This window comes from Grimontia sp. THUN1695 (assembly GCF_059704325.2).
In genome coordinates this window covers 1,038,086-1,268,771 of sequence record NZ_AP046577.1, presented here as the reverse complement: position 1 = coordinate 1,268,771, position 230,686 = coordinate 1,038,086, and the positions used below count along the sequence as shown (strand labels likewise).

The following is a 230,686-nucleotide window of genomic DNA, read 5'->3' as shown; positions in this document are numbered from 1 at the left end:
TCTCTGATTGCTGCATGTAAAGCAGCAGGTACTAAACTTTCTGAACAGCGTATTACCTTCCTGGGTGCAGGTTCAGCCGGTTGCGGTATCGCAGAAGCGATTATTGCGCAGATGGTGTCTGAAGGCATTTCTGATAAACAGGCACGTGAGCGTGTCTTCATGGTTGACCGCTGGGGCTTGCTGCTTGATTCCATGCCAAACCTACTGGATTTCCAACAAAAACTGGTCCAGAAGTCATCTGCCATCAAGAAATGGGAACTTCAAGACCATAACGTCTCCTTGTTGGACGTCGTGAAAAATGCGAAACCAACCGTATTGATCGGTGTTTCCGGTGCACCGGGCCTGTTCAGCGAAGAAGTGATTAAAGCAATGCATGCAAACTGCAAGCGTCCAATCGTCTTCCCGCTGTCAAACCCAACCAGCCGTGTAGAAGCGACGCCATCAGATATCCTGCGTTGGACAAACGGTGAAGCGCTGGTCGCAACCGGTAGTCCATTTGATCCGGTTGTACTGGATGAAGGCCGAACCTTCCCTATCGCCCAGTGTAACAACAGCTATATCTTCCCGGGTATTGGCTTGGGTGTACTTGCAGTAGAAGCCAAGCGCGTGACCGATGAAATGCTGATGGAATCCAGCCGTGCACTGGCAGAGTGTTCACCACTGGCGAAATATGGTCGCGGCCCACTGCTGCCAGCGCTTGAAGAGATTCACAATGTATCGCGTCACATTGCACTGGCTGTTGCCAAGAAAGCGATTGAACAAGGTGTTGCTCTTGAACTGGCAGAAGATGCCCTGCAAGAACGTATTGATGCGACATTCTGGCAACCGAAGTATCGCCAATACAAGCGTACATCCTTCTAATTTGATTCCCTGAAACACCCTTTGTCACACCCAAACAGCCTGAAAATACAGGCCGTTTGGGTGTATTGTATATTGCGGAGGTTGTTTTTGTTATTTCCCCTGTTATGGTTTAGCCTGCTGTTTCTCCCCTTGGTATTAGTTTCCACCTATAGTGATGTCATTGCGTAAAGCATTTTTTGTTATCATGGCTTTTGTTGTTGCTTCCTTCATTGTGGTTGCAGCCATGGATGTCTGGGTCAGTTTCCAAGCCAAAGACCGCATTTTCACCCGTGTCGATGACACGCCCGCCCGGCATATTGGCCTGGTTCTTGGCACCAGCAAATATATTGGTAAAACGCTCAATCCCTACTACACCCACAGAATTGATGCTGCCCAGGATCTTTATCTAAACAAGAAAGTCGATGTGCTGCTATTAAGTGGGGATAATGCCCACCGCTCCTACAACGAGCCATGGACAATGAAGCGTGACATGCTTAAAGCTGGTATTCCTGATGAAAGGATTTTTCTTGATTATGCAGGGTTCAGAACCCTAGATTCCATCATCCGCGCCAAAAAGGTGTTTGATGCGGATGAGTTTACTCTGGTCACCCAGGCTTTCCATTGCGAACGCGCACTGTTCATTGCAGATTTTTACGACATTGATGCGATATGTCTTGCCGTTCCCAGCCCCGGAGGAATGGCCGGTGTCAAGATCCGTGCCCGGGAGGCACTCGCCCGTGTCAAAGCCGTGTTAGACATTTATGTGCTTAAAGAACAACCCAAGTTCCTCGGCCCCAAAGAGAGCATTCCCACAGAAACACTCTCAGGCCAATAGACTGCCCCACTCACTTTTCCTGTGACAGGTGAATGGATGGGTGGAATCCTACCCATTCCCAAAACATTGCCTCTCAGTTTTAAACATCCGTACAACATCTTGTAAAACATGTGGCATTGGCCTCTCCTTCACACTTTTCCTTTCGGCGATAATGCGCAACACAGAGCGAAGTTCGCTCAATAACGAGAACGAGACAAAATCGTTCCAACCTGGAAATAAAAATTGCCCTATAAAATAATAAAGAAGGAAGCTTAAATGACGGCATTAACCCTTGCTTTCAAAGATTGGCTGTTAAATAGAAACAGCATTATTCTCCTGGCAGACGTTGCTCTCTTTTTCATTCTGATGAATGTCTTACCGTTTGACGAAAACGTGGTTATTGGCCTCAGTATGCTGGTGTTTATCGCTGTGCTGTGGCTGACCGAAGCATTGCACGTTAGCGTCACAGCCATTATGGTACCTTTGATGGCAGTGGGTTTAGGTGTATTCAAAACCCCTGAAGCGATGGCCAACTTCGCCAACCCCATCATTTTCCTGTTTTTGGGAGGCTTTGCACTCGCTGCTGCATTACATGTCCAAAAACTGGACCAAGCCATTGCAGATAAAGTGCTGGTATTGGCGAAGGGACGCATGAGCGTCGCCGTGCTCATGTTGTTCGGTGTGACCGCCGCGCTTTCAATGTGGATTTCAAACACAGCAACCACCGCAATGATGTTGCCATTGGTTTTAGGTGTATTAAGTAAAGTAAATGCCAAATCTGAGCACGGTACGTTTGTGTTCGTTCTATTGGGTATCGCTTATTGCGCAAGCATCGGTGGTATCGCCACAATTGTTGGTAGCCCACCAAACGCCATCGCAGCCGCAGAAGTTAATCTGAACTTCGTTGAATGGATGAAGCTTGGCCTGCCAATTACCCTGACCCTGTTGCCAATCACTATCGGCCTGCTTTACCTACTGACCAAACCTAACCTGAACCATACGTTTGAGCTTAACCATCAACCTATCGAGTGGACCCACGGCCGTCGTCTGACTCTGGCGATTTTCCTGTTCACAGCCACATGCTGGATCTTCAGTAAACCCATCAACCAAATGCTGGGGGGATTAAGTAAATTTGATTCTCTGGTCGCCCTGACGGCGATCGTATTACTTGGCATCACCCGTGTTGTGAAGTGGAAAGATATTGAAAAAACCACTGACTGGGGTGTATTGCTGTTGTTTGGTGGTGGTTTGACACTCAGCAATGTACTGAAAGCAACCGGCACCAGTGTTTTTCTGGCAGAATCATTGAGCGGCTTTTTATCCAGTGCTGGCGCTTTCTTTACCCTAATCGCCATTGTCACATTCGTTGTCTTCCTGACCGAATTTGCAAGTAACACTGCAAGTGCTGCGCTACTGGTACCCGTATTTGCAACTGTTGCTGAAGCATTAGGCATTTCACCGGTAGTTCTGTCTGCACTGATTGCTGTTGCTGCATCCTGTGCCTTTATGTTGCCTGTCGCAACACCGCCTAACGCTATCGTTTTCGGCTCAGGTCATATCAAACAATCTGAAATGATGCGGGCAGGTAGCTACCTGAACGTGATTTCGGTTATCGTCCTGTCGATTTTTGCCTGGTTATTCTGGTAACAAAGCCAACACATCAGCCTCTCCGATCGATGATAAAGTGGCCTGCGGGCCACTTTTTTGTTGTATGTCACTCCCCAACCTGCACGGTTTGTTTGAATACCTATACAGGGGTAAACTGCTGTGACGATTAAAAATAAAAGAGAAAATCATGCCATTTGCAGAAATTACCGGCTGGGGAAAATGTTTACCTCAGGCCGAATTGACCAACAATGACCTCACCACTTTCATCGACACCTCTGACGAGTGGATTTCAACCCGTACGGGAATTCGCAGTCGCCGTATTAGTCATGTCAATACATCAGACATGGCAACCGTAGCAGGGAAACACGCATTAGCCGCAGCGGGCATTGAAGGCAACGATCTTGATTTGATTATTGTTGCGACCTGTTCACCAGATACCCTTATCCCAAACATCGCCTCTAAGGTTCAGTTAGACCTCGGTGCCAAGAAAGCAGCGGCATTCGACCTTAATGCTGCCTGTACCGGCTTTCTTTACGCGTTGGAAACCGCAACCCGCATGATTCAGGCAGGCAATTACCTGCATGCTCTGGTGATTGGCGCTGAGCGTTTGACCTGGTATCTCGACTGGAGTAAACGTGATACGGCGGTGCTGTTTGGAGACGGTGCCGGCGCGGTTATCCTCAGCAGAACCGAACAAGAAGTCGGCTTACTGGACGCGCAACTGGGCTGTGATGCTGAGGGACGTGATGTGCTCGCCATTCCGGCGTTTGGTACAGCGATGTCACGATTTGAGCAGGACAATGGTTACTTTGACTTTAACTTTGTTGGCCGCGAAATCTTTAAACGCGCAGTAAAAGGCATGGGATCTGCAGCAGGCACCGTACTTTCACGTGCCGAGATGACGGCAGAAGACATCAACCTCGTGATTCCCCATCAAGCGAACAAACGTATTATTGAAGCACTGTGTGAGCATGCCAAAATTCCGCTGGATAAAGCATTTATCAATATTCATAAATACGGCAACACCTCGGCAGCAACAATCCCAATAGCACTTTGTGAAGCCGTGGAGGAAGGCAGGGTTGCACCAAACAGCACATTGTTAATGGCCGCTTTCGGCGCTGGTTTAACCTGGGGAGCGGGTCTGTTGCGCTGGGGAAAACGGGTAACGCCAATCAGTACCTCTGATGCTTCCCTCCCTGAACCGAAAACCCATGCCCTTGGTTTATTGGAAGATGCTATCGCGCTTTGTCAATCCCACGCAGAGAGATAATCCATGCCCCAGACGAAAGAAGCAGCCAATCCGCTGCTTCTTTTTTGCATCATTTCAATGAACCTATCGATGAATGTTCAGGAATGCCGCACCACGGACACCACCTGAATCACCGTGTTTAGCTTTAATAATTTTAGGCACGTTCGCTACTGACAGTAGATATTTCGGCACACGTTTTGGCATTTCATCGTAAATATAGTCAAAGTTAGATAGCCCGCCGCCTAAAACAACAACATCCGGATCAATACCGGTGAACAAGCCAGCAAAAACCATAGCCAGCATTTCTATGTATTTATCGACGAACTCGGACGCCTTGGACTCACCCGCACTAAAGGCATGGATAATGTCGATGGCTTTTTTCTCTTCACCATAGAAGTGAGTGTAAAGCATCTCAAAACCACGGCCAGAGAGATAATTATCAATGCACCCTTTCTTATCACAGCCACAATCAAAAATCGGCGCATTCTCTCCCAGGTATAGCCATGCATCGATTGGCATACGCATATGGCCCAATTCACCGGCTACGTTGTTTTTTCCTGACAACACTTTGCCATCAACAATCAGACCGCCACCAAACCCCGTCCCCAGAATAAGGCCAAGCACCACTTTCTCACCTTGCAATTCTTCGTCCCATGCCTCGGAGAGCGCAAAGCAGTTCGCATCATTATTCAGCGCAACAGTTCGGCCAATCTTTGCCTGCAAATCCTCTCGTAATTTACGGCCTTTCGCAGCTGGTACATTCACCGTTAATACCGTTCCATCTTCAGCTTTTTCGATACCTGGAATACCGATGCCGACCGTACCTTCACAACCAAACTGTTGGTCATACTTCATCACTAGCGCAGCGAGGGTATCAATCAACTGTTCATAATCGTCACCTGGTGTAGGCACACGTTCAGTTGCTATGCGTGTCAGCTTGTTATCAAAAGCACCAAACTCAATTTTTGTACCACCTACATCGAAGCCGTAATACATTCTTTACTCCATAACCTGTCTTTAATTCGCTAAATAGATGACATTATCCCTGTTTCAGCAAATTTCGGATGTGATTAGTACCCAAATAACTTTTCCACGCCTTACTGCTCCCAACCATTTCTGCAATGCTTATCACAACTTCGATGCATTCATTAAAGTTCTATAATGCTCAAGGGCACCAGGCACAGGTAATTGACGCTGTTTTTTTCCGGTAAGGTAGTGCTCACGGAAAACATCAAACCATGCATCCAGACATTTGCTGGCAAATTGCTCACCATTCAGGGCCAATACTTTCGCCGCAACTTCCGCCGTTGCAAGCTGACTTTCTCCTGCTGCTTCCCGGACGTGATAACGTGAACGTTCATTGGTTTTTATGCTAAGTACGGGGATTGAATCCATCCAAGGGCTTTTACGGAAAATTTTCTTTGCCTCTTGCCAGGTACCGTCTATCAAAATAAACAACGGCCTTTTCCCTTCTGTCACTTCTGGGAAAAACCTGACCCTTTCAGGTATCGCATACTGTTCTGGAAAAACAATAAAAGGTTGCCATTGAGGGTTATTCACTAACGCCAGCATTTCTTTATTGGGCTCTGTCCGGGACCAGATATATGCGTAGGTATCTTCAACGCAATCGGCAATCAAACGTCCTGTATTGCTGGGTTTTAATACTTCATCGTCATACATCACTAATAGGAAAGCTGCATTTGTAGACAATGTCTTCTTTTCATTACAAATACAAAGACGTTTGACAACCATACAACGCGCACAACGATCAACTTTCGCCCCACGGGCCAGAAACGGACGTGTAGAACGTGCTAAGCGTTCATCATAGAGATGGTGAACAGAATGAGACTTCATGCAATGCGCCTTAATGTGAACTGAAAACGATCAAGCGCATTGTAATCTTGGGGTTACCTGGCGCAACTGTTTGTTGGGGTATCAGGCAACCTAGGTATCTTCAGACATCACGGCATCAAACAGGTTTTTAACCAGTCCAATAAACTCTTCCAGAATACCAATTTGCGCATATGTTGGCTTTTGGCGCCAAACGGAGCTCAGGATCTCTCCAAGATCCGCGACAATTTTGTCCGCTTCACGCATGACCTCAAAACGCAGAGTCTGTGGCATTTGTTTATTTTGATCACAAATTGCCATTATCTCACTGGAAACCAATTCATGTACCAGATCATCAATGGTTTCGGATCCCACTTTTTCCCCAGGCTCTGAAAACTGCTCAAGATTATCAATAAAGTACTCAATCAACGCCGCATATCCATCTGAGTCAACGACCATTTGCACCTCCAGTGCTTTACCCCACAATTGCAATATTATTGCGATAAAATCTCAATTATTGCGAATAATGACGAATAATGTCACTTATTTGATCATTGCGTCTCTTAATTGAGACATGAAAGGCTACAGTATAATTTCTCTTGTTTATGGTAGCCCAATTCGAGGCTTACCTGTTTATTTTCATTGTTGCCCGTTGATTTTTAACCATCTGTTTCAAAAAGATTTGCAGCGCTTCCAGAAGAAGCGTGAAGCGGTCGTGCACAACCAGGGCTTATCATGTGCACATGATTTATATAAAGGAAGATTGATGTCAGACGAACGGAACCAAAGCACTCACCAGTTCCCGTTTTCTAAAAGTATCGTGGGTAACGTTGGGTTGATCATGGCAATGATGACACTGTGCGCCATGATCCTGGCAGTATCCACTTACGTGATGCACGATACCGCTAACACAGATACCCAAAATACCAGTCGCCTTGAAATTCCCAGCGCCCTACTTTCTGTTTCAATGCTCCGTTATGCCGGGGAAATGAACCGCAGTATGCTTAGCTATGCGCTGGGAGAAAGCACATCGCTGGAAAGCTATTACAGAAACAAAAAACAGTTTGAAATCTCCTTGAACGAACTTAAAAAGATTCATGGGGAAAACGCCCTTCATCTCAAAAACATCACAGGCATCTATCAGGACTTTTCAGGCAAAATAGAAAGCAATGTGATTAGCAGATATGACCCTGGTAGCGAAGAGTGGGCATTAAATGAGAAACGCATTATTTCATCCTCTATGTTGGGCGAACTATATGCTGCCATCGCTTGGCTCGACGCCAGCGACAATGAATCAGGAAGGCTATCATCACAAGACTTCCAGCATTACGTCTGGCTGATAAAGGATGAAGTTGATGACATCACGTCTGCATTGTTTTTTTACCTTAGCGGCGAATTGATGCAGCGTAAGCGTTTCGAGGCCAACAAAACGTTTTTTAGGCAACACATCGACTACTTGCGTAAAAATACTGATAATCCAACCCTCATTCGCCAACTCGATACAATTGAACACCTTGGCACTGTCATGTTTGAACGCATCAAACAGGTGTTTAACCAATATGACCCACGAAGAAAGCTGGATGCCATTACATCGCTTAAATCGATAAACATTAATGAATATAAAGCCCTTGATACCGCGTTGACTGAATTTTCCCGTGAGACCAGCTTTAGCGCGGCGAATTCCATGACAAATCTACGCCACGTTCTGAAAAACAACCAAATTTCGTTCTTTTCTTTGTTTGCGATGATGGCCTTGGTCAGTGTTATCGTTACCGTTTATATCAAAAAAAGAGTTACCCAGCCTATTGCCCGTCTTGCAGACGCCATGAGAAATCTTGCAGACGGCAACCCAGAAATCCCTATTTTGTATAAAGATCGTACTGATGAAGTCGGCCAAATTTCTCATGCGCTGAGCTCATTTCGAGACCATATCATTTCCCGTAACCAAGCGAGAGAGCAATTGCTTTACCAAAAAGAACTGGCCGAGTCAGCATCGAAAGCCAAGGCCCAGTTTCTGGCAGCGATGAGCCATGAAATCCGCACGCCAATGAACGGTGTGATCGGCATGATTGATATTCTTTTGCGCTCCAAACTCGATATGTCTCAAATGAGCATCGCCAACACGGTTAGAGAATCTGCGTTGTCTTTACTGTCTATTATTAATGACATACTCGATTTTTCCCGTATTGAGGCTGGTAAAATGCGCATCGATAACGTCACACACTCTCTTCGACAGATTGCAGAGCAAGTGATGGATAACCTGGCAACGGAAGCGGTGGAGAAAAATGTCTCGTTGACACTGTTTGTGTCACCTGATGTCCCCAGCTCACTTTGCGGTGATCCAACACGAATTAAACAAATCCTCTTCAATATTATCGGTAACGGCATTAAGTTTTCAGGCGGCCAGTCGCATCGCGGTGAGGTGCAAGTATGGATCACTGCCGACATCACAAAAGACGGTAACGCGAAAATTTCGATCGAGATCCGGGATAATGGTATTGGCATTAGCCAAGACAAACTGGAATCAATTTTCAGACCATTTATGCAAGCTGAATACTCAACGACCCGACGTTATGGAGGCTCCGGTCTCGGCCTTGCCATCAGTCGTAATATTGCGTCACTGATGGGTGGAACCATTACAGCAAACAGTGAAGAAGGTATAGGTTCAACCTTTACGGTCAATCTTCACTTACGGGTGCCTGAAGAAAATAGTGCCCCGGACGCATGTAATATCGATCTACTACGCCAATCTGCCAACACCTTGAGCCACATCATTTGTTTGAATACCCTGGAAAATGGAGCATTAAAAGTCAGTATCAACAACTATCTGCAAGCGATGAATATCGCCTCAGAAAGCGTTGCGATTGATACGCTCCATCGATTTGCATTTGAACGGGACGATATCAAATATGTGATCCTTTGCCGTAGCTACCACCAAGCCAAGCAGCTGATGCCCGCCGTTCTCCCCCGCTCCGCAGATATCCGCTTCCTTGAATTAGACATGAGCTTGCCTGTACGCCGTTACGGCGGCATTGATGTTTTCGCGGTTTTCTCTTCGCCACTCAAGCTATCAAGCCTGTTAAGCGGCCTCAGGATATGTGTAGGACTTGAAAGCCCCGACTATCCAGCGCTGGATACCCGCGCGAAAGACGCATTCATCGAGCGTGTTGATGAAAACCAAGGGGTCATTCTGGTGGCAGAAGACAATATCACCAATCAAGCGGTAATTGAAAAGCAGCTCACCTATCTTGGCTACAACGTCGTCATGACCGCCGACGGGTTAGATGCTCTCAGAGCGTATCGCAAACAACCTTTCACTCTGGTAATTACTGACTGCCACATGCCCAATATGGATGGCTATGAACTGACCCGGGCAATACGGGAAGTGCAAAAGGAGCGCTCTGAGTTCGTGCCAATTGTGGCATTAACTGCCAATGCCCTTGTTGGCGAGGCGGAGCGGTGTATAGAGATCGGCATGAACGACTTTATCGCCAAACCCGTTGAGATTGATGTTATCCAGAAAATGCTGTCCAAATGGTGCTCGCAAAGCAAGCCTTATTGCGAACCCAGATTTGAGCAAAACCCACCCTCCCAAGAACCCTCTCCCAGAGACAATAAGGCAATTCTGAATACAGAACAAAACCTCCTCCCGTCTGTTGAACTGGACCCTGATGTGTTGAAGAAGCTGTTTTGGGATGACACAGAAACCTATGCTGAAATACTGGGCGAGTTTATCAAACATTGTGAACCCGAATTGAAAAGTCTGGCCGCCATCAAAGCCCCTTTTGAATTCAACGACGTTAAAACGCTATCCCATAAACTTAAGACCTCCTCACGGAGCATAGGCGCACGTGAACTCTCCGATCTTTGCATGCAGATAGAACAATGTGCCGCCAACAAGAATGAAAACACTCTGGCTCTTATCGATGAGTTAGGCCCTTTACTTCAGGCAACACTTGCCGCCGTGCATCGTAAGCATACTGATTTATTACAATCACTTGGCACGGGTACCATTGACGAGTAAACCATAACGAGAATTCAGCAGAGTGCGGTTTTTAGTGCCACACTTGTAAAGATTAATTCAACATCAGCACGAGTGTACCCATCATGAGAAAAACAAAAATCGTCACTTCTGAAGATATTCTTTTGAAACTATGCCAGTCAGTTACTGCCGTTCTTACCAAAGCGACGGATTCGCAGGTCCACCACTCAGCAATGGTGCAAAAGATCTCGAAAACCAGCCTGAAGCCAGATATTGGGTGTTTCGTATTATTTGATGGTGGTTTCTCTGGCCTTGTCGTCATTAACTTTGAAGCGAAAGCAGCAATGGAAGTCTACCAAAAGTACATGTCGCATATGGGGATCCCCAAGGAAGAGCTGGCAACCTTGCACACATCCGATGAAGTGTCAGATGTATTGGGTGAATTGATGAACCAAATCGTCGGAGATTTCACCGGTAAAGTGAAGCGTTCGTTACAAACCAATATCACTCAGAACCAACCCAAAATGATGGCTATCAATAAGAACATCAACGTCACTGTAGACAGCAACATCGAACGCCCACAGGCGCGGCGTGTCAGCTTCAGTACCGAAGACAACCATATCTTCTACCTTGAACTTTCCATGGAGCGGACTGAATTTATCCAACTGGAAGAATTCGAAGAAGGCGATGACCTAAACCCTGATGACATTCTGGAAGCCGCAGTAGCCAAAAACCTGGAAGAGCCCAAAGATGGCAGAAAAAGCAAGCTCCAAAAAGCAACAGAAGCGGACACCCTGATGGACGACTTGGGGATTTAACTTACCATGGCGGCTGGTAACCAACCGCCTCGATTCAACCAATCCCCCGATTCTCTTGGAGTACGTCATGGGTGCTATCGATTCTTGGATGGAAAAAATTCAACAATGGTATGCTGACACCGCGCACCGTTCTATTGATTCACTTGCAATGGTCGTCTCGCAAACCCCTGCAATGATTTTCTACCCGCCGATTGACCTGATGCGTAGTGATGCGATTGCCTATTTTGTTGATGGCTGTTTCAAGTTACAACGTCACTATCAGTTTGAAGGAAAAACAGAAGACGCTTTCAGCTACCTGCAATTTTGTTACGCCAAACTCCAGGCATTGGCATCCCGACCAGATATCGAACCGGATATCCGGTGCTGGAGTCTAAAGAAACTGGATGGATTGATTGTGGCAATGATGGAATTCTGCCAGCAACAAAATGATGTTATCTGGCAAAGAGAAAGCGAACAATTAGTCGAATTACACATCGCCTTTATGCAAGGACAAAGCGACCTGAACCTGTATCAACATCACGTATCGCGTCTTTAGTAGAGCCCTATGCAAACAAGCCAGCGCGAAGGCTGGCTTGCTGAACACTGTTTAATGTATTACGCCTGCTGGGAAACGGCTTGCACACCCTCAGACTGTTTCAATGCTGCATACACAAAACCCGTCACCAACGTACCTGCAGTAATCGCCCCCAAATACAACAACACAGGCGTAATCGCATTCGGGATAAAGAGTACAAAGATACCGCCGTGTGGTGCCATCAGTTTCGCTCCGATCAGCATGGACAGCGCACCGGTCAACGCACCGCCTGCCATACATGATGGAATAACTCGCATCGGGTCGCGTGCCGCGAATGGAATCGCACCTTCGGAAATAAAACACAGACCAAGAACAAAAGAGGCTTTACCTGCTTCGCGCTCCTGTGGATTGAATTTGCTACGTGCCAACAATGTCGCCAGCCCCATCCCCATTGCAGGCACCATACCTGCAGCCATAACCGCAGCCATTGGCGTATAAGTTTGTGACGCCAACAGACCGACACCAAATGTATACGCGGCTTTGTTTACCGGTCCGCCCAGGTCAAAACACATCATGGCTCCCAGCACCACACCTAACAACACTGCGTTAGTTGAACCCATGCTATTCAGGAACGCCGTCAGGCTACTCATGATGCCAGCGACAGGACCACCCACAATAAAGATCATGACCAAACCAGTCACCAGGCTTGCAAGCAATGGGATAATAAGGATGGGTTTAAGTGCAGCCATAGAATCTGGCAGCTCGACCTTATCCGCGATTAGCTTTGCACTGTACCCAGCCAGGAAACCGGCAACAATCCCCCCCAGAAAGCCTGCTCCCGTTGAACTGGCCAACATACCGCCAATAAGACCCGGCGCCAAGCCCGGACGATCTGCAATCGAAAAAGCAATAAAACCGGCAAGAACAGGCACCATCAAGGCAAAAGCACTCCCACCACCAATTTCCATCAGTGCAGCAGCCAGCGTGCCCTCTTCTTTGAAAGCTTCAATACCGAAAACAAAAGACAAAGCGATACAAAGGCCACCGGCAACCACCAAGGGGAGCATGTGTGATACACCGGTCATCAAGTGTTTGTATGCACCTGTACGCTCTTTCTTCGCGGTAGCTGCATTGTCAGATTTGGCACCACCATGCTTGTAGATGTCTGCCTGATCGAACGCTTTGGCCAGCTCTTCTTTGGTTTTCTTCAGCGCAGCGCCTGTGCTGGTACGGTAAACACGTTTGCCATCAAAGCGGGACATATCCACTTCAATATCCGCTCCGATAAACACCAGATCCGCTGCCGCAATTTCCTCGTCTGTCAGTTGATTTTTCGCACCGACAGAGCCGCGGGTTTCAATTTTCACCCACATGCCTTGCGCTTTTGCTTCTTCTTCAATCGCTTCAGCAGCCATAAATGTATGGGCCACACCGGTTGGGCAAGCCGTGATTCCAACAATACGTTTGGGCTCGCCAACCGTTTGCCGATCCGTTGCACCGCTTTTCTCTTGATGGGTATAAACTGAGGCATTCATTGCAGCGTGTTCCAGCAACTGTTTTGCATCGCTGTAACACGCTGACAGTTCAGCCTGATAAACCTTTTTACCGGAGAAACGGGCCATGTCTGAAACAGGGCCTACCGCAATAATCAGTTCCGCCGCCTCAATGGCAGATTGCGTCAATTTCTCTGTTGCCTTAACGGTGGTCTGGCACTCAACCGTCACTGTCCATTGAAGTGCTGCAGATGCTTTTTCAAGCAGGCCTGCGGCGATAATAGTGTTCGCGATACCACTTGGGCACGATGTCACGATGATAGCTTTCATCTCTCTACCCCTGTTCCTTTATTTTTCGTTAATTTGTGTCACGTTAATTTCAGCTTGGAGCGATTCCACGTGGGCGATATTCTCAACACCAACATTCACTTGGGTCACCGCAAGCGCAGAAAGCGCTGTCGAGAACGTTAGGGCACGCTCTCGATCCCAGTTGTTCAACTCGGACCAGCACATGCCAGCAACAAGGGTATCCCCGGCACCTACTGTACTGACAACCTGCATTTGGGGCGGTTGGCTGGCGTACCATTTGCCTTCTCTCAGCCAGAGCACACCATCAGCACCGCGGGAAATTACCACGTTTTCAATACCGGTTGCTGCCAGTTTTTCCCCTGCTTTACGAAGGGCTTGCTCAGTATTTAGTAGTTCACCAGCCCAGAGTGATAGCTCTTCATCATTGGGTTTAACCAACCAAGGCGATGCTTTCAGCCCTTCAGCCAATGCAGCATTACTGCTGTCAAAAGCCACTTTTTTTCCTTTCTCTTTTAGGCGCTGAATCCATGAAGCCAGCGTTTGCGGGGAAATACCTTTGGGCAGGCTGCCAGCAATCACAAACACATCGTTCGTTTCTGCCAGGGCCATCAGTGTGTCTTCCATTGCAGCGATATTTTCCGGACTCACCGTAACACCTGGGAAATTGAGATCTGTCACACGACCACTTCCTTCCACCAACTTCACGTTGATTCGCGACGCGCCGGGTACACGGATAAACCTATCCGTTATCCTTTTCGACTCAAACAGATGCTCAAACAGTTCCTGATTTTCCTCACCAAGAAATCCAGTAACCGTCACTTTCGCTCCCAGTTCCGCCAGAACTTTTGCAACGTTTATCCCCTTTCCACCCGGGTTGAGATTCGATGATTGAATAAGGTTTACCGACCCTGCCTGCAGCTCATCCATTGTGCCTGTCATATCTAACGCCGGGTTCAATGTAACAGTGACAACACCTTTGTTCGTCATGGTTCAGCCCTCACCCAAACCCGCATCAATAGCCTCACCGATGGCATCGAGAGCATCTTGTGCATCCACACCATCTGCCGTGAACTCAAGTTCATGGCCTTGCTTTACTCCAAGGGCAATCACCTTCATCAAGCTCTTGGCATTGACGGGCTTTCCGCCAGCACTGATGTTTGACACCCAAATTTGAGCGTCAAACTTCTTCGCGGTATTGACTAACATTGCGCCGGGGCGGGCATGTAGACCATGTGCGTTTTTGATTTTGAATACTTTGGTCAAACCAGCCTGACGTACACTCGTCAGTGTGCTAATCACCGCTTCTTCTGAGTCGCTGAACAACTCATTTACCTTGCCGTCGAAAACCAGCCCGCTGACAGTCTTGAGGATGTCAGCATATTCACCACTGGCGGCCGCCACCGTCAGCAAGCCCCTCACGGGTTGGCCCTCACTCTCAAATGGGGAGTCTGACGAAATAAACGCGATAGCAGTCTGGTTGACAGCAGCCGAAGAGGCATTCACCCATAGTCCCTGCCCCAGATGCACGGGTGTTTTTGAGACAATATCAGCAACAAATGGCGGCTCCACCGCACCGGCATTTTTCAGTTTTCCTGCGCAGACTGCAGCTAATGAGATCAAATCTGTTGCCGGGAAATGCAAGGTGATGACACTGGCATCAAACAACAGGCCCTTTTGGTTTTTTCCTGTTAATACGCCAAGTACATCTTCCGCAGACGTTGCCGATTTCAAGGCGTCCTCTACCCCGTCAGCCGAGAGCACATGTGTCAATTGTTTTAAGATCCCAAGGTGCTCATCAGACTTCGCCGCAATACCAATCGCTAAATACACAATATTGCCATCTCCCCAGTTTACACCTGCCGGGAAATGGTGGATCTGCACCCCGGTTTTTCTTACCAAATCCCGGGTATCTGTTGTGCCATGGGGAATAGCAATGCCGTTACCTAAGTAGGTCGAGTTTTGTTGCTCTCGTTCCAGCATCCCAGAAGCATAACCATCAGATACCAAGCCTTTCTGCACCAAATCGTTAGCTATATGTTGAATAGCTTCTTGCTTGTCTGTGGCTTGCTTACCAAGATGAACGTCGTGTTGCGTGAGTTCCAACATAGTGATTACCTCGAAATTCAATGGGCTTAACCCACTCATCCCCGCTTTTCGTCTCGTTGACTGCGGACAATTCAAACTTACTGACTTTTGACTTTAGCGCATTAAAGATCGCACACACTCCAACACCTCATTCTCGCCAGGTATCAAGCTGCTTAGCTGAAGTCAGCAACGATGAAAACTGAATCGTTTCAGCATCAAATCAAAAAAACAGATTTAACGCACAATTTTAGCAATAGCTGAAACCTTTCAGCTATTAATGCTGAATCCATTCAGCTTATAATGCAAAAAATCGAGAAAATCCTTTGCGCTTTTTATGATCACGCGCACAAATAAGGGTGAAGGCAAAAATGAAACTGGATGAAATAGCCCGTCTTGCTGGCGTATCACGGACCACTGCCAGCTATGTGATTAACGGTAAGTCCGCCAAATACCGGATCAGCGAACGCACACAACAGAAGGTGATGGCGATCGTCGAGAAATATAACTACCGCCCTGACCATGCAGCCAGCGCATTGCGCGCAGGGACAAGCCGTTCGTTTGGCTTGGTGATCCCGGATCTTGAAAACACCAGTTATGCAAAAATCGCTAAATTGTTAGAGCGTGATGCCCGTCAGGTAGGTTATCAACTTATCATCAGTTGCTCTGACGATAACCCAGAAACTGAAAAACAGGTTGTACACACCTTGGTCGGCCGAAAAACAGATGCGCTGATTGTTGCCTCTGCCCTGCCTGCTGATAATGATTTCTACCCCGTCATTCAACAATCGGGAACGCCGGTGATCGCCATTGACCGGGCGTTAAATGATGAACACTTTGCCAGTGTGATCAGTGAAGATTTGGATGGGGCATTCACCCTAACAAAAAAATTGACGGATACTGGCGCAAGCTCGTTGGGTCTGATTGGTGCAATGCCGGAGTTAGGCATTTCACGTGAGCGCGAACAAGGTTTCTTATCTGCTGCCCGCAAAGCCCATGTAAGTAGCCAAATCGCTTATGGTAACCATTTCAGTCAGGCGGAAGGTAAGCGCCTAATGCTGGCTTGGTATGAAGCAGGCACCGTTCCAGAAGCTATTATTACTACCTCCTATTCCCTGTTTGAAGGCGTATTGGATGCTGTCCTCGAGCAACCAGAAATCGGTGCGCACGTGAAGTTTGCAACCTTTGGTGACAACCGGATGTTGGATTTTATTCCACTGAAAGTTCAATCCCTTCCCCAACAGTTCGAATTACTCTGTGAAAATGCATTGGAGCTGACCCTGAATGCGATTGCCGGACGCAAACAAACCGGCGTTGAAGTGGTACCCAGAAAGCCGAAGTGGCGTTAACCTTTTTGGTAGACAAAGAAGGCTATCTGCGGTGAGAGAAAACACGAGGCGGTCAAAAAAAGAGCTTGAGGTTGTCTTTAATCGATCCGGGGCGGAAGATACCTCAATACCCCGTCGCTTCCATAAAGCCTACCCCTTCACCAGAGCCAGTAATCATGATGGGACCTTCCCAATACGGAAAAGTAAATGGCAACCAGTTTTGCTGGTGCAAGGGCTCAGTGGTCAGATCAATACCATACTTTGGTACGCTGAGTGTCCATTTGACAGGCAGGTGTCTCCCCGTTGGCATTTTTGCAAAATCAACCGGCATCATATTGATGTCTTGATGTGTCAGTGTTTCAGACCAACCAGATTCATCACTGATAACGCCAAACCGGTATGGCGTTTTCTCCCCACGCACCTGCACCAACATCAGAGAACGTCCCTCATTCAGTTGGATTGAGAACCAATCCCACCCTATCTGGTCTTCGCTTAATGCCTGAGTACTCCACTCACGATCAACCCAACCTTTGCCAGCCACCTCAATCGTGTTTCCATTGATCGTTATCGTGCCATTGAGTGCAATGGCTGGCACACTAAAATAGTAAGAAGCCACCGGTTTATCAGCGTGCTTTTGGCTGTATCCGTTATCCCCCTGCAACAACTCTGGCTGGGTCGAGTGCATTTGCAAATTAAATGAAAACCCCTTATCCGCAGCCTGTAAAGTGCCGGGAAAAGGTTGCTCACCACTCCCTGTCCATTGCCAGTTATCCAACCAGGCATTGAAAGGATTAAGCGCGACACCGGCCTGGCCGATCCCCCCGCGGGCAAAACGCTCTGCGGCATACACGCCATTTTTACTGGTCAGTACTGCATGCGCCATATAAATATGGTTATCACTCCATCCTTCCCCTTTTTCTCCGTGCAGGGCTGAACGGAACAGTGTCCACTGGATGCCATATTGGTTGCCATCGCTGTCTTGCACATTGCCAGTGATGTACCACCATTCCTGTCGGAAATCATTGTGAGCACCGTAGTCCCGGGGAAATGTCAGGGGAAAACCTGGCGTGACAGATGAAAACATCTCTGGGTTGGCCGCCACCAATGCAGAAACCGCCGAGCGGTCCGGGTTTTTTTTTTCCATCAATACCGAACCAAACAGCGCCAATAAGCAGAGTAGAACGGCAATACCCCACCCTATAACAGTGAATACGAGCGGTTGGGGTTTTCTTTCATCACGCATCATTGAGCATCCCTGAACGACAGCACTGCCGACCGTTTTATTAATCGCCATACTGGCCAGCAACCAGCCAACAACAGCGTCAACAGCGACCCACTAAGGGTGATGAAATAACTTGTCGGGAAATAGGACACTGACATGGTCCAGCCAAATGAATATTTGAGCACAATATTGATCAGGACTTCAGCAATAATCAGCCCCAGCGGTAATGCAAACAACGCAGAGAAAAGACCGATCAGCATAAGCTGACCACCCCCTAAGAAAGCCAGCTCGCGACCTGAAATACCCATGTAACGCAGCAAGGTATATTGCCGTTGGCGGGACAGCTCTGTTGCCAATGTAGAAAAGAACAAGCCGCAGATTGCAATAATCAGGGTCAATGTACACAAGGTATCTGTGACTAAAAAAGTACGGTCAAAAATACGCATTGCAGTCGCAAGAATCTCCCTTTGGTTGCTGACCTGCGAATCCTGGAGGTTAAACTGGTGCCGCATAGTGTCCACCAATTCATCCTCATCACCTCCGTCTTCAAACAAGGCTGCCACGCCCACTCGACCCGCCTCCTGAATCCAGGGGAGCAGTGACGAGCGGTTTGATACGATGACCTGGCTGTAGGGGTTTCCATAGTCAAAATAAATGCCTGCGACCCGCCACTTTCCGCCGAAAGGGGCAGGCAAACTGACTAAATCACCGGGTTGGGCGTCAAACTTAAGAGCAAGCGATTCGCTCAGCATCAGTGATTTGCCTTGATGCAGGTGATTCCAATAATCCGGAGCAGCGACTTTTATTGCCAATGCTTCACGCTCTTCTGCACTGGTGCCGATAGTGTGAATTTCAACCACTCCCTGGGCTGTATCAATTTCGTGTCGCCACTGAACCAGACTCCGCTTTACAGCATCCTGCTCAGTAAGCCAGCTAGACAGCTTTTCCGCCACCGCTTTGTCAGGACGCACATAAATATCCGCGGCCAAACGTTGTTGAAGCCAGTTTTCCGTTGCTACCCGAAAACTGCCAACCATGGTCTCCATACCGATGTTGGTGGCAATGGCCATCATAAATGCCATGGCCGCGATACCACGGTAGCTCAGCGAAGCCGATGCATCAGAAAGAAACCAGCGCATCCGCGCCACGTTGATGTTGTCTGACAACATCAAAAAAATTTTCCACATCATAAACGGCAACAACAAACCACCACTGATAAGGATAATCGCAATCAGGGCGAACCCCTGTGCCTGACTTTGCGGTGCACTATAAACACCCAGTGCAATCAGGATAAGAAGAGAGGCAATCACAGCTTGCCAAGTGAATTCACGGCCAGAGAAACGCACCAGTGACATCCGTTTTGACAGCCGCGCCGGCGGCGTAGTGAGAAGCCGATATAAAGGCCAACCCGATGCCATAGCAAAGCCACAAACGCCCAACAGAAAGCTGTACAGGCCCCATTTCCATTGCCAGTGCAGTGTCAAATCAACGTTCGCGCCATAAAGATCGCTCAAGGTGGTTGCTACCGTTGGCATCAGTTTCTGGGCCAACGCCAAACCGGCAATATTGCCGCCAATTAACCCCAGAATCAGCCAGATCAACATTTCCACACTGACCACTAGCGCCAAGGATTTGCGACCAACACCCAACTCACGCATTAAGCCTACCAGCGGCTGACGTTGCGTCATCGACAGGGAAATAGCCTGATAGAAAATAAACAGCCCGACCAAAAATGCCAGCAACCCCATCGCAAAAAGGTTGAGGTGGAATGCACGCGTCAGTGGCCCAAGTTGCGCCGCCTCAGTGCGAGTGAGGGTGATCGTGGAAGGCAACCTATGCTGCAGTGCGTCCCGTTCGGCGTTGTCCATGGCACCACAATAAACAAGCTTAAAACCATCATGGTCAGTAAGACGCCGAATAACAGAAATATCGCCGAGCAACCGGGTCCCCGAGCCAATTTTCCCTCCTTCAACCAGTTTGATGGGCCCGATCTCACGGCCCCCTTTCAGGGCAATTTTCTGACCATCCACCCAACCGAAATGACTGGCCAGCTCAGTACTGACCCATTGGGTCGTATACCCTTCAAGCAAAGATTGCTCGGCAACAACAGCATCTGGGTTTGAGGCATTAAACGCGAACATCGCCACGGTATCCATACCCATCAGTTGGATATCGCGTCCGTCGGCAGTCGAAGTCCGATAAATATCAACAGGTACGCACTGGTTAAAACCCGCGCGGCGCAATGAAATGTAAAGGGATTCGTCAATCCGTTTTCCCCGTTCGCGGTGATGCAACACATAAGGAAACGGATTGGTAAAGAAACTGGCTCCTTTTTGATAGCTGTCCTGGGCATGTTGGTTGATTGACATTACGCCCACCAACAACGCGACACCCAGCGTCAGCCCTAACCAAACCAGCAAGATCTGAAACGGATGTCGGCGATAGTGACCAAACAGTGCCTTAGCGACGGGTACGTACATTCAGAACGCCCCCTTGCAGCGTGACACGGTGCCCCAGGTATTCCGCCACTTTTTCACTGTGAGTGACAACCAGCAGCGCGCAGTCAAGTGAACGGGTCAGCGTAGTAAGAAGACGCATTACCGCATCAGCATTACGTTCATCCAAGCTACCCGTCGGTTCGTCAGCAAGGAGAATTTTCGGTTCCATATACAATGCCCGAGCAATCGCCGCACGTTGCTGTTGACCACCTGACACCTCTTCTGGGTAACGTCCAAGCAACGGCATCAGATCCAATGCAGAGAGAATTTGGCGCCACAATCCGTCATCGTCTCGTAACCCTTTTAGCTGACGGCAAAAACGGATGTTATCGGCAATGGTCAGCGTGGGAAGCAAGTTAAACTGTTGGAATACCATACCAATGTAATGCCGGCGGAAGCGAGTACGCTCCCGCTCTGTTAATGCATGAATGGGGGTGCCAGTGACGATGATCTCACCGGAGTCTGGGTTGTCGAGTCCACCAATTAAGTTAAGGATGGTGCTTTTACCTGATCCGCTTTCCCCCATCAAAGCAACCTGATCGTGCTTGGCCAAAGACAGATCAACCCCTTGCAAAACTGGATGGAAATCCCCGCCATCCAAATACCCCTTGCAAAGTCCAATCAGCTCTAACATCTTTTCCCCTTGAGACGTCAAACCCGCCTCAAAAAATACAGCGAACACGCATGATAAATGCTGCAATTTACCGCAATCTAACCCATCAAGAAAGATGTTTGAACCCACCGTCTATTTGGACCGTTTTTAGATAATGACCCATTCACCATTCGTCGATTCAATGACTATTCCGATGAAAAGTCACCCTACATCAACATGTTTCTAACTACCGATAAACCGTTGTGCCACATTTAAGCCCGTTGCAGGTTCCTCTGCTTTTTGATTCTATATGTAAAATATACCGACAAAACTGCTTTCAAAATTCATAGCAACCTGCCATAAAATAGCACGCAGGCAGCGATGAAGTCCCCTACGTCCAGGAAACACTTTTCAATGGAAATGACATGATAAAAACCAATAAAAAGATATTGGTAATCGGCGCTACCGGTTATGTCGGTAGCCGGTTGGTCCCCGCCCTGCTTAGCCAGGGCTATCAGGTAACAGCAACAAGCCGGTCATTGGATGTATTAAAACATCATCCGTGGCACGCCCATCCCAATGTGTCTTTGGTGCAAATCGATCTCATCGACGAAGGTGATCTTTCTACCATTTTAGAGGGGGTTTCCCATGTATTCTACCTTGTTCACGGCATGGCCTCCGGCACAGACTTCTATCAATATGAATTGAATATGGCTCGTCATGTTGCAAGAGAAATCAGTACCAGCAGCGTTGAAAGATTGATTTATCTTGGCGCAACCCAACCCCAGCAGGTCTCCTCTCCCCACCTTGCCGCACGCAAGGCGACCGGAAATATACTAAGAGACTGTGGGAAGCAAGTCATTGAACTTCGTGCGGGCATTATTATCGGGAGCGGATCGGCGGCGTTTGAGGTGATGCGTGACATTGTCTCGCACCTGCCTGTGATCACTACCCCTATCTGGGTACGCTCCAAATCCAGTCCTGTGGCGCTCGAAACCATGATTGGTTACCTGACCAAACTCATCGATATAGACCTAAAAGGGTCGCCAGTTTTTGATGTCAGCGGCCCGGAAGTGATCAGCTATGAAGATCAGATGCGCCGCTTTGCCCGGATTATCAACAAACGTATTTTCATCATTAAGATGCCGCTGTTGACCCCCAGAATTTCTTCTCTGTGGTTGACGTTGATTACCACCGTTCCCAAACCGATTGCCAGCGCTTTGATAGATGGTCTGAGTTACGATCTTTTACCCACAGGAAACGACATTGCCAGTGTGATTCCCGAACCCCAGATCAGCTTCGAGCAGGCTGTTGAAGCCGCCCTTGCCAATGAAAGTGACGTGGTAAAAAGCGACATATGGGGGTTTGATGCTGATGCGATTGCCCGCTGGCACAAAAATTATGGCTACTATCCTAAGCATGCTGGTTTCTGTGTTGAAACCGACGCCAGTGCTGACGTCTTATGGGAAAACATCCAGAAAGTAGGCGGCGAAAATGGCTACTTCTTCGGCAATGCGCTTTGGCAGCTCCGCGCCTGGATGGATGCCGCAATTGGGGGAGACGCACTGGAAAAACGCAGGCCGCAATCCAATACCTTAAAAACCGGTGATTACATTGATAGCTGGAAGGTAATTCAATGCGTGCCGAAAAAGCACCTTTCTTTGCTGTTTGGTATGAAAGCCCCGGGACTCGGCAGACTGGAATTCACCGTTAATGATCTAGGCGAAACCCGGCTGCTCGATATCCGGGCGTGGTGGCACCCTGCCGGCTTTAGCGGATTACTTTACTGGTTTGCCATGATGCCTGCCCACCTTTTTATTTTTAAAGGCATGGCATACGCGCTGGCAAAAAAAAGTGGCGCGAAGAAAATCTCCCCGCGCCACTATTCTTAATTTTTTACACCTGATGACTTCTACATCTTAGGGTTTCAGGCTGTCTGGCAACACCACCAGGCGCTCTGCCTGATTACGCGGCCAAATCTGGTATTCGCCATGATATTTCACAATCGATTTGTAGTCCGTCACTTTAGTCACCAGAAAGCCATGCTCACGCATTGTCTCTACGAACCAGGATTCTGGGCCACGCACATACAGACTCAGCGGTTTTACCAATTCGTCATCTTCATTAAAACTTTTGGCCAGCGCAGTACTGCATACGGCAAATGAATGCTGTCCTTCGGAGATCACCCGCACTTTACGGTTAATTTCGTACTCGGTGTGAATCATCCAGTCCGCTTTTTCGAGCGCATTAATCAGATTGTCAAACTGCGCCCGGGTCAACGCAGGATGTTCATCCCCTGCTGGGAAGTAATGATGATAAACCTTGGCAATATGTGCCATTTGCCCTTTGATATTGGCATTTTTGCCCATACTGCGCCCCTGCTGCACCCAGTGGGTCATTTCCTTGGAAACTGAGTTTTTAAAGCGCTGTTTCTTTATCGCCTGCGCTACCCATCGGCACAGAAATGACTCTTCACTGACCGGGTTGTTTTGTAACTTACCACTTGCCTTTGCTGCCTCAAGCTCAGCAAGCGCTGAATCCACCACGGATTTAATGTCTTCGATGTAGCTCATTTTCTTATTTTTTCGCAAAGCCCCAGTAAAACAGGGCGGACAGTATTGCACACGCTGCCATGGCACCTGTCATCGGCCAGGCAGAGTCCACATGAATGGCGGCAACTATACCAGCAACAACCGTACCTGTGCCAAACCTTAGTGTACCTGCCAGCGAAGACGCCGTGCCTGCCAGTTCCGGATAGGCGCTGAGCACGCATGCCATAGAGTTACTGCCCACGATGGAAATGGTGCCGACAAAAAAGACTACCGGGATCACGGTTCCCCACAAACCCAGTTCCAGCACTTGACCTACGATTAATGCAATACCGGCCAAAAGCTGAATAGTCAGGCCAATTTTCAGCATATTTTCACTGCCAATACGGCGTACAAACTTACCGTTAAAAGAGGTCATTACAATCAGGCAGACCACATTCAGGGCAAACAGATAACCGAAATTTTCCGTGCTTACGCCGTAATGATCGATATACACAAAGGCACCGGCGGTCAAGAATGAAAACATGCCGGCAAAAGAAAAACCGGACGCAAAGATATACCCCACGGATTGCCTTGAACGAAGGATCTTCATGTAGTTTCGCAGTGTCGACCCAATGCGAAGCGGTGGCCGGCCCGTCAATGGCAGTGTTTCCGGGATTAATGCCATCACCAACACGATCACCAGTGCGGCAAAACCTGCTAATAGCCAGAATATTGAGCGCCAGCCAAACCATATGGCCAGATAACCCCCGATCATCGGGGCAGCCAGTGGTGCAACTGTCATCACCAGTGTAATGAATGACATCGTGCGGGCAAATTCTTCGCGGTCGAACATATCACGCACCAGTGCCTGAATGACGACTGCGGCTGCTGCACCACAAAACCCTTGAGCCGCACGGACATAAGTCAAGGTGGTAATGTCAGCAGCCATCGCACTGACTATCGCCCCCACCATGAACAAACTGACCCCACCAATTAATACCGGACGACGGCCATAGCTGTCTGAAATAGGGCCATGGATAAGTTGTCCGATGGCGAAACCTGCTGTATAGGCTGCCAGCGTTTGTTGTACCAGACCGGGATTCACCGCAAGATCACGCGCAATGTCCGGCATGGCAGGAAGATACATATCAATAGCCAGTGGCGTAAGTGCCGCGATCGCACCAAGCACTAAGATCAATAAGAAGGTCAGCTGTTGTTGCTGAGGTTGGTTTACTGCGTTTGTTGTCATGTATGCCTTGAAAAAGAGGAGAAGGTGAAAATGTTGTCGTCACCGAAGGGTTCGGCCACTGCGCGACACCTGGGTGACTGAGCGCCACAATGATATAAGTCACATAATAACACTTTGATTCATTCCAGTGAGGAAATAATCCCTTTCTAACTGGATGTAATGTCAAACAACCAAAACATAAAAACGCCACAAATGCTCCTTTGCAGCGTCTCAGGGTAGCGGCAGTTATTGCTTCGGTAAAAACAGAGCAATCTCTTCATCCGTCAGTTCGCGATATTCGCCCGGTTCCAGCGCCTCGTCCAACACCAACCCACCCACAGATTCACGATGCAGGCCGACCACCTTATTGCCCACCGCGGCAAACATACGTTTCACCTGGTGGTATTTTCCTTCATGAATTGTCAGCAACACTTCTTTCTCACTGACCCTTTGCATTTGCGCTGGCAAGGTTTCAGTGCGTTCACCGCGAAGTTTGATGCCTTCAGCAAAACACTGTTCCGTTTCAGGTGACACGGGATCATCCAGCCAAACACGGTAAACCTTGTCGCATTTGTGTTTAGGCGATGTTACCCGGTGTGACCACTGCCCATCATCCGTCAACAGCAACAGGCCTGTTGTGTCGCAATCCAAACGCCCTGCAATATGCAGCTTCTCCGCGCCAATTTCATCAAGCAAAATAAACACCGTTGGGTTGTAAGGATCGTCATGGGAGCAGACATAACCTGCCGGCTTGTTCATCATGTAATAGCTTGGACCAGCCAGCCGCAGTGACATCCCATCAAATTCAACGTCGGCCTCTTCGGCAATTTTTATCGCTCCATTTTTAATGGTGGTGCCATCCACAGTAACGCGTTCTTCTTTTAATATTTTTGCTGCCTGTTTACGAGTAACACCTACTGTTTCACACAAGAATTTATCTAGCCTGATCATTGCTTTTCACCGCCAATTTCTTAGGGCGCGGATTATATACTCAAATGACGCTGATAGGCAGTTTTCACCGCTGAGAGATTTGTGTAAACAAGAAAGTCGGCTACCCCAAAATGCAGTGCTGACATTGCACTCTTTCATTCACTGTCTATAACTAAGAGATGCCGAACTTAACAATTCCGAGACAGTCTAACCCCGTGACTTCCAATTTTTGAGTATACTCCTATTTTGACTAACTTATTGATTAAGGAAGCATTTATGAAAATCTCGCTGCAGTCACCTTCCGTAGCATCAATGCCTCGTCTCCTTGAACTTTCCAAGTCTATGCATGACCATGAAGCACTGACGTTTGATATCGAACACGTGACTTCCGCATTCAGTTTCCTCATCGCAAACCCTAAACAGGGTGATGTATTTCTCATCAGTATTGACCAAGATGATGAACAAGAAATTATTGGTTTTGTCGTACTGTGTTACAGCTTCAGCATTGAGTTGGGCGGGCAAATTGCGGTCATTGACCAAATCTTCCTGCAACAAGACTGGCGCCGCCAGGGTGTCGGCTCTCACATACTGCCCAAGATAGAAGCTCATGCGACAGAAAAAGCATGTCAGGCAGTGATTCTTGAAGTGAACATTGGCAACAGCGGCGCCCGCGAGTTTTATGAGCAGTTTGATTACATGCCGCGCCGCCAACACTGCATTATGTCCAAGCGGTTAATCCGCTAATCTTTATTGCTCCCACCGGATTCGATACACTGGGCAGCCTTACATTGGCTGCCTTTTTGATTTCATGTATACCCTCCGCCCCTATCAGGCTGACGCTGTCAAAGCTGTTGTTCATTATTTCCGCCACCATTCCACACCTGCGGTTGCTGTACTGCCGACCGGTGCTGGTAAAAGTCTGGTGATTGCAGAGCTGGCAAAGCTCGCCCGTGGCCGTGTTTTAGTGCTGGCCCATGTCAAAGAGCTGGTCGAGCAGAACCATGAAAAGTATGAGGGTTACGGACTGAAAGGTGGCATTTTCTCTGCCGGACTTGGCAGAAAAGAAAGCAAAGACAAAGTGGTATTTGCTTCTGTCCAGTCTGTGGTAAGAAACCTTGATGCGTTTAAAGACCAGTTTTCGCTGCTGGTTATCGACGAATGCCATCGCGTACCGGACAACGAAGACAGCAGTTACCGCAAAGTTATTGCACACCTGCAAAGTGTGAATCCGGGAATCAAAGTGCTTGGCCTTACTGCCACCCCTTACCGCCTCGGTATGGGATGGATATACCAATATCACACCGCAGGTCGGGTACGCAGTGAAACCCCAAGGTTCTTTCGTGACTGTATTTTTGAACTCCCTATTCGCTTTCTGCTGGATGAAGGTTTTCTGACTGAGGCCAGGATTTTAGACGCCCCGGTACTGAGCTACGATTTTTCGTCGCTGAAAACCTCTTCGACCGGGTTTTATAAAGAAGCGGATCTGGACAGGGTGATTGAAAATGCGCCGCGTGCCACCCCGCAGATCATTCAACAGGTGCTTGAATACGCAAAAGCGCGACACGGCGTGATGATCTTCGCCGCAACGGTAAAACACGCCCAAGAGATAATGACACTCTTGCCAGGCGGAGAATCTGCACTGGTCATTGGCGATACCGCGCAAGATGAGCGCGATAGCATTATCCAGCGCTTCAAAAACCGCCAAATTAAATATCTAGTCAATGTATCGGTACTCACCACAGGCTTTGACGCCCCCCATGTCGATTTTATTGCGATCCTTCGCCCGACAGAATCTGTCAGCCTGTACCAACAAATTGCCGGACGCGGCCTTCGCCTTTCACCCGGCAAAAAGGATTGCTTAATCCTCGATTACGCCGGTAACGTCTACGATCTGTATCAGCCGGAAATTGGCGATCCCAAACCTGACAGCGACAGTGAAATTGTCACCGTGCCCTGCCCGGCTTGCGGATTCAACAATAACTTCTGGGGCAAGTTGGATAACAACGGCTTTCTGATTGAGCATTATGGCCGTCGCTGTCAGGGATTTTTTGAAGATGACGCTGGCGAGCGCGAAATCTGTGGCTACCGTTTCCGCGCCAAATTTTGCAGTGAATGCGGAGCAGACAATGACATTGCGGCACGCCGTTGCCACCAATGTGACCATGCCCTGGTGGATCCAGATAAAAAGCTGCGTGATGCCCTGAAACTCAAAGACGCAATGATCATGGCCTGCGTCGACATGCGCCTAACGGCAGGGAAAAACAAGTTCGACAAGCCACAGCTTAAAGTGACCTATATCGGGCAAGATGGCGCTGAAATCCACGAAGTCTGGCCTCTTTCCACTAAGCGACAAAAAGAAGAGTTTCTCGCCAGGTTCATACATCCCCATCTGGTAGACAGGCATCGCCCATTTACTGACACGGCGCCCTCTAAAGTGGTGCGTGCGGAACATAGGTTGAGGTTCCCGGATTTTGTTGTTGCCCGCAAAAATGGCAGGTTCTGGGCAATCAGGGACAAGATTTTTGATTTGGACCAGTTTGCCTCCCAGCAAGAGATCCGCACTATGCTGTCAAACGTGGCCTGAGCAGTGTTTTGTATAAGCAAATGTGGCTCGTACAATTTGCCATCAATTGCACACTAAATCGCTGGGATAGCTTGTTATTACCCGGCCTCAATGTTAGTATCCGCGCTCGATTTACTTGGTACTCAGTTTGGTCGCAAATCTGAGTGCTTATTTTCAACTCTCTATTTAAGAGTATTTATTATGAAATTCGAAGCAGTAGTACGTACTGAGCAGGGTAAAGGTGCGAGCCGCCGCCTGCGTCACGCTGACAAGTTCCCAGCAGTAGTTTACGGTGGCGAAGCAGCACCAGTTGCAATCGCACTGGACCACTCTAAAGTGATCACTCAAATGGACAAGCCTGAGTTCTACGAAGCGATTACTCTGGTAATCGACGGCGCAGAAGTGAAAGTTAAGCCTCAGGACATCCAGCGCCACCCATTCAAGCCAAAAGTCATGCACATGGACTTCATCCGCATCTAATTGCGTTTGAGCTTGAAACAAAGAAGCGCCTTCCGGGGCGCTTTTTTGCATGAGTTGCTTTACTTTCAAGTCCCCTACGCTTGGAGGGATACTTGCAGTGACGGCGTGATCATACACCGATGTCAGGTTTCATTCAGACAAAACGGTACGGTGTTTAATCAGGATTATTGCTTGCTGGCATCCACCCGCACAAACCGTGCAAACTTAGGGATACCATTGTGGGTAAAGCCGTTGTGACGATAGGTGATCTTCACTCCCAGCGCAGGTGGATTTTCCCGTTGTCTATCGGAAAAACCTGTACCAATTTTAAACTCTTTTCCATCAGGCATTTTTACCACCAAAGACCCCATCCGGCCTTGATGTTTACCTTTTCCGCCAACGTAGCCAACCACTTCCGCTTCAGCATCATCAGCCACTTTCATTTTGAGCACATTGTCTGAACGCCCGGCAGTATAGACGCCGGAAAGTTTGCGAAGCATCAGGCCCTCACCACCGATACTATCAACAGCATTGAGCATTTCCTTTAATGCCACTTCACCTTCAACGGGATAATGTTCTACATACCCTAAATGTGGAATGTCTATGTTCAAAATCAGGCTTTTGAAATCACTGTAGCGCTTTTCAAAGCGATCAACGCTTGCTGGCATGTCGAACACCATAAACCGCACTTGTTTCCAGGCCTCATCATCCGGCTTGCTATCCATCACCACGGCCATTGTAGCTTCAAACTGATTTCGCCCAATCCAGAGCTCACCCTCCAAGGGGATATCAGGGAACGCATCGACAAACCATGTTGGTGCGAAAATCTGCTTACCTTGTCGCGTAAACAGAGATTGACCATCCCAGTAAGCGCGAATCCCATCGAGCTTCTCGCTGTAAAAATAGTCCTGCCAGTTATTGATGGTTTCCCGTTCATAATTTAGTGCCAGTTGAGGTACATAATGTAAGCTCGTTATTGCACTGGCCGAATCAGAAATAGCAAACCCCATTACGATAGCCAGCAAACATGGTGTCGACTTCATATATTTATCCCTTTTTATTCTGTTAACAGAGCCCATATTGCGTTAGCCCTATGAAGAATCCACTCTTATTGCATATTATTAGACAACCACAAAATTCAGGTTGCTGGCATTACACTGACAGGCAAAAAAACGACGCATAGATCTAAATGCGTCGTCTCTATCCGTTCAAAGCATCAATTACGCAAACGCGTAAATGTATGTACCATCCTTAATAGTGTTGATGACTTTATTTGACAAATAAGTTGGCAGCGCCGGACACCCCCAACTGCGCCCTAATTGTCCGGTTTTGGCAATCACACTGGGATGGGCATACGTGGCACCGTGAATAACAATTGCACGGCGACGTGCATTGTCGTTAATTCCTTTTGAAAGCCCATCTAGGCGAAGCGAGTAACCATGCTTACCATAGTAGGTTTCTGCTGCCCGGAAAATACCAATCGACGTCTGGTGTGAATTCACAACATTGGAAAAATTTCTCGCATAAAGAGTCCCACTGTTCTTACCATGAGAAACGTAAGAAGCAAACAGGACTTTTCGCTTCGCTGCGTCAATAACCCAAAAACGTTTTTGAGATGACGGTTTACCGTAATCGATCACAGTAAAAACATCCTTACTGCCACGATGGGTCAGGAAATGGTTATATGCTTTCTGAAATTTTCCAAATGAAACTTCCGTCGATAGATTTAACTTACGATACATAGATTGAGCATCTGGCATCGCAACTGCGAATACATTTTCAGAAAACAACATTAACTTAAATATCAAAGTTGCTTTCAATAATTTTAACAACATCGTTTACCCGTAAATGACCTGTCATAAACAAATACGTGCCGTACAGTACAACGCGGAAATCATATTTCTCCCCGGTAACCTCAAATTAAAGGTGGCGTAATATGTGCCATACCAAAGCCCATACCAAAAAATTTTGGTATAAATATTTTATTTTTCATAAGGTAAGAATACCGAAAGGCTTGAATTTCACGATTTATCTGCTGACACGCAAACATTCACTTCAGTGGCAGAAACATAAGTTTGCCATTTATTGCCGCTGATTTCGGCGAATGTTGCCATAACGGTAAAAAATGAAAAAGCCAGCATAAACACTGGCTTTCTTTTTTTAAGGAAATGTGTTCCTTAATTGAAACACAGATGTAAGAGTTTATTAGATCGCATCGATAGCGTTCTTTATCCGCTTATCTGAAATGGGATAAGGCGTCCCCAATTGCTGGGCAAAATAGCTCACCCTAAGCTCCTCTATCATCCAACGGATTTCCTTCACCGCCTCAGGAACACGTTGCCCTTTCGGGATTTTGTTCAGCAGTTCTTTGTAATCATTGGTGACAGATTCAATTTTCAGCATATGCAAGCGATCTTTATTCGGATCGATAGGCAGTTTTTCCAAACGACGTTCAATCGCATTCATGTATCGCTGGATATCCGGTAAACGTTTCCAGCCACATTCCGTTGCAAACCCCTTGAAGATTAAGCCTTCAATCTGCGCTTTGATATCTGACAACGCAAAGGCCATGGTAAAGTCAATTTTACCTTTCAACTTTTTATTAATGTTAAAGGCTGTCGTCAGGATCTGCTCTACCTGCTTGGCAATCTCCACCACGGTATCGCCAAGCTCGGCACGCACATGCTCTTTCAGCGCCTCGAACTCTTCAGGCTGCCATTTCAGGCCGCCCTGCGCTTCTATCAATTTATCAACGCCACAGGCAATACAGTCATCAATCAAATCCAGCACACGTCCATAGGGATTGAAGTAAAGGCCAAGCTTCGACTTGTTTGGCAGGTTTTCGTGCAGGTACTTAATCGGTGACGGCACATTCAGAAGGATCAGGCGACGCTGACCTTGCTGCATCACCTGGTGCTGCTCTTCTTCGGTTTCATAAAGCTTGATACCCACCGAATCTTTGTTGTCCACAATTGCCGGAAAGGCTTTGACTTCAAATCCACCACGCTTCTGTTGATACATTTTCGGAAGCGCACCAAAGCTCCAAGTCGTTAGTCCCTGTTGTTCAATATCGTCATCAGCCACCTGAGACAGCGTCTCCTGCACTTTCTCTTTCAGGCCGTCTTTCAGCTCATACAAATCGTAACTTTCACTTAACTTACGATTTTTGTGGTCAACGGCACGGAAAGTGATTTTCAGGTGTTCCGGTAATTGCTCCAGTTGCCAGTTTTCACGCAGCACAGTCACACCGGTCATGCGCTTCAATTCTTTCTCCAACGCATCCAGCAGCGGCATTTCCATTGGCTTCACACGCTGAAGGAAAGCTGTGGCATAGTTTGGTGCTGGCACAAAGTTACGTCGTAACGTCTTTGGCAATGACTTAATCAAAGAAACGATGAGCTCATGGCGCAAACCCGGAATCTGCCAGTCGAAGCCATCCGGTTGTATCTGGTTAAGTACCGGAAGCGGAATATGCACTGTCACACCATCATGGTCTTCACCCGGCTCAAACTGATAACTGAGTTTCAGCTTCAGGTTGCCCTGATGCCAGAAGTTCGGATAGTCCAACTCAGTGACATGGCTGGCATCGCCTGCGAGCAGCATAGCTTTTTCGAAGTTTAGCTTTTCCGGTTCATCACGGCTGACTGTCTTCCACCAGCTGTCGAAGTGACGGCCAGATACCACGGTATGATCGATACGCTGATCGTAGAACTCGTAGAGTGTATCGTCATCAACCAGGATATCGCGGCGACGGGATTTCTTCTCCAGCTCTTCCACTTCGGCCAGCATCTTACGGTTTTGATGAAAGAACTTGTGTTTGGTCTCCCAGTCCCCTTCTACCAGCGCAGAGCGAATAAAGAGTTCGCGGCTGACCACGGGATCAATGCTGCCGTAATTCACTTTGCGTTTCGGCACGATAGGAATGCCATAAAGCATCACTTTTTCGAAGGCAAAAACAGCTGCCTGCTTCTTCTCCCAATGCGGTTCAGAATAGCTGCGCTTGATAAGGTGCTTCGCGAGCGGCTCCACCCATTCAGGCTGGATTTTGGCGGCCACACGTCCCCAAAGTTTGGAGGTTTCCACCAGCTCAGCCACCATTACCCACTTCGGCTGCTTCTTGAAAATGCCAGATGCCGGGAAAATGTTGAAGCGGGCATTACGCGCACCTTGGTATTCGTTCTTTTCCTGATCTTTCTGGCCAATATGGGACAGTAACCCCGCCAGCAATGACACATGGATAGATTGGTAATCCGCCGGTTCCTGATTGATCTTGAAGCCAAGCTCATGGACCACCTGGCGGATCTGGTAATGCACATCCTGCCATTCACGGATACGCAGATAGTTCAGGTAATCTTTCTTACACTGTTTGCGGAACTGGTTGCCGGACAGTGCCTTTTGTTGCTCCTTGATGTATTCCCACAGGTTTACATAGGCCAGGAAGTCAGATTCCTTATCGTTAAAGCGGCGATGTTTCTCATCTGCTGCCTGCTGTTTCTCACTCGGACGCTCACGGGGATCCTGAATCGACAGCGCTGAAGCAATCACCATCACTTCATTGAGCGCACCCAGACGCCCCGCTTCCAGCACCATACGGGCAAGTCGTGGGTCGATGGGCAGGCGTGCGAGTGAACGGCCAATATCCGTCAGGCGTTTTTGATCATCACCTTTCTTGCTTTCTTTCAGCGCCCCCAGCTCTTCAAGCAAGCGAACACCATCAGAAATATTGCGGCTGTCTGGCGGCTGGACAAACGGAAACGCAGCAATATCACCCAGTCCAATCGCCGTCATTTGCAGGATAACGGACGCCAGGTTGGTACGCAGGATTTCAGGATCGGTAAATTCCGGACGGGAAAGGAAATCCTCTTCCGAATACAAGCGGATGCAGATACCGTCTGACACCCGTCCACAGCGCCCTTTACGCTGGTTGGCACTTGCCTGTGAAATCGGTTCAATCGGCAGGCGTTGCACCTTGGTGCGATAGCTGTAACGGGAAATCCGTGCCGTGCCGGGATCGATCACATATTTAATACCCGGCACGGTCAGCGAGGTTTCCGCCACGTTGGTTGCCAACACGATACGGCGACCAGAATGGGGCTGGAAGACACGGTTTTGCTCAGACGATGACAAACGCGCATACAGCGGCAGGATCTCAGTGTCACGCAGGTTACGCTTGTCCAGGGCATCGGCGGTGTCGCGGATTTCACGTTCACCGTTCATAAAGATCAGGATGTCGCCCGGCCCTTCTTCATGCAGTTCATCGACGGCATCAAAAATCGCCTGAAGCTGATCGCGATCCGTGTCTTCGCTGTCTTCTACTAAGGGGCGGTAACGCACCTCTACCGGATAGGTACGACCAGACACCTCAATGATTGGCGCACCACCGAAATGGTTCGAGAAACGCTCCGGATCGATAGTCGCCGAGGTAATAATCAGCTTTAAATCCGGGCGCTTCGGCAACAATTGCTTTAAGTAACCCAGAATAAAATCGATATTCAGGCTACGCTCGTGCGCTTCATCGATAATGATGCAGTCATACTGGTTGAGATAACGGTCATGCTGAATTTCAGCCAGCAAAATACCGTCGGTCATCAGTTTGACCCGGGATTCCTCTGACACCTGATCGTTGAACCGCACTTTGTAACCAACGGTTTTCCCAAGTTCAGTTTCAAGCTCTTCCGCAATGCGGGTGGCAACAGAACGCGCAGCCAGACGGCGCGGTTGGGTATGACCAATTACCCCAGACACACCAAGACCCAGTTCCATACAAATTTTAGGTAACTGGGTGGTTTTACCTGAGCCCGTTTCACCCGCAACAATCACTACCTGATTATTGGCAATGGCTTGCGCAATCTCGTCTTTTTTCTGGCTGACAGGTAACTGTTCTGGAAAGGTAATGGAAGGTTGGGCATTCAGGCGCTGCAAGCGTACCTGCATAGATTTGGCAATATCCAGCGCGATGTCATCAAAGACAGCCTGACGGGCCTCATTTTTCTTGATCCGTTGTGCACCCTTAATGCGTTTGCTGAGGCGGAACCTGTCTTTCAGCATGCAGTCATCAAGCGCGGCGAAAAGCGTTTTAGCGTTGTTTTGATGGATTGAAGCGGTCAAATCGTTATCCAAAGAAATGCTGTTTGAAGAAAATCCACTCACAGTACGAGCGTAAACGTAAAGCAGGCTCAGTACCGTCTAAAAAATTGCGAAGATTCTACCACAAACCGCCATGACCTCGATCTTCATTCACTTCTCCTTTTTAAACTGTTGACACCGAATAACGAACAACATCCTTAACAGGAATTGGCATGACCCTAGTGTCTATGCTGTGATACACTCCGCGGCCTTGCAAACAAACACACTGGGTCACCATGAGCATTAAACAAGAATTACAACAGCTGAAAAGCCGTCTGGACAAAAGCCAACGTAAACTGGATGGCGCGAAAACGCGTGGTGATAGTGAATTGGTCACCAGGCTCACGAACGACATTGAAGATTTAAACAAAAAAATCAGCCAGCTGAGCCACAAACAGAGCTTTGCGTTGAACAAAGAACGCAACGCATTGTTGAATATGCCTTTCTCACGTGAGATCACTAAATTGGAACAATCTGATATGGGCAAACTGAAAAAATCTGTACGTGGGCTTGTGGTTGTTCACCCACTGACTAAGCTGGGTAAAGCGTTGAAGCTGGATGTCGTCACCGGTTTTGCACCAACAGCATTCTAAAATCGCTAGGGTCAGTTGACCTTGTAAATCTGGTGTACATCATGTTCCATTGTCACATACTCTCAGGCTAAGCACACTAACAGGGGGCAAACCGGTGTTTTCAAAACTGTCTTCGATTTTAAGAGATGTATTTGCCGAGGAAGGTGGGAATGTATCCCCAAATGAGATGCACTACCAGCGTGCAATGGCGGGGCTTCTTTGTGAAGTAGCGGGCGCCGATCATCAGTTGGATCCCCGGGAAGAATCAGCAAAAGTCAACCTGCTCTGTGCCTTGTTAGACATCGATGAAACAGAAGCAACCACACTACTGGCAAACGCTAGGATCGACAGCAAAAATGCCGTATCGCTTTATGATTACACAGACAAATTACGCCAGTTGGAGCAAGCGCAGCGGTATGCCCTGGTAAAAGCCATGTGGGAAGTCGCCTATGCTGATGGCATACTTGACCCGCAGGAAGACGCTGTTATCCGTAAAACTGCAGAGCTTTTGTATCTCGACCATGCGTTGTTTATTAAAGCCAAATTGGACGTAACCGGGCATTGATCATCCCGGATACCCCCTCTTTCTTCACAGGTCTGGTTACTGGCCGAGAATGAGGGTTTGATCTCCCACATCCACCCGCCGGAGCTTTGCACCAAACGTATGTTCCAAAGTGTCGACTGTCATCACCTCGCGAGGACTGCCTTGTGCAACGATATGGCCGTTTTTGAGCAGCACAACCCTGTCCGCGTCAGACAAAGTACGGTTAATATCGTGATTGGACATCACTACCGAAATCCCTTGGTCCGCAATCTGCCTGACGATATTGTACATCACGCCTTGTTGGGCAATATCCAACGCTGTAGCTGGCTCATCCAAAATCAACAGCTTTCCTTCTGGGTTGATTTCAGGCCATATTTGCAGGCAAACGCCAGCCAGACGCACACGCTGCCATTCGCCCCCTGAGAGTTGCTCGGTATTCCGACCCAACTTGTCAGCAATACCCAAAGCTCTACATATTTCATTGACTGCCTTCTCCGCGGCTTCTGGCATAAGGTGACGAATGGCTGACAAACTAAGACTGAGATATTGATACACACCAATGGCAAATGCCGGCTTTTGTTGTTGGCACAGGTATGCCCGCTGACGGGCAAGGGAGAGCGCATCCATCCTCGCGAGTTCAATACCATCCAACATCACTTTTCCCTGCCCTTCAGTCAATCCTGACAGCAATTCGAGAAGTGTACTTTTCCCGCTGCCGTTGGCACCCAGCAGGTGAACAATTTCCCCTCTGCCTGCACGAAAATTCAGGGGAAGAAGACGCGTTCCTAACGCTATATTTTTAGCATCAATCATACACGCCTCAATAACATCCAAATAAACAAAGGAGCGCCGATTGTCGTCGTTACTGCTCCTACGGGTAACTCTGCTTCAGCGATCGCCATTCGGCCAATTGTGTCTGCTGCCAGCATCAATGAAGCGCCGGAAATCGCCGATAGCGGCAAAAGAAATCGGTTTTCAGTACCAAACCATAATCTCAGGAAGTGTGGCACCACCAAACCGACGAAACCAATCACACCGGCCATGGCGACCGACGCACCGACCAATAAGCTCACCATTAAGATTAACTGCCAACGCAATGCATTAATGTTCAATCCTAACTGTCTAGCCTGCACGTCTCCGAGCATCATGAGATCCAGCTTTTTACCCTGGAAACAAAGCCAAATCACAGCAGGAACCATTAAGATCGCTAAGGTTAGCTGAGACCAATGCACACCAGAAAGACTGCCCATCAACCAATACATAAGCTGGCGAAGATTTAGATCTGAACTGAAATAGAATGCCCAGGTGACAATCGCACCTGAAAGAATACCGAGAGCAACACCAATCAACAGCAATCTCGCCGTCGACATTGCCCTGCGTCTTGCCAACATCACCAGTATTGTCGTAAACGCCAATGCGCCAAGCATCGCCGAGGCCATCAAACCGTAAGGTGTGGCGAATAACGGAAACAGGAACATAACAATCACCAGAGCAAGGCTCGAACCACCGGAAATGCCCAGCACGCCAGGTTCAGCCAAAGGGTTTCCCAACAAGACTTGTAAAACACCACCGGACACCGCCAGTGATGCGCCGATCAGCACGGCTGCGATTACCCGGGGAACCCGCAGTTCAATCAACAGTTGTTGTTCTAGCGCCGAGCCAAACGAAAAGGGAGATATCCAGATCTCTCCAGCGGAAAGTGAGACAAAAACACCCACAAAGAGAAGGCAGAGTGAAACAATAAATGCGGCATGCCAGCGTCTCTCATGACGCTTGGCAAGTTGAAATAACTGCATGGTTTTCGGGTTCAATTAACGATTGCCGCCAACCATACATAGAACCACTCAAAATGAAAAGTGTTAACTGATAGCGAAAATGCCAGGTACGCGCTCAACATTCACATAAAGTGGCTGGGCGTAATCTGGTTCAAAAGGCTGTACCAGCAAAGCAGCACGCTGCCCTATTGCCACATTGGCATTCGGAAACACCACGGCCTCTCCACCCGGTAAGGCATGATGTAGCACGCCATTTTCTTCAGCTAGCAACTCGCCTTCCTGAAAGAAGGTAAAGTTAGCAGTATCGTCACTGAACGCCAGTTGGAAAGACGCATCCGTTTTGGTAATCGTGCGGGTCACTTTGTAGGATGAAAAATCCTTGCTCTGTGATTCTTGTGGCAAATAACGCCCTTCAAGCATTGCGATCAACGCTTCACGCAGCGGCACAAATTCTGTCATATTGTTTTGGTAAAGCGGCGCTACCCGACCCATTTCAAATGTGGCAGCCATCGCACCATAGTTTTCCGCACTGAACCAGCTAAACGTCGAAGAAGGCGCCTGGCTCAACAGCACTGCATCCATATGTGCTGCTTTCAGGAAAGTAATCAATGGGCGCACGTCTGTTTCCTTAGTAGAGGCAGGCACAACGCCAAACATATAATGCTGTGATGCTCTGATCGCGCAGTGAAGATCGAAATGCCAACGCTCGTCATCGGCGCTATCAAAAAAATGTTTCACCTTCTCTTGAAGCCGGTTAGCAAGCGTACATTCTTCATTTCGGATAGGGTTCAAACTGGTGAAAAGCCGATTTAAATTTTCTTTTATAAAGCGCGTGTGGGCATGTATTGCTTTTGGGTGGGCTATGATAAAAAGCACGCGGTTTTTAGGTGTAATTTGTTGTTCCAAAATACTGCCAACCAAATCATCCACCAATTCAACTGGCGCGGTCTCATCGCCATGGATGCCGGATGAAATAATAATCGCTTTTTCTGACACCGGTGGCGTAACTTCAACCACACCAATCTCACTATGCTTAACATTTATACCATTTGGCAAGGTAATACAGGATGGCTGGAAATTTTCAGGTGGAAATAACGTATGCTTAAGAAAACCCCTGAATAATTGACTATCCATTTTTGACTATCCTTATGAATTGTTTGGTATCCATGTCTTAGCCATCAATATACAAACTAAACACTTTGATAACAAACGCAATTCATGATAGCTGGCTTATGCGATGTCGGGGCAATAAAAAACCGTGGTCATAACATAAGCCACGGTTCTTTGGAAAACTCTCGCACGGCGACTATTTGTCTACTTTGGCTTTCTCGACTCTCGCCTTCAGTTTTTGGCCTGGGCGGAAAGTCACAACTCGGCGAGCTGTAATTGGAATATCTTCGCCCGTTTTTGGATTACGGCCCGGACGTTCATTCTTGTCGCGAAGATCAAAATTTCCGAAGCCAGACAACTTGACTTGTTCGCCACTTTCTAACGCTTTTCGAATTTCTTCAAAAAACGCTTCGACAGTTTCCTTGGCGTCCCGCTTGCTCATCCCGACATTTTCAAACAGGTTCTCAGCCAAATCGGCCTTGGTGAGCGCCATAGGTCATTCCCTCAAGAAATGTTGAACACAAATGTGATACGTCGTATCTACACCACGAATTTCACTGCAAAAGAAATATTTACTTGCTCCTTCGTCGGGCAGCCTATTCTCTAGCAGTAACTTACGAACAGTGTAAGCCAACTGGCTGATTTGCGCCAACTTTTTTCCATATCATTATTTAGAACAGTGCTCTGTTTGTGAGCTTTTCATTCTTAAGTTATGCATAAAAAATGAGACAGTTAATTGAGTAAAGTTTCATTAAGCAATGTTTTTATTCAGTTTTTAAACAGTTGCGGAATGCGATTTGTTAAGGTTTTGATAAAGCACCAATTTATCAAAATGAAACGTGTTAGAACTTTTAGACATAAAAAAGCAGCCAATCGGCCGCTTTTTTATTTATATTTTTATCATTAATCGCGAAGATGTGCGTCAAATTTCTCACTAAGTAAAGCAATAACCGAAGCAACTGCCTCAGAAATATCTCCTTCTTCCAGCGTTCGTTCGGTAGATTGCAGACTCAGTGCTATCGCCAGACTCTTCTTACCTTCTTCTACGCCTTTGCCCTTATAAAGGTCAAACAGCTTAGCGCCGGTAACAAGGGCGTTGTCTGTCTCCAGACACGCGCGAACAACCGCTTCAGACTCCACATCATTATTTACGATTACCGCGATGTCACGGCGGTTTGCCGGGAATTTGGAGATAACAACCGCTTCCGGGATCACACGTTTGTTGATAGCAGACCACTCGATTTCAAATACGATGGTACGGCCATTCAAGCCAAACTTGCGCTCTAATTCTGGGTGAACAGTACCGATGTAACCGACGGTTTCGCCGTCCACTTCAATTGCTGCAGACTGACCTGGGTGCAGTGCGGGGTGCTTCGCGGCTTTGAAGCTGTAGTTCAGATCATCAGCCGTCAGTTCCAGAATTGCTTCCAAATCGCCTTTTAAATCGAAGAAATCAACGGTATTGCTCGCAATGTCCCAATGCTCTTCAGAGCGTGGGCCCGCAATCACACCTGCCAGCATCATCTCCTGGAGCATGCCGTTTTCGGCACCTTCACAAGGAATGAAACGCAGACCCGCTTCGAACAGGCGAACGCGTGGTTGCTGACGCTTCTGGTTGTAAGCAACCGTGTTCAAAAGGCCAGTCCACAGGCTAAGGCGCATTGCTGACATGTCTGCCGAGATAGGATTTGGCAGGATCAGCGGCTCTACGTCCGGCACAATCAGTTTCTGTTGGTTTGGCTCGACGAAGCTGTAGGTAATCGCTTCGTGGTAACCACGGTCAACCAGCAGGTCACGCACGCGTTTCAGAGGCAGGTTAGCTTCTACGTGATCATTCATCTTCAGTGATGCAACAGGCGCCTGGTTTGGAATGTTGTCGTAGCCATAAATACGGCCAACTTCTTCCACCAAATCCTGCTCAATCGCCATATCAAAACGCCAGGATGGTGCCTTCGCAGACCAGCCGTCTTCCGTTGTTTCAACATCACAGCCCAGACGGGTCAGGATTTCAACGACATCTTCTGATGGAATATGGTGCCCCAGCAGGTTGTCCAGCTTGTTGCGGCGCAACGCAATAGTATTTGCTTTTGGCAGGTGTTCTTCAGATTCCTGACCGACGATCTCCCCTGCTTCACCACCACAGATGTCGATAAGCAGTTGAGTTGCACGCTCCATAGCATGATATTGCAGCGTTGAATCCACACCACGCTCAAAGCGGTGTGAGGAATCCGTGTGCAAGCCATAGTTACGTGCTCGCCCACGGATGGCATCCGGTGCAAAGAATGCCGCTTCAAGCAGAACGTCAGTGGTGGTTTCGGCGTTTACACCAGAATCCTGACCACCAAAGATACCCGCAATCGCCAGTGCTTTGTTGTGGTCGGCAATCACCAAGGTGTTTTCGTTCAATTCTGCTTCGTTGCCATCCAGCAGCACCAGTTTCTCGCCGGGCTTCGCCATACGCGCAACAATACCACCTTCAACCTTTGCCAGATCGAAGGCGTGCATAGGCTGACCCTGCTCCAGCATCACGTAGTTGGTGATGTCTACAATAGGATCGATAGAACGGATACCACTACGACGCAGTTTTTCCTGCATCCAAAGCGGCGTTGCTGCTTTCACGTTAACACCTTTAACCACACGGCCCAGGTAGCGAGGACACGCAGCCGGTGCTTCAACCGCAACAGACACTTTATCATCAATCGATGGTGTCACTTTCTCAAACGCAGGCTGAGACACTTCAATTCGGTTCAGCACACCAACCTCACGCGCCAACCCTTTGATGCTCAGACAGTCTGCACGGTTTGCCGTCAGGTCAACATCAATGGTGACGTCATTCAGTTTGAGGTATTCACGGAAATCGGTACCGATAGGTGCGTCTGCCGGCAGTTCCATAATGCCGTTTGATTCCACATCGATGCCCAGCTCTGAGAAAGAACACAGCATACCGTGAGAAGGCTGGCCGCGAAGCTTCGCTTTCTTGATTTTGAAATCGCCAGGAAGTACAGCGCCGACAGTAGCAACCGCAACTTTCAGGCCAAGGCGGCAGTTTGGCGCACCACATACGATGTCCAGCAGTTCTTCACCACCAACGTTGACCTTGGTCACACGCAGTTTGTCTGCATCAGGGTGCTGGGCACATTCAACCACTTCACCAACGACAACGCCGGTAAACTCACCGGCAACGGCTGCGATGTCATCAACTTCCAGACCAGCCATGGTGATTTGGTGTGCCAGTTCTTCGCTGTTTACTGCAGGGTTCACCCACTCGCGAAGCCAGGATTCACTGAATTTCATTTATCAATTACCCCAATGCTTACTTGAATTGTTTCAGGAAACGCAGATCGTTCTCAAAGAACGCACGCAGGTCGTTTACGCCGTAGCGCAGCATGGTCAGGCGTTCAACCCCCATACCAAACGCGAAACCTGAGTATTTCTCTGGGTCGATGCCAACCGCACGTAGAACGTTCGGGTGAACCATACCGCAGCCCAAGACTTCCAGCCATTTTCCATTTTTGCCTTTTACGTCAACTTCCGCTGAAGGCTCAGTAAACGGGAAGTACGAAGGACGGAAACGCACTTCCAGATCTTCTTCGAAGAAGTTACACAGGAAGTCATGCAGAATGCCTTTCAGTTGCGCGAAATTCACGTTTTCGTCAACCAGCATGCCCTCTACCTGATGGAACATTGGGGTGTGAGTTTGGTCGTAATCGTTACGGTAAACGCGGCCAGGTGCAATAAAGCGCAGCGGCGGTTGCTTCGCTTCCATGGTACGGATTTGAACACCAGAGGTATGCGTACGCAGCATCAGATCAGGGTTGAAGAAGAACGTATCATGATCGGTACGTGCAGGGTGATCTTCCGCAATGTTCAATGCATCAAAGTTGTGGAACGCATCTTCGATTTCTGGGCCAGTTTCAACTGTAAAGCCCAGCTCACCAAAGAAGCTTTCAATTCGCTCGATAGTGCGCGTCACTGGGTGAATACCACCGTTTTCAATACGGCGGCCAGGCAAAGTTACATCAATCGTTTCAGCAGCCAGCTTGGCTTCAAGTTCTGCCTTTTCCAATGCCGCTTTACGTTCAGTCAGCGCTTGCTGAACCGCTTGCTTGGCTTTGTTAATGCTCGCACCTGCTTCACGGCGTTCTTCTGGTGGCAGTTTACCCAACTGTTGAAGCTGGAGCGTCAGCTCACCTTTTTTACCCAGGTACTTAACACGTACTTCATCCAGAGCCGCAACCGAATCAACTGCGTCGATGGCAGCCATTGCGTTGGATAGAATCTCTTCTAGTTGTTGCATCGTTTCCTCATCTGCCTGCACAGGCAGTGTCCTACGGGGGAGTAAAAGATATACCAATTCTCGGAACAAAATCCGCATATCGTCAGTCACGAACGTATTGCGAAAAGTGCTCTGGGAATTGGTATGAGACGTAACGACACATAGTAATAAATCGGTTAAACAAAGCCAATCCGAAATGCATGATAAGTACTAGCCATGACTATTTCATCGCCACATTTTTTCGACACATTCTGCGTTAATGATGAAGATGGAGAATTGTTGAAACCCTGACGTAAATTTTTGATGGCTCAAAGCGGAAAATGAAACAAGAAAAAGGGGAGCCGAAGCTCCCCTTTCCCAAAACGTCTATTCTGTAAAAATTACAGAGCAGCTTTCGCTTTCTCTACCAAAGCAGAGAATGCAACTTTGTCGAATACAGCGATATCAGCCAAGATCTTACGATCGATTTCGATAGACGCTTTCTTCAGACCGTTGATGAAACGGCTGTAAGACATACCGTTTTGACGAGCCGCAGCGTTGATACGTGCAATCCACAGTTGACGGAATTGACGTTTCTTCTGACGACGGTCACGGTAAGCGTATTGACCAGCTTTAGTAACTGCTTGGAAAGCTACGCGGTAAACACGTGAACGTGCACCGTAATAACCTTTAGCTTGTTTCAGAACTTTCTTGTGACGTGCACGAGCCTGTACACCACGTTTTACGCGAGCCATTATGTCTCTCCTAAACTAATTCGTTAAAAATACTAAGAAAAATTATGCGTATGGAAGCATACGAACAACTGCACCGATTTCGCACTTAGGCAGAATCGCGTTTGGACGCAGTTGACGTTTGTTCTTAGTAGTACGCTTAGTCAGGATGTGACGTTTAGTAGCATGCTTGAACTTGAAACCGCCGCCAGTTTTCTTGAAACGCTTAGCAGCACCTTTATTTGCTTTCATCTTAGGCATGATGAATAACTCCGCATTGTATGCATTAATAACTGTGTAATTTGGCGAACAAAGAAGCCATACCCCGCTCTAAAAGAACGGGCGCATAGCCTCAATGTTACTTGTATGCCGAAATTACTTCTTCTTAGGGGCAAGAACCATGATCATTTGACGACCTTCAATCCTTGAAGGGAAGCTTTCTACTGAAGCAATTTCAGCAGTGTCTTCCTTCAGACGATTCAGAACGTCAACACCGATATCCTGGTGCGCCATTTCGCGACCACGGAAACGGATTGTAACCTTGACCTTGTTACCCTCTTCAATAAAGCGAACCAGGTTGCGTAGTTTTACCTGATAGTCGCCAACATCGGTACCAGGACGGAATTTAATTTCCTTGATCTGGACAACTTTTTGCTTTTTCTTCTGCTCTTTCGCAGCCTTACTCTTTTCATAGATGAACTTACCATAGTCCATCACACGACAAACTGGAGGCTCGGCATTAGGGCTGATTTCTACCAGATCAACGCCCGCTTCTTCTGCGGTTCTCAGAGCTTCTTCAAATGAAACAACACCAAGTTGTTCACCGTCGATACCAGTAAGACGTACTTCACGCAAACCGCGAATTTCTTCGTTTAGACGGTGAGCATTTTGTTGTTTAGCCGGGGCTTTTCTTGCGCCTTTAATACCTTATTCCTCCAAAATATTAAGAGTTCGGGTACGAATTTCGTCCTCAAGCAGAGAAATAAATTCGTCAATTTTGTATTTACCCAAGTCTTTACCTTTGCGTGTACGTACCGCGATTTCACCAGCTTCCATCTCTTGGTCGCCGCAAACCAGCATGTAAGGTACGCGCTTCAAAGTATGTTCGCGGATTTTAAAGCCAATCTTCTCGTTTCTCAAGTCCGCAGAAGCTCTAAATCCTGCTTTTTGCAGTTTTTTCGCGACTTCTTGAACATATTCAGCTTGATTATCAGTAATGTTCATGACAACCGCTTGCTGAGGCGCCAACCAACTTGGGAAGTGACCTGCGTATTCTTCAATCAAGATACCGATAAAGCGTTCCAATGATCCCAGAATCGCACGGTGAATCATCACAGGAATATGGCGCTCGTTGTCTTCACCTACGTAGGTCGCACCCAAACGTTCAGGCAACGCAAAATCGAGCTGCACAGTACCACACTGCCATGCGCGATCCAAACAATCATGCAGGGTAAATTCAATCTTAGGACCGTAGAATGCCCCCTCGCCTTCCAGAATCTCGAACTGAATGTTCATGGATTCTAACGCCTCAGCCAGTGCTTTTTCTGCGCGATCCCACATCGCATCTGAACCCACTCGCATCTCTGGGCGGGTAGAAAGTTTTACAACAATATCTTCAAAACCAAAGGTTTTGTATGTGTCGTAAACCATTTTAATGCAAGATGTGACTTCCTGTTGTACCTGTTCTGGGGTACAGAAGATGTGTGCATCATCCTGAGTAAAGCCACGGACACGCATCAAACCGTGCAGTGCACCCGATGGCTCATTACGGTGGCAACTGCCAAACTCCGCCATACGCAATGGCAGGTCACGGTAAGATTTCAGGCCTTGGTTAAAAATCTGCACGTGACCAGGACAGTTCATTGGCTTGAGGGCGTATTCACGGTTTTCGGATTGCGTTGTGAACATGTAATCGGCGTATTTGTCCCAGTGACCTGAACGCTCCCATAGAACACGGTCCATGATCAGCGGGCCTTTCACTTCCTGATAATCGTATTCAGCCAGTTTTGAACGCACAAAAGCTTCAAGTTCACGGAAAACCACCCAACCGTTGTGGTGCCAGAACACCATACCCGGCGCTTCTTGCTGCATGTGGTAAAGGTCAAGCTGTTTACCCAGTTTACGGTGATCGCGCTTCGCGGCTTCCTCCAGACGCTGCAAGTGTGCTTTCAACTCTTTTTTATCGCTGAACGCGGTACCGTAGATACGTTGCAGCATCTTGTTGTCGCTGTTACCGCGCCAGTATGCACCGGCAACGTTCAGGATTTTGAAGTTTTGGCAAAAACCCATGTGTGGTACGTGCGGACCACGGCACATGTCAATGTATTCTTCATGATGATAGAGGCCTGGACGATCGTCGCGGGATACGTTTTCGTCCAAGATTTCCATCTTGTAGGTTTCACCACGTGACTCAAAGGTGTCACGCGCTTCCTGCCAGCTCACGTTCTTCTTGATAACCTGGTATTTGGTCTTGGCCAATTCTTTCATGCGTTTTTCAATCGCATCCAGGTCTTCTTGAGTCAGAGAACGATCAAGGTCAACGTCGTAATAGAAGCCGTTGTCGATGGTCGGGCCGATCGCCATTTTCACATCAGGGAACAGTTGCTTAATAGCATGCCCAAGCAGGTGCGCACAGGAGTGACGGATGATCTCAAGACCGTCTTCATCCTTTGCAGTAATGATTTCAAGGTTGGCATCTTCGGTGATCAGATCGCAGGCATCAACACGTTTACCGTTAACACGGCCAGCAATACATGCTTTCGCCAAACCAGAACCGATGTCTGCTGCAACATCGTAAGTAGAAACGGGGTTATCGAATGAACGTTGACTACCGTCAGGAAGAGTAATTACAGGCATTATTTCGTCCTATTTTACAGTGGTGCTACACACGAAGTAGCACTTGCTTAAAATTTTTCTCATTAACAACAATGTAATATGTTGTGAATAATGAGTCTTTGGGAAAAGTCTTCAGGTACAAATTTTGGTACAAATCAAAATATATGTACGGGAAGAGATGAAGAATTGTAACTATGTAGTGGAATAACGCAACCTGTAAAAGGGATAAGCAATCGCATCATATGACAGAGTTGAACGGAATAAACTGTCACACATCATGCAATGTGATACTGCAATGCTGTTGTTTCAGGCCCCAACGAACCCTTCGTTGAGGCCTGCTTTTCTATTTGATGTTCATACAGTTTGCGTAAAAAGTGGTGGTTGCAGGCCAGTCAGAGAAGACGGCAACAACACCCACGTCCTGGGCCAACACATCCAGTAACTTAAGCATATCACCATCGTTGTTGATAACGTCTTTTATGCTCTGATAATACCAGCCGCCACCGTTACCAAGGTGTCCCGAGCGTTCCAGTGACCAGGTAATAATGTCCAGACCTGCTTCTTTCGCCATTTTCGCATAGTCAGAAGGCACAATTTCACCTTTGTCATCAAGAGTAACGAGTGCAAACAAAGGAGGCGCGATGTATTCAACGCCCGATGCCTTGAGCGCCTTCATTTCTTCAAGAGAAGGTTTCCAGTTCTCTTCTCCCATACGTTCATCAAGATACACGGCTTGACGGCCAAATTTCGGCTCCGACGCTATCCAATATTTGACATCTTCCAGATTAAAAGACTGTGGAAACACTTGGTCAGGCGAAATACCGGCTTCTTTATACTCATCAATCATTTTTTGCGCGTAATCTTGTTGCGTGAATCCTTGATAAGGCATCTCAACAACAGGCGATTTTAGCTCTGGTGTCATCTTCACACCCAGTGCTTTAAATAAGGCGATGCTTTCAGCATGCGTCATTAATGTACCGCGACTGGCATAAAGATCAGTTCGCCAACCTGGTGTACCGTTCATGTATTCTTCTGGCGTGATCGCCATAGGGTTTGCGCCATCCATTTTGCCTTTCAGGCGTTTAAATTCTTCCAGTGTGAAATCCGTGGTGCGGCATTCAACCCTGGCCTCCTCTCCTGTTTCAGGGTTTGCTGGCGTGAAGGGGACGGTGCATTTTGCCGCAAGATCAGGATGGGCAAGAACATCTGTCGTTGTGTGAAGGTCATTTTGGGAATGGCGGCACACCAAGGCTTTATCTTTGGTGAAAGCAACATCGCATTCTAAAACACCGGCCCCCATTTTCGCGGCGGCAATATAGGATTCTTTAGTGTGCTCTGGAAACATCATCGGTGCGCCGCGGTGGCCAATAGAAAACTCACTTTTACGTGGTTTGTCATCCAGACATTTTTCCAGTTTTTCTTTCAACTCGCCTTCATCCATGTCTGCAACCAGAAACAAAGGACGCGGGCCCAACGTGTAATCACTGGCTGCCAGTGCACTGCCTGCGACAAGTGCAGAGAAAACCAAGCCAAACTTGACGATATTTTTCATCTATAGCTTCCTTATTAAAAGACGTCACCCCCAAACACACAAATAACAAGATGTTAGGGCACACACTTGCGTTATGTCACGGTGCGGCATTCTGAATGCTCTAGATGAATGATTTAATACAGAAATTTTACCGTTTCATGTCAATTTAACGATTTGCCAGAGCCCATTATTACCTTATGCCATATCGTTCACCCTGTCTTCTTACCTTGATTTTCATAAGGACTTCAATAATCATGAATTGTATATACGAATGAAAAACTGAGAATCTATGCCTAAATCTCCCCGTTTCCAACAAATCAAAGATTTCCTGATCCAGAAAATTGAGTCACGGGAATGGCCTGTAGGCTCCAAAGTTCCTACCGAAGCTGAATTGTGCAAACAGTTTTCGGTAAGCCGGATGACAGTGAACAAAGCCATGCGTGATTTGGTGAATAGCGGCTGGCTGGAACGGACACCAAGGCTTGGCACATTTGTTTGCCAGCCTAAAGCAGAAAGCCCTTTGGTGGATATTCGTAACATTGCCGAAGAAATCAGCGCCCGGGGGCAGAAACACCATAGTAAAATCATTACACTACAGCGTATCAGCGCGGCGGAAGACGTTGCAATGCGCCTTGGTTTGAAACTTGGCAGCGATGTGTATAAAAGTGAAATCGTTCACTTCGCTGATGATGTGCCCATTCAGGTAGAACTCAGGTGGGTTAACCCAACTTTTGCACCAGATTATTTAAATCAAGATTTTAACCAGATCACCCCAAACCATTACCTGATGAAAACCTGCCCTTTGGGGACCATTGAACACACTGTTGAGGCCATTCTTCCTCCTGCCCACATCGCATTGCAGCTTCAAATAGACGCCAACCAGCCTTGCCTGTTGCTTCACCGCCGGACATGGAGTGAAAACCAACTGGTGAGCGCAGCACTGCTCTACCATCCCGGAAACCGGTACAAACTGAGCGCCAGAACCGATCTTTAATCCTCGCTGGTTTCAACACATTTTTTTAAACTGGCCACACAGGTTTACGCTTATCATCACAAATTCATAACAATATGGGTTGAAACCGCCCTTTTATTTGTCTATACATTTATATATACAAATAAGGAGCAGGCGAAATGAAGACGATCTTCACCGATTGCCGCATAGTCACTATGGACAGCGACATCAGCAAACCTGAAGGCTACTCAGTCAGGGAAAAACAAATGATTGCGACCGAAAACGGCGTGATCACTGCCATCGGCAAAGATATCTCTGTCGACGGCTATGAATGTGTTTCTCTCGGCAACCGCCTCGTCACGCCCGGCCTTATCGACGCCCATACCCACCTCATTTATGCCGGTGACCGTTCAGGTGAATTTGAGCAACGTTTGCAAGGTGTGCCTTACGAACACATTGCCAAAAACGGCGGCGGCATTCTCTCCACAGTGAAAGCCACCCGTGTTGCTTCCCTTGAAGAGCTGGTTTCTCTGGCCCTTCCTCGCGCCAACGCTTTAATACGTGACGGCGTCACAACTATCGAAGTAAAAAGTGGATATGGGCTGACTGTCAGGCAAGAACTAAAAATGCTCAAAGCGGCGAAAATGCTGGCGCAAGAGCTCGATGTCAACATCTCAACCACCTTGCTTGGCGCACACGCCCTGCCACCAGAATTCCAGCATGACAGCGACGGCTATATTTCGCTGGTGTGTGAAGAAATGATCCCCGCAGCGGCTGAAGCTAAACTCGCTGACGCGATTGACGTATTCTGTGAAGGCATTGGTTTTTCGCCCGCTCAAATGATGAGGGTATTTGACGCAGCCAGAAAACATGGGCTCAACATCAAAGGGCACACCGAGCAACTCTCCAATCTGGGTGGAAGCGCGCTGGCTGCCGGGATGGGAGCGCTCTCCGTCGACCATATTGAGTATCTTTGCGAAGATGGCGTAAAAGCTCTTGCTTCAAACGACACCGTCGCCACCCTGCTTCCCGGCGCATTCTACTTCTTGCGTGAAACCCACAAGCCGCCGGTTGAATCACTCCGCAAACACAATGTGCCTATGGCTATTGCCACCGATTTCAATCCCGGCACATCACCGTTTGCCAGCCTCACGTTAATGATGAACATGGCATCAACCCTGTTTGGCCTGACACCAAAGGAAACCCTGTATGGCGTAACCCGACACGCAGCAAAAGCACTTGGCTTAGAAAACAAAGGACAAATTGCTGTGGGATTTGATGCAGATTTGGCGGTGTGGGATTTGGACTCTCCCGCCCAGCTCAGTTATCAGATAGGGCTGGCACCGCTTCATGCCCGCTACCTGAAAGGGGTTAAAGCCAATGACAGTTAATATGGATGTCTGGCAAGGCCGGACAGATACAGAAGATGGCGACCTCGGTTTGCGTTTTCACCAAAAGGTAAAAAGTGCCGACAATGCGTGTGAACCGGGCGTGATGTTGATGGGCTTTGCCTGCGATGAAGGGGTATCACGGAATAAAGGCCGCGTGGGTGCTTATACTGCACCGGTTGAAATCCGCAAAATGCTGGCAAACCTGCCATGGCATCATCAATCGCTTGCCGTGTTCGACAATGGCGATGTGCATTGTGACGATCACGATCTGGCCAAAGCGCAAAAGCAACTGGCCGATAACATCCGCGATGCACTGCGGCAAAAACATTTCCCGATGATTCTGGGTGGCGGACACGAAGTGGCATGGGGCAGTTTCCAGGGACTTGCCCATCATTATCTGCAAAAAGGCGGGGAACAGCACCCTAGCATCGGCATCATTAACTTTGACGCACATTTCGATCTGCGCCCGACATCGGGCAACGCGCAGAGCGGCAGCTCTGGCACCCCTTTCTCCCAAATTGCGGAGTTTTGCCAAAACCGGCAATGGCCTTTCCATTACGCCTGTCTGGGGGTCAGCCGCGCCAGCAACACACAAGCCCTGTTTGCAAAAGCGCATGCCTTAGATGTGCTGACAATAGAAGACGTTGACTTCCATATTGCTAACCTGAAAACCATCGAAACACACATTGACACATTCATCGCCAAGGTCGATGTCGTGTACCTCACTATTGATCTCGACGTATTCCCGGCAGCGACAGCACCCGGTGTCAGCGCACCGGCAACACACGGTGTGGATTATGCGCTGGTCGAAAGCCTTATCCGCAGAATTGGCGAAGCCAGAGATGATTCAGGTTCGCCAAAACTCAAAATTGCCGATATCGCCGAGCTAAATCCGCGGTACGACATCGATAACCATACTGCCCGTCTCGCTGCCCGTCTCGTATGGACGATTTCCCGCAGCCTTACGGGTCCAATAGTTAGAAACTCACAAGGAATGACGCAATGAAGGATCCACGTCTGGATCTGTCGCGGACGGTTAACGCCCCGACAGGCACTGAACTGACTACAAAGTCCTGGCTGACCGAAGCCCCGCTTCGCATGCTGATGAATAACCTGCACCCGGACGTGGCTGAACATCCCCATGCACTGGTGGTATATGGCGGCATTGGTCGCGCTGCACGTAACTGGCAATGTTATGACAAAATTATCGATGTATTGCGCCGTCTGGAAGACGATCAGACGCTGCTGGTTCAATCCGGCAAACCGGTGGGCGTTTTTCCTACCCACAAAGACGCGCCGCGCGTGTTGATTGCAAACTCCAATCTGGTGCCGCACTGGGCAAATTGGGAACACTTCAATGAGCTCGATAAACAGGGCCTGATGATGTACGGACAGATGACCGCAGGCAGCTGGATTTACATCGGCTCACAGGGCATTGTTCAAGGCACTTACGAAACCTTTGTTGCTGTAGCGAAAAAGCATTTCGGCGGCAATGCCAAAGGCCGCTGGGTACTTACCGGGGGCCTTGGCGGTATGGGCGGCGCGCAACCATTAGCGGCAACGATGGCGGGATTTTCCATGATTGCAGTCGAATGCGATGAAAGCCGTATCGACTATCGCCTGCGCACCGGGTATGTCGACAAAAAAGCGACGGATCTCGACGAGGCCCTTTCTCTGCTTCAACAATCCGTCGACAACAACCAACCACTGTCGATTGGTTTATTAGGTAACGCAGCAGATGTGTTTGCTGAGCTGGTAAACCGCGGCATCACGCCCGACGTAGTGACCGACCAAACTTCTGCCCACGATCCATTAAACGGCTACCTTCCTCAGGGCTGGACGATGGAGGAAGCGGCAGAAAAACGCAAAACTGACGAAGCCACTGTCATTGAAGCGGCAAAACTTTCCATGGCTGAACAGGTTAAGGCCATGCTGGCATTACAGTCTCGCGGCGCAGCAACGCTCGACTACGGGAACAACATTCGCCAGATGGCTCTGGAAAAAGGCGTCGAGAACGCATTTGATTTCCCGGGCTTTGTCCCGGCGTACATCCGTCCCCTGTTTTGTCAGGGCATCGGCCCCTTCCGTTGGGCTGCGCTTTCCGGCGATCCGGAAGACATCTATAAAACCGACCAGAAAGTGAAAGAACTGATCCCGGACAACCCTCACCTGCACAACTGGTTGGACATGGCTCGTGAACACATCCAGTTTCAGGGACTTCCGGCGCGCATCTGCTGGGTTGGGTTAAAAGATCGTGCCCGTCTTGGCCTTGCCTTCAATGAAATGGTCAAAAACGGCGAGCTGAAAGCCCCCATTGTGATTGGCCGCGATCATTTGGATTCCGGCTCCGTTGCCAGCCCGAACCGGGAGACCGAAGGCATGATGGACGGGTCAGATGCGGTATCTGACTGGCCATTGCTCAACGCCCTACTGAACACAGCGTCCGGCGCGACCTGGGTGTCTCTGCACCATGGTGGCGGCGTGGGAATGGGATTCTCGCAACACTCTGGCGTTGTTATTGTGTGTGATGGCACGGAAGATGCCGCCAAACGGATCGGCCGAGTGCTTCATAACGATCCGGCAACCGGGGTGATGCGCCATGCAGATGCCGGTTATGGCATCGCTATCAATTGCGCCAAAGAGCAACAACTGGATTTGCCACTGCTCGATCTTCCCAACGTTCCGGTCAAGCAGTAAGGAGCAACAATGAACAAACTCGTGATGACACCCGGTGCGTTGACGCTCAAACAACTCCGCATGGTAAGCCGTGAATCCGTACAGGTGAGTTTTACTGACGGGGTTGCAGAAACCATGCAGGAAAGCGTGGATACCGTTGCCAGTGTGCTTGAAGAAGGCCGCGTCGTTTATGGCATTAATACCGGCTTCGGTTTGCTCGCGAACACCCGTATTGAACTGGACGATCTGGAAACCTTGCAACGCTCTATTGTTCTTTCCCACGCCGCAGGGATTGGCGACTTTATGGATGACAACACAGTACGCCTGATGATGGTACTGAAGATTGCAAGCCTCGCCCGCGGGTATTCAGGTATCCGTTTCTCTGTAGTCGATGCCTTGGCAACACTGATTAATGCCGAAGTCTTTCCCTGTATTCCCAAGAAAGGATCGGTGGGTGCGTCCGGTGATCTTGCTCCCCTCGCCCACATGAGCACTGTCCTGCTTGGCGAAGGTCAGGCAAGACATAAAGGCGAAATCATTTCCGGCGCAATGGCCCTGAAAATTGCCGGCCTTGACCCTGTCACCCTTGGCCCGAAAGAAGGTCTGGCCTTGCTGAACGGAACACAGGCATCTACCGCATTTGCACTCGAAGGCCTGTTTGCGGCTGAAGACTTGTTTGCATCTGCCACGGCATGTGGTGCACTTTCCGTGGAAGCCGCGCTTGGCAGCCGCCGTCCTTTTGACCCTCGTATTCACCACGTTCGCGGACACCGTGCGCAAATGGATGCCGCAGAGGCTTATCGCCATTTACTCGAAAGCCGCAGCGAAATTGGGGACAGTCACCAAGGCTGTGAAAAAGTGCAAGATCCTTATTCCCTGCGCTGCCAGCCACAGGTGATGGGAGCATGTTTGCAGCAAATTCGCCACGCAGCCGATGTGCTGGAAATTGAAGCCAACTCGGTGTCAGATAATCCTTTGGTGTTCTGTGAGGATGGCGACATCATCTCCGGCGGCAATTTTCATGCTGAGCCCGTGGCGATGGCAGCCGACAACCTTGCTCTGGCAATCGCAGAAATAGGGAGCCTTTCCGAACGGCGCATGGCACTGCTTATCGACAGCAGCCTTAGCAAACTGCCTCCCTTCCTTGTTGACAACGGCGGTGTGAACAGCGGCTTTATGATTGCGCAGGTAACGTCTGCTGCGCTGGCTAGCGAAAACAAAACACTGGCACATCCCGCTTCCGTAGATAGCCTGCCCACATCGGCAAACCAAGAAGATCATGTTTCTATGGCCACCTTTGCCGGGCGACGTCTTTCTGATATGGCCGAGAATACCCGTGGGATACTCGCCGTGGAATTACTTGCTGCCTGCCAGGGGCTGGATTTTCGCACACCACTTAAAACTACATTGCAGCTCGAGAAAATTAAGGCTGAACTTCGAAGCCATGTCGCTTTTTATGACAAGGACAGATACTTTGCCCCTGACATTGAAAAAGCCAATACGCACCTAAAACAAGCAAGCCACAACAAATACATGCCCGCCCACTTGTTACCCAGCTTGTAGCACGTCAAAACCAATCGCGAAGCTCCGTTTTGACGGGGCTTTGTTTTATTTCAAATAAAATCCCTTTTTCCAGCAGATATTGTGGGTTTACACACATATCACTGTGACAAGATTGCGCTACTATTTTGTTATCACACCAATTTTCATTGCAATGAAGAGGTGCAATATGTGGCATTCGCTCTCAGTTCAGCTTTCGCTTACTCTGGGCCAACGGTTTGAGGTTGAAGAAAAGACACCGATCGACGGTGGTGATATAAACGAGTGTTACTCCATTGCATGCGGAAACATGCGCTTCTTCGTAAAGATAAATGCCAGGGATAACCTCCCCGTTTTCGAAGCTGAAGCAGAGAGCTTGCGCCACCTTGCCAACAGCGGAGAAGTCTCTATCCCGCAGGTTGTCTACATTGGCATTATCAAAGAGAAATCGGTACTGGTGCTCGACTTCATTCCCATGAAACCACTGGATGACGAAAATGCTTACCTGCTTGGCAAAGAGTTGGCCAACCTTCACAAATGGGGAGAACAGCTCGAGTATGGCTTCGATATTGATAACTTCATTGGTACTACTGAGCAACGAAACAGTTGGCACCGCAAATGGGGAAACTTTTTTGCCGATCACCGCATTGGCTTTCAACTAAAACTGGCTGAAGAACGCGGCATGTCGTTTGGCGATGTCGAACGCATTGTTAATGAGGTGAAAGAGCGCCTGACTGGTCACCAACCTAAAGCCAGTTTACTCCATGGTGATTTATGGAAAGGTAATGCTTCATCCACCATGAGTGGTCCTGTCATCTACGATCCTGCCTGTTATTGGGGAGATCGCGAAGTGGATATAGCCATGACGCATCTGTTTGGTGGATTCCCCGAAAGCTTCTACAAAGGCTACGAGGAAGTGTGGCCACTCGATCCGGGATTTGAAGCGCGGAAAGACATTTACAACCTTTACCACATGCTCAACCATTGTTTGCTGTTCGGCGGCCCCTACTTGACTGAAACTGAGGCATTAATCAACAAACTGGGATTGAATTGATTTAGTATGTTCCTTCTAAAAATATAGAGTGAGGCGTTTCGGCGCCTTTTGACTTTCTTAGGAACCCATCTTCATGATCCAAGCAGCTATTTTTGATATGGACGGCCTGCTGGTCGATTCTGAACCGTTCTGGCAAGACGCCCAGCTTGCCGTTTTTCAAGAACTTGGTGTACAAATAAGCAGGCAAGACACCATTGATACCACAGGTATCCGCATCGACCAGATCGTTAAACACTATTACGAGACCCAAGGCTGGGAAAGCCTTTCCTGCGAAGCGGTCTGTAATATGATCCTTGATAAAGTCATCGAACTGGTATCGATTCACAAACCCATGATGCCTGGCGTTATACACGCGCTGACATTGTGCAAAGAAGCCAATCTACGCATTGCTCTCGCTTCTTCGTCTCCATTGAAACTGATCAACGCAACACTGACAGCACTGGAACTGGATGACTGGTTCGAACAACGGTACTCTGCAGAACACCTGAAATACGGCAAGCCCCATCCGGAGGTTTATCTTAATGCAGCCGAAGGTCTTGGCATCGACCCTCAATATTGCGTGGCGTTTGAAGACTCGTTCACCGGATTGCTGGCGGCGAAATCAGCCCAGATGCGCACAATTGTGGTGCCAGAACATCAGGTTGCAGACAAACCACAGTGGGTCATTAGTGACGTGAAACTTCGCTCACTCAACGAATTAACCCAAGAAATATTAGGGCTTTAATTCGTGAAGACAGGGCAGATTTGTCGCGTTTGTCCTGTTTTTTCAACTCACCTTTGAATCGCCCTCGCAAAACGTATTTTTACCGTACACTTTTTAACACTTGGTTACGTATCTCTATCGGCGTGCTGGATATAAAACCAATGAAATCTATTGCATTTAAATAATTCAATTCAAATTCCGGTACGTGGTCATAGTTTCGTCTTATTTTACTGAGCAAACATTCTTGAGTTTTTAGAATGAATACATGTGAACGATTCAGGAAATGACTACCTTTCCTTCGTCACGTTGTAGGCTCGCAGTTCAGAGAGGGAGTTGAACATGCAAAACTTTACCGAAAGAGGGATCGATTGTCCGCATTGCGGACACAGGATTCGTATTACTTTGGATACCAGTGGTGGCGATCAGGATTTTTACGATGATTGCCCAGCGTGTTGTAACGCTATTCATCTTAATCTACAAATCGATTCCCAACATAAAACCATTCACTTATTCGTAGATGCTGACGACGAACAAATCTTCTAACACAATACCGTCGACACACAAAAGCCAGCAACGATGATGCTGGCTTTTTCTTTGTTATATGCGCAAAACGTAGCGCATTGCTCTGCAAGAAGCACTGGCGTATAAAATAAGGAGCATGGTATACAAACCACCTGACGCTACCGGAGACTGGACATAAATTATCTAAAAATACTGCTGTTAAACCACAGTATCGATTGTCGATTTGCTTGGCAAACGTATAATGTCCTGTCCTTTTTCTGCTCTTTTTCTTTTCTCTGGAGTTGTAGGTGCAAAATTATCACCTTGAAGCCAAATCCATCATCAAATTAGGGATCCCCGTCTTTATTGCGCAGCTCGCGCAAACATCGATGGGTTTTGTTGATACTGTTATGGCCGGTGGTGTCAGCGCGACTGACATGGCGGCGGTCGCTGTCGCAACCAGCGTTTGGTTGCCTTCGATCCTGTTTGGTATTGGTATTCTGCTGGCGATGGTACCGATCATCGCACAGCTCAATGGCTCTGGCCGTCAGGCAAAAATACCTTTTCAGGTACAACAGGGCGTCTATATGGCCCTTATACTCTCCGTACCCATTGGGCTCATCCTCTACAACGCCGGACATATCGTTAACTACATGGATGTTGAAGCCGCGCTGGCAGAAAAAACCATTGGTTATCTGTATGCGGTGATCCTGGCGGTTCCTGCGTTCCTGTTGTTTCAGGTGTTGCGAAACCTGGCAGAAGGAATGTCACTGACTATCCCTGCCATGGTGATTGGCTTTATCGGCCTGGCTGCCAACGTGCCGCTAAACTGGATTTTCGTTTACGGCAAGTTTGGAGCCCCTGAGCTAGGGGCTGTAGGCTGTGGCGTCGCAACAACCATTGTTTACTGGCTGATGTTGGTGTCGATGTTTATCTACATCAAACTTAGCAAACGGCTGCAGCGCATTGATGCATTTGCCCAGTTTGCGAAACCTGACTTTCCGGGCTTGTGGCGCATTTTCAAGATGGGCCTGCCTGTTGCTGCGGCCCTTTTCTTCGAAGTCACCATGTTCGCTGTTGTCGCCCTGCTGATCGCGCCGTTGGGCTCGACTGTCGTCGCCGCGCACCAGATTGCGATTAACTTTTCTTCGATGATCTTCATGTTGCCGATGAGCCTTGGCACTGCGGTAAGTATCCGTGTCAGCCACCAGCTCGGTGAAAAATCCACCGAAGGTGCAGCAAGGGCAGTGAAACTCGGCATCCTGATTGGTCTTGGCACCGCAGTGATCACGGCTGCTCTCACGGTAATTTTTCGCGAACCGATCATTCACCTTTACAACAGCAATCCGGAAGTGGTTGCCATTGCAGCCAACCTGATGCTGCTGGCTGCGGTGTATCAATGTACCGATGCTATCCAAGTGGTCGCTGCCGGTGCCTTGCGTGGGTATAAGGACATGCGCGCAATTTTCGAGCGCACTTTTATCGCTTACTGGGTATTGGGCGTACCGACCGGTTACATCCTTGGTCTGACAGACTGGATTGTGGCACCAATGGGCGCCTATGGTTTCTGGGTGGGCATCATCATTGGTCTTACCTCTGCCGCTATCATGCTCGGCATGCGCCTTCACTGGATTCGCAAACAATCTGACGAGTTTCAGTTGGCGATGGCAGAAAAATAACGCCCACGCTATTAGAAAACATAAACCCCTCACACATCCCGGCCCAGTGCCGGGATTTTCATGCCCAGTCAGCCCAATCCGATCCCATATCTTTTATACTCCGTACCAGTGATTAAACAACAACCCAACGGTAATCTGATGGTTTTAAAGCAATGCCTGCGTATTTTGCTCGTGTTCTTTTTATCTGGATGTTTTGAGCCAGACAAAGCCCGCACGCAGTTTGAAAACTATCAAACCCGCCTTGCCAACGTGGTGAATACAGAGCCCGTTCCCCTCGAAAACAGTATCTACATCGCGCTTCCCAGAAAGCGGGACCTTCAACAACCACTGAAAGATGTGCGCATGGGCCTACTGGATGCATACGAACTCAGGGAGTGTGGCCTTTTTCAGTTGGTTGCAGACAGGAATTCCATCCTAGGTAAAGTCCAGGATGCTTTTCGCCAACTAAGCTACGAATTCCAGCTATTGGCAACGCTGGAACGCTGCTTGTTGCAGGTTGACAGTGATTCGCTGAAAGTTCAGCTTGAAACAGTACAGAAGCAAAAGCAGGCGCAACTGCCGATTGTGTACCTGAACACCCTGACCAGTAGCGATGCATGGCGACAGCAGCTTACGCCTCCTTCTACTAACCTTATCGCGCCAGACCAGCCGTTTCCCCACAGCGAAGCGCTCCTTGCCATCAATACTTATGCAGGCTTGTTAGAACAAAGGGCTGGCATCGTACACACCCAGGAGCCCATCGAGAAACAGCGCTACCTCGGTGCGGTATTTTTTTCCATGGATGAAAGCACCCGTTGGCTGAACACCATCACTAAACAACTACACCGGGACGATCCACGGGTAAGTTGTGGTCCCAACCGCGACCCTACTCGCTTTAACTACCTCAGGAACGTGTTCGACAAATTCTTTGTCGGTGAGGTGCAGCCGTATTTGTCTAACATCAACGGCCTTTATCTCGACGCCCAGCCTGCCCTTCAGAAATTACACCGCCAATTACCGGAAAACCGTGCATTTTCAGACTTTAACGCAGCCTATTTTGGCGGAGAACATTACCGCCTTTTCCAACAGTCAGTGAAAGATCACGTGAGTTATTGGCAAAAACTGTTCAAACGCTGCAATGTTCAGGTGGGTGCATAACGCCTAAAATCCGGCCAGTGCAACCACAAATAGCAAATGGGCACCCAAATTTCTGGCGTAAGAAAGCGCAAATTGTGCAGCAAAGCATCAAACGCGCGTCTGGACGCAAAAAAGTCCTGTTTTGCGCTTGCGCAGCCCAGCCCTACTCGCTAATATTCATCCCGCTTTCAGGGGAAGCAGCGCTGAATATCACTAAGATATGCGTCTGTAGCTCAGTTGGTTAGAGTACTACCTTGACATGGTAGGGGTCGGCAGTTCGAGTCTGCCCAGACGCACCATGCTTCAATCTGAAAAGAAAACACTTTGCGTCCGTAGCTCAGTTGGTTAGAGTATCGCCTTGACATGGCGGGGGTCGGCAGTTCGAGTCTGCCCGGACGCACCATTCTATACCTGACTAGAATGGGATCAGAATTTGGGTCTATAGCTCAGTTGGTTAGAGTACTACCTTGACATGGTAGGGGTCGGCAGTTCGAGTCTGCCTAGACCCACCAAATTCCAATAAATGCACTACCCTTTCAGGGCATCCTAAGCATTTATTCGGGCGATTAGCTCAGTTGGGAGAGCACCTCCCTTACAAGGAGGGGGTCACTGGTTCGAGCCCGGTATCGCCCACCACTTCAAAAGCCTGCTTTCGAGCAGGCTTTTTTGCATCTTGCTCCTTACCCCATTATCCTGATTCGCAAATTCCCTGCCTCCTTCCCAACCCACAATATACCGATCAAAAAAGTCCTGCTCTTTCAGGCAGGACTTTTACTTACGTGGAGTATGTCAGGGCATTACTCTTCGATTTCTGCCCAAATCTGCGCGCATTTCACGGCACGTTTCCAGCCTTTGTATCGCTGGGCACGTTTTTCTTCATTGCCATCCGGGGTGAATGAACGGTCGAGAACTGCTTTGTTTTGCAGCTCGTCAATGCCATTCCAGAAGCCAACCGCAAGACCAGCCAAATACGCAGCGCCGAGTGCTGTTACTTCGGTGACCTGCGGACGGTGCACTTCTGTGTTCAGCAAATCCGCCTGAAACTGCATCAGGAAGTTGTTGTGTACCGCGCCGCCGTCTACACGCAGTGCGCTCAACTCAATGCCGGAATCTGCCTGCATGGCATCCAGTACATCACGGGTTTGGTACGCGATACTTTCCAACGTCGCGCGGACAATATGGTTAGCATTTGCGCCGCGAGTCAGGCCAACAATGGTGCCACGTGCGTATGCGTCCCAGTAAGGTGCACCTAAGCCGGTAAAGGCTGGCACCACATAAACGCCGTTTGATGTATCCACTTTCGTTGCAAAGTATTCAGAGTCTTTTGCGTCAGCAATCAGCTTCATTTCATCACGCAGCCACTGAATTGACGCGCCACCCATAAATACCGAACCTTCCAGTGCGTAAGCCGGTTCGCCTTTCGGGCCACAAGCCAGAGTTGTCAACAAGCCGTTGCGGGAGGTGACTTTTTCCTTGCCGGTGTTCATCAACAGGAAACAGCCTGTGCCATACGTGTTTTTCGCTTGCCCTGCTTCTACACACATCTGTCCAAACAATGCAGCTTGTTGGTCACCGGCAATACCTGCGATAGGAATACGTGTGCCGCCTTTACCACCGATGTTGGTCTGGCCGTAAACTTCAGACGAGCATTTCACTTCTGGCATCATGCTCGCCGGAATGCCCAGCTCATCAAGGATCTTGCTGTCCCAGGTCATCTCATTGATGTTAAACAGCATGGTGCGTGATGCGTTGGTGTAATCGGTGACGTGAACGCGGCCCTGAGTCATCTTCCAAACCAGCCAGGTATCTACTGTACCGAACAGTAATTTACCGGCCTGCGCATCTTCACGGGCGCCTTCTACATTATCAAGAATCCATTTTACTTTGGTGCCTGAGAAATACGGGTCGAGCAACAGCCCGGTATTTTCACGTATGTATTCTTCCAGACCACGCGCTTTCAGTTCTTCGCAGATTTCCGCTGTGCGGCGGCATTGCCATACAATGGCGTTGTAAACTGGCTTTCCGGTTTCTTTGTTCCAGACGATGGTGGTTTCGCGCTGGTTAGTAATACCGATGCCGGCAACTTCATCGCTGCGAATGCCCGCTTTACTCAACGCCTCGACCAAGGTAGAGCTTTGTGTCGCGTAAATCTCCATTGGGTTGTGCTCTACCCAGCCTGCCTGCGGATAAATCTGAGTAAATTCACGCTGTGAACTGCTTACGATATTGGCATTATGATCCAGCACAACTGCGCGGGAGCTTGTAGTTCCCTGGTCCAGAGCGACGATATATTTTTGATTTGTCATTGTTCTATACCTTTTGTTTTTATTCATTATTTAGATTTGGGCAGCTTCAGTTGAGTCATCACATTGGTTGGGAATGGTGCAACCGGTGCCCACTGTCGGCAGGAAAAGACCAATGGCTTTTGGATAAATCCACGCACCGAAACATGCACCCGCAATGGGGCCAAGAATAGGCACGATAAAGTAAGGAATATCCTTAGCACCAGTCAACGCATAATCCCAGCCAGCAATAAACGCGAAGAATTTAGGGCCAAAGTCACGCGCTGGGTTCATAGCAAAGCCAGTCAAAGGCCCTAAAGAACCACCGATAACCGCAATCAAAATACCAATCAACAGCGGGTTCATCGCACCACGGCGGGCACCATTGTTTTCATCCCCTAACGCCAGGATGCCAAACATCAGCACAGCAGTAATGGCAAACTCCACCATGGTCGCACCAAAGAATGAGAGCGATGGATGGGAATATGTAGAGAAAATACCCGCCGTCGCCAATGCTTCAACGCTGTCGCGCGTAAAACCATGTGCCACTTCATAGTCTGTAAACAGTGGACTGTAGAGGAAATACACCAGCGCCGCCGCAGAAAAAGCCCCCAAACATTGAGACAAGATATAAGGCGCGACTTTGGATTTATTAAAACCATGGAATACAGCAAGGGCGATAGTCACTGCCGGATTAAGGTGAGCCCCAGAAACACCCGCTGTGCAGTAAATAGCAAGGGCAACGCCTAAGCCCCAGACAATACTTATTTCCCATTGTGTGAATTCTGCATTGGTAAGTACCAACGCAGCAACGCATCCAACGCCGAAAAAGATGAGTAACCCCGTACCGATAAACTCTGCAATGCACTGGCCCAGCAGCGTGTGTTGCCGGTTGTTAGTCATGATGACCTCCTCGTTTTTATGTGGTTAAAAAGTGCATTCACCTTTGCGGCCTGCAAACGTTCACCAAAGCCGCAAAGGTCACTTTCCCTCTCACCAGTGAGGCTCAATATACGCATAACTCGACAAACCACTACTCAACAAAATTACAAATGAGCGAACGAGCACAAATTTCGTTTTTGAAACGCGAATTTTTGTTATCCATGTCAACTATTAAATAGACTTCTATTAGGTTAAATGACTAATTATAAGTTTAAACAAAACATTAATGCCCAAATAATTTACATTTACCAAACAAAGAGCTCACAATACTGTTCGACTAAAAGATAGTTTAAAAGAACTAAAAAGGCAGAAATCTTTAATGCATTATCGCTCGTTCGCTCATTTGTGTGAGTGAATTCATATCAAAACGAAAATGACAATGCCAAAATAAATCCATCAGTTATATGAGGATTTGGGCATGGCACATTTTGAGACGGATGTCGTTATCATTGGTGGGGGTGCGACGGGCACGTCTATCTTGCGCGACTGTGCGCTTCGAGGAATCAATGCGATATTGCTGGAACAGGATGATCTGGCATCCGGCACCACGGGGCGAAACCATGGTTTGCTTCATTCAGGTGCCCGTTACGCTGTCACTGACAGCCACTCCGCCAAAGAATGCATTCAAGAAAACCGGATTTTGAAACGCATTGCCAGACACTGTGTGGAAGAAACCGACGGCCTTTATCTGACACTGCCGGAAGATGACATCAACTTTCAGCCGACATTTATTGATGCGTGCCATAAAGCCGGGATCGATGCCCAGCGCCTGACACGCGAGGAAGCGCTGCGAATTGAGCCCAATGCCAACCCTTCCTTATTAGGCGCTGTACGTGTACCGGACGGTACGCTCGATCCGTTCCGCTTGTGTTCTTCCAATATCCTTGATGCTAAAGAGTTAGGGGGGAAAGTATTTACCCACACTAAAGTGACAGGTTTGATCCGAGAACAGGATCAGATCATTGGCGTGCATTGCTACAATTCCCGCCAGCGTCAGCCTTTTGATATTTATGCCCATCAGGTGGTAAACGCGGCCGGTATCTGGGGCCAGGGCATTGCGGAATATGCCGATTTACGGATCAAAATGTTCCCGGCCAAAGGTTCGTTGCTGATCCTGGATTACCGCATTAACAATGTGGTGCTTAACCGCTGCCGTCCCCCTTCTGACGCCGACATTCTGGTGCCCGGAGACACGATTTCGTTGATTGGCACCACGTCCAAACATATCGATTACAGCGAAATAAACGATTTACATGTCACCAGCGATGAAGTCGATATCCTGCTCGAAGAAGGCACCAAGCTGGCACCGATTATGGCGAATAGCCGGATCCTGCGGGCCTATGCGGGAGTGCGCCCACTGGTTGCTGTCAATGATGATGGCAGTGGTAGAGATATCAGTCGTGGCATCGTGCTATTGGATCACCAAGAACGTGATGGTCTGGACGGGTTTATCACCATTACCGGCGGCAAGCTGATGACCTGCCGCCTGATGGCGGAATGGACAACTGATCTGGTCGCGAAGAAACTTGGAAATACTACTCCGTGCACCACGCATACTCGGTTGTTGCCGGGGGCAGCCACACCACCGAAATCTGCAAAGAAAACCGCAAGTTTAGCCAAACCGGTTTACGAAAGTGCGGTGTATCGTCATGGCGAACGCGCAGCGGCTTTTCTTGGTAACAGTAAAGACAGCGACACCATTATCTGTGAATGTGAAATGGTGACCGCCGGTGAAATTCATTACGCCATCCAGACATTGGATGTTCACAACCTGATTGACTTGCGCCGCCGCACCCGCCTGGGAATGGGCCCATGCCAGGGGGAGCTGTGTGCATACCGCGCAGCCAGTCTGTTCCAACAATACTCAGATGCCAATGCGGCGCACCTGCTGGTCGAATTCCTTGAAGAGCGTTGGAAAGGGGCAAAGCCCATTTTATGGGGTGATGCATTGCGTGAATCTGAATACAGCTATTGGATTTATGAAGCACTGATGGGCAGTAATGAGCTACCGGAAAAACGACAGCAACACACTGAAAAAAGAGCGGAGGATGCCAATGCTAACGTTTGACACCATTGTGATTGGAGGTGGTTTAGCGGGTTACTGTGCCGCCATTAAAAGCGCCCAACAAGGCCGGAAAACAGCCCTGATCAGCCAAGGTGAAGGAAGCCTGCACTTTGCTTCAGGTTCGATTGATGTGTTGGCAAAAGATCCGCAAACACACGCGCCTGTCAGATATCCATTGAATGCCATTTCCCAACTGCCGGCTGGCCATGCTCACCCTTACCGAAAAGTGGGCGTTGAGCACACGCAGGCATCACTGGCTTGGTTCAATGCCTTAATGCAGGCACAGGGCATTTATTTCCACCAGTTGGATGATTTGCAAAATCACTGGCGTATCACCCCCTTTGGCACACTCAAAGCGACCTGGTTATCACAGGTATTCAGCCTGTTGCTGGATGATCAACAACCGCATGGATTTGAGCGCGTAATCGTTGCCGGTATCGAAGGCTTCCGTGATTTTCAGGCCAATGTCGCCGCAGAAAATATTGCACAGCTACCACAATTTGTCGGTGTTCCTGTTAAGCCAGTTTCCATCGTTTTGCCCGAGTCCAATGACGATAGAATGCGTGCCAAACGCGCCATTGACTATGCAAGGGCGCTGCGTGAACCATCGCTTTACAACGCGCTGCGCGACCAACTTACCCGTTACGCGACTCCCCGGGATCTGGTGATACTGCCTTGTGTATTCGGTAATGGTGACGGGCAAGAATATATGGCCCGCCTGCAAAAAGAAACTCACCTGAATTTTCATGAAGTCCCGACGATGCCGCCTTCCCTGCTTGGGATTCGTATCTCCGATGCCTTGCACCGAGCGTTTGCCCAGGCGGGGGGCACCGTCCTCAAAGGCGACTGCGTAACAAGCGCCAGCATGAAAACGCATAACAAAGTTTGGCATGTTGAAGGTATCCACACACAAAAAATGGGAGACGTGCCTTTAAGAGCCGCCGAATTTGTGCTCGCCAGCGGCAGCTTTTTCAGCCACGGCTTGGTTTCCACACAAGAGCGTATATTTGAGCCTGTGTTTGGATTGGACGTTATCGCCCCTTCTCATCGGGATGACAGATACAGCGCAGGCTTTTTGGATGCCCATCCTTACATCAGCAGTGGCGTGGTGACAGACGACAGGCTCCACCCTTCTATTCAAGGCATAACCGTATCGAACTTACGTTGTGTGGGGAGTGTGTTGGGTGGGTTTGACCCGGTGAAAGAAGGCTGTGGCGGCGGCGTTTCAATTGCAACCGGCTATGCCGCTGCAATATGGCAAAAAGAAAATATGGATACAAAGCAAGAGGCAACAGCATGAACACAGCGCAACATTCCCAACGAGAAACCCGGTTTGAACAGTGCCTGAAATGCACGGTTTGCACTGTCTACTGCCCTGTTGCCAAAGCCAATCCACTCTACCCTGGCCCTAAACAGTGCGGGCCAGACGGTGAACGGCTTCGCCTGAAAGATGCAACCTATTACGATGATGCCCTGAAAATGTGCACCAACTGCAAGCGCTGCGAAACGGCTTGTCCTTCCGGTGTCAATATCGGCGACATTATTGCCTTAGCGCGCAAAAACCATGAAAAAGCCCCCGTCAATCCTAAACGGCTGCGTGACTATGTATTGAGCCATACGGATTTATTTGGATCGCTGTCTGCCCCGCTGGCACCTGTGGTGAACACCTTAACAGCGATAAAACCGGTCAAAAAGTTAATGCACCATACGGTAGGTATTGATGAACACAAATCGCTGCCGACATACAGCCGTACCACCTTCCGAAAATGGTTCGATTCACAAAAAGAGACACAAAACCAGTTCGCAGAACAGGTTTGCTTCTTCCATGGTTGTTACGTGAACTACAACAATCCCCAACAGGGCAAGGATTTGGTCAAGGTGCTCAACGCGATGGGGATTGGCGTGCAATTGCTGGATAAAGAGCGGTGCTGTGGTGTCCCATTAATCGCCAACGGCTTTTTCAAAAAAGCAAAGAAAAATGCCGAAATCAATATGGATGAGATACGCCAACTGCCTCAGTCCATGCCGGTGCTTTCTACTTCGTCGACTTGCGCGCTTACGCTCAAGCAAGAGTATCCCCATGTGCTTGACGTCGACAACAGTGCTGTCGCCGACCAGATCTATTATGTCACCCGTTTCTTACTCAAACGCATCATGGAAGGCAAAACGCTCAAGCTGAAATCGACACCGTTGCGTGTGCTCTACCACACCCCTTGCCACCTGGAGCGAAGCGGGAACGTCATTTTCACGTTAGAGCTGCTCAAGCTGATCCCGGATTTAGAATTGGTGGTGTTGGATAGTCAGTGTTGCGGCAGTGCCGGCACGTACGGATTTAAAACCGAGAACTACGACACCTCAATCAAAATCGGGCAGGCCCTGTTTGACCAAATCCGGACGCAACAGGCTGATTTTATTGTCACTGACTGCGAAACCTGCAAATGGCAACTGGATGAAAACACCCAACTTGAAGCCATCCACCCCATCACCCTTTTGGCAAAGGCTTTAGCAGATTAAGCGGCAAGTAGAGCCCAAAAAGCAGGCAAGAGCAGAGCATACGTAATCAAGTATCAGCCAAAATCGGCTTGGGGCATGTTCATGCTCTTGCCCTATAAACCGGCGTGACTAGCCAGAAAAAAACAGGCAATACAATGCCATCGCAAGACTTCCTTGAAAGGAACTTCTCCGTAACTCACCAAATAATGCGGAATAAGTATTGAGAAGACGCGAACGCGTTACCTGTTGACTGAGCGCTGCCACTGCAGGATATTGGCTCGCCAAATAAGGATAGCGGGCAGACAGTGCCCCCGCTTGTTTTACACTGTTGCCTGCATTTTGCCTGAAGCGATAAATTCGCTTAAACAGCCCAAGAGGATTCTTGTCCCCAGTCCCTATGGCGTTGGTTTCATGTTGCCGGTAAAGCATCAATGCTTGATCGACAAAGGTCAGTTTACCTTCTGTTTTTGCAACCAGAGCAAACCACCAGTCATGCATACACGCCTCGTTGGGGATGGGTAATGCTTTTTGCAACAATGCCCGGTTTGCCATCATGGTACAGCCCGAGACGACATTCTGCTTAACCAGATTATTCATATCGGCGTGCCAGTTTTTGGGGATTTTTTTAGCTGTAAAGTACGAGTCACAAATAGTATTCAGTGAAGCATCTACAATCTTCAAATCAGAAAAAACCAGATGTGGCAAAGTGGTGTCATGATTTATCATGCTATCAAATGTGACGGATATTTTATTTTCCAGCCATACATCATCTTGGTCACAGAACATAATAAAATTCGCCTGGCTAATATATGCCCCGCGAGCAAAGTTTTTTATTGCCCCCAATGAAGAATTTTCATTGACATAAATACGGATTTTACTGTCATTGATGGCTAACCGTTTTACGATAGATACGGTATTATCACTGGAACCGTCATCCACCACGATAACACTGTTTACAAGAAACTGATAACCGTAATTACGTTGTACCGATTTTATTTGTTCTTCAATATACTTTTCACCATTATATGTTGCTAACACAATATCAATACAATGATGATAGATAGCAGTAAATAACATGATTATCGTTCTAAAAGCCTTTATTTTAAGACTGTTAATGATGAACGTTTAGGTTGACATGACTCTCCTCGAAAGAAAACATATTTCACTACACCAGAGACATGCCAAAAGAAGTATTTTGATAAAAATTTCCTACTGTCTCGACTGCGCGTATGAACAACCCGGCTGTTCAATATCACTTTCACTTTTATTCCACGCAATGATGCTCTACGGCAGAAGTCAACATCTTCACAATACATATAGTAGGTTTCATCAAGGCCATTCATTTTGAGAAAATTATTTACAGATACAGCAAGGAATGCACCACTGGTCCAAAACACGCCGTCTTCAGGCAAGCTATTCTCTTCTCGAAAAATAATGGTTTTGTTTTTATTTAACAGGTAAGAGGAGAGAAAATCGTAAAATGTTGGATATCGTCTTACATTATGATCTTGACGGGTAAAACTTTCATCCAAAAATAAATTAACCGTAACAACATTGTTGAAAAAGAGTTCTCTTTTATTGGAAAAAACCTTAAATGCCTGCCTTGACAAAATAATATCAGGATTGACTAACAAGAAAATATCATTCTTTTTTCTTTTAATTTTATCCATGTAATAGAGAAAATTCAGATTATTATTCTCTGCAAACCCTCTCTCTTTATTATTAGCAATATAATGGACACCAAGATCGTCACAGTAATTTTTAAGTAAGGAAGAAGGGACATTATCACGACAAATCACAACCACATTATTCAACGATGACAACATTCTAAGTGTGCCAAAGTTGATAATCATTTCTTCATGTTCATGAGATACTACTGAAACAACAAATCGCATATATCATCCTAAATCGCCTTTTTATTATAAATAATTGGGTGAAACCGTCGCTCAGTAGTTATTTCTTTTTAATCCGCTCCTTGCTGCATTAATGTGCTGCAACGCAATTAACTGCCTTGGATTCAGTTGCAATGCTTGGGTCAGTAATCGCTCCGCGTATTGATACTCGCCATTTTGTAATGCGAACTCCCCCATGCTGGCTAAAAGGTGGGGAGGATGAACATCAGCCCCGACCCTTGTTCGCTGCTTAAATGTAGCAAGGCTTTTATTACAAATCGGTGCGCAGTTTATTGCTGTTCTCTCTTCTTCGTCCTCATTTTTCCACCATTTATCATCCCTATTCCTTAATGGCACAGATAAAGCCGCCCAAAATGCAGGGTTGTCGAGGTAGAAATAACGGTGCTTATCCACAATTTTGCAGATTTTCCCAAACAGCACACTGTCGTTTTCCTCAAGCCAATGAGCGACAGACAACAACTCCTGCGGGCTTGCATCCTGATTTTTGTATGCCTTTAGTGGTCTGTCTTTTAGTACTTCCAGCAAAGGCGCCAAACTTTCCATTTGTCGATTTTTAATAAACGTCTCAAGGTGTTTTATATGGGCGATGTTAGCCGATGTTTGCGCCTTTTCAGGAATCACTGAAATACATACATCTGATGCTGGGCGTTTTTGTAACTGACGGTGTAGCGCCAGCTCCAAATGCTGGATCGGAAAATAGTTAAGCAGGCGTTTAAACTCACGGGTAGCGTAGTCATAGCTTGGGTTCACCACCCTGGCACAGTCTATGGTTTCATCCTCAAGCAACGCAAATTCTGGCGCAATCAAGAACAGCAGGTCAGAGACAATCGAACCACCATAAAACAGTCCTCTGCCATAAGAGCGCAATTGGAGGTTGATGCCCTTGCAATCATCCATCACCCGCGCAAAAGCATCTATCGCCGGAAATGAAGCAAGGGAGGCATGGAATGGTAAGTAATGGCTGTGAAGCTTCACCCTTTGATTGTAATCCGATTCATGGAGATCTAACGGATCACGAATAAATCCTACGTAACATGCTTTTGGTAATTGCGTAAAGAGCGGCCTCAGCATTGTAAAAAAGTATTCTGACGATAATAAAAGGGTATGAGCTTCACTCTGTTCAAATTCATTCAGTAAGCGCGTTAATTTCTTTTCATTTAACGTGCGGGAGCCGTTCTGATTATGGTTTGCAATGGTATCAATATTGCCTGAACTGATACCGTTCGTATCGACGGTGTGTTCCGGATAGAAAATGCCGTGTTGAAATAAGATCTTATGATGACTGTTAAGCCAGACCTGCAACGCAGAGCTGCCGGTTTTTCCTGGCCCAACATGAATGACCACATTTTTATTCATACTGCCCCTAACGGTAAGAAAAATCTTCGCGATCCAAGGTCAGCCATTGGCTGTAGTTCGGATCATTGAGTAAAGACTCCCCCCACTTTTGTTTCATGTAGGCGATTTCGCGTTGAAAGCGGGCTATTTTCTCTGGGCTGTTTTCTGCTCCCCGGCTAACACTTTCGTGGTGTACCAGCGTCGCATAAGGTGTCCAGAGGTTACGATACCCGGCGTCACGCACTCTCAGGCAAAAATCCACGTCATTAAATGCAATGGCTAAATCTTTCTCATTCAGTCCTCCCATCTGTTCAAACACGCTTTTACGCACTGCCAGGCAAGCTCCCGTCACAGCACTCAAATTCTGAACAATCTGTAGGCGTTTAAAATAACCAGGATGATCGCCAGGGAAATATTTATGTGAATGACCAGCCACACCACCAAGACCAGTAATGACACCTGCATGCTGTAACCTGCCATCAGGGTAATAAAGCTTTGCCCCCACACAACCAATATCTGGTCGGATAGTATGAGAGACCATTTCCCTTAACCAATCAGGGTTGATGGCTTCCACATCATTATTTAGCAAGAGCAACACATCGCCTTTCGCGTGTTTTGCCGCCATGTTGTTAATGGCAGAATAATTAAACGGCGCATCAAACGTGAGCAGTCGCACCTTGCCTGCCAGTTCCAATTGTTTAAACAGCACCTTTGACTCACTGCAATCACTTTGGTTATCCACCAATAACACTTCAAAATGGGGATAGTCATTTTTCTCATAAAGAGAGGTCACACACCTTTCCACTAACGCTTTGCCATTCCGGGTGGGTATGATGATTGAAACCAAGGGCGCCTTTGCAGGAATGGGCCAACGGGCACGATATGTATTTGGCAGTTTGCCAAGTTCGACTGTCACACCTTTAGGGCCGAGATGATCTTGCAACGCCCTTAAGCCCGCATCCTGCGCATACCCTTTTTCAGATTCTGCAAATGCCGTCGAACCCGGCACAGCCCGCCAGTGATAAAGCACATAGGGAATATGTACTACTTCTTCGGGTTTACAGTGTTCAAGACAACGAAGCAGTAAATCATAGTCCTGACTGCCTTCATAGCCTTCACGGAAACCGCCGACGTTTTCCACTAACTCGCGTTGATACACCCCTAAGTGAGACATGTAGTTATGTGAATACAGCAGATCAGGGTTAAAAGCTGGTTTAAAGTGAGGAGTATGGTGATTACCTTTCGCATCTATTTTGTCTTCATCGCTGTAGAGCACACGGGCATTTGGATTCTGCTCAAGATAATAGGCCACACATTTTAATGCCTCAGGGTGAAGCGTATCATCCTGATCAAGCAGTAATACGTAATCACCTTTTGCAAACTCTAACCCGGTATTTGATGCTTTTGATATGTGCCCATTTTTTTGTTGGGTAACAATATTAATCTTGGGGTTATCATTGAACGCTATCAGAAAATCACTCAACGCTTGGCAATTTGAAGCATCATCAACGATGATAAGTTGCCAGTGTTCATAAGTTTGATCCATGACTGAATCAAGCATTGATTTAAAAACAACCAGATCGGGTTTGTATGTTGGGATGATTATTGAAAATAGAGTTGTATAGGTGCTTACCTTAAGATTATTATCAATTCTCTCACATTGAGAATTCAAGTATATTTTTTCTTTGAGATATGGATATAATGGAGACGATAAAAGAAATCCCTTATAAAAAGCTTTAATTACATTTATTTTCTTTAGTCTATCTTTTAATGTCATATACCCATTCAACTTGAAGATGCAGGATTGAGCACTTGAAAATTATCATTTATACGAGACGCTAAAGAGCCTGCGATTTGTGGAAGGATCACAGTGAAAAATCGGCCAATAGCCGCTTCAAAATCCCGTTTACTTTTGAAGTAGACATTGTTCCTTACCTGCTCGTTCATCACTTTCCAAAGCCGTTCTATCGGATTGAGGTTGGGACGATATTCAGCACAAAGGCGGCGTCTTTTACTAAGTCGCTTCGGTGATACCCTGCACCATCCAGAATGAGGTGGAGCTTATGCGTCAGTGGGTAGCTTTCTCTCAGCTTGCACAAAAACCTAACGATGTTTTCGCTGTTGATGCTCTCGTAATTATCGATAACAGTGCGGCCAATCTCAGAGAGATTTAATGCCCCCACAATGTTGAGGCGACTGCGGCTTCCCGTGGTTTCAATCGCTTTGTCCTGCCCAGTACGTATCCAGCCATGAGAGAGTTTGGTGGCCTGAGTGGGATGAACCGCATCCATGAACAGGATAGTTTCCTCTTTGCCGTAGCTGGACTTAAGTGCCTTGTAGGCTTCGACAAATTCTTGCTGTTTAGCCTCATCAAACCTGTGAGGGACACCTTTAGGCTTTTTATAGCTAAAACCGTGGTGATGCAGCCACTTGTTCATGCCAGCGACGGTATAGCAGACGCCGAATTGCGCCAGAACATAGGCAACAATCTGGTGAGTATGGTGATAGGTCACCTCTGTTAAGTGCTCGATGAGCGCCATCGTCTGTGAAGCCGATAAGCCACTGCTGGACCCACCATTTTCAGGTTTGAGTTTCTCGGACTGCGCGTAATCGTGAAGGTGACGGAGAACGGTGGTTTCGTGAATACGCAAGGCTTGAGAAATCATGGCAGTACTCCAACCTTCAGAAGCAAGCAGTACCGCTTTAATACGGTCACGCACTCGACCATCACGCGTTTTATCGTGCTGGTTTTCGAGTTCATGTTTTTGCTTGTAGGTCAGAGTCACTTTCATGGGGCGTAGCATGATCCTCATACCGATGAAAATCAAGCATCTTCAATGATCACGGGTATATGGTTTTTCCTCAAAATTTATTTATTATTGTTATATAAATTACTTGGTATTTTATCTAGGACCTAGGAATAGATATCTCACCAATACTTATGACATTGACTTACGAATATAAAATGACACACTAAATTTATAACAAACAACACTTTAAAACAAAAATACAAATGCTATTTTTCAGATAAAAACATTCATGGAAATTCATTATTTGAATAACAATCTTTCTAAGTTATATTTAATATCGTTGATAACAGGGCCATTAGGCCTTAATTTTGAAGCTATAGAAATCAGTTTCCATGCCAAATATGGTCTCTCTTTTTCTAAAACAGTAGCTGCATCACGACAAACATCTACAAGACTTTCATTTTTACATACATTCATTTTTAATATATCATCTGGAATATTTTTTAATTGCATAATTGGATTTCTATCAAAGAAAAAAAAGGGAGATTCAGAGTAACCAAAAGCATTAAAATCACATTGATAAATGTCAATGATTTTATTAACTATTTCATTATCTTTTAATAATATATGCTTTTGCATCTCGGCATTAGTTTTATGTGGTGTTTTATTTAGTAAAATAATACCAAAGGTTAACAAAAAACTTTCTACAGAATCCATATCCTCTATATACCCAATAAAAGAAGGTGTAATGCCATGAAAATTATAGATCTGAGGTCTAAAGTGTTTATCTGCATTTTTAATTGGATGGTGATATAATATATCTATAAATTCACTAAATGAGATGTCATATTTACAAACAATACCAATTGATTCACAGAATCTCTCCCATACAACTAAATCATTTTTACTCTTAACCTTATCTAAATATGCAGAAATAATTCTAGTAAATGGATTTCTAACAACTGTAAAAATAGGTGCAGATGTATCATAATATGGTGGGAAATTATTTATGTTATGTACATTCTCAACTTTACCACCCAATAAAGAATTCTGAATAGTTGTACAAGCAACTTTAGGATTTAGAAGATATGCTATACCATTATTTTCCTTATATTTTATAAAATCATTTAACATTTAAATTCTCAAATAATATTAATAGCGGATTATTTACTAAAAAAATCATTAAAATAAATAATGTTTTCACTAATAGAAGAAGAATACTCACCAACACCAGAAGCTAAAACATCCACTCCAACTGCTTGGCACTCTATATATTTTACATTTGACTTCGAATGATTAAATATATTATCAGCCAACGGAACCAACATTAAATGATGTTTGGCAATAAAATCTAGCATAGAGTTATACGGGAGCAATGGGTAGCAACTAACATTTGGCAATGCTAAAATCCTTCCAGACACTGGCGTAGATCCCAACAATGACAAAAGTATTTTAGGGTTATCTACTAATAGATGATATAAATCATTCTCAATAATTGAAAAATCTTCCTTGTGTGAAAAAGTTCCAGACGAATAAATCAATTTTAATCGCTCTCCTTTATTCAAAACCTTATCTTTATATTTTCTAATGCTAACTTTATTATGTACAACCTCGCAAAATAAACCATAAGTATTTTCTATATATTCCTTTAATGCCTGTGTAGATACTATACAGCGATCTGTTTGTAACATAAATGATTCATAAGACTTAGCTATAAGCATTGCTTCCTGCTTATCCCATTCCCCTCCCCTTACTGAGCCAATTAAACTGACATGTTCTGGAAATACCAAGTCGTCAATTTCAAAAATACATTCAATTTTATATTTTCTCGCCAAATCAAAAAAATCATTCACGTTACCTTGTGCTGAAAAGCAACGTTGAAAAATAACTTTATCTACTTTATTTAAATAGACTTTGAATTTAAAAATATCAGTTTTGGCATGTAAAACAACTGCATTATGACCGTCACTCTGTAACTTTTCTGCATAGTTTAATGCTCTATAACGCGTAGAGCCATTATTTAAACCAGCACTTGTAACAATCAATGTTATATTATCATTTTTATTTGTTACATATTCAATAGGTTCAAAGTATTCATCCATAGGTTTAGGAATATAATCAATAAAATCATCTTTTTTTAGTAGATCTTGATAGGTTATAAATTCGTGATGACCTCCAACACGAATTTCAAAATTAGTTAGCTCTGAAATTGCTAACTTGTCATCTGTTTCTACCAACGATTTAAAAAGATAGTATACATAATCTTGTGATGTTTGCTCTGGAAGCACCCTCCCTACCTCATTAGATAAATATTCGAAATAAAACTCAGCCCCCATATGTATTTTTTGTGCAACTTGAAACTCTTTTGTAAAAGGAACTGTTAACGTTTTAAAATCAACTCTGGCTTTACCATCGGAAATATCAATGTAAGATGCAGAAGCCTCTGGTGATGAAAAAAGAAGCTCAAAAAGAGTTACATTATCGTCAATAAATCTAGCATATTTCACCGGCTCTCCAAAATTATAAATCAATGACGATTGATTTATAGATTTATTAGTTTTCTCTCTTGAACCGAAATAGCTACCTATTATTTTAGTTTTTGATTTATATTTTTTTAAGAATGATACAAGTCGGGATTGAATATTTAAAAACCATCCAACATCTACGATAATTACTTGACTTTCATTTAAAATACCATATTGTTCAAGATATAAAATCAATCCTTCACGGTACTTTTTATTTTGTTCAAAAATTTGATTGGACAGCTCCTCAAATAGCATTGAAAATTTTGGAAGATCATCCTCTTTAGGTATAAATTCTAATGACCCAAAATATCTACATACATTTTCAATAATTTTATCATTTGATTTGTCAAGGCCAGCTTTTTCTATAAAATATGAGATGGGTTTTTCTGCAAGATGTAATCCTTCACTCAAAAAATACAAATCACTTGAACTCAGTGGATTTGACATTGTAGCTGGTATAACAGTAGCACGAGACAAATTCAAATATAAGGTTTCATAATGTCCTTCTTTTATCTCATTTGAGTATATCATATCGAATGCTTTTTTTATTATACGACCATCCCTAGCCATAAATATGATTTTCTTCACTTTTTCTTTATCTGCCAATCTTTTAGTATGTATCGCCATTTGAGCTGCTAGCGGGCCTGTTACCTCCATACCTAGTTTAATGAAAAAATCATTACTCAACTCCGAATTTTTCAAAACCCACTTTCTAGTTGCTTGCTTTGAAAAGCAATTCCAAATTCTTCCTACCTGAGACAAATTACATTCTTTTTCATCTGGGATGATGATATTATTCGCCGATGATTCATATATAGGATTAAAACGTATGGCCGTAATGCCTAGCCTACGAGCCCATTTAATATCTCCACACCAGCTATCACCTATGTGAACAATCTCTTCAGGGCTCACATCAAAATTTCTAGCTGATAAAATAACCTCTTCAAATAATCGACCTGTATCTTTTTTATTCCCTCGTTCAGATGAAAGAAAAAGTTCATCCCACTTATAATAACCATTATCATTCAATATATAAGCTATGGTTTCCTTATCCAGATACATATCGCTAGTAATATATATAATTTTCCCTAAGGATAATGCATATTGATACAATTCATAACCGACATATTGTACCTCACAAGCATTAATCTCTGTATCTTTCTCTATTCTTGAATTACTATAAATAGACATTGATTCATATATTTCATCAATATTAACATCATCACGCTTACCATTGTATGATTTTAATACATTTCCAGCAGCTTTCACTCTCTCTTTAAAAAAAGAAAACATTTCAGTTTCATTAACTGTATGGTTATATTCTATTACATCAAATATAGTTTCAGGTTTTGATACTTTTCTAGTTACTAATGTATCAAAAATATCAAAAGAAACTATTTTCGCCTTCTCAATTATTGCCTTATAAACTTCAATTTCTGAAGAACCAGAAACTAGAGATAATTTAGGGAACAGTTCTAAAATTTTTGGCGCTAAAAATGATACATAATGCCTATCTATTACTTTCTGTTTTGCTTTTTTACCTAAAGTTTTGAGTCTATTTTCAGATGAGATTAACTTCATTACAGCATCACTCATAGCATCTAAATTCAAGTACTCTACAACCTGGCCTGCATCTTCTTCAACAAAACTAAACATATCACCAGCACGTTCATCAAAGCAAACTATTGGCAGTTGATGTTCTGCTGCCTCTATACATACTAATGGATATGGATCTTCTCTGGATGGGAGTAAGAAAAGATCAGCATAATGAAAGTAATCTCTTGGATTTGATTTTACTCCTAGATATTTAACAATATCTGAAACACCACATTCATTTATGATCATATTTGCATTTAAGTCCTTACCAGCATCAGAGCCAATCCAATGCATTTCTACATTTTTACATCCTTTTGCTTTTATTTTTTTAGCAACATCACAAAAAATATCAAAACCTTTTCTTTTTTCTACGGCACCACATCCGAAGATGACTTTTTTATTATTAGACTTTCTAATTTTCATTTTCCTTTGGTACGGTGCAATAAATGGTTTGATGTGATGAATATCAACACCATTTATTTTATTTTCAATTGCTTTGGTGCTGCCTGACGATACGGATATATATTTCCTACAAATTCCACTCAATATCTTTACTTCATCATCAAACATATTAAACACATTTTCCATCTCATGAACATGTGTAATAAACTCCGCATGTAAGAAACTCAAGGAGTTGGCATAACGAGCTGCCACAATAGTATTAACATATATTAGTTGAACATTATTCCCACAAAAATCTCGAATATCTTTTTCTGTATGAGGTTTATCGAAAAAAAATGTAGGTGCTATATTTTTGAATTTATTATTCCATGGACCAGAAGACCCAACTATAATCGAAAAGTTGATATTTGTATTCTCTTTAATCCAATCCATTAGAGTCAGTAAAACTGCAGGAGCTCCACTGCCTGACGCTTCATGAGAAACAAATATTATTGTTGGAAAATTAGTTTCACTTGAAGTTCTTTCAATATATTTAACATTACATTTTCTTTTCTCAAGGTGACCATATTCTATCCAGTGTTCCAGAGGATTCATGCCAGAATTTCTAACATCGTCGTATTTATTCAAATAATAATTTGTATTAAATTTTAAGCTAGGGTTACGACCTTCTAACCATCCGTATTGAATAAAATGAGATAATGGCTCATGTCCTGACTCATATACATCAGGATATTCACTGAGGTAATAGTCTATATCAAAATATGGGGATGGTTGACGCCTTTCTTTCCAACCATATGATAGATAGTGCTCTAAAGCATCTATACCTGAATCTTGAACATCTTTATTGTTTGACAAATAAAATTTTTCGTCAAATATTTTAAATTTATAGTAATCATTAATTACACTTTTCGACATCTTATCATGTTTGTTTTTTTTAAAAAAATCTTTTATGATTATTCTTTTAATAAACCAATTTATTATATTTTTGTGTGGATGTTTTTTTTCGATAATGTCCATTATTATACCTTTCCCAACCAACATTCATTACCTAAATACCACTCCACCGTCTTTCTAATACCCGTTTCAAACGACTCTACCGGCTTATATCCTAATTCATTGTTTGTTTTGGTCGCATCAATTGCATAACGGCGATCATGGCCTGCACGATCTGCGACGAAACTAATGAGCGTTTCACATTTTCCTTTAGAAGCAGCGATGGCATGTGGGTATTTCCTCTGAAGGTCACTGCCTGAAAGGTTTAAAGAACTAGGTTCAAGGAGGGAATGTTCACCAGTGAAGTATTCATTCATTAACTGACAAATAACGTGGACGATATCGATATTGGTCCATTCTATATTGCCGCCAATATTGTAATTTTCACCGCCACGGCCTTTTTTAAGCACCAATTCAATCCCGCGCGCATGATCTTCGACATACAGCCAGTCACGAATTTGCTGACCATCGCCGTATATAGGTAGCGGTTTGTTATACAAAATATTCGTGATAATCAGCGGGATCAATTTTTCCGGGAAGTGGTACGGCCCGTAGTTGTTTGAACAGTTTGATGTCGTCACATCCATACCGTAGGTGTGATGATAAGCACGCACTAGATGATCGGCAGCGGCTTTGCTCGCTGAATAGGGGGAGTTTGGTGCATAAGGCGTCGTTTCCGTAAAAGCAGGATCATTGGGTTTCAATGTGCCATACACTTCATCTGTTGAGACATGATGAAAACGGTGTGGAATAACCGCTTCTCCACGTGCTGTTGGCTCATCAATCCATACTTTTTTGGCCGCCTTCAACAAACTGTAGGTGCCAATAATATTGGTTTCGATAAACGCATCCGGTGCAGAAATAGAGCGGTCTACGTGTGACTCACCGGCAAAATGCACAATGGTATCTAGCTTATACTCTTTTAATAGGGTCTCTACCAGATTAGTGTCGCAGATATTTCCATGAACGAATATCATGTTTTCATTGTTTGCAACTATGTCCAGATTGGCTTTATTACCTGCATAGGTCAATGCATCCAGTACAACGACTTTGTCATTTACATGATGTTTTAACCAGTAATGTACAAAGTTTGCACCGATAAAGCCTGCACCGCCGGTGACTAATAGGTTTTGTATTTTCATAAATTAAAATATCAAATCAGAAATTGAAAATGTGTTTTTAAGATGAAAGACAAAACAGATGTTAATATCCATATTCTTTTCAAGCTTAACGTTTATTAACTTGTATTCTTTCTTTGCAGTTATCAGGGTTTATTTTGTTCCCGTTATTGTTCGGCGTTCTTCCACTTTATGGGTCAGTTCCTCCATCATGGCAGAGAGTTGTTTTCGCCAGTGGATTGTCTCTATCTCACTGGCTTTTTCTGCAGTAACTTTGTCAATCACACTAAAGCAAGGGCGTGCTGCGGGTGTTGGGTAACTGTTTGATGATATCGGGCGAACTGGAATGGCTGACTTAAGCAGCCCTTTTTCTATCCCAAACTCTTGAATGGCAAGGGCAAAATCATACCAAGAGGCCACGCCCGCGTCGGTCCAGTGCAGGACCTTTGTGCCAGAACAACCGGCACGCAACATCATTTCGCGTAGAGATTCTGGTTCTTTCTCTTGTGACAGGTGCTTTTCGACCAGTGACCATATCATCGTCGCCAAGCTCTTCGCCCAGGTAGGTGTGCCGATTTGATCATAAACAATGTTCAATTGCTCTTTTTCTGCCATCAATCGGAGCATGGTTTTTACGAAGTTATTGCCATGAACTGAATAAACCCAGGCAGTGCGAATAATGGTGGCCTGAGCTCCTAAGAGCTCAGCCACTTTTTTCTCTCCCGCAAGCTTTGATGCACCATAAACGTTGATGGGATTGGGATGATCGTCTGTTTGGTACGGTGTTGAGCTTGTTCCGTCGAACACAAAATCGGTTGAAACGTGGATTAAAATTGCATTGTGTTCCTTGCAAGCAAGGGCGAGATTTTCACAGCCCTTGTCGTTAACAGCATATGCGGTTTCTGGGTCAGTTTCCGCTTTGTCGACTGCGGTATACGCAGCAGCATTAATGATAACGTCCGGTTGTTCCGCTTTTACAAGGTTGAATACTGCTTTTGTGTCGCGAATATCCAGTTGTTTTCTGCTCAGAAAAGTGGCGGATCTATTCTCCGGCAATGTGGCTTTTAGCTCCCACGCCAATTGCCCGCCACTTCCTGTGATCAGAACGCTGCCCATGTTATGCCCCATTATTAGGTAAATGCCGGTGCATCAAAAAAAGAGAATCCTGCTTCATCTTTTGCTGAAAGTGAGGGCAACCCTGCATCTGCTATGGGCCAATCGATACCCAATGCCACATCATTCCATTTAATGGAAACCTCAACATCCGGGTTGTAATAGTCTGTACACTTGTAAACGAATTCAGCCTCTTCGCTGGTCACATAAAAGCCGTGTGCAAACCCTTCTGGCACCCACAATTGACGTTTGTTTTCTGCCGACAGATACGCACCTACCCATTGCCCAAAATAGGGTGAACGTTTACGCATATCGATTGCCACATCAAATACTTCTCCACTCACCACACGCACCAATTTCCCTTGGGTGTTTTCTGTTTGGTAATGCAGGCCACGTAAGATCCCCTTTTTTGATTTACTGTGGTTTTCCTGAACGAACACGCGCTCCCCGCAATGGTCATTAAATAAGGCAGCTCTATACGTTTCCATAAAAAAGCCCCGTTCATCGCCAAACACGGTAGGTTCAATGAGTTTTACATCAGGGATGTTGGTTTCAATAAACTTCATGGTCGCCTCATGGATTGGAGAAAACACGATGTTCTAATAGATTGAGCAAGTACTGGCCATAGCCAGATTTTTGCAGTGGCTGCGCCACATCACGAAGTCCCGCTTCATCAATAAACCCCATCCGGAAGGCGATTTCTTCAGGACAACACACCTTTAATCCCTGACGCATTTCGATGGTTTCAATAAATTTCGCCGCTTGCATCAAATTATCGTGTGTACCGGTATCTAACCACGCCGTGCCACGGCCCATGATTTCAACAGCCAGAGTTTTTGCTTCAAGAAATGCATTGATCACATCCGTGATTTCCAATTCTCCACGGGCTGAAGGTTTCACCTTTTTCGCAATCTCGACCACATCGTTATCAAAAAAGTACAAGCCAGGGATGGCATAGTGAGATTTTGGATGTTCGGGCTTCTCTTCAATGGAAATAGCACGGTAATTGTCATCAAATTCCACCACGCCGTATGCGCGGGGGTTGGCAACATGGTAGCCAAAAACCGTAGCACCGCTTTGTTGGTGAGTCGTTCTTCTCAGTAACGCCGGCAGCTCATGCCCGTAAAACAGGTTATCCCCCAATACCAACGCAACATTGTCATCACCAATAAAGGCTTCACCGAGTGTAAATGCTTGTGCCAGGCCGTCTGGTGACGGTTGCTCAACGTAGGAAAAGTTCACCCCCCAACTGGCGCCATCACCCAATAACCGTTCAAAACGTGGCAGGTCTTCAGGCGTTGCAATAATCAAAATCTCGCGGATATCTGCGGCCATCAGTGTGGCGATGGGATAATAAATCATCGGTTTGTCATAAACCGGCATCAGTTGTTTACTCACGACCTGAGTCAACGGGTAAAGGCGTGTTCCCGAACCGCCAGCCAGCACAATACCTTTTCTGCTTCTTTTTTCGCTGTTTGGAAAAGTGAACATAGGCAATCTCTTCGTTATTTCAGCTCATGAATGGTCGCCACCACCAATCGCCCGATGCCAAATAGCATTAAGAGCAAAAGCGAAAACAAGGTGATGTTGTAAATGACATTAGGAAACGCGTTGTCTTCCGGCAGTGTGGGAGATTCAACAACAACCAGGTATTTCAATTTTCTGTATACTTCTATACGTGCTTTTTCTAACGATATTTGAGAAGAGGTGAACGCTTGAAGCGCTAACTCTAGCCCTATTTTCAATTCGGCATATTTGGCAAGGATTTCGCCAACTGAAAGGTCATCGGCGGTGATATTGTCAGTGCTATCAATACTTGGAAGCGTATTTCCACCGCGATTCGACAACCTTGAACGCTCTTTTGCAAGCTGTGTTTCTATCGCTTCAATTTCATTTTTTAACGTAACAACATGCGGTGCCTGATCACTCATTACGGATACCAGTGCATTCAGGGCCGATTGTTTCTCTGCTAACTGTGCTTCCAGTGTGTAAGCGATTTGTTGGATGGCGAGCCCTTCCGCTTCAGGATCAAGCAGCTTATGTTGGTCCTGAAATATCAACAGTTGCTGTTTTGCCGCTAACAATTTTTCTTCGACACGGATATGTTCACCCCGGATAAACTTGAGCTGTGATTCTGCCAGATCATGACCAATTTTATTGATGTACCACTCTGCCCTTTGTGTAATGGTCTGGGTGAGGCGCTGTGCATACTCAGGGGAAAAAGCCTGTGCAACAACAGAAATCACGGACGATTTTTCATCAATCTCGGCAGCAACCCTTTTTCTATACAACTCATACAGATCTTCCTGAGAGTAATCGCTCTCTAAACGGGAAATCATGTCTATATCATTATTTGTAAAATGAGATGCCACATCGAGTTCTGTGACTAAATAGTCCAGCATATCTTTGGAATAGATATAGGCTTTTACCAACTCAGCATCTGAACCGCCTGATACTGACATACCAAAACCGGATAACAGCGCCATTGAGGCATCCATTGTTGCAAATCCGTCAGGTTGTTGAACAATCAATTGAGCGCGACTTTCATAACGTTCTGATGCAATCACTGTCTGATAAAAGGCAAAAATAAAAGAAGGAAGTAACACAAACCAAAATAAGCTTGTTCTTAGTTGTTTTTTTCCTTTTTCTTTCGCTTTATTTTTTATTTCTGTCAGTTTTGATATTTGCGTAACACTATCCGTATTCGCATACCCCTTATCCAGTGCCGGATGATTACTTTCAATCACCCGTAACGGTTGTTGGTTTGCCTGTTCATCCTGCAATTTATTGATGCGTTGCCAAATTCTTTTGGATAATTCGGGATCGCTTTCTTTGAGAGATTCAGCTTTTTTAGTTAAATACGAGATACTTTTCCACTCTTCCTGACTCACGTGTTTTGAAAGCTGAGCAAACCGTCTTTCTATTTGTTCTTTGTCTAACTTTGTTGGGCTATCGCTCATTTTATAATGCCTGATATGCTTTGATTCCGTCCTCTAATAACGGATAGTATTTAAGCGAGCCATCACGGATAACCACAGCGCTGTCACAAAACTCTCGTAACTCCCCCATATTATGGCTCACCATAATCACACTGGCTTTTTGGCTTCGTTCTAACAGCGCTTGTCTCGCTTTTTTTCGAAATCCAGCATCCCCAACGGAGGTCACTTCATCAATCAAATACACATCGAAATGAATAGCAATTGAGCAGGCAAATGCCAACCTTGGGCGCATACCACTCGAATAGGTTTTAACAGGGAGGTCAAACTTAATATCAAGTTCAGAAAATTCAGCCACTTTTCGTTCATAATCATCCAGATCGAGCACGCCGTTAATCCTTCCTATAAATCGGGTATTTTCCCGCCCAGTCATTTCTGGGTGAACACCAGTGGCAAGCGCTACCGGCCATGAAATATTACATTCCGTGCAAATCCTGCCTTTGTTGGGATATTCACTTTTTGCCAATAATCGAAAGAGCGTTGATTTGCCCGCACCATTTTTTCCGAGAATGGCAACATTACTGTGCGTGGGTATATCAAAATTGATACTGTTGAAAATATATTGATCCCCAAGCTCTGAAGGGTAAAATTTGGTGAGATTCTCAAGCCTTATCATCGACTGATAACTTTTTTCCAGCAAATGGTGTAAACCGCCATTGCAATAAATAACAGGGTGATGGTGACAGAAAAGAGATATTGCATACTCACACCTCCGTACGCATAAGAAGAATAAGCCGCTCCTCTTGCCAGCTCAATAGCCTGCAGTATTGGGTTCCAACTTAAATAAGGCCAGACTTCTTTTGAAAAATCCTGCAGCGAAAAGAAAACGCCAGAAATAAAAAATAAGGGTCGCGTTAGCATCATACGAATACGCGTTATTTCCTTTACAAATTCCTCGCATATGGAAAAAAGCAATCCAACACTAAACGCAACTACTGACAACAGAAAAAAAATGACTATCAATTCAAGTGGATGATCGATGTTGATCTCTATCTGCATGAGATACATCAATAAAAACACCACCACCACCACCACCACTTTCACGATGACTTCGAATAATGCAGCTGCTAAATAAGCACTGATAGGCTGAACTTGCCGAAAAGCAAACAGTGCTTTACTTTTTTTTAAGCTGGCAGCTGTCTTCTCCATCAAAGAGAGAAACAGTTGGATAAATAACATCCCATAAAACATAAATACAAACGTCGGAATGGTATGAACATCACCGCCACTCATTTGGCTACGCAGAAATGAAAGCGCAAAGATAAACGAAACAGGATTTATGATTGCCCAACTGAGGCCAAACTTGTCGTTGAATCCAATGCGTATTTCTCGAATGAAAAGCGCAAATATAACGTCTCGCCAGACCTCAAAGGTGTTTCTTTTTAAAACGGTTGCCATTGTGGTCCCGACAAATGATGGAGAGTTATTTCAATGCCACGTTTGCTGCGACAGCAATTTGATAGATGATCTGCGTAATGTCTTTCACTGCCTGCATGGTTTTCTCATCCACCCTTGGCAAAATAAGCACTTGATCGCCAGGTTGTAATTCTGCATTCCGTCCAAATTCGATCATGCCGTTTGCCCGCACGATCAATGGCCGTTTGTAGTTTGCTCGCTCTGTATAGCCACCAGACCACGCCACATAATCAGCTATTTTCGCTTCGGGGTTGTACACCAATGCCTGTGGCATGATGACTTCACCACCGACCTGAATAAGATCACTTTTCGGGGGGATCATGATGGTATCGCCTTGTTCCAATAATATATTGGCGACTTTTCCATTCTCCGACACGACCACTTTACCCAGTGGTTCGATTTTTCTTGCCCGCTCGGTAAAGGTCAGAATCATTTCTGCTTCTCGGGCCCGAATCGCGGCTTCACCATCGGAAGAAGCTGGCGCTGTAAACACACTTCTCTCAAGACGTTGCAACGATTGTTCAATCATCTCCTTTTGGCGTAACGCCACACTTTTCCGGAGAATATAAACAGATTGGTAGTTAGCAAGATCTTTCTCCACTTCTATCTCAGCCAACAAGGCGTGCAAACGGGTACTTTTATTGACAGCATAATAAGAGGGGCCCAGATAACTGCCTGCTACCTGAATATCAAGGATTTGCGCTCTGAGATCGTCATTGAAGATCAACGTATCTCCATCCTGCACCACAAATGTCGAAAAGGCCCTTTTGGTGAGGTATATCGAGAATGGCCCTCCCTTTCTCGTTCCTATCACACCAACATGGCTCACTTTTGGATACGGTTTTGACAGAGAAATCAGCGTTGACCCGGTTGCCTGTGATTTCTCAAGTTCAAACCTAAATGGATTTTTCACAATGCCGGATACTGATACGGTAGGCCGTTGTGAGTCGACAAAAATCACATCGCCATCTTTGAAGTTAGCTCTGACCAGCTTGCCTTCACGCATAAAATCATACAGATCGGTTCGCGAAATTGTCCTTCCGTTTCGAATGATCCGAATACTGCGATAGCTCCCTCGTTCTGAATCAATGCCTCCTGCCCGTTTTAGAAAATAGAGCAGGCTGTCTGAAGCGATGCCGGCATATTGGCCAGGACGAATCACCGCCCCAGAGACAAACACACTCACCGGCGTCGCTGTCAGCAAGTTGACATAAATACTCACATTTTTTTTATAAATCGTGCGTATTTTTTCTGTCACAACATCATTGACGCTGCTCGCAGGCGTACCTATCACTTTTATCGGGCCAATATCTGGCAGAAAGATATTGCCTTGATTATCGACAGTAACGACTTCTGACAAATTAACCGCCCCCCACAACCAGATAGAGAGTTTGTCACCCGCAGCAATCAGGTAATCATCGTTTAAACCATCAAAACGTTCCGTCTCATACCCTCCTGCAAACAAATTTGCACCATAAGGCGGGGGCAATTCTTCTCCTGACGTGGGCAGAAGAAGTTTAACTGGGGTTTCACCCGGCAGCATTAAGCCTGTTCGACTTTGGTTTTGAAACTGTGCCGGAGGCACGACGTTTTGTGTGGCTTCCGCCGACTGAAGAGAAAGTGCGGCTTGATGTTGCCTATCCACGGCAGTTGAATTTGCTATAGCGCTGCACGAAAACCACGCAATAATAAACAGTAGGTTGATACGAATACGCGTTGTTTTCATTGTTGTTGCGCTCCCTGCACTGCATTGTCATCACCCATTATCGTTTCTTTCATTTAGGCCGTTTATCTGGTTGTTCCAGATACCACGGGTAGCAATACCCAGTTTCCTTCGATCTTGCAGGCGGTGTACAAAGGACGCTCGTTTTGCTCCATAGCAGAGAGCTTCACACATGAGTAACCCAGCGCTGAAAAGTAGGAAACGCCTGCTTCCACTTTTTTACCGTTTACCAAGAAAACAATGGCGTTTTGTTGGCCTTCAATCAAAGCAGCATTCGCACTTGAAAGCCGCTGGTTTGGCAAAGAGTCTGATGATGCAGATAATAAAGGGAGCGTAGATGAGACCTCCGGAGGCGTTTGAGCACATGCCACCATAGATAGGGTTAACATTATCGTGCCTGCCTGCCTAGCGCTTTGATATGTTGTCATTATTTGTCATCATCGTCGTCGAGATTAAACCCAAGCCCAGAAAACCTGAAGAGGCAGGATTCAGGTTACATTAGATATATGTAATTTCATTGAACACGCTACCGCCCTTAGGTATCGCCCCTACTATTCGCATTTATTTATTCGCATTTATTCGCGTCCAATTGGATTCCCGCTCAGTTTTTACCTAAAACCTTAACACTTTTATATATACACCATTCCAAGTTAACACTAACTTTCTTAAAGAACATATATAATTACTGAGACAAAACCTGATATGCATCAGAAATGAAATACATGAACAATATAGTAAGCACTGCCTTCAACCATGTTAATCAGAATCCAAAAACACAACCCATTAAACAGGCATTTAAAAACATAAAATTATACACACAAAAAGAAAAAAGCCTGCCAAAACCACAAATTTTACAACATATTTAATTTCGAAAAGCACACGTAAAAAACAGAAAAACATTAAATATCATAAAGTTAAAATCAAAGGCACATACCCTATGAGTTATAACCTCAAAATCACAAAAGAAATTCAGCGTCATTTTCTATACTTGTAATCACTCATAGTGAAGGTGAACCACATTTAAGACATAACCATAAAAATAAAATCACCAGACAATAAATCAAAAAATAGAATCAATATCAAAACAATAAAAAATATGTTAAATGCAAACCTCGCAACTTACTTGACTTAATGATTGAAAATCAATTTATGAAAATTAAATAGATTTATCGTTTGTGAATAACTGTATTAAATTCAATACTCTTTATGTTTTTCCATGTTTTCTATTTTTATGCTTACTTCGTTTACTTTATTATAAATCATGTACGGCATTTTAATGTCAGGTAGGCACCCTACTCTTTTTATCTCTATCTCTTTATGAATACGGAGCTTTTCATGAAAAAAACAGCAATTGTGGCCTTGGCAACACTGTTGATAGCAGCCCCCGTTATAGCAGCGGAAACAGCTCCGGCTGCAGCAGCGGGAGGGTCTGCAGGAGGAGCGACAGCATCTGCCGCAGCAGTCGGTGGTGTTGCAGCAAGTACCGCAGCAGTAGGCCTTGCGGCTATTAGTGCAGTGGTTATTGCGGTTGATGCAAATGATAGCGACACCGGAACGACGACGTCTGTTACCACTCAGAATTAATTTACAAAACCGAACAACAATCGCTGTTCGGTTTTTTCTTTGTTTTGAAGCTCTGCGTGTAAACGACAGCGACAATACAAGATTTTTCGTGCCCCGGCACCGGCGGATGATTCGCCTTTAGTCCCAAAACGTAGCAAGGATGTCTTAAGTGATGGGTGATGTTGTAACACGATGAAAAATTTAATTAAAATTCTAAGCGTTACGTCATTTCTCTGCATCGTTTTATCCCTCACTGGGTGCAGTCAGAAATTTGAAGCTGTGCGGGATACCATTTCTCTCGCTTTTTTCGGTAATGAAGACATTGTGTTACCCGCCGATAAAGTTGATAACCTCCCCTATGCCAGTCTTTACGCCAAAACCGCGCAAGGTAGCCAAGCATTTTTAGTGTTGGGATATGCAATACCCAGCACCTCAAACAGCGCCCCCGATCCCCGTAACGTAACGTTAAAATGGCTTTCAGCAACCAACGAAATGATTGTGACGGAGCACGGGCGGATCATAAAAACCGTTAATTTGAATGGGAATAACTTGCTTGCAAGCTATTCGTATCAGGCTGATCCGCTGGCGCTTGGATTATTAAACGATGAAACCGGCACGACATGGACACGGACGATAGATTGGCAACCCGGCAATCATAGCGGGTTTATTGTTGAATCGCGATTTGAACGCCAGGGCATGCGTACGCTCATCGTCAATGAGAAATCTGTCCGTGCATTGCACTACGTAGAGTATGTCTCTATGCCAGAACTCGACGTGTCGTTTACCAATGAATTTTGGCTACACCCAGAAACAGGAAATGTCATCGCCAGCGTTCAGACACCGGCCCCGGGCATGCCCAGCATTGCGCTGACAATCTTGAAACCCTATTCAGGAACAACGCAGCAATGATAAAGTTGTGCGTATCACGTTTATCACTTCCTTTCTTCTGTAGGCATAGCATTGTACTGTTCTGCTTTGTGCTAACTCCACACGCTGCAATTGCCATTGAAGAGACGGCTGTCACAGTGATGTCGTCTGTCGACGCCGACAAACACTTTTCACTCTCTTTTAGTAACGCACCACGGATCTCGCAGTTGGTCTCTGAGGGCGCCTCGGTTATTAGGACGCATGTTAGTGAAACAAAAGCCCATTCAACCGATAGCATTTATTGGACCGGTGCTGGGCTTTTCTCTGATGACGAAGATCCCAGTCTCAATGCATTATCCTCTTCTGTTATCAACAAGCTCAATAAGCTCGCCAATCTCTGGTACAACGACAGTAAAAAGCGTGATGCCGTGTTATCACTGCGCGATTTCATTTCCGCATCAACATTCAAGTCCCGCCTTACGGTGACACTTGATGAAGATGTCTATCTCGCTGGCACCCAACAGAATCCATTAATGAAAGGCCGGTTTTATTTTCAACTGCCGTCTCGCCCAACCCACATTTGGATGACAGGAGCCGTCGCGGAGACACAGAAAATACCTTTTTCTGCCCCCTTTTTTGCGAGTGAGTATCTAAACAACACAACCACACTGAATACCTTTGGTATCAGCAACGTCAGCGTCATCCAGCCAAACGGTGAACTGGAAACACATCACGTCTCTTATTGGAATCATCAACCTGCGGGGTTAGCACCGGGCGCGATCATCTTTGTACCTTTCCAGCATTTACCGACAGATCTCGATGTTCTTAACCAAGAAGTTCCTCGTCTTCTCCAACACCGGATTATGTAGTATGCGTTTTATCATTGTTACATGGTCGTCGTTATCACTTGCCGTTATTTATACCTTGCCAGCCTTGGCTACACCGCTTGATTCCGCAACATTTGTCCCTACCCAAAGTGACTTTGGCGGCGTGGGACTGATGCAAATGCCCACTGGCAGAGTGGCACCCGAAGGTGAATTTTCTCTCGGCGTGACATTCAATGATGACTACCGCCACTACCATACTTCTTTGCAACTCATGCCCTGGCTGGAAACAACAATACGCTACACCCAGGTTCCCGATTTACTTTACAGTAATGACCCCAATTTCAGTGGTGACACCGAGTACACGGACAAAGGTATCGATGTAAAAGTACGTTTATGGGAAGAAAGTTATTGGTTACCTGAAACATCTATCGGTATCCGTGATCTTGGGGGAACAGGGCTGTTTGATGGTGAGTATATTGCGGCCAGTAAACACATGGGGCCCCTTGATTTCACACTCGGCGTCGGCTGGGGATATATCGGTAACCGGGGCAACGTATATGGCAACAAGGAAAATAGCAGGGATTGCGGCAGGGACACGTCTTACCAAGAAACAGGTGGCAGTATCGATTATGGTCGATGGTTCACAGGATGCCTCTCTCTCTTTGGTGGTATCGAATACCAGACGCCCTGGCAACCATTAACTCTGAAACTTGAATACGAAGGTAATGATTATCAAAGCGATGTTATCGTTGTTCGATCTGACAGACAAATACCGCAAGATTCTCCGCTCAATATCGGTGCCGTTTACCATTTCGGCAATTGGGGAGATCTAAGAGCAAGCTTCGAACGGGGGAATACGTGGACACTGGGTTTTACGCTTAAAACCAACTTCAACACCTTAGTTCAACGTTGGGAAGATACGCCAACGCCGCGTTATGCCAATGCCGCGCAAACACCCACCGACGACATAGATTGGAAACGTGTTGCTGACGATCTCGAGGCTATCGCAGGCTACAAAAACACCCAAATTTACGTGGATGATACGTCTGTCACCGTCGTCGGTAACCAGGCAAAATATCGAAACCGCACTATCGCCCATGAAAAAGCCGCAATGATATTAGCTAATACGGGGACAAAGGCTGCCACCTACCATTTACAGGAGGAACAAGCACATCAAGCTATAGTTCAAAACGATATTGATGCGGCACATTATCGTACGGTTGCCAATCAAGAATACCTAGGGGCAAACGTTGAAGATGCGCTCACGCGCGTAAACCCTGGATCTGCCCGTGGTTTACTGCAAGTAGATAACAGTAAACGTTGGTCGGTAAGCGTAAACCCTTCCCTGCAACAGTCTTTGGGCGGCTCTGAAGGCTTTTACATGTTTAATGTCGGTCTTGCCGCTGGTGCACGTTACTGGCTCACCGATAACCTTGAAATCGGTGGCAGTGTTTACGTGAATGTCACCGATAGCTATGACAAGTTTAACTATGACGTGCCTCCCGATGGTACGGATTTGAAACGGGTCCGTACGCTGGTTCGCCAGTATATTTCGGATAATCCCGTACGCATCAGCAACCTCCAGCTGACCGCTTTTGATAAGCTGGGGGATAACCTCTATGTTCAGGCTTACGGTGGCTATCTGGAAACCATGTTTGCTGGTGCCGGAGGGGAAGTATTGTACCGTCCTCTTAATAGCAATTGGGCGTTTGGTCTGGACCTCAATTATGTTGCTCAGCGCGATCCGGATTCTGAGTTTGGTATTTTCACTAAAGAAGTACATGATGACCCAGTAACAAATCGCCGATATCGTGTACAAACCGGCACGCCAACCGGTCATTTTACGACTTACTACCGCCCTGAATGGACGGGATTTGATGACTTACTGATCAAGGCAAGTGTGGGTCAGTACTTGGCTGAAGACAAAGGTGTGACACTGGATATTTCCAAGCAGTTTGACAGCGGTGTGATTGCAGGCGCCTATGTAACGAAAACCAATCTTTCTGCAGAACAGTTTGGCGAGGGGAGTTTTAACAAAGGCTTTTACCTGTCCATTCCGTTTGATATTTTTACGGTAAAACCCAGTGCGAGCCGAGCCTTTATTAACTGGACACCGCTTTCCCGTGATGGCGGACAGATGCTGGGAAGAAAGTACAACCTTTATCAAATGACAGATGCGAGATATCCTCGTTCTGAATTCACTCCCCAATAAGACTGTCTTTCTCTTTATCTATACTCAGTTATGGTAACCTGTAACGGTTAAATGACACCCGATACGTCACCAAGAAAAATTTTTAACGTTTTTGGGTTGTATCTTTACGTGAAATGACTATTATGTCGCCGTTTTGGGGAGTAGTCACTTTGTCGCGCTGTCGTCATCCCGTAGCAATTTTTTGCTTCCGGCACGCGAGAACATCGATTCCTGATGTTTTGACAAGACCAACGCACACATTGGCATTAACTTTCGTTGATAGCGGTGCGGCTGGTCAGGTGCTCTCTCACTCCTGTGACCTCCGCATGCTGGAGGTATCATGTTTCTAAGTGATCTCTTTTCAGGTTACGACGGTCTACTTGTTCTTACACTCCTGATGTTAGGGATAGACTTATTGCTGACCCGTGGAAAAATCAGTTTCCGCAGTGCTGCAGTATGGAGTGTATTCTGGTTTGCCTTGGCATTTATATTTGCCGGTGCCATCTATTTGTTCTGGTCCCAGATGTCACCAACCAGTGATCTAAACAGCGTTGAAGCGGCAACCTCTTTTGTGACCGGTTACTTGCTCGAAAAATCGTTGAGCGTTGATAACTTGTTTGTGTTTGCCTTGATCTTTGCCCAGTTCAAAGTGCCGGAAAGTCATGTACCCCGCGTACTGATGCTGGGTATCGTCGGTGCACTGGTGCTGCGCGCCATTATGATTTCGCTGGGTGCGCCATTGATTGCCCAGTTCCACGTCATTCTGTACCTGTTCGGTTTCTTCCTGATCTGGACCGGGATACAAATGTGGCGTCAGCATGGCGAAGAAGAAGATGAACCTTTCTCTGACAGTGTTGCGGTAAGATTGGTTAAACGCTTCTTGCGTGTCAGCCCAGATTACCATGGTAACAAGCTGTTCATTCGTGATGCAGCCGGTCTCCTTGCGACCCCAATGCTGGTGGTGGTGATGGTGATTGCGATGACAGACGTGATGTTCGCACTGGATTCAATCCCTGCGATTTTCGCCGTGACCCAAGAACCATACCTGGTGCTGGCGGCAAACGTCTTTGCATTGCTGGGTCTACGCTCCCTGTACTTTGTGTTGGGAGGTATGCTGAGCAAGTTTGCTTACCTGCACCACACGCTGGCATTCATGTTGTGCTTTATCGGTGTGAAAATGCTGCTGGTTGACACACCATTTGCAATTGCAACGCCAGTCTCTCTGGGTGTGATTGTTACCTCACTGGCATTGGGTATCGGTGCGTCTATTTGGAAGCAGCGCCAAATAGAAAAACTGGCTCATTAATTCTGCAAGGCACCACGAGGTGCCTTTTCTATTTTGGTGACATCCTCCAGCACCCTATACCCACTGAACGAGGGTGTTCTATTTGTATACAAACTCAAAGGTGAGAGAGACAATCAATGCTTGTCAGTATCGGAAGTGTCATACTACACACCTAGATCACCTAAACTTGCTGGAGAGGCGTTCATGATCCCGCGTCGGCATTCAATCTTTTTTGTGCCCCTTTTATTCATCCTGTTTTTATTCTCTGCCCCTACACTCGCTGAAAGTGAAACAGCACCTGCCGCGAATGCAACGGAGGTGCAGTGGAAAGAGCAAGTCGAAGCCCTGAACAAAGAGCTGACTGATTTGGTTGCCCTACAAAGCAAAACAAGCGGAGAAGACAAACTCGCACTCCAACTTCAGATGTTCCAGAAAAATGAACAACTACGTAACCTTATTGCCAATGGCGTGAAAAACGACAGTTTCGATAAGGCATATCTGAACAAACAGATAGAACAACAACAAAAGTATGCTGAGCAAGGTGTCAAATACCTGAGCGAACGCGCCAGCAAGCTTTCCCAATCTCTCAGAGATGCCAAAAGTGAGGACAAGTTTTCGATCCTTGCTGACTTCGAAGAAGCACGGACCTACCTCGACAATATGTACGAGGAACAATCCCAAAACATTGCCTGGATGAAAACCCTTGGCACACTGGAAGAAAAAACCGAAGACGCCTTCAAGCAGGAAGTGAATCGGCGTACTGAGCAAATCGCAGCCAATGTTGAATACCTTCGCCAACAACTCAATGCAGATGAAGCGCAACTAAAAGTAGCGCCTGAATCCGAGAAGGCGACTATCCAGTTAAGACAACTGATCACCCAGCGACGCATGTCCATCACCACCAACAGTCTGTCAGTGATGATTGAACTCGCTGACAAAGCCGGGTTGGAAACAGCAGAATACAAGCGAATGTATTTCGAAGCGACTGGCAGTGTGACACAAGACCTGCTGAGTGGCGAAGTGCTACTGTCTATTGTGAAAACCTGGTCGGGTAAATTCTGGGACTGGCTTGTCGAGAATGCGCCCCAACACATCTTCCAGTTAATTGTCTTCTTGGTCATTCTGCTTATTGCCGGACAGATCGCCAATCTGGCCCGTAAAGTCGTCAAGCGCGCTGTCGCATCGAAAAACCTGAAGTTCTCACAACTTATGCAGGACTTTTTTATTTCGATGTCCGGAAAAGCCGTCTGGTTTATTGGTATTCTTATTGCCCTCTCCCAGATTGGCCTTAACCTCACACCTATCCTGACCGGTTTCGGTATCGCCGGTGTTATCGTCGGTTTCGCATTGCAAGACACCCTATCAAACTTTGCTGCGGGTATGATGCTGCTTATCTATCGTCCTTTCGATGTCGGCGATTTCGTCGCAGCTGGCGGCGTGGAAGGCAAAGTCAGCCATATGAGCCTGGTGAACACCACCATCAAAACCTTCGACAACCAAATCATCATTGTGCCGAACAGCAAAATTTGGGGCGATGTGATCAAAAACGTCACCCATGAACGGGTACGCCGGGTTGATATGGTGTTTGGTGTCAGTTATAGCGATGACGTGCAATATGTAGAAAAAGTGCTGACGGACATTGTCACTGCGCACCCTGCGGTCCTGCGTTCACCGGAACCGACGATTAAACTGCACGTGCTGAACAGCTCATCCGTCGACTTTATTGTTCGCCCTTGGGTGAAAACCGACGATTACTGGGACGTTTATTGGGATGTGACCAAAGAAGTGAAAATCCGCTTCGACAAAGAAGGGATTTCTATTCCTTTCCCACAACAGGATGTCCATCTCCATATGGCATCGGGTGAGTTGCCTCCATCTACAGACAAAAACGCATAGACACAAAAAGCGCCTCCCTGTGAGGCGCTATTTAGTTAGGCTTCCAAAAACCTGTTGACGCCACAATGGCAAGTCCGCATAGGTTTCTTCTTTATTTCAGCTGTATCACCTTTTTTATTTACGACTTATAGATCGACTACCGGAAAAAGAAAGCACTCAGGCCCAACGTCAAATAAATGAGGTATATATTGATTTATTTTGGTCAAAAATAAGCATTTATCCGTAATATGCTACGTGATGACCTCAAAATTTGCTAAAATAGCCTTAAATTAAAATTATCAATATGAACGGATATTCATGTCTGAAACCATGCCCAAAAACCGCATTGAATGGTTGATTTTCTTTCGTCGCGCAAAGACTGCCGATACGTTGGATTTGATGTTAGACGGTGCGTTAAAAAAACTCTCAACGCCTGCCGAACAAGCTGATGCGATCCTCGGCCACGAAGCCAGATTGGACGAACTCGAAGGAGTTCGCAAAACCATTTGACAGAAAAAGGCACCAGATTTTATCTAATGCCTTATTGTGTAAGTGGGTTATGCCGACTGATTAAAATCGCCTGGTTCAACCGGCGCTATAGGCGTAACAGGTACAGGCTCAGTATCATCAGGTTCAAGCACTTCTTCTGCTTTCTTCTCAGCTTCGTTTAACAACTCACTGCCTTTTTCCTTGCCTTTCTTCCATAGTTCAGATCCCTTCTCTTTGGTACTGTCCCAAAGCTTACTGCCGCCTTCTTCAGCGTCATCCAACAGATCTTTACTTTTCTCTTTTGTTGCACTCCAGGCATTTTTACCCGCTTCTTTTGCTGCATCCCAGGCTTCTGCGGCAGATTCTTTCGCCTTGCTCCACTTGTCTTCGTCAGCATGTGCCGTGAAGGGGAAGACAAGTATCAGAGACAATACTAAAGGCTTCAACCTATTCATTCTGCTCTCCCTTTATCTCCTATCGAGTGCTGTTATCGCTACCATTAGAGACGCACAACAGACCCCACATGTCACTTTAACAGCAGTATAAAACACCGTTCAAAATTTTAATCAAGAAAAACCGCCTGAGAAAGCACTGAGGCGGTTAAGGTTTGACAAGGAAAGTATCAACGCAAAAACAGCGAAGTTTAGATCGTCATACATTGCTGAAAAAACGCTGCCGCTTCCGGTTACCCATCACCACGATCGACCAGAATATCTGTTTTTCGTTTCTTATTGCCTATCCCTGCTTTTCCAAGCAATGTGCGAATCAATGGCAATACCAGCACAAAGAGCGAAATACACATAATGCTCAGCGTCAATGGACGTTCCCAGAGGAAACTCAGGCTGCCATCAGAAATAATCAACGAACGGCTAAGGTTGTTTTCCATAATGCCGCCGAGAATAAAACCAAGCAGCATAGGCGCCATCGGGAAATCCAACAATTTCAGCAATATCGCCACGACCGTGATGATCACCATCATGTTGATATCAAAAGTGTTAAAGCTGACCAGATACACACCCGTGATAGAGAAAAACAGAATCAGAGGGATCAGGATTGGACGCGGAATCACCAACAAACGTGAGATGTACGGGATCAACGGCAAGTTCAGGATAAGCAGGACAATGTTGCCAAAATACATTGAGATGATCACTGACCAGAATACATCTGGGTTATCAACGAACAAGCGTGGACCAGGTTGAATGCCATAGGCGATTAGCGCGCCAAGCATGATTGCGGTGGTACCAGACCCCGGAATCCCCAAAGTCAGCAATGGCACAAATGAACCTGTCGATGCCGCATTATTTGCCGATTCCGGCGCAGCAAGACCACGCAGTGCACCGAATCCAAACTTTTCTTTCAGGCGCGCTGGTGCCAAATTACGTTCCAACCCATAAGAGAGGAAGGATGCGATGGTGGCACCTGCCCCCGGTAACACACCGACAATAAAACCAAACACGGAAGAGCGCGCAATCGTTGGAGCGACTTCTTTCACTTCTTCTTTGGTCAGTTTCATGCTGCCAAGCGCCGCCATATCCATATCAGGCTCTTTTTCTTTGTGCTGGCCTTTGAACACGGTCATCACCACTTCTGCCAGCGCGAATGTTGCCATGGCCAACAGCAGGAAACTGATACCGTCAATCAGGTCGATATTGCCAAAGGTAAAGCGCGGTGCACCGGTGATCACGTCGGTACCGATAGTCGCAATCATCAAACCAAACACCGTCATTGCCATCGCTTTCAGCACCTGACCTTTTCCGGCAAATGCCGCGACAGCCGTCAGGCCAAGAATCATCAAGGCAAAATAATCAGAAGACTGGAAACTCAGCGACACTTTCGCCAGAGCAGGAGCCGCAAACAGCAAAATGATCGCACCAATCGTCCCGCCAGTGAATGACGAATACGCCGCCAATGCCAGCGCTTTACCCGCCTGACGTTGCTGCGCCAATGGATAGCCATCAAATGCCGTCACAACGGTACTCGCACAGCCCGGCGCGTTGATCAGGATGGACGATGTCGAGCCGCCAAAAACAGCGCCATAATAAACACCGGCCATCAAAATAATGCCGGAAGCAGGATCCAGGCCGTAAGTGATCGGGATCATCAGTGCGACAGCGGAAATCGGTCCCAGACCCGGCAACATGCCGATAAAGGTGCCAGCAAAACAGCCAACGACCACCATCATGATATTAAACGGCGTGGTCGCCGTGGTTAGCCCTGTTGTTATACCTTCCCACATAGCCTTAACCTCCAAACAACTGGGTAAATGCGCGGCCCGGAGCGAGGTAAATATCCAGCAACTTGGCAAGGATAAACCAAATACCTACAGCAAACGGCACAGAAGCAATAAAGAGTGTTTTCGGGCGACGCTCACCCAAAATCCAATAGCCCATCACCAAAAAGAAGATGGTCGACAGCAGGAAGCCAAACCATTCCAGCGCAAATGCGAATGCAGTAATTAACACCAGCAGCTTTGCCACCAGCAGAAAATCCAACCCGGCCAGATTGAGCTTGCTGGCCGCATCACGGCGAGCCGTCACCAGCATCAACACCCCCAAAACGCTTCCCATGTATGACAACGCAATGGGCAATGTTTGGGCATGGAAAGGTTCATACTCGTCACCGGGCAACATAGGGATATGGCGGGCGTAGTAACCATATGCCACTGAAAGACATAAAAAAATGAGACCACCAATATGGTCTTTAGTGACAACCATGTGACACTCCTTGTACAACAAACCCGGGTGGCACACTCCACCCTGAAACGCAAAGAAAGCCTGATCTTTTGGCCGTTATTAAAATACGTTGAGAAACGAAAACCGGGCCCGATAAACCGAGCCCGAATTACGTCAGGACTAACGCAGGAAGCCCAACTCTTTCATCAGTGCGCCCACTTCTTCCTCTTGTCCTTCAAGGAATGAGACGAATTCGGCGCGTGGCTTGTAGATTTCAATCCAACCATTACGGTCACGGACTTCTGCCCAGGCTTCAGTGGCGTACATTTTCTCTAATACCGCAGCAAACTCATTGGCCTGCTCATCAGACAAACCCGGTGCACCAAAGAATCCGCGCCAGTTTGTAAACTCAGCGTCATAGCCCAGCTCTTTCAGCGTTGGAACATCTGCCGCAGCTGGAGAACGCTCAGGACCAGTCATCGCAAGAATGCGCACTTCACCGGCGTCTTTCAGGGCGAGCGCTTCAGAGAAGCCGGTAGACAGCAATTGTGCTTCACCAGACAGGATGCCAGCCATTGCTTTTCCACCTGCGTCGTAAGCCACATATTTCAGCTTCTTAGGATCACCACCTGCGGCTTTGAACGCCTGCGCTGCAACCAAGTGATCCATGCTGCCTCGGGCAGAACCACCGGCAATAGCGACTGAACGGGGGTTCGCCTTGTAATCAGCGACAACATCCTGGAAAGACTGATACTTGGATGCTGTTGGTACAACAAATGCCGCATAATCACCAATGGTGGCTGCAATTGGTGTCAGGTCGCGGAAGGATTGAGGGAAAACTTTAGAAAGAGAACGGATAACGATAGGTGTCGAGTTAACCATCAAGGTGTTGTCAGCCTGCTCGGCAGTCTCAATCAAGTGAGCAATCGCTTTGCCGCCACCACCACCGGACATGTTTTCGTAAGAAACGGTGTCAACCAAGCCCGATTTAGACAGAGCTTCACCCGTACCGCGTGCCGTACCATCCCAGCCACCGCCCGCGCCACCCGGAATTAGGAAATGAACTTCGTCAACTGCCGCATTTGCTATGCCTGCATTCAAGGCAGAAGTGAGCGCCAATGCTGCAACGATTGTACGTTTTTTGGCGAACATGTTTGAAATCATAGGTTTTTCCTCGTTTGGTTCCGTCCTTTGGACGCGTTAGATTTTTTCCGAAACTCCGCGTAAAAGAGCGATATCGCGTAAACGCCGTTTCGGGATCTCAGTCCTACTCTTTCAAACTATTTGCCCACCCCAAATGTGAAAAGTTTGTGAATTTAATGTTTTTTTAAACTTTAAAGAACATTTTGTGCATATTGTTCACTTGCGTGAGCTATCACAAAGAAACATTATTTCAATAAGATAGATAATAACGACTGGCAACCGGACGTTGCTTAGTGTTTGAGACGTTATTTCACGCTCATTTCGTTATTCAGTTGTGAACAAAAGGTTCTGTTTCTCAATGTTTTCCCTTCGCGCACTCAAGCTCAAAACCCGCATGGCGTTTATCCTCGGCATGATGGCATTGCTCCAGACCGGATTTATTGGCGTGTTTGCCCTTTTTTACCTCTCCCATTCTCTGGACGAGCAAATCAGCCAGCGCGCATTGAATGTCGCCAAAACTATCGCAGCCATGCCAGCTGTCGTTGAAGCAGCCCAGAGCCGGGACAGCGAATTCCTGCAACCACTGGCGTTAGATTTGGCGGAGGTCAATGATGCGAGGTTCGTAGTCATCGGCGATCGCAATGGCATCCGTATTGCTCATCCGGCATGGGAGCGTCTGGGGAAACCAATGCATGATGACGATGGCGACTATAACGAGCTGGCCCTGTTATACGGCAAACCTTATATCCAGAAAGCCACAGGCAGTCTTGGGCCAACAGTCCGGGGAAAAGCACCGATTTTCGACGCCAGCAATGAAGAGGTCGTGGGCATTGTGTCTGTGGGCTTTTTGCTGAAATCGGTTGAGGACATTATTGAGAGGTATATCGCCACCCTGTATTTGGTGATTGCCACCAGCTTTTCCTTGAGTGTGTTGACCGGATTGTGGTTTGCAAGCCACTTTAAGAAGGCCATTTTCGGATTGGAACCCGAGCAAATAGGCCGCCTGTTCCAGGAACGGAATGCCACCCTCGAATCCGTACGTGAAGGCATTATTGCTATCAACAACAAAGGGCGTATTACCACGTTTAACCGGGCCGCCGTCGAAACCCTGGGGCTGGATGACAACACCCGGCTGGCCGACCAACCGATTGAAGATGTGCTGCCTGACAGCCGCTTAATGGATGTCCTGCGCTCGGGAAAACCCCACTTCGACAGGGAAATCTGGCTACAGAACAAAAACTTGATTGTGAACCGGCTGCCGTTGCGCCAGGACAATGAAATCATCGGTGTGGTCGCCAGTTTCCGCCGGAAAGATGAGCTCGACACGGTGAGCAAGCAATTGACCCAGATCCAGCAATACGCCGACACGCTCCGCAGCCAATCCCATGAGTATTCGAACAAGCTTCATACTATTGCCGGGCTGATTCAACTCGGCGCGACCGATGAAGCCCTGGCCCTGATTGGGCAGGAAACCCAAAGCCATCAGGCATTGATCCACCTAATGGTTGAAGCCGTGCCCGACCCTATCCTTGCCGGATGTTTGCTGGGCAAATATAACCGAGCCAAAGAACTGGGTTTACGCCTCGAAATCGACCCAGAAAGTTCGATGAAAGCGATTCCCGATCACATCCCGCGCGAAGAGTTAGTGAGTATTATCGGCAACTTGATTGACAATGCACTCGAAGCCACCCTCCTCAATAAACAGGTAGAAGTCCGCCTTTCGATGACAGATTTAGGCAATGACCTGATTTTCGAGATTGAAGACGAAGGACCCGGTATTCACGAAGATGATCAGACCAGAATTTTCACTAAGGGTGTCAGCAGTAAAAAAGGTGAAGGCCATGGCTACGGTCTTCATCTGGTGCAAACGCTTCTACAGAAACTGGGCGGCACGGTTTTGCTTGAACCTGGCGATGCCATGGGCAGCCGGTTTACTGTGTATATTCCCAAGACACAGCAAATACAAAGTCAAACATCCTGAATAAACAGGTTTTCTGGGGTTAGAATGAAAGTGTATACACCTAACCCTGTTGCAGCGCTATACGGAAACACCCAGCAAGGAGTCAGCAGTTCTTATGACACAAAACATCCGCGTCGTTATCGCTGAAGATGACATTCAAATCGCCGAAATCCAGAAACGTTTTCTGGAACGCATCGACGGCGTTGAATTAGTCGGTATTGCCCACACACTGGAAGATGCTGAAGATCTGGTGGATGTGTTCAAACCTGAGCTTCTGTTGCTGGATAACCACTTCCCCAAAGGCACCGGTCTCGAACTGCTGCGCAGGTTGCGGGCAGCCAACAGTGAAACGGATGTCATCCTTATCACGGCGGCCAAAGAAGTCGATACCCTGAGGGAAGCACTCCGAAGCGGTGTGTTTTATTACATCCTGAAACCACTCGTCTTTGAACGACTTCAGGAAGCCATTCACCAATACGCCGCACACTTGCAAAAACTGCATGAAATGGAAGATCTGGTACAGACTGATGTTGATACCCTGCTTCCCCAAAGAAGCAATACCAGCGCAACAGTGACTGAAACTACCCCGGTTATACAGCGGTTGCCCAAAGGGATTGATGGAATCACGCTCGATAAGATCCGGACTGTGTTTGCAGATTCAGACCAATCACTGAATGCCGAAGAAGTCGGCACACTGATTGGTGCAAGCCGCACCACCGCCAGACGCTACCTTGAATACATGGTCAGCACACAAGAGCTTCAGGCTCAGGTTAACTACGGCAGTGTCGGCCGCCCTGAGCGCCGTTATGTTTCGTCAGACACTTAGCGTTGAGATTCCCGATCCTTGTGGCTAAAAAGCTTACTGAGCACTGGATTTTTGTGCTTTTTATAACCAATAACTGATTGATTTATATGTTATAACTAATAGAAATATAGGACAGGTTCTATATAACGATGGTTACATATATGATTCCCGCATACCATTCCTTTAAGAATAAGCAGCCGGGTTTTCACCCCCTTTCTGCCCAAAATTCTTTTTACTAAAGCCTTAAAGATAACAATGAACGTTATATTCAACCTGGCGATATTCATCGCACTTATTTATTTTCTTTACCGACTTCAGGCCAGCTATGTGCCTTTTACCAAGCGTGTCTTTGCTGGCTTGGGTTTAGGTATTGTATTTGGTGGTTTACTCCAGCTTTACTACGGCGCAGGTTCTGATGCTATCGCCACCAGCATCGAGTACTTCGACATTGTAGGTAAAGGCTATGTCAAACTGCTTCAGATGATCATCATTCCTCTGGTGATGGTCTCTATCATCTCTGCGATCCTGAAACTTAACGGTGGTACCTCTGTAGGTAAAATCAGTGCCATGAGCATTGGTGTACTGGTTATCACCATCATGATTGCAGCACTGGTGGGGATTGCCTGGTCGTTGTTGCTTGGGTTGAATGCCGATGGATTAACGGCGGGTGCCGCTGAGGTCGCGCGCGGACAATCGCTTGAGGAAAACCTGGGCCATGTTGAAAACCTGTCGTTTGCCAACATGGTGCTGGAGTTTATTCCTGCCAATCCTTTCCTTGATATGACCGGTGCAAGGAAAACCTCCACCATCGCGGTCGTGATTTTCTCTGCTTTCATCGGGTTGGCCGCAACAGGTATCTCTGCCAAGAAACCTGAAATCTACGCTTCTTTTGAACATGCCGTCGCGGTCGCCCAGGCCATTGTCATGCGTATCGTAACCATGGTGCTGCGCCTGACACCCTATGGCGTACTGGCGCTGATGACCAAGGTGATTTCCGGTTCCAATTATGCAGACATTCTTAATCTGGCGAACTTTGTGGTAGCTTCCTATGGTGCGCTAATCACCATGTTCATCATCCACTTGATGATTATCTCGCTGGTGGGACTTAACCCTGTCCGCCACCTCAGGAAAGTCATTCCGGTACTGACCTTTGCTTTCACCTCCCGCTCCAGTGCAGCCACCATTCCCTTGAATGTGCGCACGCAGGAGAAAGCACTGGGGATCCCGAATGGTATCGCCAACTTTGCGGCGTCATTTGGTGCCACTATCGGCCAGAATGGCTGCGCCGGTATCTACCCGGCTATGCTGGCTGTGATGATTGCTCCGACCCTTGGCATTAACACATTGGATATTGGTTTTATTGTTACCCTCGTTATCATTATCACCATCAGTTCATTTGGTGTGGCTGGCATTGGTGGCGGTGCGACTTTTGCGGCACTGATTGTGTTGTCAGCATTGGACTTCCCGGTCGCATTGGCAGGCTTGCTGATCTCCATCGAACCCTTGATTGATATGGGCCGCACCGCGCTGAATGTATCCGGCTCTATCACCGCAGGCGCAGTTACCAGTAAGCTTATGGGGCAAACCGACATGCACATATTCAACGACGACAAGCCGTTGGCCCTGGACGGTGAAGACGCCACTGCCTGACCCGAAAATCATTCGTTAATGGGGACATTCGGTCCCCTTTCCTGTTTAGAGGTTCACAACATGAACATCGTCATTATTGGCGGAGAAGCGGCAGGTATGAGCGCCGCAGCAAAGGCCCGCCGCGTTAACCCAGATGCGACGATCACGGTATACGAGGCATCAGAGGTGATCTCTTTTGGTGCCTGTGGCCTTCCTTACTTCATCGCCGATGAATTTCAGGATGCTGGCTTTATGTCAGAATTTACGCCTGAGCAGTTTGCTGAACGTGGCATTACAGTGAAAACCGGCCACCGCGTAACAAAAGTAGACGCAGAGCAGAAGACGCTTGAAATCAGCCGTCAAGGTGAGCAATTTGTGACTGGGTATGATCGCCTGATGATTGCCACTGGCGCGAAAGAAGTGCTGCCACCAGTAGCTGGCCTCGACAAACAAGGCGTTCACACCCTGCGCGTCATGCAGGATGGACTTTCGCTGAAAGCAGCTGTTCAGGCGCCATCTTGCCAGCATGTGACAGTGATCGGTTCCGGATTTATCGGTCTGGAAGTTGCTGAAGCCATGGTGCATCAGGGTAAAAAGGTCCGCTTGATTGAGCGCGCCGAACGCCTGATCCCAGATGCCTTCGATTCAGAAATCAGCATCCACTTTGCAGCAGAGCTTGAAAAAGCCGGTGTGGAAATCCATACCGGGGAATCACTGAAAGCAATTCTGGGCGACAATACGGTGAACGCGGTTGAAACCGATAAAGGCACCTATCCTACCGACTTGGTGGTGGTGTGTACCGGCGTAAAACCCAACACTGATTTCCTGAAAGAAACCGGCATCGAAACTCTGAACAATGGCGCGATTGTCGTTGACCGTCAGGGAAAAACATCTCTAACCGATGTTTGGGCAGCAGGCGATTGCGCCACCATCTGGCATGCCGTTTCCGGTGAGAATGCCTATATTCCCCTGGCTACCGGTGCGAACAAACTTGGCCGTATGGTCGGTGAAAATATTGCCCTTGTTGATGGCGACCCGCTGACATTTCCCGGCTCTCTTGGCACCAGTTGTGTAAGGGTGCTTGGCCTTGAAGCAGGCCGGACTGGCCTTTCCGAGCAGGACGCTATCCGTGCGGGCTTTAACGTAAAAACCCTGACCATCAAAGACAAGTGCCATACCAACTACTGTGCCGGTCAGTCTGACATGCACATGAAGCTTGTCTATGAGGCCGATTCCAAACGCATTCTTGGTGCACAACTTCTGGGTTATAAAGGCGCGGTACACCGTATTGACGCAATGGCCGTTGCGATTAGCGCAGGTCTGACAACCCGCCAACTGGGGATGATGGACTTTGCCTACGCACCGCCTTTTGCCCGTACCTGGGATATCATGAACGTCGCCGGTAACGTGGCGAAATAACACCCGACAAGATGCAAACACCAAGGCCAGTACGCTCACTGGCCTTATTTATTTGAAATAGTCCCATCAAGACACCAGAACCGCCTAAAAATCCTGCAAACAATCTTCCCAACACCCGGTCCTTTCCTTTAATGTGAAGCTAGGCAGTGTTTTTTCGTGCCACAGTGCGAAACTACACGCAATCTCGAAAGTACACTTAAGGTAAAAAGATGTCTGATATACCTTCCGCTGCAGTCGAAGTAGCAGCGAACGCACAAACTGTTGCTGAGTCCTCCGGTTCTGTTTGGCCTTATGTGGTTGGCGGTATCGCGCTTGTCATCGCAGCAGGCTACTGGGGTTATAAAAAAGTAAGCCAACCTCCATTTATCATTAGTCAAATCCGTCGCCGTAACCTCAAAGCGATGAAAAAAGAAGGCATTGAAAGCTCAGAAGCAATAACGGATTTGGACAAACTGCTCACGGCGATTGAAGAATATGCCGTTGAAAACAACATGTCTGGCAGTGACACAATCAAACTGCTTGCACCGCTGAACGATAAAAACCGTATGAAATCAGCAAAAGACATGTACCTCACCATGCAATACATTGCTCGCGAAATGGGTAATCATCGTCTGGCTGGTGAATTTAAAGGCAAATCGTCCGGCGTGAAGTCCAGCTCAAAACTGATGGCGGGCTTGCTTAAACGTGCGGGTATCTAACCACTCAGACACCGAATCGCCAAAGGCGCACCGCCTTTGGCCACAACATAATATTTGAAGATCATCGAAAAAAGTAAAGCGCCGGGAAAGGCGCTTTACTTTTGGGCCCCATAAGCGTTTTTACTTGAGCACCAAACCATCCATTAACCCAACCATCCGGCCAATTTCCGGTTTGGTAATGGTGTCATTGGCACCAAGATCCAGCGCTTTACGGCGATTGTCTTCACTCATCAAAGACGAAAACATGACGATGGGAATGTCTTTGTACTCTGCAATGTCCCGAAGCCTTTTTAAAAGATGAAGCCCATCCATTCTCGGCATTTCTACATCAGAAACCACGGCATCAACAAACTCTGAAATCGGCAACTGTTCTTCCGAACACAAGCGGACAAATTCACACATGTTGTCCAGACCTTCCTGACCATCTTTCGCCGTGATCACATTGTATCCCGCAGAACGCAATGTGTTTTCAATCAGCCGTCGGATAAAGGCGGAGTCGTCTACCACCAAAATGGTTTTGGCTTCACGTTTTGCCATCATCGCATCATCGATAACCACGGTTCTATCTTTGGTAACATCATATTTTTCCATACTCAATTCAGGATTAATGTCACCAATGATTTTTTCGAAGTCGAGGATCATAATGAGGTTGGTTTCCTGGCGAACCACAGCCACCACACAGTCTTGATCAGACGCTTCCAAAAACTGGCTGGGAGACTCCACTTCTTCCCATGAAATGCGGTGAATACGGCTTACGCTGTCAACAAGAAAGCCATTCGACATCTTATTGAAGTCAGTCACGATCACGACTTTATCAGTGATATTACTGGTCGTGGGTACACCCAACCAGCCCGCCAAATCTACCAATGGAATTAACTTCCCGCGCAGAGAAAACACTCCCAGCACATTCGGCTGCGCATTGGGGTAATCTGTCGTTTCAGGAACACGAATCACCTCTCGTACTTTGGCGACATTAATGCCGTAATAACAAACTTTCTTACTGCCGTCGGGTAACAGTTTTTCTAAACGGAATTCAATAATCTCGAGTTCGTTCGTTCCACTTTCTGTCAAGATTGCTGTTTTAGTTTCTGTGCTCATACCAAATCCCGGTGTGTATGTAAGGGCAAAAACAAATATGTCCTCTAACAGCATAGTCTTAATTCATCGACAGACGACTCAATTAACGAAATTTGTCACTCCGAATTAAATATCTTGATCAAGCTATACCCAATGCCAGCTACACAATCCGTCAAGCTATCTACATTTGTAGACTATTTACAACCCAAAGATATTGGATAAAGAAAAATAGTAAAATTTTTATGCCATCATTGTCGTTTTTCCCATTGACGTTGATAACAATTTGTCTCATTTACGATATAAAAATGAGAAACCCTTCACCTAGGGGTTTACTGTTTCTAAACATGCCCTACCTTTTACGTTGTTAAGCCAAATAAGTGACTTAAAACAATTTGTAACAGCATACCTGTCTATTTATTAATGCAATCAGATTTGCGGAAGAAAATAAAACAGGGAGATCGTTTGGATTCCATTGATTTGGGCCTCCACCTTTTAACTATTTGGCTTTCAAAATATAACCCCGGGTCTAAATTTGCTTTTGAAGGAACATGCATGGAACATCATTATCCCCACACTAGACTGCGTTTTTTTGCAAAAACAATCAAAGATAACAACGCTTGGAAACCCACGTTAAGTGCTATTGCTTTTGTATTATCCTCTTTCGGCATCGCTTATCCGGTTCATGCCCAATCACTGGAACAAGCTGTCGCCACAACGCTGTCCCAAAACCCAGCTATCAGGGAAGCTTATAGCGAATTCAAAAGCCGAGAAGCCGATATTGACGCTTCAAAAGGCGGTTACCTGCCTTCGCTGGATTTAAATGCGGGTATTGGTTATTCCAACTATGACAGTGACAACAATAATGGCACTTATCACCCGAGGGATGTCAGACTCAGTCTGCGGCAGTTGATTTGGGATGGCGCTGTCACCTACAACGACATTAAACGCACAAAATCAGAAGCAGAAGCGCAGCGTTATCAGTTGCTGGCGGATGCTCAGGATACTACCCTGAGTGTGACTGAAGCTTATATAGAAGTTCTCCGTGCCCAGGCCATCATGGACCTTTCGCAAAGAAATCTGAAAACCCACGAGCGTATTTATGCAGACATCAAAAAACGTGCGGACTCCGGTATCAGCTCAACAGCAGATCTTTCACAAGCAGATGGCCGCTTGGCTCAGTCGCATACCAACCTGCTTTCTGCCATCAGCAATTATGAAGATGCCATGATTGAGTTTGAACGTATTGTCGGTGAACCTCCGGTAGATTTGGTCAAACCTGAAGTCGATGCACTCTATATTCCCCCCACACTGGTTGAAGCCTTAAATATTGCAAAAGAAAACAACCCCGTGATCAACGTTGCGATGAATGATGTGGATGCCGCGAATTATCAATACGATCAGGCAAAAGGCGATTTCTACCCAACATTTACCATTGAAGCCTCACAGCAATGGGGCGATGAGTTGGACGGGCAACCGGGAGATACTGATGAATTCCTGACGATGCTTCGTATGCGCTACAACCTCTTTAACGGCAATACTGATGCCGCTGAGGCACGCAGCGCGGCTCACCAGGTCAGTAAAGCTAAAAATATCCGTTACAACGCTTACCGGCTTTTAGACGAAAGCACGCGATTGGCATGGACAGCAAAGGAATTGGCCCAAAAGCAAACCTCTTTTCTACAAAAACATGTTGACTCTTCAGCCAAAACTCTCGAAGCCTACGAAAAACAATACCGAATAGGCCGCCGAACCCTGCTCGATTTGCTCAATACTGAAAATGAACTCTTTGAAGCCCGACGTGCTTATATTGATTCTCACCACGCAGGTATTTATTCCAAGTATCGTGTGCTAAATGCGACAGGGTTACTGTTAGATGAATTACGGGTGACAACACCTGAAGAATGGCAAGCCTCAGTATATGGCGGGAATAAGAAAGAAAATCCGTGAAAGGGAAAGGGCCATCATGGCCCTTTTTCGATACTCGCTTCCCCCATCAACGTATCATGCTCGAATTCAGGTTGTTTGGGCCATCAATGAAGAATGACGGGATCAATGGTTCCCTGGTTTGTGGGTAACGCGAGCAGTAACCAGAAATCCAAATCGGTATCCGTACATTTCTCTGGCGTTACGCGTATTAAGCCCTTACAACGTTTACCACTTGGCTGTTCAAGCAACGCACCGGGACGACGCAATGCTTCATTCATACATTCATCCCCCACCACCAGTTGCAAGCCTGAATCGTCAACAATGCCGAAAAGCCGGCCATACTGGTAGAAGTAGAACCGTTCGTTATCCAGCTCTTCACGGATACCCGAAACACCTAACAGCGCTCTTCGCACAGATTCTGAAAGTTGATGCCCACTAAAACGCATATTCGTTTCCATATCCACGACAAGGTTAATTCGTTAATGTTTTCCAATATAGTGTTCTGGGGGATACTGTTAATCCCAATAAGTGCACATTCGAACGAAAACCGTAAAAAAGGCTGACAAGCCCTCTTTTTTTCTAAATACGAATTGCACAAAACTCATCGCGATTAGGGCAAAAGTATCAGTTCCAGGTATGACATCCAACAACCATGAGCTCACAACTTTGATGGTATCTGATGAAACTGGCTGTCAGGGCTGATCGGCATCAAGGCGATCCCGGACACATTTCACCTCTCATGGTTATTCACTTTAACTGAGCTGCACTACGCTTTAACTATGAAGCAAGCATATCAAGTGCTTAATCGTCTGCGCGCCATCATTCTCGCTTAAGCCTGTCACTTCAGGCTGCTTGGGGATAGTGTTTGATTGCATATTCAACATAGAGGAGAACGTACTCAACTAACAAAAGCCACCCTTCTGTTCGCAAGATTCAATCACTAAGGAGAGACGGTATGAAAGGGTTATTTTGGTTTAGACACGATTTGCGACTGGCAGACAATCCGGCACTCACTACTCTCTCCCGGCGTTGCAGTAAAGCCCTGATGGTTTTCGTTATTAATCCAGAATGGTTTAGACCCGCACACTATCAGTCCCGTCACCTCGGCAGGTTCAGAGAAGAGTTTCTCTATCAATCCCTTCGCTCACTCGAACGTGAGTTAAAAAAATACAAACAACGCCTTGTCGTCAAAGTGGGGAATCCATTGCTGGTGATCCCAGAACTCTGTAAGAAGCACGGTATCGACATGGTTGCCATGACCGATCATCCGGGCGTTTATGAACGCCAGCAAGTCGCGTATCTGTCTCGAACATTGCGCAGTGAAGTCAGTGTCAGCGAAAGCTTCACCCTGTTTCTGCGCAGTCAACTGGCGTTTGATAAAACGTCCTACCCCGCCACGTTCAGCCAGTTCAGAAAACACGTTGAGAAACAAAACATTCTACCCTGTATCCCCATCAGCGCACCGGATTCCCTACCCACGGTCATTGATGAAAGACGTGACATCTGGGGTGGGCAGGAATTCGTGTATGACCTCACTCCCTACCATGGCGGCGAAGATGCCGGCATGGTGCAATTGAACCAGTTTTTCTGGAAAACACAGGGACTGAAAAACTACAAACAGACCCGTAACGGCTTGGACGGCTGGCAATTTTCTTCCCGGCTCTCTGCCTGGCTAGCCAATGGTTCTATTTCTCCCCGGACTGTCGCCGCTGAACTCGACAATTACGAGTACCGTCATGGACGCTCAGATTCTACCCAGTCTATGTATGCTGAGCTGCTTTGGCGTGAATACTTCCAGTGGATGATGCATTACTATGGCGCAGATATGTTCGCCTTTGCGGGGATTAAGAAAACGCGCCCTCTCACAACCTATTATTGTCAGAACTATAAAGCCTGGGAACAGGGTACAACAGAATTTCCCATCGTAAATGCCTGCATGCGCCAACTCAACCAAACCGGGTATATATCTAACCGGGGCAGGCAAATCGTCGCATCCTGTCTGGTCAATGAACTGGGTGTAGATTGGCGGTTTGGTGCAGCGTATTTTGAACAGCAATTGATCGACTTCGACGTCGCCACAAACTATGGGAACTGGCAGTATTTGGCAGGTGTAGGGGCAGATCCTCGTGGCCAGCGCCATTTTAACCTTGAGAAACAAGCGGACGTTTACGACCCCAACGGGGAATTTGTCGAACGTTGGGCAAATTCAACCGCCTCAGAGCGCGCGTTCAGGTTCTGACATAGACTCACAAAACTACAAAGGCAACGCTATGTTGTCTCTGTGGTTTGCTCTTGACTCAATATTTCCAAGATCCTCGCACTCACCTGCTTTGAAAAAATCAGCGCGATATGCGTTAGCGGGAACACTTCATGGCTGACCATCCCTTCAATTTTGGTTTCTTCAAGGAGTACCGTACCATCAGACTCTTCACCTCTCACCAGCACTGCCGCAGGCCCTATCCGCGTATCTCCGGCAAGGCTGTACAGTGTAGATCCTTTCGGCCACCTTGGCTCATTCTCGGGTAACAGGAATTTACCTGACGCCTGAAACATAAAATCCCCGATACCTACCTGTTTAAAAAACGCAGCGACTTTAGACCCTTTATGCGGCGTTCCCAGTGTAATAACCGTGTTGATTTTAGTGGACATCTCACTGCCATTCTCAAGATAGACCCGAGTAATCACCCCCCCCATCGAGTGCGCGACAATAGCCGTTTCTTCCCCATCCACAAAATCGTCCATACGACTGAAAATCGAAACCAGATCTGGCTTCAGCGTATTGTAAGAGAGGTTCAAGACCTCATGGCCGGCACCTCGTAAACGCTTTTCCAATCGCATCATCACGACACCGTGCATATAAAGCCCGTGCAATAAAATGACTTTCATGATCCTCTTCTTGTTTGAAATCACCCAACACATAAAAAACGGCCATCGCTGATGGCCGTTTGGGTGCTAATTTGCCAAAAGCATCAATCAGAAAATCAGATGGGCAACACCGGCAATCACGGGCAAAGTAACCAAGGTACGTAGGATAAAGATCATCACCAGCTCCCACAGTTTTACCGGTATTTTACTTCCCAGCAATAACGCACCGACTTCTGACATATAAATCAATTGGGTCACTGACAGGCTTGCTACCACGAAACGGGTCATGTCGCTATCAATGTTCGCTGCAAGCACTGCAGGAATAAACATGTCTGCGATACCGACCAGCATGGTTTCAGAAGCCGCCACCGCTTCTGGTATATGCAGCATTTCCAGCAGCGGAACAAATGGCGCACCAAGGATGGTGAATATTGAGGTGTACTCCGCAATGATAAGCGCCAAGGTACCGATTGCCATCACAACAGGCAGCACGCCAAATACCATGTCCGCGGCGTTTTCCAAGCCTTCTTTCAACACATCGCGCAATGAACGGATATGGGATGCACGGGTCAATGCACTTTTTACACCGTAAGAGAAAACAGTTTCACCCTCTGGTAACGACTCATGCTCAACGGTTTTTTCTTCGCCATTAAACAGGGTGTCTTTCTTCCAACATAGTGGAGGCAGACGCGGAACAATGATTGCCGCAACAAAACCCGCCAGACACACAGTCAGATAGAAAGGTACAAACATGTGCTCTAAGCCAACCTGTGCAATTACGACCAAGCTGAAGCTGATAGACACAACAGAGAACGTTGTGCCAACGATCGCCGCTTCGCGTTCGGTGTAATAACCCTGTTCGTACTGCTTGCTTGACATCAGAATAGCCACACTGCCATCACCCAGCCATGAACTTGCGCAATCAACCGCTGAGCGCCCCGGCAACCCAAACAGTGGACGCATGATTTTAGTCATGAATGTGCCGATCAATTCAAGCAAACCAAAATTCGTCAATAATGGTAAGAACAGACCTGCGAAAATAAAGACAGAAAGCAATGTTGGCAGAAGATCAGCAAGCACAAACCCTCCGGTCGATCCACCGGTCACATGTTCAGGGCCAAAACCCCAAAACGCCATCAGCACAAACGCTGCACCAAGCAAACGTACTGTCAGCCAAACAGGTGTAGGTAAAAAGAGGCCGGACAGGAATGGGGATTTGGTGATAACACGCGGCTTGGTTATCAAGGCCAGTACAGAACCAATAGCACTGAACAAAATGATGGTGGTAACAATAACAGTTGCATGTTGACCTAACACATTAAGTAAGGATTTAGCCAGAACCGCAATGGGGATAGTAAAACCGCCATCAATCATGATTGGTGTCATAAACAGCAAAACACCCAGCAGCGACGGGATAAGGAACATCAACAGGTTCCTTGTTGATGATTTCGATGTAGTTATTTCTTCTGTGTTTTGCATAGCGATACTTCCTGGGCAATGCGTTAAGACAAATAGATATTCACAAAATGTGACTAATTGAGCGAAAGAGTAATGCAACCCATTTGGTATGTAAACAATAAATAGTCATTTATATTGAATAAATTACCCAGGAAGGTTCAATTGACCACATCAAAATCATTATCTGTCTATTTTTGGCGCAATTTGTGTTGATTGTTTGTAAATTCTACTGCATCTTTACAGCGAAAGGCTGTTCGGGCATCGCCCCATCTAACCGGAAAATCTTTACTGCAACAGTGAATAATTAACCAATTTTCCTATCTATACGTGCGTACTCAGACACAAGCCATTGGCTAAAATTGTCAAACAGCACCACCACAGCCCGCTTCTTGACAGGCTTGCGCTCAACTAAATAGAAAAGCCGTTCTATTTCCAGCGTCTTGCCCGGATAATGCATCAGGAAGGTTTCAGAGGCTGACTTGAGGTCAAACGCCCATGTTTTCTCTTTGTGAGCCACTAGCCCAAAGCTGGCCCGGATCAGCATCTCCGCCATTTCTTGTGCTACATCAAGCTGGGTTCCCCAGTGGGTCGCTCGGGCAATTTTCTGCCTCAACGCTTTTATCCTCGCGGATAAATCCCCATTCATCGCTTTGGACACTTCCCAGCTTACTTCAAAATGGCCAAAGCTTTTGCCGAGGTTATCACCACAAAGACAAACCACACAGTGTTTCAGGAAAAAGCCCCACCGAAAGATATTGGTCAAATCCGTTACATCTTTTAGCGGCACGGTATCAATCTGCACACGCGTAATCACATCACTGCCCTGCTCAATTCTCCAGCGCACTGTGTTCAGGGCAGCATATTCCTGAACATTCAGGGAACGTGTACAGACCAGCGTCAGCGACAAATCGGCCGTGTCACCAGCTTCACGGCGTGCTACCTCTCCTGACAGGTAAAGACTGTGAAACAATTCACCTGTTACAGCCCGGATTTGTCTTATCGCCATCGCGATAGATTCGACGTACGCGGACTGGAAAGGCCGTTCATTGTCCAATTCAGGTAACAAGGCTCCTCGGGGCGTGTTTTGGTACAAAAAATGTCCTCAATAAGTGTGTTTTCAACAATTTATACATTTTAAACCTATTTTACCGTTATAGCGGGTTCAGTGGTGCCTTTATAACCAAACGGATATCACAGTAATTGGGAAAACAACGCGGCCATGCTCTAATAGCAAAAAACATTACAGTCCTGAGAGAACAGCGATGGAAGCCTCACTACTTTCTATTGATGAGACATTGGAAACCGCGTTTGATATTTTCTACGAAATGGCGGAAGACAACCTGGAATACGACGACCTGCTTGCCTATCAAGCACGCTTTGATGAGGAAGGCGCCGGAGTGGCAGTGGACGCTGAAAGTGACTGGGAAGAACACGTGGGATTTGATGTTGATCGTGACGTATTTGTAGAAGTCCGTATTGGTTTGACAACAAATGATGTGCTGGATGATGTTCTGGTGAGAATGCTACTTAGCCGCGATCCTGAGCAGAAATTCTGTCACTTACTATGGAAGCGTGCCGCATAACCGGACACAAGAAAAAATTGGGCCAGCAAAAACGCCCGCTGGCCCGTTGGCAAGTTAAAACTTGAACTCTTTCGACGCATCATAGTCGCGAGGAAGGTTGTGCGCGATTCCCTTGTGGCAATCAATACAGGTTTGTCCTGCTTCTTCTGCTTTATCATGAACAGATGCCGCCACAGATTTTTGTACACTAAGATCCATAAATTCAAAGTTGTGACAGTTCCGACATTCTTGAGAGTCGTTCGCTTTCATCCGGTTCCATTCACGGGTCGCCATTTCTAAACGGTGATCTTCAAATTTCTTCGGCGTATCGACAATACCAAACGCTTTAGCATAAAGCTCTTTACTCGCTTGGATTTTTCGAATCATCTTGGGGCCCCATTCTTTCGGCACGTGACAATCCGGACAAGTTGCCCTCACACCGCTGCGGTTACTGTAGTGAATAGTACTTACATATTCCTCGTAAACGTTGTCACGCATTTCATGGCAGCTAATGCAGAACTCTTCACGGTTGGTCATCTCCAGGCCGGTGTGAAATCCACCCCAGAAAATAATCCCCGCGATGAAGCCCAGTGTCAGCACGCTGCCGATAGCCATACCACTCGGCGTTCTGAACCAAGTCCAGAATTTGGTGATAAATCCCGGTACTTTCATTATCACCTCCTACTTGCCAAACTTACCGGCAGGAACAAACTCGTTCTCAACCAATTCGTCGGTGTATGCCTGGGGAACATGGCACTGCAGACAGAAATAACGTCGCGGTGAAATTTCTGTCAGTACTTTGTTGTCTCTGTCCATAAAGTGCGTTGGGCTAACACGTGGAGCCCCAGTTTTACGGTATACATCTACATCATGGCACTGCAAACAGGCATTATTGGATTGATTGACCTGATACCCATCAATGGCGTGAGGGATCATCGGTGGCTGATTGACATAGTTAAGGCTGAAACGATCCTGGTTTTTAGGGACGCTTTTTATGCCCGGCGCTACATTCGTCTCACCAATCTCTGTCGCGCCACGCAGCGACTTTATACCGGTTCCATCTTCCTCTGCCGCCACTGTCACGCTGCCTAGTAACACAGCCAGCACCAGCGAAAACGTTAATTTATTTTTCATTATCGGCTCCAATTCTTTTTCTGAATCCTAAAACCTGTTCCGCACATACATCGATACAACGACCGCAGCTCATGCAATCTTTGTCCAAAACTCTTGTGTCTCCCGCTTTCAGCGGTTGACGTAATACCTGTGGCTCCGGGCACACATTGAAGCAGTCCATACACTTGGTGCAGGCATCACGGTTTACCGCTTTCACCCGCATGATGCTTTTTGAACCCATCAGTGCATACGTTGCGCCCAACGGGCACAAGTGACCACACCAACCATGCTCAACCAACACCAAATCAATCACGAAAACACTCAGAACCAGCCAGAGTCCTGCACCCGCACCAAAGATTAGGCTTCGCTGCAATGCACTCACTGGATCCAGCCATGTCCAAACCAATGTCCCAGACAGTGCGCTGCCGATAACAATGGCAGCGAGAAGCCAGTAGCGTAGCGATTTATTCCAGTGGAATGAGGCTTTGATACCGGTTTTCCGTCTCAGCCAGGCGGCAAAATCAGTCACCACATTCATCGGACAAACCCACCCACAAAACGCGCGCGGTGCAATCAATGCATAAAGCCCCACGATGACAGCAAGCCCAAGCCAGGCCTCAAACTCAAACCAATGTCCCGAGGCCAGCGATTGCGCTGCTATCAACGGATCGGTAAATGGAATAACGTCCAACAGCACACTTCCTGACAGGTTGCCTTTGAGGATCCAGACATCCCACAAGGGGCCCGTCCAAAACGCCAGCAACACAGCAAGTTGGGTAAGGCGCCGCAAGATAAGAAAACGGTGGGCTCGCCACCATCCCAGCCTTTTTACTGCCGCTTTACCTGCATCTATCGCCAGATTCTTCGCCATCAGTTCCCCTCCCCCGGCGTTCGGGCTGGTAACGTCAGATTGCGTGGAACCAGGGCTTCCCCATTGTTCGCTTCCTGCTCTTTCCAGCCAAAGCGGTAATGATGCCCCAGTTCACCACGTGCCAGCGTTGTCGGAACTACCTTAATGGCGGTTTCTTCTAAAACGCAGGCGTGTTCACACAGGCCGCAGCCTGTGCAGAACTCGGCGTGAACCATAGGGATCAGTTTGGCGTGTTTACCTGTACGTTGGTTATGCATGGGTTCCAGCGTGATGGCTTCATCGATAAGGGGACAAACGCGATAACACACATCACATCTCAGCCCCTGCCAGTTCAGGCAGTTTTCATGATCGATAAGTACCGCTGTACCCATTTTTGCCTTGGTAATGTCCGTCAATGACGGATCCAGTGCACCTGATGGACAGGCTTTTACACACGGAATGTCTTCGCACATTTCGCATGGCACTGAGCGTGCATCAAAATACGGTGTGCCAGTTGCAACAGGTGACAGCAGTGTTGCCAGCTTCAATGTGTCGTAAGGACAACCCCGGACACAAAGACCGCACCGAATGCAGGCATTAAGAAACGCAGGTTCTTCTAATGCACCTGGCGGGCGAATGGGGATACCGCTGCTCGCCTGGCTTTGTTTCGATTGCAACCCTAAAACGGTAACAGCAACACCTGCTCCAGCAGCCGTTCGCGCCGCATCACGCAGGAAGCGGCGGCGACTACTGTCAGAAGGTGACTTCACATTGTCACAGTTCTTTTGGTTAGGGGCTGACTTCTTCATGCTGTGACTGCCTGCTACGCCTTAACAACCTTCACAGCGCATTTTTTGTAGTCAGTTTCTTTTGACAAAGGATCGGTGGCATCCAATGTCAGTTTATTCACTAACTGACTCGCATCGAAAAATGGCATAAAGACCAGACCTTGTGGCACGCGGTTTCTTCCCCGGGTTTCAACGTGTGTCGCCACTTCACCCCGGCGGGAGATCACTTTCACAACATCGCCCCGACGTAATCCACGTTTCTTGGCATCAAGAGGATGCATATAAACAACAGCATCAGGGAACGCTTTATAGAGCTCAGGAACGCGTCGTGTCATCGTGCCAGTATGCCAGTGCTCAAGCACCCGACCGGTTGACAGCCACAAGTCAAATTCCTCGTCCGGTGATTCAGCCGCAGGTTCGTAAGGCAGAGCGAAGATAACCGCTTTTTTATCCGGCTTACCGTAGAAAGCAAACTCTTCCCCTTCTTTCACATACGGGTCATGACCTTCCGAATAGCGCCATAAGGTCTCTTTGCCATCCACCACTGGCCAACGGAGGCCACGTGCCTGGTGGTACATATCAAAAGGCGCTAAATCATGCGCTTTACCGCGTCCAAACGTCGCGTATTCTTCGAACAAGCCTTTTTGGATGTAGAAGCCCGCTGCGCGCGCATCATCATTCAGTCGATCAGATGGGATTTCGTCCAGTTTGAACCGGTCAACCTGACCGTTTGCGAATAAGATATCGAACAAGGTCTTGTCCTTGTATTCCGGCACCTTCGCCACTAACTCAGCAGGCCATACCTCACCGACTTTGATGCGTTTAGACAACTCAACAATTTGCCAAAGGTCAGATTTCGCTTCACCTGGTGCTTTAATTTGTTGATACCAGAACTGGGTGCGTCGTTCTGCGTTTCCGTAAGCACCTTCTTTTTCCACCCACATCGCTGTTGGCAGAATAAGGTCAGATGCCATAGCCGTGACCGTTGGGTAAGGATCGGACGTAATGATGAAGTTACGAGGATCGCGATACCCCGGCAAACGTTCTTCGTTAATGTTCGGGCCCGCTTGCATGTTGTTATTACACATCACCCAGTACACGTTCAGCTTGCCATCTTTCAGCATGCGATCTTGCAATACCGCGTGGTATCCCGGCTTGGGTGGAATGGTGCCTTCTGGCAGTTTCCAGATTTTTTCTGCCATCGCCCGGTGTTTCGGGTTTGCCACCACCATGTCTGCTGGCAGGCGATGTGCAAATGTACCGACTTCACGCGCTGTACCACATGCAGAGGGTTGACCAGTCAAAGAGAAAGGACCACATCCCGGCTTAGAGATTTTGCCAGTCAGTAAGTGAATGTTGTAAACGAGGTTGTTACACCACACACCACGGGTATGCTGGTTAAAGCCCATTGTCCAATAAGAAACCACGTTGGTTTCTGGGTTGGCATACAGTTCAGCCAGTGCGATCAACTGATCTTCCGGCACGCCAGACAATTTGGAGACAGACTCAACATCATAATCAGCGACAAATTTAGCGAAGGCATCAAAATCAATTTCTTCAGACGCACCACTGCCTGCATTCTTGGCTTTTTTCTCGAGCTCATGGGTCGGTCTCAGCCCGTAACCGATATCAGTCGCACCCTTGCGGAAATTGACGTGTTTTTCAATGAATGATTTATCAACTTTGTCGTTTTGAATGATGTAGTTGGCGATAAAATTGAGAATGGCAAGGTCAGTCTGCGGCGTGAAGATTATGCCGTTATCTGCCAGTTCGAAGCTGCGGTGTTCGAAGGTGGAAAGTACGGCGACTTTTACGTGATCGGCAGACAAACGGCGGTCGGTAAGACGTGACCAAAGGATCGGGTGCATTTCTGCCATGTTTGATCCCCAAAGGACAAACGCATCTGCATGCTCAAGGTCATCGTAACACCCCATCGGTTCATCCATACCAAACGTACGCATGAAACCCACCACCGCAGACGCCATACAGTGACGCGCATTCGGGTCGATATTATTTGACAGGAAACCCGCTTTCATCAATTTGGCTGCGGCATAACCTTCCCAGACGGTCCATTGGCCTGAACCAAACATACCGACGGTCGTTGGACCATTGGTTTGAATAGCGGTTTTAAATTTCTCGGCCATGATGTCCAGCGCTTCATCCCAGCTGACTGGCGTGAATTCACCTTCTTTGTCGTACACACCATTTTTCTTACGAAGCAATGGTTGTGTCAGGCGATCTTTCCCGTACATGATCTTCGGCAAAAAGTAGCCTTTGATACAGTTCAAGCCGCGGTTTACCGGCGCATCCGGATCCCCTTGGGATGCCACCACTCGACCATTCTGGGTACCGACCAAAATGCCGCAACCTGTACCGCAAAACCGGCAAGGCGCTTTGTCCCATTTGACTTCATTATCTGCACCCGCAGCCTGGGCAATAGACACAGGCAACGTGATCCCCGCTGCACTTGCCGCTGCCGCTGCCGCGTTAGCCTTTAAAAAATTTCGTCTTGTCAGGGTCATCTTCCCACTCCTTCCAACGTCAGATCAGGTTCTTCTTCCTCGACCTGATGAAACACAAGTGTCGCGGCCAATACTCCCGGCAGCGCCTTAATTTCTTCAAACTTTTCCAACAAGCCGCCACGGCTTGTACCCTCAATAACAACAACCAGCTTTCCTGCTTCATTTGATGCCGGCACTTCTGCACCTGGGATTTTTTCAATCCTTTCAATGACACTGCCCATTTGGTCAGCTACCGTGTGGACGATGAGGCTGCTTACGTGATATTCATTCATTGCTGATGTTCTCCATGGCAATGGCATTGACAGGACAAGGCACAATGCAAGCACCGCACCCTGTGCAGTCCTGTAGATTTAACGTAGGTTGGGCAACCTGACCCAGCGTGAGTTGGAACTTTATTGCGCGGGTTTCACAGGCATCGGAGCAACTTCTGCACTCGACGCCATTTCGTGTCAGGCATTGGTCGTTGATAGTGGCAATCAGATCCCAAGGCTTGGCAGATTTAGCTTTAAACAGCGGCTCTGGACATTTCGCTGCGCAGGCATAACAGAAGGTGCATTCGCCCCGGCTAAAGTCGATAGTAGGAAAACCGCCATCACCATTGACAATCACGTTTGCTTCGCATGCGCGAATACAATCGCCACAACGGGTGCATTGTTCGGTGAAACTTTCCCAGTCTGCAATCCAAGGTAAAGGGTTTACTCTGGTCTTAGCTTTGCTTCTTAGAAAAAACCGACGGCGTGTGTCGACCATAAGTAACCAATAACTAAAGGTAATAAGGTTTAAGTATGGTCAAGTTAGGAAGATTTGTGAGATGCATATATACCTCTTAGGGGGTATATAATGGGTGACATTGCGCCAGATCAATTTATTTGATTGATCTAGATCACATTATTAAATCAAAATAGCAAGCCTGATTGGAACATGACCGACCCGATTAAAAATATTATCGTTAAACAATCTGTTACCACTATCGTTGCCCGCTCCCTGATAGGGATCCTGTTCCTTGCCGTCATTATCACGGGCTTTGCGATTTTTACGTTGGCATCCAGCCTGAATGATGCCGCTGCAATCAATACGTCAGGTTCACTGCGCATGCAAAGTTACCGTATGGCTTACGACATTGTATTAGACTCCTCCCGCCTGCCCGGACATATTGATAACTTCGAACAGTCATTACTGGCACCAGAACTCCGTATTCTTGATAATTTCACTGTGCCTGATGAAATCCGCGAAAGGTACCACTCTCTCATTGAGCGCTGGATAAAGCTGCGCCCGGAGCTTGAAAGCGATGACAGAGCGTTTTATATCGAACAGGTTGGTGTGTTCGTGAACGATATTGATAGGTTTGTTTTCGCCTTGCAACAACACTCTGAGAACAAGCTTCAAGTGTTGGCGATGGTTGGCAGCGGTGGACTGGGCCTGATTCTGGCATTAGTACTGTTCTTGATTCACTACACCCAAAGACGCATTGTTTTCCCGCTCAATATGCTGGTGAAAGCGAGCCAGCAAATCCAAAACCGAGAGTTCGATGCCGAGTTACCGCCCGCCAGAAATAATGAACTGGGTGTTCTGTCAAACAGCTTCGCTCTGATGGCGAGTGAGTTGAAAGGCCTTTACGCCGACCTTGAACACAAAATCACAACAAAAACCCAAAAACTCACCAAAGCTAACCAATCATTGAATATCCTTTACGATTGCTCCAAACAGCTTTCCTCTACTTTCCTGAACCGCGAAAGTTTTGAAAGAATGCTGGCTATCACCCTTAACGCAGATGGCGTCAAGGCACTGAGCCTTCAGGCGCACAACAAAAACCAGTCAGACTGGGAGATAGCTGCCGGTTTTCCCGAGGGATGTGAGTGGTTTGAACTGCCGTTGATCCTGGATGGCGAATCATTCGGCACACTAAAATGGCAGGGCAACCCGGATGTTGTCGATAATGACCTGCTTTCCAACCTAGCGTCGATTCTCGCCCGTGGCGTGTATTACAACCATGCCCAAAAGCAGGCCATGCACCTTGCAGTGATGGAAGAACGTGCCACTCTTGCCCGGGAATTGCATGATTCCATCGCCCAGTCATTGTCATACCTTAAAATACAAACCAGTTTACTTAAACGTCACCTCAAGCTAATCAATGCGCAGGATTGCAACGACATCGCCCATGATATTAGCGAACAGTTACGTATTGCCTATGACCAATTGAGAGAGCTCCTGACAGCATTCCGACTCTCCCTCTCTCACGGGGATTTTGGCCTGGCCTTGCATGAAATGATTGAAACCCTGCAAGGACAAACAACAGCTACACTGACGGTTTCTTCGGATTTAGATACACTTTCTATGGATGCCCAGCGGCAAATGCACATTCTTCAAATTATCCGTGAAGCCTGCTCCAACGCAATTAAGCATGCCAAGGCTGAACATATTACCGTCCGCTGCTTCCAGCACTCTCACCAGGCATGTGTCGACATCACTGACGATGGCGTAGGTTTTTCACTTATTGAGGAAAAACCTGACCATTATGGCTTGAATATTATGCAGGAGCGTTCATCCATGCTGGGTGGCGACCTGAAAATCACAACGGCACCAGAGAAAGGGTGCCAGGTAACCCTGACGTTTGACCTTGACTAGGGGCTATTACCCCTAATACGGAGCTGTAACCTGATGACAAGCTGGAATGTCCTGTTGGTTGATGACCATCCCTTAATGAGAAAAGGTCTCAGCCAATTGTTGAAATATGAACCCGAGTTCTCTTTCCTGACAGAAGTAAGCAACGGAGCAGATGCCATCGCAGAAGCATCACGCAACGAACCGGACCTGATTGTTCTGGATCTCAACATGAAAGGCTTGTCTGGGTTGGATACCCTAAAAGCACTCAGGAGTGATGGCTGTACGGCAGTGATTGTGATCCTGACAGTGTCTGACAGTCCCAACGACATTCATGCCATTGTTCAGGCTGGTGCAGACGGTTACTTGCTCAAAGACAGTGAGCCTGAAGAGCTGGTGATGCAATTGAAGTCCGCCATGACCGGAGAAAAAGCCTACAGCGAACAGGTCCGCACGTATCTTGAAAAGAGCCGTGAACACACCTCTCCCCTCAGTGTGCTGACTGAAAGAGAACTGCAGATACTGCGCCATGTGGCCAAGGGGCTTCGCAATAAACAGATTGCCGAAACACTCTATATCTCTGAAGCCACGGTGAAAGTGCATTTAAAGAACTTATTGAAAAAGCTGAGTGTGGAATCCCGTGTCGCGGCAACGGTGTTGTACCTTGAACATGAGCCCAATGGGAAATAGAAAAGCAAAGGGCGACCCGCAGTGGTCGCCCTTATCGTCTTCACAGGGTTACGTTAGAAGAGATCTTCACCGTTTAAGGTCACTGTTTCAGCGTCAGTCCAAATAGTAATACTGCGATCAAGATAATCATGCTGGAACACATACGCATTCAGCTCGCCAACCTGAGCATCTGTCAGCCCCATCAGGGTGATCATTTCAGGGGAAATCGCTGCATTAACGACACCATCGTCAACATAGTTCCAGGGGATGCCGGCAACATCAAAGGCATCATCACCTTCACCCAGATAAGCAATAAAACCGTCCCAGTCGTCCGGAGTCCCCAGATCTTCACCAAATGGGGTGTCTGATTGAGCGTAAATAGCATTTGGATTGATCGAGAGCACTTGATCGCCCTCATCTCCAATTACAGCCTCAATCTGAGCCATCACATTACCTGTCACCGTCGGAGCTGTCTGGTAGGCTTCACCGGTAAAATCTACAATCGCATCACCCTTAACTAGCAAGGTATCAAAACCGGTATCCCCATAATACATATGCTTGTTGATCACAGTACCATCCGTCTCCGTCGTCGTCAGGCCGACAAAGTCGTCCTGACCGAAGATCAACATATCATCACCGTTACTGCCTCGATAATAATCCACGCCTGTGCCACCATCAATGATCACGTCGCTACCTGGTCCGCCATGTAACATATCATCACCAGCACCGCCCAACAGGGTATCTTTACCGGGGCCACCAAATAGCACGTCATTTCCGTCGCCCCCATCCAGAATGTCATCACCGTCGTTGCCATAAAGAATGTCATCACCCACACCACCCATAATATGGTCGTTGTCGTCACCGCCATAGATAGTGTCATTCCCTTCACCACCGTAAATAGTATCGGCATCACTTTCCTCAATCACCTGGGTCGCGCTGACTTTCATGATGACATCATTAAAGTCCTTGTCACCGAGACACCAGAGATCTTCCCAACAGGAATTCTCTCCGCTGTTGATTTCGTGATCTTTACGGTCACCGTTCTTGCCCCATTCGGATACATAACCACCTGTTGACAGGTTACCCTGAACAAACTGTGGACTCCCGTTGGCAAAACTCAAGGTGACAGCACCTTCGTTAAAGCCCAGGGTGTCACCGCCAGGGATGATAAATAAACCAAGACGCGTTGCACCATCAACATTGATGACCGTTTGCGCCGAACTGTCCTGTTTCGCGTTATCTACCATGATATAGGCTTCCAACACTTGCCCATTTTCATCCAACACATAGTAACCAACACTATTTTCATAGTTGGCGCTCGAGGTGATTTGCGACAAATCCAAGGTGACAGCCTCACCATTGCTAATATCCCAATACCCATCAGTACCACGATCAATTTCAACCGTCTGGCGACCAATCCGGCCTCCATAGATCAGATCATCACCTTCTCCACCATAGATAATATCATCACCCCACTGGCCATAGATCGTATCGTTACCCGCACCTCCATCGATATAGTCTTCATCATTAAATTTAACCGTGATGTCTTCGGAGATACCGTCATAACGGACGTGGCTAATATCGCAATATGAGTTCGGTACCAAAGACAAATCCGTCATATCCGTGATTTCCGGGCCGCTCAGTTGGAGCAACAAGTTGCCGTTTTCATTGAGGCTATTGTAATGGTGACCGTTACCATCCAAATCCACATCTAGGATCGCGAATTGATAGACATTGCCATCAGAATCACAGTACTTGAGGGTGTAATCAAGATTCACAGCGTAGGTATTACCATCGATTGTCACCGTCTGAGATTTGTCATCGGAATATTCGTTGCAATAGTTATCACCATTCAGGTAGCCATCATCATCCTGAAAAGTGACCTTTGTTGTACTGCCGTCAAATGACAAGGTGGAAGGAAAATTGAAGCCTTGAAAATTGCCGCCGGTAGATACGGTGAAATCAGAGCCCAACTGAAAAACGTTTACTGCCGGCTCGTCATTGAAGTTTGGTGATGCTGTATTGCCGTAAATAATATCATCACCCTCTCCACCAAAAAGCTTGTCCTGACCGTTATCGCCTTCGATATAGTCATTCCCCCCTTGGCCATATACTGTATCATTGCCATTTCCAGCGGTGATCACATCATCACCACCAATGCTCTGATCGGTTTCTGGTGACATCAACGATGTGTAATCCAGACTACTGACATTTTCGATAGAATTAGGTACCAGAGAAAGGCTCGTTGAAGACGTAATTTCAGGGCCGTCAACTTGGATAAGAATTTTACCATTCTCCCCAACATTGCAGTAATGGTGACCATTACCATCAGTATCAACATCGACCACTGCAAAGGTATAAATGTTTCCAGACGCATCACTGTACTTCAGTTGGTAATCAACGTTAGCGCCATATTCATTGCCGTCAATTAAAACAGTCTGTGTTTTGTCATCTGAATACTCATTGCAACGATCATCGCCGTTTAACTGTCCATCATCATCCTTAAAAGTGACGTTTGTTACAGAACCAGAAAAGCTGAGTGTTGGTGGAGAATTGAAGGCATAGTAAAAGTCACCACTGTTCGCAGCGACATCTACTCCCATAACAAACACCGCACCTACATAGCCAGTACCCGTTGAATCCCCCACATCGCCATAGATAACATCATTGCCATCTTGACCTTCTATGTAATCATCACCAAATGTACCGTTTAGTCTCTCTGAGTTATTTGTCCCAATAATATCCGACATGGTCTGTCCCTTTATTCGCTATTCAAAGCTAGAGGCAGCCCGGCCATCTCAGCACCACCATATTCCTCCGAGACCCGTAACTTTCCGTCCCTACTTCGCAACAGGTTTGGCGTTAACTCCAATGTATTTGTTCTTCCGATAATTCTTATATGAAAGGCAGTCGGCACAGAGGAGCCTTCAACTACCGTTGTTTCATCCCGATCAGATTCGCCGAACATGTGCTGCACAGCAAGTCAGTAAGAAGCAATTAGTGTGAATATAAGGCTGAGGGAGTAATGATATTTAGCTAAGATTGACCAAAGAATGAGAGATCATAATAAGAGCACTAGGTATAAAGCAATGCTCTCGAATGGCAAGAGTACCAATAACACAGTATCTGCGACGTTTTTATAAACTCTGTGCTGAACAACAGCAAATATGCCACTCAATGAGTGACATATTTGCACATACTGCTTACTGGATAAATATTAAACTGCGGAAGCCGCATTTTCTGTCAACGTTTCGTCAATATTCTGTTGGTTTCCTTCCGCCCCATGCATCCAGCTCACCAATTTGTTCGAACATGCTATCAATGACACGCCAGCAATGGCTGCGGTAGCTGCTATTCCACCAAAAATAGCCAGAGGGCCAGCATCTGACACATGGCTACCGATAAAGCCTGCCACATAGTTAGCCACGGCGTTGGCACAGAACCAGGTTCCCATCATCACTGACATCAAACGAAGCGGTGCCAGTTTGGTGATCAGCGACAATCCGATGGGAGACAAACACAATTCACCGAGGGTATGGAAGAAATACGCCCCAACCAGCCACCACATCGACGCCTTTGCTGTCATGTCGCTCCCTTGCTGCATGACTGCACCGACCATACAAACAAAACCCAGGGACAGGAAACCCATAGCCATAGCAAATTTAATCGGTGAGCTGGGTTCATTTGCTCCTAAGCGTCGCCAGCATACCGCCAACACTGGTGCAAAAATAATAATGAACATCGGGTTCAACGACTGGAACCAGGCCGCAGGCACTTCAAAGCTGCCCAGCATACGATCGGTGTATTCCTGAGAGTAAATGTTCATCAGGCCACCAGCCTGCTCGAAACCAGCCCAGAAGATGATCACAAACAAGCTCATCACCACAATCACCTTCAGTCGATCACGTTCAACCTTCGTCAGTGGTTGTTTCTTATTGGTTCCCAGTTTGTTCATGTGTGCTTTTGCTGCGGGCTCAATACCGATATCACCCAAAAGACGATTGGCAAAAGCCAACTGGATCACCAAAGACAGTAACATACCGATACCAGCAGACAGAAAGCCCGCTTTCCAGCCATAATGCATGGAAACCGTACCGGCGATAATACCTGCCAGCAACGACCCCAGATTGATCCCCATGTAGAAGATAGTAAATGCTCCATCACGGCGGTTATCTCCGTCTCTGTAGAGCTGACCAACCATGGTCGAAATATTCGGCTTGAACAAGCCGTTACCGATAATGAGAAACACAAGGCCCACATAAAATGCCTGTAACTCGAATGGGTCGATAACGCTATTTGGCAACGCCAGTGTAAATTGACCGATTGCCATCAATGCACCACCGGCAATGATAGACCGACGCTGTCCAAGGAAATTGTCAGCGACCCATCCTCCCAGCACCGGAGTCAGGTAGACCAATCCTGTATAAATACCATAAAGATTCAACGCATCCTGGGTTGTCCATCCAAGACCGCCATTGATAGTTTTATCTGTGAGGTAAAGCACCAAGATGGCGCGCATTGCATAGAAGGAGAAACGTTCCCATAACTCTGTACCACAGAGAAGGAACAGACCGCGAGGGTGTCCCAGCCAATCAGACTGTCTGTTTACATTCATGTCGTGTTTACCGCCTTTTTGGATATTCCAGCGGAGGCAACAAGGCCCTCCTTTTCCTGTCAGGCTCCGCTACAAGCACAACATACTGCTTCAATTTGGCTAAGCTCGCAATTACAAAATAGACAAAATTATTAATTCACAGCTTTCACTGACCTTCATCACATAAATTGGGAATAAAAAAGCAGAAGATCCGGTTGGATATTCTGCCTTTTCTTGACATAACGGACTTTTCAGCCGGGTTGTATTATCTGACTACGCCACGACCGTAGTATTTGCTGTTATCTTGTGGCGGCGACATAACAGCAAACCCAGCCCAGATACTACCGTCATGGCCAGCAAAATAGCGCCCAGTGAAAATTGATCGCTGACGTTCATCTTTGCTGCCAGTAACGTAAACAGGCCAGCAGCCATGTTCTGAACACCCCCCATTACCGCGCCTGCTGTTCCTGCATGGTGTGGAAAAGGTGAAATCGCACCGGTTGTGGCAGCCGGAAACAACAGGCCAGCCCCCATAAAGTAAAGAAAAGCACCACCAATCAACGTGTCGACTGTGGCAGTGACGAAATACCCTGGAACAACAACGGTCAATGCGCCCAATAGCAACACTACTGAGCCTACCAGCAGGGTTTTTCCCGCAGACATACGCTGCTCTATTACACTCGACAACCAAGAGCCCATCATAAAGCCTGGCAAAGGCAGAACAAACAACATACTGACGGTCGTGGCACTGAGTCCCAATGTGCTACCCAGCAAAACTCCTGCGGCGGCTTCAAACACAGAAATTCCCGAAAACACAGCAATCAAACAAATCAGGTAACCCTGAAAGCGACGGTTACTCATGACATGGTGATAGCTTTTCAGTACTGAATCATGCCTGCGCGCTTCCGGTGGCAAGGTTTCCGTGAAACACAACATCATGATCAGGTAAACCACAGCTGCCAGAACAAACAGGAACACATAGCTGGCTTCCCAGCCGAAACGGGTACTGAGCACCCCGCCGATTACTGGCGCCATCAGGGGCGAGAAAATCAAACCGATACTGACCAAACTGTTCGCTTTGTGCAGACGGCTGCCATCAAAGCAATCCCGAGTCAGGGTTCGCGCCATCGCACCACCGCAGCCAATACCTAGCCCCTGGATCACGGTACCCAGCAGAAACAGGTTGTAGTTCATGGCAACCAGGGTAACAACGGTGCCCAGCAAGTAAATGGCAAGCCCGATAAGAATGATCGGCTTACGACCAAATCGATCAGATAAAGGGCCATAGATAAACTGTGACAAACCATAGGGGATCAGATAGCAAGCCATCACCGCCTGTAACAACGCTGGCGACACGTTAAAGCTGTCCGCCATCATTGTCATAGAAGGAACATACATGGTCTGTGTCATCTGGCCGACAGCAACCAAAATGATGATCATGAACAAAATCTTAGAGAGAGGCGTTGATGAAGACACCGACAACACTCCTTACAGCAAGCAATCGTTAAAAATTCTTTATGTGAGGAAGTGGTGTAGAAAAGAGAGAATTCACGTTTTCGATAATACGGTCTGTTTTGACCTGGAACACCACCCCTAATTTTGCGCAGAGTGTAGTGTTGAATAACGGTATAAACAACAGAATAAACGTGTTTCAAGCACGATAAGAAATCATAAAAAAGATTAGATTAACTAATGCGAAAACATGTCCATGATTGACCTGATTATTCTGCCACGAAACACTGTTCATCATATTGAATAGCACGCCATCAGTGGCACAGGGGCAATGGAACGTAAAAAAGCAGCGATATGCGCTGCTTTCTACTCCCCAAAAGCCAGTTATTTAATCAAACGACAGCTTGTGCTGACCGTGAGACACTTTCGCTTTCAGGTACATCTTATTTCCCTCTTTCAGGTGAGCCTGTGTGCCTACCACCGCTTCCAGTTTAATACCTAACTCCTGGATCTCTTTAATTTTTTTAGGGTTGTTGGTAATAAGGCGAATGGTATCGACACCCAGCGCTTTCAACATGTCGGCCGCATCCTCAAAACTGCGTAAGTCATCCGGGAAACCAAGGTGGTTGTTAGCTTCATAGGTATTCATACCCTGACTTTGTAGCTTGTAGGCATCCAGTTTGTTGTATAACCCGATCCCACGTCCTTCCTGACGAAGGTAAAGCAGGATACCGCCATGCTCACCCATTTTCTGGATGGTTTCTTCTAGCTGTTCACCACAATCGCAACGGGAAGAATGAAACACATCGCCTGTGAGGCATTCAGAATGCATTCTAACCAATGGCGCCCCTTGTTGCTGATCGGCACATTTGAAGATAATAGCAACGTGCTCTTTATCCGAATTCAAACCATCAAATGACAGGATCTCGGCTGGGATCTTACTTCCGACACCCACATTGAAAGAAACTCTTGCTCTTACTTTTGCCATCGACTGCAATTCTCTTCTTGTTCGGCAGCGGCTGAAGTGTACTGCCTTGTATACCTCAAACACCCCTACCTTGAGGGGAATACCCGATCCAAGTCTGGGTCACTATCAACATTGTCTGAGTGAAACTGTTATAATATAACATTTCTACCGCTTTGGCGGGCAATCGTAGCAGAAGTCCAACGACTCGCCAACCTTTCAACGCAGGCGACGCACAACGTTTGCGGGGTTGCCGGACACCACAGAAAAAGGGTCAATATCCCCTTCCACCACTGAGCCAGCTTCAACCACGGCGCCCTCACCTATCGACACTCCTGCCTTAATCACACTATTGCCGCCGATAACGACATTGTTGCCAATAATAACAGGCAACGAGATTTCTTGTTCACCGTCCAGTACTTCCAGCGGCAGCAACCCCTGTGTGATGGTGTAAATACCAACCCCTGGCCCAATCAGTACATTATTACCGATTTCAACGTGCCCGCTGTCAATGATGGTGCAATTGGGGCCAAAAGCGACATTGTTGCCGATGTTCACGTTCATTCCGTATGAACAGGTGAAAGGTGCTTCCACCACCACGCCTTTGCCACGAATAGCGAAAAGCTTGGTGATGACCATTTCGTGGGCTTCTACATCGGCAGGATCAATAGTATTAAACTCCTGACACAGCCTCCTCGACGCATAGCGAAACTGCGTCAGTTCTGGGTCAGCCGGGCTGTAGGGTTTTCCCTGTTGCATCTTCTCAAATTCAGTCAACCTTGCTTCCTTGAGGTTCAAATTACTGTTTTAAACTTGGCTTTTTACCGTTGAAACGTCACTGAGTATTACCGCACACTCATCAACAAACTGGCGACCGACGTCCAATCCCTCTTGGTAATCATGTTCCAGTTGGGAAGGCTTACTGAGCAGCGCATTGCTCAAAAGCGGCTGTTTAGGGGCCAATTGGATAAGTTCAGTGCGAATAGGAGGATGTGACATAAACGCTACCGACTCCTGATAGGTTTGAAAGTGACGCGTCAGCATTTCCAACATGTCTGCACTCAGCTTTTGTCCTGACAATGCTTGTAGCCGATAGATGGAATCGCCACCAAACAACCAACGTCCACCATTTTTCTGTTTTTGCAATGGCACTATATCCCGCAGTTTGTGCCACAACGGTTCGATTTTTTTCTCTCTATAATAACGCTGACGAATTTCCTCAAGGCGTTGTGATAGCTGATGATGAAAATCCGCCAGTTTTTCGAGCCGATCATCCAGGTTCAGCCTGGCAAGGTATTCCGGCAACCGTTTCTCCACCCTGCTACGCAAATTTTCCGCCAGCGCTGAGGTCATCGGGGCTTTGTCCTGCTGCACAGGTTCAGTTCTGATCACAACGATAATATCCGCACCACGGTTAAACGCTTCTCTTGCAGGTATCGCCCCTGTTACGCCACCATCCACATAATATTGGTTCGCAATCTCTACCGCAGAAGGGTAGAGCATCGGAATCGCACAGGTTGCCTTTAACACTTCCAGCCAGTTCTCCCCAAACATCGGAAAGTAATGGGGCTCTAGGGTATGGGCATGGGTTGCACAGGCATACGCGGTCCGGTCAAGCAGAATTTCCCTCGCTTTATCAATGTTCAGCCCATCAGGATTTGCTGGGTCCGCCATTTCCAGCGCCCAATCAAGATCCATAAACTGTTGGCGACGAACGTACTTTATAAGGTTAAAAAAACGCGCATTAGTGGTGTATTGGGTAATAAAGTGGTGACCAAATCCACGCTGACGGGTGATATAGGAAGAGATATTTAACGCACCCGCAGAAGTACCTATATAGAGTTCAAACGGATCAAACCCTGCATCAAGAAAACTGTCGAGCACGCCAGAAGTAAAAATACCTCTCTGCCCACCCCCTTGGGTGACCAGTGCTATACGTTTTTTACGTCCTTTCACGTTAAGAGAGGTTGGTGACGGGATGATAGAGTTTGCGAGAGACGCGAAGTACTCAGTGTCTTTTGGGCCCTGCACATGCACCTCAACGGCGTTTGGAAATATATACTCCCAGTTTACGCTTTCTCACCTGTACAGAGCCAATATTTTCGTGCAATCAAATGTTATGAAAAAACGATTGCAACTGTTGCAAATGCAAAGATACCACTCAGCGCGCAGAAAGCAGTGATCAGCGCAATTTTCAGGTTAGTGTCCATACTACAGCTCCTTTAGGATAGAGAGACCAATAACATTTTAGCCACATACTCATAATGTAGTGAATATATCACTGCAAGGATGATTATGCATTTTCAAACCTCCGATCCTCTATTTCCTGACGCAATTGTTTCATTTTGTGACGCAAAGCAAAGCCCCTCTATTACGATGAGTGACAGAATCTTAAGCTGTCAAACACTTGAAGATAGATAACACATTGAAACATTTTCAATAAATCACTCACCTTGCATAAAAAATGCCTTTACAGCAGCTAGTCTGTCCATCTGTGAGACGCATAAACTTCATTTTCACCCTCAAATCTCATAACAATACATTAACCTGCATTCATTATAAGATTTCAAAATCAGTTGTAATTTAATGCTATTTTTTAATTAGTTATATTTATAAGAAAGTCATTACTTTTTATTATCCAGTCCGAATATCCCCACTCATCTTAAATCAATGTGGAACTTTTGCTCTCTTTCCATCAAATTCGACCCAACACACAATTTTGCTTATTTTCCATTCAAACCAATCCCAAAAAAGATCGCAACTTTCTGCTAATAGAATTCACATCAATAGCTCAAATCACTGGAAATATACTGCCTATATCCTAAAACACACCATCCATGCTTATTCATACGGAACGTTTACAATAAATACAGTGCAAACATAAGAGATTCACGCTATTGATTTACCAGTAACCAATGCTTAACCTGCCTTTAACCTCACCGGCAGAAGATTATTTTGCTAAACGTGATGGGAAAACATTCCAAACACAACATGGTTGAACCAACACCCGCAACCTCGCGTTAAAAGGCAGTAACGACACCTATTCCATCTGCCTATTAAACACGGATAACACATAACAGGGCGACACACAGTCACCTGCAAACACTACAAGGACGGGTGTTATCAATAACAAGGAGAAGTTATGACTAGAGAAGTCTGGGGCTCTCGCGCAGGGTTTATCCTCGCGGCAGTGGGCTCCGCAATCGGCTTGGGGAACATTTGGCGTTTCCCCTATATGGCGTATGAAAACGGCGGTGGCGCTTTTTTTGTTCCTTACCTTTTCGCCATGCTGACCGCAGGTATCCCATTTATGATCATGGAATTTGGCCTTGGCCATAAACTTCGTGGTTCTGCCCCTGTGGTGTTTTCAAAGCTGAATACCAAATTTGAATGGCTGGGCTGGTTTCAGGTGGGCATTGCAGCAGTGATCGGCGTTTATTACGTTGCAGTCATTGGTTGGGCGATGTCCTATGTAGGCTTTGCATTCGACCAAAGCTGGGGCACAGACACCAATGCGTTTTTCTTCAGTGAATACCTGAAACTGGGCGAAAACTCCCCAAGTAATCTGGGGAGCTGGCAGCTTCACATTGCCATCCCGATGGCCATCGCCTGGGCGATCACATTTGCTGCCGTGTTTACTGGTATCAAAGGCGGTATCGAGCGTGCGAATAAAGTCCTGATGCCCGTGCTGTTTATCATGATCATTCTGCTGATTGCACGCGTATCCTCCCTGCCTGGTGCCGTTGAAGGCCTCAACTATCTGTTTACACCTGATTTTAGCAAACTGACTGACACTAAAGTGTGGTCAGCCGCTTACGGCCAAATCTTCTTCACCCTGTCTGTTGGCTTTGCCATCATGTTGGCGTATTCGAGCTATTTGCCAAAAAAATCTGATGTCACGAACAATGCCTTTATGACCGTGTTGATCAATTGTGGTTTCTCAATTCTGGCCGGTGTCCTTATCTTTTCTATCCTGGGTTACATGGCACAGGAACAAGGTAAAGCGCTGACTGACGTGGTCAGCGGTGGTGTTGGCTTGGCATTTATCACATTACCACAGGCGATTAACCTGCTACCTGTGCCCTACCTCCTTGGTCCGCTGTTATTTTTAGCGTTGGTTGTTGCTGGTCTGAGTTCACACATCTCGATCATTGAAGCCGTGACGTCTGCCATCATCGACAAGCTCAATATCAGCCGTAAGGTCGCAGCCTCTACCGTTTGCGGTATTGGCTTTGTGGTATCCATGGCATTTGCAACCAATGGCGGTCTGTTGCTGCTGGATCTGGTGGACTATTTCATAAATAACGTTGCCCTGCTGGCGAGCTGTCTGATTGAGCTGGTCATTCTGGGTTGGTTGATCAAAGTGTCTGATATCCGTGATCACGTTAACAACGTCTCTGAGTTTTCCGTTGGTGCATGGCTGGAAGTCTGTGTCCGTTTTATCAGTCCACTGATGCTGGCATGGATCGTAGGAACTAACCTGTTGAACACAGTCAACGAAGGGTACGGCGGTTATACACAAAGTGACTTACTGGTCCTAGGTTGGGGCCTGACAGTGGCACTGGTTGTTGTCGGGATTATTGTTAATGTGGTTTCTCGCCCAGCGAAAGACACTGTAGAAGACTCACAGGAGGCAAGCGCATGACAACAGGAGCAATCATTATGATGCTGATTGGTTTCAGTATCACCTGGGGTGGCGCAGCGTACTGCATCCGACGGGCAATGGCCTCGGACAAGTAATCCATCCCCCTTAACACGCTTTTCGAACCCCGGTATATCTGGGGTTCTTTTTTGTTCAAATTCGCTATTTGTTTGGTTCTGTGCACTCAAATTGCGTATCGTTCTATAGAAACGCACCCTTTTCTCTAAGATAATAACAGGATATTTGTCTAAAAAATGGGGAAAACCATTCATGATCAATCAGAAGCGGATCCTGGTGGTGGATGACGATTTAGAAATCCGCGAACTGCTTCAAGAGTACTTGTCTAAAGCTGGCTATAACGTCACAACCGCTCAAAATGGGCAGGAGATGAAAGCAAAACTGGCCGTGCAATATCCCGATCTGATCCTTCTGGATATCATGCTTCCCGGTGATGACGGATTCACCCTTTGTAAGTATGTGCGTCAGGATTCCAGTGTGCCTATTATCATGCTCACTGCCGTTTCTGATGAGACCGACCAGATTATCGGCCTAGAACTGGGGGCAGATGATTACATCGCCAAACCTTTCAGCCCCAGACAACTGGTTGCCCGCATCCGCGCATTGCTCCGCCGCACCCAGCAGCTACAGGAAACCACCCTGTCTAAACCGAAGGCAATCCGTTTTGCACAATGGCGTTTGGATCCGGTCGCCCAACGGCTAAACCATCTGGTAACGGGCCAAGAAGTCGAAATGACTTCTGCTGATTTCGCGCTGCTGATGCTGTTTATTGAAAGCCCGAATACCCTGCTCGATCGCAATGCAATCTCCAACGCTACCCGTGGACGCGATGCGCAACCACAGGAGCGTGGCATCGATGTGCAAGTAAGCCGCCTTCGCCAGAGACTAAAAGACAACGGCCGCCAATCGACCATTATCAAAACCGTACGGGGCAACGGCTACATGTTCGTCGCAGACATCACATATGAATCTTAATATCAAGGCTTATTTCTGGCCACGTTCTCTGCTATCGCGCACCCTGTTGTTAACTGTCCTGTCAGTCATCCTCGCGCAAAGTGTTGCTAGCTTCTTCTGGTACGCACAGTCAAAACAACGGGAAGTAGAAGGCCTGAAAGCAACGTCGGAAAGCATGGCGCAAATGTTTGCTTCCACCACCACGTTTTTCCAATCGCTGCCCGTCGAGTACCGTCATATCGCACTCGACCAATTAAGAAACATGGGGGGAGCCCGTTTTTTTGTGTCCTTCAATACCGAAGAGATCCACATTGAGCCCATTCCGGAAACACGTTCAAAAACCGAAGCAATCAGCACCATTGAAAATGTACTTCGCAAAGAGCTTCCAAACGTGAACAAAATAACGGTCGACTTCTCACGCCCTGAAACCCTTAAGGTACTGAACAACAGCTTGCTGTTGTCAGATTTACCCAAGTCATGGGCACACCATACCCTAAGCCTTGAACCGCTCAACCCGCCGATTCTGGTCGTTCAGATTGAACTAACAGAAGGCCAGTGGGTGTATATTGCTGCGATTTTACCGGCGCCCTACATCACACTCGAAAACGATTTAATCAACGCCGACCAAATCGTCTTTCTGGTGGCCATTACGACTCTTTTGCTGGTGTTTACCTTTACCCTGATCCAGAACCAGACCCGTCCACTCAAACGTCTCGCCCTGGCTGCAAACCGCCTGAGTACTGACATTAAACAACCAGAGTTGATCGAAGAAGGGGCAAGTGAAATTACGACAGTGACCCGCGCCTTTAATCTGATGCAAAAACGACTGCAACGCTATATGCATGATCGCGAAAAGCTTTTCAGCTCAATCTCGCACGATTTAAAAACGCCTATCACCCGTCTTCGCCTTCGCGCAGAGCTGATTGATGACGAAGTACAGGCAATGAAAATCAATAAGGACCTCGATGAACTGGAAATCATGGTTAAAGGTGCGCTGCAAACCGTTAAAGACACGGATATTCATGAAAACGTGAGCCAACTCGATGTTCTGCAAATCCTCAGCAGCATTGCGGAAGTCCATAATCAGCAACAGGAGCGCGTGCACATTTTAGGCGAACAAAAGCGCGCGTTTTACTGTAAACCACTGGCATTCAAACGCTGCCTGACCAATCTCATTGACAACGGCGTGAGATATGGGAACGAAGTCTCTGTTTATGTCCATGATAATGAAAAATCTCTGGATATTACGTTGATAGACAAGGGGCCGGGTATTCCGGAAGCTTTCCTGAAAAAAGTGTTTGACCCCTACTTCCGCCTACATACCGATTTGCATGGAACCGGATTGGGGTTAGGCATTGCAAAGAATATTATCCGGGCACACGGCGGCGAAATCATCCTGTCAAACCGCACAGAAGGTGGCCTTCAAATCGATATTGCATTCCCCAGGACGTAATCAATGAAAACATTGTCACCCCTTTTATTCGCACTGACCTTTTCCCTGCCTGCCTACACATCACACATCTATGCAGCAGAAAAAAATGAAATCGAAGTGCTGCATTGGTGGACCAGTGGCAGTGAAGCCCGCTCTGTCAACACGCTGAAAAATAAAATGATGCAGGAAGGCCATACCTGGAAGGACTTTGCTGTAGCAGGCCGAGCAGGCCAAAGTGCGATCAACACACTACGTATCCGTGCCCTTTCGGGCAACCCGCCAGATGCCGCCCAGATAAAAGGCCCTGAAATTCAGGAATGGGGCAAGCTGGGTTTTCTGACAACGCTTGACGATGTTGCCAAAACACAACGCTGGAATGAACTATTGCCGCGTCGCGTGTCTGATTACCTGAAAGTAGAGGGGAAATATGTTGCTGTTCCGTTCAATATTCACCGAGTAAACTGGCTGTGGGCAAACCCAGAGATATTCAGAAAAGTAGGTGTTGAACCACCAACGACACTGGATGGTTTTTTCACCGTGGCAGAAAAAATCAAAGCTGCCGGGTACATTCCCCTTGCGCTGGGCAACGAGCCATGGCAAGAAACCACGCTGTTTGAATCCATTGCCCTGGCTGTAATGGGAACAGAGGACTTTCACCGCGCATTTATTGAAAAAGACAGTGACCTGCTGACCGGAGAGAAGATGCGCAAAGCACTCGAAACCTTCCGCCGAATGAAGCAGTATACCGATGCTGACTCGCCAGGACGGAGTTGGAGTGACACCACCTCTCTGGTGATTCAAGGCAAAGCCGCGATGCAAATAATGGGCGATTGGGCGAAAGGTGAGTTTCTGGCCGCCGGAAAGAAAGCTGGGCAAGATTTTCTCTGTATTCCGGCGCCCGGTACCGCGAACCAGTTCTCTTTCAACATCGACAGCTTTGTATTTTTTAAAAATGGCGCATCACACAGCACAACGTCTCAACAGGTGCTTGCCAAATTAATTCTTGAACCAGAGTTTCAGCGCGAGTTCAATCTCAGTAAGGGGTCCATCCCAGTACGTGTCGATATTGATATGACCGGGTTTGATGCCTGCGCGCAAACGTCGATGCAGGCTTTCCTTAGAGCCGCAGCCACAGACAATTTAGTGGCCAGCCTGTCCCATAACATGGCGATTGGCAGGGCATCACAAGCTGCTCTTTTTGATGTTATTTCCCGGTTCTACAACGACGAAAATGTCGATATCAATGAAACCATGAAGTACATCCGCGCTGCTGTGCTTGCTGACAGCTTGTAAGCAGTTATCAGATGGAGCATCTCTGTCACTTGTTGAGACTCACGTATAACAGTAGTATTAAAGAAAACTAAAATAAGCCCGTGAAACAACCTTCGAACAAAAGGATTTTAATCATGCGTCGTTCAGCCCTGTTCCTCATTGCCGCTTTAGTGCCTGGTATGTCGTTTGCGAAAGACATCGGGCAACTGGACACTCTGTGCGTAAGCCAGAAATATCATAGCTATATAAATGCCTCCATTACTTGGTACGAAAACTTGGTAGACCTCACTATCAAAAAAAATCCTGATCTCGAAGGCGTAGCCAGTTGGTTTCTCGAAGGACGCCGCAACCACTTCATGCTCAATCAAGACGCATTCGATTATTACCTGGAAAATGATCCTTCCAGGCTGAACTTCGACGCATCGGTAGAATCCTGGCTAAGCCTGACCCAAGAAGACGTGAAAATTCTGAGCAATTCGGGGGGGGAATTGGCTGATGCCGCGAAGAAAGTCTTTGAATTCCGTCAGGGCAAGGCCCACGAAGGTAACTATGACCTGCGCTCAGCATTGGCATCATTACTTAGCCACCCAAAAGAAATTGATGTGCCATTGAAACAGTATAACGACGCCATGTCTAAGATCGCTGAAACCAGCTGTGATAAGCAATAATCTACCTTTCGAAGGCCGCTCATATTCGGTGGCCTTTTCTCATCCTTGAACACGATCATTTCCGTTTGATTTCTCACTGCCCGTATTGGCTGCTGTGTTGTATCTTCGGTAAACATCGTGTAGAAAAAACCATTACTAGAAAATAAAGAACCCCGGATGGTTACAGAAACAAAGACAGCGGAAGCGTCACTGGAAAGCCTTCACCGCATTTTTACCGTGCCCGAAGCCCCCCATTCAACACTGGGCAGAATCGAACAGGCAATTTCACAGAACCTGAATCGTTTCTTGCAGGATCATATTGCTGCAACGGACTATTCTCTGACTGACATTGAAAAAGATTTCAGCCATGCCCAGATCCCTGAAAAACCCACGTTTGTGTCAGAACATACGGAATTTTTGCTGGAAAAACTGGTCGCTCAGTCTGTCCATACCTCCTCACCACGATTCATCGGCCACATGACATCAGCACTCCCCTATTTCCTGATGCCATTATCCAAAATCATGATTGGCCTGAACCAAAACACGGTCAAAATAGAAACCTCTAAAGCCTTCACGCCATTGGAACGACAGGTTCTGGGAATGTTGCACAATTTGATTTATGACCGCGATGCGGGCTTCTACCAAAGCTGGATGCACAGCGCCGAGCATTCACTTGGCGCATTTTGTTCAGGCGGAACCATCGCAAATATTACGGCGCTTTGGGTTGCACGTAATACCACGCTGAAGGCACAGGGAAAGTTTAAAGGCGTTGCCGAAGAAGGCCTGTTTCGCGCCATGCGCCACTATGGCTATGACGATCTGGCGATTCTGGTTTCTGAACGCGGCCATTACTCCTTAAAGAAATCTGCGGATGTTCTGGGTATAGGCAGGCAATCACTGGTGGCGATACCCACCGATGCCAACAACAAAATCCGTATCGACTTACTGGAGCAAAAAATTGCCGAACTCAAATCGGCTAATACCAAAGTCTTCGCATTGGTTGGTGTTGCCGGCACCACGGAAACGGGCAATATTGATCCACTGGATGCCATGGCAGATATTGCAGAGCGTGAAGGGATCCATTTCCACGTCGATGCCGCCTGGGGGGGTGCCAGCCTGATGTCACACAACCAACGGCATAAATTGAAAGGGATTGAACGCGCTGATTCCGTCACCATCGACGCACACAAACAGATGTATGTGCCTATGGGCGCTGGCATGGTGATTTTCAAAGATCCTTCCATGGTTTCGGCGATTGAACACCACGCTAATTACATCCTGCGGAAAGGGTCGAAAGACCTTGGCAGCCACACCTTAGAAGGTTCACGCAGTGGCATGGCCATGTTGCTTTATGCCAGCCTCAACATTATAGGGCGGGAAGGCTATCAACTGCTTATCGACCAAAGCGTGGAAAAAGCAGAATATTTTGCATCACTCATTTCGCAGCAACACGATTTTGAACTGGTCAGTAAACCAGAACTTTGCCTGCTCACTTACCGCTATGTCCCCGAGAACGTGCGTCTTGCCTTTCAGAACGCAGACCATGAGCAGAAAGAGGCGCTTCATCAGCACTTGAACGATCTCACTGTTTTTATTCAAAAGCGCCAACGCGAAGCAGGAAAAACTTTTGTCTCCCGTACGACCCTGACACCGGATTATCTTGAGCGCAGAGCCACCAACGTGTTCAGGGTGGTATTGGCTAACCCGTTGACCACACATGACATTCTTCAGGAAGTACTCGACGAACAACGCACCATCGCACAGCAAAGTACCATTGCCTATCCCAAGATCATCGAGTTGACCAGACACATCCTGGACTAACCACCTTTTCCCCAAAAGCCGCATAAGCGGCTTTTCAGACTGCTGACAAAGCCCTGGCCATTTGGCTGGGGCTTTGATCTAATAAGGGATAAGCAAATCAATCATGGATGTGGTGACATGCTTAAAGACCCTGGCCCTCAGCAATATGAAATCGAGAAACCGCGCTTGAAGCCATCAAACTCGGGGCCTTTGACTTTGTTGAAAAGCCGCTCCGTCCAGAACGTCTTATTGGCCTCGCAGAGAAAGCCAGCCAGCACCGGGCACTGACTATCGAAAACAGGCGCCTGAGGCAAAATACACGGCGTGATATCACGATTGACGAACTCCTCATCGGTCAGTCGGACATCATGCAAAAGTTGAAACAGCGTTTACTCACCCTAGCAAATGCCGATGTCAATATCGTTATCAATGGTGAAACCGGCACAGGAAAAGAGAAGATCGCCAGAACCCCGTACAGGTTGATCTGAAAGTACTGTCGGCGGCAAAAGGGGATTTACTGCCCCTATCCCAGAAAGGCACTTTCCGGCAGGATTTATACTACCGCCTCAATATCGCTTCACTCGATATTCCGCCATTACGGGAGCGAAAATCGGACATTCCCCAATTACTCGGATACTTTCTTTATGAGACTGAAAAAAGACTGGGCCAGAAAGCGCCGACACTTTCTTCCCTCCATTTCCAGCAACTGATGTCACACGATTGGCCCGGCAATGTAAGAGAATTGATGAACGAAGCAGATCGCATCGTGCTTGGCATCTCTGACCTTATCTTCACCAATGATGCGGAATCTTGTCACTCACTCGCACACCAATTGGCTCAGTATGAGTTCTCAGTCCTCCATCACACACTCAAGGTGTTTCATGGGCACATTGCCAATGCCGCTGACTATCTCGATATACCGCGTAAGAACCTGTATCTGCGAATGAAGAAATTTGGCCTCAAAAAAGAAAGCTATCTTGTTGAGAGCAAAGGTGGTGAAGAGTAGGTCAATATTGACCTACTCCGCGCGCGTAAATGGCTTAAAACGACACATTACACCTTTATGAAGAAATAAAAACTTTTTAAAAAATCAAACCATTAACAATCAAACAACATTAGCACAACGCTTGAAATGCCTGAATGAAGATGGGCAGGAATTCCTCCGCCCAATCCAATCAAGTGGAGTGTTTTATGACAGTAAACAACTATCAAGGATCGATTGGTAAGTATGTAAAAGCCACTCTGGCCGCTTCACTCATACTTGCGTTTAGCAGCAATTCCGCACTGGCGATGTCCGATAAAGGTCTCGTGATTGTCACCTCATTTCCTAATGACGTTACTGACGTGTATAAAAAGGCTTTTGAGCAAAAATACCCTGGGATTAACGTCGAAGTACTGTCCAAAAAACCACAGCGGGGATCAAATATTTACAAGAGACATCAGGCAATAATAAGTCGGATATTTTCTGGGCTTCAGCACCCGATGCATTTGAAGTACTGAAAGATAACAACCTTCTCACCGCATATTCCTCCACCATTACCGGTATCCCAGAACAAGTCGGCTCTTTTCCTATTAATGATCCTGATGGCTTCTATAAAGGCTTTGCGCTTTCCGGTTATGGCATGATGTGGAATGAGCGTTACATGAAAGCCAAAAAGCTGCCGACGCCTAAGGAGTGGCATGATCTGGCCAAGCCGGTTTATCACAAGCATGTCGGTATGTCAGCGCCTTCACGCTCAGGCACGACACACCTGACCGTTGAGGCAATTCTCCAAGGGGAAGGCTGGCAACAAGGATGGGAAACCCTCAAAGCTATCTCCGGAAACTTTAAAACCGTCACCGAACGCAGTTTTGGCGTGCCTGATGGCGTCAACAGTGGTTCATTCGGTATCGGTATCGTGATTGATTTCTTTGGCCTGTCATCAAAAGCCAGCGGATTCCCCGTCGACTTTCATTACCCTACGGTCACGGCCCTTATCCCTGCCAATGTGGGGATGGTGAAAAATGCACCTAACAGTGAAGCTGCCGGGGCATTTATCGACTTTCTGCTTTCTGAAGAAGGGCAAGCGCTTTTGCTAGATAAAAAAATCCAGCGTCTTCCGGTAAACCCGGCAGCCTATGCCAGCACACCGGAAGGCTTCCCGAACCCGTTTACGGGTCAAAAATTGGGGACTGTCGATTTCAATCTCGATGTTTCGAAGTCCCGCTATAACGTCGTAAACAGCCTCTTTGATGTCATGATCACTTACCGACTGGATAAATTACGTGAAGCCACCAAAGCCATCCAGGAAGCCGAGGAAAAAGCCAAAGGTGCCAACAATACTGACGCCCTGGCGCTAGTGGCAGAAGCCAAGCGCCTTGTTGGTGCGGTACCGATTACAGCCGAGCAGGCTTCTGATCCTGTATTCGCCGGTATTTTCACGAAAAAACGCAAAAAAGCCACAGACAAAGTCGAAGCCCGCCAAGCAGAGATAGAGCAGGACTGGGACAAAACTACACTGGCGAATTACAGCAAAGCCACCGCACTTGTAGAACAGGCTATCGACCTTCTCTAGTCAAACAACCACGCCCCTGACAGTAACAACAGCAAACAATGCTGGGGCGTGTCTTTCCCTGGATAACGGAGTATCCAATGAGCAACGTCTCTCTATCTCAGTCCAATAAACCCGCACATGCCCGCTCAAAGGGGCTTTGGAGTAAGGTCCGTGAAGACTGGGTCCTTTACCTTAGTGCAGTTTTGATTGCACTGTTTGTGGTTATATTTTTATTTGTTCCAGTGCTGAAGGTGATTTTTGTTGCTTTCCAGGATCCCAGTGGTGCCCTCACTCTGGTTAACTTTAAAGACTTTTCCGGTTCAAGCCTGTTCCGGGAGTCTTTCTTTAATTCTTTTTATGTCGCGTTTATGTCGGTCATTGTGGCATCCATTATTGCTATGCCACTTGCGTATTTTACCAGTCGTTTCCAGTTTCGTGGCACCGTACTGATCCAGACACTCGGGATTGTTCCGCTCATCATGCCTCCTTTTATTGGCGCCGTTGCCATGCAATTGCTGTTTGGTGAAAACGGGAGCATGAACCTGCTGCTTGATGAGCATTTAGGCTTTACCATTCCTTTGATGGAAGGACTCAATGGCGTCATTTTCGTCCAAAGTGTCCATTATTTTCCTTTCATCTTGATCAACTTATCCGCTGCATTGCAAAACATTGACCGCTCAATGGAAGAATCCGCACAGTCGTTAGGCTCGTCGGGATTACGGCTATTCAGGCGCATTGTCTTTCCGTTGGCGATGCCCGGGTATGTTGCCGGTGCATCATTGGTATTTGTAAAGGTCTTTGATTTTGGGGACGCCACTGTTGTTGAACGTGAACAATATGCTGGCACCACAAGCCTACCTGCGCATTTCATCCGTAGGGATCACGGATCCGATGGGTTATGTAATATCCGTCATTCTGGTCGCCTTTTCTGCGTTTGCACTGTGGGTCTCTTTCCAGTCACTTAAAGGAAAAGATTACTCGACCAACCAGAAGGGTGGCGGCGGTCTTTCAAAGCGCGAACTCCGTCCTTTAGAGAGGGTTGGCTGTTATGCAGTAATAGGCCTCATCCTTGCGCTGGTGCTGGCGCCACACTTCGCCCTTCTGCTGCTTTCTTTGGGCACTATTTGGAGCTTCAGCCCCTTACCGGATGCTTTCACACTTGATCACTACACAACTGCAATCACTCAAGCTTCTGAATTTATCACCAACACCCTGCTTTATGCCGGTCTGGCTGGGTTGATTGACGTCATACTCGGTACCGCAATCGCTTACCTCGTCTGGCGCACAAAGATCGCAGGAAGAAAATGGCTGGATTTTGGGGCCATGGCGGCTCTCGCTGTACCCGGTGTTGTTCAGGGGATCGGCTATTTGCGCACATTTTACGATGTGGAATTGCCGGTTATTGGCACGTCTATGGCAACGTGGTGGGGCATTATTGTGATCGCACTGTCTGTCCGTCGCCTACCCTATGCTTTACGTTCCTGCGTCGCAGCACTCCAGCAAGTGAGCCCTTCTTTTGAAGAAGCTTCTGAAAACCTTGGGGCGACAAGGGCAACCACGATACGCCGTATTGTCGTTCCATTAATGGCGGCCGGCATTCTGGCTGGTTTTGTCACGTCTTTTGCCACTGCTGCAGTAGAACTTTCGGCCACCATCATGCTGGTATCCCAGGAATCTGACGCTCCCCTCGCCTACGGCCTTTACCTTTTCATGCAAAGTGCGGCGGGCCGAGGACCGGGAGCAGCTTTGGGCGTTATTGCTGTCGTGATCGTCGGCTTGGCAACGTATCTCTCACACACCATTGTTGAACGCACACGCCAGGCACACGGCGAAAAACAAGGAATGACTATGCAACCGAACACTAGCCAACAAGTCGGCATTACTATTAAGGATCTCACCCTTGCTTTTGGAGAAACAGAAGTATTAAAAGGCGTGAACCTGGAGATCAAACCCGGTGAGTTTTTTGTGTTCCTTGGCCCATCTGGATCAGGAAAATCAACGTTACTGCGCGCTATCGCGGGTTTTGGACCAGAGCCCAAAGGGCACATCCTTCTCGGCGATGAAGACATCAAAACGCTTCCACCATGGCGACGCAATATTGGTATGGTCTTTCAAAGTTATGCGTTGTGGCCACACATGACCGTGCGGCAGAATGTCGCCTACGGTCTAGAGGAACGAAAAGTTCCTTCAGCAGAAATCAGAGAGCGGGTAGACAATGCCCTCAACCTTGTAGGCCTCTATCATCTGGCAAAAAGGCGCCCATCGCAATTGTCCGGAGGCCAGCAGCAGTGGGTTGCTATTGCCCGTACGGTTATTGTAGAGCCAAGAGTCCTGTTGCTCGATGAGCCTTTATCAAACCTGGATGCCAACCTCAGGGAACAGATGCGCCGCGATCTCCTGGAGCTTCAGCGCCAGTTGGGCTTAACCACCATATTTGTCACTCACGACCAGGAAGAAGCCAACACAATTTCAGATCGAATTGCGGTATTGGACCAAGGAGTTATCCAACAGGTTGGCGAGCCTATCGAGCTTTATGACAATCCTGCGAACAAGTTTGTGGCCGATTTTCTCGGTACCGCCAATGTGTTGGATGGAAAAATACACGAGCAGAGTGACGGAAAAACCTTTACAACACCTTCCGGTATCCGCTTTCCGTTTGAACGAGCCTCAAACGGTCCGATTTCTCTAGTGTTCCGTCCCCAGAGCCTGGAGATCAGCGATACGGAACTGCCGCCAAACACCATTGAGCTCAATGGGCACGTAAAACACAGGGAGTTTCTTGGGCATTGGGTGCGATATAGCATTGATGTGGATGGGCAAATCCTGATGGTCAACGATCCGCACCAGCGTGGTACTGGGCATTTAGAAAATGGTGCCCCCATTCGTTTAGCGTTGAATCCTGAAGAGGTAGTTGCTCTACGTTGATAGCACAGGTTTTACTGACCTGAAAATGAAAAAAAACCAGCATCGATAGGCCAATACCGACGCTGGTTTTCCTCGAGTTTTTGCGTTGGCAGATTTAGAGTTCTGCCCTCTCATTAATTTCCTTCAGCTGATAAAACCAAATGAAAGAAATGAAAGTCTTTGGTTCAAAATCCGTCTGTAAGTGGCGGCCATGCATTACTGGCTGATTTTGAACACAGGGGTAATTTAGTACCTGATGAATAAGAAAACTGTGAGGTAAACAGGAAAGTTTCCTTATATTTTATGGGGATGCAGTATTTTTGCGAGTCAGATAATACTGTGGAAACAAGATCACAGTTACGCCGGAAAATGGAAATCTGTTTACTGAAACGTAGGAAATTCATTACAAGGAAAAATCCGTACCGCATTCAGCTCGACCTCGTTCATAAATCCGTTTTTCACGAATAACCCTGCGTGAATCATTCCATCTATGCATCACATCGGCGCGGTTTGCTGCCCTGCCCATTTCACTGAAAAGAAAGCGCTCTACGGTATGATTAAACGCTTCCAAATCCATTTTTTCCTGATAGACCACGCCCATCCACTCAAAGGCCAAGGCTTTTTCTTTGTTACTGCCAATGACAGTAAACCGTTGTAGCGTGTCTAATGCCGTTTCGTATTCACATTCAATAATTTGCTGTTCTGTTGCTAACAGCTTTCCATGCACGCCGTAAATCGACACATAGCTGCATCCGGTCATCAAACCTGAAACCATCAACCCCAGCAGTAACCTTTTCATCAACCATCCCTTCTTGTAAGCGGCAAACACTTTCCCCGAAACAAAGTTACTGCAAAAATCAGACCGAAAAAAACCGGGAGAGTATCCCGGCTTGTCTATTCCTGTTTAGCTCCTGTTGAGCAACGCTATGGGCGCTTGCCCAGTTTTACCGTGCCATCTTGCTCAAACATCGCCACTTCTTTACGTTTTCTCGCCACTAACAACGGCTTGTCGCCATAGAACAGGAAGTTTTTCCAGTATTTCTTAAACATTCCCCAGCGGGTTTCCACAATGTTGCTCTTATCGTAACAAAAATAGACAACTGCATTGTCCTCCCAAGGAAAAAACGCAATGACCTCTTCCGGCAACTCTCCTTCTTCATCCCAAGGGTGTTGCCAGTCAGACTCTTGTTCCCACACACTGCGCATGCTCGCCCAGTCTCCTTTGCCGAAGTGATCAGGCGTCGGACTTTGCTGGCTGATAAAATCACGCCATAACTGGGCTCCGCGCAATTCTGTCATCGGTTTTATGTGCTCACGATCTTCTTCTGCCACAGGCATCGACTGATGCGTGAAAATCCACTTACGTTTATATTCTTCAAAGGGAATGTAATTCATAACTCTCTCAATATTTACGGGTGAACACTATTTGCCCGCAAACATGTAACCCTCACCGTGAACAGTGATAAACAATTGCGGTTTTTTCGGGTCAACTTCGATTTTGTTGCGAAGACGACGAACCAAGACATCAATAGTTCTGTCGTTTGGTGCATCGACACGGTGGCTGATCAAATTCAGGATACGCTCACGGCTCATCACCCTGTTACGGTTCGCCGTAAAGGCCACCAGCATTTCATACTCTGCTTTGGTCAGTTTCACCGCGGTGTCACCTTTATTTAATGCGCGGCGTTCAATATTAAATGTCCATCCATTGAAGCTCACTACATTACCATTATCTTTTACTGAACTCTCGAGCTCTGGTTGGCTATTGGCCTTTGAAATCCGCCACATCAGGTTGCGAACTCTAACCAGAAGCTCACGCAATTCCAGTGGCTTGGTACAATAGTCGTCAGCCCCCATTTCAAGACCCACAATACGATCAATGCTGTCGTCTCTTGCAGTAATAAGAATGATCCCGACATCCGACGTGCTGCGCAGCTGACGGGTCAGCATCAATCCATCCTCTCCCGGCAGGTTGATATCCAACATAATGAGATCAACCCGATGTTCATTCATAATTTTGTGCATTTCCTTGCCGTCAGAGGCCTGGCTGACGTGATATCCCTGTTTTTCGAAGTAGCTGGAAACCATGGTTCGGGTCACTACTTCATCATCTACGACCAGAATGTGATAACTCACTACATGCCTGTTCACAACTCATCATAACGGTGCGCACTCTAGCAGTAAAAATCGTAACATTTTTGACTTATCTCATGGTTATTGCATTTTTTGAATTGCATGTCCCCCATTGAATTAAATATCTGTATACACGTTTATGCATTTTAACCACTAAATATTGGGTATTCATTACAATTCGCAACAATTACACACCATTCACCCTATCACAACCACAATCCGTTCATATTTTTTTATATTTACCCACGCGACTGTTCATATCCATACATAGCTCTGTTCATATCCAATCGCTACTATGCCTAACCGAAATTACGCATCAAAAACATGTAGCTATGGTGCGCAGGCTTGCTTCCAAACCCGCGTCGGGAATGGGTCCAAACACTAACTACAAGAACTTTATGGGTGTATCCATTTTTATGAAAAAGCTATTGCAGAAGCTGACGAAACCAAGCGCGAAATATTCCATCCTCGCCTTGGTGCTGATCGGTGCTGTTATTACAGTCACTGGTATCGTCGTGATGAACAAGTCTCTCGATTATTTCTCTAAAACTGAGTTCTGTATCTCGTGCCACACGATGCAACAAAACTACGAGGAATATAAGCAATCTATTCACTACAGTAACGCAAAAGGTATCCGTGCTGAGTGTGTGGACTGTCACCAGCCGAAAGATTTCACCGGTAAAATTCTGCGCAAATTGGGCGCATATAAAGATGTTTACCACCACTTCATCACAGGCAAGATCGACACGCCTGAAAAGTTTGAGGAGCACAGGTTAGAGCTCGCCCAGAAAGTGTGGGAACGCATGTCTGACGAAAACTACAAGACTTGTACGACATGCCACTCCTATGAAGCCATGGATCATGAAAAACAATCCGTTCAGGCGATGAAAGAAATGATCCCGGCAGCAAAAGAAAACATGGCGTGTATCGAATGCCACAAAGGCATCGCTCACGAACTGCCTAACATGGCGGGTGGTTTCCGTAAGACCTTTGAAACCCTCTCTGCATCTGCGATTGCACCGACTGGAGCGAAAAAACTCTACTCGCTGGAAGAGAAGAGCCTGTTCGCCACGGCAGATGCTAACGGCAAAGTGGAAGGCCAACTTCTGCCAGCTTCTGAAGTTGACGTTATCGGCGAAGAAGGCGACATGTTTAAAGTACGTGTTCAAGGCTGGATTGAGACCAATGGTAAAGGCCGCGTCATGACCGAATACATGGGTAAACGTGTCTTCAAGGCAACCGTCCGTGGTGCAGTAAAAGCGACCGAAACCATTATTTCTGAGGAAGTAGACCCTGCAACTAACATTGCATGGAAACAGGTTGCGGTTGAAGCTTACATCACCAAGGACGGCATGCTGGAAAGCATCCAGCCTGTATGGGATTACGCATCAGAGATGTATGCCTCTACGTGTAACTCTTGCCACGCTGCACCAGATCCAGGTCACTTCACAGCCAACGGCTGGATCTCAAACCTGAAGGCAATGAGCGCGTACTACCGTCTAAGTAAGACGGAAGAACGTACCCTGCTGAAATATCTGCAGAACCACGGTAGAGATACCGGCGGTGCTGGCGCGCATTAATCAGCAAATAGAACAATAAGTGGCAGGTACACCCGAGTGTGCCTGCCCTGACGACTTAAAAACTATAAGGATTTCTACATGGCGACTGAAAAACAGCAAGGCATTTCCCGCCGTCGTTTTCTCTCTGGCATGTTAACCGCCAGTGCCGGTGTTGTAATCGGCACTAGCCTGTTGGCACCTCGCAAAGCACTCGCTGCAACAGAGGTAAAAAATACGTTTTCTGGTGAAGTGATCCACGGTTCTCACTGGGGCGCATTCCGTGCCAAAGTGGAAAATGGCATTTGGGTAGATACCATACCTTTTGAGAATGACCCTCACCCAACATCCATGTTGAACGGTATTCGCGAAGTGGTTTACAACCCATCCCGCGTCAAGTATCCAATGGTGCGCATCGATTGGCTGAAGCACGGCTGGAAATCAGACACCAGCCAACGCGGTGATAACCGCTTTGTGCGTGTGCCATGGTCTCAGGCGCTGGACTTCTTCCATCACGAGCTGGAGCGTATTCAGACCACTTACGGTCCAAGCGCCCTGTACGCGGGTCATTCCGGCTGGCAGTCATGCGGTAAATTCAACACGGCAGGCACCATGATGCAGCGTGCAATCGGCCTGCACGGAACTTACCTGGCAAAAGTCGGTGACTACTCAACCGGCTCTGCACAGGTCGTCCTCCCTTATGTCGCAGGCGCGATGGAGGTTTACGAACAGCAAACCTCATGGCCGCTGGTTCTTAAGCACGCGAAAAACATCGTCATTTGGGGTTCTGACCCAATCAAGAACCTGCAAGTTGGCTGGCTGATCCCCGACCACAGCGTATACGGTTATTACCAACAACTGGCTGAGAAAGTAAAAGCAGGAGAAATCAACGTGATCCACGTTGACCCTGTGAAGAGCGAATCATACAAGTTCTTTGGTGGTAAGCAGGTGCCGGTTAACCCACAAACTGACGTTCCACTGATGCTGGCCATTGCACACACGCTCTACACAGAGAAATTGCACGACGAGCAGTTCCTGGCAGACTACACCACCGGCTTCGAGCAGTTCCTGCCTTACCTGCTGGGTAAAAAAGACGGTGTTGCCAAAACCCCTGAGTGGGCAGAGAAGATCTGTGGTATCCCTGCTGACGAAATTCGCGAACTGGCGCGCACCATGGCAAGTGGCCGCACCCAGATCATCGCGGGCTGGTGTCTGCAACGTATGCAGCACGGCGAACAATACGCGTGGATGATCGTTGTTCTGGCAGCAATGCTGGGGCAAATTGGTCTGCCCGGTGGCGGCTTCGGCTTCGGCTGGCACTACAACGATGCGGGTACTATCACCTCTGCAGGTCCGCTGATGTCTGGTTTCAACTCAGTGACTGGCGTTGATCCAATCTACAACGGCAGCTACAACGGCTACTCAAGCTACATCCCAGTTGCACGTTTTGTTGACTGTATTGAAAACCCAGGCAGCACCATTGAGTTCAACGGCCACAAAGTGAAATTCCCGCATATGAAGATGGCTATCTTCTGCGGTAACAACCCGTTCCACCACCATCAGGATCGCAACCGCATGATCAAGGCGTGGCGTAACCTGGAAACGGTAGTGAGTGTTGAACACCAGTGGACAGCAACCTGCCGCTTTGCTGACATCGTTCTGCCGGCAACCACCACTTACGAGCGTAATGATATCGAGCAGTTCGGTAACCATTCAAACAAAGGCATCATCGCGATGAAACAAATCGTTGAGCCAATGTTTGAATCGAAAGACGATTTCGATATCTTCCGTGAGCTATGTAGCCGCTTTGGCCGTGAAGAAGCCTTCACCGGCGGCAAGACAAAGATGGAGTGGATCGAAGAAATCTACAACGGTGCCCGCCTGCAAGGACGTGGTATCGGTGTACGTATGCCTAACTTCGTTAAATTCTGGGAAGAAGAGCAGTTCATTGCATTCCCAGATGGCACTGAGTGGGTTCGTCACGCGGCATTCCGTAAAGAGCCGGATCTTGAGCCACTGGGTACGGCATCCGGCCTGATCGAAATCTATTGTAAGACTATCGCTGACATGGGTTATGACGACTGTCAGGGTCACCCAATGTGGTTTGAGAAAGTCGAGCGTAGCCACGGTGGTCCGAAGTCGAACAAGTTCCCAATCCACCTGCAAAGCTGCCACCCGAACCACCGTCTGCACTCGCAGCTGTGTTCTTCTGACGAGCACCGCAGCACCTATGCAGTCGCTGGCCGTGAGCCTTGCTACATCAGCACGGCAGACGCAAAAGCACGTGGTATCAAGACCGGTGACATCGTTCGCGTGTTCAACGATCGCGGCCAGGTACTGGCAGGTGCCGTTGTGACTGACGATTACATGCCAGGCGTTTGCCGTATCCACGAAGGTGCGTGGTATGCACCACTGGAAGGTGGCAAGCCCGGTACTTTGTGTACTTACGGCGATCCAAACGTACTGACCGTTGATATTGGTACCTCGAAGCTGGCCCAGGCAACCTCTGCACACACTGCACTGGTTGAAATTGAGAAATACACAGGTAAAGTGCCTGCTGTGACTGGCTTTAGTGGCCCTATCACTATCGATGACGTTAACCCACTGTTCCCGGCGATGGATATCGCTTAAAAGACAGTATGCAGAAAAAGGGCAGCTTGGCTGCCCTTTTTTACTCCGACTTGTATAGACTGATAACAGCTGTATTCAGTCCCAACGCTAACCAAAGGCCAGAATGACAATGCAAGAATTTATTGCCATTAACGAGCAACGCGCCGAGTTTTACTGGTGGATGTCTTCACTGTTTGCCACTGAGCTGACACAAAAAGACCTCGACAACTACCATGGCGCCGACATGGACAACTACTATTCCGTGTTAGCGATGACAGAAGAACTGAAAGCCCCTGTCGCTGAATTTCGCCACGTATTGGCAAAATTGAAAGTCCGTGAGGATGCTCAACTGGAATTGGCCGCGGATTTTTGCGGGCTTTTCCTGAGCACACCAAAGTCAGGCGCCCTGCCCTATGCTTCTATGTATATTGGCAAAACCGGTTTACTGAATGACAAGCCCGCGGAGGAAATGGGCCAATGGATGGATAAGTACGGTATCGCGCAGCGTAAAGACTTTAACGAACCTTTTGACCACCTGGCAATAGAATTGGACTTCATGGGCAACCTTGTCATTCTTGCCAACAAAGAAGCTGATGAAGACAACCAAGAAGCGATGATGCAAGAGCAACTGCGTTTTCTGGAAACCATGATCATGCCGTGGATTGAGCAGTTCCAACAAACCGTTCAGCAATTCGACCCGTTCGGTTTCTACCAGGCAGCCGCGAACCTTTTGGTCGCATTTATCAAACTGGACCTTGCCTTCCTGAAAGGCGAATAACAGCAAACATCACCTCCCCCAAGCCGGACTCGTTCCGGCTTTTGGCTTTCTGGCAGGTCATCAGGTAGCCAAGGTATGTAGTAAGCATGATGCGCATCAACCTTATAGACGTTGCGTTCATTCTATAATTGCGGCGCGTTGGCATAGCCATTAAACTGTGAACGCAAGCGATTGGCATTAATAACCTCTTGAATTTTTTATGTAGGATTCAACCAAATGCCTCGCAAATTCTTCTGCCCGTCCACCAACCGGTGAATTACTGAAGTGCTAACAGTGCACGTTGGCGGGAAGGGAATGACATGATAAAACGGACCTGATACGCCGCTTACTTACCGTCGGATTGCATCAATCCACATCTGTTCGGTTAAGCGGCGTAAACATATGCAGCACTTATGCAAGGTGGCTGCAGAAAGAAAACAATAAGAAGATTACCGAATGGCAACAATTAAAGATGTCGCACGCCTTGCTGGTGTCTCTACAACAACTGTTTCGCACGTGATCAACAAGACACGTTTTGTTGCAGAGAATACCACCAAGAAAGTATGGGCGGCGGTTGACGAACTGAATTATGCACCAAGCGCCGTGGCACGGAGTTTGAAGTGTAACACTACCCGTACTATTGGTATGCTGGTCACCAAATCGACTAACCCTTTCTTTGCGGAGGTCGTACATGGTGTTGAGGAGTATTGCTACAACGAAGGTTACACCCTGATCTTATGTAACACTGAAGGTAACCTTTCCAAACAACGTGATTACCTGCGTATGCTGGCTGAAAAACGTGTTGATGGTCTTTTGGTCATGTGTACCGACTTGAATGAAGAACTGCTGACACTGCTGGAAAAAAAGGAAGATTTACCTATGGTGGTCATGGATTGGGGAACCCGGCACGTAAACACAGACCGCATCCAGGATAATGCAGAACTTGGCGGTTACATTGCTACCAAACACTTCATTGACAATGGTCATACCAAAATTGGCTGTATCTCGGGCCAAATGGACAGGCTGACTTGCCATGAACGCCTTCAGGGCTTTCGCAAGGCGCTGGAAGAGGCGGGGTTGCGTTACAATCCAGATTGGGTGGTTGAAGCGGATTTCGAATGTGACTCCACGGTAGAGGCGGCCAATAAACTGGTTGCTCAGGAAGATCGCCCTACTGCGGTATTCTGCTTCAATGACATCATGGCATTGGCGGCAATCAGCACATTTCGTCAAGCGGGGCTGGATGTTCCCCATGATATTTCAGTCATCGGATACGATAACATTGATCTGGCCGGTTTCTTCTCGCCGCCACTGACCACAATCCACCAACCCAAAAACCGCTTGGGTAAAACTGCTATCAAACTCTTAATGGAAAGATTGGCAAACAAAGAAAGCCAACAACAAGTTTTTGAAGTGCAACCAGAATTGGTGATTCGCTGTTCAGTAAGAAACCTCAACGCGTAATACACCACAAGCATCTCTCTTGCTGCCAATAAGTCCGGGGCCTTCTTACCCGGACTTTTTTATGGTGATATTTTTTACAGGCAGGAATACCCACACAACCTAAAAATGCATGATTCAGGATGCTTAGGTAGAGGTATAAATATTGAGACAAACCTCAAAAACAATAAAGTGCCCAGATTTCTAGTGCTACGCTTAACCCAAACTTAGCATGGGATACGATGGTCAGTTTTTCTTCTATAACAAAGGGAACGGTATAATATTAAGGATATCAATAGCCTTTGTTTTGGACCAATATCACATTTTGCCAGACCAGCAATAACGACAAAGTGATGCGATTCGGTTAAGCTAAATCCGTCAAGAAAAAGGCAAACCATGGCGAAAGCCTGGGACGCAAAGCTTCCGGCCTCACACGGTATAGATTTTACGTGTTGGTAGCGGGGTTACCGAAGACGTTAGCATTTCACAATCGGTTAGACCGATACGTTGACAATTCTCTGAATTAGCATTGCTACGTTACTCCTTGACCATTCATCCAGGAACGTATTGATTGAGAATAAGTCACATGGATAAACCTACTCTAAAAAACACGCTGAAGTTTTTCGAATGTCTGGGCAAAATGAAATCGCGCTCAATGTTTGGCGGTTTTGGTATCTTTTGCGATGAAACAATGTTTGCGCTCGTCGTCAACGACAAACTTCATCTTCGAGCTGGTGCGGCAAATGAAGAAGAGTTTAAAACACTAAAAATGCAACCATACGTTTATAAGAAACGTGGTTTCCCTGTTGTAACCAAGTATTATGCAGTGCCACATACATGGTGGGAACAGTCCGAGCGGTTGATGAAACATGCAGTAAAAGCACTCTCCATTGCCCAGGAAGATCAGCAGGAAAAGAAAACTGCAACACCTTCACGTATTAAAGATCTTCCAAACCTTCGCCTTGCAACAGAGCGCATGCTGAAAAAAGCTGGCATCGAATCTGTCGAAGCGTTGCAACGTGTTGGTGCGGTTCGCGCTTATCAAGCCCTTCAGGAATCACACAACGATACACTAAGTCTGGAACTTTTGTGGGCGCTTGAAGGTGCGATAGAAGGAAAACATTGGTCTGTGATAACGCCGCAACGCCGGAACGAATTGCTGCAAACGTTACACCAGTGACAAAATAAGCATCTCTCCTCCCCAAACAGCTAACGTGTATTCCTGCCGTTGGCTGTTTTTATTTCGTCATCCATGATTACCCTATCCTCATTTACCCACTCTTGTACTGCAAAAACACTTTCTCACCGGTTTCTCCCCTTTTTTAGAGAGGTAAATGGAAAAGAACATCATGTTCCATTGCTTTTATGTCAACGGATGCATAAAGAAATAACACAAAAATACCCAACAGATTTACTCCGGCCCACGAACGGCCTTAAATGCTCACTCTAGTTCATTTTGTGACAATGGTAACATTTATAAGATTTATTCAATGTCAATGATTATCAGTGCACGCGAATTTGAACTATGCCAAAAGAGTAGATAGCTAAATGGCAACAAAGAGATGCATTATTCAAAGCCGTTTCCAGATCAAGTTGACTGTATGTTCCGCGATCGGTTCCGCAAGTGGCCACGCCGATTTAAGTGGACGGTATTCTGTTGCTTTTTTATGCCAATGCTTTCTTATGCAGCAAACACCCATGGCAGGGTTGCCCCCTCTTTCCTGACCATTATTGTGATCCTGTTTTTCGCGATCAACGTGCTTGTTGTTATCTGGGGCGTAAAACTCAACACGTTTGCCCAGCGCTCCTATTGGTACAGAAACTACCATCTTGGTTGGGCAACCACACTGGCGCTCGTCCCACTCATAGTGCTAATCGTTCAATATTCCACTTACTGCCTATGATTCAGCATATGCAGAGACGAAAACTGTAAAACGACTTCCCCAAAGTGCCCGATCTATCAGCAAACAGGTTGAGCAGTGCATCGAAATAACAGAAGTAGTGTGCAATAAAACGGAAAGCCCCCCGGTCATATCGAGCAAGCAAATAAACGGAAACACGCGCATTCCACGTATTGCTTTCACCAAATCATGTCGTAAACCAACCTTTGGTCACAGTTTTGGTAGTAAACCTGTTTAACTCATTGGTAACTCAGTGTATTTCACCCAGACAAAAGAATTCTTTTGCCATAGTTAATGTTGGGTCAGAGCCATTGACGCTTTTCCGAGTGAACAGACCCGTGGAGCAATGTCATCACAAAAGGATCAGAAATGAACACAAAGAAGTTAGCGGTTCTCGCCGTTATCGCAGCCATCTTTATTGCTTGGTTTGCACTTGACCTCGGCGCTCTGTTTACACTCGATAACGCCAAAGCACAACACGAGGCGCTGAAGGACACCATTGCGAGTAACTTCATTACCGCAAGTGTTATCTATTTTGTCGTTTACGTTGCCATGTCCGCCCTTTCACTGCCAGGAGCCGCGATTGCGACCTTGCTGGGCGCGGCACTGTTTGGTTTTTGGTGGGCATTACTTCTGGTTTCATTTGCCAGCTCCATCGGCGCAACACTGGCGTTTCTCGTCAGCCGTTTCTTGCTGAAAGACTCAGTGCAGAGCAAATTTGGTGACCGGCTGGCAACCATCAACCAGGGTGTAGAGAAAGACGGTCCTTTCTACCTTCTGACTTTGCGTTTGATCCCGGTATTTCCTTTCTTCCTGATCAACCTGTTGATGGGCTTAACCCCAATCCGCACAGCAACCTTTTATATCGTCAGCCAGATTGGCATGTTGCCGGGTACTGCTGTGTACATCAATGCCGGTACTCAACTGGCGCAGATTGATTCCCTGAGCGGCATTGTCTCTCCGGGTGTATTACTGTCACTGGTATTGCTGGGTGTCTTCCCCATCATCGCCAAAATGGTAATGAATGTGATTCAAAAACGCCGCGTTTATGCCAAATGGCAGAAACCAGCAACCTTTGACCGTAACCTTATCGCCATTGGCGCTGGGGCTGGCGGTCTGGTAACAACCTATATTGGCGCAGCAGTAAAAGCCAAAGTGACCCTGATTGAAAAACACAAGATGGGTGGCGATTGCCTTAACACCGGTTGTGTCCCTTCCAAAGCCCTGATCCGCGCCGGACATGCGGTACACGAAATCAAACGTTCACAGGAATTTGGCATCAGCGCCGGTGAACCCAGCGTCGATTTCCAACAGGTAATGGTACGGGTTCATAAAGTCATTGCTGATATTGAGCCTCATGACTCTGTCGAGCGTTACACCAAACTGGGTGTGGAATGTATCGAAGGTGAAGCGAAAATTCTCTCCCCATGGGAAGTGGAAGTGAACGGTCAGCGCCTGACCACACGTAACATTGTGATTGCAACCGGTGCGCGTCCTTTAGTTCCGGGCATTCCGGGCTTGCAAGATGTCAGCTACCTCACGTCAGACAATGTCTGGTCGCTTCAGAAACAGCCTAAAAAGCTTCTGGTATTGGGCGGTGGTCCTATTGGCAGTGAGCTGGCACAAAGCTTCTCCCGTCTGGGGACAGATGTCACCCTGGTAGAAATGGCAGACCAACTGCTTATCCGTGAAGATGCCGATGCAGCAGAACTGGTTGTGAAAGGTCTGAAAGAAGATGGCGTCAATATTCTGCTTGGCCATAAAGCGACCCGCTTCGAAAAAGACGGCGATGTACAGCGTGCGTACCTTGAGCACAACGGCGAAGAAGTCGTGGTAGAGTTTGATCATGTCATGCTCGCGTTGGGTCGTGTGGCCAACACCAAAGGTTTCGGTCTTGAAGATATCGGTGTCGAGCTGACAGAACGTGGCACAGTGAAAGTGAACGAATACCTGCAAACCAACTATCCGAATATTTTCGCTGTTGGTGATGTTGCAGGTCCATTCCAGTTGACACACGCGGCAGGTCATCAGGCATGGTATGCCGCAGTGAATGCCCTGTTTGGTGATTTCAAGAAGTTCAAAGCAGATTACTCCGTGATGCCTGCAGCCACCTATACTGCACCAGAAGTGGCACGTGTCGGCATCAACGAGAAAGAAGCCATTGCGCTGGGTATTGATTACGATGTGGCGCACTATGGTATTGATGATTTGGACCGCGCGATTGCTGACGGTGAAGATCACGGCTTTATCAAAGTCATCACGCCGAAAGGAAAAGACAAAATCCTTGGAGCAACCATTGTCGGTTCCCACGCTGGTGATCTGCTCGCAGAATTCACTCTCGCGATGCGCCATGGCCTTGGATTAAATAAAATTCTGGGTACAGTGCATCCGTATCCCACAATGAGTGAAGCCACTAAATACACGGCTGGAGTGTGGAAACAAAACAATGCGCCCCAGGGATTGCTGGTTTGGGTTGAGAAGTTCCATACCTGGATGCGTAACGAATCAAGCAGTACACCTTCTCAACAACAGATCAAGGAAGACAGATAACAATGAACTTGAAATTGCTCGTCACCGCCTGCGCCCTTGCTTTTACATCAGCCGTTTCGGCGGTTGATGTATCAAACTGGGAACAGATAGAAGAAAACGCACAGGGACAAACCGTCTACTTCAACGCATGGGGCGGTAGCCAGGAAATCAATGCGTATCTTCGCTGGGCAGGTGGCGAAATCCAAGACCGTTACGGTGTCACCCTCCAACACGTAAAAGTCTCTGATATTGCCGAAACGGTTAACCGTCTGGTGGCAGAGAAAGCCGCGGGTAAAAACGAAGGCGGCAGTGTAGATATGGTTTGGATTAACGGCGAAAATTTCAAGTCAATGAAATCCAATAACCTTCTGTTTGGCCCCTTTGTAGAAAGCTTGCCAAACTGGTCGATTGTTGATAAGTCCCTTCCTGTCAGTGAAGACTTCACCGAGCCTACTGAAGGTCTGGAAGCGCCTTGGGGAGTGGGTCAGCTGGTCTTTATCCATGACGAAAAATCATTGGCTAACCCACCGGCTTCTTTTACTGAAATGCTGAGTTTGGCGAAAGCGTATCCGGGCAGCATTTCTTATCCCAAGCCCCCTGATTTTCACGGTTCGAGCTTTCTGAAAGCCGCGCTGCTTGAACTCGCTATGGACACCGCCCCACTATACAAGCCGGTTGAGGACGCCGACTTTAACGCCGTGTCATCACCGCTTTGGAAGTATCTCGATGAACTCCATGCTGTTGCCTGGCGAAATGGCAACCAGTTCCCGGCCACCAGCGCAGAAACTTTCCAATTGCTGGATGATGGTGAATTACTGCTCGCTATTACATTCAACCCAAATGCCGCGGAGACTGCCGTTAAAAATGGCACACTGGCACCTTCTGCAAAAGCCTTTGCTTTTGACAAAGGCGCACTTTCCAATATCCACTTTATGGGTATTCCATGGAATGCTAACGCAAAAGAAGGGGCACTGGTTGCCATCAATTTCCTGATGAGCGAAGAAGCGCAAGCGCGCAAAGCGAACAGCGACATATGGGGAGACCCGGCGGTCGTGACACTGCAAAACAGCAAACCCCTGTTTAAATCTATGCCAGAGCCGCACCCAAGCTGGCAGGTTGCGCTCGAGCAGGCGTGGCTTAAGCGTTATGGTCAATAATTAACGTAATACGCGTTTCTGGAGAACGAGGTAAACATGTTACGCCTGCTGTATTTGTTGACATTGATTGTATGCTGTTTACCTCTTATTCCGGGTTTTGGCGGTGTGCTTATTTCCGCCATCAGCTACCTTCCTGTTCTTGGTCTGAATGAACCCAGTCTTGATGGCTGGCACGCTATGCTGGCATGGCCGGGGACAGACAGAGCCATTCAGCTCACTCTGTTTACCGGCATCACGGCCTCTTTTTTTGCGGTTTTTTTTACCTTTCTGATCCTCCAGTCTTGCTGGGGAACACCATTCTGGAAACGGATTGAACAGTGGCTTTCCCCGCTGCTTGCCATGCCACATGTTGCCTTTGCGATTGGTTTTGCACTGACTTTTGCTCCATCAGGGTGGTTATTCAGGTTTTTTGCCCTGTTTACCGGAGAAACGCAGCCACACCAATGGTCATTGGTGCAGGATTGCAGCGGTATTGGGCTTATTCTTGCACTGGCAGTAAAAGAAACGCCCTTCCTGCTGTTGATGAGCCTTTCGGTCTTGAAGCAGATGGAAGTGGACCGATTATTGGCAGCGTCCAGAAGTCTCGGTTACAACCGCGCCGCCGCCTGGTTAAAAGTGGTATTCCCGCAGTGGCTGCCAAAAATGCGTTTCCCCATTTATGCGGTATTGGCGTACGGGTTATCTGTGGTTGATGTCGCCATGATTCTCGGGCCAACATCGCCATCCACGTTTGCTGTGCTGGTGTGGCAATGGTTTAACGACCCGGATTTATCCCTGCTGCCCCGTGCAGCGGCAGGCGCCATTTCCCTGTTTGTGCTCTGTTTCGGTGTATTGCTCGTTTACCGCCTTGTCGAATATGTGCTGATCCGGGGCTGGCAAAACTGGCAATTCAGTGGCAGTAAATCTTATCAGTTACCCGGGCGCCACCTGTTTAAGTTCATCGCCCTGTTACCATTTTTAATGATCCCATTGTTGCTGGTCTGGTCTTTTGCCCTTCGCTGGCGTTTTCCTGACATCTGGCCAAGTCGCACCAGCACCCGTTTTTGGGAGCAGGAATCCGGTCACCTTCTGGAGCTGGCTTCAAATAGTCTGGTTCTGGGTTTGACCTCAGCCACCGTCGCCCTGATTTTTGCTGTCGGGTGTCTCGAGTACCGCGACAAATACCATAAGTCAGTGCCCCAGCTGGTAATTGCAATTCCTATGCTGATCCCGCAGCTTTCTATTTTGTTTGGTATTCAGGTCGCTATTTATATGTTGCCGGGCCAGTGGCATGTGCCGGCCACCATTTGGGCCCATATTCTGTTTGCCTTTCCCTACGTTTATCTGGCACTCGATGGCCCGTGGAAATCCTTCGATCAGCGCCTGACACAAACCGCAAGAAGCCTGGGTCACAGTGCTTTCAAAGCATGGTGGCAAGTTAAGCTCCCGATTGTTATCCCTCCCATCCTGTTAGCCTGGGCGGTTGGGCTCAGCGTCAGTTTCGCTCAGTATTTGCCAACCCAGCTTCTCGGCGCCGGCCGTATTACAACACTGACCACCGAAGCCGTGAGCCTTGCCAGTGGTCAGGACAGGCGCATCAGTGCCGTTTACGGCCTTATTCAGGCTTTTCTGCCGCTGGTCTTCTTCGTCCTTTCATTGGCGGCCAGCCGTTTGGCAGACCCTCGTCGGCGTCTTGCCCGACATGATGAATCCAGAGAGACAGTCAATGAGTTTGTCCGTACAAAACCTAACTATAAAGTCTAACCAGTCCACGCTGCTGAGAAACATGTCGTTTCGGGTTGAGAAAGGCCACGTCCTGTCTGTGATGGGCCCCAGTGGCTGTGGAAAATCAACCCTGCTAAGCGCCGTCGCCGGACACCTTTCACCAGAGTTTTGTTGTGAAGGCAGTATTCTGGTCAACGATCAGAGCATCCATTCCCTGCCTGCTGAAAAGCGCGAAGTGGGGATTCTTTTTCAGGACGATCTGTTGTTTCCCCACCTGAATGTTTGGCAAAACCTGGCGTTTGGATTACCAGACACCATGAGTGCCAGCGAGAAAAAAGAACGTGCACTGGCAACACTGGCAGAGATTGAACTTCAGGACATCGCCTTCAAGGCACCTGACCAGATATCCGGGGGGCAACGTGCGCGGATAAGCCTAATGCGAACCTTGCTTTCACACCCTAAAGTGATTCTGCTGGATGAGCCTTTCAGCAAGCTGGATAAGCCACTCCGTAAATCCTTCCGTGCCTTTGTATTCAAACAAATCAAAAACCGCAATATCGCGGCTGTGATGGTGACACATGACGAAGATGATGTACCTGTAGAAAGCACCCTTTTTCACTGGCCAAGTGCAGAAAGCGAAATGAACACCAGGGCTGGCACGATCACCACGGAGAAAAACAATGCTTGATCGCTACTCTATTGCGGTTATCCGCTGGCCTTTAAAGCAGGCAGCAAAACTGCCCGATAAGATTGGCTTTAGTGCCAATCAGGTCACAGTAGGTGGTTTTCTGATCGGTATGCTTGCACTGCCTGCTATTGCTTTTGAATACTACTGGCTTGGACTGCTGTTTATTGCATTGAACCGTATTTTTGATGGTCTGGATGGTGCACTTGCCCGTCGGCAGGGGATCACCGATGCCGGGGGCTTTCTCGATATTACCCTCGATTTTCTGTTCTATTCGATGGTCCCGTTTGCTTTTGCACTGGCAAACCCGGAACATAACGCCATTGCCGCGGCATTCCTTATTTTTTCCTTTATGGGGACAGGCTCAAGCTTCCTTGCCTTTGCCATCATGGCGAGTAAACGAAATATCGAGAATCCCGTCTATCAAAGCAAATCGCTGTATTACATTGGCGGGTTGACAGAAGGCACGGAAACTATCGCCTGTTTTGTGCTTTTCTGCCTGTTTCCGGGCTACTTTGCCGAAATTGCGTGGGCATTTGGTGCATTATGCTGGGTAACCACAGCCACACGGATTTGGGCCGGTTATCAGACACTGAAACAGAATCCCGCTGAAACTGAGGAGGATTAAGGTCGCCTCCATCAGCGGCTTCAATACCCTATGTCACAAACGCACAAGAGCCACATCAATGCGGCTCTTGTTCGTTTAGCTGGGTCAAGCTGATTACTTACCCATTTTTGACTGGATATAGTTTTGCAATCCAACCGTTTTGATAAGACGTAACTGTTTTTCAAGCCAGTACATATGATCAGATTCAGTATCATCCAAAAGCTTGAGCAGGATTTCACGGGTCTGATAATCCTGTTTTTGTTCGCAAAGCGCGATCACATTACGTAGTTCATCGGCTACCATGTACTCGTACTTCAGATCGTTTTGCATCATCTCTTCGACATCTTTGCCGATCAGCAGCTTTTCACGAGACTGAACATCCGGCGTCCCTTCCAGAAAGAGAATGCGGTTGAGCAGCATAGAAGCATGTTCGCGTTCATCTTCAGACTCATGGTTAATGCGTTCATAAAGCTCATCCATGCCCCAGTCTTCATACATGCGCGCGTGAACAAAATACTGATCCATGGCAGACAGTTCATTGGTCAACAAGCGGTTAAGACCATCAATGATTTCCTGGTTTCCTTTCATTGTTATTTCTCCATATTCGCTTGTAGATAATTTTGCAGACCGGTCAGGCCAATCAGTTCAAGTTGTGACTCAATCCAGTCGAGGTGCTCTTCTTCATCTTCCAGAATGTCATTCAGCAATTCGCGGGTCACGTAGTCTTGCTTCTCTTCACAAAGCGTAATCACTGACTTGAGTTGCTCCAGCTGCTCCTCAATCATCACCTTGTCACATTCGATCATTTCCTGAACCTCTTCACCAATACGCAAACGCTCAAGGTGTTGGAGATTCGGTAAACCCTCGAGGAAAAGAATACGTTCGATCAGCTTGTCAGCATGCTTCATGTCCTGAATGGACTTTTTATATTCCGCTTTATTGAGGGCTTCAAAACCCCAATTGCCGAGCATACGTGCATGGAGAAAATATTGGTTGATTGCGGTAAGTTCGCTGGTGAGGACGCTATTCAACCCAACGATGACGTCTTGGTGCCCTTTCATCACAGTGTTCCTTGTTTAACGCTGCCATTACAAATTCCCTAAAGATGCCTCACATCCTAAGTGAATTAATTGTCAACAACAAGGGGAGCTTTCTCTGCATTTTCAATGCATTAAGCAATGATAACCATTGCCATTTTCATTCATTTTGAAGATTACCTTTTTTGCATGTAAACCCTATGCGAGTGAGGTTATATGAAAGGCATCGAAATATGACGTCACCTTTCCTTTAGCGACAAAAACTCGCCATCATCACACTCACAATATGCTCAATCTTCTCTTCCAGTGCTTTTCCTTCAGGAATAGTCTGCATATCAAAAACCTGTGGCCAGACAAACATGCCGTTAAACAGGCTAGAATAGGTTTGCGACAGGTATTCGAGTTTGACCTCTTTTATCTTCCCTGCCTTCTGGGCTTCGGCAAACCAGTGGGTTAGCGATTTATTATTATATATTTTGCTGATGATCTGGCTCGCCATGTCCGGCTGGCGCAGGAACTCCATCAGGATAATACGGGCAAATGAAATGCCGTATTTTCCGTATAGGATTGCCACCTCCCTGCGCGTCATTTCCGTTAACTGCCCTTCCAGACTTTTTTCAGGGTCAAAAGCATAGCGCAAGCTTTCATCAATCGAGGATTGGATAATGGTGAGTATCGACTCAAATAACGCTTCCTTGCTTTCAAAATGACGGTATAAAGTCCGCTTTGACACTTCTGCCAAAGCACAAACACGGTCCATATTGGCGGCAGAAAAGCCATGCTGGATAAACTCTTCTTTTGCTGCGTTGATGATCGCCAGGCGCTTTTGCTCTGAGCGTGTCATGATTTCTCTCCTTCTGTCGACCCGGTCAATCTAGCAATTCAATATAAAAAAGTACACTTTTAAGTTTACCTCTGAGAATAAACACGCTTAAAATAAACTCCAAAGTTTACTTCGCGTTTATAACGTATTCTTTTTTCATCAAGTAACCCTACGGGTAATGGACTGGATCAGCCGTCCTTGAATGTGGAGTGAAACCCCAAAATGATCACAATAAAGTCTGACAAGTCATTGTTTAAACGCAGTGCGATTGCCTCAGTCCTTGCCGCCTCTTTTCTATTGGCCGGTTGTGGCGAAGAGCCGGTTGAGCAAGTGGCAACACCAGTAATTAAACCCGCACTGACTGAAGTCATTCAGACGCAACGTGCTGCCGATCTGAGCTTTAACGGTGTTGTCCGTGCCGCTGAACGTGCTGATCTTTCTTTCCGCATCGGAGGACGGCTGACGGACATACTGGTTAAAGAAGGCGATGAAGTGAAAAAAGGCCAATTGCTGGCCCGGTTGGATGCACGCGATGCGAAAACCGCTCTGGCATCGGCAGAGCTTGAGCTGAAAAACACCACACTGGAATATGAGCGGGCAAAAGCCATTTTCAAAAAGAGTCAGGCGATCTCCAAGGCAGACCTGGATACCATCACCACTCAATTCAACCTTGCACGTAACCGTGTTGATGAAGCCAGACGCCAACTGGAATATACCGAGCTGCATGCGCCATTCGATGGCATCATTGGCCGCAAATTGGTGGACAACCATATTCAGGTACAGGCAAATGAGCCTGTGTTGACAGTACACGATCTGAGCGATCTGGAAGTGGTGATCAACGTTCCTTATCAAGTGGTGCTTTCTGGCGGGAACAGCAACAACAAAGCGGTTGCTGAAATTTCATCCATTCCGGGGCAACAGTTCCCGCTGACCCTGCGCACCTTCGCCACTCAGGCCGATCCGGTTTCCCAGACCTATGCAGTGGTATTGGGACTTGAACAAACCAACGGTTTTCGCGTTTTGCCGGGCATGGCGGTCAAAGTCATCCCTGACGCCGATGCTGTTGTAGATCAAGGCAATATCATCACTTTGCCACTCACTGCGGTGGTGCCCGATAACCAGGGCAAACAATTTGTCTGGGTGGTGGATGAAAGCAACAAGGCCCATAAACGCTTTATCGATGTGGGCACACTGGTGAAAGACCGCATTGTTGTCAAAGCGCACCTCAACCGTGGCGAGCGCGTCATCATTGCTGGTGTTTCCAGCGTGAAAGAAGGCATGGAAGTGCGCCCTTACACTGACGATCGCGCCGGAGCATAACAATGGATATTGCACGTTATACCATTGCCAAGCGCACCAGTGTCTGGGTGCTGGTTGCCCTCACCCTGATTGGGGGGTACATCAGCTACCTGAAGCTTGGCCGCTTTGAGGATCCGGAGTTTGTGATTCGTCAGGCAGTGATTGCCACACCTTATTCCGGCGCAACGGCACAGGAAGTGTCTGACGAAGTCACGGATGTGATTGAAGGTGCAGTACAGTCATTGCAAGAGCTCAAGGAGGTGAAGTCCGTCTCCATGCAGGGTATGTCTGAGGTGACGGTTGAAATCAAACTGGAGTTCGCGAAAAGCGCAGCCGACCTGCAACAGGTTTGGGACAAACTACGCCGTAAAGTGGCGGATGCGCAGCGGCTGTTACCGCCGGGGGCTGGCCCATCAATCGTCAATGACGATTTTTCCGACGTCTATGCCCTTTTCTTTGCCGTTACCGGTGAAGGTTTCAGCGACAAGCAACTTCAGGATTATGTCGATGCACTGCGCCGCGAAATCGTGCTGGTGCCGGGTGTCGCGAAAACCGCCACGCTTGCCGAGCAACAGGAAACAATCTTTGTTGAAATTTCCAGTGAGCGTCTGGCGGAATTTGGCGTGTCGGCAGAAAAAGTGTTCCAGGTGCTGCAAAAACAAAATCTGGTCACAGTGGCGGGCAGCATCGAAACCAATGCGATGCGTATTCCCGTGATCCCGACATCCAGTGTCGATTCAGTGGCTGACCTGAAAAACCTGCAAGTGGCGGTCGGTGACAACCACACTATATTGCGTCTGGGTGATATCGCCGACATCAAACGTGGTTACAAAGAACCTTCAACCATGTTGATGCGCTACAACGGCGAGCGCGCCATTGGTTTTGGTATCTCAAATGTCGCCGGCGGCAACGTGGTAGACATGGGGGATGCAGTGAAAGCACGGCTTGCGGAGCTGGAAAGCCAGCGTCCACTGGGTATGGAACTGCATGTTATCTCCATGCAATCAGACTCGGTACGCGCTTCCGTCGCTAACTTTATCGACAACCTGATTGCGGCTGTGGCTATCGTTTTCGTGGTACTGTTGCTGTTCATGGGTGTGCGCTCTGGCGTGATCATCGGCTTTGTGTTGCTGCTGACGGTAGCAGGCACACTTTGCATCATGCTGATTGAAGATATTGCCATGCAGCGTATCTCACTGGGTGCGTTGATCATTGCGCTCGGTATGCTGGTTGATAACGCCATTGTGGTGACCGACGGCATTCTGGTTCGCCTGCAACAGGATCCGGATGCGGACCGCAAAACCGTGGTGTCAGAGGTGGTCAACAGCACCAAATGGCCACTGCTCGGCGGAACTGTGGTGGGTATCTGTGCATTCAGTGCGATTGGTTTATCGCCATCAGATATGGGGGAATATGCGGGTTCCCTGTTCTGGGTGATCCTCTACTCTATGTTCCTGAGCTGGGTGTTTGCCGTAACCGTTACTCCCATGCTGTGCCATGATTTCCTCAAAGTGGCGCCGGTGAAAGCAGATAAAAAACCCGGCCGCATGGTCACTGGCTACAAAGCCCTGCTGAAATGGGTACTGAAACGCCGCATCATCAGCTGTGCCCTGTTGTTCGGTACGATGGTGGCAGCTATCTGGGGTGTCCAGTTTGTTCCACCCGGCTTCATGCCAGAATCACAGCGCCCACAATTTGTCATTGATGTGTACCTGCCACAAGGCTCAGACATCAAACGCACCGAGGCGGTGATCGCTGACATTGAGAAAGATGTCAAAGCGAAAGAAGGCGTGACCAATATCACCAGTTTCGTCGGTGGCGGTGGGCTGCGCTTTATGCTGACTTACGCGCCGGAGCCTAGAAACCCAAGTTACGGCCAGCTACTGATTGATATCGACGATTACACCAAGATTGCGCCGCTTCTGGGCGAGCTGCAAGGCGAACTGGATGCCAAATATCCAGATGCATCCATCAAGGTATGGAAATTCATGCTGGGACGTGGCGGTGGCAAGAAAATCGAAGCCGGTTTCAAAGGCCCAGACAGCGCTGTATTGCGTCAACTGGCTGAGCAGGCAAAAGCCATCATGCTGGCAGATGACAACCTGATTGCCGTTCAGGATGACTGGCGTCAGCAGGTGCCTGTGCTTCGTCCGGTCTATTCTTCCGAAGAAGCCCAGCGCTTTGGCCTGACAACGCGGGAAATCAACCAGGCAATTGCCCAGACCCTGACAGGCCGCAACGTGGGTGTTTACCGCGAAGGAAACGATTTGATCCCGATTGTGGTGCGCGCACCGGAAAGCGAACGCAACCACCAGCGTGCGATTGAAAATACCGAAGTGTTCAGCCCAGCAACGGGGACATTCATCCCGGTCAGCCAGTTGGTGGAATCAGTGAATGTGGTGTATCAGGATGCCATTTTGCGCCGTATCGACCGCATGCCAACCATTCTGGTACAGGCTGATCCGGCACCGGGCGTGCTGACGGCTGATGCGTTCAACACGGTGCGCAGTAAGATTGAAGCCATTGAATTGCCACCGGGTTATGAACTGAAATGGTATGGCGAATACAAAGCCTCGAAAGATGCCAACGAAGGTCTGGTTATTTCAGCCCCTTACGGTTTTGCCGCCATGATTCTGGCAGTGGTTTTCATGTTCAACGCACTGCGCCAGCCACTGGTTATCTGGCTGACAGCACCGCTTGCCGTTGTTGGTGTTACCGTGGGCTTGATTGTGTTCCAGACACCGTTTGAGTTTATGGCGATCCTCGGCTTCCTGAGCCTGATTGGTATGATGGTGAAAAACGCCATTGTATTGGTGGATCAGGCCGACGTGGAAATCCGCGACGGGAAAGCGCCGTATTTTGCGATTATCGACGCTGCACTCAGCCGTGCACGTCCAGTATTGCTGGGCGCATTTACCACCATCCTTGGCGTTGCACCGCTCTTGATTGACCCCTTCTTCAAGAGCATGGCCGTCACCATTATGTTTGGTCTGCTGTTCGCGACGATCCTGACACTGGTGGTCATTCCGCTGTTTTACGCCATCTTCTTCCGGGTAAAAGTGGAAGCTGCATAATCACAAAAGGGAGCGGCTTCGCTCCCTTTCATTTTGATAGGGATACAAGTAAAGGCGCTATATGGGAAATGTTACTCCAGCCATTCCCTGTGCGCTTTTTCTGCATCGCCGAGGTAATCGAGAATCCAGTTTACTGCCGGGTTTTCTTTATCTGAACGCCAGGCGATACAGCACGGGCTTTTGGCCGGTGGATCTACCAATAGTTTTTCTACCAACTCCCCGCTTTCAAGGTAGGGCTCCGCCATGTGTGATGGCATCGCTCCAATTCCAAGACCAGAACGGAAACACTGAATGGCACTGTGCCAATTGGGCACGGTGAGGCGGCGCTGGTTGTCTAACAACCATGTTGCGCGCTTGGGCAGGATCCGGGACGTGTCTTCCAGACAAATGGCCGGATACGCCAACAGTTGCTCGTTGCTGAGTGGCTCTGGCTCAGCGGCTAACGGGTGATTTTTTGATACCACAAACCGCCAGGTCAGAATGCCCATATCCCGGTAACTGAGATTTCCACTCACCGGGACAGCAGCCGTTGCACCAATGGCGATATCTGCCCTGTCATACGCCAGGGCATCCCAGACGCCATTGAACACTTCCATGGTGAGCAATAGCTCTACGTCAGGGAAAGCGTCATAGAAGTCACGTACCAGTGAATCGACCCGGTCCTCACGCACCACATTGTCCAGCGCCAGTGAAACACTGCGCGTCCAGCCATTGGCAACACGTTGGGTTTGGTGGCGTATCTCGTCCATCCGTTTCATCAGATCCCTCGCCTGTTGCACGAAGAACTCACCAGCCGGCGTGAGCTTTACTGAACGATGTAAACGCTCAAATAAATTCACAGCAAGTTTGTCTTCTATTTGCCTGATGCTATAGCTCACCGCGCTCGGCACTTTGTGTAATTCTTCAGCAGCGGCAGAAAAGCTACCACGGCGGGCAACTGCGTCAATCACTTGAAGATCTTGATAGGAAAACATACAAATCAAATTTTTTGAAAGGAGTGTCGAAATTTTAGCGTTTCACACCGCTTTTCACCAGCAGTAGACTTCGCAGCCATATGTACAAACAACTGTATAACGGACAAGTAAAATGAAAAATACGGTTCCATTGACCACGATGATCTGGTTTGCCGGATTGAGTATGCTCGGCTTCCTGGCGACGGACATGTACCTGCCTGCGTTTGAAAACATCCGCCTTGAGATGGGCACCACCCAATCTATGATTGGCCTGTCGCTCACGGTGTTCCTGTTGGGTATGGCGCTGGGCCAAATCGTGTACGGTCCCCTGTCTGATCGCATTGGCCGCGTCAAGGTTTTGGTCGGCGGTATGGTGCTGTTCAGTGTCGCTACTGCTGCGTGCTTTATGGCAGAAAGCATTGATGTTTTTCTGGCGGCGCGTTTTGTGCAGGCGCTGGGCGCCTGCTCTGCGGCTGTGATCTGGCAAGCTGTGGTTATTGACCGCTATGACAGCAACACCTCCCAGCGTGTATTCGCAACCATCATGCCGTTGGTTGCCCTGTCTCCTGCACTGGCACCGCTGGCAGGTGCAGCGCTGGAATCCCAGTTCGGCTGGCGTAGTATTTTTATTGCACTGGTTGCTTTGGGTGCACTATTGGTGATTACTACCCTGCGTCAGAAAGAAAGCGCGCCAGCGGTTAACAGTGACGAGAAGCTGGGTACCAAGCTGGTTGGCGACTACAAGCGCATTATTCGTTCACGCAAGTTTATCGGTAACATGCTGGTATTTGCGGGTTGTTCAGCCGCTTTCTTTGCGTGGCTGACAGGCTCACCTTTCGTGATGACCAAGATGGGTTACAGCGGTGCAGACATTGGTATGAGCTATGTGCCCCAAACCATTGCGTTCATCGTGGGTGGTTACAGCTGCCGCGCCCTGCTGAACAAGTTTGACGGTTCTGTATTGCTGCCTTGGTTTGTTGCTCTGTTCATTGCAAGCGTATCCGTGATCTTTGTGGTGTCATGGCAGACTGATGTCACCAACATCTGGCCTGTGCTGATCCCATTCTGCTTCCTAGCAGCAGCAAACGGCGCGATTTACCCGATAGTGGTGAACAAAGCGCTGGAAGAATTCAAAACCTGCAGCGCGACAGCCGCTGGTTTGCTCAACTTCCTGCAAACCATGATCTGTTTTACCGCCAGTGGCGCAGTTTCTGCGTTGGCTGTTCACGGCCTGCTGACAGTTTCAGCGGTGATGATGGGGGCAGGGGCAGCTGTCATTATTGGGCTGATGTTGAGCTGGAATGTTAATCGTGTAACGGTTAACGAGGGAATTTCAGTCACATAACAACGAGATACCAATAACGTGCCGCCTTTTAAGAAGGCGGTTTTAGCTTATTGGCGCTGTTTGAAACAGATATACCCAAGCATCTTCAGGTAGTTTGGGAATAGCAGAAACACAGCAATCAGACGGATGGGGTTAAATTGGTGCAAGAATAAGGCAGCCCTGAATTCAGAGCCACCTCAAATTGTAATCGATATACCCATTCAACTTGAAGATGCAGGATTGAGCACTTGAAAATTATCATTTATACGAGACGCTAAAGAGCCTGCGATTTGTGGAAGGATCACAGTGAAAAATCGGCCAATAGCCGCTTCAAAATCCCGTTTACTTTTGAAGTAGACATTGTTCCTTACCTGCTCGTTCATCACTTTCCAAAGCCGTTCTATCGGATTGAGGTTGGGACGATATTCAGCACAAAGGCGGCGTCTTTTACTAAGTCGCTTCGGTGATACCCTGCACCATCCAGAATGAGGTGGAGCTTATACGTCAGTGGGTAGCTTTCTCTCAGCTTGCACAAAAACCTAACGATGTTTTCGCTGTTGATGCTCTCGTAATTATCGATAACAGTGCGGCCAATCTCAGAGAGATTTAATGCACCCACAATGTTGAGGCGACTGCGGCTTCCCGTGGTTTCAATCGCTTTGTCCTGCCCAGTACGTATCCAGCCATGAGAGAGTTTGGTGGCCTGAGTGGGATGAACCGCATCCATGAACAGGATAGTTTCCTCTTTGCCGCAGCTCGACTTAAGTGCCTTGTAGGCTTCGACAAATTCTTGCTGTTTAGCCTCATCAAACCTGTGAGGGACACCTTTAGGCTTTTTATAGCTAAAACCGTGGTGATGCAGCCACTTGTTCATGCCAGCGACGGTATAGCAGACGCCGAGTTGCGCCAGAACATAGGCAACAATCTGGTGAGTATGGTGATAGGTCACCTCTGTTAAGTGCTCGATGAGCGCCATCGCCTGTGAAGCCGATAAGCCACTGCTGGACCCACCATTTTCAGGTTTGAGTTTCTCGGACTGCGCGTAATCGTGAAGGTGACGGAGAACGGTGGTTTCATGAATACGCAAGGCTTGAGAAATCATGGCAGTACTCCAACCTTCAGAAGCAAGCAGTACCGCTTTAATACGGTCACGCACTCGACCATCACGCGTTTTATCGTGCTGGTTTTCGAGTTCATGTTTTTGCTTGTAGGTCAGAGTCACTTTCATGGGGCGTAGCATGATCCTCATACCGATGAAAATCAAGCATCTTCAATGATCACGGGTATATATTAGTTCTTCGTGATAGTATCTACGTCTATCTTAACTGAACGCCATTCTGTGTCGACTTCACCACGAATCGTCACATTGTCATTAGGTGTCACGTTTTGCCCTAGCCAGTCTTCATTATCAATTTCAACCTGGATCTCGCCGGTGCTGTCACGGAACAGATAAAGCTCACTGCCCAACTCTTGAACGATGTGTCCTTTTAACACAACCACACTTTCATCTTTAGCTTCCAGTGCCGCTTTAACCGTGTTGATGCTGTTAACACTTGGCCCCTGAAATGCAGCAAATGCTGAACTGGATAGCGCCATCAATACTGATAATGCAATGATTTTTTTCATTTCAATATCCTGATCAAAATTAATAGGTAATGTTCATAAGGCCATTGATGGAATCACTTCATAGTCCGCCTTCACAGAGAGCATGGCATAAAACTCACGTGACTCGCCAAAAGCCCGATAGAAAAACTTATTAAACTCGATATCATCGTTGATAGTCAGTTAAAAGTTCTGATGTTGGCTGACATTTTGCGCGAGCAACTGTGAAGAAATCGTGAAGATGTCTATTAATGCGAAGAAAAAATGAGAAATATCCTGATATGTGCTTCTTTATTTTTATCTGGTCATTCTTGCCATTCATCAAAATATGACAACAGGTGATCGATAGCAAGCCGCGCTTTGAGCGGCAAAAATTTGCGGTTTTGATACACAATCCACGACGTAATCTTTCGGGTCCAAAACGGTTCAAGTATCGGCACTAAAGTGCCATCTTCAATAGCTTGCCTGAGGCTACTTTTGGGCATGTAACCAATCCCGAGTCCACTGATACACGCCTCCACCACTGCATTGGCATTGTTGCACCTAAACCGACCAGACACCTTTACAGGCAACTCTTTTCCATTCTGCTCAAATAACCAGGTATCACTGTTAGTGATTAAACATGAATGCCCTATCAATGCGTTAGGATGATTTGGCTCTCCATGCTCTGAAAGGTAACCAGGAGCGGCAACCACCATTAAACTGCGATCAACAAGCTTTCTCGCTACCAAGCCAGAATCCTGTAATCGTCCGTAGCGGATCGCGAAGTCAATGCCATCTTCTACAAAATTGACATGGCGACTGCTGAAATCCACTTCAACCGTCAGTTTCGGATACAACTTGGCAAAATCTACCAGCACAGGTACAACAAATTGCTCTGCAAACGAGCCGGCCATACTGATACGCAACGTACCTTGCAAATCAAACTGCGTGCCTGTCACCATTTCATTTGCCTGAAGAAGCCCAGTCACAAGCTCCTGGCATTGTTGGTAATACTGCTGACCGGCTTCTGTTAGATTTACCGCGCGAGTCGAACGGGCAAACAACGCTGTGCCCAGCCGCTGTTCCAACCGAGACACCTGCCGGGAAACATGACTCACTGAACAATTTAAACGACGCGCCGCTTCGCTGAACCCTTTGGCATCAGCCACAGAAACAAATTCAATAATGCCATCAAAGCTGGGTGAGTAGAGGCTCATTTTTATTATTGCCATATAACAAAGACGGTTTTCCATTTTAACGGATTATCGTTCATACAGCAAAAGTATAAAGTAGAACCACAAACAATGACCTTTATCCATGCCAACTCATACCAACAAGAGGATTTCAGTATGAAAAAGATTCTTATCATCGTTACAAATCATCCCACGCTCGGCACAACCAAGCAGGCCAATGGCACTTACGCACCAGAGCTGACTCATGCGCTGGATTCTTTTTTGCAAGCAGGCTTTGGTTATGACGTCGCCTCTATTAATGGCGGCGCAGTCCCCTTCTATGGTGAAAACATAGAAGGCGACGATGTAAATACACGCATTTTTAATGACATGGAATTTCAGTCACGTGTGAAAAACACCATTCCGGTTAACCAAATCAACATCGATGGTTACGACGCTATTTTCTATCCAGGTGGGTTTGGCCTGCTCTCAGATTTGGCAAAGCATGTCCCAACTGCACGCCTCACGGCAACACTCTACGAAAACGGTGGTGTGGTCGGTGCTGTTTGCCATGGTCCTGCCGCTTTACTTCCAATTACATTAAGTAACGGACAACCGCTGATTGCAGATAAAAACGTAACTGCTTTTACCCGTGAAGAAGAAATAGATTTTGGCACCATCGAAGATATCCCCTTCTTGCTGGAGGAAGCATTGACACGTAAAGCGGCAAAATTCAGCAAAATTCAGCCTTGGGGTGTTCATGTTATTGTCGACGGTCTTCTTGTGACTGGTCAAAACCCTGCAAGTGCCCATGGTGTGGGTGAGGCTATGGTGGCACTTCTAAAAGGATGATCATTTTAGTGTGTTGAATCCATCTGCTGATAATGAAAGCCACTTTTAACGGCTTTCATTATTAGATCGCAAATCATGCCACCAGACGTAAATAGTATGAACAGGCTATACAATAGCGCTGCGAACCATTGGACCACCAAATTTAGACAGGGTTGGGAACACGGTATTCAAAGCGCTGCCGTTCAATCCCAGCCATTGAACCATATGTGCGGCATATTGTTCATGCGAAATTTTTGGGATCAAGCGACCTTCCCCGTTGTCGTCTTCACTGCCACGGGTAAAATCAGGGTAAGAGCCATAGCAGGTGCCTTGTGTAATACCCCCCCCAAACAAGAAGTGCCCGTTTCCCCATCCATGATCTGTACCATTACGCGAATTATCATGCATAGCGCGACCAAACTCAGATAGCGTGCAAGTCATGACCTTATCACTCAACCCCTCTGAATCCAGCGAAGCGTAAAGACCCGCTATCGCCTCCGAAAACTCATTCATCAGCTCATTCTGACGGCGTTCTTGATTGTCGTGAGTATCAAAGCCTCCCATGGAAACATAGAATACCTGGCGGTTATGACCTAACAATGGCGCCCCTTCAATCATTTGTTTCACCGCACGCAGCTGCATCCCAAGGTTAGAGCCTGGAACACGTGAATCCATTGAAATGGTCCCCGCAACGGGCCCCATTTGATCCTGAGCATACATAGCCTGCTTAATAACTTCTGCATAACCTGCTGCAAGCGGTGAATCATAGTATTGGTTTGCACTGGATTCGTAGCCCGAGCGCATGGCGGCGTTTTTCAGCATCCGTAAAGACTCAAAGCCATCTTTATTGACAAATATTTTTTCTGCGTCAAACGCATCGAGTAGAGAATTGGGTCCCGTATGGAAGGCATTTGGCATACCACCGAGATCTCTGGACAACAAATCCATAGACATCCCCAGCCAGCCGTTTTCACTGTACTGTTGACCCATCCAGCTGTGCTGCCACACATCCTGTTGCTTGTTGTGTGCAAAAAGGAACGGGGGCAATTCTGCTCGGCCACTAACAACATCATGTCGTGTCACGGGTGCCAGCAACGGTCCTACATTAAGTACAAAACTGGCTTTTCCTTGCTCAAACAGCGGCATCAAAGGAGCCATCGCCTTGTGGAGACCAAGCTGGACGCCATTCACATCTTTAATCGCTAATGTATTAACCATTTTGCGTGGCACGGCGATCCCTTGCCTGGACGATGCATATTTTTTGTAGTGGATATGGTCCACCGGGATCACCTGATGGAAGAAATCATTGCCCCCCGCTAGAAAAACACAAATCAGGGCCTTGTAATCTTCGACATCATTCGCCTGAACACTCCAGCTTAACGGAGCTGCGGCTGTTGTACTGGCAACCCCAAAAGATTGGATAAAACGCCTTCTTGTCAGTTTCATACGCGATTTTCCTGAACGTGAAAATAAGGAGAGACCAGAGCAATGAAAAGTAGACGCTGAACCCATTTTCCCGGAGCCAAGTTCATACCGTTATATTGGCGATAAAGCGACTCTTGCAATACCTTTGGCATTGCACCGTTAAAAAAGCGTTCTGATGTTTCCTGGACAAAACCTTTAATGTCTTTGTTAGCAATCAGGGTCTTAAAATCTTCAACATCGATATAAAGCTCATTACTTAACGGTGCCGTTATTTTCTGGAGATTTAGCCGGAGAATACCGTATATGAAATTGTGGACATAAATAATATGCGACCAATCTATAATTTGTAATTCTGGCGCAACCAAATTATTTTCTTTTATAACACCTTTCGGCGCATAATCTGGCAAATAGAAATTAAAAACAGAAGGGGCTCCCAACGGATATTGGTTACAGGTTTTTAAATACACCAGATCCGTTTTCACAACCCTACTCCCCGCCCCTGGTTTTACATTCAAAGCGCGGTAGAGATAAACCAAGGACAACCAGGGTTCGCGAATCTTGCTCATGCTTTGGGGCGGTGCGGTATACACGTCAGGGTCACTTAAAATGGCCCAAATGACGGCCTTCAAGTCTCCTGTTACTCCCATGCCATTATCAAGAAAAGTCTCAGTAACACGGCGGACATAATCCGGTGACGGGTTTGAAGTAACAAGACGCTGGATTAATCCGTGACAAATATTGGGAGCGGTTGAAGGATGGTGCAACAACATGTCCATAACCTGATCCAGTTCTTGCTCAGCGGACGTATTCTCAGGGAAATGATGTCCCATTACCCATTTTTCACCACTGTCGTGGTCCGTTGCATGATTCACCATCGGTTGTAGGAATGTATTATCTGTGTGGTGCCAGCCAGTGAATACCCTGGCCAGTTCCTGAATATCTTTTTCAGTGTAACAAGGAATAGGCTGGCCATTCCCATCAAGTTCATAAGTACCATCAATATCACGCTGGTAAAGCCCCACAGAAAAGAGCTGCATGATCTCGCGGGCATAATTTTCATCCGGCCGGCGACCTGTTGCCGGATCCCCTTTCCTGTTGCCAACCATCGTAAGGTATTGCCCCATCACCGCCGACAACGACACCTCTTTCAACAAGTCACGATAATGACCAAAGGCATGTTGACATAACATATCGTTATAACTGGCCATCGCTGGCGCGCGATAAGATAATGCAGCGTCTTGATCCGAAACGACAAAAATCTGTGATAATGCGTATGCAACACGCTGTCTTAACTGGTCTTTTGAATAAAATGCAATATCTAGCCAAGCCCTGATTCGAGTTGATCTTGACGGTTTTTTGCCGTAACCCTGAACCTCGAATTGTTGATAACACTTTTTTAGGTGGAAAGAGGCAGGAAGTGCAATTTGTTCGTCAAACCAGGTTTTAGCACCTTTGTTTATTAAATTTTCCACTTCACCTTTTTGGGGCCCGAATGTGGCGAGATCCAACCAACGCGAAGCATAAGAAAAAGAATCAAATTGCATATCGAACACCCTCAATTTGTCCGGATAATTGTGGTATTCACTGATGTGAATTTGCCTTTTGTTTAAATCATCCGAAACGTAAATGAGAATATTCATACTTATCTAATCAAAGCATATTTTATTGTCTGAATTGGTGGATCGATCCAATATTTAGACAAAGTCTACATATTGAGTCACTATATAAATTGACACTCCACACACCAATGTACTACGCAAAAAAGTCTCCAACAAAATATTAGCAAAGCCAGAATGAAACATTGTCAGAATTCCACTAGTTTTGTCATACGCACTCTGTTGAGTATACTAAATCTTTCGATTTGTTTATTATTTTTCATTATGTTGCTATCTATTAAGCGTTATATTTAAGTCGCCTGAAGAGACTTGAGCTCAGAGGACAAAAAAGTAAATGCCACGAATAAAAAAACGCCCCCTTTTCATAGGAGGCGTTTTATCAAAATCATAGTAGTGTCTGATTACAGGTGCTCACCGCTACGCAGCGCTGCAATGCGCTTTTCCAGTGGCGGGTGTGTCATAAACAGCTCACTCAAGGACTTCTTGCCATTGATGCCAAACGCCATCATTGACCCTTCAAGACGGCTTTCATGACTCATTTTCAGGCGCTCAAGGGCGGCTATCATCTTCTCTTTGCCCACCAACTTGGCTGACCCCGCATCCGCTTTAAATTCACGGTAACGGCTAAACCACATCGTCAGGATACTGGCCAAAAGACCGAATACAATTTCCAGAATCGAAGACACGACAAAGTACACCATGAAGCTGCCGCCGCTCTCTCCTTCTTCATCATTATTGTTCATGCCGCTGACAGCACCAGCGATGATACGAGAGATAAAAATCACAAAGGTATTTACAACCCCTTGCATCAGCGCCATCGTGACCATGTCACCGTTAGCAATGTGGCTCACTTCATGGGCCAGCACGGCTTCGGCTTCATCTCGGGTCATGTTCTCAAGCAGGCCGCTGGACACGGCTACCAGGGAGTCGTCTTTTTTTGCACCAGTTGCAAAGGCGTTAATGTCATCTGAGTAATAAATCGCAACGGTTGGCATGCCAATGCCCGCCTGTTGTGCCTGACGGCTAACCGTGCTCATCAGCCAATGTTCTGTCTCATTGCGTGGGTGCTCTATCACCTGACCGCCAACAGAGCGAAGCGCCATAGACTTCGACATCATCAAGGAAATCAGGGAACCACCAAAGCCAAACAGTGCCGCCATCACCAACAGACCAGACAGGCTGCCAGGTTGAAGACCTGTGACTGCGTACACGATGTTTAATACGATGCTGAAGACAAACAGAACAGCCAGGTTTGTCAACAGGAATAAAGCGATACGTTTCATTGCTTCAATTGTCTCCGAAAAATGGAAGCGTTATACCCTGCCTACCAATGCCACTATTTTCAGTGCAGCCAATGTTCAGGGTATCTCGGGTGTGTTGGACTTATGAGACCAGCAGACCCTAGGCAAATAGTAGGGTCGAATTGCGGAAAAACAAGTTCATGTAACAATTTAAAACACAAATTCTTGCGGACATACGCTGTATACTATCTTGAAACCATACAGGCAAAGATAAGAAGCGTCATACATTAGACCGCATTAGACTTTTGTCGAGTTGTAATCGTCACTGCTGAGGAATAACGTACGTACACATGATGAAGTGTTCAATAGGCACATTGTAGCCCGGCAGGGGCACGATTCTAAGGAGAAAGAATCATGGCTGACAAAGAAAATTATCGAATGGCAATCGATATCCTTTGCTGTCACTTGGGCATGAGCTTTGATGAAGCTTGTGCTGAACTAGGTCTCGCTGACGACGAGAATGCAAAGCTTCAGAAGGTTTCAGATGTTCAGCAGTCGCTGATGGGGCTTTTGCCGGAAGACAACAAATAAGCACCAAACTAAAAGTAATGTTTTCATATGAAAGCCAGCATCTCGCTGGCTTTGTTTCTGGTTAGAACCCTAACGGCGTAATGTCGATATAACCACTTAGATCTCGCGACTTGATCGACGACATATAAGGAATTTCTCCAAGCTTTGGTACTTTCAGGTGATGCTCCAGCGTTTTGACGATGTCACTGTAATGCTCTGTTCCCGGATTAATTCGGTTAGCAATCCACCCCACAATCTCCAAGCCGTCACGGCGAACCGCTTCTGCCGTCAGATAGGCATGGTTCAGACACCCCAACTTGATACCCACCACCAAAATGACAGGCAGCTTTTCGCCCACCACCCAGTCGGCCAATGTTGTATCGTACGAGATGGGCACACGCCAGCCGCCCGCCCCTTCCACTAATGTGAAATCTGAACGTGCTTGTAACGCTTTCAACCCCTCAGACAATACCGAGAAATCAACCGTTTCATTTTCCAGTAACGCCGCAATATGCGGTGAACATGCCGCATGCAGCAAACATGGATTCACATCCTGATAGCTGACGTCGACCGTTGAACATTCACGAAGACGGATCGCATCCGAATTCATCGGGCCTTGTTCGGTGTCCTTACTGCCTGCTGCAATCGGCTTATAACCTGCCACACTATAGCCAGCCTTGGAAACAGCCTGCATAACCGCCATGGATGCGACGGTTTTTCCCACTTCGGTGTCTGTACCTGTGACGAAATAACTCTTATTCATTATCTATCGTTCCAAAGCAAACCTTGTACGTAGCGGGGAGCTCACCGTCGTCCAGCTTGAACGCACCATAGGCGTCTTCCAGCTCAATGAAGGTACGCCTGCCAACCAACCCCGCACTTCTGCCCTCTCGTAAATGCGTCGCACCAATACCTTTCAGGTCCTTCATCAACGCTAATGCGGAGGGGTAACGTTCCATCATTGTTCTACATTCTATGTGAGTGTGGTTGCACTTAGCTTGAGCGAGCGCAATGTTTACCTGCTTGAGCGATAAAAAGGCATTCACGTGTGATTCACCTTTGACGCCACGCCACGCCTGCTTCAGTTCTTCCAGTGACCCCTCAAGTAACGTGGTAAAGAAGATTTTCCCTCCCGGTTTCACTACCCGCTTTAACTCACACAGGGGAACAGAAAGATCGTCACACCATTGCAAGGCCAGGGAACTAAAGGCAACATCAAGGCTGTTGTCTACCAGCGGCAAACACTCCGCATCACCAGCAATATAGACCGCTTGATTTCCACATCTCATCCACGCCTTTTCAAGCATTTTGTCAGACAAGTCCAGCGCAATGACGTTGGCGCCCTCATTAAGCAACTGCTGGGTGAAATAACCCGTGCCACAGCCCAAATCAAGGACGTTTTTTCCCTTCCAGTCAGCACAACGTGCCATCAACTGGTGACCAACCCTGCGCTGAAACGCGGCGCTAACATCATACGTATTGGCTGCGCGGCCAAACGCCGTTTGAATGGCTTTTTTCTCCTCACTCAGCTTGGAAAGTGTTTGCAGATGAAAGCGTACGGCCTGACTCATGCTTCCTCCTGCAATAGATAACGTAACGTGGAAGCCAGTGACTTAACCTGTAATTCATCATGGCTGGCAGAGAGTGTAATACGAAGCCGTGCTGTGTTTACCGGAACGGTGGGTGGACGAATAGCGCCGATCCAATAACCAGCATCTTTGAGAGAAACCGCCAATGACTGCATACGTTCAACACTGCCCAGTACTACCGGCTTAATCGGTGTGATCGTAGAAAGCACCGCTGAAAAACCTTCTAACTCGTGATGGAAAATGTCGGAAAGGAGCGCCAATTTCTCCCGGCGCCACGATTGGGTCTGGATAAGTGAAAGGGCTTTTTCGAGCGCATAGGCTTGCGCGGGTGGCATCGCGGTGGAATACACATAGTGGCGGGCAAACTGGGTCAAATAATCATGAACGGATTCACAGCAAAGTACCGCGGCTCCCATCATGCCAAATGCTTTGCCAAAGGTGACAACCAAAATGTCAGGCTTGATCCCCGCATGGTCTGCACTGCCCCGTCCTTCTTTGCCTAAAATGCCGCAACCATGAGCATCGTCAACCATCAGCCAGCTCTGGTTTTCCTCGCAACACCGCTTCATTTCCGCCAACGGTGAAAGATCGCCATCCATGCTGAATACACCTTCCGTCACCGTCAGGGAGGCCGATTCACTACGCTTCAGTAGTTGGCTCAACCTGTCGACATGGTTGTGTGGAAAGCGCTTCATAGTTGCCTGTGAAAGCATTCCCGCTTCTATCAAAGACGCATGGTTCAGCTTGTCCTGCAGCAGGAGATCGCCCTTTTCCAGCAAGGCAAAAATCACTGCTTGATTGGCAGAAAAGCCGCTGTTAAAAAGCAAGGCCCGATCAAAGCCCAACCACTCACACAAGCGTGATTCCAGTGAAAGATGAGGGTAGGAATAACCACTCACCAAGGGCGAGGCGGTGCTACCTGCGCCATATTTGGAAAGGCCATCCTGCCAGGCATGGATCAGCTCAGGCTCTTGTGCGAGCCCAAGGTAGTCATTGCCGGAAAAATTAACGAACTGGCGATCTGCGCCGTCTGTTAATGTGCCGGGTTGCAACCTGAGCGCTGATACCTGTCGGTGGAGATGCTGTTGCCGCCGTGCTTCGAGCCTCTGACTGATACGACGTTGCAGTTGGCTTTGTTCATACATTGTCGCTGGGCACCCCTACACGCTCGCATCGTAGAAAAGATCATCTTTACCCGGACGCGACGCGACACGCTCAGCGACCTGATTCAACAGGGTTTCTTCCTGAACGGCATCGGGTTTCTGCACCGCCTGCTCGCTGTTGATACCTAACTTTCTGAAAAGCTGCATGTCAGCATCTTCATTCGGATTTGGCGTTGTCAGCAGTTTGCAACCATAGAAAATCGAATTCGCGCCAGCCATAAAACACATTGCCTGCATTTGTTCGTTCATATTTTCACGGCCTGCGGAAAGCCGCACAGCAGATTTCGGCATCATGATACGTGCAACAGCGATAATGCGGATAAAGTCGAATGGGTCAACATCATCAACCGATTCCAGCGGCGTGCCTTTTACCTTCACCAGCATATTGATAGGGACGCTATCCGGATGGTGCGGCAGATTTGCCAGCTCCACCAACAAACCAGCGCGATCTGATGCACTTTCGCCAAGGCCAATAATGCCACCGGAGCAGACTTTCATTCCGGCTTCACGGACATGGGAAAGGGTATCGAGGCGATCCTGGAAAGTACGGGTAGTGATAATATTGCTGTAATGCTCGCGGGAGGTATCCAGATTGTGGTTATAGTAATCAAGCCCGGCCCCAGCCAGCTCATTAGCCTGCTCTGGCGTCAACATACCCAGGGTCATACAGGTTTCCAGCCCCATGCCCTTCACCCCTTGGATCATCGCTTTCAGGTAAGGCATGTCACGCGATTTCGGATTCTTCCACGCCGCCCCCATGCAGAAGCGGGTCGCACCAGCGCTCTTGGCTTTTTGCGCGGCATCCAACACTCGCTCTACGTCAAGAAGGCGCTCTTTTTCCACATCGGTGCGGTAATGCGCGCTCTGTGGGCAGTATTTGCAGTCTTCCGGGCAGGCACCGGTTTTGATGGAAAGCAGCGTGCTGACCTGAACCTGATTCGCCGGCTGGTATTTCCTGTGTACCTGCTGCGCTTCAAACATCAGATCCATAAAAGGTTTTTCAAAAAGGGCCTGCACTTCGCCGACAGTCCAGTTATGGCGTACTTCCACCTGTATTACCTCACGTTGATTCCAGTGTTATTTGAATAGATCCGTGAAGGGATCGTCTTGTAATACTTGTTCAGTCTAAGGTCGACCCTTACAATGTCAACATAAACAACATTACATGGTTTACAATCGGGCACTTTAAAAGCATGGATATCGCATTCGATCGCAACCACATCTGGCACCCGTATACATCAACAATCACCCCTCTGACCTGTTATCCCGTCACTAGGGCCGAAGGCGTGCACATTTACCTGGAAGATGGCACCCCATTGATCGATGGTATGTCGTCCTGGTGGGCAGCTATTCATGGCTACAACCACCCAGCGCTAAACAACGCTGTGACTGACCAGCTTTCCCAGATGTCGCACGTTATGTTTGGCGGCATCACCCACGAGCCTGCTATCGCGCTTTGTAAAAAATTGGTAGCGATGACACCCGCGTCACTGGAAAAGGTGTTCCTGTGCGATTCCGGATCAATATCAGTTGAAGTTGCATTGAAAATGGCCTTGCAGTACTGGCATGCAAAAGGGGAAAGCCGGGCAAAATTCCTCACTCTTCGCCATGGGTATCACGGAGACAGCTTTGCTGCGATGTCTGTGACGGACCCTGATAATTCCATGCACAAGCTCTACAAAGGCTTTTTGCCCGAGCATATCTTTGCCGATTCCCCTGCCTGTGGTTTTTACGATGAGTGGCGTGAAAGCGACATTGCCGATTTCAAATATAAGCTCGAGGCAAACGCCGACAATATCGCCGCAGTGATTCTTGAGCCGATCGTTCAGGGCGCTGGCGGCATGCGGATTTATCACCCCACCTACCTGAAACGGGTACGGGAGCTGTGTGATGAGCATGGTGTGCTGCTGATTTGTGATGAAATCGCCACCGGTTTTGGCCGGACAGGCAAATTGTTCGCCTGTGAACACGCAGATATTGAGCCTGACATCCTATGCCTCGGTAAGGCCCTGACCGGAGGATATATGACCATGGCTGCCACCCTCACCACCCAGCACGTTGCAGACACGGTATGCAGCAGCGAGGCAGGTTGCTTTATGCATGGCCCGACGTTTATGGGAAACCCGCTGGCCGCTGCAGTTGCTAACGCCAGCCTTCAGTTATTGCTTGATACCCCCTGGCAGGACAAAGTTCTCGGTATTGAATCTGTACTTTCAACACTATTACCGCCTCTACTGTCATCAGATGCCGTCAGGGCGGTTCGCTGGCTGGGTGCCATTGGTGTGGTAGAAACCCACCATCCTGTCAATGTTGAGGCCATCCAGAAACACTTCGTTGAAAAAGGCGTATGGATCCGCCCCTTCGGCCGCCTGATTTACATCATGCCCCCCTATGACATCAGCCGTGCGCAATTGCAGCAACTGGTTGAGGCAATTCATAGTGGCTTACGGACAATCGTTAAATAAGGTGATCGTCGTCGTTGATACCTCCGTAATTCTTTAGAGAAATAAATGGAGGTTTCAATGCGTTTAGGTCTTTTCCCGTTACCACTTTTCCTTCTTCCGGGAGGCATCACCAAGCTCAGGATTTTCGAGCCGCGTTACATACGGCTGGTAAAAGAATCCATGGCCACCGATTCAGGATTTGTGCTGGCGATGAAAGACGGCGATGCAATTTGCCGGTTCGGCACCCATGTAAAGATTGTCGACTTCGAAACGCTCCCCGACGGGCTGCTGGGTATCACCATCCGCGGCGCATCACGGGTCAGCCTGTCGAACATTGGACAGGAAAAAGACGGACTGTGGGTAGGCAACGCCGATATATTGCCTGCCTGGCAGGAACAATCTGAAGCAGGCATGCTTGGCGAGGTGTTAGAGGATTTGTTCAAAGCACATCCAGAACACGCCGCCCAATACGGGAACGAAAAGCGCTTTGATGACATGCTCTGGGTGTGCCAACGCTGGCTGGAAGTGCTTCCGCTGGAGAATAGCCAACGACAATGGTTCATTGCCCAACAAGATCTCGCTGAAGTAAAACAATTCATTTCCCTACTTCTCAGCGAAGAAAATAGTTGATACTCACGTGATCCAAATGGTATCCGGATACGTTTCGACTGATAAGACATTTACAGGACACTAACATCATGGAACGGGTCGAAAGCACTTATAATTCAAACTACCAGAAACCTTCCCAAAGCCGGTCTACTATGTCATCACCCACGCCAGAGTATCTGGCAGAATTGCTTCATCGCGTTGCTAACGACAGAGACGACGCCGCATTTTCAGCGCTTTTCAGTCATTTTGCACCCAAAGTGCGGGCATATGGCTTGCGTCACCTGCGTGCGGACGGGCAAGCGATGGAACTGCTGCAGGAAACAATGATTCTGGTGTGGCGGAAAGCATACCTCTACGATGGGTCGAAAGGCGGTGCATCAACGTGGATTTTCACAATCATGCGAAATGTGAGTTTTGACATGCTCAGGAAAGTGAAAAGTAATAGGGAAGATTGCCTGAGCGGTGATATCTGGCCATTGATTGACGGAGAGGTTGGCGATCAGGAAGAAGAAGCCTTGCAAGAACAGATACAGTCACAGTTGCTCTCTTACATTGACCTCCTGCCTGATTTACAGCAGCAAGTTGTTCGGGGGGTATATCTCAAGCAGTTGACGCATCAGGAACTTGCCGACCAGTTAAATGTGCCTCTCGGTACCATCAAGTCACGGTTAAGACTTGGCCTACAAAAGCTGCGTTCTCATCTGGAGGTTAACAATGATTAAGTACCATCCGTCTGACAATCTATTGAAATCACATGCGGCGGGTGAACTGACGGCATCCATGTCTATTGCTGTAGCAGCTCACTGTGAAATGTGCCGGGATTGTGCAGAAAAGGTCGCTATCTACGAAACAGAAGCAGCCAATAACGCATTCTCAAATGATGAAGAAATTCCCGTTAATGCATCAGTAAATGACATGTTTGCAAGCATGTTGTCATCAATCATCAATGATGAAACCAAGCCTCAGACAAAAGTGTCTGCCTCTCCCTCTTCTAACATTGAAGTGGCGGGTGAAAGATACACATTGCCAGTAGCGCTTCGTCGCTATCATCATTTGGGATGGAGCTCAATGGGGGCGATCAGCCGTGCTAGGCTACCCCTTAATGAAGGAGACACACGCGCAAGCCTGCTTCATATCGGAATGAACGGCAGCGTTCCAAGCCATACACACAAAGGAATGGAAGTGACTTTGCTATTGAGCGGCCATTTTGAAGATGAGCAGGACACCTACGTGCCCGGTGATTTCATTGTCTTGGACAGATCTCACCACCACACACCACGTACGCATGACGGCTGCCTTTGTTACACAGTGGCAGACGCTCCCCTACACTTCACTAAGGGGGTCAGCCAACTGTTAAATGCGGTCGGCAGGGTGATTTATTAAACCCATAAGTTTTGTCAGCTCAGTAACAATCGCAATTGAAAGCGTCATTAATGACGCTTTTTCTTGCATTTCACCTACAAAACGTTTAATTATCCAATGATTCACATCTTATGTTGCCCATATACCGTTATAAAATCATGCATATGCGATCCCACAGTATATTTTGTGTCAATTTCCACTTTACAGAATGAGTGCCCAACTGATTTAATCCCTTTCGCTAACTATGCATTAACAGTTTTTACCTCAGATACGCGGATATTTGAGGTGTTGTAGGTAAAACCTAAATCGACTGGAGGCCCCATGTCTCTAGAAAAATTAGGTAAATAGGGCCTAAGACCCTTACACAGTGAAGTGAGATTATAATGACGCAAACACAATCACCTTTAGCCCGAATAACAAACGCCAGCCTGGTCGTGCAGATCCTGATAGGTATTATTGCCGGTGTTGCCCTGGCAAGCTTCTCGCCGGAAAGCGCCAAAGCAGTAGGATTTTTAGGCAGTTTGTTTGTCAGCGCATTAAAAGCTGTCGCCCCTATTCTTGTATTTATTCTGGTGGCGGCATCTATCGCAAATCAGCGAAAGGGCCAACATACTCACCTTAAACCCATAATTATGCTTTATCTTGTTGGTACTTTCGCAGCAGCACTCACCGCTGTCACCATGAGCTTTTTGTTCCCAACCGAGCTGACCCTGAGCACCTCCGATTCGGCCATTGCGCCACCAGAAGGTATTGTTCAGGTCATCACTACCTTGCTGTTCAACATTGTTGACAACCCTATTAGCGCACTGATGAATGGCAACTTCATCGGTATTCTGGCTTGGGCGATTGGTCTGGGAATCGCATTGCACCATGCCAATGGCACCACCAAAATGGTTTTCGGTGATATTGCGGAAGGCGTTTCTTTTATTGTTCGCAATATTATCAAGCTAGCCCCCTTGGGTATCTTCGGCCTGGTCGCAAAGACATTCGCGGAAACTGGCTTCGAAGCATTAATGGGCTACGCACATTTGCTGGCAGTATTGTTGGGAAGCATGGCGTTTATCGCCTTGGTGGTGAATCCGGCTATCGTTTATGTCAAAACCCGCACCAATCCCTACCCGCTGGTATTTCAGTGTCTGCGTGAAAGCGGTATGACGGCCTTTTTCACCCGCAGCTCTGCGGCAAACATTCCAGTTAACATGCAACTGTGTAGCCGACTGAAATTGAACAAAGACACTTACTCGGTTTCTATTCCATTGGGTGCAACCATCAACATGGGTGGCGCGGCAATCACTATCACCGTGCTGACGCTGGCTGCTGTCAACACGTTGGGTATTCAGGTCGACCTGGCGACAGCTGTGCTGCTAAGTGTGGTTGCAGCAGTGTCAGCATGTGGTGCATCTGGCGTAGCAGGTGGTTCACTGCTGCTGATCCCATTGGCGTGTAACCTGTTCGGTATCCCGAATGACATCGCCATGCAGGTTGTCGCGGTTGGCTTTATCATCGGTGTGGTTCAGGATTCTGCTGAAACAGCGCTGAACAGTTCAACGGACGTGGTTTTCACCGCGGCAGCCTGTCGAGCAGTCGAGCGTGAAGCGATGCAGGAAAAACTGGCGAAATAACTGCCTAACTGTTCTCCCCTCTTTGTTTAAGGCGCTTCGGCGCCTTTTCTTTTGCATTTTTTCCATTCTCAACATCAATCCGGTTGAAGTTTCGACAGGCGTCTACCTTGGTTTAAAGAAAGGTTTAGACGTCTAGATAGATAGCTTTCCTTTCCCGAAAATAATTCCTATAATCCCGCCTCATTTTGTGAGCCGCTTAAAAGTTTGCATTACATCACGTCCGGGCATTCACCTATTTTACGGGCATCAAAGGGTATCTATGAACTTCTCAGCAAAAACCGTTGTTATTATTGCCATTGGCTCCGCCTTGTATGGGATTGGTGGTTTGCCGATGTTTGGCATTCCTGTTTTCGCCAACACAACCCTAAAACCCGCCATGGCGATACTGGCACTGTTCAGCGTATTGTTTGGTCCTGGCGTGGGCTTCTTTGTCGGTTTTATCGGCCATTGGGTGACGGATCTGTTTGCCGGTTGGGGAGTATGGTTAACCTGGGTATTAGGCTCAGGCATTGTCGGCATGATGATGGGCCTGTTTCCGATCCTGACTAAGAAACGCCTGAAATATGGCCACTTTTCACTGCCAGATGTGTTGCTGTTCTCGCTGTTAGCCCTCATTGGTAACGTCGTCGGATACGGCTGTTCTGCACTTCTGGATACCGTGCTATATGCCGAACCTTTCACCAAGGTTTTCATTCAGCTTTGTATTATTGCCGCCGGTAATGCGCTACTGGTGACCGTCGTCGGCTATTTCATTTTACAATCTGTCGCTAAACGCAACGGCCAATGCCGCAACCTGACCGAGGCGTGATCCTGTATGACCATCGAATTCAAACACTTCAGCTTCCGTTACGACGCGCTGGTCAACCCTACGCTGAAAGACATTAACCTGCGCATTGAACAAGGTGAAAAAGTCCTGATTATCGGCCCAAGCGGCAGCGGTAAATCAACATTAGGCCAGTGTATTAACGGCCTCATTCCTCACGCCATAGAAGGCGATATTGACGGCGAGCTCTACATTGGTGGAACACCTTCATCCGGCATGAAGCTAGTGCAATATACTGAGAAAGTCGGCACCGTACTGCAAGATACCGACAGCCAGTTTGTAGGGCTTACTGTCGGTGAAGACATCGCATTTGCACTGGAAAACCAGCAAGTGCCGGTGGGCGACATGTACCCAGTGGTAAAAGCTACCGCCAAAATGGTAGATCTTGAAGCCTTGCTGAACCATGCGCCACATGATCTCTCCGGCGGCCAGAAGCAACGTGTTTCACTGGCTGGTGTACTGGTAGATGATGTCGACATACTGCTTTTCGATGAACCGCTGGCTGCGCTTGACCCCAAAACCGGGAAGCGCACTATCGAGATCATCGACCAGCTTCACCATGATACCGGTAAAACGATCATTATCATCGAACACCGCCTTGAGGACGTGCTGACCCGCCATGTCGACAGGGTGATCCTGATGGACAACGGCACCATTGTGGCTGACACCACACCCGATGCACTAATGATGTCCGGTCTGCTGGAGAAACACGGTATCCGCCAGCCTCTCTATTTCTCTGCCCTGAAGCATGCCGGATGCCATCTGGAGGAAGCAGACACACCCGCGTATCTCTCTACCCTGCCTGTAGAGAAATTTGCCGATGCCTTGAAACACTGGTCAACAACACCAACCCAACACCGTGCGAAACAGGAAAGTGATGTCCTACTCGATATTCAGGGGCTCACCTACTCCTACGATGGCGAGAAAAACGCACTGGAAGACGTGTCTTTCAACGTGCGCCGTGGTGAGATGGTTTCCGTGCTGGGCAAAAACGGCTCCGGCAAATCCACCATTACCAAACTGATTATGGGTGTATTAGAGCCGGATGCCGGCAGTATCTACGTTGATGGTCAGGACTTCAGCCAACTGTCGATTTTCGAATGCAGCAAGAAAGTGGGTGTGGTGATGCAAAATCCCAACCACATGATCTCCCACCATATGATCATGGACGAAGTGGCTTTCGGCCTGAAAAATCTGGGATTGAGTGATGCTGAGATTGAACGCCGAGTCTTAGACGTGCTGAAATTTTGCGGCCTTGCCAAATATCGCCACTGGCCAGTAGACGCATTAAGCTACGGCCAGAAAAAACGGGTCACTATTGCATCAATTCTGGTGATGGAGCCAGAGTTGCTGATCCTTGATGAACCAACAGCGGGACAGGATTATCGCAACTACAGTGCCATGCTCTCGTTTATCAAACGCCTGAACAAAGAGCGTGGTGTCACCGTGATGATTATTTCCCACGACCTTCATCTGGTATTGGAAAACACAACACGTTCTATTGTGATTGCTGACAGCAAACTGATTGCCGACGCGCCAATGACAGAGGTATTCAGCCAGCCTGCATTGCTGGATGTAGCTAACCTGACAACCACCAGTCTTTACCAACTGGCCGAACGTGCTGGCATTCAGGATATCAATGGATTCATGCAGCAGTTTATCGACACAGAGAGCAAGACCCGATGAAAACCTCCAAAATGAAGTTTGGTATTAACTATATTGATACCCAATCACCACTTCATGCACTGAATGGTATCACCAAGTTTGCCCTGTTTATAGCATGGGTAACGGTGGTGCTGACGACCTTTGATTTGCGGATCATTATTGGCATGGTGCTGCTGGGGCTGGCATTGCTTAAAATGACAGGCGTTGCATTCCAGGTGTATAAGCCGCTTCTTTTGGGGACGTTGAGTGTGCTTGGGATGAACGCGGTATTTATGTTCCTTGTCGCCCCTCAGCAGGGTTCAGAATGGACAAACACCACCACCAAAATTATTACGTTACCGGGTAACTATTCATTAACACAAGAAACCCTGTTTTATCTTGTGACGGTCACCCTGAAGTACTTCAGTATGTTCCCGATTGCGCTGGTGTTTGTGTTTACCACCCACCCGACTGAGTTTGCATCCAGCCTGAACCGTATTGGCGTTCCCTATAAAATTGCCTATGCCGTCAGCCTGACCTTACGCTATCTGCCGGAAGTCAAAAACGGCTTCGTCAATATCATGCATGCCCAACAGGCACGCGGTGTGGATTTTTCTAAAAATGCCCCGTTAATGGCAAGATTCCGGGGGGTGGCAAAAATCTTGATCCCGTTGATTTTCTCCAGCCTTGATCGCGCAGATGAAATCTCGAATGCCATGACCTTACGCGGCTTTGGTCGCAACACATCACGTACCTGGTATCACTACCGCCCTTTAACCATCAAAGATGGGGGGGTACTGGCGCTTATCGCAATATGTGTGGCACTTGCCCTGACCAAGCGCGCCCATGACAACGGTGTGATCTGGTATCCGTTTTAAGACGACAGAAAAAGGAGCTTGCAAGCTCCTTTTTCTGTAAGACATATTAAGTATATCACTTACCCTTCCAATACCTTCATTAGCAGATGGCCATCATACATTGCCCTTTTCACCAATGCCGCGCCTGGCATGGTCGCCTGAGTGTAGAACAAGCTCTCTTCCAACATCAGGTGTTCAAAATAACAGGGCAGCGTTTGGTTTTGGATGCATTCCATAATTGCCGGGTATAATACTGACTTTGCCTGATTAAATTCACCCCCTATCAAAATACGCTCAGGGTTGAACAGATTGACCATGATAGCAATCGCTTGCCCCAGATAGTGCCCCAATTCCGTAATGACCTTGACCGCGACACCATCGCGATTGACCGCAGCTTCGCAAAGAGTATCAATGGTTAATGGCTTCTCTTGCAATACACTGTCATGCCCTTGATCCAACAGTGCCTGGGTTTCTTCTAATACCGCCTGCAAACTCGCCACTGTCTCAAGGCAGCCACTGTTGCCGCAATAGCAGCGTTTACCAAACGGTTTGATTTGAATATGTCCCAGTTCACCAATGTTACCTACCTGCCCTTCCAACACTTTTCCATCGATCATAATGCCTGCACCAACGCCATGGTGAATAGAAACCAACACCGAGTTTTCTACGTCGCGTGCATTGCCAAACAGCTTTTCTGCCAATGCCCAAGCCCGGGTATCGTTGCCGATAAACACAGGAAGCCCTGTTGCACGGTGAATCGCCGCACCAAGCGGCATATTCTGGACATGATAATGAGGCATTTGGATCACGATGCCCTGCGCACTGTTCACCAAACCGGGAAGGGATACCGCAATAGCAGTGATACGATCAACGATCTTAGAATGCACAGAGAAAAACTGATTGATGTGCTGCACAATAAGCTCAAGTAACAGGTCTTGCTCCAGCACTAAAATATCATGCCGCTCTTCCACAATAAGGTTGCCCCCCAATTCGTGCAGAGCCAGAGTAATGTAGCCACGGCCCAGCCGAATAGAGAGAAACTGCCACCCTTCATTGTTAAGCACCAAGCCGATCGCAGGACGCCCCCGGCTCGCAGGCTCACCGTACTCGGTTTCTTTCACCAGGTGAGCATCTATCAACTCACGGGTAATTTTAGTAATACTGGCAGGTGCAAGCTGACTACGCTTTGAGAGTTCAATTCGGGAGATTGGCCCTAGCTGATCGATCAACTTATATACTGCTCCAGCGTTATTACGCTTGATGTGATCTATATGTCCTGGCTGGGCGAGGATCATCCCTTGCTCCCTATGAAATGTGTCGATAGTGAATTTTTTTACTTTGCGAAGTAATTGTGAAGCGCCATGCGGTAATGTCGTGAACCACGTCACGGGCTTATTGATTCAAGGTTAAATGAAATTTCCCTTCACCTAAAAAATCAAAGAGTTAATAACATAGTGACGAACAGCAGCCATGCCCAGTTATTTCGACCCGAGACAGTCAGGGCTGAAACTGACATAATCTGCCCTCTCTTGAAAATCTGACTCTCAATGCGGTATGTACAACGTCAACGAAATATTCGAAACCATTCAGGGAGAAGGTACCTTCACCGGCATTCCTTCCGTGTTCATCCGCCTGCAGGGTTGCCCTGTTGGCTGCCCATGGTGTGATACTCGCCAGACCTGGGATACTCTGCCTGTAGATCAACGTGATTTCGAAACAATCATGGCAAAAAATGGCGAAAGTCCGCTTTGGGCCCGGGTTTCCGCGGAAGATATCCTCACCCACCTACAGTCGCGGTACACCGCGAAGCATGTTGTGATCACCGGTGGTGAACCCTGTATGTTTGATCTGATGCCCCTAACGTCACTTCTGGATGCAAATGGTTACCGGTGCCAAATTGAAACCAGTGGCACTTATGTTGTACATGCGACAGAGAACACCTGGGTAACCGTATCACCGAAAATCAACATGCGCGGTAAATTACCGATATTAAAAGAAGCTCTTGATCGTGCCAATGAAATCAAACACCCGGTCGGCACTGAAAGTGATATTGAAAAGCTGGACGAACTTCTAAAACACGTTGATCTAAAGGGAAAAGACGTCGCCCTTCAACCTATAAGCCAAAAGGCACGAGCCACCGCGTTGTGCATCGAAACCTGCATTGCACGCAACTGGCGCCTTTCGGTGCAAACGCATAAGTACCTCAACATTGCCTGACACTTCTGGCCAGATAATAGACCTAAACAACCTGATGTTGTAGAGGGTTTAGAGATGATATTTTCAGTCGTAAAAAAAGGGCTGCTCCAGCCCTTTCTACTTCGGTAATCCGCTTACTCACCAGTGTAAATACAACCTGCTGTGCACGTCTCTTTAATCATGACTTTACTCAGGCAAGGCAATTCAGGCTTCAGTTGATCCCATATCCACTTTGCCAACACTTCACTGGTTGGGTTTTCCAAGCCTTCAATATCATTCAAATAATGATGATCAAGACGGTCATAGATAGGTTGAAATACTTTTTTGATTTCAGAAAAATCGATTACCCAGCCAGTGTGCGGATCCACGTCGCCAGCAACATAGAGACGAACCAAAAAAGAGTGACCATGTAGACGGCCACATTTGTGCCCTTCCGGAACATGTGGCAAACGGTGTGCCGCTTCAAACATGAATTCTTTAAACAGTTCTGTGTGCATAGTGAGCATTCCTGTGATCGCAAATTTTTCTTTGGCGCGGCGATGCTACTCAATTATGACGTCCAGCTCAAATTGAATGCACAGTGATATTTCATGCTAAATGCGAGTAAATGCATATAATTTGTGTTGAGATAATCACACATTAACATCATGTATAAGACGCATTCACACAAACACCAATAAACTGTGAATAATAATCATGGTTTGTAAGTGACCTGTAACAATGCGTCTGCCCATAGCAACAAAAATCCTTATTGTTCTTTTTGCTATTTTTTCTGTCGTTCTGGCAGTTTCCTTGCTGTATCAAAAAAACCAACAGAAAAGCTTTGTTACCGATATTGTTAGCCAACAGACCCTGGACAAAGCCAGTAATTATTTTGATAGCCTGAATCTGATGATGCTAACGGGCACCATTCACCAGAAAGAAGCACTGCGCAACAAAGTGCTTGAACAAAATGGAATTGAAGATGCGCGGGTGATCCGCGCCGAAGGTATTACGAAGGTGTTTGGTCCGGGTAATGCTAACCAAGCTGTTTTTGACAGCATTGACCAACAGGCTGTAGAAGGAGAAACCCTTATCAAACGCGTCAACCGCGATTACGGACCAGGCATTGTCGTCGCTCTCCCAATGAAGGCTAGTTCAAACTACCGCGGCACCAACTGCTTGCAATGTCATATCGTGCCAGAAGGTACGGTTTTGGGAGTGGTCAGACTGGAATATAACCTCTCCTTACTTTACAAAAACATCGACCATGAAATGCTGGTGACCGCTGGCATCATGACCACGATTACACTGGGTGGCTTTGCTCTGACTTTCGGCTTTATCCGTGTGAGCCTGGTTTCTCCAATGAAACGTATTTCCCACTTCATGCGGCGTTGCAGCGATGAGAAGAACCTTAGCCCACGCCTTGACATGCACAGAGAAGATGAAATCGGTCAGTTAGCGGCAAGTTGTGATACCTTGCTTGACAGCTTTTCCGATAGTATGAACCACGTGAAAACAACCGCTGTCTCCTTACTTGACGAAGCCACTGTGTTGACCAATGTTTCAAGCGAAACCAACAAACTCGTGGAAAACCAACGCCGGGAAACAGAGGAAATGTCGTTATCCATCGACGAGGTTCAGCGTCACCAGCACATTGTCGGAGAAAAAACCACCGAAGCGGCTGAACTGAGCCAGACACTCGCAGAGAACGCCCAACAAGGGCGTCATATTGCAAATGTAGCCGCAGAGCAGATCCAACAGTTAGTGAATGAAATTGAGCAGGTCCGTCATCAGATCCTGGCGGTCAACAAACAAAGTAAGGAAGTGAACAGCATCCTTGAAGTCATTCGCGGCATTGCAGAGCAAACCAACCTACTCGCCCTGAATGCAGCTATAGAAGCGGCAAGGGCCGGAGAACAAGGCCGCGGGTTTGCAGTAGTGGCAGATGAAGTCAGAAATCTCGCCAGCCGCACCCATGATGCAACCGGTGATATTCAGAATATTATCGCGCAACTCACAAACGATGCTGAACGCTCGGCATCGGCTATTGAAACAACCTGTACCAACACAACCGAACGAGCTGATACCGTGATGCAACTTTCCAATGCATTGGCACAAATTGCCGAAGAGATCCTAATTGTGAACAGCAATGCCAAAGAGATCAGCCAGGACACGGTACATCAGGCTGAGATGGCTGATGGATTACGCGATCAGGTTGCAACAATCCAGGCTCACGCAGAAGAAACGTCGTCCAACGCCAACCAAACCCAAACGATCAGCACTAACCTCAAGGCCCTTGCCGATCAACTCGAGCAACTCATTGATCAATTCAAGTTTGCCTGATCATCTGATGGGTATGAATCACCCGGGGAGACCTCAGCGTCTCCCTGTTTATTTTGTCTTTCTTTCTGCTGGTTTTTTCTTCGATCTCATCGCACCATGGAGCCTGAATAAGGCTGCATCTTGAGGTAGTTCAGGTATGCGGTTAAACTCTCGTGTCCTAGTGCGAATTATCTTAATCCGGTGGCCCAAAGATGTCGTCGGATAATCTTCAACGGAGTTAGATGCAAATTATGAACTATGTGCCTGTAGCAGACGTCCTGCACGGCAAAGCGGCAGTAGACACCGAAGTCACTGTACGCGGTTGGATCCGCACACGTCGTGATTCAAAAGCCGGTATTTCTTTCCTCGCCATTTATGACGGCTCTTGTTTTGACCCTATTCAGGCGGTTGTTCCTAATGAGCTGAATAATTACCAGGAAGAAGTGTTACGTCTTACTACTGGCTGTTCTGTAGAAGTGACCGGTAAAGTGGTAGAGAGCCCGGGGCAAGGTCAGGCATTCGAACTGCAAGCAACCAATGTAAAAGTGGTTGGTTGGGTTGAAGATGCTGAGACTTACCCGATGGCGAAAACCCGCCACTCTATCGAATACCTGCGCGAAGTGGCGCACCTTCGTCCACGCACCAATGTGATTGGTGCGGTTGCGCGTGTTCGTAACTGTCTGGCTCAGGCAATTCACCGTTTTTACCATGAAAATGGCTATTACTGGGTTTCAGCGCCACTGATCACCGCATCTGATGCAGAAGGTGCCGGTGAAATGTTCCGCGTTTCTACGCTGGACATGGAAAACCTGCCACGCACAGAAAAAGGTGATGTTGATTACAGCGAAGACTTCTTCGGTAAAGAAACCTTCCTGACAGTGTCCGGCCAGCTGAATGCTGAAGCATATGCCTGCGCCCTGAGCAAGGTTTACACTTTCGGCCCGACTTTCCGTGCAGAAAACTCAAACACCAGCCGCCACCTGGCAGAATTCTGGATGGTTGAGCCAGAAGTCGCCTTTGCTGGACTGGACGATGTGGCGAAACTGGCTGAAGACATGCTGAAATATGTGTTTAAAGCCGTGCTTGAAGAACGTCGTGACGATATGGAGTTCTTTGCTCAGCGTATCGATAAAGACGTTATCAACCGTCTTGAGAAGTTTGTGGAGTCTGACTTCGCCCAGGTGGACTACACCGACGCTATCGACATTCTGCTCAAATCCGGCAAGAAATTCGAGTTCCCTGTTGAATGGGGTATTGATCTCGCGTCTGAACACGAACGTTACCTGGCCGAAGAGCATTTTAAAGCGCCGGTTATCGTGAAAAACTATCCAAAAGACATCAAAGCATTCTATATGCGCCTGAACGATGACGGTAAGACAGTGGCAGCAATGGATGTACTGGCTCCGGGCATTGGTGAGATCATCGGTGGTTCACAGCGTGAAGAGCGTTTAGACGTGCTGGATACTCGCATGCGTGAAATTGGTATCGATCCAGAACATATGGACTGGTATCGCGACCTGCGCCGCTACGGTACAGTTCCTCACGCAGGTTTCGGTCTGGGCTTTGAGCGTCTGGTTTCTTACGTAACCGGTATGGGTAACGTGCGTGACGTTATCCCATTCCCACGTACACCTCGCAGTGCAAACTTCTAACCCTTTCTGGATATTCAAAAAGGTCGCGAAAGCGGCCTTTTCTTATTGGTTATTTTCTTTATCCAGCCTATTGGCGATCTAATATACTCGTGATCATTGAAGATGCTTGATTTTCATCGGTATGAGGATCATGCTACGCCCCATGAAAGTGACTCTGACCTACAAGCAAAAACATGAACTCGAAAACCAGCACGATAAAACGCGTGATGGTCGAGTGCGTGACCGTATTAAAGCGGTACTGCTTGCTTCTGAAGGTTGGAGTACTGCCATGATTTCTCAAGCCTTGCGTATTCACGAAACCACCGTTCTCCGTCACCTTCACGATTACGCGCAGTCCGAGAAACTCAAACCTGAAAATGGTGGGTCCAGCAGTCGCTTATCGGCTTCACAGACGATGGCGCTCATCGAGCACTTAACAGAGGTGACCTATCACCATACTCACCAGATTGCTGCCTATGTTCTGGCGCAATTCGGCGTCTGCTATACCGTCGCTGGCATGAACAAGTGGCTGCATCACCACGGTTTTAGCTATAAAAAGCCTAAAGGTGTCCCTCACAGGTTTGATGAGGCTAAACAGCAAGAATTTGTCGAAGCCTACAAGGCACTTAAGTCCAGCTGCGGCAAAGAGGAAACTATCCTGTTCATGGATGCGGTTCATCCCACTCAGGCCACCAAACTCTCTCATGGCTGGATACGTACTGGGCAGGACAAAGCGATTGAAACCACGGGAAGCCGCAGTCGCCTCAACATTGTGGGGGCATTAAATCTCTCTGAGATTGGCCGCACTGTTATCGATAATTACGAGAGCATCAACAGCGAAAACATCGTTAGGTTTTTGTGCAAGCTGAGAGAAAGCTACCCACTGACGCATAAGCTCCACCTCATTTTGGATGGTGCAGGGTATCACCGAAGCGACTTAGTAAAAGACGCCGCCTTTGTGCTGAATATCGAGCTTCACTATTTACCGCCCTACAGTCCCAACCTCAATCCGATAGAACGGCTTTGGAAAGTGATGAACGAGCAGGTAAGGAACAATGTCTACTTCAAAAGTAAACGGGATTTTGAAGCGGCTATTGGCCGATTTTTCACTGTGATCCTTCCACAAATCGCAGGCTCTTTAGCGTCTCGTATAAATGATAATTTTCAAGTGCTCAATCCTGCATCTTCAAGTTGAATGGGTATATCACACTTTGGGTAACAGCTAGTCAGGTACGATAAATAGCCAACATATGCCTTATATTTAGCCTTGGATGTTTCCCATACACAAAGCCAAAAGTTATATAAATGGAGGGTTTGCAGGCAACAACCTCCCAAACAGCCTGTAATTGAAAAAAATACTTAAATTCCCGTTTTATTACGATCATCCAAATGTTATAAAAAAGGAAGTTATTAACGCCATGGATGAACGACAATGTTTGAAAAAATTGCTGCAGCTCCCGCCGACCCTATTCTAGGCCTCACTGAAGAATTCAAAGCCGATCCCCGTGCTGAAAAAATTAATCTCGGTGTAGGTATTTACAAGGACGAATCTGGAAATACCCCTGTTCTGGCAAGTGTCAAGAAGGCAGAAGCTCTCTTGTTGGAAAATGAAACCACCAAATCTTATCTGGCCATCCCAGGTATTCCTGAATATGGCTTGGCAGTTCAAAAACTGCTATTTGGCGAAGATGCACCGATTATTTCAGACAAACGGGCACAAACCGCACAAGCTCCCGGTGGCACCGGTGCACTTCGCCTTGCGGCTGAATTCATTAAGCGCCAGCTTGGTGATGTAAAAGTGTGGGTAAGTAATCCAACCTGGGCAAACCACAACGGCGTATTCGCTGCCGCTGGTCTGGAAGTGGTGCAATACAGCTACTACAACGCTGAAACCAAAGACATGGACTTCCATGCCATGTTGGCAGATCTGCAAACAGCCAGTGCAGGTGATGTTGTGCTTTTGCACGGTTGCTGTCACAACCCTACCGGCATCGACCCAGATGCAAGCCAATGGCAACAATTGGCAGCGCTGGTGAAAGAAAAAGGCCTCTTGCCACTGTTTGATTTTGCTTACCAAGGTTTTGCAAAAGGCGTTGAAGAAGATGCTGCAGGTTTGCGTATCTTCGCGGAAAGCAGCCCAGAGCTTCTGGTCGCCAGTTCATTCTCGAAAAACTTTGGCCTTTATAATGAGCGCGTGGGTGCCTTTACACTGGTCGGTAAATCAGCAGAAGAAGCGGCAACAGCATTCAGCCAGGTAAAAAGCATTGCACGTGTCATTTACTCCAATCCTCCCGCCCACGGCGCTGCTGTGGTCACTGTCATTCTGAACGATGATGTTTTACGAGCGGAATGGGAGCAGGAAGTGGCTGACATGCGCGCTCGCATTCAGGAAATGCGCGAGCTGTTTGTCGCCACCCTGAAAGCGGAAGGTGTTGGACGTGATTTCAGCTTTATCGAGCACCAAAATGGTATGTTCTCTTTCTCTGGCCTGACCAAAGAGCACGTAAATCAACTGAAAACTGAATTTGGTGTATACATTGTCGGTTCTGGCCGTATCAGCGTTGCTGGTATGACCCGCTCAAACATGGGGCCGCTGTGTAAAGCCATTGCTGCGGTACTGAAATAATCATTGCCGCAGAAACAGCAACACCGACTTAAACGACAAAAGCGCCAATTGGCGCTTTTGTTTTATCTAACTGTTGTACTGCTATCTCAACCAATACCATGAAGGAATTCAGCGCGGGTAGACGCGTTGGATTTAAACACCCCGCCTAATGCTGTGGTTGTTGTTGCACTGGTTGCATCCATCACACCCCGTGCCTTCACGCAGTAGTGTGTTGCATTCATATGAACCGCGACATTCTCGGTTTCCAACAGGGTTTGCAGCGCAACCAGGATTTGACGGGTCAAACGCTCTTGCACTTGTGGGCGCTGGGCAAAGAAACGTACAATGCGGTTAATTTTCGAAAGGCCGATAATCTTATTCTTTGGCAGGTAAGCCACTGTACACTTGCCGTCGATCGTTACCAGGTGGTGTTCGCAGGTACTGGTCAACGTGATGTCTTTCACTCTTACCATCTCATCACAGCCCATCTTATTGTCGATAACCGTGATCTTGGGAAAATTTCTGTAGTCCAGCCCAGAAAAGATCTCGTCCACATACATCTTTGCAATACGTGCGGGCGTTTCTGTCAAGCTGTCATCGTCCAAGTCAAGATCGATAACAGACAGAATCTCCCGCATGTGATATTCGATTTTTTCTTTTTTCTCTTGGGCTGTCATCGACGAACCGGCCTGCATCGGCGTCTCAATACCGCATGCAATCAGCGCTTCACGGACGCGTTTTGCAGAATCGCTCAATGCTGTCATAGTCATTCCTCGGATCGTTCCAATGTTATCATTTAATGTATTACTCGCCTTTTGAGGACAAGGATCAATGGTTGTCAGAATTTTGAAGCATAACGTTAATAGTAGGAAAATTACACCTCGAATTGCGTGTGGTCATTAGTTTCCATCTGTAAAGTTTGCGATAATGCTTTTTTATCCTAGGAATTGCCGATAGTGCATCGACAGACCAATCTCATGGCTCTGATTGCGGGTCATTTATCGCCACCAGCCTATTCAAACCATAGGCTAAGCGTTAACGCCACGTGATATGCCTTTAAAGATGCAGTCGGCTACATTATTCAAATTAACTACTGAGAGTCTTTATATGGGTTGCTGCGATACACCAGGATTGATGCCTATACCAACAGCCATCACTACCCTTCTTGAAAACACGACGCCACTGATACAGACAGAAGTGGTCTCGCTGGTAGATGCCCAAAACCGCATTACCGCTGAGGATATCCGTTCTCCATTAAATGTACCGCCTTTTGCAAACTCTGCGATGGATGGCTACGCACTGCGCATTGCCGATCTTGCTGAAAGCAACACGCTAAAACTGGCAGGCCGCTCATTTGCCGGTGTGCCGTTTGAGGGGGAATGGCCTAAAGGCAGCTGTATTCGTATCATGACAGGTGCAAAAGTACCGGAAGGTGCCGATGCCGTGATCATGCAAGAGCAAGCCATTGCCGAAGGCGATAACATCACCTTCACTGCAAGTGCGAAACCACAGCAAAACATCCGCCCAATCGGTGATGACGTAAAAGCAGGCGACGTGGTTATCCCCAAAGGCACCCTGCTGACACCACGAGAAGTGCCGATGCTGGCAACACTGGGTATTGCCACCGTCACTGTCGTGCGTAAACCCAAAGTGGCTTTTTTTTCCACGGGTGACGAGTTGCGCCAAGTCGGTGAACCCTTGGGCAAAGGCGAAATTTATGACAGCAACCGCTACACCATCCGTGCTTTGCTCGAGAAAATGCACTGTGAAGCCATCGACCTCGGCGTTATCCCAGACTGCCCAGAAAAGCTTCGGGAGGCTTTCCTTACAGCCGCTGACAAAGCCGATGTTATCGTGACGTCCGGGGGTGTCAGCGTGGGTGAAGCTGACTACACCAAAGACATTCTGGCCCAGGAAGGTGAAGTCGGGTTTTGGAAAATTGCCATCAAACCGGGTAAGCCATTTGCATTCGGTAAAGTGAAAAATGCCCTTTTTTGTGGTCTGCCAGGTAACCCTGTCTCTGTGCTGGTCACGCTGCATGTGTTGGTTCAGCCCCTTCTGGCCAAACTTGCGGGCCATTCCCGTTGGCAACCCGCCATAACCCTGAAAGCCAAAGCGGAGACCCGCTTTAAAAAAGTACCGGGGCGTACGGACTATCAGCGCGCTATTTATCGAACTAACAAAAACGGTGAACTGGTTGTTGCAAGCACGGGAAATCAGGGCTCAGGCGCCTTCAGTTCACTTTCCATAGCAAACTGCTTTGCTGTGCTGGAGCAAGAGCGTGGTCATATTGACGTGGGTGAAACAGTCACCATTGAACCATTCAGTGCAATACTTAATTAAGGGATCACGTGGACATTCTCTCTCCAGAAGAAGAACTCCGGTATAACCGTCAGATCATACTGCGCCAGTTTGACTTCGACGGTCAGGAAGCGCTGAAGAAAGGGCGGATCCTGGTACTGGGTGCTGGCGGCCTTGGATGTGCCGCCACACAGTACCTTGCGGCAGCGGGCATCGGTACACTCACTTTGATTGATGATGACAGGGTTGAACTCTCGAACCTTCAGCGTCAGGTGCTACACAGCGATGCGACCATCGGTGAGTTAAAAGTAGAATCTGCGGCGAAATCACTGCGTCAGCTTAACCCACACACCAAGGTTGAAACCATCGCAGAACGGTTAAGTGATGACGCAATAAAAACGCTGATCGACCAGCATGATTTGGTGGTAGATTGCAGCGACAATGTCCAGACCAGAAACCAGCTCAACCGGCTCTGCCATGAGACCCGGACGCCTTTGGTCAGTGGCGCCGCCATTCGCCTTGAAGGACAGATCGCTGTGTTTACATACCGTGAAGAAGAAGCATGTTACCAATGCTTAAGTGCACTGTTTGGTGAGCAGGCGTTAAGTTGTGTTGAAGCCGGTATCCTCTCTCCCGTGGTGGGGATCATCGGTGCCACCCAGGCATTAGAAGCCATTAAACTGTTATCAGGCTTTGCGCCTGCACCAACCGGCAAAGTGATGATCTACGATGCAATGAGCAGCGAATGGCGGTGCTTCAACCTACCTAAACACCCTGCATGCTCTGTCTGCAATCGTTAACTTTAACTTCTTTGGTGCAGTGACACCTTTCTCAATATTGATAAATATCGACTACATTTAAATCAACATATGCCGTTTCAGAATGCTGAGACGGCCTTCTTATTTTCCTTGCATTAGGGAGACATCAAGTCGGCGATGATAAAAACCATCTCGATCGTTCTTGTCATACTCGGCATGCTCGCCCTTATCTCGGCGCTCAAATCCTCTATTGCACTATACCGGCGCGATCGCTGTCCGTCCTCATTCAGTTTTATCCCCGTTATGCTTGGATTTGTCTTGGGTTACGCCGTATTCGCAGGCTTTTTATCCCGTCAACCTGCCGCAACAACCGTTGAACTGATTGTCGCCATGGTATTTTTCGGAGGAGGTATTTTCTGTGTGATGATCTTTGGCGTTGTATCGCAAAGTATGGAGCGCATCGCGTTTGCTGAGTTTCAACAAAGACACAACAAATCCCATGACCCCCTAACAGGGCTTTCCAACCGGCATTTCTTGCTGAAAACAATTACTCGCCAAACCGTTGATTTTGACGCTTCACAACAACGCTTTGCCATTATCATCATTGATATCAATAACTTTAACAATATCAACGAAGTGTTCGGTCACCAGAAAGGCGATATGTTACTCGCACAATTTTCAACCCGGTTGAAAGAGTTTGTTGATGAGGAAATCTTCCTCGCCCGATCAAGTGGTAACCGTTTCACCCTGGTTTTAAATGACCATGAAACAGTCAATATCGCGCAATACATCGAAAATATGCAGGACTATCTAGATCACCCTCTTACGATCAATGACCATGACATTAACCTGACCAACACCGTCGGTGTCGCCCTTTTCCCTGAACACGCTGACAATGCTGAGGACATCCTAAAGCGTGCAGAGGTCGCCATGTATAACGCCAAGCGCATCCAAGCCCCTTACGCAATTTATGAACCTGCGGTCTCCAACCATTTCTATGACCATACTGAGCTAGCAACCCTGCTGCACAGTGCAATGCAAACCATGGATTTCGAACTCCACTTCCAGCCTGTACTGAATATACACAACCCACATCAAACCACGTTTGAAGCGCTTATACGGTGGCCATTAGGAGACGGCTACAGTGTCCGCCCAGATGATTTCATTCCCATTGCCGAACAGATCAATGCCATCAAACACATCACACACTGGGTGTTGGAGACGAGTGTCGCACAACTGGCGGTTTGGCGGAGTCAGTCCCTCACGCCACATATTCAGGTCAACCTGTCAGCAAAGGATATTGAAGATGATTCTCTGGCGGCATACCTGTCAAAACTCCTCAAACGTTACGCTGTTAATCCTGCTCAGTTAACATTAGAGGTCACTGAAACCAGCATGATGCAAAACCTTGTCAAAACGCGCAGGGTATTGGAGAAAATCAAAAAGCTCGGCGTATCACTCAGTATCGATGATTTTGGCACCGGTTTTTCTTCTCTTTCCGTCCTGAGTAACATGCCGATCGATGAAATAAAAATTGATCGCAGTTTTGTCACGGATCTGCTCTACAGCAGTAATCATGAAGCCATCGTAAGATCAACGATTTACCTTGCCCATAGTCTTGACTGCCGGGTTGTTGCAGAAGGCGTTGAAACCGAAGCACTGGGACAATACCTGATCTCCATCGGTTGCGACAAACTCCAGGGATACTGGTATGGCCGCCCGATGAACCTTGCTCAAACCGACGCCTGGTTGAATGAAACCTTCCTGGTCAGCTCACGAGCCGCCAGTCAAAATTAATCCCCCAACCGCGTTTTCTTCCACGTCGGCACACATTGAGACGTACTACCTGAATACCCCATCCTGTTCCGTCATCAATGCTTAATTTTGCTGAAACAAACCTGTCATAAAAGCGACCTAAAGTTGTCACCGTTGGTTCATACACCGCCCTCTCAAAAGGCGACAATTTAGGAAACCTCTCATGAAATCAAACATCTTCAGTGCACTTTGTCTGACAGGTGTGCTGGTAGCACAGGCGGCAACAGCTCAGGAAACCATCACAGTATCCGGTTCAACTTCTGTCACAGAAGTGATGGAAGTGCTGGCTGAAACTTACCAACGCCAACACAACAACATTTTTATTGAAGTACAGGGAACCGGCTCCTCTGCGGGAGTAAAAGCAGCAAAGAATGGTACGTCAATGTTCGGTATGGCTTCACGTGCGCTAAAAGAGGATGAAAAGGAACCGTCTCTGAAAGCAACAGTGATTGCCCGTGACGGCATTGCAGTGGTGGTAAACAACGCAAACACCCTGGACAACCTGACGACTGAAGAAATCGCTCAAATCTACCGTGGAGAAGTGCAAAATTGGTCACAGGTGGGTGGCGAAAACAAACCTATCGTTGTTGTAACCCGCGACGCCGCATCCGGTACCCGCGGTGCATTTGAAGACATCATGGGCCTGAAACGCGACGTCAACGGCATAACAGTCTCTGCTATTTCCCAGCGGGCACAAGTCGGTAACGGCAACGGTGTCATTAAAACCATTGTCGCAAACAACCCCTTTGCTATCGGGTACATTTCTCTCGGCTCTGTCGATGAATCACTGAAAGCGGTGAAGGTTAATGGTGTAGCCCCAACACCTGAAGCGGTAGCCGCCGGTGATTACAAAGTTGCACGTCCTTTCTTGGTCCTGAGTAAAGCAGGCGAACCCTCACCCGCTGCGGATACATTCTTGAACTGGGTCATGTCCACAGAGGGACAGAAAATCGTATCAAACCAAGGCTATGTGCCAGTGAATTAGTTTTTAATACCCCTGATATGTGGCCTGTTAGCCAGGCCACTTTTAAATCTTCTTACTGCATTTTTGGATAAAGCAGAGAACAGCTATGAATATCGCAACTCAACAGTCCATTACGTTGCCCAAAAGGAAACTAGGGCAAGGTAAACGTCGTGACTGGCGCGAGGAAATTTTCCGTTTCCTTTTTTTGACCGCCGCAACCCTGGGCGTACTTTCCTTAGCCACAATTGGCTACTTTATTTTCCGCGAAGGTTTTCCAGCGATGCAGGAAGCCGGAGTGGCTGGTATTGTAACTGGGTCTGAATGGCTTCCCCCCGCTCTGTATGGCATCGCCCCAATGATTGTTGCATCGTTGGTATCAACCGCAGGTGCTATCGCACTGGGTGTACCGGTCGCGGTACTGACTGCCGTATTTATCGCTGAAGTGGCGCCCAAATGGCTGGCTAATATTGTCCGTCCGGCTGTAGAGCTTCTCGCGGGCATTCCTTCGGTGGTTTATGGTTTCTTTGGCCTTGTCATCATCGTCCCCATGATCCAGGATGTCTTTAACGTTCCGGCAGGAAACACATTATTGGCTGGCATTATCGTTCTGGCTGTCATGATCTTGCCAACCGTCATTACCGTATCTGAAACCTCGCTGCGCGCCGTGCCTAAAACCTATAAGGAAGGCTCACTGGCACTCGGGGCCTCTTCGATGTTCACCACGTTTAAACTGCTGGTCCCTGCTGCACGCTCCGGCATCATGACGGGCGTTGTCCTCGGAATCGCACGGGCGCTGGGCGAAACCATGGCGATCATCATGGTGATGGGTAACGCACCGGCTATGCCAAGTGGGTTGCTTGAATCCGCCCGAACGCTGACTGCCAACATTGCCCTTGAAATGTCTTATGCATCCGGTATTCATGCCAGCGCCTTGTATGCGACAGGCATTGTTCTGCTGGTCTTTGTCATGATCCTGAACGCGTCTCTGCTTTACCTAAACCGCGAAAAAGCGAGATAACCACTATGTTTACCCGTCAAATGAAAGACAACATCTCACTGATTACCGTTTGGGCCGCTGCCGCAACTACTGTCGGTTTCCTGTTCTGGATTATCTGGTACATTCTGAGTAATGGCCTGCAATATGTTGATTGGGCATTTGTTACCGGTGATTACACCCGGATCGGTGAACAATCTGGTATCTGGCCGATGATTGTTTCTACTCTCTATATGATTATCGCGTCCATCATTGTCGCGGCCCCCATCGGCATCATGACCGCCATCTACTTGACTGAATACGCAAGTGTCGGCAGCCGTACAGTAAAAGTGATTCGCTTTTGTACCGAGTCACTGGCAGGTATTCCATCGATTATCTTTGGTCTGTTCGGTATGACCTTTTTTGTTGCCGTACTTGGCCTTGGTTTTTCTATCCTGTCCGGAGCACTGACACTGAGCATGCTTATTCTGCCAGTCATCATCCGCACGACAGAAGAAGCGCTGATGGCTGTTCCACAAGCCTACCGTGAAGGTGCTTATGGTCTGGGTGCATCAAAGAGTTACACCATTTGGACATTGATTCTACCCAGTGCCATGCCGGGTATCGTCACCTCCATTATTTTGAGTGTGGGCCGTGTCATCGGCGAATCTGCACCGGTATTTCTAACCGCGGGCATGGTGGCACGCATCCCAGAAAGCGTGCTGGACTCTGGACGCACACTGACCGTACATCTTTATAAATTAACCCAGGAGCTCTACACCATTCACGAATGGAATCAGGCCTATGCCACCGCGACAGTTCTGATTGTTGTTGTGCTGTTTATCAACATGCTGACCAAATTTATCGCCAGCAAATTCAGCAAAGCCACTTACTGAGCCCGGGAGAGAAAACCATGATGACTGCAACTGCCATTAAAACAACGAACAAATTCGACATCGAAAACCTGAACCTGTTTTATAACAACGGCGCTAACCACGCACTGAAAAACATCACACTGCCCATTCCAGACAAAAAAGTAACGGCACTCATTGGCCCTTCAGGTTGCGGTAAATCTACCCTGCTCCGTTGTCTGAACCGGATGAATGATTTGATTGAAGGGGTAAAAATTACCGGACGGGTGAAAATGGACAGTGAGGATATCTATGGCGACATTGATATTGCCAGCCTGCGTATTAAGGTCGGTATGGTATTCCAAAAGCCCAACCCCTTCCCGATGAGCATCTATGACAATGTGGCATACGGTTTGCGCGCACAAGGGGTGAAAGACAAGCAAATACTCGACGAAGTGGTTGAAAAAAGCCTGCGGGGTGCAGCGCTTTGGGACGAAGTAAAAGACCGCTTGAAATCCCATGCGTTTGGTTTGTCAGGGGGACAACAGCAGCGTCTGTGTATCGCCCGTACTATCGCTATGGAACCCGAAGTCATTTTGATGGATGAGCCGACATCCGCCCTTGACCCTATCGCAACCAAGAAGATTGAAGATCTGATGGAGGCGCTCAAAAAGGATTACACCATCGTGATCGTTACCCACTCAATGCAGCAAGCGCGCCGTATTTCAGACCGTACTGCCTTCTTCCTGATGGGAGAACTGATCGAGCATGATGACACAGCAAACCTGTTCACTCACCCCCGGGATGCACGTACACGCGGCTATGTGAACGGCGATTTTGGCTAACTCGAAAAATGATCCTGCCCCCATTTCTGGGGGCATTCCTGTCCTGAGCCAATACCAGCATTAAAACTAACCATATGATATTTATGAAATTTTATCAAAGCCGTTAATAAATCGTTAGTACTGGCTGTAAAAAGAATAGGGCGCGTACAAATTACGCAATAAACTCCCCATTTGATACATTTCTGACTTGCTAACAGACTAAGATTCATAATAATCATGGAACCAAGTTAATCAGGCGCTGTCTCTACGTGACAAACATGTAGAAACACTCAGAACGTCAATCTGGAGTACATAATGAAAAAGATGGCAATCGCAATGTTGGTCGCCCCTGCAATTCTGGCAGGCTGTGCCACCAACACGTCAGGCAATGGTGATGCGATGGAAGTGTCTCAAGCAAACATGCAGCATCATAACTGGGTTTTGGAAAGCGTAGATGGTCAACCACTGAACCTGCCGGAAGGTTTCGCTGCACCTAACCTGGAAATTGGTGAGTCATTCACAGCAAATGGTCATGGCGGTTGTAACCGTTATTTTGGTCAGGCAGAGCTGAAAGGCGATAAGTTCCGAATCGACAAAATGGCAAGCACCATGATGGCGTGTCCAGAGCCAGCGATGAAACTGGAAACCGTCATGACTGACGTATTAAGCAATTGGAGCAACATCACCTTGACCAATCAGAAGCTGGTGCTGGAAAACGGTGAACACGTCCTGACTTTCCAACTGCGTGACTGGGTTAACTGATCCCTGTTGATATTACGTTTTGTCAATCAGCCTCCCACCGGAGGCTGATATGTTTCCGGCAGGTAAATCCAGCGATATCGTCCACGCCCTTCTGAGATAGCTTTCCCCAGTGCTATTTCGCCATAAGCCATGACATTAGACGCATCAAGCAAAGCGGCTTCCAGCACGGTGACACCACCAATCGATATAGAGATCACCTCATCCCCTTCTTCTTTGTCAAAAGGCAAATGGAGCGTTTTGATGGCATCCATACAGGCTTCTGCCATCGGGGCGCCATCTTTGGTATTCGGCAACAGTACCGCGAAAGATGCCCCATCATAACGGGCAAGTAAGTCTCCCGGGCGCTTCAACGTTTCGGAAATGGAAGAACCAATCAGTCGCATCGCCTTATCCCCGGCCACACGGCCATGTTTAGCGTTGTAGCGCGACATATGGTCGATTTCAATGATCATCATACTCAGACAAAGGTTATCGCGTTTTGTACGTCGTACTTCTGCAGCCAACATATCTTCAAAGTAATCTCGGTTGTAAAAGCCCGTTAAACCATCACTTTTAGAAAGACGCTCCAGTTTTTTGTTTGCTTCACGCAGCGCCCGTGTTTTATCGTCTACACGCTTTTGAATCGTCAGTGCACGATGCTGGAGCATATAAATCAAATAGGCCAACAGGGTGAAAATCAGCACACCGATAAAGAAAATAAGGTGGGGATAAATACTCATTCTGTCACGAATATAGGATGCCGATGGGGTCCCATGTAACAGCCATTCCCGCCCGGCAAAATAGATGGGCGCAGAATGGTAACTAAGCGCTTCAGCTGGCGGCCCAGACAAGTCCACCACATTACTGTAAATCAAGCCACTTTGGGCTGACAGCCCGCTGTCCAGCAATTTAAGATTAACGGATTCTTTTACTGTGTTATTAATAGCCATGTTGAAAATATCTGAGACATCGAACAGGGCAACGAGAAACCCTTTCAGCGTGGCTTCACGCTCTGCATCTGTCTCCGGTTCACCGTAAAACACCGGGAGCAACATCAAAAAGCCGCTGTGATCCTCAAACTCCCGCTTCAGGCGGATGGCAGGCGTGGCAATCGGTACCCCCCGATACCAGCTCATTTCAAGTGCCTCTTTCATCGACGGACGGGACGCCAAATCAAAGCCGAGTACATTCTGGTTTTCTTCATAAGGGTGAATATAACGAACAGGGAAATATCGCCCCCTTTTTCCTGCCGGGATCAGGTTACCTTCTTCACTCAGTTCCACAATTTCAAACAGTGCAAACTCCAGCTCAGCTTCCGCCTCATAAAGATCCCGGTTTTCACCACTGACAATTTCAGCCCATTGCATGGCTTTGATAGTGAGGTGTCTATCCATCACGGCCTGAGACAAGCCCACAAAGACCGTTTCGTTGATTTCCTCACTCATCAGCAACTGGTTACGAAGCGCATACATCAATTCAATGCCAATGTTCAGTTCTCTACCCAGGGACAAGGCGGCGTTTTCAACATCTTTTTGGATTTCATGCTTAATGGATTGCTGTTCCGACTGGTAAAGCGACATCGCAGCGAGAAACGAAAAGAACAGCCCAACTAAGACTGTAAGCACCGTTGAATAGAAAACCCGCTTTGCCATCCCTAAACGCCCCACGTTATGTGTCAACTAATTGTTGGACATAATCTTAAATCCCGCCAGCATTGGAGCATCGATACAGTACAACCACCTTCCCTCTGGAAGCACTGGACACAACAAAGCCCGGGCTGAAACACCAGCACGGGCTTGTCTGCCTGAGCACCATTAATCGGGCTGCAAAGCCTGTCCCCGCAGGTTTTTTGCTGCCTGTACCAGATTAGTCAATGCGGTATTCACTTCGGTCCAGTTACGGGTTTTCAGGCCACAATCCGGGTTCACCCAAAGCCGCTCATCTGGAATGGTTTTGCGTGCTTTTTGCAGCAAGGTTTCAATACTCTCTACCGCAGGAATGTTCGGCGAGTGGATATCATACACACCTGGCCCAATCTCATTGGGGTACGAGAACTCATCAAAAGCTTTGAGCAGTTCCATATCAGAGCGCGACGTTTCAATGGTGATCACATCGGCATCCAGCGCTGCCACTGAATCGATGATGTCATTGAACTCGCTGTAACACATATGGGTATGGATTTGGGTACCTGCCACGGCGCTTGCTGCTGAAATCCTGAACGCATTCACTGCCCAGCCCAGATAATCTTTCCATTCACTGGTTTTCAAAGGCATCCCTTCACGAATTGCCGGCTCGTCAATTTGGATGATGCTGATCCCGGCGGATTGAAGATCGGCCACTTCGTCACGCAACGCCAATGCGATTTGTTGTGCAATTTCCCGGCGGGACAGATCTTCACGCGGGAATGTCCAGCCGAGAATAGTGACAGGGCCCGTCAACATGCCTTTTACCGGCTTATCAGACAGCGATTGGGCATAAGCGGCCCATTCCACCGTGATGGGTGCTTCACGGGAGATATCCCCGACAATCACCGCCGGTTTCACACAGCGGGATCCATAACTCTGCACCCAGCCAAAGCGGGTGACGGCAAAGCCGTCGAGGTTCTCAGCAAAGTATTCCACCATATCGTTGCGCTCAGGTTCGCCGTGAACCAGAACATCCAGACCCAGTTTTTCCTGACGCTCAATCGCCTCCTTGATGTGACCCTTCATCGCTGCCTTATAGTCAGCGTCGGACAAACTGCCGGCTTTGTAGGCGCGGCGCTGCTGACGGATTTCGCCCGTTTGCGGGAACGAACCAATGGTTGTGGTGGGAAACAGAGGCAGGTTCAGCGCCGCTTTTTGCGCTTTCGCCCGCTCGGTGTACCTCGCTTCACGCTCTGCAAGGGCTGCGGTGATACCTTTAACGCGCGCCTGCACCTCAGGCTTGTTCACACGTGTGCTTGTCGCACGGGCTTTAATTGCCTCACTGTACTCACCACATCGGGTAACTGCAGTATCACTACCGGAAAGCGCACCCGCCAGCAACACCACTTCATGGGTTTTCTGTTTGGCAAACGCCAGCCACGAGTGGACTTCCGGATCGAGATCGGTTTCCTGATCCAAATCGACCGGGGAATGTAGCAGCGAGCAACTGGTGGCTATCCAAGCACGGTCACCCAACTTTTCAATGACCGGGGAGAGCGTTTCCAACCAGTTGCCGAGATTCGCTTTCCAGACATTGCGTCCATTAATGGCTCCCAGCGACACCACCCAGTCATCCGGCACGGCGTTGATAACCGCATCCAACTGTTGGGGTGCCACGCTCAGATCAATATGCAGGCCATTCACATTCAGCGCTGAAACAATGTCCAGTTGCTTCTCGACAGACTCAAAGTAAGTTGTCAGCAGCAGCTTCACATCACCGCCGATGACCTGATAAGCAAGCTTATAGGCATTACGCCATTCATCAGGCAGTTCGAGGGCAAGAACCGGCTCATCAATTTGTACCCATTCAACACCCTGCGCTTTGAGTTTGGCAAAAATTTGCTGATAAACAGAAAGCAGGCGTGGAAGAAGATCCAAACGGTTAAAGCCCGCTTCTTTTTCTTTACCCAAGTAAAGGTATGACACCGGCCCCAACACCACAGGTTTGACGTGATGGCCCGCTCTCTGCGCCTCATTGACTTCATCAAACAACTGGTTCCAGCTCAATGAGAAATTATCGTCATGGGTAAACTCGGGAACAATATAGTGATAGTTGGTGTTAAACCATTTAGTCATGTCGGAGGCAGCACAACTGCAGCCCGTTGGCGCTTTCCCCCGAGCAATACGGAACAGGGTGTCGAGATCAGGATGCCCGTTACGGTGACGCTTAGGGATATGCCCCAGTGTCAGGCTGGTTTGCAGCACCTGATCGTACCAGGCAAAGTCACCTACCGTGACAAAATTCAAGCCAGCGTCCTTTTGTATCTGCCAGTTATGGTGGCGAATTGTCGCCCCCACATCCAGCAGGCCCTGTTGGTTAATTTCACCTTGCCAGTATTGTTCCAGTGCGAATTTCAGTTCTCGTTTGTTGCCAATGCGGGGGTAGCCAAGAATATGTGTTGTGGTCATAGCGAATTCCTTTATTTAGCCGTCCAGATGTTTACATGTCCACATTGATTGATTAGAGTGCATAAAACAAACTCAAATTACTCAAACGGATGTTGAGATAAATTCATGTTAGAAGTGAAACACCTACGAACATTGGCGGTACTCAGGGATACGGGTTCGCTGACATCAACGGCTACCCAACTTTGTTTGACCCAGTCAGCACTGAGCCACCAGCTTAAAGATCTCGAACAACGGCTGGGGGCTCCACTCTTCCTGCGCAAAACCCGTCCTGTGCGCTTTACCGCAGAAGGACAGGTGCTGTTAAAACTGGCTGATGATATGCTGCCAAGGCTGACACAGGCAGAAACTGAACTGGCTGCGCTAAAGGAAGACGTTAAGGGACGCCTGCACATGGCGATTGAGTGTCATTCCTGTTTCCAATGGCTGATGCCGGCCCTGAAGGAATACAAAATCAGCTGGCCATTGGTAACGCTGGATTTTTCATCGGGCTTTGGGTTTGAACCTTTGCCTGCACTTGCAGGCGGTGAGCTGGATTTGGTGATCACGTCAGATATCGCGCCCCGCAGTGAAATTCACTTTGAAGCTTTGTTTGATTTTGAAATGCGTCTGGTGTTGGCTGATACCCACCCGTTGGCCAGTAAAAAGCAGATTGAACCCGAGGATTTAGACAGCGAAACCTTACTCACCTACCCGATACAACGCCAACGCATGGATGTGATTAAACACTTCCTGCAACCGGCAGGCATCGAACCTGCTCACTTCAAATCCGCAGACAACACCCTGATGCTGATACAAATGGTGACGGCAGGATTGGGCGTTGCGGCTTTGCCAAACTGGGCAATCAGTGAGTTTTCACGACAGGGACTGGTCATTGACAGACCGCTGGGAGCAGGCCTTTGGAGAAGATTGTTTGCGGCGGTGCGGAGCCAGGAAGCGCAGCGCCCGTATTTACAGGCGTTCTTTTCTACTGCCCGCAATCAATGCCACACACACCTGGAAGGTATCAAGCGCGTGTAGTACAAAGATCAGAACGATTATTTTTGCCGGAGTTGGTTCGTTAGCGGATCGTAGTAACAGCCCATGGCATCAATCTTGGCCTGAAACGCCTGTAAATCCAGCTCAAACCGGGAGGCCAGGTCGTCCAGAGAGACACACTCCAACCGAAGCTTCTCATTGACGATGCCATACATGATATCGCTGTCCAGACTATCAAGGTTATGTATTTCCATTCTCGCTTCCCCGCCTGAGTCAAAGATTGGGTTCACAGGAAAAGCATAGACTGCCACAACGCGAGACTGGGTAAAAAAAGACATTAAAAAAGGCACTTCATGTGCCTTTTTATTGTCGCTGAGACAGGATTAAATCACTGTTGACAGGGCAACGCCCGAGGCGCAACCAATCACCAGCAAAGAAACACAAAGCTGCGCTAAATGTGGTGCCTTTTGACGAAGCAAATGGGAAACCCAAACCAACACCCCAACCACTGCAAGGCCCAGACTGACAAGCACAGATGTGACCATAGCTTCCGCTGCAGCCAGCTCCATCGACTGGCTTGCCACCGCCAGCGTGATAGCTGTCAGCATTGCAGCGACAATACCAGTGACAGGCAGAATACGGTGAAAAGCTTGCAAACGTGAGCGCGCCTTAACCATCAGGCAGTGAGCGGTGACTGTTCCTACCAACAGAACCTGAGCCAGCATCAGCAACGCTGTTAATACACCTTGCTCCATCCCGGTAACAACAAGCACCAACACACCGAATGCATTGGAGAGATGCAACAGGGGAACGGGACCAGACTGGCGCGTTTTACCAGATTTAGACCGTAAAGAGAAAATACCGAGTGTGATAAAAGGCAGTACAGAAAACGGAAAAAATGGGATCGTCACCCCCCATCCTGCCACCAAAAACCAAAACGCTTTATGCAGACGGCCGCGTTGGCCGGGGCAAATATCCCCTTTCAACAAAACCAAGGTCAGCACTGCCTGGGCACCAAGCACACCCGCAAGCACCACTGCGCTAACTAACTCGTACATTTTTGTTTCACCTGTCTCTTTCGTAGCCGACATTATATGTCGTACCACACCCCATGCAACAACGTTGGAGTGCTCACATAAATCAATGATTATTTTGCATTCAGTCGCATTGATATGTAACTGTTTTTATAGATAAGTTATATTTGTGAACGTGGTTCAAAAATAGGTCCTGATATTGGTGTAAGCCAAGGGCACCCAACCAACTTACTGACAGGATGACGCGTGCGGGATATGGAGATGTCCTTATCACAGTACAAAACCCAGTTTACGGAAGTGCTGAGTGCAAAATCGCACGCCGTTGCCTTCAACACTACCCGTGCCACGTACCTACGGACACGGCTGGTTTCCCTTTGTTATCTCTGGGCGGTGCTTTGTGTACTCTGGATCCCTGTTGATGTCATGCTCCTGCAAGACGCAGCCGGTGAGCTGACTGTTCAGCGCCTGATATTCTCTGTTGTGCTGCTGTTTATTGGTTGGATGATGAGCCAGCGCAGCACCATCAATGCCTGTAGGAATACCATGCTGGCGCTGGTTGTCTGCCTCAATATGTTCTATATATTGGCAAACCACTCTCTGGGTTACCCCCACAGCATCAATGCATTCAGTTATTGCTATAACCTCCTGCCATTCGTGTATGTAGTCATTCTGGCCATCCTGCCCCTGACAGTAAAAGAATCAGTGAGCTTGATGGTGATCACCGCCGCTTCCCAGCTCTACGTTGATATGCAGAGCAGCGCACTACTCTCGTTTGAAACCTTCGCCCTTTACTGGTTACAAACCGTTGTCGGCTTTCTGGTTATTTGGGCACAAACATCAAAACTGCATATGATGTTACGCCTGTACCGCCATGCGACCCTTGACCCACTGACAGGCATTTACAACCGCCGCATGCTGTTAACGTTGGCCAAGAGAGATTTTGAAAACACCCGCATTCACTCCCGTCCTTACTCGGTGTTGCTAATGGATTTAGACAAATTTAAACGCATCAACGACAGATATGGACACCATGCCGGTGACTTGGTGCTGCAGGCGTTCACCCATGCGGTAAAGGAAACGCAACGTAAAAGCGATATTTTTGGACGGTTTGGCGGCGAAGAATTCATTTTGTTTCTGCCGAAATGCAGTGAGGACAACGCCCAGTTGGTTGCAAATCGCATCATGACCCGTGTGCGGGACATGGAAATCAAGGTAGAAGGACTGTCTAATCCCCTGAAAGTCACCACATCAATTGGTATTAGCACCAGCCGGAACCAGAATGATGACTTGTCGTCCATCCTTACTCAGGCCGACCAGGCACTCTACACCGCGAAAAACGCCGGGCGCGACCGAAGCCATGCTTACGATAACCATCAACAGCAAGTGGATGCTAACCAGAAACAACCATGGCTGGAGAGGCTGAGTTAAAGCCCCTCATCTCAACAGGGCTCTTGTTCCTGCACAGGGACTTTTTTATTTTTTGCCCCCAGCAATTGGATAAGCACAATGTTGGCAGCCGCAAGGGAAAGTGCCCCCAGGGTAACCGCATTCCAGCCTCCCATTTCCCAACAACCTATTAAGTAAAACCCCCCAAGGCTGCCGCCAACATAATAATGAACCAGATACAAGGCGGTCGCGGTGGCCTTTCCCTGGTTTGCACGACGCCCAACCCAGCCATAAGCCAGTGAGTGGGTAAAGAATGCGCCACCGCTGATAATCAACAGACCCACGATCACTGCTGCAGCATGCTCAATGCTGGCCACCAACACACCACCCAAGGTCACCAATGTACCAAACGTCATGCCAGATATTGGAGAATAGCGGTTCGCCCAACGACCGCCCAATCTTGAGGTCAATGTCCCAGACAGATAACAGATAAAAATCGCAGACGCGACACTGACAGGCAGGTTAAATGGCGCTTCGATAAGACGGAACGTTGCTACCGAGTAGATATTCACAAACAGCGCAAAGTTGATACCGCCTATCACCATTGCCCCCCAGAGGATAGGATTGCGCAGGTGTGTCCCGACGACACGCAATTGCTTGAAATAGGAATCTTGCGATGGAACAAAACGACGTTGTGGTGGCAAAAGAAAATACACCATCGCCATACCCAGTGCTGTGAAGGCTGCCATCGCAGCCACTGCCCCTTCCCAGCCAAAGGCATCCGCTAACATCCCGCCTGCCAGGCGTCCTGTGATTCCCCCTAGGGAGTTGGCACTGATGTAGGCGCCGACGGCAACCACCAGCGCTGTCGGACTGAATTCATCCGCCATGTAGGCCACGGCAACAGCGGCATAACCTGCTAATGCAATCCCCATCAAACCACGCAGCGCAACCAATCCCCAAAAAGAATCCACCAAAAGAGACAGCCCACCAACGACAGGCATGGACAATAAACTCAACAGGATCACCGGACGGCGACCGACTTTTTCCGAGACAAGCGCCCAGGGAAGCAAGCTCAATGACAACCCGAGCGTAGAAGACGCCAGTAACCAGTTTGCTTTTGTCGCTGTTACATCAAATGCACCCGCAAAAACCGGCAACATAGGCTGAAACAGGTAAAGATTACAGAACACAAGAAAAGAGCCAAACGACAGGGCAAAGGCCGCTTTTCTGTAGGCGGGTGTCTGCAATTCAATCATGGGGTTCGCTCACTTTTTTTACAATATGCAGGGAAATTAACAAGCTATCAGCGATAAAAGAAGTATATTAAATATATAGAAGTAAGATCTAAAAGATATGGTAATGACATGGATATCCGCCAGTTACGTTATTTTGTCTGCGTGTCAGAAGAAAAGAACTTCACCCGCGCAGCAAGAAAGCTCAATATCGCCCAGCCTGCCCTGAGTATTGCCATCAAAAAGCTCGAGCAATCTATTGGATTGCCGTTGTTTGACCGCAACGAAAGGCAGGTTCACCTTACCCATGAAGGTGAAACCCTGTTGCCTCACGCCTTGCGGGTACTCCAGCAGGTGGAAGATACCAATACGGCGATGGCGGAATTAAGGGGGCTGCAGAAGGGTGAAGTGCGTGTCGGTGTACCCGGTATGCTGGGCTCGTACTTCTTCCCCTCCATCTTGATGGGCTTTAAAAGCCGTTACCCGGATCTCAAGCTCAGTGTGGTAGAAGCCGGTACCCAATCCATTCGCCAGATGCTGCTTGATGGCGAACTGGATATTGGCGTTATCCATAACCAGGATGTACCTTCCGCGCTCGAAACCACCCATTTGATTTCATCACAAATGGTGGCCGTCACCTCCACTGACCACGCACTGGCTGACAGAACGTCTATCCGTTTTCATGAGTTTTTTAATGAAGAACTGGTGATGTTCAAAAAAGGGTATTTCCACCGTGAGTTTATCGATCGAATCTGTGCCGACCATAAAATTACCCCCCAACTTTCCTTTGAAACTAACCTGCTTACGATGATCCTCAATATTGTCAGGCATGGCTTTGCCATCACTGCCCTTCTTGAACTGGTCACAGAACATGAACCGGGGTTGGTTCCCATTCCTTTTGAAGAACCAGTCACACTGGACATTGCCATGGCATGGCGTAAGCATGGTTATCTTTCCTTGGCCAACCGCGCTTTTATCGATTTTGTACAACGTAATAAATAACAGAGCGATCGAAACGCTCGTTCGCTTGATTGGTGCACAGGTATATTTTTTACACTCCCCACTCTGTTAGCATACGCACTCAATAACATTAATTTCAGGGAGTGAAATGAATGAAAAACACAACGCCCTTGCTAACCACCTTGGCATTTTTACCTTTCATTACGCATGCTGAACTAGCAGATAAAGGAGGATTCAGTGGTGAGATTTCCGTCATTGGCGGTGTCACATCGACTGACTCAAACTTGTCGACCAGTAACAATGAGACAAAAAGTGCGCCACTCAATTCGGTGGGTGACCGCAAAACAGATTCGTTTTTGGGCGCACTGGGGAACCTGTCTTTTACCTTTGGGCAAGGGATGGATAAACAACTCTTTGTGGGAACATCCCGTGACGATATCGCCGTTGGTATCATTGCGCTTGAGATAGGTTATAAGCAGGAACTGGCCTCAGGCACACAGATCTCCCTTTCCTATCTGCCGACGATACTGGCAGAAGATGTCTGGGCAAACCCTTTCGCTTTAGGTTCACCAAGAACAGAAACCGAAAAATCCGGGGATGCTTACCGTCTCAAGCTTGATCGTATCGGTGGCTCCATGCTTTCTCTCGATCTTGCCTACGCGCAAACAGACGTCGATAACGAGCAAAGCGGTGCTGGACTGGGACTTTCCAATGCCGAGCAACAGCGTCTGGACAGAAACAGTGATACCTTCTATTCCAAATTGGGTTATCGCCAGTTTCTTGGTAAGGGCCAAGGCATTTCCCCTGCTTTCATCTACATCAACAATGACGCCGATGGCGAAGCGATGTCACACCAGTCATACGGCGGTGAGCTGACCTATTTCAGTTTTGCCGGGCGTAACAACATTGTCTTGACCGGAAAATACCACATCCGCGATTACGATGCGGCCCATCCTCTTTTTAGAGAAACCCGCAGCGACACTGAATACGGAGCCTTTCTCGCTTACGAATATGCGCACTTTTTTGACATTCACCCGCTCTCATTCATCACCCTCGCTGGCTACAACAACACAGATTCCAACATCGACTTTTATGACGCCAGCGAATTCTTTGGCTCTGTCGGCATTACCTACCGATTCTAGGGGTCTAGGAGCTGTTGGCCCTAGCCATTCAATCACCACACAAACGCCATGTTGTTTCACGAACAACATGGCGTTTGTGTGCATTCAGACATACCGACGCCTGAGCACGCCAACTTTGCATATTACTGTCCGCAACTTTACAAAAATGTAAGCTGACGTGTGAGATATCGCTAATCTAAAATGCAACCGCTTTATAGCTTAAGACAACATGAAAGCATGTTATCCAGCATAATAAACTTGCGTTTATATATAGAGGATGAGTTTGTCATGAAATCATATTTTACAGCATTGGCGTTTATCGCTTTTTCATCAATCACTTCAACAGCAATGGCAGAAAATATTATTTCGCCACAATCAACCGTTGGTGGTGGTTTCTCCGGCCCGGTCAGCGCCATTAACACCGTTCAATCTGTGCTGGATGTGGGTATATTTAGCGACGATCAGCCTGTTGCTCTTACAGGTTACATCACACAAGCACTGGGTGGTGAAATGTATCAGTTCCAGGATGAAACCGGCACAATTAATGTAGAGATCGATGCCGAAGATTGGCAAGGTCAAATCGTTAAGCCGACAACGAAAGTGGTCATCATGGGAGAAATTGATAAAGAATTTACCCACACAACCATTGATGTCAGTAGCATCCGCATCGTTCAGTAATTTCTATATTGCGTAAACAACCCAGTAGTAGATAATTGCGTGCTGTTGGAGAGCATCCACCTGAAGGCCAGACCGCCTATCAGCCTGGCCTTTTGCTGCGAAATGATTGAACAGGCATAAATAGCATGACTGGCAGAGCCCCTGTACGCCTTCTGCACAAACATCATTCGTTAGATTAGTTTTTAGTTACATGCACAAGAAGCCCTATTTAACGACACTTTTCACGAACACTTCACATTACCGGTTGTAAAGTGCGATACGGCTTTTTAAATGTAGGGAATGTCCAATGAAAAAATTACTACTTCCACTGTTAATAACAAGCTCTTTTTCAGCCTCAGCGGCCCCTTACATCGGTTTAGAATATGGAATTGGCCATACAAATCATAATGTAGAAGCTCATTTCCTACAGGATAACCTGGTACTGAAACCTGACCTCGATGAAGGTATTTTCAGCGGTATCGTCGGCTATTCATTTAATGACACCTGGGCCATTGAACTGGGCTATAGCCAATATGAGCCAGATGATGGCCGTTCACAATACCTTGGTGTTCAAAACGTCAATGGTCAGGATTACCTCACTGAACATGAGTGGGACGCATCCATCAAAGCCAAGCAGCTTTCGCTGGCACCGGTATATAACTATACGCTGAACGACAAATGGACAGCCAAATTCAAAGCAGGCCTGACATACACTGAATATAAGTCCCAGGCTAACAAGCATAAAGACTATGAATTGGTCACCAATAACGATGTCGAATTCAGCGAATCGCTTTATCACCAATCAGATAAATCAAATAGAGTGGGGGCAATGTTGGCTGCGGGAGCAGAATACAAAGTGTTACCTAAACTGGCGATTGGTAGTAATGTAAAATACCAATTCGACAGTTATGCAGATACATTGTCTCTGAATATATATACCAACTACTACTTTTAATGGTATCGGCAGAGCATTAAAAGACACCTGACGACACGCACTTGGCAGAGACCCATTCACTGACGGTGTCCCTACCAAGCTCCCCAAGTGATCAAAGAGACAGGCTCAGGTCACTTGGGGATACCCTATCCTTCAGTGCTTAAGCAAAGCGTGTGACATGTTTAGTACAGAACACGCAATCCATTCCTTCACCCAATTTGCGTTTTTTCTGTTTTCCTACGAAATAATGTGATCACTCTTGTACTTGTTATCATCAAAGCACTACAATCCAGTCGCACCAAACCCAACCTACTTTTTAATGATGCATGTTGAGGGTTGTTGTTCAACGCCCATTGAGATCCATAAGAATGAACCTCAATACTGGGCCTGATTGAAAGATCAACACCCCTGCAAAACAACCAAGCACTTGCAGGGCACTGAGCGCCGGAGTGAATTCAATATACAGAAAAAACAATGAGTCACTCCTCCACAAAAATAAACCGGCCAAACTGACAGTGATGAAGTCGAAAAGTGGAGTGTCAGTTACGCTAGACTTCAGTGTCCCACCTATGCCCGAAGATAATAAAGATGAACTCGAATAGATTGACTGAAAAGAAAATTTTTGACTACCCGAAATTTTGGGCTGAGTGTTTTGGTCCTGCGCCTTTTCTGCCAACCAGCAGGGAAGAAATGGACATGCTCGGCTGGGATAGCTGTGACATCATCATTGTTACCGGTGATGCTTATGTCGATCACCCCAGCTTTGGCATGGCGGTTATCGGACGAGTGCTTGAAGCTCAGGGCTTTCGCGTGGGGATTATTGCACAGCCAGACTGGCAGGATAAAAAAGCCTTTATGGCACTGGGTCAGCCAAACCTCTTCTTCGGTGTCACCGCCGGGAACATGGATTCCATGATTAACCGTTATACCGCTGACCGCAAACCGCGACACGATGACGCCTACACGCCGGGTAATGAAGGCGGTAAACGCCCTGACCGTGCGGTATTGGTTTACTCGCAGCGCTGTAAGGAAGCCTACAAAGATACTCCGATCGTTTTAGGTGGTATTGAGGCAAGCCTTCGCCGCCTTGCACACTATGATTATTGGTCAGACAAAGTGCGTCGTTCCGTATTGTGTGATGCTAAAGCAGACATCCTGCTTTTTGGTAATGCCGAACGTGCACTGGTTGATGTTGCACATCGCCTGTCCCGTGGTGAAAAGATTACCGATATGACCCGTATTCCCGGCACCGCAGTGATGCTGAAAAAAGTGCCGGCAGGAATGACGGAAATCGACAGCTCACGTATCGATAAACCCGGCAAAGCGATGGTAATGCCAAACCCATACGCGACCGAATCAGCGTGTGCAACTGACAAAAGCGGCGAGAAAGAAAAAGCAGCACAACCTGTGATGGTCCGTCCTTCACGGCATGATGCAGAAAACAGCTTCGTACGCCTGCCTTCTTACGAGAAACTGCTGAACGACCGAATCCTCTATGCGCATGCCAGCCGCGTGATGCATCTGGAAACCAACCCCTATTCTGCACGCGCACTGGCTCAAAAGCACGGTGAGCGTGAGCTTTGGGTTAACACGCCGCCAATCCCACTGACGACAGAAGAGATGGACTACGTGTTCGGCCTGCCATTTGCACGTGTTCCCCACCCTCGTTATGGCGATGCAAAAATCCCTGCGTACGAGATGATCAAAACCTCGGTGAACATCATGCGTGGCTGTTTTGGTGGCTGCTCTTTCTGCTCAATTACCGAGCATGAAGGCCGTATCATCCAGAACCGCTCACAAGAGTCGATCATCAACGAAATCAAAGATATCAGAGAGAAAGTACCAGGCTTTACCGGTGTTATTTCTGATTTGGGCGGCCCAACGGCGAACATGTACCGCCTCGGCTGTTCTGACCCGCGCGCAGAGAAAAACTGCCGCCGCCCGTCATGCGTGTTCCCGAAAATCTGTGAAAAGCTGAATACCGATCACAGACACACCATTGATCTCTACCGTGAAGCGCGTGAGCTTGAAGGCGTGAAAAAAGTGGTTATTGCGTCAGGCGTGCGTTACGACCTTGCGATCGAATCGCCAGAGTACGTGAAAGAACTGGTCACCCATCACGTTGGGGGTTACCTGAAAATCGCACCGGAGCACACCGAAAAAGGCACACTCGACCTGATGATGAAGCCAGGTATGGGCACCTATGACCGTTTCAAAGAACTGTTCGAAAAATACTCAAAAGAAGCCGGTAAGAAGCAATACCTGATCCCATATTTCATTGCGGCCCATCCGGGTTGTACTGATGAAGACATGATGAACCTGGCGCTGTGGCTAAAAGAAAACGACTTCCGCTGCGATCAGGTACAGAACTTCTATCCATCCCCGATGTGTAACGCGACAGCGATGTACCACGCGGAAACCAACCCGCTAAAACGGGTGAAATATAAGAAGCGCGAAGAACTGTTTGTCGCAAAAGGTGAGCGCCAGCGCCGCTTGCACAAAGCTTTCCTGCGTTATCACGATCCGGCCAACTGGCCATTGCTGCGTGAAGCGTTGATCAGCATGGGTAAACGTCACCTAATTGGTGATCGCCCGGGTTGTCTGGTTCCCCGAGAAGGCTCAGAAGCAGAAATGACACCAGCGCAACGTCGCGGTTCCAGCCGTCATGGCGCGAAACGCTTTGCCACTAAACATCCGAACCAACCGGATATCCGCAAACCTAGCTCCCGTAACGGAAAACCTGCGGGTAAGAAGCCTGCAAGCAATAAAGCAGCCTCTCAGGGTGGCAAACCCAAAGCCCATTCAAACACGGGTAAACCCGCCCATACGGGCAAAAAACGCCCGGCAGCAAGATAACCACTTGGCCGGAACAGAAAACACAAAAGCGAGCCGAAAGGTTCGCTTTTTGTCTGTTTGGAGCGGCGAAAATGTTCTGATAGCAATATGTCAGCGCATCAGTTCCGATATGATCAATATCACTACGGCAACAGCGGCCACCACAACGGCGCCAATCGTTAGCTTCTTCTGAGACTTTTCATCAAGGAACTTGGCAGCAAAAAAACCAATGAGGATAAGACTGACAATAAATACAACTTTTACCATTCTGATACCCCGGCATGATACCTATTTAGCAGACCTTTATAACAGGGCTGCTCATTGGCTAAACATCTTTTTGATTTTTAAAGACTATCACACAACAGGCGACAGAGTGCCAGCCTTATGTTGTGTTACTTTTTTATCCAACAATGTGATTCTTGAATATAGAGGCAGATTCGTGCTGGGTATAACAGCTATGGCAACGAGTTACCTAAGCGCGATGTTGCGTTTTCTAGACTCATCACAGAAATGATAATGGCCTTGATTGTTATCATCAGGCCCCCATCAAATGGAAGCCCAAAAAATTCAGCCTTGTTTTATTCGCTAAGTTGATCTGTCGGGCAGCTTAACATCCAGCGAATACCGTATTTATCGGTGACCATACCAAACCTGACATTCCAAAACGTATAATCCAATGGCATCACGATTTGTCCCAACTCTGACAGCGCCATAAACACTTCGCTCTGTCTTTTTTCATTGTCAAAGCCGACGTGAAAGGCAACATCGCCTGATCCTTGCGCTAAGGAGTCATCCAAACCGTCAGAGGCGTAAAACCCCACTTCAGGTGACGCAAACTCAGCATGCATGATCCGATTGAGTAAGTGTTCAGGGAACTCTACCGGCGAGTCATTATATGTAGCAATGTGTTTCACTTCTCCAGCCAGCGCCTGACTGTAAAAATCGAGGGCATTCCTGCAAACGCCATGGAACGTCACATGTGGTTTTAACCCGATCATGCCTGACTCCTTCCATTTCTACATGTGTCTACCAACCAGATTATCAGCTACTCCCCGCTTCTCCGCCTAATAATTAAGACGTTCATTCATTTCTTGCTGGATACTCAAACAGCCTCAAGCTGCAGGCTTCACCGAGGAGAGGTTGAAGCTTACACCAGTTTTGCCAATACCTGCACAGGGTGCTGCAGTTTTTTGCCCTCAAAGCGCTTTACCTGGCTTCGGCAGGAATAACCTGTCGCCATACAACGCGATGCCGGTAAGGATTCCAAGCGGGGTTTCCAGCTCAAACCAAAAATGCCTCTGGAATTTTCCAACTTGTCAGATTCATGCCCATATGTACCCGCCATGCCGCAACAGCCCACCGCGACTGCTTCCAGCTTGCCGCCAAAGTGTGCAAAGATTTTTCCCCACTCGGCTTCTGCATTCGGCAGCTTAGTTTTCTCGGTGCAGTGTGCAAAAAGATACCAAGTATCTTTATCAACAGTCTCTTTTGGCGGTAAATCTGCAATCACCTTGAGCAGCCACTCGTGCGCTGTCTGCACCTGAAAATCACCGCGACTGTCGCCCAGAATCTCGTTGTACTCGTCGCGATAGCAAAGCACCAGCGCAGGATCAACACCCACCATCGGCACATTCAATGCGGCCAACTGATTCAGGAAGTCAGCCGTATTGCGGGCTGTCTTAGCGAACTTTTTCAGGAAACCTTTGATGTGCTGCGCTTTACCGTTTGGTTTGAACGGCACCAGCATCGGCTTTTTACCCAGCTTCTCTGCCAGGGTAACCAAATCCTTCACCACATCCGCTTCATAAAAGCTAGTGAACGGATCCTGAACGATAAGTACGTAACGGGCCCGCTCCTCATGGCTCAGGGCTTTCAGCCAGCCCAGATCGAACTTGGTCGCATGGTGGCCATCGAGTGATTCCATCAGTGTCGGCACCGAAAGCGCAGGCGCATCAACATAACCAATGGTTTTCTCTGTTATTGCCTGCGCCCATTTGGGCTGGGTTAAGGCATTTACTATCACCGGGGCTTTTGCCATCCACGGCAACATGGTTTCAATATTCGCAACCAGATAATCCTTAGCTGGACGTTGGTAACGGCTGTAATAGAGATGAATAAAACGAGAACGGAAGCTTGGCACATCGACCTTGATAGGACACTGAGTTGCACAGGCTTTACAGGCCAGACAGCCATTCATGGCGTCCATCACTTCATGAGAAAAGTCATAATCGTCTTTCTTGGCAAGCCAGGTATTCTTGAAACGCGCAACAATCTGGCGGACTGACGGCGTTTTCTCCATCAGTTCTTTTTCCAAACTGATAGGGTCAACACCCTGCTCTGCCAACAACCGCAACCACTCACGGACAATACCAGCACGGCCTTTGGGCGAGTGGCGACGATCGTAACTGATCTTCATCGATGGGCACATTGGCGAGCTGGTATCGTAGTTGAAGCAAAGGCCGTTACCGTTACACTCCATGGCTTGCTTGAAGCTGTCGCGCACAGTGACTGGGATCTGGCGATCCAGAGTGCCACGTTTCTCATCATCCACCTTCACCAACGGATCCGTACTGTCGATTGGTGTACAGATTTTGCCCGGGTTCATACGGTTATGCGGATCGAACGCCGCTTTGACTTTGCGAAGCTCGTTAAACAATGCTTCACCGAAAAACTCAGGGCCATATTCAGAACGGAAGCCTTTGCCGTGCTCACCCCACATCAAACCACCGTATTTCGCCACCAGCGCGACCACCTGATCAGAAATTGTCTTCATCAGGCGTTCTTGTTCCGGATCGCACAGATCCAGTGCGGGGCGAACGTGCAGCACGCCCGCATCCACATGGCCAAACATGCCGTAATTAAGGTTATGGCTGTCCAACAATGCACGGAACTCAACAATGAAATCAGCGAGGTTTTCCGGTGGCACACAGGTATCTTCAGCAAAGGCGACAGGTTTTGCTGCCCCTTTCGCGGCACCTAAAAGGCCAACTGCCTTCTTGCGCATGTTGTAGATTTTGTTGATAGACGCCAGATCGTTGCAGACCTGATAACCGATAACACCTTTGTCACCGGTTTCCACCAATGCATCCAGACGCTTACACAGTGATGAAACCTGGCGTTCAATTTCGTCCGCATCGTTGCCGGCAAATTCAACAATATTGATGCCCTGCATGTCCTTGCCCGGCACATCAGTCAGTAAGTCTTTCACCGTGTTCCAGACAATATCTTCACGCGCCAGGTTCAACACGCGTGAGTCCACCGTTTCCACCGAAAGTGCATTGGCTTCCACCATTACTGGCGCACTGCGAAGCGCGGAGTCAAAGCTGTCATATTTCACGTTAACCAACGTACGCACTTTGGGAATTGGCGTAATGTTCAGCTTGGCTTCTGTGATAAACGCCAATGAACCTTCCGCGCCACAAAGCACACGTGCAATATCAAACGTTTCGTTTTCTGGCTGGTAGGCATTTTTAAGGTCATAACCGGTCAGAAACCGGTTCAAAGGCGGGAACTTAGCCTCGATTTCCGGGCGCTTGGTACGACAAATTTCGGCGACGGTTCTCAGCGCATTTCCTGCATAGTCATCACGTGTGTTACCGGAAACATCGCTGATATGCAGCGGCTCGGTATCCAGCACAGAGC

At 47.6% G+C, this 230,686-nt stretch carries 194 protein-coding genes, 4 tRNA genes, 3 pseudogenes and 2 riboswitches (2 of these 203 cut by a window edge); of the genes and pseudogenes, 106 read left to right on the top strand and 95 right to left on the bottom strand.

All coding sequences use genetic code 11. The features are described from left to right. From AC6IB1_RS09300 to AC6IB1_RS09285, 4 genes are all read left to right on the top strand, one after another. Positions 1–861, top strand: partial view of an NAD-dependent malic enzyme gene (locus AC6IB1_RS09300; protein ID WP_497568785.1) — the 3' portion only. 831 nt of this gene lie to the left of the window's left edge; 861 of the gene's 1,692 nt are visible here — the last part of the coding sequence; its start codon lies beyond the left edge, outside the window; its stop codon occupies positions 859–861. Positions 862–1,015: 154 nt separating this feature from the next. Then, complete coding sequence (locus tag AC6IB1_RS09295; RefSeq protein ID WP_497568784.1) at positions 1,016–1,675, top strand: SanA/YdcF family protein; 660 nt, start codon at positions 1,016–1,018, stop codon at positions 1,673–1,675. 255 nt (positions 1,676–1,930) lie between these two features. After that, a complete protein-coding gene (locus AC6IB1_RS09290) occupies positions 1,931–3,301 on the top strand; it encodes an SLC13 family permease (RefSeq protein ID WP_497568783.1) in 1,371 nt (456 codons plus the stop codon). A 148-nt stretch (positions 3,302–3,449) separates the two neighbouring features. Next, entirely contained in the window at positions 3,450–4,532 is a 1,083-nt protein-coding gene (locus AC6IB1_RS09285) for a ketoacyl-ACP synthase III (RefSeq protein WP_497568782.1), read from the top strand. Between the two features lie 63 nt (positions 4,533–4,595). Here AC6IB1_RS09285 and nagK read toward each other — a convergent pair whose 3' ends face one another. The 3 genes from nagK to AC6IB1_RS09270 form a co-directional block, all read right to left on the bottom strand. Next, positions 4,596–5,507, bottom strand: coding sequence for an N-acetylglucosamine kinase (gene nagK, locus AC6IB1_RS09280; protein WP_497568781.1), 912 nt, complete (start codon positions 5,505–5,507; stop codon positions 4,596–4,598). Positions 5,508–5,639: 132 nt separating this feature from the next. Then, positions 5,640–6,365, bottom strand: coding sequence for a tRNA-uridine aminocarboxypropyltransferase (locus AC6IB1_RS09275; RefSeq protein WP_497568780.1), 726 nt, complete (start codon positions 6,363–6,365; stop codon positions 5,640–5,642). Positions 6,366–6,455: 90 nt separating this feature from the next. Next, entirely contained in the window at positions 6,456–6,800 is a 345-nt protein-coding gene (locus AC6IB1_RS09270) for a DUF3802 family protein (RefSeq protein WP_497568779.1), read from the bottom strand. A 307-nt stretch (positions 6,801–7,107) separates the two neighbouring features. On the opposite strand from AC6IB1_RS09270, the gene AC6IB1_RS09265 reads away from it, so the two are divergent. The 3 genes from AC6IB1_RS09265 (at position 7,108) to AC6IB1_RS09255 (ending at position 11,676) form a co-directional block, all read left to right on the top strand. After that, positions 7,108–10,365 carry a hybrid sensor histidine kinase/response regulator gene (locus tag AC6IB1_RS09265; protein WP_497568778.1) on the top strand — a complete coding sequence of 1,086 codons (3,258 nt, stop codon included), beginning with the start codon at positions 7,108–7,110 and terminating at the stop codon, positions 10,363–10,365. An 83-nt stretch (positions 10,366–10,448) separates the two neighbouring features. Next, on the top strand, positions 10,449–11,141 hold the full coding sequence (locus AC6IB1_RS09260; RefSeq protein ID WP_497568777.1) for a DUF3334 family protein: 693 nt from the start codon (positions 10,449–10,451) through the stop codon (positions 11,139–11,141). Between the two features lie 67 nt (positions 11,142–11,208). Then, on the top strand, positions 11,209–11,676 hold the full coding sequence (locus tag AC6IB1_RS09255) for a hypothetical protein (protein ID WP_497568776.1): 468 nt from the start codon (positions 11,209–11,211) through the stop codon (positions 11,674–11,676). Positions 11,677–11,735: 59 nt separating this feature from the next. Here the strand turns inward: AC6IB1_RS09255 and fruA are convergent, their stop codons facing one another. Genes fruA through fruB form a run of 3 tightly spaced genes read right to left on the bottom strand, consistent with a single transcriptional unit; the run spans position 11,736 to position 15,563 of the window. Further along, positions 11,736–13,478, bottom strand: coding sequence for a PTS fructose transporter subunit IIBC (gene fruA, locus AC6IB1_RS09250; RefSeq protein ID WP_497568775.1), 1,743 nt, complete (start codon positions 13,476–13,478; stop codon positions 11,736–11,738). Between the two features lie 18 nt (positions 13,479–13,496). After that, positions 13,497–14,444, bottom strand: coding sequence for a 1-phosphofructokinase (pfkB, locus tag AC6IB1_RS09245; RefSeq protein ID WP_497568774.1), 948 nt, complete (start codon positions 14,442–14,444; stop codon positions 13,497–13,499). Positions 14,445–14,447: 3 nt separating this feature from the next. Beyond that, positions 14,448–15,563: a fused PTS fructose transporter subunit IIA/HPr protein gene (gene fruB, locus AC6IB1_RS09240; RefSeq protein WP_497568773.1), complete on the bottom strand. Its 1,116-nt coding sequence runs from the start codon at positions 15,561–15,563 to the stop codon at positions 14,448–14,450. Between the two features lie 347 nt (positions 15,564–15,910). Between fruB and cra the strand changes: the two genes are divergently transcribed. Further along, the gene (cra, locus tag AC6IB1_RS09235) at positions 15,911–16,888 is read left to right on the top strand and encodes a catabolite repressor/activator (RefSeq protein WP_497568772.1); all 978 of its coding nucleotides are present in this window, start codon (positions 15,911–15,913) and stop codon (positions 16,886–16,888) included. A gap of 103 nt (positions 16,889–16,991) precedes the next feature. On the opposite strand, the gene AC6IB1_RS09230 is transcribed toward cra, so the two are convergent. Genes AC6IB1_RS09230 through AC6IB1_RS09220 form a run of 3 tightly spaced genes read right to left on the bottom strand, consistent with a single transcriptional unit; the run spans position 16,992 to position 21,221 of the window. After that, positions 16,992–18,113 carry a lipocalin-like domain-containing protein gene (locus tag AC6IB1_RS09230; protein WP_497569122.1) on the bottom strand — a complete coding sequence of 374 codons (1,122 nt, stop codon included), beginning with the start codon at positions 18,111–18,113 and terminating at the stop codon, positions 16,992–16,994. Beyond that, the gene (locus AC6IB1_RS09225) at positions 18,110–20,569 is read right to left on the bottom strand and encodes an ABC transporter permease (protein ID WP_497568771.1); all 2,460 of its coding nucleotides are present in this window, start codon (positions 20,567–20,569) and stop codon (positions 18,110–18,112) included. The genes AC6IB1_RS09230 and AC6IB1_RS09225 overlap by 4 nt, the downstream gene beginning before the upstream one ends. Further along, positions 20,550–21,221 carry an ABC transporter ATP-binding protein gene (locus tag AC6IB1_RS09220; RefSeq protein WP_497568770.1) on the bottom strand — a complete coding sequence of 224 codons (672 nt, stop codon included), beginning with the start codon at positions 21,219–21,221 and terminating at the stop codon, positions 20,550–20,552. Before AC6IB1_RS09220 ends, AC6IB1_RS09225 begins: the two co-directional genes overlap by 20 nt. A 383-nt stretch (positions 21,222–21,604) precedes the next feature. Between AC6IB1_RS09220 and AC6IB1_RS09215 the strand changes: the two genes are divergently transcribed. Beyond that, a complete protein-coding gene (locus tag AC6IB1_RS09215) occupies positions 21,605–23,071 on the top strand; it encodes a DUF2867 domain-containing protein (RefSeq protein WP_497568769.1) in 1,467 nt (488 codons plus the stop codon). 27 nt (positions 23,072–23,098) lie between these two features. Here the strand turns inward: AC6IB1_RS09215 and AC6IB1_RS09210 are convergent, their stop codons facing one another. The 3 genes from AC6IB1_RS09210 to rsuA form a co-directional block, all read right to left on the bottom strand. Further along, complete coding sequence (locus AC6IB1_RS09210) at positions 23,099–23,752, bottom strand: DUF2913 family protein (protein WP_497568768.1); 654 nt, start codon at positions 23,750–23,752, stop codon at positions 23,099–23,101. A 4-nt stretch (positions 23,753–23,756) separates the two neighbouring features. Beyond that, a complete protein-coding gene (locus tag AC6IB1_RS09205; protein ID WP_497568767.1) occupies positions 23,757–24,959 on the bottom strand; it encodes a Bcr/CflA family multidrug efflux MFS transporter in 1,203 nt (400 codons plus the stop codon). A 225-nt stretch (positions 24,960–25,184) separates the two neighbouring features. Then, positions 25,185–25,889: a 16S rRNA pseudouridine(516) synthase RsuA gene (rsuA, locus tag AC6IB1_RS09200; protein WP_497568766.1), complete on the bottom strand. Its 705-nt coding sequence runs from the start codon at positions 25,887–25,889 to the stop codon at positions 25,185–25,187. Between the two features lie 255 nt (positions 25,890–26,144). On the opposite strand from rsuA, the gene AC6IB1_RS09195 reads away from it, so the two are divergent. The 3 genes from AC6IB1_RS09195 (at position 26,145) to rplY (ending at position 28,911) form a co-directional block, all read left to right on the top strand. Then, a complete protein-coding gene (locus tag AC6IB1_RS09195; RefSeq protein WP_005505509.1) occupies positions 26,145–26,612 on the top strand; it encodes a GNAT family N-acetyltransferase in 468 nt (155 codons plus the stop codon). Between the two features lie 64 nt (positions 26,613–26,676). Further along, complete coding sequence (gene radD, locus AC6IB1_RS09190) at positions 26,677–28,452, top strand: DNA repair helicase RadD (protein WP_497568765.1); 1,776 nt, start codon at positions 26,677–26,679, stop codon at positions 28,450–28,452. A 180-nt stretch (positions 28,453–28,632) separates the two neighbouring features. Further along, a complete protein-coding gene (rplY, locus tag AC6IB1_RS09185; protein ID WP_497568764.1) occupies positions 28,633–28,911 on the top strand; it encodes a 50S ribosomal protein L25 in 279 nt (92 codons plus the stop codon). A 164-nt stretch (positions 28,912–29,075) separates the two neighbouring features. Here rplY and AC6IB1_RS09180 read toward each other — a convergent pair whose 3' ends face one another. The 3 genes from AC6IB1_RS09180 to hrpA all read right to left on the bottom strand — a co-directional run bounded on the left by AC6IB1_RS09180 (position 29,076) and on the right by hrpA (position 34,998). Then, the gene (locus AC6IB1_RS09180) at positions 29,076–29,933 is read right to left on the bottom strand and encodes a DNA ligase (protein ID WP_497568763.1); all 858 of its coding nucleotides are present in this window, start codon (positions 29,931–29,933) and stop codon (positions 29,076–29,078) included. A gap of 177 nt (positions 29,934–30,110) precedes the next feature. Further along, entirely contained in the window at positions 30,111–30,725 is a 615-nt protein-coding gene (locus tag AC6IB1_RS09175; RefSeq protein WP_497568762.1) for a murein L,D-transpeptidase catalytic domain-containing protein, read from the bottom strand. A 370-nt stretch (positions 30,726–31,095) separates the two neighbouring features. Next, positions 31,096–34,998: an ATP-dependent RNA helicase HrpA gene (hrpA, locus tag AC6IB1_RS09170; RefSeq protein WP_497568761.1), complete on the bottom strand. Its 3,903-nt coding sequence runs from the start codon at positions 34,996–34,998 to the stop codon at positions 31,096–31,098. A 254-nt stretch (positions 34,999–35,252) separates the two neighbouring features. Between hrpA and AC6IB1_RS09165 the strand changes: the two genes are divergently transcribed. Together AC6IB1_RS09165 and AC6IB1_RS09160 are read left to right on the top strand one after the other, a co-directional pair. Continuing rightward, the gene (locus AC6IB1_RS09165) at positions 35,253–35,609 is read left to right on the top strand and encodes a YibL family ribosome-associated protein (RefSeq protein ID WP_497568760.1); all 357 of its coding nucleotides are present in this window, start codon (positions 35,253–35,255) and stop codon (positions 35,607–35,609) included. A 94-nt stretch (positions 35,610–35,703) separates the two neighbouring features. Next, on the top strand, positions 35,704–36,153 hold the full coding sequence (locus AC6IB1_RS09160; RefSeq protein ID WP_497568759.1) for a tellurite resistance TerB family protein: 450 nt from the start codon (positions 35,704–35,706) through the stop codon (positions 36,151–36,153). Positions 36,154–36,189: 36 nt separating this feature from the next. Here AC6IB1_RS09160 and btuD read toward each other — a convergent pair whose 3' ends face one another. The 11 genes from btuD to AC6IB1_RS09105 form a co-directional block, all read right to left on the bottom strand. Then, positions 36,190–36,945 carry a vitamin B12 ABC transporter ATP-binding protein BtuD gene (gene btuD / locus AC6IB1_RS09155; protein ID WP_497568758.1) on the bottom strand — a complete coding sequence of 252 codons (756 nt, stop codon included), beginning with the start codon at positions 36,943–36,945 and terminating at the stop codon, positions 36,190–36,192. Beyond that, positions 36,942–37,928, bottom strand: a complete 987-nt coding sequence (btuC, locus tag AC6IB1_RS09150; RefSeq protein WP_497568757.1) for a vitamin B12 ABC transporter permease BtuC — start codon at positions 37,926–37,928, stop codon at positions 36,942–36,944. Before btuC ends, btuD begins: the two co-directional genes overlap by 4 nt. A 63-nt stretch (positions 37,929–37,991) precedes the next feature. Then, complete coding sequence (locus tag AC6IB1_RS09145) at positions 37,992–39,041, bottom strand: succinylglutamate desuccinylase (protein ID WP_497568756.1); 1,050 nt, start codon at positions 39,039–39,041, stop codon at positions 37,992–37,994. Positions 39,042–39,213: 172 nt separating this feature from the next. Next, entirely contained in the window at positions 39,214–39,510 is a 297-nt protein-coding gene (gene ihfA, locus AC6IB1_RS09140) for an integration host factor subunit alpha (protein ID WP_005505538.1), read from the bottom strand. 410 nt (positions 39,511–39,920) lie between these two features. Continuing rightward, positions 39,921–42,311 carry a phenylalanine--tRNA ligase subunit beta gene (pheT, locus tag AC6IB1_RS09135; RefSeq protein ID WP_497568755.1) on the bottom strand — a complete coding sequence of 797 codons (2,391 nt, stop codon included), beginning with the start codon at positions 42,309–42,311 and terminating at the stop codon, positions 39,921–39,923. Between the two features lie 19 nt (positions 42,312–42,330). Next, positions 42,331–43,314 carry a phenylalanine--tRNA ligase subunit alpha gene (gene pheS / locus AC6IB1_RS09130; RefSeq protein ID WP_497568754.1) on the bottom strand — a complete coding sequence of 328 codons (984 nt, stop codon included), beginning with the start codon at positions 43,312–43,314 and terminating at the stop codon, positions 42,331–42,333. A gap of 359 nt (positions 43,315–43,673) precedes the next feature. Then, the gene (gene rplT / locus AC6IB1_RS09125) at positions 43,674–44,027 is read right to left on the bottom strand and encodes a 50S ribosomal protein L20 (RefSeq protein ID WP_005505544.1); all 354 of its coding nucleotides are present in this window, start codon (positions 44,025–44,027) and stop codon (positions 43,674–43,676) included. Positions 44,028–44,069: 42 nt separating this feature from the next. Next, positions 44,070–44,264, bottom strand: coding sequence for a 50S ribosomal protein L35 (gene rpmI, locus AC6IB1_RS09120; protein ID WP_005505546.1), 195 nt, complete (start codon positions 44,262–44,264; stop codon positions 44,070–44,072). Positions 44,265–44,378: 114 nt separating this feature from the next. Next, complete coding sequence (gene infC / locus AC6IB1_RS09115; RefSeq protein ID WP_497569121.1) at positions 44,379–44,927, bottom strand: translation initiation factor IF-3; 549 nt, start codon at positions 44,925–44,927, stop codon at positions 44,379–44,381. Positions 44,928–44,930: 3 nt separating this feature from the next. Further along, positions 44,931–46,859, bottom strand: coding sequence for a threonine--tRNA ligase (thrS, locus tag AC6IB1_RS09110; RefSeq protein ID WP_497568753.1), 1,929 nt, complete (start codon positions 46,857–46,859; stop codon positions 44,931–44,933). Between the two features lie 322 nt (positions 46,860–47,181). After that, the gene (locus AC6IB1_RS09105) at positions 47,182–48,390 is read right to left on the bottom strand and encodes a glycerophosphodiester phosphodiesterase family protein (RefSeq protein WP_497568752.1); all 1,209 of its coding nucleotides are present in this window, start codon (positions 48,388–48,390) and stop codon (positions 47,182–47,184) included. Between the two features lie 268 nt (positions 48,391–48,658). Between AC6IB1_RS09105 and hutC the strand changes: the two genes are divergently transcribed. The 14 genes from hutC (at position 48,659) to AC6IB1_RS09035 (ending at position 60,616) form a co-directional block, all read left to right on the top strand. Continuing rightward, positions 48,659–49,363 carry a histidine utilization transcriptional repressor HutC gene (hutC, locus tag AC6IB1_RS09100; RefSeq protein WP_497568751.1) on the top strand — a complete coding sequence of 235 codons (705 nt, stop codon included), beginning with the start codon at positions 48,659–48,661 and terminating at the stop codon, positions 49,361–49,363. A 137-nt stretch (positions 49,364–49,500) separates the two neighbouring features. Continuing rightward, on the top strand, positions 49,501–50,712 hold the full coding sequence (hutI, locus tag AC6IB1_RS09095; protein WP_497568750.1) for an imidazolonepropionase: 1,212 nt from the start codon (positions 49,501–49,503) through the stop codon (positions 50,710–50,712). Beyond that, the gene (gene hutG / locus AC6IB1_RS09090; protein WP_497568749.1) at positions 50,702–51,718 is read left to right on the top strand and encodes a formimidoylglutamase; all 1,017 of its coding nucleotides are present in this window, start codon (positions 50,702–50,704) and stop codon (positions 51,716–51,718) included. The genes hutI and hutG overlap by 11 nt, the downstream gene beginning before the upstream one ends. After that, positions 51,715–53,409 carry a urocanate hydratase gene (gene hutU / locus AC6IB1_RS09085; protein ID WP_497568748.1) on the top strand — a complete coding sequence of 565 codons (1,695 nt, stop codon included), beginning with the start codon at positions 51,715–51,717 and terminating at the stop codon, positions 53,407–53,409. The genes hutG and hutU overlap by 4 nt, the downstream gene beginning before the upstream one ends. A 9-nt stretch (positions 53,410–53,418) precedes the next feature. Beyond that, entirely contained in the window at positions 53,419–54,951 is a 1,533-nt protein-coding gene (gene hutH / locus AC6IB1_RS09080; RefSeq protein WP_497568747.1) for a histidine ammonia-lyase, read from the top strand. 166 nt (positions 54,952–55,117) lie between these two features. Continuing rightward, the gene (locus tag AC6IB1_RS09075; RefSeq protein WP_497568746.1) at positions 55,118–55,981 is read left to right on the top strand and encodes a fructosamine kinase family protein; all 864 of its coding nucleotides are present in this window, start codon (positions 55,118–55,120) and stop codon (positions 55,979–55,981) included. A 73-nt stretch (positions 55,982–56,054) separates the two neighbouring features. Beyond that, on the top strand, positions 56,055–56,705 hold the full coding sequence (hxpB, locus tag AC6IB1_RS09070) for a hexitol phosphatase HxpB (RefSeq protein WP_497568745.1): 651 nt from the start codon (positions 56,055–56,057) through the stop codon (positions 56,703–56,705). 318 nt (positions 56,706–57,023) lie between these two features. Further along, positions 57,024–57,227, top strand: a complete 204-nt coding sequence (locus AC6IB1_RS09065) for a CPXCG motif-containing cysteine-rich protein (protein ID WP_040529052.1) — start codon at positions 57,024–57,026, stop codon at positions 57,225–57,227. Positions 57,228–57,493: 266 nt separating this feature from the next. Then, on the top strand, positions 57,494–58,864 hold the full coding sequence (locus AC6IB1_RS09060; protein ID WP_497568744.1) for an MATE family efflux transporter: 1,371 nt from the start codon (positions 57,494–57,496) through the stop codon (positions 58,862–58,864). A 138-nt stretch (positions 58,865–59,002) separates the two neighbouring features. Beyond that, complete coding sequence (locus AC6IB1_RS09055) at positions 59,003–60,001, top strand: DUF3080 family protein (RefSeq protein WP_497568743.1); 999 nt, start codon at positions 59,003–59,005, stop codon at positions 59,999–60,001. A gap of 201 nt (positions 60,002–60,202) precedes the next feature. Continuing rightward, a tRNA-Val gene (locus tag AC6IB1_RS09050) sits at positions 60,203–60,279 on the top strand. A gap of 27 nt (positions 60,280–60,306) precedes the next feature. Next, positions 60,307–60,383 (top strand) — tRNA-Val (locus AC6IB1_RS09045). Positions 60,384–60,415: 32 nt separating this feature from the next. Further along, positions 60,416–60,492, top strand: a tRNA-Val gene (locus AC6IB1_RS09040). A gap of 48 nt (positions 60,493–60,540) precedes the next feature. Next, positions 60,541–60,616, top strand: a tRNA-Val gene (locus AC6IB1_RS09035). 161 nt (positions 60,617–60,777) lie between these two features. Here the strand turns inward: AC6IB1_RS09035 and glpK are convergent. Then, positions 60,778–62,286: a glycerol kinase GlpK gene (glpK, locus tag AC6IB1_RS09030; RefSeq protein ID WP_497568742.1), complete on the bottom strand. Its 1,509-nt coding sequence runs from the start codon at positions 62,284–62,286 to the stop codon at positions 60,778–60,780. A gap of 30 nt (positions 62,287–62,316) precedes the next feature. Further along, positions 62,317–63,165: an MIP/aquaporin family protein gene (locus AC6IB1_RS09025; protein WP_497568741.1), complete on the bottom strand. Its 849-nt coding sequence runs from the start codon at positions 63,163–63,165 to the stop codon at positions 62,317–62,319. Positions 63,166–63,622: 457 nt separating this feature from the next. Between AC6IB1_RS09025 and glpA the strand changes: the two genes are divergently transcribed. Genes glpA through glpC form a run of 3 tightly spaced genes read left to right on the top strand, consistent with a single transcriptional unit; the run spans position 63,623 to position 67,783 of the window. Further along, positions 63,623–65,272, top strand: a complete 1,650-nt coding sequence (glpA, locus tag AC6IB1_RS09020; protein ID WP_497568740.1) for an anaerobic glycerol-3-phosphate dehydrogenase subunit A — start codon at positions 63,623–63,625, stop codon at positions 65,270–65,272. Then, positions 65,259–66,569, top strand: a complete 1,311-nt coding sequence (gene glpB / locus AC6IB1_RS09015) for a glycerol-3-phosphate dehydrogenase subunit GlpB (protein ID WP_497568739.1) — start codon at positions 65,259–65,261, stop codon at positions 66,567–66,569. Before glpA ends, glpB begins: the two co-directional genes overlap by 14 nt. Then, positions 66,566–67,783, top strand: a complete 1,218-nt coding sequence (gene glpC, locus AC6IB1_RS09010) for an anaerobic glycerol-3-phosphate dehydrogenase subunit GlpC (RefSeq protein ID WP_497568738.1) — start codon at positions 66,566–66,568, stop codon at positions 67,781–67,783. The genes glpB and glpC overlap by 4 nt, the downstream gene beginning before the upstream one ends. A gap of 108 nt (positions 67,784–67,891) precedes the next feature. Here the strand turns inward: glpC and AC6IB1_RS09005 are convergent, their stop codons facing one another. From AC6IB1_RS09005 to AC6IB1_RS08930, 16 genes and pseudogenes are all read right to left on the bottom strand, one after another. Next, a complete protein-coding gene (locus AC6IB1_RS09005) occupies positions 67,892–68,839 on the bottom strand; it encodes a glycosyltransferase family 2 protein (protein ID WP_497568737.1) in 948 nt (315 codons plus the stop codon). A 20-nt stretch (positions 68,840–68,859) separates the two neighbouring features. After that, entirely contained in the window at positions 68,860–69,657 is a 798-nt protein-coding gene (locus AC6IB1_RS09000) for a glycosyltransferase family 2 protein (protein WP_497568736.1), read from the bottom strand. A 51-nt stretch (positions 69,658–69,708) separates the two neighbouring features. Further along, the gene (locus AC6IB1_RS08995) at positions 69,709–71,031 is read right to left on the bottom strand and encodes a hypothetical protein (protein ID WP_497568735.1); all 1,323 of its coding nucleotides are present in this window, start codon (positions 71,029–71,031) and stop codon (positions 69,709–69,711) included. 7 nt (positions 71,032–71,038) lie between these two features. Next, a complete protein-coding gene (locus AC6IB1_RS08990) occupies positions 71,039–72,787 on the bottom strand; it encodes a glycosyltransferase (protein ID WP_497568734.1) in 1,749 nt (582 codons plus the stop codon). Between the two features lie 8 nt (positions 72,788–72,795). Beyond that, positions 72,796–73,802, bottom strand: a pseudogene (locus AC6IB1_RS08985) (IS630 family transposase). A 258-nt stretch (positions 73,803–74,060) separates the two neighbouring features. After that, complete coding sequence (locus AC6IB1_RS08980) at positions 74,061–74,894, bottom strand: sulfotransferase family 2 domain-containing protein (RefSeq protein WP_497568733.1); 834 nt, start codon at positions 74,892–74,894, stop codon at positions 74,061–74,063. Positions 74,895–74,923: 29 nt separating this feature from the next. Continuing rightward, positions 74,924–79,300, bottom strand: coding sequence for a glycosyltransferase (locus AC6IB1_RS08975; RefSeq protein WP_497568732.1), 4,377 nt, complete (start codon positions 79,298–79,300; stop codon positions 74,924–74,926). Positions 79,301–79,302: 2 nt separating this feature from the next. After that, complete coding sequence (gene rfbB, locus AC6IB1_RS08970; RefSeq protein WP_497568731.1) at positions 79,303–80,418, bottom strand: dTDP-glucose 4,6-dehydratase; 1,116 nt, start codon at positions 80,416–80,418, stop codon at positions 79,303–79,305. A gap of 129 nt (positions 80,419–80,547) precedes the next feature. Then, on the bottom strand, positions 80,548–81,510 hold the full coding sequence (rfbD, locus tag AC6IB1_RS08965) for a dTDP-4-dehydrorhamnose reductase (protein WP_497568730.1): 963 nt from the start codon (positions 81,508–81,510) through the stop codon (positions 80,548–80,550). 14 nt (positions 81,511–81,524) lie between these two features. After that, entirely contained in the window at positions 81,525–82,073 is a 549-nt protein-coding gene (gene rfbC / locus AC6IB1_RS08960) for a dTDP-4-dehydrorhamnose 3,5-epimerase (protein WP_497568729.1), read from the bottom strand. Positions 82,074–82,080: 7 nt separating this feature from the next. Continuing rightward, the gene (gene rfbA / locus AC6IB1_RS08955; protein WP_497568728.1) at positions 82,081–82,998 is read right to left on the bottom strand and encodes a glucose-1-phosphate thymidylyltransferase RfbA; all 918 of its coding nucleotides are present in this window, start codon (positions 82,996–82,998) and stop codon (positions 82,081–82,083) included. A gap of 14 nt (positions 82,999–83,012) precedes the next feature. Beyond that, on the bottom strand, positions 83,013–84,467 hold the full coding sequence (locus AC6IB1_RS08950) for a KpsE/RkpR family capsule polysaccharide export protein (protein WP_497568727.1): 1,455 nt from the start codon (positions 84,465–84,467) through the stop codon (positions 83,013–83,015). Between the two features lies 1 nt (position 84,468). Next, entirely contained in the window at positions 84,469–85,143 is a 675-nt protein-coding gene (locus AC6IB1_RS08945) for an ABC transporter ATP-binding protein (protein ID WP_503693155.1), read from the bottom strand. After that, a complete protein-coding gene (locus AC6IB1_RS08940) occupies positions 85,116–85,901 on the bottom strand; it encodes an ABC transporter permease (RefSeq protein ID WP_497568726.1) in 786 nt (261 codons plus the stop codon). The genes AC6IB1_RS08945 and AC6IB1_RS08940 overlap by 28 nt, the downstream gene beginning before the upstream one ends. A 25-nt stretch (positions 85,902–85,926) precedes the next feature. After that, positions 85,927–87,645 carry a polysaccharide biosynthesis/export family protein gene (locus AC6IB1_RS08935; protein WP_497568725.1) on the bottom strand — a complete coding sequence of 573 codons (1,719 nt, stop codon included), beginning with the start codon at positions 87,643–87,645 and terminating at the stop codon, positions 85,927–85,929. A 62-nt stretch (positions 87,646–87,707) separates the two neighbouring features. Beyond that, complete coding sequence (locus tag AC6IB1_RS08930; protein ID WP_497568724.1) at positions 87,708–88,031, bottom strand: hypothetical protein; 324 nt, start codon at positions 88,029–88,031, stop codon at positions 87,708–87,710. A gap of 946 nt (positions 88,032–88,977) precedes the next feature. On the opposite strand from AC6IB1_RS08930, the gene AC6IB1_RS08925 reads away from it, so the two are divergent. The 7 genes from AC6IB1_RS08925 to AC6IB1_RS08895 all read left to right on the top strand — a co-directional run bounded on the left by AC6IB1_RS08925 (position 88,978) and on the right by AC6IB1_RS08895 (position 96,760). Then, the gene (locus AC6IB1_RS08925) at positions 88,978–89,226 is read left to right on the top strand and encodes a hypothetical protein (RefSeq protein WP_497568723.1); all 249 of its coding nucleotides are present in this window, start codon (positions 88,978–88,980) and stop codon (positions 89,224–89,226) included. A 171-nt stretch (positions 89,227–89,397) separates the two neighbouring features. Continuing rightward, positions 89,398–90,114 carry a YjbF family lipoprotein gene (locus AC6IB1_RS08920; protein ID WP_497568722.1) on the top strand — a complete coding sequence of 239 codons (717 nt, stop codon included), beginning with the start codon at positions 89,398–89,400 and terminating at the stop codon, positions 90,112–90,114. 68 nt (positions 90,115–90,182) lie between these two features. Beyond that, positions 90,183–90,941 (top strand): capsule biosynthesis GfcC family protein, encoded by a 759-nt coding sequence (locus tag AC6IB1_RS08915; RefSeq protein WP_497568721.1) that lies wholly within the window; start codon positions 90,183–90,185, stop codon positions 90,939–90,941. Between the two features lies 1 nt (position 90,942). After that, positions 90,943–93,111, top strand: a complete 2,169-nt coding sequence (locus AC6IB1_RS08910; RefSeq protein ID WP_497568720.1) for a YjbH domain-containing protein — start codon at positions 90,943–90,945, stop codon at positions 93,109–93,111. A gap of 319 nt (positions 93,112–93,430) precedes the next feature. Further along, the gene (locus AC6IB1_RS08905) at positions 93,431–94,396 is read left to right on the top strand and encodes a TerC/Alx family metal homeostasis membrane protein (RefSeq protein WP_497568719.1); all 966 of its coding nucleotides are present in this window, start codon (positions 93,431–93,433) and stop codon (positions 94,394–94,396) included. Between the two features lie 183 nt (positions 94,397–94,579). After that, positions 94,580–96,271 (top strand): mechanosensitive ion channel domain-containing protein, encoded by a 1,692-nt coding sequence (locus AC6IB1_RS08900; protein WP_497568718.1) that lies wholly within the window; start codon positions 94,580–94,582, stop codon positions 96,269–96,271. A 297-nt stretch (positions 96,272–96,568) separates the two neighbouring features. Then, positions 96,569–96,760 (top strand): hypothetical protein, encoded by a 192-nt coding sequence (locus AC6IB1_RS08895; RefSeq protein WP_005505619.1) that lies wholly within the window; start codon positions 96,569–96,571, stop codon positions 96,758–96,760. 47 nt (positions 96,761–96,807) lie between these two features. Here AC6IB1_RS08895 and AC6IB1_RS08890 read toward each other — a convergent pair whose 3' ends face one another. From AC6IB1_RS08890 to AC6IB1_RS08875, 4 genes are all read right to left on the bottom strand, one after another. Then, the gene (locus AC6IB1_RS08890; protein ID WP_497568717.1) at positions 96,808–97,194 is read right to left on the bottom strand and encodes a hypothetical protein; all 387 of its coding nucleotides are present in this window, start codon (positions 97,192–97,194) and stop codon (positions 96,808–96,810) included. A 230-nt stretch (positions 97,195–97,424) separates the two neighbouring features. After that, a complete protein-coding gene (locus AC6IB1_RS08885) occupies positions 97,425–98,975 on the bottom strand; it encodes a tripartite tricarboxylate transporter permease (RefSeq protein ID WP_497568716.1) in 1,551 nt (516 codons plus the stop codon). Between the two features lie 4 nt (positions 98,976–98,979). Further along, a complete protein-coding gene (locus AC6IB1_RS08880; protein ID WP_497568715.1) occupies positions 98,980–99,453 on the bottom strand; it encodes a tripartite tricarboxylate transporter TctB family protein in 474 nt (157 codons plus the stop codon). 138 nt (positions 99,454–99,591) lie between these two features. Then, positions 99,592–100,575, bottom strand: a complete 984-nt coding sequence (locus tag AC6IB1_RS08875) for a tripartite tricarboxylate transporter substrate binding protein (protein WP_497568714.1) — start codon at positions 100,573–100,575, stop codon at positions 99,592–99,594. Positions 100,576–100,912: 337 nt separating this feature from the next. Here AC6IB1_RS08875 and AC6IB1_RS08870 point away from each other — a divergent pair, with 337 nt between their 5' ends. From AC6IB1_RS08870 to AC6IB1_RS08850, 5 genes are all read left to right on the top strand, one after another. Next, on the top strand, positions 100,913–102,535 hold the full coding sequence (locus AC6IB1_RS08870; RefSeq protein WP_497568713.1) for an ATP-binding protein: 1,623 nt from the start codon (positions 100,913–100,915) through the stop codon (positions 102,533–102,535). 94 nt (positions 102,536–102,629) lie between these two features. Then, positions 102,630–103,340 (top strand): response regulator, encoded by a 711-nt coding sequence (locus AC6IB1_RS08865; protein WP_497568712.1) that lies wholly within the window; start codon positions 102,630–102,632, stop codon positions 103,338–103,340. A gap of 234 nt (positions 103,341–103,574) precedes the next feature. Then, positions 103,575–104,969, top strand: coding sequence for an L-cystine transporter (locus AC6IB1_RS08860; protein ID WP_503693153.1), 1,395 nt, complete (start codon positions 103,575–103,577; stop codon positions 104,967–104,969). A gap of 60 nt (positions 104,970–105,029) precedes the next feature. Then, entirely contained in the window at positions 105,030–106,367 is a 1,338-nt protein-coding gene (locus AC6IB1_RS08855; protein ID WP_497568711.1) for a CoA-disulfide reductase, read from the top strand. A 209-nt stretch (positions 106,368–106,576) separates the two neighbouring features. After that, positions 106,577–107,065: a hypothetical protein gene (locus AC6IB1_RS08850; RefSeq protein WP_497568710.1), complete on the top strand. Its 489-nt coding sequence runs from the start codon at positions 106,577–106,579 to the stop codon at positions 107,063–107,065. A gap of 120 nt (positions 107,066–107,185) precedes the next feature. On the opposite strand, the gene AC6IB1_RS08845 is transcribed toward AC6IB1_RS08850, so the two are convergent. After that, entirely contained in the window at positions 107,186–108,163 is a 978-nt protein-coding gene (locus AC6IB1_RS08845; protein ID WP_005505638.1) for a chemotaxis protein CheV, read from the bottom strand. Positions 108,164–108,694: 531 nt separating this feature from the next. Here AC6IB1_RS08845 and AC6IB1_RS08840 point away from each other — a divergent pair. Next, on the top strand, positions 108,695–110,089 hold the full coding sequence (locus AC6IB1_RS08840) for a TolC family outer membrane protein (protein WP_497568709.1): 1,395 nt from the start codon (positions 108,695–108,697) through the stop codon (positions 110,087–110,089). Positions 110,090–110,172: 83 nt separating this feature from the next. Here AC6IB1_RS08840 and AC6IB1_RS08835 read toward each other — a convergent pair whose 3' ends face one another. Then, on the bottom strand, positions 110,173–110,514 hold the full coding sequence (locus AC6IB1_RS08835; protein WP_497568708.1) for a hypothetical protein: 342 nt from the start codon (positions 110,512–110,514) through the stop codon (positions 110,173–110,175). Positions 110,515–111,023: 509 nt separating this feature from the next. On the opposite strand from AC6IB1_RS08835, the gene AC6IB1_RS08830 reads away from it, so the two are divergent. After that, positions 111,024–112,307, top strand: a complete 1,284-nt coding sequence (locus AC6IB1_RS08830; RefSeq protein ID WP_497568707.1) for a DASH family cryptochrome — start codon at positions 111,024–111,026, stop codon at positions 112,305–112,307. A gap of 29 nt (positions 112,308–112,336) precedes the next feature. Here AC6IB1_RS08830 and AC6IB1_RS08825 read toward each other — a convergent pair whose 3' ends face one another. From AC6IB1_RS08825 to AC6IB1_RS08815, 3 genes are all read right to left on the bottom strand, one after another. After that, complete coding sequence (locus tag AC6IB1_RS08825) at positions 112,337–112,954, bottom strand: esterase/lipase family protein (protein ID WP_497568706.1); 618 nt, start codon at positions 112,952–112,954, stop codon at positions 112,337–112,339. An 87-nt stretch (positions 112,955–113,041) separates the two neighbouring features. After that, positions 113,042–114,412 (bottom strand): nucleoside recognition domain-containing protein, encoded by a 1,371-nt coding sequence (locus AC6IB1_RS08820; RefSeq protein WP_497568705.1) that lies wholly within the window; start codon positions 114,410–114,412, stop codon positions 113,042–113,044. A gap of 283 nt (positions 114,413–114,695) precedes the next feature. After that, positions 114,696–115,484 carry a hypothetical protein gene (locus AC6IB1_RS08815; RefSeq protein ID WP_497568704.1) on the bottom strand — a complete coding sequence of 263 codons (789 nt, stop codon included), beginning with the start codon at positions 115,482–115,484 and terminating at the stop codon, positions 114,696–114,698. Positions 115,485–115,653: 169 nt separating this feature from the next. Here AC6IB1_RS08815 and AC6IB1_RS08810 point away from each other — a divergent pair, with 169 nt between their 5' ends. Then, positions 115,654–115,974: an HI1450 family dsDNA-mimic protein gene (locus AC6IB1_RS08810; RefSeq protein WP_497568703.1), complete on the top strand. Its 321-nt coding sequence runs from the start codon at positions 115,654–115,656 to the stop codon at positions 115,972–115,974. Positions 115,975–116,028: 54 nt separating this feature from the next. Here AC6IB1_RS08810 and napC read toward each other — a convergent pair whose 3' ends face one another. The 7 genes from napC to napF are packed head-to-tail and all read right to left on the bottom strand — an operon-like array spanning position 116,029 to position 121,976. Further along, on the bottom strand, positions 116,029–116,625 hold the full coding sequence (gene napC, locus AC6IB1_RS08805; protein WP_497568702.1) for a cytochrome c-type protein NapC: 597 nt from the start codon (positions 116,623–116,625) through the stop codon (positions 116,029–116,031). Between the two features lie 9 nt (positions 116,626–116,634). Then, entirely contained in the window at positions 116,635–117,087 is a 453-nt protein-coding gene (locus AC6IB1_RS08800; RefSeq protein WP_497568701.1) for a nitrate reductase cytochrome c-type subunit, read from the bottom strand. Continuing rightward, the gene (gene napH / locus AC6IB1_RS08795) at positions 117,077–117,937 is read right to left on the bottom strand and encodes a quinol dehydrogenase ferredoxin subunit NapH (protein WP_497568700.1); all 861 of its coding nucleotides are present in this window, start codon (positions 117,935–117,937) and stop codon (positions 117,077–117,079) included. The genes AC6IB1_RS08800 and napH overlap by 11 nt, the downstream gene beginning before the upstream one ends. Beyond that, complete coding sequence (napG, locus tag AC6IB1_RS08790; protein WP_497568699.1) at positions 117,937–118,725, bottom strand: ferredoxin-type protein NapG; 789 nt, start codon at positions 118,723–118,725, stop codon at positions 117,937–117,939. The genes napH and napG overlap by 1 nt, the downstream gene beginning before the upstream one ends. Positions 118,726–118,739: 14 nt before the next feature. Next, positions 118,740–121,226 carry a nitrate reductase catalytic subunit NapA gene (gene napA / locus AC6IB1_RS08785; protein ID WP_497568698.1) on the bottom strand — a complete coding sequence of 829 codons (2,487 nt, stop codon included), beginning with the start codon at positions 121,224–121,226 and terminating at the stop codon, positions 118,740–118,742. Further along, a complete protein-coding gene (locus tag AC6IB1_RS08780) occupies positions 121,223–121,498 on the bottom strand; it encodes a chaperone NapD (protein ID WP_497568697.1) in 276 nt (91 codons plus the stop codon). Before AC6IB1_RS08780 ends, napA begins: the two co-directional genes overlap by 4 nt. Next, on the bottom strand, positions 121,491–121,976 hold the full coding sequence (gene napF, locus AC6IB1_RS08775; protein ID WP_497568696.1) for a ferredoxin-type protein NapF: 486 nt from the start codon (positions 121,974–121,976) through the stop codon (positions 121,491–121,493). The genes AC6IB1_RS08780 and napF overlap by 8 nt, the downstream gene beginning before the upstream one ends. Before the next feature lie 171 nt (positions 121,977–122,147). On the opposite strand from napF, the gene narQ reads away from it, so the two are divergent. Further along, positions 122,148–123,851, top strand: a complete 1,704-nt coding sequence (gene narQ, locus AC6IB1_RS08770; RefSeq protein WP_497568695.1) for a nitrate/nitrite two-component system sensor histidine kinase NarQ — start codon at positions 122,148–122,150, stop codon at positions 123,849–123,851. A gap of 33 nt (positions 123,852–123,884) precedes the next feature. Then, on the top strand, positions 123,885–124,517 hold the full coding sequence (locus tag AC6IB1_RS08765) for a response regulator (RefSeq protein ID WP_497568694.1): 633 nt from the start codon (positions 123,885–123,887) through the stop codon (positions 124,515–124,517). 53 nt (positions 124,518–124,570) lie between these two features. Here the strand turns inward: AC6IB1_RS08765 and AC6IB1_RS08760 are convergent, their stop codons facing one another. The 7 genes from AC6IB1_RS08760 to cydH all read right to left on the bottom strand — a co-directional run bounded on the left by AC6IB1_RS08760 (position 124,571) and on the right by cydH (position 133,716). Next, positions 124,571–127,246, bottom strand: a complete 2,676-nt coding sequence (locus tag AC6IB1_RS08760; protein WP_497568693.1) for a calcium-binding protein — start codon at positions 127,244–127,246, stop codon at positions 124,571–124,573. A 30-nt stretch (positions 127,247–127,276) separates the two neighbouring features. After that, a riboswitch (cyclic di-GMP riboswitch) is annotated at positions 127,277–127,367 on the bottom strand. 346 nt (positions 127,368–127,713) lie between these two features. Then, positions 127,714–129,111, bottom strand: coding sequence for a peptide MFS transporter (locus AC6IB1_RS08755; protein ID WP_497568692.1), 1,398 nt, complete (start codon positions 129,109–129,111; stop codon positions 127,714–127,716). Between the two features lie 252 nt (positions 129,112–129,363). After that, positions 129,364–130,566, bottom strand: a complete 1,203-nt coding sequence (emrD, locus tag AC6IB1_RS08750; protein WP_497568691.1) for a multidrug efflux MFS transporter EmrD — start codon at positions 130,564–130,566, stop codon at positions 129,364–129,366. 364 nt (positions 130,567–130,930) lie between these two features. After that, complete coding sequence (locus tag AC6IB1_RS08745) at positions 130,931–131,530, bottom strand: GTP cyclohydrolase II (RefSeq protein ID WP_005505684.1); 600 nt, start codon at positions 131,528–131,530, stop codon at positions 130,931–130,933. Between the two features lie 195 nt (positions 131,531–131,725). Next, the gene (locus AC6IB1_RS08740) at positions 131,726–132,283 is read right to left on the bottom strand and encodes a sugar O-acetyltransferase (RefSeq protein ID WP_497568690.1); all 558 of its coding nucleotides are present in this window, start codon (positions 132,281–132,283) and stop codon (positions 131,726–131,728) included. 30 nt (positions 132,284–132,313) lie between these two features. Then, on the bottom strand, positions 132,314–133,537 hold the full coding sequence (locus tag AC6IB1_RS08735; protein ID WP_497568689.1) for a patatin-like phospholipase family protein: 1,224 nt from the start codon (positions 133,535–133,537) through the stop codon (positions 132,314–132,316). Between the two features lie 86 nt (positions 133,538–133,623). After that, positions 133,624–133,716, bottom strand: a complete 93-nt coding sequence (cydH, locus tag AC6IB1_RS08730; protein WP_104439932.1) for a cytochrome bd-I oxidase subunit CydH — start codon at positions 133,714–133,716, stop codon at positions 133,624–133,626. Between the two features lie 932 nt (positions 133,717–134,648). On the opposite strand from cydH, the gene AC6IB1_RS08725 reads away from it, so the two are divergent. The 14 genes and pseudogenes from AC6IB1_RS08725 to AC6IB1_RS18615 all read left to right on the top strand — a co-directional run bounded on the left by AC6IB1_RS08725 (position 134,649) and on the right by AC6IB1_RS18615 (position 147,730). Then, positions 134,649–136,151, top strand: a complete 1,503-nt coding sequence (locus tag AC6IB1_RS08725; RefSeq protein ID WP_497568688.1) for a sodium-dependent transporter — start codon at positions 134,649–134,651, stop codon at positions 136,149–136,151. Further along, complete coding sequence (locus AC6IB1_RS08720) at positions 136,148–136,246, top strand: MetS family NSS transporter small subunit (RefSeq protein WP_497568687.1); 99 nt, start codon at positions 136,148–136,150, stop codon at positions 136,244–136,246. The genes AC6IB1_RS08725 and AC6IB1_RS08720 overlap by 4 nt, the downstream gene beginning before the upstream one ends. A gap of 172 nt (positions 136,247–136,418) precedes the next feature. Then, entirely contained in the window at positions 136,419–137,141 is a 723-nt protein-coding gene (locus AC6IB1_RS08715) for a response regulator (RefSeq protein ID WP_497568686.1), read from the top strand. After that, positions 137,131–138,573: an ATP-binding protein gene (locus AC6IB1_RS08710; protein ID WP_497568685.1), complete on the top strand. Its 1,443-nt coding sequence runs from the start codon at positions 137,131–137,133 to the stop codon at positions 138,571–138,573. Before AC6IB1_RS08715 ends, AC6IB1_RS08710 begins: the two co-directional genes overlap by 11 nt. A 3-nt stretch (positions 138,574–138,576) precedes the next feature. Further along, positions 138,577–139,845, top strand: a complete 1,269-nt coding sequence (locus AC6IB1_RS08705; protein WP_497568684.1) for an ABC transporter substrate-binding protein — start codon at positions 138,577–138,579, stop codon at positions 139,843–139,845. A 113-nt stretch (positions 139,846–139,958) separates the two neighbouring features. Continuing rightward, the gene (locus AC6IB1_RS08700) at positions 139,959–140,492 is read left to right on the top strand and encodes a hypothetical protein (RefSeq protein WP_497568683.1); all 534 of its coding nucleotides are present in this window, start codon (positions 139,959–139,961) and stop codon (positions 140,490–140,492) included. A 156-nt stretch (positions 140,493–140,648) separates the two neighbouring features. Beyond that, positions 140,649–142,292 (top strand): pyridoxal-dependent aspartate 1-decarboxylase PanP, encoded by a 1,644-nt coding sequence (gene panP / locus AC6IB1_RS08695; protein ID WP_497568682.1) that lies wholly within the window; start codon positions 140,649–140,651, stop codon positions 142,290–142,292. A 347-nt stretch (positions 142,293–142,639) separates the two neighbouring features. Further along, positions 142,640–142,759 (top strand): sigma 54-interacting transcriptional regulator, encoded by a 120-nt coding sequence (locus tag AC6IB1_RS08690; RefSeq protein WP_497568681.1) that lies wholly within the window; start codon positions 142,640–142,642, stop codon positions 142,757–142,759. Further along, positions 142,756–142,983, top strand: a pseudogene (locus tag AC6IB1_RS08685) (sigma 54-interacting transcriptional regulator); the annotation flags it as partial. The gene AC6IB1_RS08690 and the pseudogene AC6IB1_RS08685, both read left to right, overlap by 4 nt. A gap of 33 nt (positions 142,984–143,016) precedes the next feature. After that, the gene (locus AC6IB1_RS08680; RefSeq protein ID WP_497568680.1) at positions 143,017–143,277 is read left to right on the top strand and encodes a helix-turn-helix domain-containing protein; all 261 of its coding nucleotides are present in this window, start codon (positions 143,017–143,019) and stop codon (positions 143,275–143,277) included. Between the two features lie 185 nt (positions 143,278–143,462). Continuing rightward, complete coding sequence (locus AC6IB1_RS18625) at positions 143,463–143,771, top strand: hypothetical protein (RefSeq protein ID WP_503693152.1); 309 nt, start codon at positions 143,463–143,465, stop codon at positions 143,769–143,771. After that, entirely contained in the window at positions 143,690–144,826 is a 1,137-nt protein-coding gene (locus tag AC6IB1_RS08675) for an ABC transporter substrate-binding protein (protein ID WP_503693179.1), read from the top strand. The genes AC6IB1_RS18625 and AC6IB1_RS08675 overlap by 82 nt, the downstream gene beginning before the upstream one ends. Before the next feature lie 77 nt (positions 144,827–144,903). After that, positions 144,904–145,770 carry an ABC transporter permease gene (locus tag AC6IB1_RS18620; protein ID WP_503693150.1) on the top strand — a complete coding sequence of 289 codons (867 nt, stop codon included), beginning with the start codon at positions 144,904–144,906 and terminating at the stop codon, positions 145,768–145,770. After that, positions 145,697–147,730 (top strand): ATP-binding cassette domain-containing protein, encoded by a 2,034-nt coding sequence (locus AC6IB1_RS18615; RefSeq protein ID WP_503693178.1) that lies wholly within the window; start codon positions 145,697–145,699, stop codon positions 147,728–147,730. Before AC6IB1_RS18620 ends, AC6IB1_RS18615 begins: the two co-directional genes overlap by 74 nt. Positions 147,731–148,112: 382 nt before the next feature. On the opposite strand, the gene AC6IB1_RS08660 is transcribed toward AC6IB1_RS18615, so the two are convergent. From AC6IB1_RS08660 to torR, 3 genes are all read right to left on the bottom strand, one after another. Continuing rightward, positions 148,113–148,508: a hypothetical protein gene (locus AC6IB1_RS08660; protein WP_497568679.1), complete on the bottom strand. Its 396-nt coding sequence runs from the start codon at positions 148,506–148,508 to the stop codon at positions 148,113–148,115. Between the two features lie 125 nt (positions 148,509–148,633). Further along, positions 148,634–149,104, bottom strand: a complete 471-nt coding sequence (locus AC6IB1_RS08655) for a DUF2947 domain-containing protein (RefSeq protein ID WP_497568678.1) — start codon at positions 149,102–149,104, stop codon at positions 148,634–148,636. A 27-nt stretch (positions 149,105–149,131) separates the two neighbouring features. Continuing rightward, a complete protein-coding gene (torR, locus tag AC6IB1_RS08650) occupies positions 149,132–149,845 on the bottom strand; it encodes a two-component system response regulator TorR (protein WP_497569117.1) in 714 nt (237 codons plus the stop codon). Between the two features lie 413 nt (positions 149,846–150,258). Between torR and torC the strand changes: the two genes are divergently transcribed. From torC to AC6IB1_RS08595, 11 genes are all read left to right on the top strand, one after another. Next, the gene (gene torC / locus AC6IB1_RS08645; RefSeq protein WP_497568677.1) at positions 150,259–151,422 is read left to right on the top strand and encodes a pentaheme c-type cytochrome TorC; all 1,164 of its coding nucleotides are present in this window, start codon (positions 150,259–150,261) and stop codon (positions 151,420–151,422) included. 78 nt (positions 151,423–151,500) lie between these two features. Further along, on the top strand, positions 151,501–154,029 hold the full coding sequence (torA, locus tag AC6IB1_RS08640; protein ID WP_497568676.1) for a trimethylamine-N-oxide reductase TorA: 2,529 nt from the start codon (positions 151,501–151,503) through the stop codon (positions 154,027–154,029). A 109-nt stretch (positions 154,030–154,138) separates the two neighbouring features. Next, the gene (torD, locus tag AC6IB1_RS08635) at positions 154,139–154,786 is read left to right on the top strand and encodes a molecular chaperone TorD (protein ID WP_497568675.1); all 648 of its coding nucleotides are present in this window, start codon (positions 154,139–154,141) and stop codon (positions 154,784–154,786) included. Positions 154,787–155,221: 435 nt separating this feature from the next. Continuing rightward, positions 155,222–156,229 carry an HTH-type transcriptional repressor PurR gene (gene purR, locus AC6IB1_RS08630; protein WP_005505732.1) on the top strand — a complete coding sequence of 336 codons (1,008 nt, stop codon included), beginning with the start codon at positions 155,222–155,224 and terminating at the stop codon, positions 156,227–156,229. A 354-nt stretch (positions 156,230–156,583) separates the two neighbouring features. Next, a riboswitch (cyclic di-GMP riboswitch) is annotated at positions 156,584–156,677 on the top strand. A gap of 114 nt (positions 156,678–156,791) precedes the next feature. Next, the gene (locus tag AC6IB1_RS08625) at positions 156,792–157,385 is read left to right on the top strand and encodes a TfoX/Sxy family DNA transformation protein (RefSeq protein WP_497568674.1); all 594 of its coding nucleotides are present in this window, start codon (positions 156,792–156,794) and stop codon (positions 157,383–157,385) included. Between the two features lie 421 nt (positions 157,386–157,806). After that, positions 157,807–158,109, top strand: coding sequence for a hypothetical protein (locus AC6IB1_RS08620; RefSeq protein ID WP_497568673.1), 303 nt, complete (start codon positions 157,807–157,809; stop codon positions 158,107–158,109). 366 nt (positions 158,110–158,475) lie between these two features. Then, complete coding sequence (locus AC6IB1_RS08615) at positions 158,476–160,656, top strand: dihydrolipoyl dehydrogenase family protein (RefSeq protein ID WP_497568672.1); 2,181 nt, start codon at positions 158,476–158,478, stop codon at positions 160,654–160,656. A gap of 2 nt (positions 160,657–160,658) precedes the next feature. Next, positions 160,659–161,792, top strand: coding sequence for an ABC transporter substrate-binding protein (locus tag AC6IB1_RS08610; RefSeq protein WP_497568671.1), 1,134 nt, complete (start codon positions 160,659–160,661; stop codon positions 161,790–161,792). Positions 161,793–161,828: 36 nt separating this feature from the next. Next, positions 161,829–163,535, top strand: coding sequence for an ABC transporter permease (locus AC6IB1_RS08605; protein ID WP_497568670.1), 1,707 nt, complete (start codon positions 161,829–161,831; stop codon positions 163,533–163,535). Further along, complete coding sequence (locus AC6IB1_RS08600) at positions 163,498–164,184, top strand: ATP-binding cassette domain-containing protein (protein WP_497568669.1); 687 nt, start codon at positions 163,498–163,500, stop codon at positions 164,182–164,184. Before AC6IB1_RS08605 ends, AC6IB1_RS08600 begins: the two co-directional genes overlap by 38 nt. Then, a complete protein-coding gene (locus tag AC6IB1_RS08595) occupies positions 164,177–164,809 on the top strand; it encodes a CDP-alcohol phosphatidyltransferase family protein (protein ID WP_497568668.1) in 633 nt (210 codons plus the stop codon). Before AC6IB1_RS08600 ends, AC6IB1_RS08595 begins: the two co-directional genes overlap by 8 nt. Positions 164,810–164,902: 93 nt before the next feature. Here the strand turns inward: AC6IB1_RS08595 and bfr (AC6IB1_RS08590) are convergent, their stop codons facing one another. The 3 genes from bfr (AC6IB1_RS08590) to AC6IB1_RS08580 all read right to left on the bottom strand — a co-directional run bounded on the left by bfr (AC6IB1_RS08590) (position 164,903) and on the right by AC6IB1_RS08580 (position 166,669). Next, complete coding sequence (gene bfr / locus AC6IB1_RS08590; RefSeq protein ID WP_497568667.1) at positions 164,903–165,376, bottom strand: bacterioferritin; 474 nt, start codon at positions 165,374–165,376, stop codon at positions 164,903–164,905. 2 nt (positions 165,377–165,378) lie between these two features. Continuing rightward, the gene (gene bfr, locus AC6IB1_RS08585) at positions 165,379–165,849 is read right to left on the bottom strand and encodes a bacterioferritin (RefSeq protein WP_497568666.1); all 471 of its coding nucleotides are present in this window, start codon (positions 165,847–165,849) and stop codon (positions 165,379–165,381) included. A gap of 226 nt (positions 165,850–166,075) precedes the next feature. Then, on the bottom strand, positions 166,076–166,669 hold the full coding sequence (locus AC6IB1_RS08580) for a TetR/AcrR family transcriptional regulator (protein WP_497568665.1): 594 nt from the start codon (positions 166,667–166,669) through the stop codon (positions 166,076–166,078). 201 nt (positions 166,670–166,870) lie between these two features. On the opposite strand from AC6IB1_RS08580, the gene AC6IB1_RS08575 reads away from it, so the two are divergent. Further along, complete coding sequence (locus AC6IB1_RS08575) at positions 166,871–167,968, top strand: efflux RND transporter periplasmic adaptor subunit (protein WP_497568664.1); 1,098 nt, start codon at positions 166,871–166,873, stop codon at positions 167,966–167,968. 2 nt (positions 167,969–167,970) lie between these two features. Beyond that, positions 167,971–171,021, top strand: coding sequence for an efflux RND transporter permease subunit (locus AC6IB1_RS08570; RefSeq protein WP_497568663.1), 3,051 nt, complete (start codon positions 167,971–167,973; stop codon positions 171,019–171,021). 71 nt (positions 171,022–171,092) lie between these two features. Here AC6IB1_RS08570 and punR read toward each other — a convergent pair whose 3' ends face one another. Continuing rightward, on the bottom strand, positions 171,093–171,995 hold the full coding sequence (gene punR, locus AC6IB1_RS08565) for a DNA-binding transcriptional activator PunR (RefSeq protein WP_497568662.1): 903 nt from the start codon (positions 171,993–171,995) through the stop codon (positions 171,093–171,095). Between the two features lie 112 nt (positions 171,996–172,107). Between punR and punC the strand changes: the two genes are divergently transcribed. After that, positions 172,108–173,319, top strand: a complete 1,212-nt coding sequence (punC, locus tag AC6IB1_RS08560) for a purine nucleoside transporter PunC (RefSeq protein ID WP_497568661.1) — start codon at positions 172,108–172,110, stop codon at positions 173,317–173,319. Between the two features lie 200 nt (positions 173,320–173,519). On the opposite strand, the pseudogene AC6IB1_RS08555 reads toward punC, so the two are convergent. The 3 genes and pseudogenes from AC6IB1_RS08555 to AC6IB1_RS08545 all read right to left on the bottom strand — a co-directional run bounded on the left by AC6IB1_RS08555 (position 173,520) and on the right by AC6IB1_RS08545 (position 176,099). Continuing rightward, positions 173,520–174,526: pseudogene (locus tag AC6IB1_RS08555) on the bottom strand (IS630 family transposase). 62 nt (positions 174,527–174,588) lie between these two features. After that, complete coding sequence (locus tag AC6IB1_RS08550; RefSeq protein WP_497568660.1) at positions 174,589–174,924, bottom strand: YgiW/YdeI family stress tolerance OB fold protein; 336 nt, start codon at positions 174,922–174,924, stop codon at positions 174,589–174,591. A gap of 281 nt (positions 174,925–175,205) precedes the next feature. Beyond that, positions 175,206–176,099, bottom strand: coding sequence for a LysR substrate-binding domain-containing protein (locus AC6IB1_RS08545; protein ID WP_497569116.1), 894 nt, complete (start codon positions 176,097–176,099; stop codon positions 175,206–175,208). Positions 176,100–176,231: 132 nt separating this feature from the next. Here AC6IB1_RS08545 and AC6IB1_RS08540 point away from each other — a divergent pair, with 132 nt between their 5' ends. Beyond that, on the top strand, positions 176,232–176,906 hold the full coding sequence (locus tag AC6IB1_RS08540; RefSeq protein WP_497569115.1) for a DJ-1/PfpI family protein: 675 nt from the start codon (positions 176,232–176,234) through the stop codon (positions 176,904–176,906). A 105-nt stretch (positions 176,907–177,011) separates the two neighbouring features. Here the strand turns inward: AC6IB1_RS08540 and AC6IB1_RS08535 are convergent, their stop codons facing one another. From AC6IB1_RS08535 to htpX, 3 genes are all read right to left on the bottom strand, one after another. Continuing rightward, positions 177,012–178,331: a DUF1501 domain-containing protein gene (locus tag AC6IB1_RS08535; protein ID WP_497568659.1), complete on the bottom strand. Its 1,320-nt coding sequence runs from the start codon at positions 178,329–178,331 to the stop codon at positions 177,012–177,014. Next, positions 178,328–179,950, bottom strand: coding sequence for a DUF1800 domain-containing protein (locus tag AC6IB1_RS08530; protein WP_497568658.1), 1,623 nt, complete (start codon positions 179,948–179,950; stop codon positions 178,328–178,330). The genes AC6IB1_RS08535 and AC6IB1_RS08530 overlap by 4 nt, the downstream gene beginning before the upstream one ends. A 377-nt stretch (positions 179,951–180,327) precedes the next feature. Then, entirely contained in the window at positions 180,328–181,209 is an 882-nt protein-coding gene (gene htpX / locus AC6IB1_RS08525; RefSeq protein WP_497568657.1) for a protease HtpX, read from the bottom strand. 372 nt (positions 181,210–181,581) lie between these two features. On the opposite strand from htpX, the gene AC6IB1_RS08520 reads away from it, so the two are divergent. Next, the gene (locus AC6IB1_RS08520) at positions 181,582–181,758 is read left to right on the top strand and encodes a hypothetical protein (protein ID WP_497568656.1); all 177 of its coding nucleotides are present in this window, start codon (positions 181,582–181,584) and stop codon (positions 181,756–181,758) included. A gap of 61 nt (positions 181,759–181,819) precedes the next feature. On the opposite strand, the gene bioD is transcribed toward AC6IB1_RS08520, so the two are convergent. Genes bioD through bioB form a run of 4 tightly spaced genes read right to left on the bottom strand, consistent with a single transcriptional unit; the run spans position 181,820 to position 185,539 of the window. After that, positions 181,820–182,500, bottom strand: coding sequence for a dethiobiotin synthase (gene bioD, locus AC6IB1_RS08515; protein ID WP_497568655.1), 681 nt, complete (start codon positions 182,498–182,500; stop codon positions 181,820–181,822). After that, entirely contained in the window at positions 182,493–183,308 is an 816-nt protein-coding gene (gene bioC, locus AC6IB1_RS08510; protein WP_497568654.1) for a malonyl-ACP O-methyltransferase BioC, read from the bottom strand. Before bioC ends, bioD begins: the two co-directional genes overlap by 8 nt. Continuing rightward, positions 183,305–184,471: an 8-amino-7-oxononanoate synthase gene (gene bioF / locus AC6IB1_RS08505; protein ID WP_497568653.1), complete on the bottom strand. Its 1,167-nt coding sequence runs from the start codon at positions 184,469–184,471 to the stop codon at positions 183,305–183,307. The genes bioC and bioF overlap by 4 nt, the downstream gene beginning before the upstream one ends. Before the next feature lie 15 nt (positions 184,472–184,486). Then, the gene (bioB, locus tag AC6IB1_RS08500) at positions 184,487–185,539 is read right to left on the bottom strand and encodes a biotin synthase BioB (RefSeq protein ID WP_497568652.1); all 1,053 of its coding nucleotides are present in this window, start codon (positions 185,537–185,539) and stop codon (positions 184,487–184,489) included. Between the two features lie 143 nt (positions 185,540–185,682). Between bioB and bioA the strand changes: the two genes are divergently transcribed. The 8 genes from bioA (at position 185,683) to AC6IB1_RS08460 (ending at position 193,871) form a co-directional block, all read left to right on the top strand. Further along, entirely contained in the window at positions 185,683–186,954 is a 1,272-nt protein-coding gene (gene bioA / locus AC6IB1_RS08495; protein WP_497568651.1) for an adenosylmethionine--8-amino-7-oxononanoate transaminase, read from the top strand. A gap of 57 nt (positions 186,955–187,011) precedes the next feature. Next, positions 187,012–187,563: an LON peptidase substrate-binding domain-containing protein gene (locus tag AC6IB1_RS08490; RefSeq protein WP_497568650.1), complete on the top strand. Its 552-nt coding sequence runs from the start codon at positions 187,012–187,014 to the stop codon at positions 187,561–187,563. Between the two features lie 68 nt (positions 187,564–187,631). Continuing rightward, a complete protein-coding gene (locus AC6IB1_RS08485) occupies positions 187,632–188,264 on the top strand; it encodes a sigma-70 family RNA polymerase sigma factor (protein ID WP_497568649.1) in 633 nt (210 codons plus the stop codon). Continuing rightward, positions 188,257–188,925, top strand: a complete 669-nt coding sequence (locus AC6IB1_RS08480; protein WP_497568648.1) for a ChrR family anti-sigma-E factor — start codon at positions 188,257–188,259, stop codon at positions 188,923–188,925. Before AC6IB1_RS08485 ends, AC6IB1_RS08480 begins: the two co-directional genes overlap by 8 nt. A 362-nt stretch (positions 188,926–189,287) precedes the next feature. Further along, positions 189,288–190,526, top strand: coding sequence for a serine/threonine transporter SstT (gene sstT, locus AC6IB1_RS08475; protein WP_497568647.1), 1,239 nt, complete (start codon positions 189,288–189,290; stop codon positions 190,524–190,526). A 259-nt stretch (positions 190,527–190,785) separates the two neighbouring features. Continuing rightward, positions 190,786–191,334, top strand: coding sequence for an ECF-type riboflavin transporter substrate-binding protein (locus AC6IB1_RS08470; RefSeq protein ID WP_497568646.1), 549 nt, complete (start codon positions 190,786–190,788; stop codon positions 191,332–191,334). Positions 191,335–191,340: 6 nt separating this feature from the next. Further along, the gene (locus tag AC6IB1_RS08465; RefSeq protein WP_497568645.1) at positions 191,341–193,035 is read left to right on the top strand and encodes an ABC transporter ATP-binding protein; all 1,695 of its coding nucleotides are present in this window, start codon (positions 191,341–191,343) and stop codon (positions 193,033–193,035) included. Beyond that, a complete protein-coding gene (locus AC6IB1_RS08460; protein ID WP_497568644.1) occupies positions 193,032–193,871 on the top strand; it encodes an energy-coupling factor transporter transmembrane component T family protein in 840 nt (279 codons plus the stop codon). The genes AC6IB1_RS08465 and AC6IB1_RS08460 overlap by 4 nt, the downstream gene beginning before the upstream one ends. Before the next feature lie 59 nt (positions 193,872–193,930). On the opposite strand, the gene mlc is transcribed toward AC6IB1_RS08460, so the two are convergent. Further along, positions 193,931–195,145: a sugar metabolism global transcriptional regulator Mlc gene (gene mlc / locus AC6IB1_RS08455; RefSeq protein WP_497568643.1), complete on the bottom strand. Its 1,215-nt coding sequence runs from the start codon at positions 195,143–195,145 to the stop codon at positions 193,931–193,933. Between the two features lie 259 nt (positions 195,146–195,404). On the opposite strand from mlc, the gene queE reads away from it, so the two are divergent. Further along, positions 195,405–196,067 (top strand): 7-carboxy-7-deazaguanine synthase QueE, encoded by a 663-nt coding sequence (gene queE / locus AC6IB1_RS08450; RefSeq protein ID WP_497568642.1) that lies wholly within the window; start codon positions 195,405–195,407, stop codon positions 196,065–196,067. Between the two features lie 113 nt (positions 196,068–196,180). Here queE and queD read toward each other — a convergent pair whose 3' ends face one another. Continuing rightward, positions 196,181–196,543 carry a 6-carboxytetrahydropterin synthase QueD gene (gene queD, locus AC6IB1_RS08445; RefSeq protein WP_497568641.1) on the bottom strand — a complete coding sequence of 121 codons (363 nt, stop codon included), beginning with the start codon at positions 196,541–196,543 and terminating at the stop codon, positions 196,181–196,183. Positions 196,544–196,838: 295 nt separating this feature from the next. Here queD and AC6IB1_RS08440 point away from each other — a divergent pair, with 295 nt between their 5' ends. From AC6IB1_RS08440 to AC6IB1_RS08425, 4 genes are all read left to right on the top strand, one after another. Beyond that, positions 196,839–198,371, top strand: a complete 1,533-nt coding sequence (locus AC6IB1_RS08440; RefSeq protein WP_497568640.1) for a methyl-accepting chemotaxis protein — start codon at positions 196,839–196,841, stop codon at positions 198,369–198,371. A gap of 230 nt (positions 198,372–198,601) precedes the next feature. After that, entirely contained in the window at positions 198,602–200,002 is a 1,401-nt protein-coding gene (gene asnS, locus AC6IB1_RS08435) for an asparagine--tRNA ligase (protein ID WP_497569114.1), read from the top strand. A gap of 142 nt (positions 200,003–200,144) precedes the next feature. Further along, positions 200,145–201,176, top strand: a complete 1,032-nt coding sequence (locus tag AC6IB1_RS08430) for an IS630 family transposase (protein ID WP_497568639.1) — start codon at positions 200,145–200,147, stop codon at positions 201,174–201,176. Positions 201,177–201,413: 237 nt separating this feature from the next. After that, positions 201,414–202,607 (top strand): amino acid aminotransferase, encoded by a 1,194-nt coding sequence (locus AC6IB1_RS08425; protein WP_497568638.1) that lies wholly within the window; start codon positions 201,414–201,416, stop codon positions 202,605–202,607. An 86-nt stretch (positions 202,608–202,693) separates the two neighbouring features. Here AC6IB1_RS08425 and folE read toward each other — a convergent pair whose 3' ends face one another. Continuing rightward, positions 202,694–203,350: a GTP cyclohydrolase I FolE gene (gene folE, locus AC6IB1_RS08420; RefSeq protein WP_005505824.1), complete on the bottom strand. Its 657-nt coding sequence runs from the start codon at positions 203,348–203,350 to the stop codon at positions 202,694–202,696. A 343-nt stretch (positions 203,351–203,693) separates the two neighbouring features. Here folE and moeA point away from each other — a divergent pair, with 343 nt between their 5' ends. From moeA to AC6IB1_RS08380, 8 genes are all read left to right on the top strand, one after another. Further along, complete coding sequence (gene moeA, locus AC6IB1_RS08415; protein WP_497568637.1) at positions 203,694–204,929, top strand: molybdopterin molybdotransferase MoeA; 1,236 nt, start codon at positions 203,694–203,696, stop codon at positions 204,927–204,929. 8 nt (positions 204,930–204,937) lie between these two features. Beyond that, a complete protein-coding gene (gene moeB / locus AC6IB1_RS08410) occupies positions 204,938–205,687 on the top strand; it encodes a molybdopterin-synthase adenylyltransferase MoeB (protein WP_497568636.1) in 750 nt (249 codons plus the stop codon). Positions 205,688–205,822: 135 nt separating this feature from the next. Beyond that, complete coding sequence (locus tag AC6IB1_RS08405; protein WP_497568635.1) at positions 205,823–207,442, top strand: putative bifunctional diguanylate cyclase/phosphodiesterase; 1,620 nt, start codon at positions 205,823–205,825, stop codon at positions 207,440–207,442. 181 nt (positions 207,443–207,623) lie between these two features. Then, on the top strand, positions 207,624–208,445 hold the full coding sequence (locus AC6IB1_RS08400) for a phosphate ABC transporter substrate-binding protein (protein ID WP_497568634.1): 822 nt from the start codon (positions 207,624–207,626) through the stop codon (positions 208,443–208,445). 85 nt (positions 208,446–208,530) lie between these two features. Beyond that, a complete protein-coding gene (gene pstC / locus AC6IB1_RS08395) occupies positions 208,531–209,442 on the top strand; it encodes a phosphate ABC transporter permease subunit PstC (RefSeq protein WP_497568633.1) in 912 nt (303 codons plus the stop codon). 5 nt (positions 209,443–209,447) lie between these two features. Beyond that, positions 209,448–210,293, top strand: coding sequence for a phosphate ABC transporter permease PstA (gene pstA, locus AC6IB1_RS08390; RefSeq protein WP_497568632.1), 846 nt, complete (start codon positions 209,448–209,450; stop codon positions 210,291–210,293). 17 nt (positions 210,294–210,310) lie between these two features. After that, positions 210,311–211,093, top strand: coding sequence for a phosphate ABC transporter ATP-binding protein PstB (pstB, locus tag AC6IB1_RS08385; protein WP_497568631.1), 783 nt, complete (start codon positions 210,311–210,313; stop codon positions 211,091–211,093). 294 nt (positions 211,094–211,387) lie between these two features. Further along, positions 211,388–211,834 (top strand): META domain-containing protein, encoded by a 447-nt coding sequence (locus AC6IB1_RS08380; protein WP_497568630.1) that lies wholly within the window; start codon positions 211,388–211,390, stop codon positions 211,832–211,834. 26 nt (positions 211,835–211,860) lie between these two features. On the opposite strand, the gene AC6IB1_RS08375 is transcribed toward AC6IB1_RS08380, so the two are convergent. Then, positions 211,861–213,465 carry a CHASE domain-containing protein gene (locus AC6IB1_RS08375; protein WP_497568629.1) on the bottom strand — a complete coding sequence of 535 codons (1,605 nt, stop codon included), beginning with the start codon at positions 213,463–213,465 and terminating at the stop codon, positions 211,861–211,863. A gap of 162 nt (positions 213,466–213,627) precedes the next feature. Further along, complete coding sequence (gene metE / locus AC6IB1_RS08370) at positions 213,628–215,907, bottom strand: 5-methyltetrahydropteroyltriglutamate--homocysteine S-methyltransferase (RefSeq protein ID WP_497568628.1); 2,280 nt, start codon at positions 215,905–215,907, stop codon at positions 213,628–213,630. Positions 215,908–216,012: 105 nt separating this feature from the next. Between metE and metR the strand changes: the two genes are divergently transcribed. Further along, the gene (metR, locus tag AC6IB1_RS08365) at positions 216,013–216,924 is read left to right on the top strand and encodes an HTH-type transcriptional regulator MetR (protein ID WP_497568627.1); all 912 of its coding nucleotides are present in this window, start codon (positions 216,013–216,015) and stop codon (positions 216,922–216,924) included. Positions 216,925–216,941: 17 nt separating this feature from the next. Here the strand turns inward: metR and AC6IB1_RS08360 are convergent, their stop codons facing one another. Together AC6IB1_RS08360 and AC6IB1_RS08355 are read right to left on the bottom strand one after the other, a co-directional pair. Beyond that, positions 216,942–217,136 (bottom strand): DUF4250 family protein, encoded by a 195-nt coding sequence (locus AC6IB1_RS08360; RefSeq protein ID WP_497568626.1) that lies wholly within the window; start codon positions 217,134–217,136, stop codon positions 216,942–216,944. A 129-nt stretch (positions 217,137–217,265) separates the two neighbouring features. Next, positions 217,266–217,940, bottom strand: coding sequence for an HI_1241 family integral membrane domain (locus tag AC6IB1_RS08355; protein WP_497568625.1), 675 nt, complete (start codon positions 217,938–217,940; stop codon positions 217,266–217,268). A gap of 237 nt (positions 217,941–218,177) precedes the next feature. Between AC6IB1_RS08355 and AC6IB1_RS08350 the strand changes: the two genes are divergently transcribed. Continuing rightward, entirely contained in the window at positions 218,178–219,344 is a 1,167-nt protein-coding gene (locus AC6IB1_RS08350) for a diguanylate cyclase (protein WP_497568624.1), read from the top strand. A gap of 11 nt (positions 219,345–219,355) precedes the next feature. Here AC6IB1_RS08350 and AC6IB1_RS08345 read toward each other — a convergent pair whose 3' ends face one another. After that, positions 219,356–220,561, bottom strand: a complete 1,206-nt coding sequence (locus tag AC6IB1_RS08345) for an MFS transporter (RefSeq protein ID WP_497568623.1) — start codon at positions 220,559–220,561, stop codon at positions 219,356–219,358. A 108-nt stretch (positions 220,562–220,669) separates the two neighbouring features. Here AC6IB1_RS08345 and AC6IB1_RS08340 point away from each other — a divergent pair, with 108 nt between their 5' ends. The 5 genes from AC6IB1_RS08340 (at position 220,670) to AC6IB1_RS08320 (ending at position 227,065) form a co-directional block, all read left to right on the top strand. Further along, on the top strand, positions 220,670–221,539 hold the full coding sequence (locus tag AC6IB1_RS08340; protein WP_497568622.1) for a LysR family transcriptional regulator: 870 nt from the start codon (positions 220,670–220,672) through the stop codon (positions 221,537–221,539). 110 nt (positions 221,540–221,649) lie between these two features. Further along, entirely contained in the window at positions 221,650–222,639 is a 990-nt protein-coding gene (locus AC6IB1_RS08335; protein ID WP_497568621.1) for a DUF2860 domain-containing protein, read from the top strand. Between the two features lie 267 nt (positions 222,640–222,906). Then, a complete protein-coding gene (locus AC6IB1_RS08330; RefSeq protein ID WP_497568620.1) occupies positions 222,907–223,296 on the top strand; it encodes a YgiW/YdeI family stress tolerance OB fold protein in 390 nt (129 codons plus the stop codon). Positions 223,297–223,582: 286 nt separating this feature from the next. Further along, complete coding sequence (locus tag AC6IB1_RS08325) at positions 223,583–224,230, top strand: AcfA family outer membrane beta-barrel protein (RefSeq protein WP_497568619.1); 648 nt, start codon at positions 223,583–223,585, stop codon at positions 224,228–224,230. Positions 224,231–224,797: 567 nt separating this feature from the next. Then, positions 224,798–227,065 (top strand): YgiQ family radical SAM protein, encoded by a 2,268-nt coding sequence (locus AC6IB1_RS08320; RefSeq protein WP_497568618.1) that lies wholly within the window; start codon positions 224,798–224,800, stop codon positions 227,063–227,065. A 90-nt stretch (positions 227,066–227,155) separates the two neighbouring features. On the opposite strand, the gene AC6IB1_RS08315 is transcribed toward AC6IB1_RS08320, so the two are convergent. The 3 genes from AC6IB1_RS08315 to ydiJ form a co-directional block, all read right to left on the bottom strand. Continuing rightward, entirely contained in the window at positions 227,156–227,311 is a 156-nt protein-coding gene (locus AC6IB1_RS08315) for a hypothetical protein (RefSeq protein WP_497568617.1), read from the bottom strand. 311 nt (positions 227,312–227,622) lie between these two features. After that, positions 227,623–228,042 carry a VOC family protein gene (locus AC6IB1_RS08310; RefSeq protein WP_497568616.1) on the bottom strand — a complete coding sequence of 140 codons (420 nt, stop codon included), beginning with the start codon at positions 228,040–228,042 and terminating at the stop codon, positions 227,623–227,625. Between the two features lie 149 nt (positions 228,043–228,191). Then, positions 228,192–230,686, bottom strand: the 3' portion of a protein-coding gene (gene ydiJ, locus AC6IB1_RS08305) for a D-2-hydroxyglutarate dehydrogenase YdiJ (RefSeq protein ID WP_497569113.1). It continues 559 nt past the right edge of the window; the window shows 2,495 of its 3,054 coding nt (coding positions 560–3,054); the start codon falls outside the window, past its right edge; its stop codon occupies positions 228,192–228,194.

Excerpts from the sequence above, each read along its gene's own strand:
- cydH (WP_104439932.1), bottom strand. The coding sequence starts at position 133,716 with ATGGACACTAACCTGAAAATTGCGCTGATCACTGCTTTCTGCGCGCTG.
- AC6IB1_RS08360 (WP_497568626.1), bottom strand. The coding sequence starts at position 217,136 with ATGGAAATACATAACCTTGATAGTCTGGACAGCGATATCATGTATGGC.
- fruB (WP_497568773.1), bottom strand. The coding sequence starts at position 15,563 with ATGTTGGAACTCACGCAACACGACGTTCATCTTGGTAAGCAAGCCACA.
- AC6IB1_RS09215 (WP_497568769.1), top strand. The coding sequence starts at position 21,605 with ATGATAAAAACCAATAAAAAGATATTGGTAATCGGCGCTACCGGTTAT.
- AC6IB1_RS08310 (WP_497568616.1), bottom strand. The coding sequence starts at position 228,042 with ATGATCGGGTTAAAACCACATGTGACGTTCCATGGCGTTTGCAGGAAT.
- AC6IB1_RS08850 (WP_497568710.1), top strand. The coding sequence starts at position 106,577 with ATGTCTGATATACCTTCCGCTGCAGTCGAAGTAGCAGCGAACGCACAA.
- thrS (WP_497568753.1), bottom strand. The coding sequence starts at position 46,859 with ATGCCTGTAATTACTCTTCCTGACGGTAGTCAACGTTCATTCGATAAC.
- AC6IB1_RS08800 (WP_497568701.1), bottom strand. The coding sequence starts at position 117,087 with ATGAAAAATAAATTAACGTTTTCGCTGGTGCTGGCTGTGTTACTAGGC.
- AC6IB1_RS08380 (WP_497568630.1), top strand. The coding sequence starts at position 211,388 with ATGAAAAAGATGGCAATCGCAATGTTGGTCGCCCCTGCAATTCTGGCA.
- AC6IB1_RS08765 (WP_497568694.1), top strand. The coding sequence starts at position 123,885 with ATGACAAGCTGGAATGTCCTGTTGGTTGATGACCATCCCTTAATGAGA.
- rfbA (WP_497568728.1), bottom strand. The coding sequence starts at position 82,998 with ATGTTCACTTTTCCAAACAGCGAAAAAAGAAGCAGAAAAGGTATTGTG.
- AC6IB1_RS08605 (WP_497568670.1), top strand. The coding sequence starts at position 161,829 with ATGTTACGCCTGCTGTATTTGTTGACATTGATTGTATGCTGTTTACCT.
- radD (WP_497568765.1), top strand. The coding sequence starts at position 26,677 with ATGTATACCCTCCGCCCCTATCAGGCTGACGCTGTCAAAGCTGTTGTT.
- AC6IB1_RS08780 (WP_497568697.1), bottom strand. The coding sequence starts at position 121,498 with ATGAATGAATATCACGTAAGCAGCCTCATCGTCCACACGGTAGCTGAC.
- AC6IB1_RS08425 (WP_497568638.1), top strand. The coding sequence starts at position 201,414 with ATGTTTGAAAAAATTGCTGCAGCTCCCGCCGACCCTATTCTAGGCCTC.
- AC6IB1_RS09230 (WP_497569122.1), bottom strand. The coding sequence starts at position 18,113 with ATGATGCGTGATGAAAGAAAACCCCAACCGCTCGTATTCACTGTTATA.
- AC6IB1_RS08400 (WP_497568634.1), top strand. The coding sequence starts at position 207,624 with ATGAAATCAAACATCTTCAGTGCACTTTGTCTGACAGGTGTGCTGGTA.
- AC6IB1_RS08580 (WP_497568665.1), bottom strand. The coding sequence starts at position 166,669 with ATGACACGCTCAGAGCAAAAGCGCCTGGCGATCATCAACGCAGCAAAA.
- AC6IB1_RS08840 (WP_497568709.1), top strand. The coding sequence starts at position 108,695 with ATGGAACATCATTATCCCCACACTAGACTGCGTTTTTTTGCAAAAACA.
- AC6IB1_RS09260 (WP_497568777.1), top strand. The coding sequence starts at position 10,449 with ATGAGAAAAACAAAAATCGTCACTTCTGAAGATATTCTTTTGAAACTA.
- torC (WP_497568677.1), top strand. The coding sequence starts at position 150,259 with ATGAAAAAGCTATTGCAGAAGCTGACGAAACCAAGCGCGAAATATTCC.
- AC6IB1_RS08845 (WP_005505638.1), bottom strand. The coding sequence starts at position 108,163 with ATGAGCACAGAAACTAAAACAGCAATCTTGACAGAAAGTGGAACGAAC.
- hxpB (WP_497568745.1), top strand. The coding sequence starts at position 56,055 with ATGATCCAAGCAGCTATTTTTGATATGGACGGCCTGCTGGTCGATTCT.
- ihfA (WP_005505538.1), bottom strand. The coding sequence starts at position 39,510 with ATGGCGCTCACCAAGGCCGATTTGGCTGAGAACCTGTTTGAAAATGTC.
- AC6IB1_RS08920 (WP_497568722.1), top strand. The coding sequence starts at position 89,398 with ATGAAAAATTTAATTAAAATTCTAAGCGTTACGTCATTTCTCTGCATC.
- hutG (WP_497568749.1), top strand. The coding sequence starts at position 50,702 with ATGACAGTTAATATGGATGTCTGGCAAGGCCGGACAGATACAGAAGAT.
- AC6IB1_RS09275 (WP_497568780.1), bottom strand. The coding sequence starts at position 6,365 with ATGAAGTCTCATTCTGTTCACCATCTCTATGATGAACGCTTAGCACGT.
- metR (WP_497568627.1), top strand. The coding sequence starts at position 216,013 with ATGTTAGAAGTGAAACACCTACGAACATTGGCGGTACTCAGGGATACG.
- mlc (WP_497568643.1), bottom strand. The coding sequence starts at position 195,145 with ATGATCCTCGCCCAGCCAGGACATATAGATCACATCAAGCGTAATAAC.
- btuC (WP_497568757.1), bottom strand. The coding sequence starts at position 37,928 with ATGCAGTTATTTCAACTTGCCAAGCGTCATGAGAGACGCTGGCATGCC.
- AC6IB1_RS08600 (WP_497568669.1), top strand. The coding sequence starts at position 163,498 with ATGAGTTTGTCCGTACAAAACCTAACTATAAAGTCTAACCAGTCCACG.
- torD (WP_497568675.1), top strand. The coding sequence starts at position 154,139 with ATGCAAGAATTTATTGCCATTAACGAGCAACGCGCCGAGTTTTACTGG.
- AC6IB1_RS08980 (WP_497568733.1), bottom strand. The coding sequence starts at position 74,894 with ATGTTAAATGATTTTATAAAATATAAGGAAAATAATGGTATAGCATAT.
- AC6IB1_RS18625 (WP_503693152.1), top strand. The coding sequence starts at position 143,463 with ATGACAGTAAACAACTATCAAGGATCGATTGGTAAGTATGTAAAAGCC.
- AC6IB1_RS08350 (WP_497568624.1), top strand. The coding sequence starts at position 218,178 with ATGTCCTTATCACAGTACAAAACCCAGTTTACGGAAGTGCTGAGTGCA.
- AC6IB1_RS08870 (WP_497568713.1), top strand. The coding sequence starts at position 100,913 with ATGTTTTCCCTTCGCGCACTCAAGCTCAAAACCCGCATGGCGTTTATC.
- napA (WP_497568698.1), bottom strand. The coding sequence starts at position 121,226 with ATGACCCTGACAAGACGAAATTTTTTAAAGGCTAACGCGGCAGCGGCA.
- AC6IB1_RS09105 (WP_497568752.1), bottom strand. The coding sequence starts at position 48,390 with ATGAAAAATATCGTCAAGTTTGGCTTGGTTTTCTCTGCACTTGTCGCA.
- AC6IB1_RS18620 (WP_503693150.1), top strand. The coding sequence starts at position 144,904 with ATGAGCAACGTCTCTCTATCTCAGTCCAATAAACCCGCACATGCCCGC.
- AC6IB1_RS08485 (WP_497568649.1), top strand. The coding sequence starts at position 187,632 with ATGGAACGGGTCGAAAGCACTTATAATTCAAACTACCAGAAACCTTCC.
- AC6IB1_RS08715 (WP_497568686.1), top strand. The coding sequence starts at position 136,419 with ATGATCAATCAGAAGCGGATCCTGGTGGTGGATGACGATTTAGAAATC.
- glpC (WP_497568738.1), top strand. The coding sequence starts at position 66,566 with ATGAACACAGCGCAACATTCCCAACGAGAAACCCGGTTTGAACAGTGC.
- AC6IB1_RS09075 (WP_497568746.1), top strand. The coding sequence starts at position 55,118 with ATGTGGCATTCGCTCTCAGTTCAGCTTTCGCTTACTCTGGGCCAACGG.
- AC6IB1_RS08550 (WP_497568660.1), bottom strand. The coding sequence starts at position 174,924 with ATGAAAAAAATCATTGCATTATCAGTATTGATGGCGCTATCCAGTTCA.
- AC6IB1_RS08540 (WP_497569115.1), top strand. The coding sequence starts at position 176,232 with ATGAAAAAGATTCTTATCATCGTTACAAATCATCCCACGCTCGGCACA.
- AC6IB1_RS08860 (WP_503693153.1), top strand. The coding sequence starts at position 103,575 with ATGAACGTTATATTCAACCTGGCGATATTCATCGCACTTATTTATTTT.
- pstA (WP_497568632.1), top strand. The coding sequence starts at position 209,448 with ATGTTTACCCGTCAAATGAAAGACAACATCTCACTGATTACCGTTTGG.
- AC6IB1_RS08990 (WP_497568734.1), bottom strand. The coding sequence starts at position 72,787 with ATGACATTAAAAGATAGACTAAAGAAAATAAATGTAATTAAAGCTTTT.
- folE (WP_005505824.1), bottom strand. The coding sequence starts at position 203,350 with ATGACAGCATTGAGCGATTCTGCAAAACGCGTCCGTGAAGCGCTGATT.
- punC (WP_497568661.1), top strand. The coding sequence starts at position 172,108 with ATGAAAAATACGGTTCCATTGACCACGATGATCTGGTTTGCCGGATTG.
- AC6IB1_RS08490 (WP_497568650.1), top strand. The coding sequence starts at position 187,012 with ATGCGTTTAGGTCTTTTCCCGTTACCACTTTTCCTTCTTCCGGGAGGC.
- AC6IB1_RS08975 (WP_497568732.1), bottom strand. The coding sequence starts at position 79,300 with ATGGACATTATCGAAAAAAAACATCCACACAAAAATATAATAAATTGG.
- AC6IB1_RS08405 (WP_497568635.1), top strand. The coding sequence starts at position 205,823 with ATGATAAAAACCATCTCGATCGTTCTTGTCATACTCGGCATGCTCGCC.
- metE (WP_497568628.1), bottom strand. The coding sequence starts at position 215,907 with ATGACCACAACACATATTCTTGGCTACCCCCGCATTGGCAACAAACGA.
- rplY (WP_497568764.1), top strand. The coding sequence starts at position 28,633 with ATGAAATTCGAAGCAGTAGTACGTACTGAGCAGGGTAAAGGTGCGAGC.
- cra (WP_497568772.1), top strand. The coding sequence starts at position 15,911 with ATGAAACTGGATGAAATAGCCCGTCTTGCTGGCGTATCACGGACCACT.
- AC6IB1_RS08890 (WP_497568717.1), bottom strand. The coding sequence starts at position 97,194 with ATGAATAGGTTGAAGCCTTTAGTATTGTCTCTGATACTTGTCTTCCCC.
- AC6IB1_RS08625 (WP_497568674.1), top strand. The coding sequence starts at position 156,792 with ATGGATAAACCTACTCTAAAAAACACGCTGAAGTTTTTCGAATGTCTG.
- AC6IB1_RS08900 (WP_497568718.1), top strand. The coding sequence starts at position 94,580 with ATGATCCCGCGTCGGCATTCAATCTTTTTTGTGCCCCTTTTATTCATC.
- pstB (WP_497568631.1), top strand. The coding sequence starts at position 210,311 with ATGATGACTGCAACTGCCATTAAAACAACGAACAAATTCGACATCGAA.
- AC6IB1_RS08615 (WP_497568672.1), top strand. The coding sequence starts at position 158,476 with ATGAACACAAAGAAGTTAGCGGTTCTCGCCGTTATCGCAGCCATCTTT.
- AC6IB1_RS08755 (WP_497568692.1), bottom strand. The coding sequence starts at position 129,111 with ATGAATGTAAACAGACAGTCTGATTGGCTGGGACACCCTCGCGGTCTG.
- AC6IB1_RS08875 (WP_497568714.1), bottom strand. The coding sequence starts at position 100,575 with ATGATTTCAAACATGTTCGCCAAAAAACGTACAATCGTTGCAGCATTG.
- AC6IB1_RS08995 (WP_497568735.1), bottom strand. The coding sequence starts at position 71,031 with ATGAATAAAAATGTGGTCATTCATGTTGGGCCAGGAAAAACCGGCAGC.
- AC6IB1_RS09270 (WP_497568779.1), bottom strand. The coding sequence starts at position 6,800 with ATGGTCGTTGACTCAGATGGATATGCGGCGTTGATTGAGTACTTTATT.
- AC6IB1_RS08930 (WP_497568724.1), bottom strand. The coding sequence starts at position 88,031 with ATGTTAACCCTATCTATGGTGGCATGTGCTCAAACGCCTCCGGAGGTC.
- bioC (WP_497568654.1), bottom strand. The coding sequence starts at position 183,308 with ATGAGTCAGGCCGTACGCTTTCATCTGCAAACACTTTCCAAGCTGAGT.
- AC6IB1_RS08465 (WP_497568645.1), top strand. The coding sequence starts at position 191,341 with ATGACCATCGAATTCAAACACTTCAGCTTCCGTTACGACGCGCTGGTC.
- AC6IB1_RS08470 (WP_497568646.1), top strand. The coding sequence starts at position 190,786 with ATGAACTTCTCAGCAAAAACCGTTGTTATTATTGCCATTGGCTCCGCC.
- hutU (WP_497568748.1), top strand. The coding sequence starts at position 51,715 with ATGAAGGATCCACGTCTGGATCTGTCGCGGACGGTTAACGCCCCGACA.
- narQ (WP_497568695.1), top strand. The coding sequence starts at position 122,148 with ATGACCGACCCGATTAAAAATATTATCGTTAAACAATCTGTTACCACT.
- AC6IB1_RS08885 (WP_497568716.1), bottom strand. The coding sequence starts at position 98,975 with ATGTGGGAAGGTATAACAACAGGGCTAACCACGGCGACCACGCCGTTT.
- bioA (WP_497568651.1), top strand. The coding sequence starts at position 185,683 with ATGGATATCGCATTCGATCGCAACCACATCTGGCACCCGTATACATCA.
- AC6IB1_RS08865 (WP_497568712.1), top strand. The coding sequence starts at position 102,630 with ATGACACAAAACATCCGCGTCGTTATCGCTGAAGATGACATTCAAATC.
- bioD (WP_497568655.1), bottom strand. The coding sequence starts at position 182,500 with ATGAATAAGAGTTATTTCGTCACAGGTACAGACACCGAAGTGGGAAAA.
- AC6IB1_RS09065 (WP_040529052.1), top strand. The coding sequence starts at position 57,024 with ATGCAAAACTTTACCGAAAGAGGGATCGATTGTCCGCATTGCGGACAC.
- AC6IB1_RS08545 (WP_497569116.1), bottom strand. The coding sequence starts at position 176,099 with ATGAGCCTCTACTCACCCAGCTTTGATGGCATTATTGAATTTGTTTCT.
- AC6IB1_RS08480 (WP_497568648.1), top strand. The coding sequence starts at position 188,257 with ATGATTAAGTACCATCCGTCTGACAATCTATTGAAATCACATGCGGCG.
- AC6IB1_RS08810 (WP_497568703.1), top strand. The coding sequence starts at position 115,654 with ATGGAAGCCTCACTACTTTCTATTGATGAGACATTGGAAACCGCGTTT.
- AC6IB1_RS08335 (WP_497568621.1), top strand. The coding sequence starts at position 221,650 with ATGAAAAACACAACGCCCTTGCTAACCACCTTGGCATTTTTACCTTTC.
- AC6IB1_RS18615 (WP_503693178.1), top strand. The coding sequence starts at position 145,697 with ATGGGTTATGTAATATCCGTCATTCTGGTCGCCTTTTCTGCGTTTGCA.
- htpX (WP_497568657.1), bottom strand. The coding sequence starts at position 181,209 with ATGAAACGTATCGCTTTATTCCTGTTGACAAACCTGGCTGTTCTGTTT.
- AC6IB1_RS08935 (WP_497568725.1), bottom strand. The coding sequence starts at position 87,645 with ATGAAAACAACGCGTATTCGTATCAACCTACTGTTTATTATTGCGTGG.
- glpB (WP_497568739.1), top strand. The coding sequence starts at position 65,259 with ATGCTAACGTTTGACACCATTGTGATTGGAGGTGGTTTAGCGGGTTAC.
- AC6IB1_RS09290 (WP_497568783.1), top strand. The coding sequence starts at position 1,931 with ATGACGGCATTAACCCTTGCTTTCAAAGATTGGCTGTTAAATAGAAAC.
- AC6IB1_RS08925 (WP_497568723.1), top strand. The coding sequence starts at position 88,978 with ATGAAAAAAACAGCAATTGTGGCCTTGGCAACACTGTTGATAGCAGCC.
- AC6IB1_RS08855 (WP_497568711.1), top strand. The coding sequence starts at position 105,030 with ATGAACATCGTCATTATTGGCGGAGAAGCGGCAGGTATGAGCGCCGCA.
- sstT (WP_497568647.1), top strand. The coding sequence starts at position 189,288 with ATGACGCAAACACAATCACCTTTAGCCCGAATAACAAACGCCAGCCTG.
- purR (WP_005505732.1), top strand. The coding sequence starts at position 155,222 with ATGGCAACAATTAAAGATGTCGCACGCCTTGCTGGTGTCTCTACAACA.
- hutC (WP_497568751.1), top strand. The coding sequence starts at position 48,659 with ATGCCTAAATCTCCCCGTTTCCAACAAATCAAAGATTTCCTGATCCAG.
- AC6IB1_RS08895 (WP_005505619.1), top strand. The coding sequence starts at position 96,569 with ATGTCTGAAACCATGCCCAAAAACCGCATTGAATGGTTGATTTTCTTT.
- AC6IB1_RS09265 (WP_497568778.1), top strand. The coding sequence starts at position 7,108 with ATGTCAGACGAACGGAACCAAAGCACTCACCAGTTCCCGTTTTCTAAA.
- AC6IB1_RS09295 (WP_497568784.1), top strand. The coding sequence starts at position 1,016 with ATGTCATTGCGTAAAGCATTTTTTGTTATCATGGCTTTTGTTGTTGCT.
- AC6IB1_RS08575 (WP_497568664.1), top strand. The coding sequence starts at position 166,871 with ATGATCACAATAAAGTCTGACAAGTCATTGTTTAAACGCAGTGCGATT.
- rfbB (WP_497568731.1), bottom strand. The coding sequence starts at position 80,418 with ATGAAAATACAAAACCTATTAGTCACCGGCGGTGCAGGCTTTATCGGT.
- punR (WP_497568662.1), bottom strand. The coding sequence starts at position 171,995 with ATGTTTTCCTATCAAGATCTTCAAGTGATTGACGCAGTTGCCCGCCGT.
- AC6IB1_RS08725 (WP_497568688.1), top strand. The coding sequence starts at position 134,649 with ATGACTAGAGAAGTCTGGGGCTCTCGCGCAGGGTTTATCCTCGCGGCA.
- AC6IB1_RS08905 (WP_497568719.1), top strand. The coding sequence starts at position 93,431 with ATGTTTCTAAGTGATCTCTTTTCAGGTTACGACGGTCTACTTGTTCTT.
- AC6IB1_RS08460 (WP_497568644.1), top strand. The coding sequence starts at position 193,032 with ATGAAAACCTCCAAAATGAAGTTTGGTATTAACTATATTGATACCCAA.
- AC6IB1_RS08610 (WP_497568671.1), top strand. The coding sequence starts at position 160,659 with ATGAACTTGAAATTGCTCGTCACCGCCTGCGCCCTTGCTTTTACATCA.
- btuD (WP_497568758.1), bottom strand. The coding sequence starts at position 36,945 with ATGATTGATGCTAAAAATATAGCGTTAGGAACGCGTCTTCTTCCCCTG.
- AC6IB1_RS09000 (WP_497568736.1), bottom strand. The coding sequence starts at position 69,657 with ATGCGATTTGTTGTTTCAGTAGTATCTCATGAACATGAAGAAATGATT.
- AC6IB1_RS08535 (WP_497568659.1), bottom strand. The coding sequence starts at position 178,331 with ATGAAACTGACAAGAAGGCGTTTTATCCAATCTTTTGGGGTTGCCAGT.
- AC6IB1_RS08830 (WP_497568707.1), top strand. The coding sequence starts at position 111,024 with ATGAAAGGGTTATTTTGGTTTAGACACGATTTGCGACTGGCAGACAAT.
- AC6IB1_RS08530 (WP_497568658.1), bottom strand. The coding sequence starts at position 179,950 with ATGAATATTCTCATTTACGTTTCGGATGATTTAAACAAAAGGCAAATT.
- AC6IB1_RS08430 (WP_497568639.1), top strand. The coding sequence starts at position 200,145 with ATGAAAGTGACTCTGACCTACAAGCAAAAACATGAACTCGAAAACCAG.
- AC6IB1_RS08345 (WP_497568623.1), bottom strand. The coding sequence starts at position 220,561 with ATGATTGAATTGCAGACACCCGCCTACAGAAAAGCGGCCTTTGCCCTG.
- nagK (WP_497568781.1), bottom strand. The coding sequence starts at position 5,507 with ATGTATTACGGCTTCGATGTAGGTGGTACAAAAATTGAGTTTGGTGCT.
- hutI (WP_497568750.1), top strand. The coding sequence starts at position 49,501 with ATGAAGACGATCTTCACCGATTGCCGCATAGTCACTATGGACAGCGAC.
- bfr (WP_497568666.1), bottom strand. The coding sequence starts at position 165,849 with ATGAAAGGGCACCAAGACGTCATCGTTGGGTTGAATAGCGTCCTCACC.
- AC6IB1_RS08315 (WP_497568617.1), bottom strand. The coding sequence starts at position 227,311 with ATGGTAAAAGTTGTATTTATTGTCAGTCTTATCCTCATTGGTTTTTTT.
- glpK (WP_497568742.1), bottom strand. The coding sequence starts at position 62,286 with ATGACAAATCAAAAATATATCGTCGCTCTGGACCAGGGAACTACAAGC.
- napG (WP_497568699.1), bottom strand. The coding sequence starts at position 118,725 with ATGAAGAAGTCAGCCCCTAACCAAAAGAACTGTGACAATGTGAAGTCA.
- AC6IB1_RS09025 (WP_497568741.1), bottom strand. The coding sequence starts at position 63,165 with ATGACTAACAACCGGCAACACACGCTGCTGGGCCAGTGCATTGCAGAG.
- AC6IB1_RS08720 (WP_497568687.1), top strand. The coding sequence starts at position 136,148 with ATGACAACAGGAGCAATCATTATGATGCTGATTGGTTTCAGTATCACC.
- AC6IB1_RS08655 (WP_497568678.1), bottom strand. The coding sequence starts at position 149,104 with ATGAATTACATTCCCTTTGAAGAATATAAACGTAAGTGGATTTTCACG.
- AC6IB1_RS08820 (WP_497568705.1), bottom strand. The coding sequence starts at position 114,412 with ATGCAAAACACAGAAGAAATAACTACATCGAAATCATCAACAAGGAAC.
- AC6IB1_RS09225 (WP_497568771.1), bottom strand. The coding sequence starts at position 20,569 with ATGTACGTACCCGTCGCTAAGGCACTGTTTGGTCACTATCGCCGACAT.
- pheS (WP_497568754.1), bottom strand. The coding sequence starts at position 43,314 with ATGCAACAACTAGAAGAGATTCTATCCAACGCAATGGCTGCCATCGAC.
- glpA (WP_497568740.1), top strand. The coding sequence starts at position 63,623 with ATGGCACATTTTGAGACGGATGTCGTTATCATTGGTGGGGGTGCGACG.
- AC6IB1_RS08595 (WP_497568668.1), top strand. The coding sequence starts at position 164,177 with ATGCTTGATCGCTACTCTATTGCGGTTATCCGCTGGCCTTTAAAGCAG.
- pheT (WP_497568755.1), bottom strand. The coding sequence starts at position 42,311 with ATGAAATTCAGTGAATCCTGGCTTCGCGAGTGGGTGAACCCTGCAGTA.
- napH (WP_497568700.1), bottom strand. The coding sequence starts at position 117,937 with ATGGCGAAGAATCTGGCGATAGATGCAGGTAAAGCGGCAGTAAAAAGG.
- AC6IB1_RS09220 (WP_497568770.1), bottom strand. The coding sequence starts at position 21,221 with ATGTTAGAGCTGATTGGACTTTGCAAGGGGTATTTGGATGGCGGGGAT.
- AC6IB1_RS08940 (WP_497568726.1), bottom strand. The coding sequence starts at position 85,901 with ATGGCAACCGTTTTAAAAAGAAACACCTTTGAGGTCTGGCGAGACGTT.
- AC6IB1_RS08520 (WP_497568656.1), top strand. The coding sequence starts at position 181,582 with ATGGCTGACAAAGAAAATTATCGAATGGCAATCGATATCCTTTGCTGT.
- AC6IB1_RS08330 (WP_497568620.1), top strand. The coding sequence starts at position 222,907 with ATGAAATCATATTTTACAGCATTGGCGTTTATCGCTTTTTCATCAATC.
- rfbD (WP_497568730.1), bottom strand. The coding sequence starts at position 81,510 with ATGGGCAGCGTTCTGATCACAGGAAGTGGCGGGCAATTGGCGTGGGAG.
- AC6IB1_RS08825 (WP_497568706.1), bottom strand. The coding sequence starts at position 112,954 with ATGAAAGTCATTTTATTGCACGGGCTTTATATGCACGGTGTCGTGATG.
- panP (WP_497568682.1), top strand. The coding sequence starts at position 140,649 with ATGGTTACAGAAACAAAGACAGCGGAAGCGTCACTGGAAAGCCTTCAC.
- queE (WP_497568642.1), top strand. The coding sequence starts at position 195,405 with ATGTACAACGTCAACGAAATATTCGAAACCATTCAGGGAGAAGGTACC.
- bioF (WP_497568653.1), bottom strand. The coding sequence starts at position 184,471 with ATGTATGAACAAAGCCAACTGCAACGTCGTATCAGTCAGAGGCTCGAA.
- AC6IB1_RS08355 (WP_497568625.1), bottom strand. The coding sequence starts at position 217,940 with ATGTACGAGTTAGTTAGCGCAGTGGTGCTTGCGGGTGTGCTTGGTGCC.
- AC6IB1_RS08320 (WP_497568618.1), top strand. The coding sequence starts at position 224,798 with ATGAACTCGAATAGATTGACTGAAAAGAAAATTTTTGACTACCCGAAA.
- napF (WP_497568696.1), bottom strand. The coding sequence starts at position 121,976 with ATGGTCGACACACGCCGTCGGTTTTTTCTAAGAAGCAAAGCTAAGACC.
- AC6IB1_RS08880 (WP_497568715.1), bottom strand. The coding sequence starts at position 99,453 with ATGGTTGTCACTAAAGACCATATTGGTGGTCTCATTTTTTTATGTCTT.
- AC6IB1_RS08835 (WP_497568708.1), bottom strand. The coding sequence starts at position 110,514 with ATGCGTTTTAGTGGGCATCAACTTTCAGAATCTGTGCGAAGAGCGCTG.
- AC6IB1_RS08340 (WP_497568622.1), top strand. The coding sequence starts at position 220,670 with ATGGATATCCGCCAGTTACGTTATTTTGTCTGCGTGTCAGAAGAAAAG.
- AC6IB1_RS08705 (WP_497568684.1), top strand. The coding sequence starts at position 138,577 with ATGAAAACATTGTCACCCCTTTTATTCGCACTGACCTTTTCCCTGCCT.
- AC6IB1_RS08950 (WP_497568727.1), bottom strand. The coding sequence starts at position 84,467 with ATGAGCGATAGCCCAACAAAGTTAGACAAAGAACAAATAGAAAGACGG.
- napC (WP_497568702.1), bottom strand. The coding sequence starts at position 116,625 with ATGAAAGTACCGGGATTTATCACCAAATTCTGGACTTGGTTCAGAACG.
- AC6IB1_RS09005 (WP_497568737.1), bottom strand. The coding sequence starts at position 68,839 with ATGTTATTTACTGCTATCTATCATCATTGTATTGATATTGTGTTAGCA.
- rplT (WP_005505544.1), bottom strand. The coding sequence starts at position 44,027 with ATGGCTCGCGTAAAACGTGGTGTACAGGCTCGTGCACGTCACAAGAAA.
- AC6IB1_RS09255 (WP_497568776.1), top strand. The coding sequence starts at position 11,209 with ATGGGTGCTATCGATTCTTGGATGGAAAAAATTCAACAATGGTATGCT.
- AC6IB1_RS08375 (WP_497568629.1), bottom strand. The coding sequence starts at position 213,465 with ATGGCAAAGCGGGTTTTCTATTCAACGGTGCTTACAGTCTTAGTTGGG.
- AC6IB1_RS09055 (WP_497568743.1), top strand. The coding sequence starts at position 59,003 with ATGGTTTTAAAGCAATGCCTGCGTATTTTGCTCGTGTTCTTTTTATCT.
- asnS (WP_497569114.1), top strand. The coding sequence starts at position 198,602 with ATGAACTATGTGCCTGTAGCAGACGTCCTGCACGGCAAAGCGGCAGTA.
- AC6IB1_RS09145 (WP_497568756.1), bottom strand. The coding sequence starts at position 39,041 with ATGGATAGTCAATTATTCAGGGGTTTTCTTAAGCATACGTTATTTCCA.
- AC6IB1_RS09205 (WP_497568767.1), bottom strand. The coding sequence starts at position 24,959 with ATGACAACAAACGCAGTAAACCAACCTCAGCAACAACAGCTGACCTTC.
- fruA (WP_497568775.1), bottom strand. The coding sequence starts at position 13,478 with ATGAAAGCTATCATCGTGACATCGTGCCCAAGTGGTATCGCGAACACT.
- AC6IB1_RS09165 (WP_497568760.1), top strand. The coding sequence starts at position 35,253 with ATGAGCATTAAACAAGAATTACAACAGCTGAAAAGCCGTCTGGACAAA.
- AC6IB1_RS08700 (WP_497568683.1), top strand. The coding sequence starts at position 139,959 with ATGCGTCGTTCAGCCCTGTTCCTCATTGCCGCTTTAGTGCCTGGTATG.
- AC6IB1_RS09195 (WP_005505509.1), top strand. The coding sequence starts at position 26,145 with ATGAAAATCTCGCTGCAGTCACCTTCCGTAGCATCAATGCCTCGTCTC.
- AC6IB1_RS08760 (WP_497568693.1), bottom strand. The coding sequence starts at position 127,246 with ATGTCGGATATTATTGGGACAAATAACTCAGAGAGACTAAACGGTACA.
- AC6IB1_RS08325 (WP_497568619.1), top strand. The coding sequence starts at position 223,583 with ATGAAAAAATTACTACTTCCACTGTTAATAACAAGCTCTTTTTCAGCC.
- AC6IB1_RS09210 (WP_497568768.1), bottom strand. The coding sequence starts at position 23,752 with ATGAGCTACATCGAAGACATTAAATCCGTGGTGGATTCAGCGCTTGCT.
- AC6IB1_RS08570 (WP_497568663.1), top strand. The coding sequence starts at position 167,971 with ATGGATATTGCACGTTATACCATTGCCAAGCGCACCAGTGTCTGGGTG.
- rfbC (WP_497568729.1), bottom strand. The coding sequence starts at position 82,073 with ATGAAGTTTATTGAAACCAACATCCCTGATGTAAAACTCATTGAACCT.
- moeA (WP_497568637.1), top strand. The coding sequence starts at position 203,694 with ATGGGTTGCTGCGATACACCAGGATTGATGCCTATACCAACAGCCATC.
- AC6IB1_RS08690 (WP_497568681.1), top strand. The coding sequence starts at position 142,640 with ATGCAAAAGTTGAAACAGCGTTTACTCACCCTAGCAAATGCCGATGTC.
- pstC (WP_497568633.1), top strand. The coding sequence starts at position 208,531 with ATGAATATCGCAACTCAACAGTCCATTACGTTGCCCAAAAGGAAACTA.
- rpmI (WP_005505546.1), bottom strand. The coding sequence starts at position 44,264 with ATGCCTAAGATGAAAGCAAATAAAGGTGCTGCTAAGCGTTTCAAGAAA.
- AC6IB1_RS09175 (WP_497568762.1), bottom strand. The coding sequence starts at position 30,725 with ATGTTGTTAAAATTATTGAAAGCAACTTTGATATTTAAGTTAATGTTG.
- queD (WP_497568641.1), bottom strand. The coding sequence starts at position 196,543 with ATGCACACAGAACTGTTTAAAGAATTCATGTTTGAAGCGGCACACCGT.
- hutH (WP_497568747.1), top strand. The coding sequence starts at position 53,419 with ATGAACAAACTCGTGATGACACCCGGTGCGTTGACGCTCAAACAACTC.
- torA (WP_497568676.1), top strand. The coding sequence starts at position 151,501 with ATGGCGACTGAAAAACAGCAAGGCATTTCCCGCCGTCGTTTTCTCTCT.
- AC6IB1_RS08710 (WP_497568685.1), top strand. The coding sequence starts at position 137,131 with ATGAATCTTAATATCAAGGCTTATTTCTGGCCACGTTCTCTGCTATCG.
- bfr (WP_497568667.1), bottom strand. The coding sequence starts at position 165,376 with ATGAAAGGAAACCAGGAAATCATTGATGGTCTTAACCGCTTGTTGACC.
- AC6IB1_RS09285 (WP_497568782.1), top strand. The coding sequence starts at position 3,450 with ATGCCATTTGCAGAAATTACCGGCTGGGGAAAATGTTTACCTCAGGCC.
- AC6IB1_RS08680 (WP_497568680.1), top strand. The coding sequence starts at position 143,017 with ATGAACGAAGCAGATCGCATCGTGCTTGGCATCTCTGACCTTATCTTC.
- rsuA (WP_497568766.1), bottom strand. The coding sequence starts at position 25,889 with ATGATCAGGCTAGATAAATTCTTGTGTGAAACAGTAGGTGTTACTCGT.
- AC6IB1_RS08620 (WP_497568673.1), top strand. The coding sequence starts at position 157,807 with ATGTTCCGCGATCGGTTCCGCAAGTGGCCACGCCGATTTAAGTGGACG.
- pfkB (WP_497568774.1), bottom strand. The coding sequence starts at position 14,444 with ATGACGAACAAAGGTGTTGTCACTGTTACATTGAACCCGGCGTTAGAT.
- AC6IB1_RS08660 (WP_497568679.1), bottom strand. The coding sequence starts at position 148,508 with ATGAAAAGGTTACTGCTGGGGTTGATGGTTTCAGGTTTGATGACCGGA.
- AC6IB1_RS08745 (WP_005505684.1), bottom strand. The coding sequence starts at position 131,530 with ATGGCAAAAGTAAGAGCAAGAGTTTCTTTCAATGTGGGTGTCGGAAGT.
- AC6IB1_RS09180 (WP_497568763.1), bottom strand. The coding sequence starts at position 29,933 with ATGAAGTCGACACCATGTTTGCTGGCTATCGTAATGGGGTTTGCTATT.
- AC6IB1_RS08910 (WP_497568720.1), top strand. The coding sequence starts at position 90,943 with ATGCGTTTTATCATTGTTACATGGTCGTCGTTATCACTTGCCGTTATT.